Consider the following 197,200-nt stretch of genomic DNA (forward strand, 5'->3'; position numbering starts at 1 on the left):
AGTTCTCAAGGAACGGACGCTTCCTTTGTACTCACCCTCTCGGGCTTTCCTCCGGGCGCTTCCCTTCGGTCTTGCGTTTCCGACTCTATCAGATCTTTTCTCGATCCGATTTCCTCGGCGCTTTCCAGGTTTCCGCTTTCGCGTTTCCCTTTCCGGCGGTTCTGACTCTATCAGATCCTTTCGGGCCTGATTCCCGGTCAGCGGGGCTTGTCTTCGCGGCTGTTGGGCCGTTCCGACGTCTCAAACCTTAGCGGATCCTCTCGGCAGTTCCTAATCGAGCTGCCGAACCCAAATCGAATTGAATTCGGGCACGCCGAATTCAACCCCGTTGGGAGGTCGTGCTTGTGGTTTGGTTGCCGCTCTCGCGGCGGAAGGTGCTGTCGCAGAACCGTTACGGCTCCGCGGCAACCCGAAGAACTCTACGGATCGGGCAGAGGGCTGTCAAGCGTCCCCTGTCAAGATCTTTTGGTGGCAGTGGCGGCCACGCATCAGTCCAGGTCGGTGAGGCGTCCGCCGGCGTCCGGCTGGGCGTGTTCCACCCTGCGGAGCAGGCGGGTCAGGACTTCGCCGAGGGCGGTGCGTTCATCCGCGGAGAGGTCCTGGAGGAGGTCCTCCTCGAAGACAGAGGCCAGGCGCATCGCCTCGAGCCACTTCTCTCGGCCTTCCACGGTCAGCTCCACGATCACCCGGACGCGGTTGGACTCGTCGCGCTCCCTGGTGACCAGGCCCTCGGTGACCATGCGGTCGATTCGGTGCGTCATGGCGGCCGGGGTGAGGCCGAGGCGCTTGGCCAGGTCGCTGGGGCCCATGCGGTAGGGGGCGCCGGAGAGGACGAGGGCCTTCAGGACCTCCCACTCGGCGTTGCTGATGCCGAGGGCGGCGGTCTGGCGGCCGTAGGCGACATTCATGCGGCGGTTCAGGCGGGACAGCGCGGAGACGATCTTCTCGACCTGGGGGTCGAGCCCCTGAAACTCCCGCTGGTAGGCGGCGATCTGTTCTTCGAGTGTCGGTTCGCTGATGTCCGGGGTGTCGCCCATGGGCCGAGTATCGCATGGGCTTGCTTGGCGTCGAAGTCCTTCGGTGTGTACTCTTTAGCTTCGAAGTTTAGCTTTGAAGTCTTCAGGTCTACATACGAGAGAGGTGAACGTGACCAGGGCGATGGGCGCAGCGATGCGCCGGATCCACGTGGGCAACGCACTCAGCGCGTTCGGGCTCGGTTTCACCGTCCCCTACCTGTACGTCTACGTGGCGCAGGTGCGGGGGCTGGGTTCCATGACGGCGGGGCTCGTCCTCGCCGTCTTCGCCGTGGCCGCGCTTGTCGTGCTGCCGTTCGCCGGGCGGGCGATCGTCCGGCGTGGCCCGCTGCCGGTGCTGCTCGCCGCCCTGGTCACTGCCGCGTTCGGGTCGCTGAGCCTGGGGCTCGCCGGGAGTGCGGCGGCCGTACTGCTGTCGGCGGCCGCGCTCGGGGCGGGGCAGGCCGTGATGCAGCCGGCGCTCGCGACGATGATCGTGGACTGCTCCTCTGCGGAGACTCGGTCGCGGGCGTTCGCGACGCAGTTCTTTCTGCAGAACCTGGGGCTGGGGGTCGGCGGGCTGATCGGGGGGCATCTCGTCGACGCGTCGAGTGTCTCGTCGTTCACGCTGTTGTTCGCTGTCGAGGCGGCGATGTTCCTGGTGCTCGTCGTGGTGATGGCGACGGTGCGGATGCCTCGTGCGCCGTGGATCGAGGGGGCGCCGGGGGCTCGGTCGGCGAAGGGGAGCTGGAAGCAGTTGCTCGGGAATCGGGCGATGGTGCAGCTGTGTGTGCTGGGGTTCGTGCTGTTCTTCGCTTGTTACGGGCAGTTCGAGTCGGGGCTGAGTGCGTACGGGGTCGAGGCGGCCGGGGTTTCGACTTCTGCGCTGGGGACGGCGTTGGCGGCGAACACCGCGATGATCGTGGTGGCTCAGTTCGCCGTGCTGAAGTTCGTCGAGCGGCGAAGGCGGTCACGGGTGATCGCGGCTGTGGGGCTGATCTGGGCCGTGGCTTGGGTTGCGGCGGGGTATGCGGGGCTTGGGCACGGGAGTCAGGAGATGGCTACGGCTGCCTTCATCTCTACGTATGCGCTGTTCGGGCTGGGGGAGGCGATGTTGTCGCCGACTGTTGCTCCGTTGGTGGCGGACTTGGCGCCTGAGGGGATGGCTGGGCAGTACAACTCTGCGTTTGCCCTGGTGAAGCAGCTTGCGTTGGCGGTGGGGCCGGCGGTGGGTGGGCCCATGGGGGCGTCGTTGCATGGGCCGTATGTCGTGACGTTTCTGGTGTTCTCGTTGGGGATCACGTATCTCGCTGTGCGGCTGGGACGTCGGCTCAGTGCCGTGCAGGATCAGCCGTGGCTGGGGAAGAGTCGGGTGGTGGCGCAGGGGGCTGCGGCGCCTGCGGGGGCTCGTGCGGGTGCCTGAGTTTTTTCGCCCCCGCCGCCGCCCCTACCCGTCCCATCCCCCAGGGGCTGCCGCCCCTTCGACCCCGCCCCCCTGGGGGCCTGCGGCCCCCAGACCCCCGCTTCGGCCCTGAACGGGCCTCGTCCTCAAACGCCGGACAGGCTGAGAGATGCCGACCGGCGCCGAGAAGCGAGGTCAGCGCCGCAGGGCCAAGCCCCCTACGGGTGGGTGGGGGCTAGGAATGGCCGTGCTCGTCCCGAAAGTGGCGCGCGGTCTCGGCCGGGCCGTGGGCGAGCTGGGAGGTGCCGGTCGACGCTGGGCTGCGACGAGGTCAGGGTCTTGGAGGGGCGGTCGGGCGGTTCGGTAGGGCGAACTCGCACCACACGGCCTTTCCGCCGCCCGGTGTTCTCCGTGAGCCCCAGGCGGAGGCGACCGTGGCGACGATGGCGATGCCTCGGCCTGATTCGTCGCCCGGTTCGGCTCGGCGGCGGCGCGGGAGGTGGTCGTCGCCGTCGGTGACCTCGATGATCAGGCGGCGGTCGGTGCGGCGCAGGCGTAGGCGCATGGGTGGGGTGCCGTGTTGGAGGGAGTTGGCGACCAGTTCGCTGGCCGCGAGGACGCCCAGGTCGTGGAGGTCGGTCGGGAAGCGCCAGCTGGTGAGGACGCCGGAGGCGAAGGCACGCGCGCGTGGGGCCGCTTCGATGCCGCCGAGCAGTTCCAGGGCCGCGTTGCGGAAGAGGTCGCTGTCGGGGCCCGTGCGCGCCGGGTGCTGGAGGACGAGGACCGCTACGTCGTCGTCGTGGTCCGCCGTCACGCCTGCTGTGCGGACCAGGCGGTCGCAGATGACCTGGGGGGTGCCGGTCGCGCCGGCCAGGGCTCGTTCCAGGGAGGCGATTCCCTCGTCCAGGTCCTCGTCCCTGCGTTCCACCAGGCCGTCGGTGTAGAGGACGGCGGTGGAGCCGGGGCCCAGCGCGATCGAGCCGGAGGCGTGCATCCAGCCGCCTGTGCCGAGGGGCGGGCCGGTGGGTTCGTCCGCGCGTTGGACCGCGCCGCTCTCGTCGCGGACCAGGATCGGGAGGTGGCCGGCGGAGGCGTACACCAGGCGGCCCTCGTTCGGGTCGTGGACGGCGTAGACGCAGGTGGCGATCTGGTTGGCGTCGATTTCCGTCGCCAGGCCGTCCAGGAGTTGGAGGACCTCGTGCGGGGGGAGGTCCAGGCGGGCGTAGGCCCTCACTGCCGTGCGGAGTTGGCCCATGACCGCTGCTGCTCGTACGCCTCTGCCCATGACGTCGCCGATCACCAGGGCTGTGCGGCCGCCGCCGAGGGTGATCACGTCGTACCAGTCGCCGCCGACCGCGGCCTCCGTGCCGCCGGGGTGGTAGGTGGCGGCGATGCGCAGGTCGTCCGGTTCTTCGAGCTCCTGGGGGAGGAGGGAGCGTTGGAGGGTGACGGCCGTTTCGCGTTGGCGGCGTTCGCTGGCGCGCAGGCGCTCGGCGGCTTCCGCGTGGTCGGTGACGTCCGTGGCGAAGACGAGGACGCCGCCGTCGCCCTCGGTCACGGGGGTGCAGGTGAAGGTGTAGGAGCGGCCGTCGGGGGCCTTGCGGGACTTGAGGGTGCGGGGCTTGCCGCTGCGCAGGACCTGGTCGAGGAGGGGGAGCAGGCCCAGTTCGGCCAGTTCGGGGAGGGCCTCTCGGGCCGGTTCGCCCGGGGGGCGCGGGCCGAAGGCCGCCACGTAGGCGTCGTTGACGTAGGCCAGGCGGTGGTCGGAGCCGTGGACCAGGGCGACCAGGGCCGGGACTCGGTCCAGGACCTCGCGGACCGGAAGTTCGTCCACTGCGGGGATCGGCTTGGCCTCGTCGGTGAGTTGTTCGGCGCGGGCCGCGGGGACGGCGCCCGGGCTCTCTCCCAGGCGGTCGTGGGTGACCGCCGCGGGTTCGGTCCGCGCTGCGGCGCGGCGCTGCGTTCCGGGGAGCCGGGCGCTCCAGCGCGTGAAGTTCACGAATCCTTGCCTCGTGTCGTCGTCTGCGGCCAGCTCCGGACCCGGCCTGGGGTCTGAGGGGCATCAGCACCCCGGGGTTGCAGCACTGTGGGGAGAGCCTCGTGGTCGGGATCGGTTCGGGGATCAGTCTGGCAGTGCGGCCGACCTGGCCGACACCCGTCAGACGCCTGCCTCGTCGGTGGAGTTCCTGGGTCCGGTCAGGACGACCCCTTCGGGTCGCCTTCCGGGTTGTGAGGAGCCTTTCCACCGGCCGCGAGTTCGAACTCCGCTCGGGGATGTTCGAGCGAACCGAGGGAGACGACCTCCCTTTTGAAGAGCCCCGACAGGGTCCACTCGGCCAGGACGCGGGCCTTTCGGTTGAAGGTCGGCACCCTGCTGAGGTGGTAGACGCGGTGCATGAACCAGGCAGGGTAGCCCTTCAGCTTGCGTCCGTAGACGTGGGCGACGCCCTGGTGGAAGCCGAGGGAGGCGACCGAGCCCGCGTACTTGTGGGCGTACCTCTCCAGGGGCTCGCCGCGCAGGGTGTGGGCGATGTTGTCGCCCAGCACCTTGGCCTGGCGCAGGGCGTGCTGGGCGTTGGGCGCGCACTCCTTGCCTTCGCCTGCGGTGACGTCGGGGACTGCTGCGGCGTCTCCCGCGGCCCACGCGTGTGTGGTGCCCTCGATCGACAGCTCGGGGGTGCACTTCAGCCTGCCGCGCTCATTGAGTGGCAGGTCGGTCGCGGCGAGGATCGGGTGGGGTTTGACGCCGGCGGTCCAGACGACCGTACGGGTCGGGAAGCGGGCGCCGTCGCTGAGGACGGCGACGCGGTCCGCGCAGGATTCCAGGCGGGTGTGCAGGCGTACGTCGATGTTGCGGCGGCGCAGTTCGGTGACGGTGTAGCGGCCCATGTCCTCGCCGACCTCGGGCAGGATGCGGTCCGAGGCCTCGACGAGGATCCACTTCATGTCCTCGGGGCGGACGTTGTGGTAGTAGCGCGTGGCGTAGCGGGCCATGTCCTCGAGTTCGCCGAGGGCCTCCACGCCCGCGTAGCCGCCGCCGACGAAGACGAAGGTGAGGGCCGCGTCGCGGATCGCGGGGTCGCGGGTGGAGGAGGCGATGTCCATCTGCTCGATGACGTGGTTGCGCAGGCCGATGGCCTCTTCGACGGTCTTGAAGCCGATGCCGTGGTCGGCGAGGCCGGGGATGGGGAGGGTGCGCGAGATGGAGCCGGGGGCGAGGACCAGTTCGTCGTACGAGAGCTGTTCGCTGCCCGTGCCCTCCTCCTCCGAGGCGAGAGTGGTGAGCGTCGCCGTGCGCTTGGCGTGGTCGATGGCGGTGGCCTCGCCGATGATGATCCGGCACCGGGGCAGGACGCGGCGCAGTGGTACGACCACGTGGCGCGGGGAGATGGAGCCCGCGGCCGCTTCGGGGAGGAAAGGCTGATACGTCATGTACGGGTCGGGGGTGACGAGCGTGATCTCGGCCTCGCCCCGCCCCAGTTCCTGTTTCAGCCCCTGCTGGAGGCGCAGGGCCGTGTACATCCCGACGTAGCCGCCGCCGACAACGAGAATGCGCGCACGTTCCTTCACCATCCCATGACGCACCCCGCGCTTGCGTTTGTCCACAGGCTCGGCAATTTGTGTGACCGGAGATCGGCGACGCCGCGATTTGGCCGAATTGCCGGAGTGTGAGGAAGTTCCGCAGGTCAACGGGCGTGCGCCGGGGGATCGCAGGGGGTGAAATCTGGACGTAAACGACCCGTACTCCGATCGAGGGGCGCTCCGTGCGGAACCTGCCCCTTCTGAATTGACCCTCGCTCAACTATGTTCGTGTGTCGACGGGGTGTAGGGGGATGCGCTCTTCGGGTCCGCGACTGGCACAGGGCGGGCTCGTGGTCCGGGCTTGTTCCGCGACGCTCCGGCTTTGCAATGACGGGGAGTGTCTCCGGGGGGAGACGTCATTACCGGGGGATCGCTTATGCATGTTCAGGATTCTCGTTGGTCTTCCGCGTCCGCCATCGCATCGGGCGGCGGAGCGGTGGGCGGCACGATGAGCGCGGCTGCGGGCAGTATGCGCGGGGACAGCTCGCGTACGACGCCGCTGCGCGTGGACGCACAGCGCAATCTGGAGCACGTGCTGCGTGCGGCGCGTGAGGTCTTCGGCGAGCTGGGGTACGGCGCGCCGATGGAGGATGTGGCGCGCCGCGCGCGGGTCGGCGTCGGGACGGTGTACCGGCGCTTCCCGAGCAAGGACGTCCTGGTGCGGCGGATAGCCGAGGAGGAGACCTCCCGGCTGACCGACCAGGCGCGTGCGGCGCTCGGCCAGGAGGACGAGCCGTGGTCGGCGCTGTCGCGCTTCCTGCGCACGTCGGTGGCCTCGGGCGCCGGGCGGCTGCTGCCGCCGCAGGTGCTGCGGGTCGGGGTCGCCGAGGACGGCACCGTGCTCGAGGAGGCCCGGGTGCCGCAGCAGCGGACGCAGCCGGGCGCGGGTGAGCTGCGGTTGGTGCCGGAGCAGCCTGCGGCGGTGCCGGCGAACGCGGTGGACGACGCCGGGGCGGCGGCTCTGCTCGACGTGGTGGGCCAGCTCGTGGAGCGGGCGCGCGCGGCGGGCGAGCTGCGGGCCGACGTGTCGGTGTCGGACGTCCTGCTGGTGATCGCGACGGCGGCGCCCTCGCTGCCGGATGCGGCGCAGCAGGCGGCGGCCTCGGCGCGGTTGCTGGACATCCTGCTGGAGGGGTTGCGGTCGCGGCCTCAGGCGTGAGCCGGCCGAAGCGGCGGCGGTTGCTTCGAAGGGGTGACCAGGAGGCGGGGTGCCGCGCTGTCCCCGTTTCGGACACCACCGTGGGACATGCTGCCCATTTCGGGCCTCGCGCTCAACTCCCGTATGGCTGCCGCAGTTTGAGCCTTCCTTGTACGGGTGAGGGCTAGTACGGCGGTGCGGGATGTGCCCACGGACGAGTGGATGGTCCGTACGGGTGGGTCCTGACCGAAAGCCAATATGGCACCCTGACCCGGTGTCCGGGACGGGTAGAGCTGGCGGCGGGGGCATTCCGCGATGAGTGTTGACGGTCGGGACGAGTCACTCGGCGACGGTGACTCGTCGACTCCGCAGGTGCCGAGTCAGGGCGGACGGGCGGACCTGCCGCCGGGTGGCAGGCCCGCGGGAGGCCGCCCTCAGGGGCGCGCGGAGGGCAGCGTCCCGGCCCAGCGCGACCGGCGCGAGGACAGCACGCTGCCGCCGCCGCGCGACATGCCGCCGTCGGACGCCGACCTGATCGGGCGGATGCGCTCCGGCGACGACACCGCCTACGAGGAGCTGTACCGGCGCCACGCGGGAGCGGTGCGCCGGTACGCGCGCACCTGCTGCCGTGACGCCCACACCGCGGACGACCTCACGGCCGAGGTGTTCGCCCGCATGCTCCAGGCGGTACGCGGCGGCTCCGGCCCCGAGCACGCCGTACGCGCGTATCTGCTCACCTCGATCCGGCGGGCCGCCGCGGACTGGACGAGATCGGCGCGGCGGGAGCAACTGGTCGACGACTTCGCGGTGTTCGCCGCGCAGTCCGCACGCGTGGCCGAGGTGTCCGACGACGACACCCTTGATCTCGGCGCGGACGTACGGGCGTTGCACGAGGCCGAGCAGTCCCTGGCCATGCAGGCCTTCCGGTCGCTGCCGGAGCGCTGGCAGGCGGTGCTGTGGCACACCGAGGTCGAGGACGAGTCGCCGAGCGAGGTCGCCACGCTCTTCGGGCTCGACGCCAACGGCACGCGTGTGCTCGCCAGCCGCGCCCGCGAGGGGCTCAAGCAGGCCTACCTCCAGGCCCACGTCAGCGCCAGCCTCGTGGGCGACGAGGAGTGCGCCCGCTACGCCGACCGGCTCGGCGCGTACGCCCGCGGCAGCCTGCGCACCCGTGCCGAACGCGGTCTGCGCAAGCACCTGGACGAGTGCGCCAAGTGCCGGCTGGCCGCGGGCCAGATCAAGGAAGTCGCCAGCGGTATCCCCGCCGTCGTGCCGGTCGCGGTCATCGGCTGGTTCGGCGCCGCCGGGTACGCCAAGGCTGCCGGGCTCATCGCCGGCGGTGCCGGGGCGGGCGCGGCCGGGGCAGCGGGGGCGGCCGCCGCGGCGGGCGGCGGTTCGTCGAGCGGCGCCGCGGGTGGGGCCGGGGCGGCGGGCGGCAGTTCCGGCGGGGCGAGCGGCGGGGGCGGCGCGGCCGCTTCCGAAGGGCTCGGCGCGCCGTTGAAGGCCGGGATCGCGGCCGGTGTGGTCGCCGTGGGCGTGGCGGCGGCGATCGTGCTCGCGCTGGCCGGCAACGACCGGCCGGCCGACAAGACGGACGCCAAGCAGCCCCCGGTCCCCTCCCCCATCGTCGAGGAGACGCCGACGCCCGAGCCGTCGAAGGGGGAGCCGGCCGCGGAGCCGCCGGCCCAGGAGCCGCCGGCGATCGTCCCGGCCGCGCAGCCGAAGCCCGACCCGACTCCGACTCCGACACCCACGCCTACGCCGTCGCCCACGCCCAGTCCGACGCCCAAGCCTTCCCCGACGCCGACCCCTGCCCCCACGCCGACGCCCACGCCGCCTCCGCCGCCTCCGCCGCCTCCGCCCGCCCCGGCCGTCTACCAGTGGAGCGAGCTGTCGTACGACCTCGCCGGCGACGGCACCGAGCCCGAGATGCGGCTCGGCGAGAGCAGCTGGGTGTGGCAGCGGTACGGCGTGTCGATCGCCGACGAGCGGTACGCGCACGGCGTCACCGTGCACGGCCGGTCCTCCGTCACCATCGACCTCAACCGGGAGTGCTCCGCCTACGACGCGATGGTCGGCGTCGACGACACCAACCTGGGGCTCGGCGAGTTCTCCTTCTCGGTCTACGCCGACGGCGTCCGGCTGTGGCGGTCCGCGGTGCTCAAGGGCGGGGACGCGGCGGTGCCGGTCCATGTGAACCTCACCGGGCGCCGGACCGTACGGCTGGTGGTCGAGCCGCACAGCACCTTCGACACCCTGCTGCTGGCGGACTGGGCGGAGTCGAAATTCAGCTGCGGGTAGGGCCGCAGAGAACGCGCACGGCCGCGGCGAGGTCACGCAGGACGTCGTCCCGGGTCAGGACGGTGCCTCGGGTGTGCTCCTCGGTGAACCGCTCGGCGCCCAGCGCGGTGCGGGCGGCGGCCTCGGCCCGTTCGGCGTGTGCGCGCTCCGGCAGCGGGCGTGGATGGCCCCGGCGCCAGTGCTCCGAGGCGGCGAGCAGACGGACCGCGCACGGGTGGTCGCCGAGGCGGGTCAGCAGGTCCGCCGCGGCGTCCGTGAGGGTCGCCGTGATCACGTCGGCACACCGGTTCTCCACGGCCACGCGCAGCGTGTCGGCCAGAAGGGGAAGTCCGTGCTCCGGGCCCGACTCGGCCGTCACGACGAGGGCGTCGACCGCGTTCAGCATCGCGATGAACTGGGGCGGTGGCGTGCCGCGAGCCATCTCCGCGCGGGCCCCCTCGCACATCTCACGCGCGCGGTCGGTCTCCTTGTCGTCCAGCGCGATCTGGGCCCGCAGCAGCAGGACGAACGCCCTTGAGTCCGCCACGCCGTAACGGTCGGCCACCGCGCTCGCCTCGTCCAGCGCGGCCCGCGCGGCCGTACGGTCGCCCGAGCGGTAGGCGATCTCGGCGAGCCGGGCGACGAGGAACGGGGTCTCGGCGTACGCGCCCACCTCGTCGGCGAGCCGCAGCGCCTCCTCGTACTCGCCCTTGGCCTCCTCGAAGCGGCTGCGCGACATGGCCGTCTCGCCGGCCGCGCTGCACACCTGGGCCCACATCCAGCGGTCGCCGACGCGGCGGCTGAGGATGCGCAGCTCCGCGAGGTCGTCGTCGATGCCCTCCAGGTCGCCGGGTGAGTCGACAGCCATGTGCGTACGGAACATCAGCGAGACACCGACCTCCCAGTCGCCGCCGTGGGCACGGCAGTTGGCGACCGCGACGTCCATGGCGGCCCGGATGTCCCGCGAGTCGCTCAGGAAGAAGGCGATCAACGGCCAGACCAGCCCCGGCAGCCGCGCCGACTGCGGGCCTCCCCGTTCGAAGAACTCCCGCATCCGGATCATGTAGCGCCGCATCCGCTCGTCCAGCAGCGCGTCGAGCGGTTCGGTCTCGGACTTGAGGAAGAGATGGAGCAGGCGGAGGTTCATTCGGGGGAGGTGGAGCGGGTGGCGCGGGGGGTGGTGCAGCGGGTGGTGGGTCTCCTCTTCGGGGGTGGCGAGGAAGGCGTCGATCGGGTCGAGGGCGGTGGCCCGGGAGTTGATGGAGGTGACCGAGGGGTCAGCGTCGAGGGTGTCCAGGGCCGCCCCCAGTCGCAGCGTCCGGTCGATCCACGCCGTGCCCTCCTGGCGGTAGTTGCGCAGCCACCAGAACCAGCCCATGTCGAGGGCGATGGAGGTGGCAGCCGGTTCGTCGCCCGCCGTGAGGGCGCGGTCGAGGGCCGCCCTGATGTTGTCCAGCTCCGTCTCCAGGCGGGAGATCCACGGGAGTTGGTCGGCGGAACGCAGCAGTGGTTCGGCCCGCTCGACGAGCGCGCGCACCCATGCGCCGTGCCTGCGCTCGGCCGCGAGGCGCAGCTCGGGAACCTCGGCGGCGCGCTCGACGCCGTACTCGTGGATGGTCTCCAGCAGGCGGTACCGCATGCCGTCGGAGCCGTCCCGCTCACACGGGGTGGCCACGATCAGGGACTTGTCGACCAGCGCGCCCATGAGGTCCGCGACCGGCCCGGTGCACACGGCCTCCGCCGCCGCGAGGTCCCAGCCTCCCGCGAAGACGGACACCTCGCGCAGTACCGTGCGCTCCCGTTCGTCGAGCAGTTCCCACGACCAGTCGACGACGGCGCGCAGGGTCTGCTGGCGGGGCAGGACCGTACGGCTTCCGGAGGTCAGGAGGCGGAAGCGGTCGTCCAGGCGGTCGGCGATCTGCCGCGGGGTGAGCAGCCGTAGCCGGGCCGCCGCCAGCTCGATGGCGAGCGGCAGGCCGTCGAGGCGGCGGCAGATCTCGGCGACGGCCCCCTGCTCGCGCTCCTCGCGCAGCACGGCGTCGGCGTCGGGGCGGACGGCCGCCGCGCGCTCCGCGAAGAGGCGGTGTGCCTGGTCGGGGAGCAGGGGCTCGACCGGGCGCACCGACTCGCCGGGGACGCCCAGGGGTTCACGGCTGGTGGCGAGGATCGTGAGCCCTGGGCAGCGGGTGAGCAGGGTTTCGGCGAGGGTGGCGGCCGCGTCGATGACATGTTCGCAGTTGTCAAGGATCAGGAGTCGGCTGCGCGGGGCGCAGTACTCGATCAGCAGGGCGACCGGGTCGTCCTGCTGGGCCGTCAGCTCGTTGGTCATGAGCACGGTCTTGCGCAGACCGAGTGCGTTGACCACCGCGCCCGGCACCGCCTCCGGCTGGTCGAGCGGGGCGAGCTCGATCAGCCACGCCTGGGGGAGCTCGGCGGCGGCTTCCTCGGCGAGGCGGGTCTTTCCAGAGCCGCCCGGTCCGGTGAGCGTGACCAGTCGGGCCCTGTGCAATTCGGAACGGATGGCGTCGAGTTCGAGTTCCCTGCCCACGAAAGAGGTAAGGCGGGGACGTAGATTGCCGGTGCGCTCGGGGGGTTGGGGGGCCTGCGGGCTTGGAGGGCTTGGCAGGGTGGGCTGCCAGGGTTGCGGTTGCGGCTGAGGTTCCGTCTCCGAGGGCGGCTGTGTCAGCAACTGTGTGTGCAGGGCGCGGAGTTCGGGGCCCGGGTCGGTACCGAGGCCTTCGGCCAGGGCCTGGCGGGTGGTTTCGTACACCGTGAGGGCGTCGGCGGCTCGGCCCGTGTCGCGCAGGGCGCGGATGAGGAGGGCGTGCAGCGGTTCGTCGTACGGGTGCGCCTCGGTCAGTTCCCTCAGTTCCGGTAGGACGTCCTGGGCGCGGCCGAGACGCAGGTCCGCCTCGATGCGGGCCCGGGTCGCCTCCAGGCGCAGGGTCTCCGGGCGGGTCGCGGCGGTGGTGCGGGCGGGGAGGTCGGCCAGGGCGGGGCCGCGCCACAGGGCCAGGGCGGTGGTGAGGTCGTGGGCGGCGGTGGCGGGGGCGCCGCTGTGGAGGGCGGAGATGCCCTGGCGTACGAGGCGTTCGAAGACGTGGAGGTCTACGTCGTTCTTCGTTGCCGTGAGGCGGTAGCCGCCGGGGGCGGAGGTGATGGCGTCCTTGCCGAGTGTGCGGCGCAGGCGGCCGATCAGGGCCTGGAGGGCGGCGGGGGCGTCCTGGGGTGGGGCGTCGGGCCAGATCTCGTCGATCAGGGTGGCGGGGGTGGTGAGGTGGCCGGGGCGTAGGGCGAGGGCCGTGAGCAGGGCGCGTAGGCGGGGGCCGGCGATGGGTACGACGGTGCCCTGGTCGTCCTCTGCCTGGGTTACGCCCAGGATTCTGTACCGCACCGGGTCATTGTGGCGGGGGTGGCTGTGGGTGGCACGGGTTTTGGTGGGCGGGAGGTTTTCGCCCCCGCCGCCCCTACCCGTCCCATCCCCAGGGGCTCCGCCCCTTCGACCCCGCCAGGGGGCTGCCGCCCCCCGGACCCCCGCTTCGGCCCTGAACGGGCCTCGTCCTCAAACGCCGGACGGGCTGGGATGCCTGGACCGGCGTCGAGAAGTCCCCCTGCGGTCGTTGGAGAGGACCTGCAGTCGCTCAAAGCCCCCTGCGCCCAAGCACCCACCTACCCCCGCCCCGCCGCCCCCGCCCCCAGCGCCCCCCGCTGCGGCCTGATCCCCTCCGGTACTGCTCGCTGTCGGGCCGGGGTGCCTGTCCAGCAGGTGCCTCGGCGGGACAGTAGGCGGCGTAGCCACAGTTCCAGGGAGACCAGGTCGGCCAGGCCGTCGAGAGGGAGGGGTTCGCCCTCGGCTGCTGCGCGGAGGGCCTTGCGGACCACGCGGGCCTCCACCAAGCCCGCTTGGGCGAGGAGGGGGGTGCCGAAGAGGGACATCAGGGAGTCCGCGGCCGCTCTCAGGCCCGTTCGGGCCGCGACCGCCGTCGGTGCGTGGGACGGGGCGCCCCAGCCCGGGGGGAGGTCGGCGACTCCGGCGCCTTCCAGGACCGTACGGAGGATCGCGGCGCGGGCGCCGGGCTGGACGCGGAGGGCTTCGGGGAGGGACCGGCAGGCGCGGACGACCTGGTTGTCGAGGAACGGGGTGTGGAGGCGCTGGAAGCGGATCTCGGCGGCTTGTTCCAGGACGCGGATGTCGGAGGCGTGGCGGGCCAGTGCCGCACGCGCGCGGTAGTCGCCGGGGCGTTGGCCGGGGCCCACGCCGCTGCGGCTCGTCGCCGCTTGCAGGCGAACCGATACTTCAGCCAGCGCCTCGCCGGTCAGCCAGCGGGCCGCCGGGCCCGGTCTGGCCCAGGTGAGCGCGGCGAGCGACGCCCCCACGGCGCCTCCGGGTTCGTCGAAGCGGCGGTGGAGGAGGCGGTCCGCCAGGGATTCCAGGCCCGTTCGGTAGGGGGTGCGGGACAGTTTGCGTGCCGCGCCGTACACGCGCGCGGGGACCAGGACCGAGCCGTCCGCCTTCGCCAGGGCCGCGACCGGGCGGACCAGGTGGCGGCGTTTGCGGTCCATCAGGAGGTCGGCCAAGCGGGCGGGGTGGGCGTCCAGGACCTGGCGGGCGCCGTAACCCGTGAAGTGGTCCGCGCTGCCGGACGCCAGGCGTGCGCGGTGCCTTGCCGCCGTCACCAGGCTCGGGCCCGGCTCGTCCGTCAGGGGGCCCTCGAGTTCGGCGTACGGCAGTGTCTCCTCGCCGCCCGTCACCACCACGTGGTGCAGGCGCGGGTTGGCCGCCAAGGTGCCGGCGCGTTCCAGCTCGGCCTCGCGGCCGCCGACCGCCAGGTCGTTGAACGTCACCGCCAGCAGCCGCTCCCCCGCGCCCGTGCCGTGGCCCAGCACCGTGCCCGGCATCCCCGGGAGGCCGGCGGCCAGGAGGGCGAGGGTTCCTGAGGCCGGGCCTCCGGACAGGTCCGCGCCGATGCCCGGAACCGGCATCCCGCGCGCGGCCCGCCGTTCGGCGGGGCCCATGCCCGGGACCGGCCCCGGGTCTATGTCGGCGCCGGGAACATGGCGAGGTGCGGACAGACGCGCGCGTACCGCCTCCACCAGGGCGTCCCGTACGGCGTCCACCGCGCTGTCCGGGTCCGCCGTCGGTGCCGCCACCGCCAGCGAGGCGACCGGTTCGTACCCGGCGATCTCGCGTGCCCCGGCGCGCAGGATCAGCGCATGTCCCGGCGGAATGCGCCGTACGCCGTCGTACGGGGTGGAGTCGTGCAGGGCCGCCGGTACGTCGGGGGCGGCGAGCAGTGCGGCGAGGTGGCCGAAGTCGAGGTTGGCCTCGATGAGGTCGGCGAGGGGGAGGGCGGCGGTCGCGTAGGCCGTGCCGCCGGCCCACGGGGTGTAGAACACCGGCCGTGCGCCGGCCAGATCGCCGCACACGGTGACCCTGCGGCCGACCTGGACGACGGCCGTGTAGCTGCCGGACCACGCCGTCAGGTGCCGAAGCGCCCCTCCGCGCGCGGCGAACAGACCGACCCGCAGTTGCTCGTCGCTCGCCCCGCAGGTGCCGAGTACCGCGATCCGGGTCTGCTCGTCGGCCTTGACCACGCGCACCTCGTCCGGGCGCCAGTCGCCGACCGCCCACAGCGGATCCGGGTCGCCCCACAGGAGTTGGGACCCCACCGGGTGCACGGTCTCGCCGTCGCTTCCGGTCGCCCCCGCGGAGCCGATCGCGGCGGCCACCGCGGCGGTGCTGCTCCATCCCACCAACCACCGCATCGACGCCTCCACAGCCTGTGGACAACCAGTGCACCGTACGAACTGGCTCACCATGCTGCCATGAAGGAGGCGCGGTGGAGGGGCGGCGGAGCCGCTCGAGATCCCGGGATCGCGCCCGCGCGGGGACCCTCGCGCGGTCCGAACGCCCGCGCGGGGCAAGGGGATCGCTCGACGCCTGCGACGCGAATGCGCCCCCGATACGCTCCCCAAAAACGCCCCCTGCGCCCTCAAGTTCCGTGGTGGGAGCGGTAATTACCCGGAAGAAGCAGGGTCGATTTTCGGCCAAATCGGCGCTGCAGGGACAGGCTCACGCACGCTCCGTGCAAGTCCTGCGCACTACTCGCCGTACTCGACGTGCGCGCAGTCCGGGGAACGCCGTACGCCCCCCGGACCGTTCCGCCGCCCGCGGGGATGTAGGCGGCGGAATCCCCCAGCCCACTGGATCCAGTACAGCGGGCCGACCCACGCAGAAGCCATGGAACCGCTCCCCCGGTGGCTGGAGAAGAGCGCACGGACAGGCGCACAGCCACACAACGGGAGCACGCCACAACTGTGCGTAGGGGGTGCGCACTTGAGTGCGGACCACAATCCCGCCATCCGGAACAATGCCCCTTAACGCTTGGGATGCGGCGAACTACGCTGGGTTTACGAATGCCGCGTGGTTATGCCAGCGCGGCAGCCGTCTGTGTCGAGGGGTGGCGCATGTCCAGGGAGCAACGCGGGCCGAACGAAAAGCTCGGCGCCGTTCTCGCCCTCGCGGGAATCAGCAACGCAGGACTCGCCCGACGCGTCAACGATCTTGGCGCTCAGCGGGGCCTGACTCTTCGCTACGACAAGACGTCGGTGGCGCGCTGGGTGTCGAAGGGCATGGTGCCGCAGGGCGCCGCGCCGCACCTCATCGCGGCCGCCATCGGCCAGAAGCTGGGCCGTCCGGTGCCGCTCCACGAGATCGGCCTGGCGGACGCGGACCCCGCCCCCGAAGTGGGCCTCGCCTTCCCCCGGGACGTCGGACAGGCGGTGAAGTCGGCGACGGAGCTGTACCGTCTCGACCTCGCCGGCCGCCGTGCCGGCTCCGGCGGCATCTGGCAGTCGCTGGCCGGATCGTTCGCAGTAAGCGCATACGCAACGCCTGCCTCACGGTGGCTGATAACCCCGGCCGACAGCTCGGTGGCGCGCGAGGTGAGCCCCTCCGAGGGCTCCGGCGCACCGCTCAAAGTCGGCCACAGCGATGTGCAGAAGCTGCGCGAGGCCGCCGAGGACGCCAGGCGCTGGGACTCCAAGTACGGAGGCGGCGACTGGCGTTCGTCCATGGTGCCCGAGTGCTTACGAGTGGAGGCGGCGCCGCTGCTGCTCGGCTCGTACTCCGACGAGGTGGGCCGGGCCCTGTTCGGGGCGAGTGCCGAACTCACGCGTCTCGCCGGCTGGATGGCCTTCGACACCGGGCAGCAGGAGGCCGCCCAGCGGTACTACATCCAGGCACTGCGCCTCGCGCGCGCGGCCGCCGACGTGCCCCTCGGCGGGTACGTCCTGGCCACGATGTCGCTCCAGGCGACCTACCGGGGCTTCGGCGACGAGGGCGTCGACCTCGCCCAGGCCGCCCTGGAGCGCAACCGGGGGCTCGCCACGGCCCGCACCATGAGCTTCTTCCGGCTCGTCGAGGCACGCGCGCACGCGCGCACCGGTGACGCGCAGGCGGCCGGCGCGGCGTTGAAGGCGGCGGAGGGGTGGCTGGAGCGGTCCCGGGAGGGGGACAACGATCCGTCCTGGCTCGGGTTCTACTCCTACGACCGGTTCGCCGCGGACGCCGCCGAGTGCTACCGGGACCTGAAGGCGCCGCGACAGGTGCGGCGGTTCACGGAGCAGGCGCTGTCGAAGCCGACGGAGGAGTTCGTACGCTCGCACGGGCTGCGGCTCGTCGTTTCGGCGGTGGCCGAGCTCGAGTCGGGCAATCTCGATGCGGCGTGCGAGCAGGGGGTGCGGGCGGTGGAGGTCGCGGGGCGCATATCGTCGGCCCGCACCACGGAGTACGTGAAGGATCTCCTGCACCGTTTGGAGCCCTACGGGGACGAGCCGCGGGTCGTGGAGCTGAGGGAGCGGGCACGGCCGTTGTTGATGGCCCCCGCCTGAGCCGGAACAGGGGCGGGGACCGGAACGGAGGGACCCGTCCCTCCTGCGTTTGAACGCGTTGTCAGTGGCGCAGTGCACTATCGGATGCAGGAGGTGGTGCAGGTGCGGCCGGGGATCGTCTACGACTGTGACGTGCTCGTGATCGGTGGGGGGATCGTCGGGCTGTCCACCGCGTACGCGATCACGCGGGCCGCACCGGGCACGCGGGTGACCGTGCTGGAGAAGGAGCCGGGTCCCGCCCGGCATCAGACGGGGCGCAACAGCGGGGTCATCCACAGCGGGATCTACTACCGGCCGGGGTCGCTGAAGGCGCGGTACGCGGTGCGGGGCGCCGCCGAGATGGTCAAGTTCTGCGCGGAGTACGGCATCGCGCACGCCGTCACCGGCAAGCTGATCGTCGCGACCGAGCGGGAGGAGCTGCCGCGGCTGCACGCCCTGGTGCAGCGCGGGCGGGAGAACGGGATTCCGGTCCGGGAGCTGGGCGCCACGCAGATCGCGGAGTACGAGCCCGAGGTGCGGGGCCTCGCCGCGATACACGTCGGGACGACGGGCGTGTGCGACTTCGTCGGGGTCGCCCGCCAGCTGGCCGAGGCGTCGGGGGCGGAGATCCGGTACGGCGCGCAGGTCGAGCACGTCGACCGGCGGGCCGAGCTGGGGGTCGCCGTACGGACCACGCGCGGGGACGTGGTGCGGGGACGGGTTCTGGTGAACTGTGCCGGGCTGTACTGCGACGAGGTGGCCCGCATGACGGGGGACGAGCCGGAGGTGCGGATCGTGCCGTTCCGGGGCGAGTACTACTCGCTGGCGCGGCCCGAGCTGGTGCGGGGGCTGGTGTATCCGGTGCCGGATCCGGCGTTCCCGTTCCTCGGAGTGCACCTCACGCGCGGGATCGACGGCGATGTGCACATCGGGCCCAACGCGGTGCCGGCGCTGGCCCGGGAGGGGTACAGCTGGGGCGTCGTACGGCCGCGGGAGGCCGGGGGGACGGTGGCGTGGCCCGGGGTGTGGCGGATGGCGCGGCGGCACTGGCGGTACGGGGCCGGGGAGCTTCGGCGGTCGGTGTCCAAGGCGGCGTTCGGCGTGGCGGTGCGCAGGCTGCTGCCGGCGGTGACGGCGGACGATCTGGTGCCCGCGGCGGCCGGGGTGCGGGCGCAGGCGGTGTTGCGGGACGGGACGCTGGTGGACGACTTCCTGATCCGGGAGGGACCGCGGGCGGTGCATGTGCTGAACGCACCGAGCCCCGCGGCGACGGCTTCCCTGCCGATCGGGCGGGAGGTGGCCCGCAGAGCGTTGGCGGTGCTCGGGGAGGCTTGAGCGGCCGAGGGGGAAGCAAGGGCGTCGGCCGTGCCGGTCAAGGCGGCCGTGCCGGTCACGGCCCGGAGGGTGACCGTGCGGAGCACGTAAAATCGACCCCACTGTGTCTGACTCCCTCAACGCCCCCGAAGTCCCCCAGCCCGGCGCCTCCGGTCAGCCCGGCATTCCCGGCGCCCCGGACGCTTCCGGCATTCCCGGCGAGGACCACCCCGGCCACGTCCCCGGTGTCTCGGTTCGGCACACCCGGGCCAAGGGTGAGCCCCGGTTCCCGGACGGGCCCAAGGCCGACCCCGCCGGGTCGCACTTCGAGCGGCGGATCCGCAGCTTCCAGCCGCGGCGGAGCCGGGTGACCGCGGGGCAGGCGGACGCGTTGCAGCGGCTCTGGCCCAAGTGGGGGCTCGACATCGACGGGCAGCGCGTCGTCGACTTCGCCGAGCTGTTCGGGAACGACAACCCCGTCGTGCTGGAGATCGGCTTCGGGATGGGGGAGGCCACGGCCCAGATGGCCGCCGCCGACCCCGGTACCAACATCCTCGCCGTCGACGTCCACACCCCCGGGCAGGGAAACCTGCTCAATCTCGCCGACCAGAACGGGCTGCCCAACATCCGGGTCGGCAACGGGGACGCCATCATCCTGCTGCGCGAGATGCTCACCCCCGACTCGCTCGACGGGCTGCGCGTCTACTTCCCCGACCCCTGGCCCAAGAAGCGGCACCACAAGCGGCGGCTCATCCAGCCCGAGTTCCTCAGCCTCGCCGCGACCCGGCTGAGGCCCGGCGCCCTCCTGCACTGCGCCACCGACTGGGAGCCGTACGCCGAACAGATGCTCGAAGTGCTGACCGCGCACCCCGACTTCGAGAACACACAGGAAGACGGCGGTTTCGCGCCCCGTCCCCCGTTCCGGCCGCTGACCCGTTTCGAGGGGCAGGGACTGGACAAGGGTCATGTGGTGAACGACCTGCTCTTCCGGCGCGTACAGCGGTAGGAGCAGCGGAAGAACATCCGGCGGACGACTGGATGGGACGAACATTCGGCCGCCAACGGATGGCACGAACCTCCGGCGGACCACCGGATGGGAAGAGCATCCGGCCGACGACCGGGCGAACAGTACCGACAAGAGCGTCTACAGCAGCACCGAAGCAACCCCCCACCGGCGCCAGAGCCCCTCGCGCTGCTGCGGGCGGCGCCCCTGCCTCGTTAGGGTCAATGCCGTGGCCACCTGTCCCCCGTACCCGACGCCCCCCACCGGCCCCGCCAGCGGCGCACGGCGGCACGCGCACTGGTGGCAGCAGCGGTGGGTGCGTTACGGCGCGCTCAGCACCCTGCTCGCGCTCTCCGGGCTGGTCATCCTCGCCCTGGTACGTGAGCAGACCGGCACCGAAGGGTTCCTGGTCGGGCTCGGGCTCGCCGTCCTGCCCGTGCCACTGCTCGTCGCCTCCTTCCGGTGGCTGGACCGGGTCGAGCCGGGGCCCTGGCGCAATCTGCTGTTCTCGTTCGCCTGGGGCGCCTGCGCGGCGGCGCTGATAGCGATCGTCGCCAACAGTTTCGCGACCAGATGGATAGCGACCGCGACGGCCGATCCGTCGCACGCGGACACTCTCGGCGCGACGGTCATAGCGCCCGTCGTGGAGGAGACGGCGAAGGCCGCGGCCGTGCTGCTCGTCTTTCTCTTCCGCCGACGGGACTTCACCGGGATAGTCGACGGCGTGGTGATAGCGGGGGTCACCGCCACCGGCTTCGCCTTCACCGAGAACATCCTCTACCTCGGCACCGCCTTCGGTACCGACCAGCTCTCCGGCGACAGCGGTATCGCCTCCGTGACCGCGGCGACCTTCTTCGTCCGCGTGATCATGTCGCCCTTCGCGCACCCGCTCTTCACGGTCCTCACCGGTATCGGTTTCGGCATCGCCGCGCTGTCGGGCGACCGGCAGCATGTGCGGCGCGTCCTCCTTCCCTTCTCCGGGCTGCTGCTCGCCATGGGCATGCACGCGCTGTGGAACGGCTCGTCGTCCTTCGGGGAGTTCGGTTTCTTCGCGGTGTACGCGGCCTTCATGGTGCCCGCGTTCGGGCTGCTGACGTGGCTGGTGATCTGGACCCGGCAGCGCGAGCTGCGGACCGTGCGCGAGGAGTTGCCCGCCTATGTCGTCGCCGGGTGGCTGACGCCGGGCGAGCCCTTCGTGCTCGGCTCGATGCGGGCCAGGCGGACGGCACGGCAGTATGCGCGGCGGCGTGGGGGGCGGGCTGCGGCTCGGGGGGTGGCGCAGTACGAGGCGTACGCCACGTCGTTGGCGTTTCTACGGCATCGGGGGCGGCGTGGGCGGGCCGGCGCCGACTTCGTCGTACGGGAGCGGGAGTTGCTGCACGAGTTGTGGCGGCGTCGGGAGGTGGCGCGGCCGGCGCTGGAGCATGCGGGGGCCGCGCAGGCTTGGTCGGCGTACGGGTATGGGGCGCCGGTGCCGGTTTACTGGCCGTCGTATGGGCAGCCGTACGGGGACCGGTACGGGGCGGCGCCGTATCCCGCGTACAACCCGTATCGGACGTGAGCGGCGGGGTTGGAGCGGCTCGGGGTGTCGACCTCGTTGCCTCGCCCCCGCCGCCCCTACCCGTCCCATCCCCCAGGGGCTGCCGCCCCTTCGACCCCGCGCTTCCTGGGGGCTGCCGCCCCCAGACCCCCGCATCGGCCCTGAACGGGCCTCGTCCTCAAACGCCGGACGGGCTGAAATGCACGGGCCGGCGCCGAGAAGCGAGGTCAGCGCCGCAGGGCCAAGCCCCCTACGGGTGGGTGGGGGCTAGGAATGGCAGTGCCTCAGGCGGACGCCTCCGTCAGGTTCGCCAGTTCCTCGTCCGTCAGGGTCAGCTCGGCCACTCCCAGCAGCGCCGGCAGTTGTTCGAGTGTCCGGGCCGAGGCGATGGGGGCCGCTACCGTCGGCTGGGTCGCGAGCCAGGACAGGGCCACCGTGGCCACGGGGGCCGCGTGGGCCTGGGCGACCTCGTCGAGCGCGGCCAGCACCCGTTGGCCCCGCTCCGTCTCCAGGTACTTGCCGGCGCCCTGGGCGCGCGGGCTCTGTACCGCCGTATCGGCGCGGTACTTGCCCGTGAGGAAGCCGGACGCGAGGGCGTAGTACGGGACCGCCGCGAGGCCTTCGCGTTCGGCGAGGTTCTGGAGCTCGCCCTCGTAGGTGTCGCGGGAGACCAGGTTGTAGTGGGGCTGAAGAGCCACATACCGGGCCAGGCCCTCGCGGTCGGAGAAGGCGAGGGAGGCCGCCAGCCGTTCCGCCGAGATGTTGGACGCGGCGATGTGCCGGACCTTGCCCGCCTTCACCAGCTCGTCCAGGGCGCCGATGATCTCCTCGACCGGCACTTCCGGCTTGTCGAAGTGGGTGTAGTAGAGGTCGATGTGATCCGTGCCGAGGCGGCGCAGGGAGGCGTCGGCGGCGGCCTTGATGTTGGCCGCGGTCAGGCCCTGGAAGTCGGGGTGCTGGCTGGCCTTCGTGGCGATCACGACGTCGTCCCGGTTGCCGCGCGCCTTGACCCACTTGCCGATGATGGTCTCGGACTCACCGCCCACGTTGCCCTCGACCCACGCCGAGTACGAGTCGGCCGTGTCGATGAAGTTGCCGCCCGCCGCCGCGTAGGCGTCGAGGACGGCGAAGGACTGGGTCTCGTCGGCGGTCCAGCCGAAGACGTTGCCGCCGAGGGAGAGCGGGAAGACCTCGAGGTCGGAGGAGCCGAGCTTGCGCAGGGAAGCAGTCATGCTCCCTGCCAACGCTCTTGGCAGAGGCCGTTCTTCCGGGTCCGCCGCAAAGTTCCCGTAAACAAGCGGCCCCGGCGCTCCGGAAAACCGGCAGCCCTGACGTCGGGGGGTTGCCGTCAGGACCGCCGGGGATCAGAAGTGGGGGAACCTCAGGGCGTGAGCCCCTTGCCGCGCAGCCACGCCAGCGGGTCGATGCCGCTCGTGCTGCCGTCGGGGTGTACCTCGAGGTGCAGGTGTGCGCCGGTCACGTTGCCCGTGGCGCCCACGCGGCCGATGACGTCGCCCGTGCTGACCTTCTGGCCGACGCTCACGCTGATCGAGGACTGGTGCGCGTACCAGAGCTCGGTGCCGTCGTCGAGGGTGAGCACCGTCTTGTAGCCGTAGGACCCGTCCCAGCCGGCGAAGGTGATCGTGCCGGAGTGAACCGCCTTGATCAGCGTGCCGGTGGGGGCGGCGAAGTCGAGACCCGTGTGGTAGCCGGAGGACCAGTAGGCGCCGGCCTGACCGAAGGTCGAGGTGATGGTGTACGAGGAGGTCGGCAGCGTGAACTGCTTGGCCAGCTCGGCGAGGCGCTCGGCCTCGGCCTTCTTGCGGGCCTCCTCCTCGGCCTTGGCCTTCGCGGCGGCGGCCTTGGCCTCGGCCTCCTTCTCCGCCTTGGCGGCCGCGGCGGCGGCCTCCTTCTCTGCAGCGGCGACGGCGGCCGCGGCGGCCTTGTTGTCGATCTGGTCCTGCTGCAGCTCGGCCTGCGCGATGATCCGGCTGCGCAGCGCCTCACCGGCGTCGGTGGTGCCCTGCGTGGTCTCCTCGGTCGCCGCGCCCATGCTGCTCAGCGCGGTCGCGGTGTCCTCGGCGGCCGCGGAGGAGTCGTCGTCGGAGATGAGGGGCAGGTCCGGCATGGTGATGGCGACCGGCGGCTTGCCGCTGTTCGCGCTGGCCATGCCGCCCGCGCCGACGGCGGCTATGACACCGACGCCGAGAACCGTGGAGCTGCGGGCGAGTCCCCCGCCGCGCTGCTTGGAGACGCGATGCCTGCCGCGAACGGGACGAATGGACTCCGCGGTGGGGTTCCACTCCTCCAACGGGCCCTCGTCGGTGCGGTAGCGGTCGTAGCCGAAGGTGTCGGTACCGCGTTGGCTCGGCACGAACGGGGCTTGCTGGGCAGGCCTGTTGGACGCCACGTGGGCGTGCTCCTTTCCTTCCTTCTCGCCTACCGGGTTAGCTGACGGGTTCGGAGCAGGAAGGTCTCCTACGCGCGTATACCGGCCGTGAGTTCACGGCGGCATCCATGCGATTCACCCCAAGGTGGTGGTTCCCCGGTTCCCTTGCGGGATTCGGCGCGTGCGCACGGAGCCGCCTCTTGTGACGGCTGGGACGACCGCGCTGCGTTATCGAACGTTAATAGACGCGGGGTGTGGATTCCAAGCTGTTCCGCTTGATCATTAACGATTCTCGCCTGGACTTACGGGTCATGAGCGGCCTAAATCGGGCGAGTTGGCCAGGACTCAGGGACCACACAGGTATTGACGGTATGTCAGTTGTTATGCGGAGGGCGGTCGCCCGGTCACGTCCGGTGACAACGATCAAGGTCGGTGTACGGCCATGAGAGCCAGGTCGTCCGCCATGCCGCCCCCGGAGTGCCTGCGCGCCTCCGCCGCGAGCACGTCGAGCAGCGCGGCCGGCTTGCGGCAGGCGTTGTCCCGTCCCGCGAGCCGCGCCTCGGGGTCGTAGAACCGGTCCCTGTCGTCCCGCGCCTCGGACAGACCGTCGGTGTACAGCAGCAGCGTGGCACCGCTCGGGAAGCCGGCCTCCTGGGCCCGGTCGGGCCAGGCGCCGAGCTCACCCATGCCGAGCGGCAGCGCGGGCTCGGGGGCGTGCAGCGGGCGCACGGCGCCGTCGGCGTACAGCAGCAGGGGCGGTGGATGCCCTCGGTTGACGAGGCGCACGGTCCCGTCGCCGTGCGGCAGCTCGGCGAGGACGACGGTGGTGAAGCCCTCGGAGGACTCGATCCCCTCGCGCCGCGTGCGTTCACGCGCCGGCGCCCGCTCCAGCCGCTGCGCCACCGCCTCCAGCGTGACCTCCTGCTCGGCGGCCTCCCGGAAGGCCCCGATGACGACGGCGACCGCCGCGACCGCGCCCATGCCCTTGCCCTTGCCCTTGCCGCGCACGTCCCCCACGACGAGCCGGACGCCGTGCGGAGTGTCCTCCACGGCGTACAGGTCGCCGCCGATGGAGGCGCCCTCCTGCGCGGCCTCTACCGTGCCGCGATCTGGACACCGCCGATCCGCTCGGCGGGCTCGGGCAGTACGGCGCGCTGGGCGGCCTCGGCGATCTCCCGGGCGGAGGCGAGGCGCTCGCCGCTGCGCCGGACGAGGACGTTGACGAGGACGGCGAGCACGGCGACGGTGACCACGGTGACCAGCTCGGTGATCACCTCCGCCCGGGAGATGCCGCCGAGGATGAGGCGGAGCGTGAGCAGTACGGCGAAGGCGGCGAGGCCTGTGAGCACCGTGCCGCGCAGCGAGGAGAGCGGGGCGGCCACCAGGGGCGCGGCGGTGAAGAAGGGAGCGCCGGTGAAGTCGGTGGGCGTGTGTAGTCGTACGCGCCCCCGGCCGCGATCAGCAGGGCGGGGAGCAGCCGGACGAACCGGCGTGCGTACGAGATCCGCCGTTCCTCCACCTCACCAGGGTTGCCGAACCGGGGGCGGCGAGCGAGTCGGAAAATCTTCGCGCATCATCGCGGAAAACACTCAGGGCCGGAACCAATTGGTTCCGGCCCTGAGTTTCAGTAGCGGGGACAGGATTTGAACCTGCGACCTCTGGGTTATGAGCCCAGCGAGCTACCGAGCTGCTCCACCCCGCGGCGATGACTCAATAGTACGCCATCCGCAGGACAGAAAGCACACGCCTTTCCCGGCGTCACGGCAGCAGGTGGGTATTCGGGGCTTTTGCCCGTTCCTCGTACTCCGGCAGGACCAGGACATCCACCCCCTCCCCCGCCAGCAACCCGCTCCCGTCGGCGCCCACCACGAACGTGTCCGGCTCCCGCCAGGCCGTCACCACCCGCCGCACCCCCGCCTCCAGGATCAGCCGCGCGCAGGGCGCCGGACGGGAGGCCCGGCGGGTGCACGGCTCCAGGCTGCTGTACACCGTCGCCGATGCCAGCCTCGGATCACCGGCCGCGATCTTGGCCAGCGCCGCCTCCTCCGCGTGCACCACGGGATCGTCGCCCTCCCTGGAGTGCCCCCGCGCCAGCTCCGTGCCGTCGGCCGCCACGACCACCGCCCCGACGCTGAAGGCGGTCGCCGAGGGCGGGCACTGCGCGGCCAGGTCACACGCCAGTGCCAGCCAGTGCCGGTCCGCGGCGGAGGGAAGGGCGCCGACGCCGGGCGCCGTCGGCTCGTAGCGCATCAGGACGACGTCCTCGATCCGCCGCGTCTCCAGCAGCCGCAGCCGCCCGCCCTGATACCCGCCCGGCCCGAACAGCCGCGGCGCGTCCGGATCCCCCACGAACAGGGGCGCCAGCACCAGCTGCACCTCGTCCGCGAGGCCCTGCCGCAGCAACTGCGTATGGATCGTGCCGCCACCCTCGACCATCAGCCGCTCGACGCCGCGCACCTCGCGCAGATGCGCCAGCAGCCCGCGCCAGTCCAGGTCCGCGCCCAGTGCGACCACGTCCGCCGCGACCGGCGTCCGCCGCAGCCGCTCCGCGCCCTTCTCCGTCGTATAGACGATCTTCGCGCCGCCCGTGTGCCAGAAGTTCGCCGCCGGATCCAGCTCGCCGGACGCGCTGACCGTGACCTTGAGCGGATACTCCGGCTTGCCCGCCGCCACCCGCGCGGCCCGCCGCTCGGCCGAGTTCACCAGCAGCCGGGGATTGTCCGCCCGGATCGTGCCGGCGCCGATGAGGATCGCGTCGACGGAGGCCCGTACCTCGTCGACGCGGTCGAAGTCGGCCGGGCTGGACAGGAGCAGGCGCTCGGGGGTGGTGTCGTCGAGGTAGCCGTCCAGCGAGACCGCGGCGGACAGCAGGACGTAGGGGTACGACGGCATCGGCGCGCTCTCCGGCTCGGTCGGGGAAAACTCGGGCTTGGTTCAAGTTTGAAACAAACCTACACTGGGGGCATGACGACTCGCTGGCTCACTCCCGAGGAGCAGCGCGCCTGGCGCGCCTACATCGCCTCCGCCGCCCTCGTGGAGGACGCGCTGGACCGGCAGCTCCAGCAGGAAGCCGGCATGCCCCATCTGTATTACTCCATCCTCGCCACCCTGTCCGAGACTCCGGAGCGCCGGTTGCGCATGACCGATCTCGCGGAAGGACTGAAGATCACCCGCAGCCGGCTGACGTACGCCGTGACGCGCCTGGAGAAGGACGGGCTGGTGCGGCGCGAGGACTGCCGCTGGGACAAGCGCGGCAGCATCGCGGCACTCACCGAGGAAGGGATGCGCGTCCTGGAGCGCACGGCTCCGGGGCACGTGGAGACGGTACGGGCGCTGCTCTTCGACCGGCTGACCCCGGAGCAGGTCGGGCAGCTGGAGGAGATCTTCACCGCGGTCGCCGGGGGCTTCCAGGGCGAGGACGCGCACGCCACGGCGGACGACGTGCCCTGGCGGCGGCGCTCCGGCAAGTCCTGTTCGTGAGGCAGGAGCGGGGAGGCACGAGCAGTGAGGCGCCCGTCCGGGCCGTGCTGCGGCTCTGTGACGTGGGCGACAAACTTGTTGCTTCAAATTTAAAGCATGAGGTAGGGTCCTGGACCGAGGACCTGCTTCAAATCTGAAGCAGCTGGCCCACGTACGGAACCCGGAGATCCCGCATGCCCGACTTCACCGCCGCCGCCACCCAGCGCGCCCGCGTCCGGGTCCCGCTGCGCTTCCACGACGGTTACTCCGTGGACGCCGAGCTGGTCACCTTCCACGGCCTGACCGACGGCCAGGAGCACGTGGCCGTCGTCCTCGGCGACCCGGCCCCCGGCACCACCCCGCTGGTCCGGCTGCACTCCGAGTGCCTGACCGGCGACGTCTTCGGCTCGGCCCGCTGCGACTGCGGCCCCCAGCTGCGCGAGGCCGTCGAGCGCATCGCCGAGCGCGGCGGCGTGCTGCTGTACCTGCGCCAGGAGGGCCGCGGCATCGGCCTCTACAACAAGCTGGACGCGTACGCCCTCCAGGACCAGGGCCTCGACACCTACGCCGCGAACGCCGCCCTCGGCCTGCCGGAGGACGCCCGCGACTACACGGCGGCCGCCCAGATGCTCACCGCCCTCGGCATCGGCGAACTGGACCTGCTCTCCAACAACCCCGACAAGGCCGACCAGTTGCGCGCCCTCGGCATCGAGGTCCAGGGCCGCGTCCCCACCGGCGTCTTCGCCACCCCGGACAACGTCCGCTACCTGCGCGCGAAGGTCCTGCAGACCCAGCACACGCTGCCACTGGGAGATCTCGCGGGGCTGAACGTGGGCTGAGCGACGGCAAGACGAAGGGGCGGGCGTCCGATACCGGACACCCGCCCCTCAGTCGTACGTCGACTACAGCCTTACGGCGGCTACGGCGTGACCTTCTCGATCGTCACCCCGCCGACACCCGCGGTCGTCCCGCGCGTGTTCACCAGCCGTACCTCACCGAAGAGCTGCCGGCCCTCGGGCACCGCCCGCGCGGCAGTGACCTCCGCCGCCACCTTCGCCGAGTCGCCCGTGCCGAGCTTCACCGGCGCCGACTCGTCGACGGTGACCGATCCGAGCGCGGAGGAGAAGAACGCGTCCCGGTAGTCGAACGCGGTGGAGCCGGACGGCACCTCGAAGCCGACGACCTCGACGGTGTACTTGCCGGCCGCCGGGTTGGCGATGGAGACGGCCTCCTCGGAGTCGCCGTCCGCGGACTGGCCGACGAGCTTGCCCTCGGCGTCGTACACGTTCAGGTCGAGGTCGGAGCCCAGGTCGGAGACCTTGCCGATGGCGACGTCCAGCGACGTGGTGCCCTCGGGCACCTCGACGGTGCTGGTCTGCGTCTCACCGTTCTTGATGGTCGGCCGGGCGGTCTTCGACGAGCCGAGCGCGCCGCCCTTGAGGTTGCCCTCCACGGCCTCCAGCTTGTTGGTCACCGTCCAGGAGGCGGCGACCGGCGTGCCGACCTTGGCCTCCGGCACGTGCACGGACGCCGGGTCGAAGGAGGCGCCGTACACGGTGGCGTTCAGCTTGTACGGGTTGTCCAGCAGGGCCGACGTACGGCGCGAGTCGACCTCGATCTCCCAGACGCCGGGCAGCGGGTCCTCGTAGGAGGCGATGTCCGTCGTGTTCGGGTCGGTGTCGGCGACCGGGGTGCCGTACGGGCTGATGGCGCTGAACATCGTCCGGCTGCCCTCCGCCAGGCCGCCCAGCGTGACCTGGAGCGACTTCGTGCCCTCGGGGACGGTGACGAAGTACGACTTGACGTTGTTGCGCTGTACCGAGCCCGAGGCGGTGAAGGTGTGCTGGACCGGCGTGGACACCACGACGGTCGTCAGGATCTGCTTGTCGACGCCCACCGTCCTCGGGTCGTCGGCGACCAGGATCGCGCTCTTGATGCCCGCGTGCTTCGGGGCGGCCTGGACCTTGACGGTCACCGCCTTGTTCAGCGGCAGGTCGACGACCTTCGGGCCGACGACCGAGAAGGTGCGGGCCTTGTTGTTCGCCAGGCGCAGGGTGTGCGGGAGCGAGCCGGCGGGGCCGGACGTACGGGTGATGGTGACGTCGTACGTCTTCTTCTGGCCGGCCTTCAGGCCGCCCTCGCGGTCGTAGAGGCCCGTGCCGAAGCCCGGCGTCTTCAGTGCCTGGTCGAGCGCGGTGTCGACCGGGGCCTTGACGGCGTAGTCGTGGGCGGTGGCGCCCGCCTTGACCGCCTTCCAGGCGTCGACGACGTCGATGAGGCCTGCACCCTCCTCGTACGCCTGGAGTCCCTCGATGTGGTGAGCGGTCGAGGTCAGGGCGGTGCGCAGCTTCTCGGGCGTCAGCTTGATGCCCTTCTGCTTCGCGGCACTCAGCAGCAGCGCGCTCGCGCCCGCCGCCTGCGGGGACGCCATCGAGGTGCCGTTGTACATGGCGTAGCCGGCCGGCAGCTTCCAGCCCGCCTCGGCGATCGGCGCGCCGGGCATCCAGGCCGGGATCGGGCTGACCGCGGAGCCGGGGGCGACGACGGTCGGGGTGAAGCCACCGTCCTCACGCGGGCCGCGCGAGGAGAAGTTGAACAGCTGGTACTCGTTCTCCACGCCGGTGCCGTAGTTGGCGGCGAAGGTCTCCTTGGAGACGCCGGCGCCGACCGAGATGACCTTGTCGGCCAGGCCCGGGTCGCCGATGGTGTTGGCGCCGGGGCCGGAGTTGCCGCCGGAGATGACCAGCTGGACGCCGTACGTGTCGATGAGCCGCGTGTAGAGCTCGGCACGCGCGTTGTTGCCGTCGTTCAGGGGCGGCAGGCCTCCGATGGACATGTTGACGACGTCGACGCCACGGTTGACGACGAGGTCGATCATGCCCTCGGTGAGGGCGACGTTGGAGCAGCCAGGGCCGAAGATGCAGGCCCGCGAGGAGACGATCTTCGCGCCGGGGGCGGCGCCGTTCATCTTGCCGCCGAACATGCCGTTGGCCGCGGTGATGCCGGCCACGTGGCTGCCGTGCGCGCCGGCGGTGAGGCCGATGTTGACGAAGTCGGCCTTCTTGCCGACCCAGTCGCCGCCCAGCGGATCCATCGGGACGTCCTTGCGGACCTCCACGACGAAGTCCTGGCTCTCCGGGATGTCCGTGGCCGGGTTGTCCGTGCCGAAGTGGCCGACCTGGTGGCCGTCCTTGTACGGCTTCATCGGGGTGTCGTCGGTGAAGTCGCCGTTGTCGTCGACGTCGACGGTGACCGTGCCGGCCTTGGCGTCGTACAGCACGCCCCAGTCGTCGGTCGTGTCGCCGTCGCGGTTGACGTCACCGTCGGCGTCGCCGTCCGTGACCTTGCCCTGGTTGGTGACGGCCTCACGGAAGGTGCTGATCTGGAACGAGCCCGCGGGGGCCTTCCAGGTCTTCCCGCCATAGGTGAAGGAGGGACCGGAGACCGAGGTGGTCATCGCCCGCCAGGTGCCGTCGCCGTCGACCAGCGGGTCGGTGGCGGTCACCCAGTCGACGATCTTCCGCTCACCGGTGGTCGTCTTCTGCAGGGCGGGGCTGGCGAGGTCGACACCGGTGTCGAGGACACCGATGGTGACTCCGCGCCCGTCGGCCTTCGGGTTCTTCTTCACGAAGTCGACGGCGCCCGTCTCGAAGGACGGGTTGTACGGGTTCTTCGCGGGGGTGTTCTTGTCCGGGCCGGGGTAAGTGGCCGCGGAGGCGCTCGACTTGCCGCCGCTTTCGAGGCTCGGCTCCTCCAGGGGTATTTCGTCCCGCAGGTCGATGGCCTGCACGGAGGAGAGTTTGGCGGCGGCCGCGATGGCCGACTCGGCCTTGGCGGTCGGCACCGTGGCCCGTACGTAGCCGAGCTTGTCGTACGTACGGCCCACGGAGCCGCCCTTGACCGCGTCCAGCTCCTCGGCGACCTTCTCGGTCTGCCCGGGTGCCGTGGCGATCATCATCGTGACGGTCTTGTCGCGCTGTGCCTTGGCCTCCGCGAGGAGGTCGGCGTCGTCCGAACCGAGCTTGTCGTGCGCGGACTTGACGCCGGGGTCGGCCGCGGTGGCGGAGGAGCCGTCCGCGGCGAGGGCGAGGGGTATGGGCCCGGCCGCGGAGAGCGCGGCGACGAGGCCTGCGGCCACGGCGATACGGGCAGCGCGTTTCGCGCCCGGTATCGAGGCCGGGTGGGGGGTGGTGGGCATGGTGATCCCTGGTGCTGAAGGAACGTAGACGTCGGCGGCCGTATCGAGCACCTTCGACCGCCGCGGTCCGGAATGTGATCCCGGATGATCGCCCAGCTTTCCTCAAGGGACCGATTTCTGTTGATAGTTCAGGCACCGGAGATCGCCGACTGGCACAAACTCGCCATGCGTCACGGAGGACTTATCGGACCAGGCTGTGACATTCCTGTGAGGCCGTGAGGGGGTGAAGGCAGCAAGCCGGTGAAGGCGACCCCCTGGGCGCCGGTCAGCCCAGCTGAACCCGGTCGATGAGCCCCGCCCCGGTGAACGCGGCCGCCAGCTCGTCGCGCCCCTCGGTGAAGTGGGCCCAACCCTCGAAGTGGACGGGGACGATCCGGCGCGCCCCGAGGATCCGGGCGGCCTCCACGGCCCGGGCGCTGTCGAGGGTGAGCAACCGGCGGTCGAGTACGGCCCCGCGGGCGGCACCGGCGAAGAGGACGGCCGTGTCCACCGGCCCGAACCGCTCGGCGATCTCCTCGACAGGCCCGAGCTGGGCGTTGTCGCCGCTGACGTACACCGTGGGCAGACCGTCGCCGGTCAGCACGAAGCCGACGACCTGCCCGATGACCGCTTCGAGTTCCTCGCGCTCCCCCGGGCCGTGCAGGGCGGGCACCCCGGTCACGGTGATGGCGCCCCCGCCGGGCCGGTCCACCGTCACGGACTCCCAGTCGGCGAGCCCCCGGGCGGCGCCGCCCAGCCGCCCCGCGCCGCTCGGCGTGGTCAGGGTCAACGGCACCTCGGCGAGCAGCGCACGGCCGGAGTTGTCGAGGTTGTCGGGGTGCTCGTCGTGCGAGAGCAGGACCACGTCGATCCGCCCGAGCTCGGCGGGCGAGACGGAGGCGGCGGCGGTCTTGGTCAGGGCGCGGCCACCTCCCAGCGGGTAGTCGCCGGGGGCGTCGAAGGTCGGGTCGGTGAGCAGGCGCAGGCCGCCGTACTCGATGAGGGCGGTCGGGCCGCCGAAGGCGCGGACGGGGACTTGCTCGCCGGTGACGGGAAGGGCAGCCATCATCAGACCTCACGGTTGAGAGCGAATGTATCCGTGAGGCACAGCTAACCGCTTCTCACGGAAAGACGCAACCCAAACCGTGAGATGTCGAAGTCCTCCCGGGACTGCGGACATTGAGGCTCCGTCACAGCCGATTGACCCTCAGGACCCCCATATGGCAGTCCCGATGAGCGCGGCGGGAGATATCGGATTAGCCTCCGAAATGAGCGCAAAGTGGATCTATCAATCGTGCGCTCTACTCGACCCAAGGAGGAGCAATGCGCAAGCTTCAGAAGGCCGCTGTCGCGGCCGCGATCCTGGGGAGCTTCAGCTTCATAGCCACCGGCACGGCCAACGCATACGGCGGGCACGACCACGGAGGATGCAAGTCGCACGACCAAAACATCGACATCCTCGGCCAGGTCGGCGTGCTCAACGGTCTGCTGGGCAACGCACTCAACGGTGAAGGCAGCGCGGGCGGGCAAATCAACCACACCGGCTCAAGTTGTCACCACTAGTTGTCCAGTTCACCGCACCAAGCCTCGGCGCCGGGCCCACCAGCCCGGCGCCGAGCGCCGAGCGTCCCCAGCCGGGACCCCGACCCGGCTGGGGACGCTCTTTTGTCTGCCGCAGGAAAGTGCCGGGCCCGTGCAGGAAGCTGACATGAGCAACAGGCCTGGCGCTGCTGTTCCGATGGCATTGTTTCCTCGTCCGAACGACCGTCAGGTCGAGAGGGAAGCAAGCGAACGCGCAGTCCGGACCTCACTCGGTTCGCGCGGCGGCCGCCGTCACGGCGACACGGACGGCCTCCGCCGAGACGCCCGCTGATCGTCCGGACGGGACGTACTACACGAACGGGGGTCAACTGTGGCGATGGTCGGACTGTTCTGGATCACCGCGGACGCTGTGCACGTGGGGGCCCCGCCGGGCACCGAGGGCCGCGGAGTCCGGCTGACCGAGAAGGGCGTGGAGGCCGGCGCGGCCGGTGGCCACCGGGTGTGGACATGGGAGGAACTGCGCTCCGCGACCGTCGAGGGCGCCCCGGTACGCAGCGCTTCCCGTCGGCGGCTGGCGCTGGCCGTGGAGATCGTGCTCACGGCGGCACTGGGCGGCACCGGCGAACCGCCGGAGATGCTGCTGCGGCTCGAAACCGCGTCCGGTACCGAGGAGTTGGCCGTCCACGCGGCCGCCGCCGGTGCGTACGACGAGGAGGAGTTCGCCCTCTCCCAGGATCTGCTCGCCCGGTTCGTCGACGGCGGCGCGTCTCCCCGGACGCTCACGGCGTGGGGCGGGATCGCCGACGGTACGACCCCGAAGTCGCCCGAGCGTCAGGCGCTGCTGCGGAAGTGGACCGCCGGATGAGGCGGTTCCTGCGCCCCGCCCCGACGTGCGCGATCCCCGGCACCGGCCCCGTACGGGCCGAGCACGGCCACGACCCGGACGCGTACGTGGAGATCGGCTCCCTCACCAAGGCGCTCACCGGAACCCTGCTGGCACGGCCGGCCGACGCCGGGCGGCTCGCCCCCGACGACCGGCTGACCGTATGGCTTCCGGCCGTTCCCGCCGGATCGGAGATCACGCTGCGGGCGGGGGCCGGTCCGGATGCGCCGCGCGCGGCCGTGACCGGGGCACTGCGGCACCGCGCGCCGCGCGGCTGCTCCCTGCCCGACGCTCACAGGTGAGGGGTCAGATCCAGCCGCGCTCGCGAGCCAGCAGAGCGGCCTGCGGCCGCCCCGCCGCGCCGAGCAGCTGCATCAGGTCGGCCACGTGACGCCGGTAGGTGCGGACGGAGATACCGAGTTCGCGGGCGCCGATCTCGTCCTTGCTGACCCGGCACATCGATTCCAGGACGCGCTGTTCCAGCTCGGTCGGCCGGTCACGGCCGTCGCCGTCCTCGTCGTACGCCGGAAGGGGCTCCGCCTCGCTCCAGATCCTCTCGAACAGGGCGAGCACATTGGCGACGAGACCGTCCTCACGCACGAGCAGTGCGCCGCGCGCGGTGTCGCCGGGGTCCACGGGCACCAGGGCGATGCCGCGGTCGTAGACGAGGATGCGCTCGGTGACGGTCTGCGCGACCCGGATCTGCGCGCCCTGCGAGGCGAGTTCGCGCAGGTAGCCGACGGTGGGCGGATGGTCGAGCGCCATGCGCGGCACGACGCTGCGGATCCGCACGCCGCGCCGCAGGCAGCGCTGGTCGAGGGGACGGGCGTGGGCGATGTTCTCGGGCGTCAGCTCGCCGTACGGCTCGACCGAGAGGATCTCCTCGCGCGCGAAGAAAGCCAGGTCGTCGATCCGGGCGCGGATGCGCTCGACGTCCGCCAGCCGTTCGACGCGCGGAGCGGAAACGGCCTCCCGGGGCTGCTCCTGGCGCAGCTCGGCGACCAGGTGCCGGGCTTGCGTGACCCGGGCAAGCTCCCTGTGGAGCTCCCGCAGACACAGGTCGGTGAGGCGCTCCACGGTGGTCTCCGGGTCCGCGGCCGCGAGCGCGCCCGGTCCGGTGCGGTTCAGCACCCCCAGCGCGCACAGGCGGCGCACGCTCGCGCCCGCCTCGCGCCGATCCAGCCCCAGCAGTGTGTGGATCTCCTCGTCGGAGGTGTCCGGGTTCCTCAGGAAGTGCCGGTACACGGCCTCTTCAGGAGCGGAGAGCCCGAGCCCGGACATGTCTGATCCCATTGCGTCGCCCCCGTTCGTACGCCGCCCCGACCGACGCTGCGCACAGCGGACGGGGATGGTCGGTCCCGCCCCGGCGCGAGGCCGTTCCGTGATCTGGAGTCTAAACCGCGCGGACGCCGGGCGAGTTCGGCGTCGGGTGGGCTGACCTGGGGTTCGTCGTCCCCTGCACAGAGGAAGGCGGCGGCATCCACAGGCCACGGGCCCATCCGCTCACGCACGGCCCCGAAAACGAGTCAGCGCCGGAGCCGGCCGAAGCCGACCCGAGCGCTGCACAGCAGGTCAGAGGGGTTACCCCCGCCACCCGCACCGTAGGCCCTGTGGGACTCGAACCCACAACCAATGGATTAAAAGTCCACTGCTCTGCCAATTGAGCTAAGGGCCCAGGCGATGTTGCCACCCCGAGCATAGCCGCCCGTGGCCGTGTCGCCGATCGGGTATCGGGGACACGGCCGCGTCGCGGGTGCGGACGGTGCCGGAATGAGCCCTCGCGTGCCTTTGCGCCACGGGTTCGCAGGGCCTCAGCCCTACGGATCCACCGCTTCGGGCGCCCCCGCCCGAGCCGCCTCGCGGGCGAGCGTGCGCTCGTGGTCGGGGTTGAGGAACCAGTGCCGGGCCGAGGCCAGCCACCAGGTCGTCGCGAAGCCGAGGACGACAAGCACGGCGATGGGTGCGTAGTTGAAGGTCTCCCAGGTCACCGGGGACACCTGCGGCAGCATGAACAGCAGGGTGATCACGCCGACCCATGCCACCGCCACCACACCCACGGCCCCCGACCAGCGGCCCAGATGCCACGGCCCCCGCTCGAAGGCCTCCCCTTTGCGCAGCCGCAGCAGCGTCGGGATGACGTACGCGATGTACAGGCCGATCACCGCGATCGAGGTCACCGCCGCATAGGCCGTGACGTTGATCAGGTACGGCAGGCCGAGGAGCAGCGCCCCGCCCGCCGCCAGCCACACCGCCGCGACCGGCGTGCGCGTGCGCGGGCTGACCGTGTGCCAGATGTGGGAGAAGGGCAGCGCGCCGTCGCGTGAAAAGGCGTAGATCATGCGGCTGTTGGCCGTCACGGACGCCATGCCGCAGAACAACTGCGCCCCGATGACGACGAGCAGGAGCAGCTTGCCCGCCGTCGCGCCGAGCGCGTCCAGCAGGATCTGCGCGGGCGGTGCGCCCGTCGGGGACGTGAGCGCGCCCTCGTAGGACTGGATGGCGAAGGTGAAGCCCAGGAGCAGGACGAACCCCGCGATCCACGACGTCCAGATCGACCGCACGATGCCTTTCGGGCCCGCCGTCGACGCGTCGTGCGTCTCCTCCGTCATATGGGCCGAGGCGTCGTACCCGGTGAAGGTGTACTGGGCCATCAGCAGCCCCAGCAGCACCACGTACACCCCGCTCCCCCAGCCCGTGTTGTTCACGAACTCGCCGAACACGAAGGAAGCGGACTGGTGCCTGTCCGGTACGAAGGTCAGCGCGCCGACGATCACCGCGACACCCAGCACGTGCCACCACACGCTGATGCTGTTGAGGAGGGCCACGATGCGCACGCCGAAGGTGTTCAGCAGGCCGTGCAGCACCAGGATCCCCGCGAAGAGCAGGATCGTCCGGCCCGGCGTCACCTCGAAGCCGAACTGCAGGTTCAGATACGCGCCCAGGAAGGACGCGGCCCCGAAGTCGATGCCGGCCGTCACCGCCACCTGGCCCAGCACGTTGAACCAGCCCGTGAACCACGCCCAGACGGCGGCCGTACGCGGCGGCGCCAGCCGGTGCGCCCAGAAGTACAGGCCCGCCGACGTCGGGTAGGCCGAGCAGATCTCGGCCATCGACAGGCCGACGAAGAGGGTCATCAGGCCTACGGCGACCCAGCCCCACATGATCACGGCGGGGCCGCCGGTGTTCATGCCGAAGAGGTAGAGGGTCAGGCAGCCCGACAGGACGGAGATGATCGTGAAGGAGACGGCGTAGTTGGAGAACGCCGACATACGGCGGGCAAGGACCTGGGTGTAACCGAGCTGGGCGAGCCGTTCCTCGTCCGACAGCCCACTCGCTATCGCGTCATCTGTCATGTCCCCAGCGATTCCCGCCCGGGCGGTGTGACATGCGTCACAGGTGACTGAAAGGGGCCCGTACGACGAAGTCGTACGGGCCCTCGCAGCTAGCTCACTCGGCGTCAGCCGTTGCGCTTCCAGCGCGGCTTGTCCTCGCGGCGCCCGAAGGAGCCGGAGGTGCCGGAGGTGCCGCCACGGTGGTCGTCACGACGGCCGTAGGGGCGGTCGTGGCCGGGCCGGTCGTGGCCGCCGGAGCGGAAGCCCGGGCGGTCGTCGCGGCGGTCACGGTTGAAGGGGCGGTCGCTGCCGCGGTGCCCACCGCGCTCGTCCCGACGCTCGAAGGAGCGCCCGGCCGGCCGGTCGTCCCGACGGAACCCACCACGGTCGTCGCGGCGCTCGAAGGAACGGCCACCACGGTCGCGGTCGAACGAGCGGCCACCGCGGTCGTCGCGGCGGTCGTCCCGGCGGAAGCCGCCACGGTCGTTGTCACGGCGCTCGAAACCACGCTCGCCACGGTCACGGTTGAACCCACCGCGGTCGCCGTCCCGACGCTCGAAAGAACGCCCACCACGGTCGTCCCGACGGTCATCACGGCGGTCGTCCCGGCGGAAGCCGCCACGGTCGTTGTCCCGACGCTCGAAACCACGCTCGCCACGGTCACGGTTGAACCCACCGCGGTCGCCGTCCCGACGCTCGAAGGAACGCCCACCACGGTCGTCCCGACGGTCATCACGGCGGTCGTCCCGGCGGAAGCCGCCACGGTCGTTGTCCCGACGCTCACGACGCTCGTACGCCGGAGCCTGCGACCTGTCGACGTCCTGCGCCGCCGGCTGCTCGGGCACGGCCACCTCGACGGCCTCGACCGTCGCCGAAGCCTGCGCGGCCTGCGCCTCGGCGACCGCGGCCTCGGGGTCCTCGCCCCGCTCGCGCGCGACCCGGGCGACGAGCCGGTCGGCCTCCTCACGCAGCTCCGCGGCGCGCCGCTGCGCCCGCTCCAGCTGCTTGGTGAGCTGAGCCACCTCACGCTCGGCCTGCTGCGCGGCGTTGCCCGCCGACTCGGCCTGCACCTCGGTCATCGAACGGGCGCCGGTGATCTCGGCGACCTCCGGGTCGAAGGCGGCACCGCCCTGGATGATGTGGCGCGAGGCGTCGACGCCCGCGTCCTCCATCAGCCGGAAGATCTGGCGGCGCTGGTGCGGCAGGGAGAGGGACACGACCGTGCCCGTACGCCCCGCACGCGCCGTACGGCCGGCCCGGTGCAGGTAGTCCTTGTGGTCACCGGCGGGGTCGACGTTCAGCACGAGGTCGATGCCGTCGACGTGGATACCGCGCGCGGCCACGTCGGTCGCGACGAGGACGTTCACGTACCCGTCCTTGAAGTCCGCGAGGGTCCGGGTCCTGGCCCCCTGCGTCATGCCGCCGTGCAGCGCGTCCGCCTTCACACCGGAGTCGCGCAGCTGCTCGGCGACACGGTCGGCGCCCAGCTGGGTGCGGACGAAGATGATCGTGCGGCCCTTGCGGGAGGCGATCGCGGCGGTGACCGGCGCCTTGTCCTTGGGCTTCACGATGAGGATGTGGTGCGACATGGTCGTCACCGCGCCCTGCGCCGCGTCGACCTCGTGCGTGGCCGGGTTGGTGAGGTACCGGTCGACGAGGGTCTTGATCTCGTTCTCCATGGTCGCGGAGAAGAGCATGCGCTGACCGCCGGCCGGGACCTGGTCGAGCAGTTCGGTGACCTCGGGCAGGAAGCCCAGGTCGGACATCTGGTCGGCCTCGTCGAGGACGGTGATCTTCACGTCCTCCAGGGAGCAGGCGCCGCGGTTGATGATGTCGCGCAGGCGGCCCGGGGTGGCGACGAGGATGTCGACGCCGCGCTCCAGGGCGTAGATCTGGTTGCCCATGGACGTACCGCCGCAGACGACCTTCATCTTCAGGCCGAGGACGTCGCCGTAGGGCTGGAGGGCGTCGGCGACCTGCATGGCCAGCTCACGGGTCGGGGTGAGGATGACCGCGCGCGGCTTGTGCTTCTCGGTGCGGCCGCCGGCCAGCGTGGCCAGGGTGGGCAGACCGAAGGAGAGGGTCTTGCCGGAGCCGGTGCGGCCACGGCCGAGGATGTCCTTGCCGGCCAGGGCGTCCGGGATGGTCGCGGCCTGGATCGGGAAGGGGGTGGTCACGCCGTTCTGGGCGAGCTTGCGGACGACGCCCTCGGGGAGACCGAGGTCCGCGAAGGTCACCTCGGGAGCGTCCTCGACGGACGCGTTCTCCGCGTCCTCGGGCACGACGACGTGATCAGTACTGGAAATGGACATGCGTATGCGAAACCTTCCGGAGTCTCGTCGGCACGCGCCCGTCAACTCCGTGATTCGCAATACGACCGCCTCAATGCGGTCAGCCACGGCAAGGGAGAGTACGCGCCACACGGCGCGCTCTGCAGTGGCGCCGGGCAAATGGGATCAAACGATCTACCACCATACGCACCCCAGGCCCCCCAAGGCAAACCGGCCGCCGCCCGTGTAGGCAACGTCACTTGCCCCACCCCTCTCGACCCCGCCGCCCCCGGGGCCGGACAGGCGCCCCCCTAGGTCACGTAGGTCACGCGGGCGCCCCCGCGGTCGGCGCCGGCTCCCGCTGGGCCAGCTGCGGCCCCGTCTCCTCGTGCGCGGACGACGACGGCTCGGCCTCCGTGGGGGTCGGCAGGGCGGACGTCGGCTCCTGGCTCGGCGTCGGCTCCGGATCCGGCGTCCGGGTGGGCGTCGGCTCCGCCGTACGGGTGGGACCCGGCTTCTCGGTCTGCCCCGGCTTGGCCGGCGGCTTGCCCGCCGCCGGAGCGGACGCGCTCACATCGGCGGACGGCGAGGCCGAGGGGGACGCCGACTCCTTCGCCCCCTTGTCGCCCTTCTTCTTGCGCTTCTCCTTCTCCCGCTTGCGGTCGTCCACATGCGCCCCGTAGCCGGTCCCGCCACCCGACACGGCCGACCCCCCGTCGGGCGCCTCACCACCGCGCTGCCCCGCGGAGTGCGACGGCTTCGCGCTCCCGCCTCCGCCGTCGTCACCCACGCTCATACAGCCGGATGCGGCGGCGACGGCCAGCACCGTGGCAGCCAGACGGACAGGTACGTACAAGGGGCGCACGGGAGCCACCTCCAGGGGCGGGCGAAGAAGTCAACCTGCCCAACTCCCGCCGCCCACAAGAGGACACGCGCCCCGCATTCACAGGTTCACAGGCCCTTCCACACCCCGCTCACCCGTACCCGAGCGCGTGCAACCGCGCGTCGTCGATCCCGAAGTGATGCGCGATCTCGTGCACCACCGTCACCTCGGTCTCCTCGACGACCTCCTCCCGCGACTCGCACATCCGCAGCGTCGGCCCCCGGTAGATCGTGATCCGGTCCGGCAGCACCCCGGCGTACCACTCCCCGCGTTCGGTCAGCGGAGTCCCCTCGTACAACCCGAGCAGCTCGGGATCGTCCGTCGGCGGTTCGTCCTCGACGAACACCGCGACGTTGTCCATCAGCCGCGTCAACTCCGGCGGAATCCGGTCCAGCGCCTCGGCGACCAGTTCCTCGAACTCCTCGCGCGTCATCTCCAGCACAGGCCCATTGTCGGGTACGAACCCCGGGCACGAACCCGCCGTGAAGGAGCCGCCAACGGCCCCGCATACCCGCCCCCGCACTTGGGCATACGGGACCAATGGCCCGCGTCCCCGCCGCAGTCCGGAAGGTCCTCGCCCCTCTCCCCAGGGCCCCACGCGCCCTCGCCCGCCGTTACGCCACCCGCCGCCCGCACCCCACCCTGGAACTCGTAGCCCAGCCCCACCCCTGGGCCCGCCCGTCGCCCACCGCCGCCCTACTCGATGGCGCTCCGCGCCAGCCCCTCAAATCTGCCCTCGGCCTGGTCACGGTCGTCCTCCTCGGTGCCTGGCTCGGCCTGCTGATCGTCGGCAACGTACGCGTCCCGGTCGGCCCCATGAACACGACGATGACCCTGCGCCCGTCCGCCACCGGCGGCACGAAGATCAACGTCTCCCCGCTCGGCGCCCTCCAACTGGACAGCCACATCGCCCCCGTCCGCCTGGACGTCAACGTCGACCAACTCGACCCCGCCCGCTCCCAGGCCCTCGTCGACCACCCCGAACGGCTCTCCGGCCTCCAGGACGAGGTGGCCCACGACGTCGCCGACGGCACCCGCGACCTGGCCCTGCGCTCCTGCGTGGCCGTCGTCTCCGGCGCCACCGCCCTCGGCCTCGCCGTCTACCGGCGCCCCCGCCGCGCCCTGGCGGCCGGCGGCCTCGCCCTCACCCTCCTGGCGGCCTCGGGCGGCACGGCGTACGCCACCTGGAACCCCGAATCCGTCCTGGAACCGAAGTTCTCGGGCCTGCTCTCGTCCGCCCCGTCCCTGGTCGGCAACGCGCGCAGCATCGTCACCGAATTCGACGTCTACCAAAAGGAGTTGGCCCGCCTGGTCACCAACGTGACCAAGCTCTACGACGCCACCTCCACGCTCCCCGCCTACGCGCCCGACCCGTCGACGATCCGAGTCCTGCACGTCTCGGACATCCACCTCAACCCGGCGAGCTGGAAGATCATCGCCTCGCTGGTCGACCAGTACAAGGTCAACGTGATCGTCGACTCCGGCGACACCATGGACCACGGCACCGCCGCCGAGAACGGCTTCCTCGACCCCATCGAGGACCTCGGCGCCCCCTACGTCTGGGTCCGCGGCAACCACGACTCCCAGGTGACCCAGCGCTACCTGGAGAACCTGAAGAACGTCCACGTCCTGGACGACGGCAAGGCACAGACCGTCGCGGGCCTGCGCTTCTCCGGCATCGGCGACCCCCAGTTCACCCCCGACCGCTCGAAGGTCCCCGGCGGCGACGCGGCCAACGAACTGGCCGGCGCCCGCCTGGCCACCTCCCTGCGCGACCAGAAGACCGCCGGCACCCCCGTGGACGTCGCCATCGCCCACGAACCGGTCGCCGCCCGCCAGACCGACGGCGAGGTCCCCCTGGTCCTGGCCGGCCACATCCACCAGCAGGAGATGGAGCTCCTGCCCTACGGCACCCGCCTGCGCGTCGAGGGCTCCACCGGCGGCAGCGGCCTGCGCGCGATCGAGGGCAAACACCCCGACCCCATCCAGACCTCGATCCTCTACTTCGACCGCGACACCCGCCGCCTCCAGGCCTGGGACGAGATCGAACTGGGCGGCCTGGGCCTGACGACGGCAGAGGTACGCCGCCACCTGGTGGAGGAGAACCAACCGGGCGCGACCGACTCGCCGACCGACTCGCCGACCGGCTCCACCGGCTCCCCGACCCCGCCCTCCAGCCCCAGCCCGTAAACCGTTTTGGCGATACCTCCCGCCATCCCATATGCTTCTCACGTCCCCGACGCGCTGAGAAGCGCCCAGGCGGGCCGATAGCCCTCATCGTCTAGCGGCCTAGGACGCCGCCCTTTCAAGGCGGTAGCACGGGTTCGAATCCCGTTGGGGGCACGCAGTACGGTGTGCGACACTGTCGTACGCATCGCTTGGTCCTGTGGAGCAGTTTGGAGTGCTCGCCACCCTGTCAAGGTGGAGGCCGCGGGTTCAAATCCCGTCAGGACCGCTGAGGCTTCTCGTAGGCCTCGCGGCTGGGTAGCTCAGTTGGTACGAGCGATCGCCTGAAAAGCGATAGGTCGCCGGTTCGACCCCGGCCCCAGCCACAATCAAGGCCCCGATCTTCGGATCGGGGCCTCGTTGTGTCTCTGCCGGCCGTCGCAGCCAAAAGCGTTCGCCACGAATTTCCCCGGGATGAGATCCTGGATCGCGTATGTCTACGCACCCTGCCCCCGCCCTCGGCGCCCTCGCCCCCCGCCTGACCGAGCTCTCCCTGCGCGACGCGCAGCGGCTGGGTCGGCGGCTCGAAGGTGCGCGCAAGATCCGTAAGCCGGAGGCGCGCGCCGCCGTGCTCGCCGAGATCGAGGCGGAGATCGCCAGGGGCGAGGAGCGTATCGCCACCCGGCGCAGCCGTGTGCCGGCCGTCACGTACCCCGAGCAGCTGCCGGTCAGCCAGAAGAAGAGCGACATCGCGGCCGCCATCCGCGACCACCAGGTCGTGATCGTCGCCGGTGAGACCGGGTCCGGCAAGACCACGCAGATCCCGAAGATCTGTCTCGAACTCGGCCGTGGCGTGCGCGGCATGATCGGGCACACACAGCCCCGCCGTATCGCGGCCCGCACGGTCGCCGAGCGGGTCGCGGAGGAGCTGGACACGCCGCTCGGCGAGTCCGTCGGCTGGAAGGTCCGCTTCACCGACCAGGTGAACCCGGACGCCACCTTCATCAAGCTCATGACCGACGGCATCCTGCTCGCCGAGATCCAGACCGACCGCGAGCTGCGCGCCTACGACACGATCATCATCGACGAGGCCCACGAGCGGTCCCTCAACATCGACTTCCTGCTCGGCTACCTGGCACAGCTGCTGCCGAAGCGGCCGGATCTGAAAGTCGTCATCACCTCCGCCACCATCGACCCCGAGCGGTTCTCCCGGCACTTCGGCGACGCTCCGATCATCGAGGTCAGCGGCCGGACATATCCCGTGGAGGTGCGCTACCGGCCCCTCCTCGAAGAGGACTCCGACGACGCCGACCGCGACCAGATCACCGCGATCTGCGACGCCGTCGAGGAGCTCCAGGCGGAGGGCAAGGGCGACATCCTCGTCTTCCTCTCCGGCGAGCGGGAGATCCGGGACACCGCGGACGCGCTCGTCAAGAAGAACTACCGGTTCACGGAGGTTTTGCCCCTCTACGCCCGCCTCTCCCACGCCGAGCAGCATCGCGTCTTCCAGCCGCACACCGGCCGCAGGATCGTTCTGGCGACCAACGTCGCCGAGACCTCCCTCACCGTCCCGGGCATCAAGTACGTCATCGACCCCGGCTTCGCCCGGATCAGCCGGTACAGCCATCGCACCAAGGTCCAGCGGCTCCCCATCGAGCCGATCTCGCAGGCGAGCGCCAACCAGCGCAAGGGCCGCTGCGGCCGGACCAGCGACGGTATCTGCATCCGCCTCTACGCCGAGGACGACTTCCTCGCCCGCCCCGAGTTCACGGACGCGGAGATCCTCCGTACGAATCTCGCCTCCGTCATCCTGCAGATGACCGCGGCCGGCCTCGGCGACATCGAGAAGTTCCCCTTCATCGACCCGCCGGACCACCGCAACATCCGCGACGGCGTCCAGCTCCTGCAGGAGCTCGGCGCGCTGGACCCGACGCAGAAGGACGTACGCAAGCGGCTCACGGACAGCGGCCGCAAGCTCGCCCAGCTCCCCGTCGACCCGCGCCTGGCCCGCATGGTCCTGGAGGCCGACAAGAACGGCTGTGTCCGCGAGGTCATGGTCATAGCCGCCGCGCTCTCCATCCAGGATCCGCGCGAGCGTCCGGCCGACAAGCAGACCCAGGCCGACCAGCAGCACGCCCGCTTCAAGGACGAGACGAGCGATTTCCTCGCCTACCTCAACCTGTGGCGCTACATCCGTGAGCAGCAGAAGGAGCGGGGATCGAGCTCCTTCCGGCGCATGTGCAAGCAGGAGTACCTGAACTTCCTGCGCATCCGCGAGTGGCAGGACATCTACACGCAGCTGCGCACGGTCGCCAAGCAGATGGGCATCCACCTCAACGAGGACGACGCCCCCGCCGACCGCGTCCACGTCTCCCTCCTCGCCGGCCTGCTCTCGCACATCGGCATGAAGGACGTGAAGGACGGCGCGAAGAACGAGTACCTCGGTGCCCGCAGCGCCAAGTTCGCGATCTTCCCGGGCTCGGCCCTCTTCAAGAAGCCCCCGCGCTTCGTGATGTCCGCCGAACTCGTCGAGACCTCCCGCCTCTGGGCCCGCGTCAACGCGAAGATCGAGCCCGAGTGGATCGAGCCGCTCGCCGAGCACCTGCTGAAGCGGACGTACAGCGAACCGCACTGGGAGAAGGACCAGGCGGCCGTGATGGCGTACGAGAAGGTCACGCTGTACGGCGTCCCGATCATCGCCCAGCGCAAGGTGAACTACGGCCGGATCGACCCGGAGGTCAGCCGCGAGCTGTTCATCCGCAACGCCCTCGTCGAGGGCGACTGGCGCACCCACCACAAGTTCTTCGCCGACAACCGCAAACTCCTCAGCGAGGTCGAGGAGTTGGAGCACCGCGCGCGGCGCCGGGACATCGTCGTCGACGACGAGACGCTGTTCGACTTCTACGACGAAAAGGTCCCGGAACACGTGGTCTCCGGGGCCCACTTCGACTCCTGGTGGAAGCGCAAGCGGCACGAGCAGCCGGACTTCCTGGACTTCGAGCGCGAGATGCTCATCCGGGAGTCGGCCGAGGCGGTCACCAAGGCGGACTATCCGGACACCTGGCGGCAGGGAGCGCTGAAGTTCCGGGTGACGTACCAGTTCGAGCCGGGCGCGGACGCGGACGGCGTGACGGTCCACATCCCGCTCCAGGTCCTCAACCAGGTCACGGACGAGGGCTTCGACTGGCAGATCCCGGGCCTGCGCGAGGAGTTGGTGACGGAGCTGATCCGCTCGCTCCCCAAGCCGATCCGCCGCAACTACGTGCCGGCGCCGAACTTCGCGAAGCGGTTCCTGGACACGGCGGTGCCGCTGCAGGAGCCGCTGACCGTGACCATGGCGCGCGAGCTGAAGCGCATGGTCGGAGTCCCCTTCACCGCCGACGACTTCGACTGGCCGAAGGTCCCGGACCACCTGCGCATCACCTTCCGGATCGTCGACGAACGGCGCCGCAAGCTGGCGGAGGACAAGGACCTGGAGGCGCTGAAGCTCCGTCTGAAGCCGAAGGCGCGCAAGGCCCTCTCCCAGGCCGCGGCGGCCACGGCGTCCCGTCAGGGCGGCGAGTCGCTGGAACGCCAGGGCCTGACGGACTGGTCCATCGGCGCACTCACCCGCGTCTTCGAGACCCGCCGCGCCGGCCAGCCGGTCAAGGCGTACCCGGCGCTGGTGGACGACGGCGACCTGGTCTCCGTACGCCTCTTCGACACGGAGGCGGAGCAGCAGCAGGCGATGTGGAAGGGCACGCGCCGGCTCATCCTCCGCAACATCCCGGTGAACCCGGCGAAGTTCGCCAGCGACCACCTGACGAACGCGCAGAAGCTGGCGCTGTCGGCGAACCCGCACGGCTCGATCCAGGCCCTCTTCGACGACTGCGCGATGGCGGCGGCGGACAAGCTGATCGGCGACTTCGGCGGCCCGGCGTGGGACGAGGAGTCGCACCGCAAGCTGTACGACAAGGTGCGCGCCGAGATCGTCGACACGACGGTACGCACGGTCGCCCAGGTGCAGCAGGTCCTCGCCGCCTGGCAGGCCGCTGAGCGCCGCCTGAAGGCCGTACGGAGCCCTGCCCTGCTGGCCAACCTCACGGACGTCCGCAAGCAGCTGGACGCCCTTGTGAAGCCCGGCTTCGTGACGGAGGCGGGGCTGCGGCGGATGCCGGATCTCGTGCGGTACCTGATCGCGGTGGACCGTCGGCTGCAGCAGATGCCGACGAACGTCCAGCGCGACACGACGCGCATGGAGAAGGTCCACGAGATGCAGGACGAGTACGCCTGGCTTCTGGAGCAGATGCCGCAGGGGCGCCCGGTCCCGCAGCAGGTGCTGGACGTCCGCTGGATGCTGGAGGAGCTCCGCGTCAGCTATTTCGCCCACGCGCTCGGTACGGCGTATCCGATCTCCGACAAGCGGATCGTGAAGACGATCGACACGCTGGCACCGTGACGGGGCGTGCACGTTGGGTGAGTTCGACCAGGGGGCTCGCCCTCCTGTAGAGTCTCTTCTCGCAGCGCAACGCACGAATGGCGCAGCAAAACCTGGTCCTGTGGAGCAGTTTGGAGTGCTCGCCACCCTGTCAAGGTGGAGGCCGCGGGTTCAAATCCCGTCAGGACCGCAGCGAAGTCGAGGCCCGCATCCCGCAAGGGACGCGGGCCTCACGCATTCCACACCCCACCCGCCCGCCACCCTGTCAAGGTGGAGGCCGCGCCCGCGGCGCAGCCGCAATCGGGTACAGCAAATCCCGTCAGGACCACAGCGAAGACGAGGCCCGCATCCCGCAAGGGACGCGGGCCTCACACATGCCCAGGCCCGCATCCTGACAAGGGACGCGGGCTTCACTCATCTCCGCAGGCAATCCCTCTCGACTCGACGCCGGCCCAGGCACTCCAGCCCGTCCGGCGTTTGAGGACGAGGCCCGTTCAGGGCCGAAGCGGGGGTCTGGGGGCGGCAGCCCCCAGGGCGACGGCAACCACAGCGCCGGGCGCACACAACCCGGCGCACCCCCAGCGGAGCGCCGGGCGGAGCGCCGGGCGGAGCGCCCGGCCACCTTGACGGAGTCACATTCGCTCGGTACCCAGAAGTCAGGGCACTTTCCCCGTGTGGCCCCTGGAGGTGGCGTATGCCGGCATCGGCTAGGCACGAAACGCGGGCGCTGCTCCGCGCGCACCTGTCGGCCGCCTCCTCCTACCGGCATCTCACCCGCCACTGCCCGATCTGCCACCGCCTGCTGCGGCTGGCGATGGACTCCGCCCCGCGCACCCCCCAGGCGGCTGCGCGCGAGGTCAGCGAGGACGAAACCGCTTCCACCGCGTGACCCGTCCCGGACGTCAACTCCCGCGCTGCCGTGGGGTGCTGGAGCATGCAGCTCCCTTTAGCGCACATAGCCCAGAGGCAACAAGCACCCCGGCATGTGACGGGTGTCACCGCATGAGTTTCCGGAAGTGCGGTACTTACACCTCACCTACAACAGGTCAATTTAATATGTGCAATTGCACCAGCTTCCGGGGAACGTCCCGCACACTCCGAGCGACCCCCCAGGGCGAGTCCACAGGAGATCCGACACCCCTCCCCAGACTCCGACAAGCCCACCCACAGGACCACCGTCGGCACACGCTCCGCACACAAAAAAGATCGCGCTGGACCCGGCGGAGTCCAGCGCGATCTACGACGCACCCTTGTTACGTGCCCGCGAAGCTCTGATCGGCTTGGGCGTGGGCTCTGTTGGGGCAGAACCCGCGTCGCTTGGAGCTAGAGTTCGGGCGCCGCGGCAAGTTGGGGGAACCGCCGTTTTGCCCGTTTATGCAGTTGTTCAGGCCTCGCTGCGCTGCTGCGGGATACCCGCGAGCAGAGCGCGGACCTCAGCCTCGCGGTAACGGCGGTGTCCGCCGAGCGTGCGGATGGACGTAAGCTTCCCGGCCTTCGCCCACCGCGTGACCGTCTTGGGGTCCACGCGGAACATCGTGGCGACCTCAGCCGGGGTCAGCAGCGGCTCGGCATCAGGGGTGCGAGCGGTCATGAGCGGCCTCCTCGGGAGAACCGAACCTTCTCGGTTCTTTCCTCTAAATTCTGCACCTTGACCCGCGTTGCCCGAAATGGCGGACGCGAGTCGAGTCGGTTATAGGACGAACGGCTTGTCCTCGGCACTACAACTACACCATCTGTCCAGCCGCGTCGGCCAAACCGATGGAATTGCCCTCCCAGGTGTTCATCAGCGACGGATGCCGATGGACCATGCCATAGCGGACAGTCACGCCACTGTGACGATCAGTCACAGTGGCGTGCAGGAGTCCCAAGACCCCCCAAAGCGTGCAATGTCGAGAGAGAGTCCTCCCCGGACTCCTTGTCCTATTTTGGCACGAGGAGGGGTTAGGGATGCAAGGGCCGCGTACGTGCGGTCCGTCACGCTTGCGTGCGTTGACACACCCTTGATGCATACGCCCGGATCGGGACCTACGTCCGATGTTGACGAGGCATCAAGAACCCAGAGCGAGCACGAAACCCCAAATCGGGCGCCCCGTCAAACGCCAGTTCGTTATCTGGCCGAGCGGGACACCGAGTGGGGTCGAGTGGGGCAGATCACATCCGACCGCTCAGTTGGCCGACCGCCGGTCGCGAACCGTCCGCCACCGCTCCACGAGCCGCCCGTAGGCCTCCCCCGCGGCGCCCCCGTCGCCCTGCCGCAGCGCCTCGATGCCGTCGGCCACATCGGCCGCCGAGTGGTCGTCCTCCAGCTCGCCGGCCGGCAGGGTGTGCACCAGGCCGCCGTAGTCCAGCTCGACCAGCGAGCGCGGGTGGAACTCCTCCAGCCAGCGCCCGACGTCCACCAGGCCGTCGATGAGCGGGCCCTCGTCGATGGTGTCCTTGAGCGTCCTCAGGGCCCGCGCCACGCGCCGCCGCGCCTGCACCATGGGCGTGCGGTAGCGCAGCATCGGCGGGATCTCGCCCGAGCCCTTGTCGAAGCGCCGCTCCTCGTCCGACACCAGCACGAACCAGTGCAGCGGCACCTGCCAGGTCGAGGTGCGGATCCACGGCCGGGCGTCCGGGTTGCGGGCCAGCCAGCGCTCGTAGTCCTGGGCCGTCTGGCGGCGCACGACCTCCGGCAGCGCCGCGTCCAGGACCGGCTTCGGCAGCTCCTCGGCCAGCTCCCCGAGCGCCTGCCACCCGCGCAGCCGGGTGCGCCACGGGCACACGCACACCACCCCGTCGACCTCGAGCACGAAGGCGTCACTGCTCTCGTGCACCGGCACGGGCATCGGCGGGGTGGGCAGCAAGTCGGCCAGGGAGCGGCGTAGTTCGTCCTGGTACGACGGCCGGTCGGGGCGGCGGGCGTAACGGTCCCAGTGGCCGCGCTCCGGCTCCGGGAAGGCGGCCAGCGGCTCGTAGACGCGCAGATAGGTCGCGTACGGGACGATCACCGAGGACACCTTGGGCACGCCTGCTCTCTCCCCCGCGGTCTGCCTGGAAAACCTGCGAAACCCGCTCACAAACGCGCGGGAAAACTATGCAAATCGTCGCACGGCTGTACTCCGCGAGTAGGTGATCCTGAGCACTGCGGGATGGACGGGTGCCAACGGGGCTAATCTCATGCTCACAGCCCCCGCCACCCGTACGGGAGCTCGCTCCAATCGCCGCCAGTACTCAGGAGTCACCACAGTGACCGACGTAACACACGGCGTCCTGCACACCCTGTTCCACTCGGATCAGGGGGGTCATGAGCAAGTAGTGCTCTGCCAGGACCGCGCCAGCGGCCTCAAGGCCGTCATCGCCATCCACTCCACCGCTCTGGGCCCCGCCCTCGGCGGTACGCGCTTCTATCCGTACGCGACCGAGGAAGAGGCCGTCGCCGACGCGCTGAACCTCGCGCGTGGGATGTCGTACAAGAACGCCATGGCCGGTCTCGACCACGGCGGCGGCAAGGCCGTGATCATCGGCGACCCGGACCGGATCAAGAGCGAAGAGCTGTTGCTGGCCTACGGCCGGTTCGTGGCTTCGCTGGGCGGCCGGTACGTGACCGCGTGCGACGTCGGTACGTACGTCGCCGACATGGACGTCGTGGCGCGCGAGTGCCGCTGGACCACCGGACGCTCCCCGGAGAACGGCGGCGCGGGCGACTCCTCCGTGCTCACCGCCTTCGGCGTCTACCAGGGCATGCGGGCCTCCGCCCAGCACCTGTGGGGCGACCCCTCCCTGCGCGGCCGCAAGGTCGGCATCGCAGGCGTCGGCAAGGTCGGCCACCACCTGGTGGAGCACCTGCGGGCGGAGGGCGCCGAGGTCGTCATCACGGATGTCCGCGAGGAGGCCGTCGGGCGGATCCTCGCGGCGCACCCGACGGGCGTGACGGCCGTCGCCGACACCGCGACCCTGATCCGCGTGGAGGGCCTCGACATCTACGCCCCCTGCGCGCTCGGCGGAGCCCTGAACGACGACACCGTGCCCGCGCTGACCGCGAAGATCGTCTGCGGTGCCGCCAACAACCAGCTCGAGCACCCGGGCGTCGAGAAGGACCTCGCCGACCGCGGGATCCTCTACGCGCCCGACTACGTGGTGAACGCCGGCGGTGTCATCCAGGTCGCCGACGAGCTGCACGGCTTCGACTTCGAGCGGTGCAAGGCGAAGGCGGCGAAGATCTACGACACCACGCTGGCCATATTCGCACGTGCGAAGACGGACGGGATTCCGCCGGCCGCCGCGGCCGACCGGATCGCCGAGCAGCGGATGGCGGAGGCACGCGGAGCGCACTGAGCCGTCGGCAGGCCCGGCCGAAGCTGTTGACACGGGTTTGCCCGGTACCCGCCGGTGGGCAGTTGGAGAGAACTCTCACTCTTACCGGCGGGTCGACCGCCAATAAGTGGTTAAAATCGCGGTTGACCAGCGAGGACAGGGCGCCTCGAAGGTCCTGTGCACACGCCTGTGCTGCGGGCGACGTACCGTATGGGCGCGGGCTCAGGTACCGTGGAAGCCCTACGGACCGGCCTCTCCACGGAGAGTCCGTTCCGGATCATGAACGCGTGTCAGACTCTGGGGCCGTCGAGCCCCGTCGTTGAGGGGGTCGAGCCATGGGGCGCGGCCGGGCCAAGGCCAAGCAGACGAAGGTCGCCCGCCAGCTGAAGTACAACAGCGGTGGGACAGACCTCTCACGCCTGGCCGAGGAGCTGGGCGCATCGACGTCGAATCAATCGCCGAACGGCGATCGTTTCGAGGACGATGAGCAGGACGACGACGACCTGTACTCGAAGTACGCCGACCTCTATGAGGACGACGACGACGATCAGGACGAGGACCCCTCGGAGCAGCGTCGCGGCGCTTGACTTTGCATTGAGCACTCACCCGGTCGGTGACCTCGGTCACCGACCGGGTTCTGTGCTGCCTGCAAGGCTTCAGCCGGCGGCGTGGTTAGTTTGAATACGTACCGATCAGGGCGGCGCCCGTCTCGTGGTCGCCCCTGTCCGTGATCTCGCCCGCGACCCAGGCGTCCACGCCTCGGTCGGCCAGCGTCGCCAGGGCCACGTCCGCGGACTCCTCCGGCACGATCGCGATCATGCCGACGCCCATGTTCAGGGTCTTCTCCAGCTCCAGGCGCTCGACCTGACCCGTCTTGCCGACGAGGTCGAAGATCGGGGCCGGGGTCCAGGTGGTGCGGTCGACGATCGCGTGCAGGGTGTCCGGGATCACCCGGGCCAGGTTGGCGGCCAGACCGCCTCCCGTGACGTGGCTGAAGGCGTGCACGTCGGCGGTGCGGGTGAGGGCCAGGCAGTCCAGCGAGTAGATCTTCGTCGGCTCCAGCAGCTCCTCGCCGAGGGTGCGGCCGAGCTCGTCGATCTGTGCGTCCAGGGCCAGCCCGGCCTGGTTCAGCAGGACGTGCCGGACCAGCGAGTACCCGTTCGAGTGAAGACCGGACGCCGCCATGGCGATCACCGCGTCACCCTTACGGATGCGATCCGGGCCCAGCAGCCGGTCGGCCTCCACGACGCCCGTACCGGCGCCGGCCACGTCGAAGTCGTCCTCGCCCAGCAGACCCGGGTGCTCGGCCGTCTCGCCGCCGACCAGGGCGCAGCCGGCGAGCACGCAGCCCTCGGCGATGCCCTTGACGATGGCGGCGACGCGCTCGGGGTGGACCTTGCCGACGCAGATGTAGTCGGTCATGAACAGCGGCTCGGCGCCGCACACCACGATGTCGTCCATGACCATGGCGACGAGGTCGTGGCCGATGGTGTCGTAGACGCCCATCTGGCGGGCGACGTCGACCTTGGTGCCGACGCCGTCGGTGGCGGAGGCGAGCAGGGGCCGCTCGTAGCGCTTGAGGGCGGAGGCGTCGAAGAGGCCGGCGAAACCGCCGAGGCCGCCGAGGACCTCGGGGCGCTGGGTCTTCTTCACCCACTCCTTCATCAGCTCGACGGCGCGGTCGCCCGCCTCGATGTCGACGCCCGCGGCTGCGTAGCTGGCACCAGTTGTCTCAGACATGGCAGTAGAGAACCTTCGTGTCGTACGGCAGGTATTACGGGGCCGGCTACGGGCGGCGGATCGCGTCGGCGGCGGCCGTGGCGGCCGGGCCGGCGGCCAGCTCCGTCTCCAGGAGCTGCTTGCCGAGCAGCTCGGGGTCCGGGAGCTCCATCGGGTACTCGCCGTCGAAGCAGGCGCGGCACAGGTTCGGCTTGGCGATGGTGGTCGCCTCGATCATGCCGTCGATGGAGATGTACGACAGCGAGTCGGCGCCGAGCGAGGTGCCGATCTCCTCGATGGTCATGCCGTTGGCGATGAGTTCGGCGCGGGTGGCGAAGTCGATGCCGAAGAAGCAGGGCCACTTCACGGGGGGCGAGGAGATCCGGATGTGGACCTCGGCGGCGCCCGCCTCGCGGAGCATGCGGACCAGGGCGCGCTGGGTGTTGCCGCGCACGATCGAGTCGTCGACGACGACCAGACGCTTGCCCTTGATGACTTCCTTCAGCGGGTTCAGCTTCAGGCGGATGCCGAGCTGGCGGATGGTCTGCGAGGGCTGGATGAACGTACGGCCGACGTACGCGTTCTTCACCAGGCCGGCGCCGAACGGGATGCCGCTCGCCTCCGCGTAACCGATCGCGGCCGGGGTGCCGGACTCAGGGGTCGCTATGACCAGGTCGGCCTCGACCGGGGCTTCCTTGGCGAGCTTGCGGCCCATCTCCACGCGGGAGAGGTAGACGTTCCGGCCGGCGATGTCGGTGTCCGGGCGGGCCAGGTACACGTACTCGAAGACGCAGCCCTTGGGCTTCGCTTCCGCGAATCGGGAGGTGCGCAGGCCGTTCTCGTCGATGGCGACGAACTCGCCCGGCTCGATCTCGCGGACGTAGCTGGCGCCGACGATGTCGAGGGCGGCGGACTCGGACGCGGCGACCCAGCCGCGCTCCAGGCGGCCGAGGACCAGCGGGCGGATGCCCTGCGGGTCACGGGCGGCGTAGAGGGTGTGCTCGTCCATGAAGACGAGCGAGAAGGCGCCCTTGACCTGCGGGAGGACCTGGTGGGCGGCCTCCTCGATGGTCAGCGGCTTGCCGTCCTCGTCGACCTGGGCCGCGAGCAGCGCGGTGAGCAGGTCGGTGTCGTTGGTGGCAGCGACGCGCGGAGTGCGGCCGCCTTCCTGCTTGGGCAGGTCGGCGACCATCTCCGCGAGCTGGGCGGTGTTGACCAGGTTGCCGTTGTGGCCGAGCGCGATGGAGCCGTGCGCGGTGGCGCGGAACGTCGGCTGGGCGTTCTCCCACACGGAGGCGCCGGTGGTCGAGTAGCGGGCGTGTCCGACCGCGATGTGACCCTGGAGGGAACCGAGCGAGGTCTCGTCGAAGACCTGGGAAACGAGGCCCATGTCCTTGAAGACGAGGATCTGGGAGCCGTTGCTGACCGCGATTCCCGCGGATTCCTGGCCCCGATGCTGGAGGGCGTAGAGCCCGAAGTACGTGAGCTTTGCGACCTCTTCGCCCGGAGCCCAGACACCGAAGACGCCACACGCGTCCTGGGGGCCTTTCTCGCCGGGAAGTAGATCGTGATTGAGTCGACCGTCACCACGTGGCACGCCACCGAGTGTAGGCGAGATCGACCACTGGTCCGAATTGGGGATACGCGGCTGTAAAGGATCACTCGGCCACGGCCGCGTTGACGTGTTCGCCGTTTTCGCTGGTCAGGGTGAGGTTGCGGTGATCGAGTTCGTACTTCACCGTGCTGTCGAAGAGCGCGAGGAGGGTCTTCTCGGTTTTCATGAGTGAGGTGTCGCACATCATTCGGGTGGTGGACGCGGTGCCCAGCGTGATACGGCCGTCGCTGACCGTCGCCGTCGCCCTCACCTTGTTGCAGCCGAGGCTGCCGCTGACCTGTCCGGTTTTCGCGTCGAAGGTGAGGTGGGCCTTGCCGTCGGCGTCCGGGCTGGTGATGGTCCACTTCGTGCCCTTGAGCGGGGCGGCCTCCTGCTTGGTGAGGGCGACGCGGTCGCCGTCCGCGGTGGTGAGGGTGAGCTTGTCGCCGTCGGCCTCGGCGGTGAGGTCGCCGTCGGAGAGGGTGCGGGCGAGGGTCTGCTCGAAGTCGGCGGGGACGTCCTCGCAGGCCATCTCGGTCGACTCCAGCTTGTCGAGGGTGACGTGGTCGTCGGTGAAGGCGGCGTCGGCGCCGAAGTTGTTGCAGCCGAGGTTGCCCTTGACCTCGCCGCCGTCGGCGATGCGCAGGTAGGCGTTGCTCGGGGCGGCGCTCTTCTTGCCGTCGACGGTCACGGCGTCGACGGCCCAGTAGGCGCCGGTGACGGAGGCCGAGGCGCCGGCGCCGACCGAGTCACTGCCCGCGTCCTCGCTGCCGCAGGCGGCGGCGAGCGGGAGGAGGGCCAGCGCGGTGAGGGCGGCGGCCAGTCGCTGCTTGTCCATGCCAAGGGTGCCGAGTGTCTTCATGCCGGTGGGACGGGTGGGACACGGGACTGGTTCCGCGCGATTCCGCTTGGCCGGGGCGGACTCCGGTCAGCTCAGGAGCGGCAGCAGCCCGCCCAGGTCGGCCCGCTCCCCACTCGCGCTCACCTTCGCCTCCGCCACCGCGTCCTGCCACGCCACCCGCCCGGTCGCGAGCCGGATCCAGGTCAGCGGGTCGGTCTCGACGACGTTGGGCGGGGTGCCCCGGGTGTGCCTCGGCCCCTCGACGCACTGCACCACGGCGTACGGCGGGATCCGCACCTCGGTCGAGCCGCCGGGCGCCCGCGCGGCGAGGGCGTCGGCGAGGAGGCGGGTGCAGGCGGCGAGGGCCTGGCGGTCGTACGGGATGTCGAGGCCGGGGACGGCGGCGTTCAGGTCGTCGGTGTGGACGACGAGTTCGACGGTACGGGTCACCAGGTAGTCGGCGAGGGTCATCGCGCCGGTACGGGCGGCGAGGAGCCGGTCGCCGGGTGCGTCCGCCAGCCTCCGCGTGAGGCGTTCCTCGGTGCGGGCGTACAGGGCGTCGAGGTCCGGGTTGGCGGCGGCGAGCTCGCGGGTGCCGTCGGCGATGTCGCCGGCCCGGGCGGCGGTGGCGAAGGGCCAGTCCAGGAGGGTGAGTTCCGCCTTCGCCGGTTCGTCACGGTCGAGGTTGCGGCTGACGGTCTCCACGGCCATGGTCACGTGGGCTGCCAGGTCCCGTACGGTCCAGTCGCCCAGCCGGGTGGGCCGCGCGAGTTGCTCGGGGGTCAGGGTACGTACGGCCTGACGTACGTACCCGAACTGGGCGAGGATCGCGGTGCGGATCTTGGCGGGGTCGTAGGTGCGGGTGCGCTTCTTGGCCGGGGACATGGAGGGGAGCCTATGGGGGCGATCAGCGGACAGTGATCGTATAGAGGTAGTAGGTCGGATTGTCCGTGTCGTCCGGGGTGGCCGTGTCGGCTGCCGTCGCGAACGGTACGGGTGACGCGGTGCCCCCGGGCGACAGGCTCGCCGTGCCGTCGGCCGCGCTGTGGCACAGCCCGTGCGGGCAGTACAGCAGCTTCACCGTGGTCCTGCCGGGTGCCACCGCGGTGAAATCGAAGTGCTGGGTGCCGTCGCCGCCGCCGGCGACGCCCTCGGGGCTGCCCTCGATGTCCTCGCCCTTGCCTTCGTAGCGCAGGACGGCCGAGTCCGGCCGCGGCTTCGCGAGGTACCAGTTCTCGCCGAGTGCGGGGCTGGCCGGCACCTCCAGGGTGAACTCCTCGCCGACCTCGGCGGTCACCGTGCGCTCGTCGGTGCCGTACTCGGCAGGTCCGGTCAGCCCACAGCCGGCGAGGCCCGCGAGGGGAAGCGCCAGGGGCAGTGCCCCGAGGGTGGTGCGTATGCGCACGGTGCTCATCTCCGGTCGATGTGGACGTCGATGATCATCATGCCGACCTATGCGGGCTGCGACTGCGCCGTGGGCACCTCAAAGGCCTCGTTGTTGCGCGGGACGCCGATGCCGCGCCAGGTGAAGGGGATGCCGCGGGCGCTGTCCGGGTCGGGGCCGTCCATCAACTGGAAGTGGAGGTGGGGCTCGGTGGAGTTGCCCGAGTTGCCGCAGTGGGCGAGCGGCTGCCCGACGGTCACGCGGTCGCCCTCGCGGACGGTGAGCGAGCCGCGCCGCAGGTGGGCGTAGAGCGCGTAGGTGCCGTCGCCGAGGTCGAGGATGACGTGGTTGCCGACGATCCGCTTGGCTCCGAGCAGGTCGCGCACGGATGCCTCCACGAGCATCAGGTACAGCAGGGCGGGCAGCGAGGTGCGGCTCAGGTGGTCGCGCTGCCCGTCCGAGGCCCGTACGACGGTGGCGTCGGCGACCGCGAGGAGCGGGGCGCCGAAGGCGGGGAAGGCGCTGTTGCGGCGGGCGAGCGGCCAGAGCGGGCGGAAACCGGGGCGGGCGCCGGGCTCGGGCTCGGCGACGACGTCGATGGCGAACGTCTGGCCGTACGCGTGCGTGCCGTGGCTCGGCGTGCGGTCGGCCGGGCTGTTCAGCGCGGTCCAGCGGCCGGTGACGGGCGGGGCCACCTCGACGGGTTCGCGGGCCGCGCGCGGGCTGTCCGGGGTGCCGCCCCACCGGTTGACCACGATGACGAGGGCGTAGGCCAGGACGATCGGCAGGAAGTTCCACCACCACGGATACCGGAGATCCAGTGAGAAGTGGGCGATCACCAGGCCGAGGAAGGTCAGTTGCAGCCCTCGGTAGGTGAGGGTGGCCAGTTTGCGTGCGGACATCGTTCCCCCTTGCTATGTCTTCTTCGCGTCACGGCCGGGCCGTCGACAGCGCCACCAGCAGCGGTACGACCCGCCCCGGCGGCACCTCGTAACGTCCCCGTCCGGTCGTGTGGAGCCAGCCCGCGCCGGTCAGTTGGCGCAGGTGGTGGTAGATCTGGCCGGTCGTGCCGACCTCGTCCAGCTCGGCGAGTTCGGCCGCGGTGCGCCGGCCGCCGATGACCTCGCGCAGCAGCCGCAGCCGGACCGGGTGGCCGAGAGCCGCGAACGACTCGGCGGCCTCGGTCCAGTCGTCGTCCAGCAGCCCTTCGGTCAGCGCCCCGTGCTGCCACTCGTACTGCTCTCCGGTCGGCAGCCGCACGGCGCCCGTGAACAGCACCCCGCCATCGGCCGCTCTCAGTTGGGCCAACTGCTCCTTGAAGCCCTGCAGGGCCCAGAAGTCGCCCTCACCGAGGCGGGGAGCGGTGGGCTGCGCGTTCTCCAGGGCTGCCAGCCGTCGCTCCAGGTCGGCGACGCGTTGCTCAAGTTCCACGCCCCGATATTACGGAACTACGTAATTACGTGCAAGCAGAAGTCGGGGCGCGCGGGCCGGCGCACGACGAAGCCCCCGCCCGGCGGACCGGACGGGGGCTTCGGGGGTACGGAAAACTCAGGCGAGCAGCGCCGGAATGGTCTCCTCGTGGGCCTTCCGCAGCTCCTCCAGGGTGAGCGCGAACTCGCCCTGGATGTCGACGGAGTCGCCGTCCACGACACCGATGCGGGTGGCCGGCAGACCCCGCGCACCGCACATGTCGTTGAAGCGGACCTCCTCGGAGCGCGGCACGGCGACGACCGCGCGCCCCGCCGACTCGGAGAAGAGGAAGGTGAAGGCGTCGAGCCCGTCCGGTACGACCAGACGCGCGCCCTTGCCGCCGAGCAGCGCCGACTCGACGACCGCCTGGATCAGACCGCCGTCGGACAGGTCGTGCGCGGAGTCGATCATGCCGTCGCGGGAGGCGGAGATCAGGATCTCGGCGAGCAGGCGCTCGCGCTCCAGGTCCACCTGCGGGGGCAGACCACCCAGGTGGTCGTGGATCACCTGCGACCAGGCCGAGCCGCTGAACTCCTCACGCGTGTCGCCGAGGAGGTACAGCAGCTGGCCCTCCTCCTGGAAGGCGACCGGCGTGCGCCGGGCGACGTCATCGATGACGCCGAGGACCGCGACCACCGGGGTGGGGTGGATGGCCACCTCGCCGGTCTGGTTGTAGAGGGAGACGTTGCCGCCGGTCACCGGGGTGCCGAGCTGCTGGCAGGCGTCCGCCAGTCCGCGCACCGCCTCCGCGAACTGCCACATCACCGCCGGGTCCTCGGGCGAACCGAAGTTCAGGCAGTCGGAGACGGCGAGCGGCTTGGCGCCGGTCGTGGCGACGTTGCGGTACGCCTCCGCGAGGGCCAGCTGGGCGCCGTGGTACGGGTCCAGCTTCGCGTACCGGCCGTTGCCGTCCGTCGCGATGGCGACGCCGAGGCCGGTCTCCTCGTCGATGCGGATCATGCCGGAGTCCTCCGGCTGGGCGAGGACGGTGTTGCCCTGCACGAAGTGGTCGTACTGGGACGTGACCCACTTCTTGGAGGCCTGGTTCGGGGAGGCGACCAGCTTCAGGACCTGGTCCTTCAGCTCCGCCGAACTCGCGGGCCGCGCAAGCTTGTTGGCGTCGTCCGCCTGAAGGGCGTCCTGCCACTCCGGGCGGGCGTACGGGCGCTCGTAGACCGGACCCTCGTGCGCCACCGTGCGCGGGTCGACGTCGACGATCTTGCCGCCGTGCCAGTAGATCTCCAGGCGGTCGCCGTCGGTCACCTCACCGATGACGGTCGCGATGACGTCCCACTTCTCGCAGATCTCCAGGAAGCGGTCGACCTTGCCCGGCTCCACGACCGCGCACATGCGCTCCTGCGACTCGCTCATGAGGATTTCCTCGGGCGAGAGCGTGGAGTCGCGCAGCGGTACGTCGTCCAGCGTCACGCGCATGCCGCCGGAGCCGTTGGAGGCGAGCTCGGAGGTGGCACAGGAAAGACCGGCCGCACCCAGGTCCTGGATTCCGACGACCAGCTTCTCCTTGAAGGCCTCCAGGGTGCACTCGATGAGGAGCTTCTCCTGGAAGGGGTCGCCGACCTGGACGGCCGGGCGCTTGGAGGGCTTGGCGTCGTCGAAGGTCTCGGAGGCAAGGATGGACGCACCACCGATGCCGTCACCACCCGTGCGGGCCCCGTACAGGATGACCTTGTTCCCCGCGCCGGACGCCTTCGCCAGGTGGATGTCCTCGTGCCGCATCACACCGATGGCACCGGCGTTGACCAGCGGGTTCCCCTGGTAGCAGGCGTCGAAGACGACCTCGCCGCCGATGTTCGGCAGGCCCAGGCAGTTGCCGTAGCCGCCGATGCCGGCGACGACACCCGGCAGCACGCGCTTGGTGTCGGGGTGGTCGGCCGCACCGAACCGCAGCGGGTCGACCACGGCCACCGGCCGCGCACCCATCGCGATGATGTCGCGCACGATGCCGCCGACACCCGTGGCCGCGCCCTGGTAGGGCTCCACGTACGACGGGTGGTTGTGCGACTCGACCTTGAAGGTCACGGCGTAGCCCTGACCGACGTCGACGACACCGGCGTTCTCACCGATGCCGACGAGCAGCGCGTCGCTCTGCGGGGCCTTCTCGCCGAACTGGCGCAGGTGCACCTTCGACGACTTGTACGAGCAGTGCTCGGACCACATGACGGAGTACATGGCGAGCTCGGCACCGGTGGGCCGACGGCCGAGGATCTCCACGACCCTCTCGTACTCGTCCTTCTTCAGACCGAGTTCGGCCCAGGGCAGCTCGACGTCGGGGGTCGCGGCCGCGTGCTCGACCGTGTCCAGAGGCGTCCGGCTCATGCGTTGACCAGCTTCTTGAGGATCGAGGTGAAGAAGGGGAGGCCGTCGGTGCGGCCGGTGCCGATGAGCGGCTCCACGGCGTGCTCCGGGTGCGGCATCAGGCCCACGACGTTGCCGGCCTCGTTGGTGATGCCGGCGATGTCGTTGAGCGAGCCGTTCGGATTGAAGTCCAGGTAGCGGAACGCCACCCGGCCCTCGGCCTCCAGCTTGTCCAGCGTGTACTGGTCGGCCACATAGCGGCCGTCCATGTTCTTCAGCGGGATGTGGATCTCCTGGCCGGCCGTGTAGTCGGTCGTCCAGGCGGTGTCCGCGTTCTCCACCCGCAGCTTCTGGTCACGGCAGATGAAGTGCAGGTGGTCGTTGCCGAGCATCCCGCCCGGGAGGAGGTGGGCCTCGGTGAGGATCTGGAAGCCGTTGCAGATGCCGAGGACCGGCAGACCGGCCTTCGCCTGCTCGATGACCGTGTCCATCACCGGCGAGAAGCGGGCGATGGCCCCGGCGCGCAGATAGTCGCCGTAGGAGAAGCCGCCGCACAGAACCACCGCGTCGACCTGCTTGAGGTCCTTGTCCTTGTGCCACAGGGCGACCGGCTCGGCACCCGCGAGCCGGATCGCACGTTGCGTGTCCCGGTCGTCGAGAGAGCCCGGGAAAGTGACGACGCCAATACGAGCGGTCACTTCACGGCCTCCGCGACTTCCTCGACCCGGACGGTGAAGTCCTCGATGACGGTGTTGGCGAGGAAGGATTCCGCAAGATCGTGGATGCGGGCGAGGGCGGCCTCGTCGACCGGCCCGTCAACTTCCAGTTCGAAACGCTTTCCCTGACGTACGTCGGAGATGCCTTCGAAACCCAGCCGCGGCAGTGCGCGCTGCACCGCCTGGCCCTGGGGGTCGAGGATCTCCGGCTTGAGCATGACGTCGACTACGACGCGTGCCACGTGCACTCCCGGTGGTGTGGTGCTGATGCAGGTTCCTGCAGTGGTTTCAGACTACCTGCACAAAATTTCTACGCGCGTCGACTTGTAGGAAGCTACGTGATGCCAGTCACGATCCGGAGCAAGTGCCTCCATCGACGAAAAGTTCCGGAAAAGATCCCGGATCGACACCCGATACCTATTGCGCCCGCCCGTCTCCCGCCACCACCCTTCAATCGAAGTCGCTTCGCTCCCCCTTGATTTTTGACACGCGGGAGGATTTAGTCGAACTTCACAATGCATTGTCGGGCACGGTACAAATGAATTGTCAACGTGCCGTACGAAGGGACCGATATTCGTGGCGCAGAAGGTCGTGGTCACTCTCTTTGACGACATCGACGGCTCAGAAGCGGCGGAAACGATCGCCTTCGGACTCGACGGCAAGTCGTACGAGATCGACCTGAATGAAGCCAATGCCAAGAAACTGCGTAAGGCGCTCGCGCCGTACGTGGAGGCCGGCCGCAAGCGGTCGAAGTCAGGCAAGACGTACAAGCAGACCGAGGTCGCCCCGGACCCGGCGGCCGTCCGGGCCTGGGCCCAGGCCAACAAGATGGAGGTGCCGGCCCGCGGCCGCATCCCCAAGAAGGTCTACGAGGCGTTCGCCTCGGCGCGCTGAGGCGGCCCGAGGGCTGCCCTCAGGGTCCGTCAGCGGGCCTTGGGGGCGGCCGACTTGGGCCGGTGCGACAACCGACTTGCGCTACCCCCCTGCCGATCAGCTAATGTCTGGAGCACGCCGCCGGGCGGGGCAGAAAAGCCCAGCTCGCCGAGCATGCGGGTGTAGTTCAGTAGCAGAACATCCCCCTTCCAGGGGGAAGGCGCAGTGTGCAATTCCTGTCACCCGCTCTGCACCGCCGGTCCGACCACTGTTGTGGATCAGGTAGGCTGGTGCTCGCACCGATCGGTGAGAGCCGGTCGGGGGCAATGCGGACGTAGCTCAGTTGGTAGAGCGCAACCTTGCCAAGGTTGAGGTCGCGAGTTCGAGCCTCGTCGTCCGCTCGGGAATGAGACCCCGGTCCAATGGACCGGGGTCTTTCTTGTATCCGCGCGACCGGTCCGCCTGACATTTGTCATGCGGAGTGGTGACAGCGCGCACTGCTGCCGGGCTCCCGCCGCCGGGACGCTGATGTCATGAACATCGACGGACACGAACACGTGATTGAGGTCACTGACCTGCGGCGTGTGTACGGGGGCGGGTTCGAGGCGGTGCGCGGAATCTCGTTCTCCGTGGCCCGCGGCGAGGTCTTCGCACTACTGGGCACCAACGGTGCGGGCAAGACGTCGACCGTGGAACTGCTGGAAGGGCTCGCCCGGCCGGCCGGGGGACGGGTGCGGGTGCTCGGGCACGATCCCCGCACCGAGCGAGCCGTCGTACGGCCGCGGACCGGGGTGATGCTGCAGGAGGGCGGGTTTCCGTCCGAGCTGACCGTCGCCGAGACCGCGCGGATGTGGGCGGGGTGTGTGAGCGGGGCCCGGCCCGAGGGTGAGGTGCTGGAGCTCGTCGGACTCGCGGGAAAGGCCGGCGTACGCGTCAAGCAGTTGTCCGGGGGTGAGCGGCGGCGCCTGGATCTGGCGCTCGCGCTGCTCGGGGATCCCGAGGTGCTCTTCCTGGACGAGCCGACGACCGGCCTCGACGCCGAAGGGCGCCGGGACACCTGGGAGTTGGTGCGCGGGCTGCGCGACGCCGGTACGACCGTGCTGCTGACCACGCACTACCTGGAGGAGGCCGAGGGCCTCGCCGACCGGCTGGCGATACTGCACGAGGGGCGCATCGCGGCCGCGGGGACACCGGCCGAGGTGACGGCGACCCAGCCGTCACGGATCACCTTCGAGCTGCCCGAGGGCTACTTCCTGGGCGACCTGCCGCCTCTCGGCGAGCTGGGGGTGAGCGGGCACGAGACCGACGGGCGGGTCGTACGGCTGCGGACCCATCAGCTGCAGCGGGCGGCGACCCGGCTGCTGGTGTGGGCCGAGGGGGCCGGGGTGGAGCTGCGCGGCCTGGACGTGCGGTCGGCCTCGCTGGAGGAGGCGTTCCTGAGGATCGCGCGGGATGCGTCCGGCGCGGCGGAGAAGACGGCGAAGGAGTACGCGGCATGAGCGGTACGGTCACCACTCCGGCGGGCCGGATGACGGCACTGGCCCGCGCCGAGCTGACGCTGCTCGGGCGCAGCAGGGGGACGCTCGTCGCCGCCCTGTTCGTGCCGCTGGTCCTGCCGTTCAGCGTGTGGTCCGCGACCAAGGACATGGACCTCGAGGAGGCCGGGCTCACCCCCGGCACCGTCGTCCTGCCGGCCGCGGTCGGGTTCTCGCTGCTCTTCGCGGTGTACGGGGCGCTCGTCGGCGTCTTCACCGCCCGGCGCGAGGAACTCGTCCTCAAGCGGCTGCGCACCGGTGAGCTGCGGGACACCGAGATACTCGCCGGGTCCGCGCTGCCGTCCGTCGCCACGGGCCTCGTGCAGTCCCTCCTCCTGGCGGTCGGCTGCGCGGTCCTCCTCGACCTGCCCGCGCCCCCCGCCCCCTATCTCGCCGTGATCGCGCTGCCGTTGGGTCTCGTGCTGTGCGCCGCCCTCGCGGCGGTCACCTCGGCGTTCACCCGCACCACCGAGAGCGCCCAGGTCACCACGCTGCCCGTGATGATGGTCTCGATGCTCGGCTCCGGCATGGCCGTCCCGCTGGAGGTCCTGCCCGACCGGGTGGCCTCGGTGTGCGAACTGCTGCCGCTGACCCCGGTGATCACGCTCGTGCGGGGCGGCTGGACCGGGGAGCTGTCGGCGTACGAGGCGCTGGGCGCCGTACTCACGGCGCTGGCCTGGACGGTCCTGGGCGTGTTTGCTGTACGGCGGTGGTTCCGATGGGAACCCAGGCGCTGACATACGGGGAGCGGGGACATGCCCAAGGCGGGGGGATGGTGGCGGCGCAAGAGCACGCCGGAGAAGGTCGAGACGTACACCCGGGGGTCGTTCCACTCCTTCGCGGTGATCGAGGTTCTCGCGGTCGGACCGGCCATCACCGGCGCGGTCGGGTCCACGCTGGGCGGCTGGCTGCTGCTCATGGTGTGTGCGCACGCGGCGCTCTGCGCGCTGACCGTGTCGCGGGCCCTGGACTGGGTGCGGGGCCGCCGTGAGCAGCCCCTACGCCTGCTGTGGACGCTCGGCGCCGTCACCGCCGCGGTCGCCGTCACGGCCCTCGTCGTCTCCGAGTACGGTCCGCGCGGTGACGACGTCGACTCCGCCGCGGGCGGGCTCTTCGGCGTCGTACTGGTCTACGGGGCGGGCATCATCGCGCTCGGTATACGCAGTCGGCGGCGCGTCTACGCGACCGTCGGAGGCTTCGCGGCGGGCGCGGGGCTCGTGGGCTTCCCGCTGGGCGTGCCCGCCCCCGCCGCCCTGCTCAGCGTGCTGGCGGTGCTGGCCGGCGGCGGGTTCATGGCCTTCAGCGCCGTCTTCTCCGTCTGGCTCCTCAACGCCGTCTACGAACTCGACGAGGCCCGCGAGACCCGGACCCGGCTCGCCGTCGCCGAGGAGCGGCTGCGGTTCGGGCGGGATCTGCACGATGTGATGGGCCGGAATCTGGCGGTCATCGCGCTGAAGAGCGAGCTGGCCGTGCAGCTGGCGCGGCGCGGGCGGCCCGAGGCCGTGGAGCAGATGATCGAGGTGCAGCGGATCGCGCAGGAGTCGCAGCGCGAGGTGCGGGAGGTCGTACGGGGATACCGGGAGGCCGACCTAGGGGTCGAACTCGCCGGTGCTCAGGGCGTGTTGACGGCGGCCGGCATCGAGTGCGAGGTGACCGGGGAGGCGGCCGGGCTGCCCGCCGAGGTGCAGTCGGCGCTGGCGTGGGTGGTGCGGGAGGCGACCACCAATGTGCTGCGGCACGGGGATGCCGGGCGGTGCGCGGTGGGAGTGCGGGTGTCGGAGGGGCGCGTGGTGTTGACGGTGCAGAACGACGGGGCTGCCGAAGCCGCCGACGGGGGTGGCGGCTCCGGGCTGGCCGGGCTGCGGGAGCGGCTCGCCGCGGTGGACGGCACCTTGGCTGCCGGCCGCGTCGAGGAGGGGATGTTCCGGCTGGTCGCCGAGGTGCCGTTGGCGGGAGCGGGCGTGCGGGAGGCCGCCGTATGACCGGAGCCGTACGGCTGCTGCTCGCCGACGACGAGCATCTGATCCGGGGTGCGCTCGCCACGCTGCTCTCCCTGGAGGACGACCTCGTGATCGTCGCCGAGGCGGCGAGCGGGCCGGAGGCACTGGCGATGGCCCTCGCGCACGAACCCGATGTCGCCGTCCTCGATCTTCAGATGCCCGGCGCGGACGGTGTGAAGGTCGCCACATCCCTGCGCGCCGAACTGCCCGGCTGCAAGGTGTTGATCGTGACCAGTCACGGGCGGCCCGGGCATCTGAAGCGGGCCCTTGAGGCGGGTGTGCGGGGGTTCGTCCCGAAGACCTTCAGCGCTCAGCGGCTCGCGGAGATCATCCGTACCGTGCACGCCGGAAACCGTTACGTCGACCCCGAGTTGGCCGCCGACGCCATCGCCGCCGGGGACTCGCCGCTGACCGCACGGGAGGCCGAGGTGCTGGAACTCGCCGCCGATGGGGCGCCCGTCGCGGAGATCGCGGAGCGGGCCGCGCTGTCGCAGGGGACCGTGCGGAACTACCTGTCGTCGGCCGTCTCCAAGCTCGGGGCGGAGAACCGGCACGCGGCGGTACGTCTCGCGCGGGAGCGAGGTTGGGTATAGTTGCTCTCGCGCCACGGCGCAGTGCGGACGTAGCTCAGTTGGTAGAGCGCAACCTTGCCAAGGTTGAGGTCGCGAGTTCGAGCCTCGTCGTCCGCTCCAGATCAAGGCCCCGGTCATCGACCGGGGCCTTTGTCATGGGCGTCAGCTCCAGCTCATGCCCGTCAGGCGCTCGTACGCCTCCACGTACTTCGCCCGCGTCGCGTCCACGACCTCCTGGGGCAGCGGCGGCGGGGGCTGCTCGCTCTTCCTGTCCCAGCCGGAGGCCGGCGAGGTCAGCCAGTCGCGGACGAACTGCTTGTCGTACGACGGCTGCGCGCGGCCCGGCTCCCACTGGTCGGCCGGCCAGAAGCGGGACGAGTCCGGGGTGAGGACCTCGTCGGCGATGACCAGCGTCTCCCCCTCGAAGCCGAACTCGAACTTGGTGTCCGCGAGGATGATGCCGCGGTCCCGGGCGATGTCCCGGCCGCGGGAGTAGACGGCGAGGGTCGCCTGGCGCAGCTGGGCGGCGGTGTCGGCGCCGACCTGGCGGGCGACCTCCTCGTAGGAGACGTTCTCGTCGTGCTCGCCGACGGCCGCCTTGGTGGCCGGGGTGAAGATCGGGGCGGGGAGCTCGGAGCCGTCGGCGAGGCCTTCGGGGAGGGCGAGGCCGCAGACGGTACGGGACTCGTTGTACTCGACCAGGCCGGAGCCGGTGAGGTAGCCGCGGGCCACGGCCTCCACGGGGACCATCTGGAGCGACTTGCAGACGAGGGTGCGGCCCGCCCAGTCGGCGGGGGCGTCGGCCGGCACCTCGGTGCTGAGCACGTGGTTGGGGACCAGGTCGGCGAGCTGGTCGAACCACCACAGGGAGAGCTGGGTGAGGATGCGGCCCTTGTCGGGGATCTCGGTGGGAAGCACCCAGTCGTAGGCGGAGATGCGGTCGCTGGCGACCATCACGAGGTCGCCCGCCTCGTTCTGGTACAGCTCGCGCACCTTGCCGGTGTGCAGGTGTACCAAGCCCGGAACCTGGAGCGGCTCGGGCTTTTCTACGAATCCGGACACGGTTCCTCCCCGTGGTTGAAGACAAAGGGGCGCCCGCAGGGCTCGAACAGGGTGGTGGTGGGTGACGGGCGGGCCAATGGCTCGATTCTCCCGTATGCCGGGGATCGCCCTGGGAGTGGGGTGGGGTCGAAAGGGGCGGTGACGTGGGCGTACGTGAGCTCAGTCACGTTTGCAGATGCGGTCCAGGAGGTTGGCGGTGGCGCGCTGGACGCGGGCGTCGACGTGGCCCGGGCGGTCCAGTGCCGGGGACCAGGCGAAGGTTCCGGAGGCGAAGACCAGGGCGCCGGAGGGGGCTCGGTACAGGGACGTCTCCTGGTGGCGGAGGGCGCCCTCGCGGTCGGTGTACGGGGAGTGGGCGAGCAGGATGCGCTCGTCGTGGTCCGGGAGCGGGGTGCGCGGGAAGTAGCGGTCGGCCTCGCCGGCGACCAGGCCCGCGATCTCGTCGCCCTCGTGGGCGCCGGTCGCCTCCCACAGCCAGTGGTCGGCGTTGCGGACGATCAGGGGGTGCGGCTCGGGGACATGGCCCGCGTACTGGATGCCGATCACCTCCTGCTCGGGACGGTCGATTTCACGCCAGAGCACCGGACGGCCGGGGCCCTGGCGCTTGCGGCAGGTCATCAGGCGGTCGGGCACGCCGGACGGGGAGGGGCCCAACTCGACCTGCCAGTACATGGAGTTGGCGGAGAGGAAGACCAGGGACGTGCCGTTCTCGCGGGCGAGCTCGACCGTGCGGCGCATGTTCGTCGACCAGTACTCGTCGTGGCCGGGGAAGACCAGGCCGCGGTAGCGGGTGGGGTCGACATGGCCCGCGTGCAGGTCGCGGGCGTCGGCGTAGGCGAGGTCGTAGCCGTAGCGCTCGGCCCAGCGGATGAAGTCGTAGGCGTGGCCGACGTGCAGGGGCAGGCCCGCGCCCGCGTACGGGCGGTCGAAGGAGACGGTCGTGGCGGCGTCGGCCTCGCCGAGCAGGCGGCCGTCCTCGTCCCAGGCGTGGTAGAGGCTGGCGCCGATACGGCCGTCCTCGGGGTAGAGGTTGTAGGCCTGCCAGGTGACGTCGGGGAGGAGCAGGAGCAGGTCCGCGGGGTGCTTGTCGCGCACGGTGAAGGGGATGTGGGAGCGGTAGCCGTCGGCGGTGGTGAGAACGGCCACGTAGGCGCCGATGCTCCAGTACGAGGGGACCTGGAGGCGCCAGGACAGCCACCAGTGGTGGCAGGAGACCGTGCGGTCGGCGGTGAGCGGCGGGGGCTGCACGATGCCGGAGAGGCGCGGGCTGGTGGTGATCTTGGCGGCGCCGTCCCCGCTGTAGTGGCCGATGCGGTAGATGTCGACGGCGAATTCCTGGGGCGGGTCGACGGTGATGTGGAAGTCGACCGCCTCTCCGGGGGCGACCGCGCCGGTCGAGGTGAAGCCCTTGATCTGCCGGTGGACGTCGTCGGCGGAGCGCGGGCCGGCGCTGCGGGGGGCCGGGACCCTCGGGGTGTCCGCGGTCGGGGGGTGGGCCTGGCCGTCGACGTACCAGGGGACGACCTGGCCGGTGTCGTCGAAGTACGTCACGTTGCCGCGCAGCCAGGGGACGGGGCCCTGGCCGAAGGGGTCCGTCACGGCATGCGCGAGTGCCCCCGACTCCCAGCGGCGGATCTGCTCCGACCCCATGGCCATACCCCTCCCTCGTTCCCCCGTGGTCGTGCATCGAGCGTTTGTGTGTGGTGCGAGCGCCGTACGCGCTTGCATGTGCTTGCGCTGCACCTGCGGCGTGCTTGCGGTTTCTGTCATGTGACGCGGGCTTTCGTGCGACTGTCGTATGTCGCAAGCCCTTGCCATGTGCGCTATCGATCCCAGCACATCACATTCCGCACGCATGCTGTCACTATTCGTTGCGAATTGGCCGAAAGTGGAACCGGGGCTTCCGACCGCTTACGGCCTGAAACAGCCGTCAGACCAGACGTACCGGCTTCTCCGGGCGTATCCCCGACTCCACCAGCCAGGCGCGCAGCGGCACCGGGTCGCCGTCCTCGATGAGGCTGAGGACTCTGGGGGTCAGGTCGGCCGCTCTCTCGCCGTCGATGAGGAGCGTGGGGCCGTCGAGCCAGTCCAGACCTGGGGCGGCGCCCGCGGTGTCCATCGCGGCGCAGCACACCATCGCCGTGACGTGGTCGGTGAGCAACTCGCGGGCGGTGCGGGGCGGCTGGAGCGGGAAAAGGGGGAGCGCTCCGATGTCCAGAAGGGTGCTGCCGGGGTCGGGGGACGCCGTCTGCTCCGCGGGCGCGGCGGCCTCCTCGCGGGCCAGTTCGGCGGTCAGACCGGCGGCGAGAGCGGAGCTTCGCTCGGTTTCCTGGTCGTCGGGGGAGGCGTCCTCGGACATGGCTGCGTAGGGGGCCTTGGGCGGCTTCGGGGGGCGGGGCGGGGCGGAGGGGGTAGGGGCGGCATGGCGGTCGGCGGGCCGGGCGGTCCTGGCGTCCGGTGGGGCCGAGAGGTGGTCGGCCGCGAGGTGGTCCATGACGCGGGCCAGGGTCGGGCCGCTCGCCTCCGAGGGTGTGCCGTCGGTGGTGCGGCGGACGCCGAGGGCGTCGAGGACACGGTGGAGGCGGGCCGCGTCGGTGCGCCATTTACGGTCGACCACCTCCTCGGGGTACTCCTGCCAGTCCACCGGGGACCAGTCCGGTCCGGACTCGGCCGGGCCGCCGTGGAAGAGGCGGGCCGCGAGGAGTGAGGCCGCCTCGTCGACCACGCCGGGCTCCTCGAGCAGGTCGCACGCGGGCCGCTCGCCCAGCCGGGACGCGAAGCCCTCGGCCAGGCGGTCACGGCGGGACAGCTCGGTCAGGGCGGCGACGACGCCCGCGTCCAGCCGGGACGGCCAGCGGCCCATCCGCCAGGCGGGCAGCGCCACGCGCGTGAGCAGCCGGTCCCAGCCGGCGTACGCCAGCCCGACCTGTTCCTGGGCGACGATCCGCAGTCCGTAATCCACAGCCTGTGCACGCTCGGCGGCAGCGCTGGCCACCCCCCGCTCCATCTCGGTGGCGTGCTCCCGGCAACTGCGCAGCAGCAGCCGCGCGACCCAGCCGACGCCCGCGCACACCGCCCGCGACCCCGGGCAACGGCCGCGCGTCGAGGCGACGGCCACGGCGGCGTCCAGGCCCCGGACGAAGCGCCGGGCCTGGGCTATGTCCGGGTGCGCGGAAGGTCCCGTACCGGCGACGACCGGGGCGAGGACCGCGCGCAGCTCGCCGACGCGCATCCACCACAGGAACGGGGAGCCGATGACGAGGACGGGGGCGGCGGGCGTACGGCGGTGGACGGCGCGCGTGCTTCCGCCGCGCAGGCCGTTGACCTCGTGCTCGTCGCGGTCCTCGGCCGGGGGCGGGCCGTGGGACGGGTGGGTCCGGTCCTCCAGCCAGCTGTCGCAGTCCGGGGTGAGCGCTATCGCGGACGGGGCGGGGACGCCGAGGCGGTCGGCGAGGTCACGCACCATCCGGTACAGGTCCGGGGCCTGCTCCTCGGCTATCGGGACCGTGGGGCTGACGGCGGGGCGGGCGCGGGCGACGACCAGGGCGATACCGGCGGCGGCGAGCAGGACGAGGACGGCGAGGGGGGTCACCACCCAGCGGGCGGCGTGCCAGCCCGGGCCCACGAGGTGGCCGGTGGAGGCGCCGACGAGCAGCACCACGGCGACCGCCGCGGGAAGCAGGGCGACGGCGAGCGCGCGGCTGCGGATGCGCAGCACCGCGAGGGCCCGGGCGCGCGCGGACTGCGCACCCACCTCCACACCGATAACGGTCACGGCCGGACCTCACCCCCTCCCCACTGCCCTGGCTGTCCGAACTGTCCTGGCTTTGCTCACTCCCCCACTGTGGCACCCGCCACTGACATCGCAATGCCGGTGGGCCAAGTGCCGGAACGCTTGCGCCGCACCCTAGTTGGGGCTCCGGCCCACGTCAGCCGGATGGGGCAGCGGTCACTCGATGGAATGGCTTTGGGGAAAGGTGGATGACGGACAGCGAGGATCAGGCCCCTGATCCCGGCCCTGAGCCAGGTAGGGACAGGCCCCGAATCCTGAGACGGATTCGGGGCCTGAGGGGTTGTCTCGCGCGGGGCGGATTGTCCGGATGCGGTGGGCGCGCGGGCGCTTTCTACGCCTCCGCCGCCGCCTTCGCCGCGATGTCCGTGCGGTGCTGGGAGCCGTCGAGCTCGATGCGGGCCACGGCCTTGTAGGCGCGGTCGCGGGCCTGGGTGAGGTCCTTGCCGGTCGCCGTGACGGACAGGACGCGGCCGCCGGCGCTGACGACGGCGTCGCCGTCGCGCCTGGTGCCGGCGTGCAGGACGTAGGCGTGCGGGGCGTCCTCGGCGGCGACCTCGTCGAGGCCGGTGATCGGGTCGCCGGTGCGCGGGGTGCCGGGGTAGTTGTGCGAGGCGACCACCACGGTGACCGCGGCGTCGTCGCTCCAGCGCAGCGGCGCCAGGTCGGCGAGGTCGCCCTTGGCGGCGGCCAGCAGGACGCCGGCCAGCGGCGTCTTCAGGCGGGCCAGGACGACCTGGGTCTCCGGGTCGCCGAAGCGGGCGTTGAATTCGATGACGCGGACGCCGCGCGAGGTGATCGCGAGCCCGGCGTAGAGCAGGCCGGAGAACGGGGTGCCGCGGCGGCGCAGCTCGTCGACGGTCGGCTGCAGGACCGTCTCCATGACCTCCTCGACCAGCTTCGGGTCGGCCCACGGGAGCGGGGAGTACGCGCCCATGCCGCCGGTGTTCGGGCCCTCGTCGCCGTCCAGCGCCCGCTTGAAGTCCTGGGCGGGCTGCAGCGGGAGGACCGTCTCGCCGTCGGTGATGGCGAACAGGGAGACCTCGGGGCCGTCGAGGAACTCCTCGATGACGACGCGCTCGCACCCGGCGGCGTGCGCCTTGGCGGCCTCGATGTCACCGGTGACGACGACGCCCTTGCCGGCGGCGAGACCGTCGTCCTTGACGACGTACGGAGCGCCGAAGGCGTCGAGGGCGTCGGCGGCCTCGTCGGGCGTGGTGCAGACGTACGACCGTGCCGTGGGCACCCCGGCCGCCGCCATCACGTCCTTCGCGAACGCCTTGGAGCCCTCGAGCTGCGCCGCCTCCTTGGAGGGCCCGAAGACGGGGATGCCCGCCTCGCGTACGGCGTCGGCGACCCCGGCGACGAGTGGAGCCTCCGGCCCCACGACCACGAGGCCGGCGCCGAGCTCCGTGGCCAGCGCGGATACGGCCGCGCCGTCGAGGGCGTCGACCTGGTGCAGCTCGGCGACCTCGGCGATACCGGCGTTGCCGGGGGCGCAGTGCAGCGCGGTGACGTCGGGGTCGAGGGACAGGGAGCGGCACAGGGCGTGTTCGCGGGCGCCGTTACCGATGACGAGGACCTTCACGGGGGTCAGCCTAACGGGGTTTTTGTGCGGGGCGATGAGGGGCCGGGGGTTCGTGACCTGTACGTTCCTCCAAGTTCCCTGGAGGCATGGCGGCCGGAGTCCCCCTGGGGGCGGGGCCGGAGCCGCTGGCCCGCGGCAGCCCTCGGACCCTCGCTACTCGTTGGTGAACTCCTCCACCACCGTCGCCCCCAGCTCCCGCACGATCAGCTCGTAGCCGGACAGCGCCGACTCGTTGAGGTCGGGGTCGTCGTCCTCCGGGATGTCGTCCTCGATGGACACCGGGGGCCGCGGCTCCGGGGCGGAGGGAGGCTGGGGTGCCGAGGCGGGGGCGGCGTTCGGTGCCGCAGCCGCGGGGGCCGCCGGCGGCGGGGTGGGTGTCGAGGGCGTCGGCTGGGGCGGGGCCGGGCGCTGGGCGGTCGTACCGCCGCCGCCGTAGCCACTGTTGCCACCACCGCCGTATCCGCCGCTGCCGCCTGCGCCACCACCACCGCCGAAGCCGGACGAACCGCCCGGCGACGGGGGCGCCGAGCCTCCGCCCGACGGGTCGACGATCGCCTCGATCTTCCACTGGACGTTGAACTGCTCGCCCAGCGCCTGCCGCAGGACGTCCTCACTGCCGCTGCTCACAAAGTTGTCGCGTGCGCCCGCGTTGACGAAGCCGAGTTGGAGGGTGGTGCCGTCGAAGCCCGTCACCTGGGCGTTCTGACTGAGCAGGATCCAGGTGAAGCGGCGACGGTTCTTGACCGCCTCCAGGATGTTGGGCCAGAGCATGCGGGGGTCGACACCGCCGCTCGGGGGCGCGTAGGCCGGTGCTGCGCCTGCGCCGGGGGCGGGCGTGGGCGCCGCGGGCTGTGGAGCGGGCGGGGGCGTGGGGGGGCCGCTCGGTGCCGCCTGGGACTGGGCGGCGCCGCCCGCCGGGGTGGCCGTGGGCCAGCCGCCGGGGCGCCGGCCGCCACCTGCGGGGGCGGCGGTGGGCCATGCCCCGGGTGCGGAGGCCGCTGGCGGTGCGGCGGGTGCGGGCGCAGGCGCCGGAGCGGGCGGAGCCTGCGGTGGCTGAGGCTGCTGGCCGCTCTGCGCCGGCGGGCGGCCGGGGGCCGAGGGCGCGGACGGGGCCTGATCCGTGGGCGCGCCCTGACCCGCCGGAGCGGGAGCGGCCGTACCGCCCATGCCGGCCGTGGGCGCACCGGCTCCGGCAACGGGGGCTGGTGCGGCGGGGGCCGGTGCGGCGGGAGTCGGTGCGGCGGGGGCCGCCGGCGACCCCGAAGCCCGTACGGCTGCCCGGGCCGCGGCAGGACCGCCCCCCGGCGGAACCGGCGCGGCGGCCGCTCCCGCGTGGGCGTCGGGGCCGGGCACGTACCCCATCGCGGGCATGCCACCGCCCGCGGCCGGCGAGAAGTTCACGCCCCGCTCCAGCCGGTCGAGCCGGGCCATCACGGAACGCTCGTCCCCGTACGCCGCGGGCAGCATCACGCGCGCGCAGATCAGCTCGAGCTGGAGCCGGGGCGAGGTGGCCCCCCGCATCTCGGTCAGCCCCGCGTTGACGAGGTCGGCGGCACGGCTCAGTTCGGCGGCGCCGAAGGTGCCGGCCTGGGCCTGCATGCGCTCCAGGACATCGGCGGGGGCATCGATGAGCCCCTTCTCGACGGCATCCGGCACCGCGGCGAGGATGACGAGGTCCCGCAGCCGCTCCAGCAGGTCGGCGACGAACCGCCGGGGATCGTTGCCCCCCTCGATGACACGGTCCACGACCTCGAAGGCGGCGGCGCCGTCACCGGTCGCGAAGGCTTCCACGACGGAGTCGAGCAGCGACCCCTCGGTGTACCCGAGCAGAGAGGTGGCCATGGCATACGTGACACCCTCCTCCCTCGCTCCGGCGAGCAGCTGGTCCATGACGGACATGGAGTCACGCACGGAGCCCTGACCCGCGCGCACGACGAGCGGCAGCACACCCTCCTCGACCGGGATGTTCTCCCGGCCGCACACATCGGCGAGGTAGTCCCGCAGCGTGCCCGGCGGGACGAGCCGGAAGGGGTAGTGATGCGTCCGCGACCGGATGGTCCCGATGACCTTCTCGGGCTCGGTCGTGGCGAAGATGAACTTCAGATGCTCGGGCGGCTCCTCGACGACCTTCAGCAGCGCGTTGAAACCGGCCGACGTGACCATGTGGGCCTCGTCGATGATGTAGATCTTGTAGCGGCTGCTCGCGGGCCCGAAGAAGGCCTTCTCCCGCAGCTCGCGCGCGTCGTCCACACCACCGTGGGACGCCGCGTCGATCTCGATGACGTCGATGGAACCGGGCCCGTTGCGAGCCAGGTCCTGACAGGACTGGCACTGGCCGCACGGCGTCGGCGTAGGACCCTGCTCACAGTTCAGACACCGCGCGAGGATCCGCGCGCTGGTCGTCTTGCCGCAGCCCCGCGGCCCGCTGAACAGGTACGCGTGATTGACCCGGTTGTTCCGCAGCGCCTGCTGCAGCGGGTCAGTGACATGCTCCTGCCCGATGACCTCGGCGAACGACTCCGGGCGATAGCGGCGGTACAGCGCGAGAGACGACACGCATACGAGGTTATAGGCGCCCACTGACAACCCCACCCCCCAGCGGGAACGCAAGCGCCCCCCACGCACCCGCCAGAGCCGACCTACCCTTGCTGCCTTCCGGCCCTGGGGGAGTTCAGTCAGATAGCGCCGCGTGAGGGGCTTCCCGAAGAGTACCCGATGACGGCCTGGGGGAACGAGTTCGCGAGCACTCCTCTCGGTCATGTAATGTTTCCGGCGGAGGATTCGCCTAGAGGCCTAGGGCGCACGCTTGGAAAGCGTGTTGGGGGCAACCCCTCACGAGTTCGAATCTCGTATCCTCCGCCAGTGCCTCACCGGGCACGATGTCGAAGGGCCCCACCGTTCGCGGTGGGGCCCTTCGACGTTGTCCGTCTCAGTTTCCGTCGCAGTTCATCTCTGAGTCCGTTTACGGGAGCTCCCAGAGAGCGTCGCCGACTTGCTGCGCGACTGCGCGGAGCATGGTCCCCGTCACATGCATGTAGCGGGCGCGCATCCGGGCCGCTCCCCCAGGCTCCCAACCCATGATCGAGTCGATCACGAGGTCCGGGACGCCGAGGATCAGCAGGACGGTCGCGGCGGTGTGGCGAGCGTCATGGAGACGGCCGTCGCGGACCCTGCGTCCCTCAGCAGACGCTTCCAGATAGGGAAGTCGGTGTTCGGGCTGAGAGGACCGCCGGTCGGGGAAGCGAAGACGTACCCCTTGGCCTCCCAGTCGGGACCGGCCTCGATCCGCTCCTTCTCCTGTACCTCCTGGTGCTGCCGGAGCAGCTTGATCAGAGGATCGGGCAGACCGACCGTGCGACGCCCGGCGCGGGACTTGGTGGACTTGCGCTCGCGGCGGGTCTGCTGCTTCTGGGGGCAGTAGCCAGCCTTCCGGCCGCACGGGTTGTCTCCGCGCCGATGGGCGTACTTGGGCCGGAGCCGGTTCTTGCGGATGCGGACGTAGCCCGCGTCGGTTCGTCGGCCACAGCCCTGCCGCCCACGAACACGTCATAGCGCTCGCGGGCCGTCCGCTCGTCGGCCCTCAGCAGGGCATCCGCTCCATCGCGCCGACCCATCGCGACTGGCACGCGAGACAGGTGTTCCACGCAGCCCACGACCCGCCACAGTCACCTGACCGCCCACTCCGCTCCGTCCCTTGTCAGTGGTCATGCAATGAATTGGCTGACCGTCGACAGCCCTCTCCGGCCGAGCCCGGACCGGGGCGCCACGGGTCGGCCAGGTGCGCACGTCGCACGGCAGCCTGTCGCAGTGACAGCACAGTAAGGCATTCGGCACCTGGAGTATGGTGGTTTGTATGGCGACCAGGAAAGTGACAGTGACCATCCCTGAGGATCTCCTTGACGAGATCCGCGCGGAGGCAGCTGAGCGAGGCCTGTCGGCATACGTCGCCGAGGCACTGCGCTTCAAGCGTGACCGGGACCGGCTGCGGGAGTTCGTGGACTGGCTGCAGGAGGAACACGGTCCGGTCACCGATGACGAACACGCGGAGGCGTTGGAGGCGCTGGCGGACCTCGACGCCGAGCACGAGCGCCGCCACGCCACCGCCAAGCGCAATGCTGGAGAAGCCGCGTGAAGAAGCGGGCCGGTGAGCACGGGAAGCCGCGGCTGCGCGTCTTCGTACTCGACTGCGAGGCACTCTCCCTCGCCGTGCGCGGTGACCGGAGGATGATCGCGTGGCTGGACCTCGCAGCGCGGGGCGAAGCCGAGGTGGTCACCTCTCCAATGACGCTGGTCGAGGCATACGACGGCAGAACCACCGAGCAGCGCTGGGACTGGGTCCTCTCGCGCCTCAACGTTCCCGAGATCGGGAAGGACGAGGCGCGTCAGGCCCGTCGGCTCCTGGCCGACGCGAAGCTGCACGGACACAAGTACGCCATCGACGCGGTACTGGCCGTCATTGCCCGACGGCAGAAGGGGCAGGTCACCGCCTTCACCTCGGACGTGGACGATCTGGAGCGTCTGGTTCCGCAGTCGATCGTCGTCAGGAAGGTATGACCCGCGGCAGACGGTCGACGAGGTGGGTCGACGTCGCCGCGGCGTGCGTGCAGCACCCTTTCGTGTGACCTCATCGGCGTTGTCCGTCCGCCATCCTTGAAACCTGTGTGTGCCGGTTCCCTTGCGGACCCATCGTGCTCTTCGACGGCGAGGTGTTCCCCATAAGTACGCCCAGCGGATCAACACTGGCCGCCTGGCTGCGAAGCCTCGGCACGGCGCGGCTGGAGCGGGTCCTCATGACGAGACCCGATGCCGTGTCCCCTCCGGAGCCGAGGTCGGTCGGCGAACTGGCGGACCGCCTTCAGCGCCCGGGCGCCGTGGCACAGGTACTGCCCCGGCTGTCGCTCCCGCACCTGCAGGTGGCCGAGGCGCTCGCGGCGCTGGCGTCCCCCACCCGCAATGCCTTGGCGGAACTGCTGGGAAGGTTGGATGAGGAGCGAGTTCGCGGGCTGGATTCGGCCCTTCGGTCGCTGGCCGATCACGCGCTGGTCTGGCCGGACGATGAGGGACTGCTGCGCATGGTGGCACCGCTGCGGCAGGCTTGGGACGCTCCGCTGGGACTGGACCCGCCGCTGCGGCAGTTGCTGAAGGACACCACCTCCGACGAACTGCGCCGCATGCTGGGGGCGTTGGGGATCAAGTCCGGTGGCACCAAGCAGCAGCGGCTGGCGGACCTGGTGGAACATCACGGCGACCGGAGACGGATCGCTGAACTCGTGGCACGGGCTCCGGTGGCGACCCGCAAGCTGCTTGAGCGCCGGGCGAGGACCGCGTCGGAGCGGTCGGAGTTCATTGTGTTCGGGGCTCCGGGGATCGACTCGGAGCCGGGTGCGCGATGGGCGCTGGAGCGGGGACTGCTGGTTCAGGACCGTCGCGGGTACGGAACAGCTCGTATGCCGGCCGAGGTGGCGCTCGCACTGCGCGGGCCCGGCTGGCGCGCTCCGTTCGAGCCCGCCCCGCCCGACGTGCCGGTCATGCTCGTCACCCCGGCCGAGGTGGACCGCGAGGCGACGGCCGCGGCAATGGCGTTCGGCGCTCATGCCGCCTCGGTTCTCACGGTGTGCGCCGCCTCGCCGCCGACCCGGCTGAAGAGCGGCGGGATCGGATCACGAGAACTCTCCCGGATCAGCAAGGCAGCACGCTGTGGCGACGCCGTGGTGCGCATGGTGTTCGAAACAGCGTACGCGACGGGGCTGTTGGCACGGGATGGCGACAGGGTTTCGGCGGCAGAAGGCTACGACGCCTGGGCGCAACAGGAACCGGCCGAACAGTTCGCGGTGCTTCTCCAGGCGTGGCGGACCCTGCAGCTCACCCCCGGTCAGGCCCGCGACGAGGACGGCAAGTTGCTGCCCGTGCTTGCCGGAACACCTCCCTGCGGCGGCTGTCTGCAGGCCCGGGAGGGTCTCCTCACCGCCGCGGCACGGCTCCCAGTGGGGCAGGGCGTGAAGAGTCATGTGGACCTGGGCCCACTTGTCGCCTGGCACCGTCCACTCGCCGATCCGCTGCCCCAGGACTCCACGCCGTTCGCCACCGTGATCCGCGAGGCGGAGTTGCTCGGCGTTCTCGCCCGGGGCACTCTGTCCCCCATCGGGACCGCCCTGTTGTCCGCCCGGCCGGACGATGACGCCGAGACACTGGCCGCTGCGTGCCGACGGCTGCTTCCCGCCGCCACCGCGTCCGCCCGCTTCGGCGCCGACCTCACGGCCGTCGTCACCGGCACGCCGGCCGCCCGCCTCGCCACGCTGCTGGACTCGGTCGCCGACCGCGAATCCGGCGGCACGGCGTGGGTGTGGCGGTTCAGCCCCGGCACCGTCCGCCGGGCGCTCGACGCCGGCCGCACCCCCGGTGCCATCGAAGCCGACCTGGCCGCCGTCGCCGTAGAGACTCTCCCCCAGCCGCTGGCCTACCTGATCCACGACACCGCGCGCGGTCACGGCCGGGTGCGCATCGCCCCCGCGGCCTGCGTGCTCCACAGCGAAGAGCCCGCACTCCTGACCGAGCTGGCCGCCCACCGGGGGCTCGCCCAACTCGGCCTGCGGCACCTGGCGCCGACTGTGCTGGTAAGCCGGACCTCGCTCGACAAAACCCTCGCCGCGCTCCGGGCCGCGGGCTATGCCCCAGTCGCCGAGACCGCCGACGGGGCGGTACGAATCGAGAAGGCGCAGGGCCACCGTGCCGTCGCTCCGGTCCCGTCCCCGCGCCTGTCCGGCGGCCTCTCCCGCCGCCGGAAGACCGACGGCCGGACGGCGGAGGCTCCGGCGACGGCCGACCTGCGTGCCTTGGCCACTCGGCTGAAGACGGCGCCACCGGACTCCCCGCAGCCCGACCCGTACAACGGCCTCCCCTTCGACAGCGACACCGAGGAAATCATCGCCGGGTACGCCCGTCAGCTATCCCTCAGCGACGTTCGTCAGCTGGCCCATGCTGTCAACGAAGGCCAGCCGGTCACCATCGAATACGTCGCCGCCTCGGGCAGCCGCACCGTACGGACCCTCAGCGAGCTCGATCTCGACCCGCCCTACCTGTACGCCTGGTGCCACCTGCGCAACGACGAGCGGGTCTTCACCCTCTCCCGCATTCACGACGTCATGCCCGGGTAGCCGCGTGGTCTCAGATTTGGTCTCATTCACTCTCGTCCGACGCCATCCGAAACCCTCGCCATCCCTCGCTCCACCGCAGGTCAGAACGCCTACGGCTCTCACGGAACCCCCAGACGAACATTTGGAAAGCGTGTTGGGGGCAGCCCCTCACGAGTTCGAATCTCGTATCCTCCGCAGCCGCCTGAACAGGCGAAACGAAGACCCCGGATGCTGTGGCAGCCGGGGTCTTCGGCATGCCCTGGTCTCAGTGTCGGTCCCATTTGCTTGCGACATTCTCGACATTAACCGCATGCGCCAGGGCGCCATTGGGAGCGGCGGAACGTCGAGAGTGACGAGGACACCAAGGAGTGCGCCAGAACTAGGAGTATGTTTTATGTAGGTGTACTTCTATATCTGGGGCCCTCGTGGACAAGCCTGCCGAGATGTTCGACCGGGACTACGAGTGGTCGGCGCTGAGCCGGTTCATCACCGATCCGCAGCCCGGCGCGACTCTGGGCGTGGTCTCCGGGCGCCGCCGCCAGGGCAAGACGTTCCTGCTGGACGCCGCCTGCCGTGCCGCCGGAGGGTTCTATTTCGGTGCGACCGAGGCCGCCGATGCCGAGTCGCTACGGCGGATCAGCACGGCGCTGACAGCCCACGTCCGGCCCGCCAGCCCGTTCCACTTCGCCGACTGGGCAGAGGCCGTCGACGCACTCCTCGCGCTCGGCGCCGAGCAGCCCGTCCCCGTGGTGATCGACGAGTTTCCGTACCTCGCCAAGGCCAACCCCGAGCTGCCCTCGATCATCCAAGAGGCGTTGCGTCCTCTGCGTGACCAGCGCACCGGCTCACGTACCCGGCTGCTGCTGTGCGGCTCGGCGCTGTCCTTCATGGGACGGCTGCTCTCAGGTAACGCCCCACTGCGCGGACGAGCCGGGCTGGAGCTGGTCGTCCGCCCCCTCGACCACCGCCTCGCCGCCGAATTCTGGGACATCACCGACCCTCACCTGGCCATGCAGGTGAACGCGATCGTGGGCGGCACCCCGGCCTATCGGCGCGAATTCGCACGCGGCGACACGCCAAAGGGGCCGGATGACTTCGACGACTGGGTCGTCCGCACCGTCCTCAACCCTGAAACCCCCCTCTTCCGCGAAGCCCGCTATCTGCTGGCCGAAGAGCCCGACCTTCGCGACACCGCCCTGTACCTGTCCGTTCTGGCCGCCGTCGCCGACGGCAACGCCACACGCGGGGGCATGGCCGCCTACCTGGAGCGCAAGGCCACCGACATCGCCCATCCCATCAACGTCCTCGAAGACGCAGGCCTCCTGCACCGGGACGCGGATGCCTTCCGTGACAACCGTCCCACTTACCGCATCGCCGAACCGCTGATCGGCTTCTACCACGCGATCATGCGACCGGTCTGGGACCAGCTCGAACGCCCGGGCAGCGCGGCACGGGTCTGGCACGCCAGCCGTCGCCGCTTCGTCAGCAACGTCCTCGGGCCCCACTTCGAGCAGGTCTGCCGGGACTGGGCTCTGCATCACGCCGACCCCGAGATTCTGGGCGGTCTGCCCGCCCGCGTAGGACACGGCGTCGTCCACGACCCCAAGGCCCGCACCGGCCATGAGGTCGACGTGGCGGTCATCGGAATCACGGACGGCGCCAAGCCTCCCCTTCTCGCCCTCGGAGAGGCCAAGTGGAACGACACCATGGGCGCCGCCCACATCGAACGCCTTCGGCACATCCGCGACCTCGTCGCTCAGGCAGGACGCTACGACACGACCCACACACAGCTCATCTGCTTCAGCGGCGCCGGATTCCACGACAAGGCGCAGGCAGCAGCGACGGCCCGCTCGGACATTCGGCTGATCGACCTGGCGACCCTCTACAACCAGGCCTGATGTACGCCCACGCATCCGTGACCGTCGAGAGGGCACTCTGGTGAGCGCCACCCTGCTCAGCGCCTGGCTCAGGGCATGATCAGAAACTGATTCCCGAGACGAACCGGGCCCGGCCGACCGGAGGCTGTGTGGGCGGCCACAGCGCGACGGCGGCTCGTGGGCCCATACTGGGGGCAATGACAAAGCCTCTTGTACCGAAGCGTCACTTGCCCACCAGCCCCTTCAAGGCCCCGGTCGCACCGGCTCCCAAGCACTTCGCCGTGGGTGACCAGGTCACGCATGACGTGCACGGCCTCGGCCGAGTGATCGGCATCGAGGACGGAATCGCAGCACTCGTGGATTTCGGCTCGGCGCAGATGCGGATCCTGAGCCCGTACGCCAAGATGACCAAGCTGTAGGACCGCTGTGCCCGGTCACGGCACGCCAGGCCCTCAGGGACCTGTAACGAAAGGCAGACCTCTCATCGACCTGACGTCGCTGTTCTCCGCTCCGGAAGGGCAACCCCGCCGTTCCGCCACGGCATCGCCGCCTCCGACGACAAGCCCCTTCCAGGCCCCTGACTTCGGGGAGGACGAGATCTTCCCGCTCGACGACGAACAGGAGCCGGCCCCGGGCCTGCGCCGCGGGCGGCCCAAGGCCGCTTAGCGCACCCTGACGCGGACGGCGTCAATCGCAGCGCTGTGCTTCCTCCCGGGTCGGCTGCGGCGGGACTCGCACCGTGAGCGGTGCGACCTGGCGCGAGGTGGCCCGAGTGCGCCCTTCGAAGCGGCTCGGGAACGGGTACTTGCGTTCCAGGAACGTGTGGATGGCGGCCTCGGCCGCCGCTCTGGCCGCCGGGGCGGTGTCCACGTCGTTGAGGCAGAAGAAGTCGATGTCCTCGCCGGCCGCGAGACGGGCCAGACGGCGGTGCATGTCCGGGGTGCCGAGCTGGACGTAGCGGAAGCGGTAGTCGGACGGGACGGCGCGGCCCGTCGCGATGGCCCAGTGGTGGTGGAGCGTGGACGCCGGAGCGATGTCGGTGGTGGAGCGGAAACGGGAGTAGGAAGTCTGCTTCAGCTCCTCGATTTCCAGGCTTTCCATTTCCCGCATGACCGACAGAAGTTGGGGGTGCGGGGTGTGCAGCGACTTGTGGGTGATGTGTCTGCCGTGGAAGTGCCGGATCACCTCGCGGGCGTTCTTGCCGGCGGAGTTCGGGGCCGGTTCCAGGGGATGCGGGGCGCCGAGTCCGAGCTTCAGGGGGGACAGGGGAATGCGGGCTATGCCGTTGCCGTGGAAGAAGTGCTCGGCTCCTACCGGGCGATTGATGAAGACGTCGTCGTTGAAATAGAGGTAGCGGTCGGACAGGCCCGGGATGTGGTGCAGGCGGCTCTCTATCGCGTGTGAGTTGAAGACGGGGAGCGCGTCGGGCGGGAGGATGTCCCGATGGTCCACCACCGTCAGGCCCGGCGCGTCCGGGTCCAGCCAGGCGGGGATCTGGGAGTCGGTCACCAGGTAGACGTGCCGGACGAAACCGGCGTACATCTCCAGGGAGCGCAGCGCGTACTTCAGTTCGTCGTGGCTGGTGTAGCGGGAGGCGCCGGTCTCGCGGGCGGCGATGACGTTCGAGGACAGGGCCTGATGGGCTCCGCGCTTCGCGGCCATCGCCGGGTCGTTCCCGTCGACCCAGGTGTACACGGCGTCCACCGGGAAGCGCACCTCGTCGATGCCCGGCTCGGCGAACGGGGCGAACGTCGGCACGCTGCGGCGGCGGCAGGCCACCGCGGCCGGCTGCTGCGCCGCCACCGGGAGCACTTCCGACACGGCGTTGCGGCGCGGGGCGACCAGCGCCGGACCGAAGACGTCCGGCAGGCGGCTGCCGGGGACGGTGAGCCAGGAGGGGTCCGTGCCCGGGGTGGTGCCGAGTTCCCGGCCGTGACGCCAGAACTCGATGTCGCACCCCGTCTCCAGGCCGGTGAGCACCTGCCCTTCCGGGCCCAGGCGCACCACGCCGGTACGGAGCACCGCGGCCCGTCCCAGCGCCCGCGGCAGCTTGCCGTCGGCCCACAGCGCCGCGGTCGTCACAGTGCCGTCCGGCCCCACGGCGCCGACGTACCCGACGGTGCCGGCGAAGCGCTGGGCGGCCCGGGAGAGAAGCGCGCCGCGGTGCCTCTCCTCGACGCCGATGACCTGCCGCGGCGCACCGTGTCCGTGGTCTGCGGGGACCAGGAAGTACGGGACTCCGAGCCCTTCCAGCAGGGTGCACACCCGCTCCAGATCGGCTTCGACGGCGTCCGCGGCGGTGTAGTCGGCGACCGTACGGCCGTAGAGCCGTATCGGTCCGAAGGTGACCCGGTGCAGTCCGGGTACGGCGGTTTGCAGGCGCCGTCGGGCTCGGGTCGCGCGCAGCGCCCAGAGCCGGGCCGTCAGCCAGAGCCGCAAGCGTAAAACAAGGTTCCTGGCCGCTCGGATGCCCCCCGGCAGTCCGAAGCGGTGACGGATGTCCGTGCCCCTCATGTCCATGCCCCCCATGTCCATGCCCCCCGGCCCCGTTACTTCTGCTTCTCGAAGGGGCTCGGGAAGGGGAAGTAGTCCTCCAGGAACTCGTCCATCCGGGCGCCGACTTGCTCCCGCTCCTCGGGTGGCACGTCGACGTCGTTGAGGCAGAAGAAGTCGAAGCGGCGGTTGCGGCGCAGGTCGGCCAGGCGCTTGTCGGCGTCCGGGCGGCTGATGTTCACGTACCGGAAGCTGTACTTCCCGGGCACTCCGCGGCCGGTCATCAGCGCGTACTGGTAGAGCAGCGGGGCCGTCATGGCGATGTCCTGCGGCGAGCGGAAGCGGGACGCCGTGGTGCGGCTGACGTCCGCCGGGAAGAGTTCCTCCAGGGCCCGCAGGGTTTCGCGCTGTTGCGGCAGAGGAGTGTGCATGAAGTTGTTGGTCGTCATCCGGCCGAACTTCTCCAGCAGCAGCCTGCGGACGTTCTTGCTCGCGGAGTTGGTGGCCGTCTCCTCGGCGTGCGGCTTGCCGACGCCTATCTTCAGCGGGGAGACCGGGATCTTCATCAGGCCGCTGCCGTGGAAGAAGTGCTCGGCGGTGACCCGGCGGCCGACGAACACGTCGTCGTTGAAGTAGAGGTAGTGGTCCGACAGGCCCGGGATGTGGTGCAGCCGGGTCTCGATCGCGTGGGAGTTGAAGACGGGGAGGACGTCGGGCGGGAAGATGTCGCGGTGGTCGACGACCGTGATGCCCGGGGCCGAGTCGTCCAGCCAGTGCGGCTTCTGACGGTCCGTCACTATGTAGATGTGCCGGACGAAGTCGGCGTACATCGCGAGTGAGCGCAGTGAGTACTTCAGCTCGTCATGGCTGGTGTAGCGGGAGGCGTTGGTCTCCTTGTCCAGGATCTCGGCGATGCCCTGGCCCTGGTACCGGGCCCGCTTGGCCCTCATCTCCGGCTGCTCGCCGTCCACCCAGGTGTAGACGACGTCGACGGGGAAGGTCACGTCGCTCACGGTCGGCACGGTGAGCGGGGCGAAGGTCGGCAGCTCCCGGTCGCCGATCCGGACCGTGGCCGGCTTCTGCTCGGAGGCCGGCAGTACGTCCGTGATGCCATTGTTGCGGGGCGCGACGAGGGACTCGGCGAAGATGTCCTCGGACGCCTGCGGCTGCACCTTGGCCAGGCGCCGGGGGCCGTCGTCGGAGGCGAGGAGCTGGGCGCCGTCCTCCCAGAACTCGACGTCGCAGGCGAGTTCCGGGCCGGCGAGCAGCTGGCCGGAGGGGCCGAGGTGGTTCTCCCCGATCCGCAGGACGGGGGCCGTGCGCAGCGGGGTCGGCAGTACGCCGTCCAGGAACAGTGCGGGGTTCTTGAGCTGTCCGCCGGGCAGCGGTCTGCCGATGAACACCGCCTTCCCCGCGTTCTGCGCCTCCAGGGTGGTGAGGAAACGCTCCCGGTCGACGGCGTTCACACCGACCGTGTGGCGCGTACGCGAGGTCGGCACCAGGAAGTGGGGGATGCCTTCCTGCTCCAGCGCGGCGACGACCAGGCCGAGGTTGGCGGCGGCCGCGTCGGCGGCGCTGAACCGGGTCACGATCCGGCCGTAGAGCCGCTGGCCGCGCACCGCGACCGGGCGGAGCGTCGGGTCCGTGACGGCTGCCGTGCGGCGGCGCCGCATGGTGCGCAGCTGCCACACCCTTTCGGCGGCCTTGCGCTCGACTCGCGGTCGCATCCGCCGGGTGAAGGAACGCACGGTCACGTTCTGAGCTCCTCTTCATGAACCCTCAGACATCCCTGTGTGTGAGAGCAGACCGACGCATGCGGCGGAAGGTTGTAGAAGAGTTCTCCGAGAATTAACAAGCAAAGGGTCGTGTGCACAACTGACCCTCAGCTGGGCGTGGTAGAGGGCTCGGGGCAGGCGAAAGGCCCCGGCCGTTCACGGTCGGGGCCTTCGTCGTGGTCCACCGGGCCAGGGGGCCGATCCGGGAGAGTGGATCAGACCCCTGGCCGGTTTCCGAGGTCGAGCACGACCGGTCGGACACCGGTGCACTGCCATCGGCGGAACATCCCAGGGACCGTCTGCGACGGCCCGTACTCCACCGGTAGGTCGCGCCATGGGGCACCGGTGTCCGTACCGGCCAGGGCATCCCGTCAGTCGGCCTCCGTCGACATGCGGACGACCAGCCGGCCGAGAGATGCCCTGCTCCGAACCACGGGCTAGAAGGCGCTGTTGTCGCAGCCCATGGACGAGCCGATGTGGGTGTCCTGCCCACCCGAGTTGCCCTCGCCGTTGAGCGCGTTGCCCAGCACGCCGTTGAGCACGCCGACCTGGCCGAGGACGTCGACGTTCAGGTCGTGCGACTTGCAGGAGGAGCTCTGCAGGACGCTGGTCTTGCCGCCGTGGCCGTCCATGCCCTGGGCGGTGGCGGTGCCGGCGCTCAGGATGCCGACGCTGCCGAGGGCGACGGCCACGACGGCAGCCTTGCGAAGGTTGTGCATGTCATCTCCGGTGAAGTGAGTTGATTGCGATCCGTGACAGATCGACTTCGTACAGTTATGGGAGGTTAATAGGAAAATGACCAATATGTCCCCGAGGCGCGCCGGGGTTCGTGATCTCGTTGTGGAACCACCCGGACAACCGCAACTTTTGCGGAGCGCGCGGCCGAGGGGCGTCGCGGCTGAGGGTGATCGCAGCTGAGGGGCGATCACAGCCGAGGGTCATGAGGGCTCACTCGGGACGAGTGGTCGCGCGGCAGGCTCAGCGCGGCGATCGTGTCGAGGATGCCGGTCCGAATCCGGCGGCACTACGCCCTCTGCCCCTCCCGGCTCACCGCCCCCTCACCTCGCCACCACCTCTCCATCACCCCTGTCACACCGCAAACCTGAGTTTTCGCCAACTCTCCATCGGCTGACCGAATCACGAAGGCGATGCGGCTCCTTGTTCGAGTGGTGTGGCTGACCTCACGCTCGTCCCCTCGGGGAAGGGCGTGGCAGCGGCGACCTGCGCCGGGTGGTGGTGGTCGGTGTACGGCACAGGGGCACGGCGGCAGGGCGACCAACCTGGCATTCCGCAACTACCGGCCAGTACCCCCGGTATGGCGCAATCCACTCGGCCCGGAAGTTTGCCCTGCCACCATCAACACCCATCGAAATCCCAGGCGTCCGGAATGCGGCGGGGGGCTGGCCATGGGGCTGCTCGGCAATGAGCGGGCGTTCGCGCACACGTTGACTCCCCAGGAGCACGAGAGCGTCATGGCCCTCGGCAACCGGAAGCACTACCCGGCCGACGCCCATCTCCTCACGGAGGGCGACCGGACCAGTCACGTCGTGATCATTCTTCAGGGGTGGGTGACCGTATCCGTGGCGACGGACCGTGGGGCCACCCGGCTGATACTCGGCCTGCGCGGCCCGGGCGAACTCCTCGGTGAGATGGCCGCGTTGGATCCGCATCCCCGAAGCGCCACCGTGCGTGCGCTGGGGCCCATAGAGGCCCAGGTCATATCCGGGGATGCGTTTCGTCGTTTCCTCGCCCTGCATCCCCGCGTCAGCGGCCTGGTGATACGTCAGCTGACCTCCCGGCTCCGCAGCGCCGACCAGGAACGGTCCGCGCTCGCCTCGCTCACCGTGCTGCAACGCCTGGCCAGCCGGCTCACCGAACTCTCGGGAGCCGAGCCCTCCGGCCCCTACACCCCCACCGCGGCGGGCCCCACACGCGCCGCCGCCACCGCCGGCCCCGTCGTCCAACTGGCCCAGGACGAACTGGCCGCCACGATAGGCGCCACCCGCGAAGCCGTCGCCAAGGCCCTACGGCTGCTGCGCACCCAGAACATCGTGCGCACCGGCAACCGGATGGTGGAGATCCTCGAACCCGGGCTGCTCGCCCTCCTCGCGGACGGTCATCAGGAGTAGGCCCACGCCCCGCCGTGTGTAAACGGCTACAGACGCCTCGCGCCCCGGGCCTGACCCTGAGGGACGGGCCACCTCCGCGGACCACGTCCCCGGCAGGACGAACCACCTCTTCGGCAGCACGAACCACCTCTTCGGCAAGCGGAAAGAACATGCAGGGGGCATGGTTGAACCACGACGCTCTGGAACTCACCGAAGCACACTACGAGTTGGTGATCAGCGTCGACGCCAGACGTTCCGGCGCGTACGACGACGTCGACAAGCCGCGCATGCGCGCCCGGATCTACCGGGTGCTGGAGACGGCCTTCAGCCACGCCAGGGTGGCATGGGAAGTCGTGCACACGGAGGACCGCGGCGACGGCGTGCTGCTGTCGGTGCCGGGGCGGATCGCGGCGAGCCGGCTGCTCGGCCTGTGGCTGATCGAGGTGCACGAGAAGCTGCGCGACGAGAACCGTGACCTGGCCGTCCCCCTCGGGCTGCGCATCGGCATGCACGTCGGCCCGGTCCGGCACGACGAGCGGGGCATCAGCGGACGGGCCGTCGACCTCGCCTGCCGCCTGGCCGACTCCCCCGTCGCCCGGCAACTCCTCGACGCCGAGAAGGCCGACCTCGTGCTGGTGACCTCCCAGTCGCTGTACGAGGACGTGGTCAGCGGCGGCGGCAAGTTCATCGAGCCCGCGCACTACTCCCCGGCCCGGCTGGAGCTCAAGGAGGGTCCGGTCACCGCCTGGTTCCACCTGCCGGGGCGGCCCGCTCCGGAGATCCCCGGGGCCGGGCCGGCGGCCGCGTCGCCGACGCCGTCGACGCCCTCGCCCGCCGGTGGTCCGCTGTCCGCCTTCGACGACGCGTTCGACGACCTCGACGACGGCGACGAGGACGAGTTCGCGGTCGTGGACACGTCCGGCCGTCGGCCCGGTGACGTCGGCATTCATCAAAACGTCAAGGGCGACGCCTTCCATAACGAGCACAACGTCTACCACGGGCCCGTGCAGATGGGCGGGTCCAACAACCGCGTGACCGAGCAGGGGAAGGACTGAGCCGGGTGAGCGACGACGAGCAGGCGGGCGGCGCTGCCGTCGACACCTCTGAGCAGCCCGGCGGGGGGCGGTCGTCCGACGACGGCAAGAAGGCCGGGGACGACAGGAAGCAGGACCGGGACGACGGCGCCCGTGGCGACGACGGCAGGTCCGACGACGACAAGTCCAAGTCCGCGGAGGACGAGGAGTCGGAGAAGGAGAAGGAGCGGGAGAAGGAACGGGAGCGCGCCGCGGGGCGGTTCAAGGAGCGCACCCGCGATCCCCTCGCGGACGACCAGGGCGAGGACGGGCCCACCGATCTCGCCGCCGCCGCGCGGACCCGCCTGGCCACCCGGCAGTTGTTCGACGTCCGCCGGGACCTGATCAGCTTCGCCCACTCACGGCTCCAGAGCGCCCACATCGGCGACAACTTCAACCTGCTGCTGGGCTCGCGCCCGCTCGGCCCCGGCATGCGCAGCGGCCCCGTGCCCGAGGAGGAGCTGCGCAGGCTCCGCCGGGACCATGTGGTGCCGCAGGGGTACATACGGCTGCGCGGCGCACTGCGCGCCCGGCGGCTGCTGGTGCTGGGAGCCGCGCCGGGCACGGGACGTACGAGTACGGCGCTGTCGCTCCTCGACGAGGTCACCCGGCGCGCGACGGACGACACCGGCGCCGAGCCCGCCGCCGGTCCCCGGGTGCTCCGGGTCGACCCGGAGGGCGGGCCACGGCAGCTGGCCCAGACGCTGGACGACGAGGGCGAGGAGGCGCGGCGCGGCACCGGCTATCTGCTGGAGCTGTCCCTCACCCGGCCCGACGCGCTGCCCCCGGACGAGATGGACCTCGACGAGCTCGCCGCGGCCCTGGCCCGCCGCGAGGCCTTCGCGGTGATCGTCGTCACCGTCGGGTCGGCGGCGAACGCGCTGCTGGCCGGGCGGTACGGCATGCTCTGCCCGCCCGCGCCCACCCAGGAGCTGCTCGCCACCCGGCTGCGCGAGCGGCTGGAGGAGCGGGCCGGCGAGCCCCGGGAGGGAGATCCCCCGCCGGCCGAGCTGCTGGCGCGGGCGGAGGACCTCTGGGCACGCGCCGAGGTCAAGGACGCCGTCGGGCTGAAGGATCTGCGCCCCGCCGAGGCCGAGTTGCTCGCCTCGCTGCTGGCCGGGCATGTACTGGGGACCACCTCGTACGAGGAGCTGCTGTCCGGCTGCCGCAGCATCGCCGCCGAGCAGGCCCAGGAGTGGTTCGCCGGGGTGGACCGGGCGCTCACCGCGCCCAGGGTCGACGCGGAGGGCAAGCCCCGCCGGCCGGACACGGCGACGCTGTTCCAGCCGGTGGCGTTCCGTATCGCGCTGGCCGTGCTGGGCGGGGCGTCGTACAGCGCCGTGGCCGCCGTCGCACACCTGCTGACCTGGGAACTGTCCGTCCAGAGCGACCCGGACAACACACCGGCCCGCCCCTTGTTCTGCGACGACCCGGAGGTCGACAAGGCCCTCTCGCGCGCCGAACTCACCGACGGCAAGGTCGAGGTGGCCGGGCACGACGTGCCGGCCCGGCTGATCTGGTACCGGGGTTCCGCCCTGCCGTCCGCGGTGCTGACCGAGCTGTGGGACCGGCACTTCCCGGTCCGGGCGCCGGTGGTGCGCTGGCTGCGGCTGCTCGCGGACGATCCGCGCTCCCAGGTGTGGATGCGCGCCGCGGTCGCCGCCGGTGAGCTGTGCGTACGGGACTTCGACCACGGCTACACCGAGCTGGTACGGCCGCTCGCCGAGGCCTCCACGCCCCGTCGGCGGATCTTCGCGGCCACCACCATGGACCAGGCCGCCGGTCACGACTCCCACCGCCGGACCGTGCACAGAATCATCGGGGACTGGAGCGGCAACGGCACCAAGTCGCTGCGCTGGACCGCCGCGATGGCACTGGGCTACGGCAACGCCGCCGCCACCACGGACGACACCCTGGACGCCCTGGCCCGGATCGGGATCCGGGACGAGGGCGAGCAGCTCGCTGTCAGCTCCTTCAACGTCGTACGGCTGCTGACGCTGCCCGATGCCCCCCAGGTGCTGAAGCGCGTGGCCGAGTGGACCCACCACAAGAAGGAGCCGTACCAGGACCTGGGCCTGGTGACCACCGTCCGGCTGGCGCTGACCAGGGTGGACGAGGTGCTGACGGACGACCCCGAGTCCTCCCCGCTGGGCGACCGGGGCGACTGGCCGCTGCCGCTGGCCCTCGCCGCCACCCGGCCCGAACTCGTCGTCCCCATGGCCGACTTGCTGTGGACCGCGCTCAACACGGCGCGCTCGAAGGACGTGGCGATGGACGCGCTGGAGGCGCTGCTGCGGTCGGCGGTGCGCAAGGACGGCACCGAGTGGACCCGGCCGGGGCTGGCGGCGCTGCTGCCCGCGCTGGCCACCGAGGCGAACGACCGGCGGCGGCTGGACTGGCTGTTGCGCCGAATGATGAACGACCCGGAGAAGCCGCTCCCCGAACCGAAGGCGCGCGACCTGTGGTGGCTCGCCGTCTCACCGGCGGAACGGACGGGCCAGGAGGAGAGGCATGGCTGACAACGACGACGCGAGGGCGAAGGCGAAGCAGCGGCTGCAGGCGAAGCGGGCCGCCGCCGACTCGACCCCCACGGGCCCGTTCCTGAAGGAGTACACGCCGACGGCCGGGCTGCCGCCGATCAGTGCCGAGAAGACCTCGGTGGTGTTCTACCGCAACGGCGGCTACAGCGTGGTCACCGCCTTCGGCGTCCGGCACGTCGACAAGCGGGCGCTCGCCCGGCCGTACACCGCGTGCGAGATCGCGGTCGGCACCTTCGTGACGCCCCTGCGGATGGAGCTCCCGGCCGCCGGCAGCACCGCCTTCTTCAAGGCCGAGGTGGACATCGAGTGGGAGGTGACCGACCCCCATCTGGTCGCCGTTCAGGCCGTGAAGGACGTCGCCAAGCGGCTCACCTCCCCCATCCTGGAACGGCTGCACGAGGTCACGCGGTCCTACCGGGTGACCGACGCCGAACAGGCCAACCGGGTCATCACGCGCGAGTGCGCCGGGGGCCGCTGGAGCGATCTGGGGGCCGAACTCGGCCTGCGGGTACGGCTGTACGTCCGCCTGGGGGTGGACGACGACGCCATCGAGCACGCGAAGAAGAAGCGGGACGTGGTCGCCGAGGCCGAGGTGACCCGGCAGCGTCAGGACGCGTTCCGGCGCATGCTGCAGGGCGGGGAGCTCGCGCAGCTCAGCTTCATGCTGGCCGCCGATCCCGAGGGGGCCAAGGACTTCCTGGAGAAGATCCGCCAGGAGGGCAGACAGGACGAGCGGGAGCGGATCGACCGGCTCTACACCATGGCGCTCAGCGGGGAGCTCGCCTCCACCGACGTGGAGACACAGGTCCTGAACCTCATCAACCCGGACCGGCGCCGCCCCATCCAGGGCCCCCTCGGAACGCTGCCGCCCCGCCGCGAGCCCCGGCAGCTGGAGCCGTCCACGGACGGGGAGTTCACCCCGGACTGGGTGTCGGACGAACCGCCCCGACGGCGCCCCCGCCGACCCGACCCCTCCCGGGACGAGCCCCGCCGACCGGGACCCGGCCGCAGGGAGCCGTACGCCGGCGAGGACAGCGACCCGCGACACCGGCCCCACCGGGACCCCTACGCGGCGGACGACGACGGATACGCCCCCGGCCCCCGGCGCCGGACGCACCGCCCGGACCCCTACTCCCCGGCAGCCGACGCCGACTACGACGACCCACAAGCCCGCGACCGCGACCGGCCCCACCGGCCGGAGCGCTACGACGAACGCGACGACCCCTACTACGACGACCCCGGTACCCGCGACCGCCACCGGACCCGCCGGTCCGAGCCCTATGGCGAGGGCGGCGGCAGCGACTACGACGACCCGCGCACCCGGGACCGCGACCGGCCCTACCGGCCCGACCCCCGTGCCCAGGACGACGACGCCCCCTACGACGACCGTCGTGCCGGAGTGCGCCGGCCCCCGCGCCGGCCGGAGCTCAGCTCCTCGGGACCGGTCCCCGACCACGACCCCGAGGATGAGTCGCGCTCCGGCGACCGGCCCCGGACCTACCGGCCGGAGCCCTACTACCCGGACGACGAGCGGGACTGGGAGCGGCCGCGGCGTCGCAGACGAGACGAGGACGACGGATGGGCCTGGGCGGAAGAGGACCGATGACCGCCGACGGGGCGGCACAGACCTCCCCCGCCTCGGTCGTGCCTGTGCCGGACGGGGGTCGGCACTGCAACGACCGGGCGGGGGAGCGGATCGCCGAACGGCTGCTGGTCACGGTCCGCGAGGACCTCGGCCGGGCCGACTCCAAGGCGGCCGTGCTGTTGTCGGGGACGCTCGCGCTGCCCGCGTTCCTCGTCGGCTGGCACGGCACGCCCGGGTGGGACGGGCTCGCCGACGTGACGCTGATCCTCTCCGGGGTGCTCTGGGCCGTCGCGGTGGCCGCGCTGGTCGCGGCGCTGCTGCCGCGCACCGGCACGGTCCGCGGCCGGGACGAGGTGACCTACTTCGGCGATCTGGTGGGCGCCCGCGACATCGCGAGGCTGTCCGCCCGGGTCACCGAGGCGGCGCGCGACCCCGCCGGGTGGCTGCTGGTCCAGGCCGTGGACGTCAGCTCGATCCTGTCCGCCAAGTACCGCGCCATCCGCTGGGGCGTGGCCTCGCTCGCCCCGTCGGCGGGCCTGGCCGTGGCCTGGGGTCTGACCGCGGGCTGATCCAGAGGGCGCACGCGACACCGGCGTACCACCGCACACACGCCAACGCACCACCGCACACGCCATCGGCGCGCACCAGGCACGAGGCACACGCGTCACCACGTACACGTCGCAAGACGCATCAAGAACCGCAAGCACGAACCGCAAGCACGAACCTCAAAGACCAAGGGGACGCCGTGGGAAGAGTCACGGGAAGACGGCAGACAGGAAGGGCCCGGGTGCGCCGCGCCGCGATCTCGGTGCTGGGCGGCACCGCGGTGTTCGTGTCCCTGCTGGCACCGGCCGGTCAGGATCCGGTGCCCGCGGCGGACTCCGAACCGGCGTTCCCGGCGGTCAACTACGCGGTGGCCGTGGACGAGTCGGCCAGCCTCGCAGCCGAGGACATGAAGGCCGAGAAGGCCGCCGCCAAGCGGATCGCGCTGGGCGACGTCTCGTCGTCCTCGCAGGTCACGGTGTTCGGTTTCGCCGCCGCCGAGAAGGCCGGCCAGCGCGCGGTGGACCCGGTGTGCCCGCGCACCACGCTGGACGCGGCGGGCCGCGAGGAGGTCGGCGGTTGCGTGGACAAGCTGCGCAAGCGCAAGAAGAGCGAGGGCACCGGCACCGATCTGCCGACCGCCATCCGGCAGGGCGTGGACGACCTGACCGACGGCTCCGACGCCTCGGTGCCCCGGGTGCTGTTCCTGCTGACCGACGGGAAGATGGACGTCGAGGACAGCTTCAAGTACGGCGATCCCTCGCACCGCGCGGCCGAGGGCGAACGGCAGCTGAAGCTGGCGCTGCGGGAAGCCGCCGCGCAGAACGTCCAGATCTGGCCGCTGGGCTTCGGTTCCGACCCGGACAAGAAGCAGCTCGACCAGATCGCCGCCGGCGGCTACCAGAAGGGCTGCGTCGCACTCCCCTCGGCGACTCCCAAGGCCCACAAGGTCGACGGGGCCAAGGACGTCGGCACCACACTGGAGAAGATCTTCGCCGCCGCCCACTGTCTGCGCCACGAGGAGGGCCCCGCCCCGCAGCGGCCGCCGTCCACCCAGGAGATCGGCATCTCGCCGCTGGCCACCGTCGGCAGCATCGTCGTCGACAAGGGCGACCCCGAGGTGAAGATCAGCTACATCGACCCGGCCGGCGACAAGGTCCCGACCACCTCCGGGACGTACAAGAACTCCCGCTTCGAGCTGGCGGGCGGCACCGGCACCGTCGAGGCGCTGAAGATCGTCGACCCGCTGCCCGGCACGTGGAAGGTGAAGGCCGAGGCCCCGGAGGGCCACCGCTCGCTGCCCGTCGCCGTCAGCGTGCTGTGGCAGGGCGAGCTGCGCGGCGCCATCACCATGGACCCGCCCTCACCGCAGGCCGGTGAGAAGGTCACGGTGACCATGCGGCTGCAGACCCGCGAGGGCTACGAGATCAAGGACCCGCGCGACTACGCGGGGCTGCGCGTGCGCAGCGAGCTGACCGGGGACGGCTTCTCCCCGCTCGCGCTCGACCTCGCCGACAACGGCAAGGGCTCCGATCCCGAGGCGAGCGACGGCTCCTTCACCGGCACCGTGACCATCCCCGAGGACGCCGACGGGGCGCTCACGGTGAGCGCCACGCTGACCGCCTCGGGCCTGAGCGCCGACACCCGCAGTGAGACCGGCGAGGTCGCGCCCGGCGAACTGCCCGTCAAGGCACCGCTCGAACTGCCCGCCGGCAGCACCCACCCCGGCGGCACGGTCACCGGCACCCTGGACGTCAGCAACACCACCGACGCCCCGCACACCCTGCGGCTGTCCGTCGCCGACGTGAAGGACGGGCTGCTCTCCGTCGAGCCGAACGAGATCACCCTCAAGCCCGGTGAGCAGGGCACCCACAAGGTCACGATCAAGGTCTCCCCCGCGAGCGCCTTCGGTGACCGCCTCGGCGACGGCCTGCCCCTGTCCGGCACCTTCACCGTCGTCGACACCACCGACGACGACCGGCGGCTCGAAAGCACCTTGGTCTCGGTGCGGGTCACGCCGGAGCCCGGGATCTGGGACAAGTACTGGTGGGGGTTCGTGTCCGGCGCCGTCGCGCTCGCGCTGGCCGCCGTGGCCGTCGTCGCCTGGCTGGGGCTGCTCAAGCGCCGGCGGGACCCGTTCGGGCTGGTGCTGCAGCTCGTCTCCGAGGACGGCACCGTCCTCAACGAGCACAAGGCCGGACACGGCAACAACAAGCAGTGGTACGAGTTCGCCGTCGCCGAGGCCCATCGCAGCCCGCGCATCGAGCGGCGCGCGCACGGCCCGTACGCGGTCCGGCGCAGCCGCGAGGGCGGCGCGGTGGTGCGCAAGGGCGGCAACCGGATCCCGCTGCCCGTCCGTGGTCAGGTCCAGCTGACCGACACGCTGAGCCTCACCCTCGGCGGGACCCCTCGGACCCCGGGGTCCGGCGGCAGGCGGAGCACCTACGCGGACGCCCCGGCCGGCCGCTCCCACGAGACGTCCCCGAGCCAGGGCAGCGCCTACGACGAGTTCCTGTGACGCGCGGGGCGGCGTCCGGACACGTCACCGCCCGGCCCGCCCCCCGCGTACGGCACAGCACAGCACGAGCGCCTCGGCGCACCGCACCACATCGCATCGCACCGCCGCGCGGCCGTCCCGCCGCGCGGCACCACAGACGTACCGAGCACGAACCGGCGGCCGCGTCGGCCGTGCAGCGGGGAGGAAACCATGAAGATCTTCCAGCCGATGCTTTTCGTCGGCCTGGGCGGCACCGGAGGCCTGGTCGGAGCCGAGCTGGAACGCAGACTGCGCACCGAGCTGTGCGGTCCGGACGGCATGGCGCTCAGCCGGCAGAGCGGCCACGCCCCCTTCCAGCTGCCCGACTGCCTGCAGTTCGTGTACGCGGACTACAGCGAGAGCGATCTGCAGCGGCTGCCGCAGTTCAACGTGGACCCGTCCCTGCGGGCCGCGTACGCCCGCACCTCCCGGGCCACCCACGACCTGCTGCCGAACTTCGACGCCTCCCCGGAAGTGACCAAGATGCTCCGGGCGGTGATGCGCGACGAGGTCGCCGACTGGCTGCCGCCGCGCATCGACGAGCCGAAGGTCACCCCGCTGCACGCCGGCGCGGGCCAGCTGCCCACCGTCGGCCGGGCCGCCCTGTTCGCCACCCTCCGGCACAGCCTCGCCCCGGTCCTCGAACCGCTCCTCCAGGCGATCGACGCGATCGCCAAGTCGGCGGGCGAACTCAGCGAACTCGGCGGCGGCAAGGTCAACGGCTGTGACGTGTTCGTCGCCTTCTCGGTGGCCGGCGGCACCGGCGCCGGGATCTTCCTGGACTATCTGCACCTGATCAACCACGCCTTCCAGCTGCGCCGCTTCGACGGCGTGAAGATCTACCCGCTGGTCGTCATGCCCTCGTCGTTCTCCGCCGCCACCGGTGGCGGACGCGAGGCGGAGCTCAACGCCGCCCGGTCGCTGGTCGACCTGTTCCGGCTGGTGGACACGCAGAACGCGCCCTCGGAGGGCCACGAGATCGGCGATCTCGACCAGGAGCTCGGCCTCGGCATCCGCTACCCGGGCACGACGCCGATCCGGCTGCGCACCGGCATCCTGCCCACGGCGTTCCTGTTCAGCCCGACCGCCGGCATCCGCGCGGACGACCTGCGCCGCTCCATCGTCTCCCTGGTGATGTCGCTGATCGGCACCGAGCTGGGCGACGGCCGCGTCCGGGGCCGGAAGGTGGCGGCCGACGACGACTTCCAGACCTTCGCCGCGAGCTTCATCAACCGGGGCGTGCAGCGCAGCGCGGTCTCCCCCACCGGCATCGGCCGGCAGGGCGTCTCCACCAGCCTGGTCGCCTCCATGACCGCGCCGATGGACCAGCTCGCCGACCTGGTGGCCGGGCGGCTGCTGCGGCTGGCGGTCACGGACCTCGTGGAGCGGCCGCGTGCGGTCCTGCGGGAGGGGGCGGTGCCGATGATCCGGCAGCTGTTCGCCGACTCCCACCTCGAAGAGCTGTGGGAGCGCAGGCAGTTGGCGGTGCCCGAGCCCGATCCGCTGCCGCGCGGTGGCCGCAACATCGAGCAGGCACTGGGCGAACGCATCGCGGACATGCAGCGGCTGCTGTCCGACCTGCGGGCCGAGGCGGACCGCGCCGCCGCCGCGATGGCCGACCGGTTCGCCCCGCGCCCCGCCATCGACAAGCTGCTCCAGACCGTGGACCCCTTCCTCGCCGAACGCGTCGTCAGGGGCGTCCCGGACAGCGAGGAACAGATCGCCCGGCTCGGCTTCCTCGGCATGCTGGAGAACCGCGCCCGCAATCCGCAGCGCCCGCCCGGCGTGACCGAGCAGCCGCCCAAGATCCCCCGCATCAAGGGCCAGTTGGGCGGCCTGGCACCGGCCCGCTGGGGCGATGACGACGTACAGGCGGCCATCCAGGAGCAGGACGCCTGGTACCAGTGGCGCTGCCGGATGGTGTGGCACGAGGCCTGGCGCGACCAGCAACAGCACTGGCAGCCGCAGGCCGACGCCGCCGGGACCGACCTCGGGCGGCTGGTGAACGCCTTCCGCAGGCACAGCGACCAGGAGCGCAAGACCGCCCAGCAAAAGGGCCTGGAACTGTACGAGGACCGCACCGGCATCTCGTATCTGCTGCCGCCGCAGCGCACTCTCAACCACTTCTACGAGGACGTCGTCACCCGGCTGGTCCGCCGGGAGGGGCTGCGCGAGAACGACGACGAGGCGGCGCTGCTGCTCAAGCTGGTCGACGGGGACACCTGGCGCCAGGTCCACGGGCTCAGCCGGCGCGACCCCGAGGGCGCGGTGGCGAGGGTCAAGGGGCAGCTGGAGGCCCGCATCACCCGGCTGTTCGCCGAGAGCGGGGCGCATCTGGAGGAGCGGCCGCTGCTGCCGTCCATGGGCACGCTGCTGGCCGCGGCCGCGGGTGACGCGGACGCCAAGGACCAGGTCAGCAAGGAGGCGCTCGACCTGTTCGGCAGGAAGCTGGCCGGGCTGCTGCCGGTCGGGTTCACCCCGGAGGGCACCGGGCTGCTGCGGGTCCTGGTGACCTATCCCCGGGTGCAGGCCGTGGAGGAGGTGCAGGAGTACCTCGGCAAGACGCTGCGGCTGCCCTCGGACGCGAAGAACTCCGTGGAGTACCGGGGCGTGGAGAGCGACTCGATCACCGTGGTCCTCTTCCGCAGCGAGATGAGCCTCACCCAGGTGCCCGAGGCTCGCAAGGTGCTGCGCCAGTGGGCCCGCGCGAAGGACAACGAGCAGGCCCAGGACGTCCTGCGGTGGCGGCAGCGGCTCGGCTACCGGGACAGCTGGATGGTCAGCAGCGAGGAGGACCGGCGGGTCATCCTGCACCGCCTCCTGTGCTGCATGTGGAACGGCCAGGTGGACGTGGTGGACGGCGACCCGGCCTCCCCGGACCGGGTCCGGCTGCGGCTGTCCCCCGACAAGGGCACGGACATCCCCGGCGTGCGGCTGCGGCTGGGCGACTACCCCGGGGGCGTGTCTAGCTGGGCCGAGCTGCTGCGCTCGTACGAACGCTGGACGGTCCTCGACGACGAGCGGATCGTCGAGGACTACTGCCGGGAGCTGATGCGGGCCCAGCCGCTGGGCCTGGCCCGCACCGGCAGCGAACCGCATCCCCTCTTCGTCGACCTGGTCGAGAAGGTCGCCCCGCGTCAGCTGGAGCTGCTGGCGGAGCGCCGGGAGCGGGGCGGCGAGCGGGTCGAGGGCTGGGTGCGGCCGCTGTGGGAGTTCTGGGCGGAGACCCTCCCCGCAGCGCTGGACACCCAGTTCGGCGACCAGCGGGCGGTCCAGCCGACCCTGCGCACCCTGCTGGAACACATCCGCGGCGGCACCCCGGCCCGCCCCGGCATCCGCGAGGAGCTCAGGGAGCCCCGGCGGCCCGCACCGGACGAGGACGACTGGGGGACCGCACCGGTCACGCCGCGCGGCCGGGGCCGGCACGACGACTACGACAGGCCGTACGCCGACCAACGCGGCGACGAGGACCGGGACGGCTGGGGCGCCCGCCGCGACAGCGACACCGGCGCCCGCGCCGACAGCCGCCGCGACGACTATGACGTCTACGACCGGCCCGACGCGGACGACGGGGAAGGGCGCGACAGCCGGGCCGGCCGGGGATGGGGGTCGGACCGCTCGGCGGAGACCGAGGCCGGCGGAGCGCGCGCCGGGGAGTACGGCGGCGGCAGCCGGTACTCCGCCCGGGACGACGACGAGGTGCCGCGGCCGTCGTGGGACGACGACGAGCCCGGCGGCACCGGCCGTCGCGCCCCCTGGGACGGTGACGCGCAGTGAGCCGGTCCCAGGACTTCAGTACGGTCATCCCTCTCGACCTGCGCGCCGGGGCGGCGGCGCTGCACAGCCCGTCCGCCCTGCGGGCCAGGGTCGCCCAGGAGTTGGGCCGGGCCGGACTGCCGGAGCCGGACGAACCGCTGTTCCTGGTGGTCGACACCCCGGCCGGGCTCACCGACCACCAGCCGCAGTACGAGCTGCTCACCGGCTACCGGGCGGTGGGCGAGGTCAGGCTGCTGGTGCTGCTGGTCGGCAGCGCGCCGGGCGCGTTCGCCGGTGCGGAGGGCGGCTTCCAGCCCGACCGCCGGCTGCTGCGGCCCGCGGTGCTGCGGGCCTCGGGCACCGCACTGCTGTGGGCCGGCGATCTGCGCTCCGCCCGCACCGCGCTGGAGCAGCCCGAGCCCGACGACCCGGACGCGCTGGCGGTCCTGGTGGACGTGCTGTCGGTGCCGGACGTCTACCTCGATGTGCTGGAGCGCATCCAGCAGCTGCCCGAGGCCGTCGCCGCGCCCGGCGTACGGCTGCTGGAGCAGGACCTGCCGCCGGAGGTGCGTGACCGGGCCTGGCGCGACGCGCTCACCCGGTTCGCCGGGGCGGACACCGAACTCGCCCCGGACGTACTGCTGACCGCCTCCTCCGGCGCCGATCTGCCGGAGCCGCTGCGCGGCCTGGTCGCGGGCCGGGGCGGCCGGGACCTGGGGCACCGGGAGCCCGGCGGCGTCGCCGACGACGCCTACCGTGCCTGTGCGGACGCCCTCGACTACGCCGAGGACGCGCTGGCCGGGCTGCGGACCCTGCCCGGCCTGCTGCGGTCCTCCCGCCGGGAGGCGTTCGAAGCGGACGTCGACCAGGCGCGCCAGGCCCTCGACACCTACCGGGATCTCGTCGCCACGGCCCTGCGCAGCGGCGGCGGCAGCGCCCCGTCGGCCGCCGAGTCGGCGACCCGGCTCGCGGCCCTCGGGCTGCGGGTGCCGTCGGCCGAGGGCCTGGGCGAGCGGATCGGCGAGGGGCTGCGGGAGTTCGCCCACAAGCTGCTGGGCCAGCAGCTCGCCCTGCGGTCGGTGGCCCAGCGCTTCACCGGCCTGGCCGGGCGGGTGGAGCCGGTGCCCGGCTCGGCGCTGCTGCCGAAGCTCGCCCCCCACTCCGCCGAGGCCGTGGCCCGGCAGACGGGCGCGGCGGGCACGGTGGGCGCCGAGGTCCCCGGCATCGCGGTGGTAGGCCCCTTGGCGGCGGCGGGGGCGGGGCTGCTCGGCGCGCTGTGGTCGGGGCCGTTCCTCGGGCTGGCGGTCGTCGTGCCGCTGCTGTTCGCCGGGATGGCCCTGCTCGGGTCGGCCCGGCTGAAGGGGACGGGACGCCGGGGCCGCTGGGGCGTGGCCCCCACGGTCGCGGCGGTCGCCGGCACGGTGGTCGGGGCGACGGTGGGGTACGCGACCGATTCGCCGGTCTGGGTGGGCACCGTCGGACTGCTGGTCGCCCTCGGCGTCGCGGAGGAGACGGTCCGCCGGCTCTGGCGTGCGGCGGCCGCCGCTTGGGCTCCGGGCCACGCGACCGCCGTACTGCGCAGGGCACTTGAGGGCCTGGACGCGGTGCTGGCCGAGGGGGTCCGGGAGCACTGGGCCGTGGAGGAGCGGCTGTACTGCGCCGACGCGGCCCGTTCCGTGGCCGGCATGCTGCGGGCGACGGCGGCCGCGGCCGAGGCGGAGGCGGTGCCCGAGCCGGAGCACCTCGTGGCCGCCGGGGTGTCCCCGGCCTTCGGCGCGTCCGGCGCCGGGACGTCCGTCGAGGACGACTGGCTCGTCGACGACACGGACCTGGAGCCGGACGCGGCCCTCGCCGACTCCGACGACGGCGACTGGGCGAGCGTGTACGCCTGGGAGGACGAGCCGGCGGAGGAGGAGAAGGCGAAGGAGCCCGGCCGGGACAGTGGCGGCGCCCCAACCGGGCGACGCGGCAAGGGAGTTGCCCCGCGCTGGCTGGAGCGGGAGAGCGGGGAGGGCGGGCCCGAGCTGGTCGCCACCCTGTCCGCCGACCTGACGGACGCGGCCCTGGAGGCGATGAAGCACTACTGGGGTGCCGTCGAGCGCGGCCAGGCCGGCGCCCGCGCCGTCCTGCGCACCGAGGAACGGGTCCGCGAGCTGCTGTCGACGGCCCGGCACCACCTCCAGCACAACGGCGTGCTGGCCCCGCCCCCGTTCGCCGCCCCCCGCCGCGTCCGCGCCACCTCGGCGAACCTGCTCGGCACCGACCCGCACGGACCGGCCGAACTGGTCGGCGCGGAGGCCGACCGGCAGTCCGTGGTGCAGCTGTCCACACCCGAGCAGGGCACCCTGCTCAGCCGCGACCCGTCGGCCGCGGTGTGGCTCAGATTCGCCCCGAGGGCCGTCCGCGACGAGGTCGAGAAGGCCTGGCGGACGAGCGGTTCGGCGCACCCGGAGGACGTCCTGTGGACGTCGTCGGGCCGGTACGCCGGCCTGGTGCGGCTCACCCCGCTGCGCATGGGCGTGGTGCACACCGTCCGGCCCCGGCACGGCTCGGGGCCGGACGGGACGGACATGGACGGGGACATGGGCAGGGACCACGGGAGGGAGGCGTACGGCTCGACGGACGCCTACGACCGGACAGAGCCGTACGACCGGGATGAGCCGTACGACCGGCCCGACCGGGGTGAGCCGGCGAACCCCTACGAGCGGACCGCCTCGCACGAACCGCACGCCTCCCACGAACCGCCCGCCTCGTACGACCGGGCGGACTCCGCTGACTGGCTGGGCTCGGGCGACTGGACGCAGAGCGACGACCGAGGGGACGGCGACAGCTGGTGACGAGCACCACGCATTCCGCGCTGCCGGGGCCGGGCGGACCGGCTCCGGACAAGCTCGCGTTCACCGTGCCGTCGGGGCGGCGGCGCGTCACCCCGGTCCGGGTCGGCCGCGAGTTCCGCCGCGACCGGCTGCTGCCCCAGCTGATCCGCAAGGCCGTCCTCGACGACGAGGGACAGCAGTGCGTGCAGGTACGCCTGAGCGCCAAGGAGGCGGCGAACCCGGCGGCGCGCGCCCTGCTGGACACCGAGGCGGGCACGGCACTGCAGCTGAACCAGCTGCTGGGCGGCACGGAGTACGCGGCCCTCTTCCCGAGGATCGTCGGCTACGAGCTGGACACCGCCGAGCCGTATCTGCTGTACGACCCGCCGCGCGGCACGCCCGTCGCGCGGATCCATGTGATGTCCGCGACCGACCAGGAGATCTTCACCCGCGATCTGATGCTGGCCCTGTGCCTGCTGGAGGGTCAGGGCCTGGTGCCGCGCGGCATCTCGCCCGCCACCGTGTTCTGGGACGGCGCCAAGGTCCAGCTGTGGGGGCTGGAGTCGGTGACCCGGACCGGACGGCCGCGGCGCCCGTGGGGCCGCTCGCCCTTCTGCTCGCCCGAACAGCGCCGGGGCGAGGCCCTCGCCGACTCCCGGGACGCGGTGTGGAGCGCGGCCCAGGTCCTCTACCAGCTGGTGACGGGGCGGGCCGGCCCCGCCGACCGGCCGCCCGCCGACCTCGGCGAACACCGCAAGCTCGACCAGACGTTGCGGGACGCCTTCGCCCCGAGGGCGGCCGACCGGCCGACACCCGCCCAGGTGCTCGACCTCGTGGCGCCGGGTGCCGCGCGCCGCGTCCGGCTCGCCGTGCCCCCCGACGAGACGCGCCCCCATCACGAGGCCTTCGAGGAGGCGCTGCGCCTCAAACGCCAGGCACCCGCGGCCCGGCCCCGAAGCGGCTCCGGGCCGGGGTCGGCCGACGGCGAGGTGCTCTGCCCGTACTGCCTGGAGACCATCCGGCTCGACCTGACGAAGCTGTTCGTCACCGACAGCCGGATGCAGTACCAGCCGCTGGACCTGGCCGGCATCAAGAACCCCCTGCGGCGGACCGACATCATGCGCGGCGCCGTCCAGAAGTGCACGGCGGACCCGGAGTTCCCCGCGCACTACATCCCGGTGCCCTACCTGACGTACGGCCGCCCGCTGACCGTCGCGATGGTCGGCCAGTCCTCCACCGGCAAGAGCCATCTGCTGGCCCAGATGATCGCGGCCATCACCGACGGCGGCCTGGAGCCGTTCGGCCTGAAATGGCAGTCCGTCAATCCGGAGCAGCACGCCCGCTATGTACGGGACCGGGTGCAGCCGCTGCGCAACGGCAAGGTGCTGGACCACACGGCGGCACTGGGCATGGACGACTTCGCCCACTTCGTGGAGTCCCTGCTGATCACCGACGCCCGGGGGCAGGTACGCCCGGTCGCCTTCTTCGACCTGGGCGGCGAGGACCTGGTACGGACCGACGCGGCGCTCAGGTTCCTGCTCGGGGTCGACGCCCTGGTCTTCGTCGTCGACCCGGCCCTCGCCCTGCCGCTGCCGCAGCTGGACCACGCCAGGGAACGCTGGGGAGTGGAGGTGAACCGGGACGGCGACCTCGCCTTCGGCACGGTCCTGGACCGGCTGCCGAAGAACGGCGGGTATCTGGACGTGCCGGCCGCGATGGTGCTCGGCAAGGCCGACCTGCTCAGGTTCCAGCCGCCCGTGGACCGCTGGCTGAGCCGGCCCCCGGCCACCTCGCTGGACCCCGAGCTGATCCGCGAGGAGAGCCGGGACCTGTACGGGCTGCTGCGTCGGCACGCGGGTCAGGCGTGGCTGCGCCCCTTCGACGCGATCCGCCGCTGCACCCTGCACATCGCGTCCGCCACCGGCGGCCAGGAGGACCACGGCCGCTATCCGGCGGGGGCGGGGCCCCGCCGGGTGCTGGAGCCGCTGCTTGCGCTGCTGGCCATGCACGGGCTGATCCAAGTTCCGGGCGGCGCCGAGGCGTTGGCGGTGGGAGAGGCGCCGGCGCTCGAAGCGGTGCCGTGGGAGGCCGCCGCGGACGCCGGTGAAGCCGAGGAACCCGAGCGGTTCGAGAGGGCTTTCGAGAGGTCCGACGGGTCCGAGGAGCCCGAGGGATCCGAGGGAGGGGAACAACAGTGAACGACTTCCAGGACCGGGACTCGGTGCACCAGGTCGTCTTCCGGTGGGACGGCAACCACGGCCGCCAGGGCACCGGAATGAACGCCGTCGCCCACTCCTGCGAGGCCGGGCGGGCCGAGGAACTGGGCCGGGAACTGGGCCCGTTGCTGTGGGTGTCCGGCGCGGCGGCCGCCCGCCCGAGCGTCGTGCGCACCCTGTCCCGCGACGGCGACGTCCTGCTCGTCCAGCGCTGGCCCACGACCGACCGTGGCGGACGGCCCAGCACGGTCAGCCATGTGCTGGTCGGCGACCGCGGGACCTTGCCGCCCGCACGCTGTCTCGGGCTCGCGTACGGCGGCTGGCGCAAGCAGGAGAGGGCCGAGCAGGAGTCAGGCCGGCTGACGAAGTTCGATCTCACGGACCTCCACGATCTGTCGAGGGGCCGACTGCCCGGCATGGTCGAGCGGCTGCCGGAGATCGAGCGCGCGCTGATCCTCGCGGGCGCGGAGTTGCTGCGCGATCCGAGGCAGCGGGTGTCGCTGCTGCTGGAGGAGAAGACACCGGAGCGCTGGCCGGACCCGGCCATGGTGCCGCTCGCCTATCTCGGACTGTTCCTGATCTTCGGTTCCTGGCTCGATACGGAGTGGACGTTCGCCACGTACGACACGGTGGACAGCCATCCCCTGCGGCTGATGTCCGTCCCGCACTGGGAGCCGGACGCGGGTGGCTCCGGCCCGCTGGCCCGGGTCGTGGGACGCCGACCGGCCACCGTCCAGTTCGAGCACAGGGCGGCGGCGCAGCTGGTGGCCCACCTCCTGGCCCACCCGCAGGCGGCTCCCGGCGTACCGCAGTTGGTCAAGGAGCTCCCCGACGGTGCGGCCCTGAACTGGGAGCGACGCCGCGACCGGCTCAGGAAGATCCTCGGCCCCGACCGCCAGGAACGGGGCCGGTCCCGGGAGCGGGCCGGCGAGCGGGAGCAGGAACGGGATCGCGCCCAGGAGCGGGATCGCCCCCGGGAACTCGACCTGGCCGGGCAGCCGGCCGGCCCCACGATCACCACGGACCCGTACCCGGAGGCTCCGTACCAGGAGGCTTCTTACGCGGAGGCTCCGTATCCGGAGACTTACACGGAGCCGTACCGGGAAGCCCCGTACGCGGACCCGTACGGACAGCCGTACCCGCCCCCCTCACCCGCGCCCCCACAGCCCCCGCACACACCCGCACCCGCGCCCGCCCCCGCACCCAGCCCGAACGGCCACGACCCGCACGACGCCCACGCCCTCCACCTGAAGCTGTGCGGCTACCGGCGCGGGGACGGGGACGGCAGTCGGCGCAGCTATCTGATGGCGGAGCTGCGCATGCAGTCCGACGAACTGCTCCTGCACGAGCTGCGCTCCAGCGATCTGCCTGCGGAATCGGTCGAGTTGGTGCTGGACGAGCTGGGCGGGCCCGGCCGCGTCGAGGATCGTGATCCGCAGACGCGGCACGAACTGTGCGCGGAGGTCCTCCGCAAGCGCCTGTACTTCAAGCCGGAGGAGCCGAGCCCGGAAGACACGTCGAAGACGGCCCTGGCCATCCGGGCGGCCCACCTCTTCACCTGGGCGGTCGCCCCGGTGGCCCGGGACCCGCGCCATTTCGCCCAGCTGTCGAAGGTGTTGAACCTGATGAGCCAGAGCACCGACGTGGCCGCGTCCACCTGGCTCCAGCGAAGCATCATCCGACCGGACAGCGACCAGATCCCCGACCTGCCGCCGGAGCTGTGGCGCCAGTTGCTGCTGAACGCGCTGAACCGCGACGGCAGACAGCCCGCCGCGCCCCAGCCGCCCCGCCCCGTTCAGGCGCCCACCGCGTCACCCCCACAGCGAACCGACGTCGCCTCGGACCCCGGCGGCATCCCGGACCGGCTCTTCATCGGGAGCCTGCTGGTCCTGGGTGCCGTGCTGGTGGTACTCGTGTTGATGCTCATCGCCTGACGCGTGCCTGATCACTCAGCCCGCGTGCGGCTCCCGCACCACCGCGATCTCCCCCGCCGCGACGCTGACCGCCCCCGGTACCGCCCTGCCCGTCAGCAGTTCCGTGGCGTCCGACGCGACCGCGACATGGGCGGGCCGGTCGGTGTGGTTGATCAGGAAGAGGTAGTCGGCGTCCGGGCCCCGCCGCAGGGCCGCCTCGACACCCTGGGGCGTCGCACGGACCGGCCGCACGCCCGCCTCCGCGCGGATGCGGTCCAGCAGCCCGGCCAGCGTCGCCGCGTCCGGCTGCGTGGCGAGGTACCAAGTGGCGCCCTCGCCATGGGAGTTGCGCGTCACCGCGGGTCCGCCCGCCAGCGGGCCGGTCGTGTACGACTCGACCGGCTCCGCGCCGGCCAGGCCCACGCGCTCCGACCACAGCGTCCCGGTGCCGCCCCCGCTGAGCCCCACGGACTCGCCGGGCAGCAGCGGGAACAGCTCGTCGGTCAGCACCCCCAGCGCCTCCCGGAACGCGCCCGGGTAACCGCCCATCCGGACGTGGCAGTTCTCGTCGACCGCCCCGCTGTGGAAGCCGACGGCGAGCGTGCCGCCGCGCTCCGCGAAGGCCGTGAGGTTGCTCGCGCCCTCGTCGTCCACCAAATACAGACTCGGCGCCAGGACCAGCCGGTATCCCGACAGGTCCGCGTCCGGGCGTACGAAGTCCACCGCGACACCCGACCGCCACAGCGGCTCGTACCAGGCGCGCACCAGGTCCTGGAAGCGCAGCTCGCCGCTCGGCTGGGAGGGGAGTTCCATGGCCCAGCGGGAGTTCCAGTCCCAGACGATCGCCACCTCGGCCGTGCCGACGCTGCCGCGCACCTCGGCCAACGCCCGCAGGTCCGCGCCCAGTCGCACGACGTCACGCCAGATGTGGCTGCCCGTACCGGCGTGCGGGAGCATCGCCGAGTGCCACTGTTCGGCGCCCGCCTTCGCCGCGCGCCACTGGAAGTAGGCGATGCCGTCCGCGCCGCGGGCCACATGGGCGAGCGCGTTCCGCCTCAACTCGCCAGGATTCTTGGCCCGGTTCACCGGCTGCCAGTTCACGGCGCCCGTCGAGTGCTCCATCAGCAGCCACGGGCCGCCCGCGAGGGAGCGGACCAGGTCGCCGCTGAGGGCGATGTCGATCTGCGACTCGGGGTCGGCGGACTGCAGATAGTGGTCGTTGGAGACGAGGTCCAGCTTCGGGGCCCAGCGCCAGTAGTCCAGCGCGTCGAAGTTGTACATCACCATGAAGTTGGTGGTGGCGGGCGTGTCCGGGGCCGCCGCCAGCAGGACCTCGCGCTCCGCCTCGTACAGCGACAGCAGTTCGTCGCTGCAGAAGCGGCGCCAGTCCAGCTGGTGGGTGGGGTTCGGGACGGCGCCCGTCGGACGCGGCGGGAGGATCTCGTCCCAGTCGTAGTACCACTGGCTCCAGAAGCGGGTGCCCCAGGCGTCGTTGAGAGCCGTCAGATCGTCCGCGTACCGCCTGCGCAGCCAGCGCCGGAAGGCGGCCGCGCTCTCGTCGCAGTAGCACTCGGCGTTGTGGCAGCCGTACTCGTTGTGGACGTGCCACATCGCCACCGCCGGATGGTCCGCGAACCGCTCGGCCAGCGCCCGCGCCATCCGCAGCGCCGCCTCGCGGTACGCCGGGCTGCTCGGGCAGAACGTCTGGCGGCTGCCGTACGACAGCGCCCTGCCGTCCTTGTCCACCGGCAGCGCCTCGGGGTGGGCGCGGAAGAACCACGCCGGGGGCGCCGCCGTCGGGGTCGCGAGGTCGGCCGCGATGCCGTGGGCGTGCAGCAGGTCCAGGACGCGGTCCAGCAACGTGAAGTCGTACGCGCCCTCCTTCGGCTCCAGCAGTGCCCAGGAGAAGATGCCGACGCTGACCATGGTCACCCCGGCCTCGCGCATCAGGCGCATGTCCTCGGCCCAGACCTCCTCGGGCCACTGCTCGGGGTTGTAGTCGCCGCCGTAGGCGATGCCGGGGACGGACAGTTCGCGCTTCACAGGTCGGCTCCCCCGAGGAGACGGCGGGTGGTGGCCACGCCCCACTCGTCCAGGGACAGCAGGCGGTCGCTGGACGCCATCAGGCCGCCCGTCGCCTCGACGTGCGCCGCCCACCGCTCACGGGTCTCCACCGCCGGGCGGGCCATCAGACAGTCGGGGTCGTTGACCCAGAACCGGCCGTGCTGCCACTGGCGGCCGACGCCGGTGAACTCGGCCGGGTCCTGGCCGGGCTGGCTGTAGTCGTCGGCCTCGGGACGGCGGTGCGGGGCCGTGTCGGGGCTGACCCGCATCGCGTCGAACAGGCCGATGGAGGGGAGGATCGGCGCGCCGCAGCCCAGCAGGTACGCGTCCTCGCCGATCGCCTCGCGGATCAGCTCGATGCCGGAGCGGTACGCCGTCAGCGCGTCCATGTCCCCGTCGTGCCGTACGCCGTCCAGGGCGCCCGCGTAGAGGAAGTCGACCTTGAAGTAGTCGTAGCCCTCGGCGCGCAGCGTGCGGAACACGTCCGTCAGATACGCCGCCGCCTCGGGGTGCGTGGTGTCCAGGACGCGCAGGTCGTGGCCCCAGTTGCGGCCGGCGTGCGTGAAGCCGCCGTCCGTGTCCCGGACCAGCCACTCGGGGTGCTCGGCGGCCAGGTCGCTCGCCGGGTCGACCAGGAAGGGCGCGGTCCAGATGCCCGCCCGGCGGCCCCGCGCCCGGATGGCGTCCGCGATGCCGGCGCGGGAGCGGAAGCGGCCGGAGAGGGTCAGCCAGTCGCCGAGGGCCTTCTGGTAGCCGTCGTCGATCTGGACGACGGCGATGGGCAGGTCGAGGGTCTCCATCGCACGGAGGTTCTCGTGGATGTCGTCCTCGGTGACGGCGGTGAAGTACTCGTACCAGGAGCACCAGACCGTCGGGGCCGGGCGCGGGGCGGGCAGTTGGAGGCTGCTCGCCCAGTCGCCCAGCACCGACTGCACGGTGGCGCCCGTCCACTCCTTCACCGCGCCGTCGGCACTGACCTCGGCCTGACCGTCCACCACGGCCAGCCGGATCGACGGGACCTCACGCGTCGGATCGACCGCCGCCCACAGGCGGACCGGCGATCCGTCGCCGGGGTCGAGCGCCAGCAGGCCCTCGCCCTGGAACGTGCCCTCCGGGACGGTGACGCCCGGCCGGTAACAGACCGTCGCCCAGTTGGCGTTGGTCGGGCGGTACGGCTTGTCGCCGAGGGCGTAGGCGCCGCTGGGGCTCCAGGACTGCCAGCCCTCCTCGTGGACGCGGGCGCAGGCCTCGTCCACGGGCACGGAGGCGACGGGGGTGAAGGGGTGGTGCACGGGTGTCTCTTTCACGAAGGGGGCCGTCGGCTTCGGTGGCGGGCCGTCAGCCCTTGTTGGCGCCGAGGGTGAGGCCGCTGACGAACTGGCGCTGGAGCAGGAAGTACACGACCAGGACCGGGACCGCGGTGATCAGGGCGCCGGCCGCGATCAGGTTGGGGTCGGTGAAGTACTGCCCGGAGAGGTTGTTCAGCGCCGACGTGATCGGCATGTTCTCGCCGGTCGAGATCAGCACGAGGGCCCAGAAGAAGTCGTTGTAGATCCAGATGGACAGCAGGGTCCCGAGGGCCGCCATCGCCGGCTTGCACAGCGGCAGGGTGATCTGCCAGTACAGCCGCCACACCGAGGCGCCGTCGACGAGGGCCGCCTCGGTCAGCTCGTGCGGCAGCATCTTCATGTAGTTGCTCAGCACGAAGGCGCAGAAGCCCGACTGGAACGCCACGTGGATGAGGACCAGGCCGAGAGCGGAGTCGTAGAGCTTGCCGCTCATGGTGATGCCGGGCAGGTCGACGAGCAGGTACAGCCGGTACAGCGGGGTGATGATGACCTGCTGCGGGAGCAGGTTGCCGGCCGTGAAGACCAGCAGCAGGAACAGGTTGACGCGGAAGTCGAAGCGGCTGACGTAGAAGGCGACCATCGACGACAGGAACAGCGTCAGCAGTACGGCCGGGATCGCGATCAGCATCGTGTTGCCGAAGTAGTGCGTCATGTCCGACTGCGTGAACGCGTTCGTGAAGTTCTCGAACGTCAGCTTGTCGGGCCAGGAGACATAGCCCTTCTCGCTGGTCTCGCCGTATGGGCGCAGGGCCGCGTAGATCGCCCACAGCAGCGGGGCGAGCCAGGCCAGCGCCATGGACGCGAGGAAGACGTGCAGCAGGATCCGGGCCGGGCGGACGGGGGTGCGCTGCTTGCCCAGCGCGCTCACGGAGCTCATGCGCGCCGCTCCTTCCGGAAGGTCGCGATCAGGTAGGGGATGATCACGGCGAGGGAGATCAGCAGCAGGACGACGGCGATCGCGGAGCCGTAACCGATGCGGCTGGACTCACCGATGATGTTGTTGGTGACCAGGATCGACAGCAGCTCGGTGCCCTCGGCGCCCTTGTTGAAGACGAAGACCAGGTCGAAGGCGCGCAGCGCCTCGATGATCGTCACGACCAGGACGATGGTGTTGGTGGGCCGAAGCGTCGGGAAGATGACGTTCTTGAAGGTCTGCCACTCGCCCGCCCCGTCCAGCGCGGACGCCTCCCGCAGCGCGGGGTCGACGCCCTTGAGGCCGGCCAGGTAGAGGATCATCATGTAGCCGGTGTGGCGCCAGGACGCGGCGATCAGGATCGCCCAGAGGTTGAGGTCCGGGTCGCCGATCCAGTCGATGTACTTGCCCGGCTCGTTGGCCCCGATGAGGCTGTTGATCAGGCCCGTGTCCGGGTTGTAGATCAGCTGCCACACAAACCCGATCACGGCCATGGACAGCACGACCGGCAGGAAGAACGCGGTCTGGTAGACGCGGCTGAAGCGGATCTTCTTGTCCAGCTGCACGGCGAGGAACAGCCCGAGCGGCGTCGGGATCAGGATGAGCACGACGAACCAGACGACGTTGTGCTCGACGGCCGGCCAGAACTGCGGGTTGTTGGTGAACAGTTCCTTGAAGTTCTCGAACCCGACCCACTTGATCGAGTCGAAGCCGATGCCGTCCCAGGTGGTGAAGGCCAGCGCGATCGAGGCGAAGGCCGTCACCCACACGAGGGCGATGTGCAGGATCGTCGGCAGGCCCGCCATCACACCGAGCGTGAGCCGGTCCCGGCGGGTCAGCAGGCGGCGGTGCCCCTGGGGCACCTTCTTGGCGGGGGCAGCGCCCGAAGGCGGCACGGCGGCCGCCTCCGGGGTCTCCTTGGTGATGTCGGTAGTCATGTGATCAGCCGGACGCGAAGATCGTCTTCTTCTGGCGCTCGATCGACGAGAGCAGGCTGTCGATCCCCTTGGGGTCGCGGATGAACTTCTGCAGCGCGGGCTGCATCACCGTGGAGGTGAAGTCCGGCCGGCTGTCCCGGTCCATGAACTGCGTCAGGGACTTCGCGCCCGAGATCATCTCGTACGCCTTCTTCTGCAGGGCGCTGTACGAGGAGGTGTCGGCCTTGGTGGAGGCGGCGACCACGTTCGGGTCGGACTTGAGGTAGATCTCCTCGGCGGCCGGGGAGCCCAGGTACTCCAGCAGCTTCACGGCACCGGCCTTGTTCTTCGGGGCCTTGGAGAGCATGAAGCCGTCGGTGGGCGCCTCGACGGTGTCCTGGCCGTACGCCGGGTCGATCTCCGGGAAGGCGAAGAAGTCCAGGTCCTCGCGGTCGGCCTCGTTGGTGAACTGCTGGCCCACGAAGGTGCCCAGCAGGTACATGCCGGCCTTCTTGGACGCCAGCGTCTGGGCGGCGTCCTGCCAGGTACGGCCGGTGGCGCCCTCCTGGTGGTAGGGGAGGATCTCCGTCCACAGGTCGAAGACCTTGCGCACCTTCGCGTCGGTCCACGAGGCCTTGCCGGCCATCAGCTCGACGTGGAAGTCGTAGCCGTTGGCACGGAAGTTGATCTGGTCGAAGGTGCCGAGCGCGGGCCAGGCGTCCTTGTCACCGAAGGCGATCGGGACGAGGCCGTCCTTCTGCATCTGCTTGCACAGCGCGACGAAGTCGTCCCACTTCGTCGGGACCTCGTAGCCCTTCTCCGCGAAGACGCTCTTGCGGTAGAAGAGCGCCCACGGGTACGTGTACAGCGGCACGAAGTAGTACTTGCCGTCCTCGCCCTTGCTGAGCTTGTGCATCGCGTCGGGGAAGTTGCCCCCGATGGTCTTCCACACGTCGTCGATCGCCGTGGTCAGGCCCTTGGCCGCGAAGAACTGCATGCGGTAGCCGGCGAACCAGTTGAACACGTCGTCCGGCGTGCCCTGCAGGTAGGAGTTGATCTGCTCCTGGAACGTGTTGTGGTCCTTGGTGTTCACGTCGACCGTGAGCCCGGACTCCTTCTTGAACGCCGCGTAGATGTCGGCGAACGCCTTCTTCGGCACCGCGTCCGACGCGTTGGACCCGACCGTGACGGTCTTCGGGTCACTCGCCGAACCGCTGCCGCCACAGGCGCTGAGCAGCGGGATGCCGGCGCCGAGAACCGCGGCGCCGCCGATGCCGCGCAGCAGTGTGCGGCGGTTGGGCGAAGGGAGGGCGAGGCCGGAGGGGGAGGTGTGGTGCATCTGCGGCTCCTGAAGGCAAGGGGTGGCCGTGGCGGCGACGTGATCAAGTCCGACGTAATCGACCAGAAACCAACTTGACCGAACACGGTGGCGCAATAACAGCCGCATGTCAGGTCATGCGTCAAGAGCTGTCGACCGCCGTTTCGGAAACGTGACCGATATCTCGAACGATCTTGAGCGCCCAAGGGGCGAACTGAGGCCGCGTGCCGCGCCCCTAGCGGACGACGACCGCCCTGGTCTCGGTCACCTGGTCGACCTCCGACGTCCGCACGGTGACCTTCATCTGCCATGTCCCGGCGATGGGCAGGTTGAGGAAGCTGTTGCCCCAGTAGCCGCCCTTGTCGGTGAGCTCGGCGTCGAGGGGGCCGATGTCCTTGGCGGGGAGGGTGAAGGAGATCCGCAGTTCGGGGACGATGGCCACGCCGCCGTCGGGGCCGAAGACGAGGGCCTCGATCGAGTTGTCGCCGACCCGGCCGGGGTCGAGGGTGATCTGCACCTTGCCGCGGCCTCCGGGAGTGCCGACGTCGAAGGGCACGTCGGTGACGGAGGCACCGACCACCACGGGCGCGCCCGCCGCCGCCTCGGCCTGCGCCCGGCCGGGCAAGGTGCTGGTGAGGATCGTGGTGACCGCCAGCACGGCGGCACCGACGGCTGCCTCGACGAGAACGGAACGGCGCAGGGCGCGCCGGTGGGGGTCCGTGGGGGGCGATACGTCGGCCGACGGCGGCTGCTCCGCCGACGGCGGCCCCCCGGCCATCTCCGGAACCCGCTCCCGATCCCGATCCCGTACGACCGTCTCCGTCTCCCTCTCCGCGTCCGCCGTCGCAAGGCGCGCCGTCCAGCGGCGCGAAACGGCCGCCGCCCCGAGGAGCAGGGCCACTGCGGCCAGCTTGAGGATCAGGAGCCTGCCGTACGTCGTGCCGGTGAGCGCGTCCCAGGAGCCGAGGCCGCGCCAGGACTGGTAGACGCCGGTGACGACCAGGACGGTCACGGATGCGAAGGCGAGGCGGGAGAAACGGGTGACCGTGGCCGGGGTCGGGTGGTCTGCCCCGTACAGCGTCACGACCAGGGCAGCCAGTCCGCCCAGCCATACCGCCGTGGCCAGCAGGTGCAGCGCCGAGGACGTCATCGCGGCCGGCACCTGGATGCCCGCGGAGGCGTGCTCACCGGCCGCCCAGGTCATGGCGAGGCCGACGGCGAGGGCGGCGCCGGACCAGCCGTACGGCTGACGGCGCCCGGACAGTCGTACGAGATAGCCGGCGGCCACCGCCAGGAGGCCCAGCCGTGCCAGCAGGACCGCGCCCGGGCGGCTGGTCAGGGTGCGGGTCAGGGACTCGACGCCGAGGGACCCCAGCGGCCCCTCACCCGTCTCGTACGGGGCGCGCAGCACCAACAGGGCGAGGGTGGCGGCGAGGAGAGCCCACCAGCCCGCCTTCAGCAGCTTGTGCAGCACGGGGGCGTCCGGCGGACGGCAGACCGCCATGAACGTCGCCGTGCCGATGAGCAGGGCGACGGCGAGGTAGGCGAGGTAGCGGGCGATGTTGTAGAGGGCCTTGGTCGCCGGGTCCTCGGTGGGGCCGGTGTCCACGGTGGCCGTGGTCAGGGAGCGTTTGCCAATGGAGAAGGTGAACGCTCCGGAGACCGGGTGGCTGTCGGCCGACACCACCCGCCAGGCGACGGTGTACGTCCCCTGGGCCAGCTTCGCGGGCAACGTCACCCTGGCCGTGTCGCCGCCGCCCCGCGCGTGCTGCGGCTCGCCGGTGCGCAGGCGGCGCCCGTCGGGGTCCAGGACTCGGACGGAGTCGTCGAGCAGACCGACGGACTCCGTGAAGGTCAGGGTGAGGTGGCGGGGGGCCGACTTGAGAAGGGTTCCGTCCTCGGGGTCGGTGGCCCGGAGGGCTGCGTGGGCCGACGCCGGTCCCGTAACGCCGAGGAGGAGCAGGACCAGCAGGGCGCCCAACAGCACCACCCTGTGAACTCGCCGCCGCCTCCACGCCCCTGCTCGTCCGCCCCCACCATCACACCTCACGCCACTTCTCCGCAGTCGCCCACACCACCTCACGGCTACTTACGCACGCGAGGCCTCTCCCACTCACCGTCCCCCTCGAAAAGATGAGGGATTGGCAGATCTGGGCCACTGGCGACCCCGGTAAGGCCTGCTCGCAGCCGTCGACGCCGGCCCGGATCTGCCAATCGCTGCCCCTCCGACCTAGTCGACGGCGGGTGTGGTGCCTCGCCTGGAGCGCGCGTCGGCGGCGGCGTACGGGAGGCCGGGCAGGAGCAGGGCCAGGGCCGCCCAGAGGGGCAGGGTGAACAGGTCGCCGTCGCCGTCCAGCCAGTGGGCGAGCAGTACCGCGGCCAGGCCGGCGGCTAGGCCGACCGCCAGGTTCCTGCCGAAACCCAGGCTGCCGCGGCGCAGTTCCCAGGCGACCGTGACCGCTGCGACGAGGGCGAGGAAGGCGACGTCGTCCACGCTCACCACCCGTTCGGTGGTCCAGCGGACCAGACACGAGACCAGCATCACCGAGCCGATCGCGGAGCAGGCCAGCGCCGCCGTGCGCAGCAGCCGGCGGCCGAACGGAGCGCGGGCCCGCGCCCAGGACGCGGCGAACTCCTTGACGTCGTCGCCCACGACGTCCTGGGGCGTGCGGCCCGCGGCCACCGCGTCCTCCAGATGGGCGGAGAGCTCGTCGAGCATCTCCCGGACGGATGCTTCGTCGATGCCCCGGTACTCCCAGTTGCTGCGGCAGACCGCGAGTATCTGCGGGGTCGTCATGGTGCGCTGGGTCGTCATCGCGCGCTGGTCCGTCATGGTGCGCTTCCCCCCGTGGGTTCGCTGTCGGTCAGAATCCGCCCCACACACGCGCTGAAGGTCTGCCATACGGCCCGGCCGCTCCCCAGTTCGGCACGTCCCGCTTCGGTCAGGCGGTAGTACTTGCGTGGAGCGCCGCCGCTGGCCGACGGGGCGCGGTACGAGGAGATGAACCCCTCCCGCTCCAGCCGGGCGAGCAACGGATAGATGCTGCCTTCGCTCACGAGGTCGAGTCCGTTGTCGGCGAGTGCCGTCACGAACTCGAAGCCGTAGCGCGGCCGTTCGGCGATCAGCGAGAGCAGGCACAGGTCGAGCACTCCACGCAGGAGCTGACTACGACGCTGGTCACCGACGGCGGGCAGCCCCTTTGTCATGCGGTACAAGATAGTCAGCCATTGTCTTGTGCCGCAAGATACTTGTGGTGCATGACAATGCGGATGACGAGGGGTGGCTTCGACGGTGCGGGCAAGCGGCGGCGCCGGTCACCACGTCGGCCGCGCCGACACCCCGCCGTCCACCACCAGATCGTGCCCCGTGACCCACGAGGCCAGCCGCGACGCCAGGAACACACACGCGTCCCCCACGTCCTCCGGCCGCCCCAACCTCCCCACGGGAGCCGCCGCACGCCACCTCCGCACCCCCTCCGGCCAGGCCTCCTCCAGCCCCTCCCGGTGAATCAGCCCCGGCGAGACCGAGTTGACGCGGATCCCGAAGCGTCCGTACTCCAGGGCGGCCGAGCGGGCGTGCATCACCACCGCCGCCTTGGAGGCGGAGTAGTGGGCGTGCAGGGGTGCCGGGCGGCTCGCCTCGATGGATGCGATGTGGGTCACCGAGCCGCCCCCGGGCTGCTCCCGCATGATCTCGGCCGCCGCCTGCGTGCACGCGAAGACGCTCGACAGGTTGGTGTCCACGACCGCCCGCCACTCCGCCACAGCCATGCCGGACAGCTCCCGCGTCGGTTGCACGCCCGCGTTGTTGACCAGCGCCGTCAGCCGCCCGCCGCCCCACTCGGCGGCCTCCCCCAGCACCCGCCGGCACGCGTCCTCGTCGGTCAGATCACCGCGCACCACCACGGCCCGCCCGCCCGACTTGCGGACCCGGGACGCCACGTCGTGCGCCGCCTCCACCGCCGTACGGCAATGCAGGACGACCGCCGCCCCCTCCTGCGCGAACCGCAGCGCGATCCCCCGCCCCATGCCGCCGCCCGCGCCCGTGACGAGGGCGACCTGTCCTTCGAGGAGTCCGCTCATGGGCGGCACAGTCCCGCGATCCGGGCGGCTTCGGCGGGATAGCGCGCCGTCAGGTCCGCCAGGTCGCCGTGCTCGTAGCCCTCGTAGGTGAAGCCGGGCGCCATCGTGCAGCCGAAGAACGCCCAGGATCCGCCCACCGCCACCCGGGCGCCCATCCAGGTGCCGGCCGGGACGGTGAGCTGGATGTGCTGGCCGCGCAGGAGGTCGGGACCGAGCACGGCGGTGCGTGATGTGCCGTCGGGGGCCAGGAGCAGCATCTCCAGGGGATCGCCCAGATAGAAGTGCCAGATCTCGTCGGACGGCAGGCGGTGCAGGGCCGAGAAGTCGTCCGAGGTGAGCAGGACGACTATCGCCGAGCCCTGCGGCCGTCCGTCGGCGAGCTCAGGGCCCGCCCACGTACGGCGGAACAGCCCGCCCTCGCGCGGGATCGGCTCCAGTTCGTAGTGCGCGACGAGGTCTTCGGGAGTCACGCCGGGAAGGCTACCGCCCGGGTGAGGAAGGCGAGTTGGGCCTCCTTGCGCGGGATGTACACGTCCGGCAGGTCGACCTCCGGCAGCACGACCACCGGGCCCGCCGTGAAGCCCTGCTTGAGGAAGCGGGCGATGGCCTTGTCGTTGCGCACATCCGGGTCGACGACGACCCGCCGCCGGTCCAGGGTGCGGAAGACGTACGACGTGATGACGGTCAGGAGCGCCGACGTCCAGCCGGGCCGCGCCCCCTGCGGACCGGCCGGCGCGAGCAGCAGGTGGACGCCGATGTCTCCGGGGCGGACCTCGTAGCACTCGCTGACACGGTCGGCCTCCGGCTCGTACGTCTGGAGGAGCGCGACCGGCTCGCCGTCCCGCAGGACCAGGAAGGCGTGATGGGTGTCGAGGGTGTCCATGTGGGCGTAGATCTCGGCCACCTGGTCCCTGGTCACGCCGTTCATGCCCCAGAAGGAGGCCCGCTCCTCGCTGACCCAGCCGTGCACGACCTCGGCGTCGGCCCGCGGGTCGAGGGGCCGGATGCGGACGGTTCCGAAGCCGTCGACTCCCTCTTCGTGGACGGGTTCGCGGACGATGGTCGGCTCAGACATCGGACTCCTTCTGCAGCTTGGTGAAATCGGTGACGATCGCGGCCAGATCTCCCTTGAGCCACAAGGGGAGTTGGTCGCGGTGGTGGGACGAGCCGGGGATGCCGGAGGCGCCGAGCGGGACCACCCAGCGGCTCGCCTCGCGGTCGGCCAGGTCCCAGACGTAGCGGGCGGCCGGACCGCGTGCGCTCAGGTCGGTGAGGCCGGGTACGGCGGAGGTGCACAGCACGCAGTCGTGGTCGCCGGAGAGGCCGGGTGCGTCGAACGCCGGGTCGGGGAGCGCCCGCCAGGGAACGAGGCGGTGGGTGTCGCCCCAGGTGCCGACGGACTGCCCGGCGGCCACCTCCTCGACCGCCGCGCGGACGGCCTCGGCACGGTCGATGCCGTACGACTCCTCCAACTCCTCGGCGCGCAGGAGGTGTTCGAGGGCGAAGCCGACGCGCGGCAGCAGGGCCAGCCAGGGGAGGAGGACCTCCGGGTAGGCGGGCGGGGCCGACAGCGCGGCGAAGGCCGGATGCGCGGCGAGTCGTCGTACGACCGCCCCGCGCACCGCCGCGTACACGGCCGCGGCCTCGCTGTTCGCGTCCATGCGGCGGTCCCAGGCCAGGAGGGTCCGCCGGATGCGGGCGGCCTCGGGGGTGAGGGTGTCGACGGAGCTCAGGAGGTCCAACAGGGGTGCCGCGGAGGCCAGGTGCGTGTCCATGTGGATCGCCGGCATGTCGGCGGCCGACCAGTGCTCCTTCTCCCCCAGCAGTTGCGTGATGCGGTCGGCGCGATGGGGCGGGGCGAACTCGACGCCGAGCGGGGTGGCGAGGCCGCGCTGGTTGGCCATGGCGGCGATGCCGTCGGTGAGGCCGCCGCGGGGCGTCTCGTGCCAGCCCTGCCAGTCGTGGCCCGGCTCCCAGGCGGGGACGAGGCGGGTGCGGTTGTCCTCGGCCCGCACCGGCACCTTCCCGGCCACGCGGTGCAGCAGTCCGCCCTCGGTGTCGGCGGCCTGGACGACGTTGACGGGCTCGGCCCACAGCTCGACGGCACGGTCGACGTCGGCGACGCGGCGGGCGCGCAGGAGGGGGAGCAGGGCGCTGAAGCCGAGGTCGCCGGTGACGCGAGGCGGATAACGGAGGGCGATGGGAGCTATCAGCCCGTCCGGCGTTTGAGGACGAGGCCCGTTCAGGGCCGGAGCGGGGTCCGGGGCGGCAGCCCCGGCGGGGTCGAAGGGGCGGAGCCCCTGGGGATGGGAACGGGCAGGGGCGGCGGGGGCGAGCAACTCACCGCCCGCACCCACCGCATCCACCTCGGCCACCCCGCTCTCCAGCCCCTCCGGACCTCCGATGATCACCGGCCCCCGCTCCGTCTCGATCACCTCGACCTCGACCGGTTCCTCCCCCGCTACCTCCACGACCTCGACGTGCCGCGAGGCGCGCCGCCACACCCCGTCGGGCCCGAGCGCCTCCACCCCCGCCCCCGTACGCCGCAACCGCTCCCGGTACAGGTCCTGGTAGTCGGCCATGGCGTTGGTGATGGCCCAGGCGACCGTGCCGGTGTGGCCGAAGTGGCCGATGCCGGGGATGCCGGGGACGGCGAGGCCGACGACGTCGAACTCGGGGCAGGAGAGGTGGATCTGCTGGTAGACGCCGGGCTCCTCGATGAACCGATGAGGGTCCCCCGCGATGATGGCGTGCCCGGTGACGGTCCGCTCCCCGCTCACCAGCCAGCCGTTGCTGCCCGAGGTGCCCGGCCCGTCGGTGGCGAACAACGTCACCGCGTCGGCGCCGAGATGCCGTACGACCTGCTCGCGCCAGAGCTTGGCCGGGAAGCCCGCGAAGAGGATGTGGATGCCGAGCCAGACGCCGAGCGGGGTCCACGGCTCCCAACGACCGGGGGTCAGGCCGGTCCGCGCGAACTCCGGCGTACGACGAGCCCCCTCCGCCAGCCCCTCGTTCACCCCGTCGACATACGCCCGCACCCACGCCGCGGTCTCCGGATCCCGCCCCTCCAGCTCGGCGAAGCAGCGTCTCGCCGTGTCGTCCAGGCGGGCCCGTCTGACGAACCGGTCCCAGGGCAGGGCCTCGGCGCCGAGGAAGGACGCGGACGTGCCCTGCGCCCGGTGCCGCTCCACCTCCAGCTGCCAGGCCCGGTCGAGGGCGGTGACGCGGCCCTGGACGCGGGCGAGCTCTCTCGCGCCGTTCGCACGGAGATGCGGAATGCCCCAGGCATCACGGAAGATCTCGCCGGTCACCTGTGCCCCTCCTTTGCTTTAGGTTAGGCTTCCCTAAGTGATTGGTGCAGGAATCGTACGCGAAGGGTGAAGAGACCATGGGGCAGGGGCACGGCTGGGAGGGCGCGGTCCTGAAGCTGCTGCGCGCCAAGGACTTCGTCTTCACGGTGACGGGCGCCGAGGACGTCACCGAGCACTACCGCCGCGTCCACCTCACGGACGGCGGCATGCTGGCCGCGACCGGCGTGCACCCGACCATGTGGGTCCGCCTGTGGTTCGACAACGCGGGCAAGCCCCATCAGCGCGCCTACACCCTGGTCGACCCGGACCCGGCGGCCGGCACCTTCAGCCTGGAGTTCGCCCTGCACGAGGGCTGCGCCAGCGACTGGGCGCGGGCGGCGAAACCCGGCGACACGATCGAGGCGACCATCCACGGCACCGGGTTCACCGACCCCGACCCGGCCCCCTCCCACGTCTTCGCCGTCGCCGACCCCGCCTCCCTGCCCGCCCTCAACTCCCTGCTCACCACCCTGGATTCGGCGTCGGCCACGGTCTGGTTCGAGGGCGAGCAGGACGACCTGCCCTTCCGCACCGAGCCGTCCCGCCACGAAGTGCGAAAGGTCCCCCGCCGCGACTCCGGCGCCCACCTGGTCGCCCAGGTGAAGGACGCCCTGCCCGCCCTCCTCGACGGCACCCCGGACCCGTACGTCTGGATCGCCTGCGACACGGCGACGACCCGCGCCCTCACGGCGTACGTCCGCAAGGAGCTGGGCCTGCCGAAGCAGCGGGTGAACGCGCTGGGGTACTGGCGTCCCTGACCCGGCACAGGACTGTGGGGCGGGGGCGTACAACCGTTCGTGCGTCTGGTGCGTCAAGGGGGGCGTCTGTCGCACGAGTCGAGGAGCCCCCTTGCGCAGAGCAGTCACGGCCGCCGCGGTACTCACCGCGTCCGTCGCCGCCACCCTCACCCCCGTGACGTCCTCCGCCGCCGCCCCCTTCAAGGGCGCCAACACGGCCGCGGTGCAGGACGACTTCAACGGTGACGGCTACCGCGACCTGGCGGTCGGCGCGCCGGGCGCCTCCAACGGCACGGTGGAGGAGGCCGGTTCGGTCGTCGTGCTCTACGGCTCGGCGTCCTCGGTGAGCACCACCCGCCGTACGGTCATCACCCAGGCGACCACCGGTATCCCCGGTACCGCCGAGGAGTCCGACCGCTTCGGCAGGACGGTGGCCGGCGCCGACCTGGACCGGGACGGCTACGCCGACCTGCTCGTCGGCGCCCCGGGCGAGGATGTCGGCGATGCCGCGTCGCGGGGCTCGGTGACCGTGGTGTGGGGCGGACCGAACGGGCTGAAGGGCGGCGCGAACATCGCCCCTCCGGCCGGGTACGGCGAGGACCGGACCTACTGCCGCTTCGGCATGTCCATCGCCACCGGCGACATGAACGGCGACGGCGCCCCCGAGGTCGGCATCGGCTCGGGCTGCCACATCGCCTCCTACAGCGGCCCCTTCACCCGCACCGGCCAGGCCGCCTCCCGCTACCTGGAGTGGCGGGAGAACGCCCGAGGCGTGGTGATGGGCGACGTGAACGGCGACGGCAGGGCCGAGCGCTTCTACCTGGCCGGGCCCACCGACGGCGACATCCGCGGACCGGTGACCCTCGACGCGGGCGCCCCCAGCTCCTCGGACCCCCTCGTCAACCAGGGCGTCGAACTGCCGTACGCCGACGGCCACGCCGGACAGATCGGCGACGTCAACGGCGACGGCTACGGCGACCTGGTCACCGGTATCGCGGGCGACGACTCCCACTTCAACGCGCCCACCCCGGCGGCCCGTCGCGGCGGCGAGATCCAGGTCCTCTACGGCAGCGCCCAGGGCATCACCGCCGAGCAGAAGCCGAAGGTCTTCCACCAGGACACGGCCGGCGTCCCCGGCAGCGCGGAGTGGGGCGACTGGTTCGGCCAGTCCCTGAGCGTCGGCGACGTCAACGCCGACGGGTACGCCGACGTCCTCGTCGGCTCCCCCGAGGAGGCCGTCGGGTCGCGTGCCTCGGCGGGCACCGCCGTCCTGCTGCGCGGCTCCGCCACCGGCCTGACCACCACCAGGGCCGTCGGGTACACCCAGGACACGGCGGGTGTGCCCGGCTCCGTCGAGACGGGCGACCAGTTCGGCGGGACCGTCCACCTCGCCGACCTGAACAAGGACGGCAAGGCCGAGACGGTGGTCGGCGCCCCCGGCGAGAACAGCGACGGCTGCGTCTGGGTCGCCCGCGGCTCGGCCTCCGGCCCGGTCACGAGCGGCTCGGTCAACCTGTGCGGCAAGGGTGCCGGCATCACGGTGCGGGGCATGGAGGCCGGCTTCGGCGCCGCCCTCGTCAGTCCTCACGTGGAGAACTGACGCCGACCACGACATGATCGGGGTCATGGACGTCACCCTTCACCTCGCCCAGGACCCCGAGGCCGACGAACTCCTCGGCCGCAGCCCGCTCGCCGCGCTGGTCGGCATGCTGCTGGACCAGCAGGTTCCGATGGAGTGGGCGTTCAAGGGCCCCCGTACGATCGCCGACCGCCTCGGCACGGACGACCTGGACGCCCACGACATCGCCGCCCAGTCCCCGGAGACCTTCGCGTCCCTCCTCTCCGAGAAGCCGGCGGTGCACCGCTACCCGGGCTCGATGGCCAAGCGGATCCAGCAGCTGTGCACGTACCTCGTCGAGCACTACGACGGTGACGCCGAGCTCGTCTGGAAGGGCGTCGACGACGGCCGGGAACTGCTGCGCCGCCTGGAGGACCTGCCCGGCTTCGGCAAGCAGAAGGCCCAGATCTTCCTCGCCCTCCTGGGCAAGCAGCTGAACGTACGCCCCAAGGGCTGGCAGGAGGCCGCCGGCGCCTACGGCGAGCCGAAGTCCTTCCGCTCGGTCGCCGACATCACCGGCCCCGAGTCCCTGGCCAAGGTACGAGCCCACAAACAGGAAATGAAGGCAGCGAAGGCCTCCGGCAAGTAGCCCACCCCGGCCGCCCGGCCCGACGGTGATGGCAGGCGGGACACCCGCCCGACAGCAACCTCCGGCCCACGGGCCGGCGGGACGCCAACCCGCCCGCCCGGAAGCAGCAACCTGACGCCGACGATCCGACACACCGGCGCGCCAACCCGACGGCCCCCCCGACACACGCGGCGGCGGGGCGGCTCCGGCCCGAGAGCGGCGGCCCGGCTGCCTGAGCTGCCCCGGCCGCCGCACGCTCGGCCTGGGCGCACCGACCCGCGCCCCCTTCGCCGTACGCCTCGAACACCACCCCGGCCCAGGGCAACACGGCCGCAGCCGGCCGCCCCGGAATCAGCCCGGCGCCGGCCATCAGGCGCGAAATCCGCACGGCGGCAACCGCCCGGCCCGAGAGCGGCGGCCCGGCAGCAGCCAACCGCCCCGCACCCCCATGGCGGCCATCCCCCAAGGGAGCGTCCCGGCGTCAGCCACCCCGCCCAGGAACAGCTCGGTCGCAGCCACCCGCCCCGTAAACACCCCCACGCCGGACGTCAGTCGACTGGACCGCTTCAGATGGCGGAGCCCGCGGCCTCGTTCGCAGCATGGAGCATGAGCGAGGCACCGACCGGCTCCCCCTACGGCCGGGACTACGACGACCGCCGGGTCCACGCCGGTCACCCACCCGGGCCAATCGGGCCGGGGACCTCCCATGAGCCCGAGCCGCCGCTCGAGGGGCCGCTGCACGCCCTCTCGCGCGCCGCCTGGCAGATCGTTCTGGTCACCGGCGTCGCCTCCCTGGCGCTGGGCATCCTGGTCCTGGTCTGGCCGGGCGCCCCGCTCTTCGTCTCCGGTGTCCTCTTCGGCCTCTACCTCCTGATCAGCGGCGTGTTCCAGCTGGTCGCCGCCTTCGGCACGCACCGGACGACCTCGCTGCGGGTGCTGGCCTTCATCAGCGGCTCCCTGTCGGTGCTCCTCGGCCTGTTCTGCTTCCGCCGCCCGATGCAGTCGGTCCTGCTGCTCGCCCTGTGGATCGGCATCGGCTGGCTCATCCGCGGCATCACCCAGACCCTGGCCGCCGCCTCCGACAAATCCATGCCGGCCCGCGGCTGGCAGATCTTCCTCGGCGTCATCACCTTCGCCGGCGGCATCGTGCTGATCGACTCCCCGATCGAGTCGGTCACCGTGCTCATGCTGCTCGCCGGATGGTGGCTCGTGGCGGTCGGCATCGTCGAGCTCGTCACCGGCCTGCGGATGCGGGAGCGGGCCCGCCAGGTCCCGCACGAGCTGTGATACCCGCCGCGCACCGGTACGCCGTGCGGGCGGATCTCCCGTCCGACGCGATGAACGCCGTACGGCCGCCGGGGAGATGACCTTCCGTGAGCACCGCGCGACGCCCCCTGCTCAGCCACGCCTGGCTGCGTGTCCTCGTGCTGCTGCTCGCCCTGCTGGTGCCGGGCGCGCACGCGCAGGCGCACACCGTGCCCATGGCGGCCTCCGGTGCCTCCGGCGAGCTCGCCGAGCACGACGTCCTCGACACACTCCTGCGGCCCCCGGCCCGCCCCGACCGACGCACCACCGTTCGGCTGCGTCGGCCCGCAGCCCAGCCGAAGCAGGGGCCACCCGGCACCCGGCCCTGCCCTGCGCACCCCGCGCCGCCACGGCCGCCGTACGTCCCGCACATCCTGCGCACTGTGGTCCTGCGCTGCTGACAGACCCCGCGACGAGGTCAGCCGACACGACCACAAGGAGCACAGCAATGCCCACCGACCCTTACGCGGTCCTGCGCGCCCTGCTGCGCGCGGAGGCCGTACGCAACGCCCCGAAACCGCAGGTGCAGAAGGAGAAGCCGCAGCAGCCCCCGAAGGTACGGGAGCGCGGCTGACGCCTACGTGGCGGAGGCGGGCCTGCTACGGGAGTCCCGGCCTCCGCCACGTACCGACCGAGCCCTGTCCACAGCCTGTGCATACCGCCGGTACGGACGCCGTCTCCTTTCGAGCGAATCAGACGTCCGGCTCGCTCCCGGCCGCCGTCCGTGGCGTCCGTTCGGGTCCGTTCCGGCTTCCGATCGGGCCGCCGTTCCGCCACTCCCTCCCGGTACATCCGTTTTTGTCGCATCTTTTCCAGTGCCGCACTCGGCCGCCATGGCTGCGCCCGGAAGGTCTTGACCGGTAGGCTTTCCGTGTGATCTTCAAGCGCATCGGAAACGGCCGGCCGTACCCCGACCACGGCCGGGAAAGCACCCGGCAGTGGGCGGACGTCGCGCCGCGCCCGGTCCGCCTCGATCAGCTCGTGACGACCAAGGGCCAGCTCGATCTGGAAACCCTGCTCGCCGAGGACTCGACGTTCTACGGCGACCTCTTCGCGCACGTCGTGAAGTGGCAGGGCGACCTGTATCTGGAGGACGGCCTCCACCGCGCGGTGCGCGCGGCGCTCCAGCAGCGCCAGGTGCTGCACGCGAGGGTCCTGGAACTGGACTGACCCGGGGCCGACACCCCCGTACCCGCACAGTTGGCCCTTTCGGGTTGGACTGAGCGGGATCGAATGATCATCTAGTAGGCATTGCCGCCCAGGAGCACTACGCTGCGCCCATGAGCATGCTGACTCCCCCCGGCATGGGCGGCCAGTACCGGATCAAGGGGGACAAGTACCCGCGGATGCGACGCCGTCGGCGGCCCGGCAGGCTCGTCGCCGCCGCCGTCGCCTCCGTCGCCGTACTCGGCATGCTCGGGTGGGGCACGCTGCAGCTCATCGACGTGTTCACCGGGGGCGGCGGAAAGGCCTCGGCAGCCGGCACGAAGGCCGACTGCGGGACCAGGGCGACCCCCTCGGCCACGCCCGGGGCCACGGGGGCGCCGCCCAAGCCGGGCAAGATCACCGTCAACGTCTTCAACGCCACCACCCGCAGCGGCCTCGCCAAGCAGACCGCGGACGAGCTGAAGAAGCGCGGCTTCAAGATCGGCGACGTGGGCAACGCGACGGAGCAGTTCGACAAGAAGATCAAGGGCACGGGGCTCCTGCTCGGCCCGGACTCGGCCCTGGACACCTCGCTGCCCGTCCTCGCCACCCAGCTCGGCAACGCCGAGAGCCGCACCGACGCCGCCCGCAAGGGTCCGGCCGTCGACCTGATCATCGGCGACAAGTTCAAGGGCCTGACGAAGAAGGCGGACGCCGACAGGGCGCTGACCGCACTGGCCAACCCCGAGCCGACGCCCGCCGCTTCAAAGAATGGCTGCTGACCAACGCCCTGAAAGGGGCGCGGGGCTGTGTCGATATGCGGCTCCGCCCTACTCGGCCGCCCCGTAAAGACGATCCCCCGCGTCCCCCAGCCCGGGAACGATGTACCCGTGCTCGTTGAGGTGGTCGTCCACCGCGGCCGTCACCACCGTCACCGGCGTCCCCGCCAGCTCCCGCTCCATCAGCTCCACACCCTCGGGCGCCGCGAGCAGCACCACGGCCGTGACGTCATCGGCGCCGCGCTTGATCAGCTCCCGGATCGCCGCGACCAGCGTGCCCCCCGTGGCCAGCATCGGGTCCAGCACGTACACCTGACGGCCGGAAAGGTCCTCCGGCATGCGTGAGGCGTACGTGGAGGCCTCGAGGGTCTCCTCGTTGCGGATCATGCCCAGGAAGCCCACCTCGGCGGTCGGCAGCAGCCGGACCATGCCGTCCAGCATGCCGAGGCCGGCCCGCAGGATCGGCACCACGAGCGGGCGCGGGTGGGAGAGCTTGACGCCGGTGGTGTCGGTGACCGGGGTCGTGATGTCGACCGCTTCGGTGCGCACGTCCCGCGTGGCCTCGTAGGCGAGCAGGGTGACCAGTTCGTCGGCGAGCCGCCGGAAGGTCGCGGAGTCGGTGCGCTGGTCGCGCAGCGTGGTGAGTTTGTGGGCGACCAGAGGGTGGTCGACGACGTGGAGACGCATGTCCACAACAGTAACGGTGCTCGCGCGCCCACCCGTCGCCCACTACCGCCCTGCTCGAGAGGGCTCCGCCCTCGCCCCTCTTGAATCCGAGCTGGCGTCAAACCGCCCATCGGAGGGAAAGTGGGAGGGACGTACCGGGGGTGGTGAGCCGATGCCTGATCCTGAGTCCCCAGCGGATCCCGCGCAGGACACGCCGGAGGAGACCGACGTCGCGCGCCGTCGGCGCCGGGACCGGTTCCTGCGGGAACTCGCCGAGGCCCGCGAACTGCGCGACCGCGTCCAGCCACGCCGCGCCAAGGCGGCCCGCCTGCGACACGCGCTGCGTATGCGGACGTTCCGCTGGTAGGGGGAGGCGCCGGGGAAGATCCGCGGTCCGCGGGTGCGTTGCGGCGGTGGGCGTGCGTGGACACCTGGAAAAGCCGCGTACGATCCGCACGTGGCAGCAACGACTGTGCTGGTCGGTCCTTTACGGAGGTGCTCGCGCCTCCCCCGGGACAACGCGATCAAAACTGCCGGACACAGGGAGCCGAAGACGTCCCCTGAACGCCTTGTTTCTGCCACGATTCCGAGTGGGTGGGCTCGGAGCACAGCTCTCCCCACCTCCAACCTCCGCCGGGGGGACCCCCAACCGGCACGCCTATGACCAGTGGGAGAGTCACGGTGTACTTCGCCGCACTGCTCGCGCGCACCGAAGACGGGTGGGAAGCGAGCGACACAGAGCTCGACGATGTGGAAACCCTGTCGGACCTGGCCGACCTGGCCCGTGAAGCCTCTCCCGAGGACGACACGGTGCTGGTGCTCATCGAGCAGGAGGACGCCTGGTTCGGCGTCGTCCGGATCGACGGCGAGGACGACCCTCGGATCTACGTCTCGGACGCCGCCGCCGCTGCCCGCAGCAGTTACGGGGAGATCCTGCTCACCGACGAACTGCTCGGCAGGGAGCCCGGCGACGACGGCCCCGACCTGGACGCCCTCGACCTCGACGGCACGGAGGAGCCGGACGGCGACTCCGACGACGACGAGGACGGCGGCTCCGCGGAAGCCGTCCCGCACAGCCCCGTCGGTGACACCGAGATCCTCGACGACCTCGGCGTCAGCGAGAAGGAGCTGAAGGCCCTGGACGCCGAGGACGCGCTGGGCGCGATCGCCGAGGCCCTGGGTGCCTCGGAGGTTCTGGAGACCGTCCGCTGACCTCGTTCGACCAGGGGTCGGCGCCCGAGGTGCCCGATCCGATACGCGACCGCTGGCGGGCCGCGATGCGGCTCGCCCTGGACGAGGCCGAACTGGCCGTCCGGGGCGGGGACGTCCCCGTCGGCGCCGTCGTGCTGGCCGCGGACGGCACGACGGTCCTCGGGGTCGGGCACAACGAGCGCGAGGCGACCGGCGATCCGACCGCCCACGCCGAGGTGCTGGCGATCCGGCGTGCGGCGGCGAAGGCCGGGGAGTGGCGGCTTTCGGGCTGCACGCTCGTCGTCACGCTGGAGCCCTGCACGATGTGCGCGGGCGCCCTCGTGCAGTCCCGCGTGGACCGGGTCGTCTACGGCGCCCGGGACGAGAAGGCCGGCGCGGCGGGCTCCCTCTGGGACGTCGTACGCGACCGGCGGCTCAACCACCGGCCCGAGGTGATCGAGGGCGTGCTCGCCGGGGAGTGCGCCCGGCTCCTCACCGACTTCTTCCGCCGCCGCTGACCCGGTGCGGTCTCCTGACCGGGGGCCTCGTCGGGAAACGGATTTCACAGCACGGCCGACCGTGCTGTAAGGTCTCCCTCGGTAGCGTGTCCGAGCGGCCGAAGGAGCTCGCCTCGAAAGCGAGTGTGGCGCAAGTCACCGAGGGTTCAAATCCCTCCGCTACCGCTCTCAGAAGGGCCCCGTCGAAAGACGGGGCCCTTCGTGCGATCATGTGCGGTCGATGGGGCAAAAGTGACAGGGGAGGCCGCGATGGCGGTGAATTCGAAGAAGGTCGCCGTCTATGTGGTCGTGGTCTTCGTGCTCTACGTGATCATCACGGACCCGAAAGGGGCCGCCGGCTACGTCGAGATAGGGTTCGAGGGCATATCGGACGCCGCCAAGGCCATCGGCGACTTCATGACGTGGATCGCCAACGGAGGCGGCAACTAGGGAGTGCCCATGATTCGCCACCTGGTCCTCTTCAAGCTCAACGAGGGCGTCGAGCGCGACGACCCACGGGTCGTGGAGGGCGTCGAGGCGTTCCGCTCGCTGGAGGGACGGATCCCCGAGATCCGGCACTGGGAGCTCGGCTGGAACATCAGCGACCGCCCCATCGCCTACGACTTCGCGATCAACTCCGCCTTCGACGACGTGGCCGCCCTGCGGAAGTACGGGGAGCACCCCGAGCACCAGGCGGGGGTCACGCTGTGGCGGGAGTTCGCCACCTGGGTGATCGCCGACTACGAATACTGAGCCCCAGCGCCGCGGATCCATCCGGATCTGCCCGGTCTTCCCGGAGCCCTCCGCCGGAACGGCGGGGGGCTTTCGCATGCCCGGCCCCCGAATCCATCCCCGGAACCATCCCCAACACGGCGTTATGCGGTGCTTGCACACGGTGGACATGTCTTGTGATGCTATGACCGCTTTTGACGGATGAGTTGATGTGAGTTGATGGATCACGAGGTGGAGTTGACCGTGCCGGCCAGTACTGCGCCTCAAGCCCCGGCCCAGGAGGACACCCCCGCGGACACGCCCGCGCCCACACCGCCCCGCAGTCGCGGCGCCGACACCCGGGCGCTCACCCAGGTGCTCTTCGGCGAGCTGAAGGAGCTGCAGCCGGGCACTCCGGAGCACAACCGCGTACGCGGGGCGCTCATCGAGGCGAACCTCCCGCTCGTGCGCTACGCGGCCGCCCGCTTCCGCTCCCGCAACGAGCCGATGGAGGACGTGATCCAGGTCGGCACCATCGGGCTCATCAACGCCATCGACCGCTTCGACCCGGACCGGGGCGTGCAGTTCCCGACCTTCGCGATGCCGACGGTCGTGGGCGAGATCAAGCGGTACTTCCGGGACAACGTCCGCACGGTCCACGTACCGCGCCGGCTGCACGAGCTGTGGGTCCAGGTCAACAGCGCTACCGAGGACCTGACGACCGCCTTCGGGCGCACTCCCACCACCGCCGAGATCGCCGAGCGGCTGCGCATCACCGAGGACGAGGTGCTGTCCTGCATCGAGGCCGGACGGTCGTACCACGCCACCTCGCTGGAGGCCGCGCAGGAGGGCGACGGGCTGCCCGGGCTGCTGGACCGGCTGGGCTACGAGGACCCGGCGCTGGACGGCGTGGAGCACCGGGATCTGGTCCGGCATCTGCTGGTGCAGCTCCCCGAACGCGAGCAGAGAATCCTGCTCCTGCGTTACTACAGCAACCTCACTCAGTCGCAAATCAGTGCGGAACTCGGGGTCTCCCAGATGCACGTCTCGAGGCTACTCGCGCGTAGCTTCCAGCGACTGCGTTCGGCGAACCGGATCGACGCCTAACCGCAAACACGAGCGACCGGTAACCGTCCCGAGCGAATCGCTCACCAGGGCGGATCCCGACAGTTCTGCGTTGAAACACCGTCAGACCCCCTTTATCCAGGGCGGATTCGAGTCTCACATGTCGACATGTCACTACAGCGTGTTGCCGACATGTGACATTCTTCGGCTAGCGCGTTTGCCGTGGCTTCGGCTCCGGTATTCAGGTGAAGGCTGGCGTTCCTCGATCGGAGCGTTCGCCACGACCGTCCCGCGACCCAAAGGGGGTGGCATGTCCGCAGATCAGGGCAGCTCGAAGGTGCTCACGCTCGCGAAGAGCGAGTCCGCGCCCGACGCCGCGCTCGACGATGTTCCGGCCCTCGAGGCCGTTCCGGCACCGGCCGTCCCGGTCGATGACGTCCCGGCCTGGCCGGCCACGGCGAATATCGACACCCGCACCCTTTCCCGCTCCCTGTTCCTGCGGCTCGCCACCCTGGACGAGAACAGCCCCGAGCGCGCATACGTCCGGGACACCCTGATCGAGCTCAACCTCCCCCTCGTGCGCTACGCGGCGGCCCGCTTCCGCTCGCGCAACGAGCCGATGGAGGACATCGTCCAGGTCGGCACCATCGGCCTGATCAAGGCGATCGACCGCTTCGACTGCGAACGGGGCGTGGAGTTCCCGACGTTCGCGATGCCGACGGTCGTGGGCGAGATCAAGCGGTTCTTCCGCGACACCTCCTGGTCGGTGCGCGTCCCGCGCCGTCTGCAGGAGCTGCGGCTGGCCCTCACCAAGGCCAGTGACGAGCTCTCCCAGAAGCTGGACCGCTCCCCGACCGTCACCGAACTCGCCACCGTGCTGGGCGTGTCCGAGGAGGACGTCGTCGACGGCCTCGCGGTCGGCAACGCGTACACCGCCTCCTCGCTGGACTCCCCGGCCCCGGAGGACGACGGCGGCGAGGGCTCCCTGGCCGACCGGCTCGGCTACGAGGACACCGCCCTCGAAGGCGTCGAGTACCGCGAGTCCCTGAAGCCGCTGCTGGCCAAACTCCCGCCCCGCGAGCGGCGGATCATCATGCTGCGCTTCTTCGCCAACATGACCCAGTCGCAGATCGGCGAGGAGGTCGGCATCTCCCAGATGCACGTCTCCCGGCTGCTGACCCGGACCCTGGCGCAGCTGCGTGAGGGACTCATCTCCGACTGATCCCGCCCGGCCCCTTCATAATTGACGGAGCGTCAGCCACCATGGCCGGATGCTTCGCGCGACATGGTCGACGTGGACGACCTGGACACATGGCCGTCGGTGCGCCCTACTCGGCGCGTCGACGGCCGTCGTCTGCCTGGGCGGGGTGCTGGCCGCGTGCGGGAGCGGCGGGAGCGGTGACGGCTACGTCGCCACGGGGGCGGCGGGAGGACCGCCCCGCGTCTCCGGTACGGCTGGCGCGCCGACGGGCGAGGTGACGCTGGTGCCGCTCGACGGGCCGGAGAGCGGCGGCGTCAGCGGCGGCGGTGCAGGTGGCGGTTCCGGCAATTCCCCCGGCGAGGAGGGGAGCCGGGCGCCGGCGCCCTCTCCGGGAACAGAACGCGAAGGGGCGGAGAGTCCCGCCGGCCTCCCGAGCGGCGCCCACAGCCCCGCGGCCACGCCGTCCGACTCGGCCGCCCCGCCCCACGCCTCACCCGCTCCCTCGGCATCCGCACCCGCGAAGCTCACCGTGAGCGCCCCCGAACGGGAGCCCACCGACAAGCGCTGGTGCGAGAAAGTGACCCTCGGCTTCCACAACGCGGGCGGCGCGGCCGTGCGTTCCGGCACCGTCACCTTCGGCACCCACGTCATCGGCGCGCTCGGTGTCGACTGGGCGACGGTCGAGTCCACGGAGGAACTCCCGGCGCCGATCGGGGCCGGGGCACGCGAGGAGAAGACCTGGACGGTGTGCGTGGACGCCTGGCGCGTGCCGCTGGGCATGCACATCGAGACGCGGGACGTCACCGTCCGGTGGGAGTAGCGGCCGTACGGCCTACTTGAACGCCAGCCAGGCCACCGCCGCGACGACCGCCACGGCGACGACGACGCCGAGGATCAGGCCGATGCGGGGGCCGCCGGAGGCGGAGGCCTGCTGCTGCCGACCGCCCTGCGGGCCCTCGTCGACGAACGCGCGGAACATCTGGGTGCTGCCTGCGGGGTCATGGTTGCCCTGGGGGCCCTGGGTGTTAGCCATGGCCCGAGACCCTAGCGAATCCGCCCGTTCGGCCCAAGTGGGGGCTCCCGCCCTGCACAGGGGGTCACAGGACCCACCCCACCTGCACATTTACGGTCGCAATACTTGCCTTTGCCAAGTTTTTGCGGCGACCGGCCCGTGTTTTGTTTGCCTGCAGCAACCAACAGCTCCTATGGTTGCCCTAAGCAACAAACGACGGAGGTGTGATGGCCGAGCAGGCGCAGTACGAGGAGCTGGTGCGCCAGTTCAGCGCCTTCGGCGCCGTGAAACGGGAGATAGGGCGGACGCTGCCGTCCGACTGCTCCTCCGGTTCCGCCGCCGTACTGACGTTGCTGGCCCGCCACGGGGAGATGCGCATGAGCAAGCTCGCGGAGCTGCTCGCCGTGGACATGTCGGTCACCAGCCGTCATGTCGCCCACGTCGCCGAGCGCGGCTGGATCGAGCGCTCCCCCGACCCGGCGGACAAGCGAAGCCGCATCCTCCGCCTCACCCCGGCCGGTGAGGGCCGGGTGCGGGAGATGTCCCGGCGGACCACGCAGCTGCTCGCCGAGCGGCTGAGCGACTGGACCGACCACGACGTCGCCGAACTCACCCGGCTCATGGCCCGGCTCAGGGCCAGCTTTGACGACTGCCGTACACCCGCGATCACCCAGTAAGAGAAGGAAGCCCATGGCAACGACCACACCAGCCGGTGTGCGGGCCCACGCCAAGCACTCGTCAGGCGCTCCCGCCGACGGTGCCCCGATGTCGCACCGGCAGATCCTGGAAGCGCTGACCGGGCTGCTGCTCGGCATGTTCGTCGCGATCCTGTCGTCGACGATCGTCTCCAACGCCCTGCCCGACATCATCAAGGACCTCGGCGGCGGCCAGAGCGCCTACACCTGGGTGGTCACCGCGTCGCTGCTGGCGATGACCGCGTCCACCCCGCTGTGGGGCAAGCTCGCCGACCTGTTCTCCAAGAAGCTGCTGGTCCAGCTGGCCCTCGTCATCTACGTCCTCGGCTCGGCGGCGGCCGGTCTGTCGCAGAACGCCGGCATGCTGATCACCTTCCGCGCCGTCCAGGGCATAGGCATGGGCGGTCTGTCCGCGCTGGCCCAGATCATCATGGCCGCGATGATCGCCCCGCGTGAGCGCGGCCGCTACAACGGCTACCTCGGCGCCACCTTCGCCACCGCCATGGTGGGCGGCCCGCTGATCGGCGGGGTCATCACCGACACCGACTGGCTCGGCTGGCGCTGGTGCTTCTACGTCGGCGTGCCCTTCGCCGTCATCGCCCTGATCGTGCTCCAGCGCACCCTGCACCTGCCGGTCGTCCGGCGGAAGGTCAAGGTCGACTGGGCGGGCGCCTTCTTCATCACCGCCGCGGTCTGCCTGCTGCTGATCTGGGTGACCTTCGCCGGTGACAAGTACGACTGGCTGTCCTGGCAGACGTACGCGATGACCGGCGGCGCGCTCGCCCTGCTGCTCGTCTTCGTGCTCGTCGAGACCAAGGCGAGCGAGCCGATCATCCCGCTGCGCCTGTTCCGCAACCGCACCATCACCCTCGCCTCGCTGGCCTCCCTCTTCGTCGGCGTCGCGATGTTCTCGGGCACCATCTTCTTCAGCCAGTACTTCCAGCTGGCCCGCGACAAGTCGCCGACCATGTCCGGCGTCATGACCATCCCGATGATCCTCGGCCTGTTCGTGTCGTCGACCGTCTCCGGCCAGGTCATCACCCGCACCGGGCGCTGGAAGGCGTGGCTGATCTCCGGTGGTGTGCTGGTCACGGCGGGCCTGGGCCTGCTGGGCACGATGCGCTACGACACCGCGTACTGGAAGGTCGGCGTCTTCATGGCGCTGCTGGGCCTCGGCATCGGCATGATGATGCAGAACCTGGTGCTCGCCACCCAGAACCAGGTGGCCCCGAGCGACCTGGGCGCCGCCAGCTCGGTGGTGAACTTCTTCCGCTCCCTCGGCGGTGCCATGGGCGTCTCGGCCCTGGGCGCGGTCCTCAGTCACCGGATCACGCACTACGCCGAGGAGGGCCTCGCCAAGCTCGGCGTGCAGGGCTCCTCGGGCCACGGTGAGATCCCCGACCTCGACGCGCTGCCGGCCCCGGTGCGCACCGTCATCGAGAGCGCGTACGGCCACGGCGTCGCGGACGTCTTCCTGTACGCCGCGCCGATCGCCTTCCTCGCCCTCGTGTTCGCCCTGTTCATCAAGGAGGTCCCGTTGAAGACGAAGGGCGCCCTGGCCCAGGCCGCCGAGTCCGAGACCCCGCGGGCGCCTCAGGCGGCCGAGGCTGCGGCGCCGGCCGCCGCGCGGGAGCGGGTCCCGAGCTGGGCCGCCGCGTCCTCCGACACCGAGGCCGCTCCCGACGGCACCCAGAAGCTCGCCGCCGTGGCCACCGTGGTCCGTCCCGAGGAGTCCACCGGTTCGTCCGGCGGCGTCCCGGTCCGCGGCTTCGTGCGGGGCGCCGAGAGCGCGCCGGTGCCGCAGGCGGCGATCACGCTCATCTCGCTCGCCGGCCGGCAGCTGGGCCGCTCGGTGGCGCAGGCCGACGGTTCGTACGCCGTCGACGCCCCCGGCGCGGGGTCGTACGTCCTGATCGCCTCCGCCGACGGCTTCCAGCCGCAGGCGTCCACGGTCGTCGTGAACGGCGACGAGCCGGTGTCGTACGACGTCCTGCTCAGCGGCACGAGCGGCCTGACCGGTGTGGTCCGGGCCGCGGGGAGCGCGCTGCCCGTGAAGGACGCGATGGTGATCGTCACCGACGTCCGCGGGGATCTGCTGGCCACCGCCGCCACCGGTGAGCAGGGCGAGTTCGGCTTCGCCGAGCTGGTGCCGGGTGCCGTGACCGTCGCGGTGAACGCCGCCGGGTTCCGGCCGCGGGCCCTGCCCGTCGAGATCGGCGGCACCGGGGTCACCCGGATCGAGGTCGACCTCGAGTCGGGCGCCCAGGTCCAGGGCGTGGTCCGGGCACCGTACGGCGCGCTGGCCGACGCCCGCGTGACCCTGGTCGATGCGGCGGGCAACGTCGTGGGCACCGCCACCACCGGCGCGGACGGGGCGTACGCCTTCACCGACCTGGACAGCGGCGAGTACACGGTCATCGCGACGGGATACCCGCCGGTGGCGACGGCTCTGACGGTGACCGGCCGCGGCGTCGACGACCACGACATCGAACTCGCCCACCCCGGCGAGTAGTTCGGACCCCGGCCCGTGGTGGGTGGCGCGCTCTGAGCGGAGGTGCGCCGCCACCACGGGCCGGTCTCAATCGAGGAGCTTGTGAGATGGGACTGACCGCGAGGATCCGTACGCGGGACGGATGGGCCGTGTCGCACGCGGTCGTCACGGTGACCGACATGACCGGAACGCAGGTGCTGCGGGCGGAGGCGGACGCGGAGGGGGCCGTACGGGACGCCGATCCCCTGCCCCCGGGCGCGTACACGGTCATCGTCACCGCCGTCGGCTACGCGCCCGCCGCCGCGAGCGCGATCGTCACGGCGAGCGGGCGCGCCGAGGTCGGCACGGTGACGCTGGCCCGGCAGGGCGGCGCGGAACTGCCGCCGCCGGGGCCCTGGACCATCGACCCGGCGCACTCCAGCGTGGCCGCCGTCGCCCAGCACCTGGGCATCTCCAGCGTGCACGGCCGTTTCACCCACTTCTCCGGCGTCATCGAGATCGCGCCGGACGACGTCACCAAGTCCCGGGTGGAGGCGGCGATCCGGGCCGACTCGATCGACACGGGCAACGGCATGCGGGACGGGCATCTGAAGTCGGCGGACTTCCTGGACGTGGAGCGGTACCCCGAGATCACCTATCGGTCGACGGGGGTCACGGCCGCCACGGGCTCGGATCGCTGGACGGTCCACGGCGAACTGGGCATGCACGGAGTCGTACGGCCCGTGGACCTGGACCTGGCCTACCTCGGCACGGGGGCCGACCCGTGGGGCGGCACGCGGGCGGCGTTCCGGGCCACGGCGGAACTCCATCGGGACGACTTCGCCATGAACTACAACCAGGTGGTGCAGGCAGGCATCGCGGCCATCGGTACGACGCTGAAGGTGGAGCTGGACATCCAGGCGGTGCAGGGAGAAGCACTCCCGCCGGCGGGAAGCTGACGCGAGATCGTCGCGGCGGGCGATGCCGGCTGCGAGGGTACGCACGACAGGGTCACGCTGAGGGGGCCGGCCAGCCCCTAGGCTGAGCCCCATGGCACCGAACATCGCGACGAATACCCGGGTCTCACTCGAAGAGCTGCTGGACTTCGTACGGCCCCGTCACCGCGCCATCCTGCTCACCCGGCGGGCGGACGGGAGCCCGCAGGCCTCGCCGTTGACCTGCGGGGTCGACGACTCGGGGCGGATCGTGGTCTCCACGTATCCCGAGCGGGCCAAGACGCGGAACGCGAAGCGGGATCCTCGGGTGAGCGTCCTGGTCATCAGCGACGACTGGAACGGGCCCTGGGTGCAGGTCGATGGTTCCGCGGAGGTCATCGACTCGCCGGAGTCCGTGGAGCCGCTCGTGGAGTACTACCGGAACATCGCCGGGGAGCATCCGGACTGGGACGAGTACCGGTCGGCGATGCTGAAGCAGGGGAAGTCCATCATTCGGGTGACGCCGGAGAAGTGGGGGCCGGTGGCTACGGGTGGATTTCCCGCGCGGCTTGTTTCGGACGACGCCTGAGAGCTCGGGGGGTGCGGGACGTTCCCCGCGCGCCTGAGGTCCGCTAGGACCCGTCGTTTGGATCATGCCGGCGTCGCGGGGCGTGGCACGCGCTCCCCCATCGCCCCGCTCGGGTCGGCTGAAATGCACCGCACAGCCGGCCTGATCCAAACGACAGGGCCTAGCCGTGCCGCGTCTTCTGGACCATCGCCTCGATGCCCGCCACCAGTAGGTCCAGGGCGAACTCGAAGTCCCGTTCCCACATTTCCTCGACCGTGTCGCCGCCGCGGGCCGCCATGAGTTCCGCGGAGTCCTGGACGATGTCGGAGGTGTCCGGGGCCTGCGTCACCATGCTCATGGCGTGGTGGAAGTAGTCGTCGGGGGTCATGCCGAAGGCCGCGCTGCGGGCGAGGAAATGGCCCTCCATCGTGCCGAAGCCGTACACGAACTGGAAAACGGCGGAGATGGCGGCCACCAGTCCGTGTGCGGGCAGCCCGGTCCTGCGGATGATCCGCTGCACAAGGCGGGAGAAGGCGAGGCTGTTCGGGCCGATGTTGACGTAGGTGCCGATCAGCGGCGACAGCCACGGGTGGCGGACCAGCAGGTCACGGTACATACGGGCCAGCGCGCGCAACTCGTCCCGCCAGTCCTCGTCCGCCTCCGGGTCGGGCAGCGTCAGTTCGCCGAACGCGGCGTCGAGGGCGAGTTCGAGCAGGTCGTCCTTGGTGTCGACGTACCAGTAGACGGACATCGCCGTGACGTCGAGCTCCGTGGCGAGGCGCCGCATGGAGAACTTGGCCAGGCCCTCGGCGTCCAGCAGCCGCACCGTGACCGCGACGATGCGCTCCCGGTCCAGTCCCGACGGCTGCCCCCCGCCGCGCCCTCCACGACGGGGCCGGCCCTCCAGCCAGACACTTGCCCGCGCCCTCCGCTTGGCCGTCCCCGCCATGGCGCACCTTCCTCACGTCCGATGCCGGTCATGCTAGGCCCGTCGCCTCGAAAGGCCGCAGACACGGTCGGCCATTCCACGCCCCGGTGACCAGTCCTTTCCCGCCCCGGTGACCTGCTCCCCTCCCGTCCCGGTGACCTGTTCCCTTCTCGTTCCCGTGGACTGCCCGGCCGTCCTGCCCCGCCGCGCCGCGCCTGCCGCGTGTCCGACGCGTGCCCAGCGCGTGCCCACCATGTGCGCGGCGTGTGCGCCCGGGACATTTCGCGTGTGCTCCGGAAGAACGTCGCACCGGGAGGCTCTTCTCAGCCGCCACCGAACGGGGCGGCTTCGCATCCCGACCATCGGAGGGAAACGGAATGGAATCCGTCTACCAGGGCGACATCGCCCTCATCGACGAGATCGCCGAGCAGGACTTCGACGGTGTCGCCTACGGCGCGTGCACCACGAACACCTTCTCCCTGAGCGACGCCCTCGGCAACCAGGGCGGCTGGTGCACCTTCACCAAGGAATGCCAGCCCAACTGCAACTGAACTCCGGGACGCATTCCGGCAGTTCACCGAACCCACTCAGAAAGAGGTACATCATGCAGGAGAAGCGCGAGGACATCCTCGGCGGTTACGACGAGCTGGAGCTCGTCGAGCTGGGCGAGGAGGGCGTCTACGGCGGTACCGCCTGGGCCTGCGCGACCGTGAGTCTCGCCAGTGCCGTGAGTGCCGCAGTGTGCCCGACGACGAAGTGCACCAGCAAGTGCTGACACAGCGGCGCCGTTCCGGCCGCTGACGCCGGCCGGCCCGTGAAGATCCAGTGGGCCGGCGGCATCGATTGATTGGGACGGAATGGGGGGCGGGTCAGGTTCCCCCATTCCGTCCAGTCCGACCGCTCTCTCGGCTGCGGCCAGTCTCTTTGGCGTCGAGGGCATCGCGCGACATTGGAGCAACAGACGTGATATCTCCAGCCCTGTACTATCCGGAGTTCGACAGCGTCGAAATCGAAGAGACCATCTCTCCGCTTGCCGAGTTCGACCGGGAAATTCTCTCCGCCGTACACAAAGGTGGTCCCCACAAGGCCGCTTCGGCCGGCGAGGCCCGGGCGGCCGCCGCGGAATGGGCCGACCGCAGCGAGGACTATCCGTTCCAGCGTGTCGTCAGGACGATGGCCGCCGCCCTGGCGGAGCGCGAACCGATCTCCTCCTTCCTCGACTCCCCCGCCGTCTGGGACCTCTTCGACGATCCGCGTGCCGCGCTGCACCAGATTCTCGGGCGGGCCGAGTCCCGGCTGCGGGAGACCTGCACCAGGGCCCTGGTCGCGGCCGTCAACCACGCGCGCGAGAAGGGGCTGCTGGCGGGCACCGACCCGGCCGAGCGCTACGCGTGCTTCGTCGAGCGGGCGACGCGCACCTCCATCGCCGAGGCCGGCGGCCTCGACTTCCCCGTCCTGCGCGGCGTCATTCCCACGATCCTGCACAACGAGGCCGACAGCATGATGGAGATGTGCCGTCGCCTCGGCACCGACCGGAGGGCGATCGCCGCCGCGTTCGGCATCGCCGAGACCGACCGGATCGTCTCCCTGGGGCTCTCCGAGGGAGACACGCACCACCACGGGCGCAGCGTGTCCGTGGTGCGCTTCGCTTCCGGCAAGCACCTGGTCTACAAGCCGCGCGACGTGTCCTGCGAGGCGGCGTACGAGACGCTGGCCGGGGAGCTGAACCGCCGCCTCGGCACCTGCCTCGCCGCCGCGGCCGTACTGAAGCGCGACGGGTACGGATACGTCGAGTTCATCGACACCGAGGACGTCTCCGACCTGTCCGGGGACTTCATGGAGGCCAGTGGCGAACTGGCCGCCGTGCTGTACCTGCTCAACGCCCGGGACATGCACTTCGAGAACATCGTCCCCACCCGGCGCGGCCCCGTCCCGATCGACCTCGAGACCATCCTGCACCCGGCCCGCATCCACCGGGGACCGACCCCCGAGGCGCCGGGCAACGCCTTCGAGACGATCGGGCAGTCGGTCTACGGCATCGGGATCCTGCCGCTGGTCATGGTCGGCAAGAAGGCCACCGCAGGCCATGTCGACCTCGGGTTTCTCGGCGACCAGGGGCAGGGCAACTCCCCGTTCAGGGCCGTGCAGTTCGAGGAGCCGTTCACCGACCGGGTCCGCCTGGTGCTGCGGGAGCAGGAGGCGCAGCCGCGCCGTACCGTCGTCAGCACCCTCGCCGAGGACGAGGTCCACGCCCTCGGCGAGCGGATGACGGCCGGCTTCACCCGGGTCTTCCGTGCGCTCCTCGCGGACCGGGAGACCTTCGCCGGCCTGCTGCGCGAGACGGTCACCGATGTGCGGGTGCGGTATGTGCACAACCCGACCGTCCTGTACGCGCAGACGATGCGGATGACGTCGGGTGCCCGCGCGCTGGCCGATCACGACGTGTACGCGGCACTGCTGAAGCGCGTCGCGATCCCCAGCAAGACCTCGGACCGCCAGATCGTCCGCTCCGAGATGCGACAGCTCGCCGAGCGTGACATCCCCTACTTCACCGTGGCGAGCACCGGCGTCGTCCTGCAGGACGGCGACGGCGCCGAGGTGGCCTCCTTCCCGGAGTCACCGCTGGAGCGGGCCCTGGCCAAGGTGCGGGCGATGACCGAGTTCGATCTGCAGGAGCAACTGCGGCTGATCCACTCGGCGTTCGCCTGCCGCTTCCCCGACAACCATCTGGCCGCCGCCCTCCCCGCCGCCCCCGACACCGAAGGGACCCGCACGGCGCCGGGCGCGGGATCCGACCCGTGCGCCGACGGCACGGCCGCCGCACTCGCGGCCCGCCTGTGCGACCGGCTCATCGCCTCGTGCCTGCCGGACAGGTACGCGCATCTGCCCCGCACCTGGATCGGACCGCTCGCCTCCGCCCAGGTCGGCCGGCCCTGGCCGCCGGCCGTGCTCGGCTACGACCTGTACACCGGCCGCGTCGGACCGGCCCTCGCCCTGGCCGCAGCGGGCCGTGTCCTGGGCCGGGACGACTACCGGGAGCTGGCCACGCAGATCTTCTCGACCACGGCGGACATCCTGGCCCGTGAACGGTACGAGAAACGGAGCATCCAGCAGGCGGGGTTCGCCGGGTACACGGGCATGGCCGGAATCCTGTTCGCGCTGACCGCGGCCGGCCGGCTGCTGGACCGCGACGACTGGGTGAGCGCCGCACAGGGGGCCGTGCCGCTCGTGCTCGGCCAGCTGCGGGCGCTTCCGCGGGCCGAACTGCCGCTGGACGTCATATCGGGTGTGGCGGGCGTGCTGTCCTGCGTCGCGGAGATCGGCGGCGAGCACGGTGGGCAGGCCGTGGCGGAACTGACGTCGCTGCTCACCGCCGGGCTGCCCCTCGACGGCCGGGAGCCGTCCGGCCCGGCCCGTGCCGCGCTGGAGCAGTCCGGTTACGCCCACGGCATCGCCGGGCTGCTGCATGTGCTGTGCCGTGCGCACTCGCTGCTGCCGGCCGACGGGCGTCCCGTCGTCGAGTCCGCCGCCGCGTATCTGGCGGGCCGGCTGGACGGCTTCTTCGACCGGGCCGAGAACAACTGGTTCTCCAACGTGGCCACGCCGACGTCGTTCTCGACCGGCTGGTGCCACGGCGCGACAGGGATCTCGCTCGCGCTGGACGCGTACGCCGAGCTGTCCGGCGACCCGGACGCGGCCCGCAAGCGGGACGTGGCCGTCGGCAACCTGCTGCGGCACGGCTTCGGCCGGAACCTGACCTGGTGCCACGGCGATCTCGGCAACCACGACGCGCTCACCGCCCTGGCCGCGCGGACGCAGGACCCCGCCCTGTCCGAGGCGCGCTCGGCGGTCGAGGACAGGTGGCTGCGGCCGGAGGTCTTCGAGCGCAAGCTCGCCGACAACCGCAGCCGCTACGCCCACACCAGCAGCCTGATGGTCGGCTGGGCCGGTGTCGTCATGCACCTCGTCCACCGCCTCGACCCCACTGTGCGGGTCTCCCCCGTCACGCTCACCGTGGAGGGCCGGTAACCATGCGAGTCACCAGCCGGCGCGGACACGCGCGCCGCATGCCGACGCTCACTCAGATGTCGCAGACCGAGTGCGGGCTGTGCTGCTGCGTCGCCCTGCTGCGGTACTACGGGCGGGACGAGGACGTCTCCAGTGCCCGCGCCGACATGGAGGCCGGCCGCGACGGGTTGAGTGCCGGACAGCTGGCACGGTTCCTGCGCTCGCGCGGCATGGACGCCAAGCTGTATCGCTCCAAGGGCGTCGAGGCGCTGGAGCACTTCACCGCGCCGGTCATCCTCTACTGGGAGGACTACCACTTCGTCGTACTGGAGCGGTTCGACGGCCGCCACGCGGTCGTGATGGACCCGGCCGTGGGGCGGCGCCGACTGACCCGCGCGGAGCTGGAAGCCGGTTACAGCGGTGTCGTACTGACCGCGGAAGTGGGACCGGACTTCGAACGCAGCCGCCGCAGTCCGCTCGCCGACTGGCGGGCGATGCCGCTGTTCGCGCAGGGCTCCCGCAAACGCATCGCGCTGGTGGCGCTGCTCTCCCTCGGCGGCTACGCGGCGGTGCTGGGCATCCCCATGCTCACCGAGTGGGCGGTGGACCGGTACGCGCGCTGGCAGGGCCTGACCGACCTCCTACTGGTCCTGCTGATCATCGGGGGCGTGGCGGCCGGGTACTTCCTGCTGCAGCTCGTCCGGGTGGCCGTGCTGTCATCGGTGGTCGCCCTGCTGGGCCGGCACCTGATGACGCACACGTTCACCAGGCTGCTCTCGCTGCCGTACAAGTTCTTCACCACGCGCCAGCCCGGCGAGCTGCTCTTCCGGCTCAACAGCGTGAACGCGATCCGGGACCTGCTGTCCTCACGCGTGGCGCAGGGCGTGCTGGACGTCGGCACCCTGCTGTGTGTGACCGGGTACCTGTTCGTCGTCGAGTGGCGGCTGGCCCTGATCGCGCTGGCGCTGTTCGGTCTGAACGCGGCCTACCTCGTCAAGACACGCGTCCGTGTGCTGGAGACCGTCGACGCGGAGCTGAGCCAGCTCAGCAGGAGCCAGTCCACCCAGCTGGACGCCATCGTGTCGATCCCGACGATCAAGATGGGCGGCTACGCTGACGAGTTCGTCGAGAGCTGGAGCAAGGTGTACGGCTCCTCGCTGGAGGCGATGAAGGCCCGGATGCGGCTCCAGCAGGGCCGGATCGCGGGGGTCGCCACCGCCACGCAGATGTTCGGCCCGGTCGTGCTGCTGCTGTGCAGCCTGTACTTCGTCGGCCGCGGGCAGATCTCCCTGGGCGGTGCCATCGCCGTTCAGGCGGTGGCGGGCACGTACTTCGCGCTGTCGACCTCGGTCTTCCAGACGTACACCGAGTTCAGCGAGGCGTCGCGTTACATGGCGCGGCTGAACGACATCACGAGGACGCCGCCGGAGCCGGCCGGCGGGCCGCTGAAGGAGCTCCCCGCCACGTCGATCAGCCTGCACGGCGTCAGCTTCCAGTACACCAGGCACAGCGACTTCGTCGTGCGGGACGTGTCGATGGACATCCCGGCCGGCGCGCGGGTCGCGCTCGTCGGCGCCTCCGGCTCGGGCAAGAGCACGCTCGGACGGGTCATCTGCGGACTGTACGAACCGACTGTGGGCACGGTGCGGTTCGGCGGCCGTGACGCGTCCGAGTACGACCGCGACGCGCTGCGGCGGACCATCGGCTACATCCCCCAGGAAGTGCATCTGCACAACCGCACCATCCTGGAGAACCTGACGATGGGTCAGGACATCCCGGAGGAGACGGTACGCGAGTACTGCGCGAGCGTCGGCATCCTCGACTTCCTGAACGACCTGCCGATGGGGCTCAAGACCCTGGTGTCCGAGTTGGGGGCGAACTTCTCCGGCGGACAGCGCCAGCGGCTCGCGATCGTCCGCGCGCTGCTCCAGCGGCCCTCGATCCTCGTCCTCGACGAGGCGACCGCCTCCCTGGACACCGTCAACGAACGCCGGGTCGCCGACCTCATCGAGGACATCGGCGCGACCCAGATCATCATCGCCCACCGCCTGGCGACGATCCGGTCGGCGGACCACATCTACGTCTTCGACGACGGCCGGATCGTCGAACACGGAAGCCACACCGAGCTGTTGAACGGAGGGTCTGTGTACGCGGACCTGTACGCGGAGAAGCCGGAGCCGGGCCACGGGGCCGACCGGGAGACCGGAGCGGAGAGCGGACCGCGCGACGACGCCCTGGCCGTCGCCTCCCTGGCGGGAGGGGAGCGGGCATGACCCAGCCGCATGTGGCGATCCCCGCCTTCCTGCCCTTCTACCGCCATCTCTCCCCGCGCCGCGGCGTGGAGTCCGCGCTGCGCGACCTGATCGCCCCGCTGACGGGTCCGGAGCACCTCGACACGGTGCTCGACCAGGTCTGGGAGGGACTGATCGGCACGGTGGAGTCCCAGGCGTTCCGCGCGCTGATCGGTGAGTTCCACGCGTTCCGCGAGGAGCGCGGGCTGCCGATGAGCGCCGACAGCGACGAGGCGCTCGGACGCTTCGGCCGGCACCTGGAGGACCCCGCCGTATGCCGACGTGTCCTCGACACCTACCCGGTGCTGCGCGAGCGTCTGGACACGATGCTCGCCAACTCCCTCGACGCGTACGAGGAGTTGTTCACCGCGTTCGGCACCGACCGCGCGGCGCTCACCGCCGCGGGCCTGCTGCCGGACCCGACGGCAGGTCCGCTCCCGCGCCTGACCGGGCTGTTCCTCACCGGGTCCGACCTGCACAACGGCAACCGCCAAGTGGTCGGGGTCAGCCTGTCCGACGGCACGCGGCTGGTCTACAAGCCGCGCGCCCTGGTCGCCGACGCCTTCGTGCGCGATCTGTACGCCGCCGCCGAGCCGCACCTGAAGCACTCGCTGCGCGACTGCCTGCCCACGTCCGTGACCGTCGGCTCCCATGGCTGGCAGCAGTTCGTGCGCCCCGAGCCCATGTCGGGCGCGGACCAGGCGGCCCGGTACTTCTACCGGTTCGGCGCCCTGTGCACGATCTTCGGCGCGATCGGCGCCTCGGACCTGCACGACGAGAACCTGCTGGCCTGCGGCGAGCACCCGTGCGTCATCGACACCGAGACCATGGTCCGGCCCGACGCCGGCGTCGACAACGACTCGCTGCCGCACGTCCTGCTGAATCAGATGAAGCTGTCGGCCGCCTCGACCATGCTCGTGCCGATGGTGAACCCGACCTCACCCATCGACGTCCTGATGGCGGGCGTCGGCATCGCCGACGAGCAGCCGTCGAGCATGACCCGCTCGGTGATCCGGGACAACGGCACCGACCGGATATCCGTCGGCCGCGAGCCGTTCACCTACCGCCACGGCGGCAACGTGCCCCGGATCGGCGACACGGCCCTGTCGGCGACGGACCACTTCCCCGACATCCTGGCGGGCAGCACCGACGCCCTCGCCTTCGTCCGCTCGGACACGATCAGCAAGGTTCTCGACAGCTACCCGGACATGCCGGTGCGCTTCCTGGTGCGCTCGACCATGGTCTACGGCAGGTTCATCGACGCCTCGACCCACCCGAAGTACCTGGGCCGGCCCGAGGACGAGGAGCGGCTGTTCGGCCTGCTGGGCAGGTTCCCGGACTACCTGTCCACGCGGGGCGCCGCGTTCGTGGCCGACGAGGAGCGCGCGTCACTGCGCACCGGGAACGTCCCGTACTTCATCTCCCGCGGCGACTCCACCGAGCTGGCCACCCTCACCGCCCGCTTCCCGGACGTCTATCGGACCTCGCCGCTGGACAACGCGCGGCGCGGGGTCACCCTCAACGCCCGCCGCTCCGACGCCTACCACCACTTCCTGCTGGAGGAGTGCTTCGCCGAACTGCACGACGAGGCCTCCCCCGCCGGGCTCTCCGCGACCGGCGTGTTCGCACCGGCCCTGCGTGACGCGCCCGGTCCGGGCACCTGGTGGCGCGGCATCGCCCGCGGCATCGCAGACGTCGGCGTGTCCCACGACACCCCCGACGGCCCGGAGCTCGGCTGGGTGTGCGGCATCGGACCCGACCGGGGCACCACCACCCTCACCCCCGGCCACTACGTCTCCTTCCACGACTCCGGCGGCATCGTCACGTTCCTGCGGGCCGCCGCCCGCCTCGACGACGGCCTGCACGAGGTCGCCCGCGCGGCCGACCGGGGCCTGAGCACGCTGCTCGCCGCATACGGCGAGGGCCTGATGCAGACCCCCGAGTCGGTGTTCACCGGCGCCTCCTCGCTGCTGCTCGCACGGTCGGACCGGACGGACGCCGACTGGTCGGCCCAGACTCTGGACCGGATCGCCGAACGGGCCGCAGCGGGCACCCTCGACACCGACCTGGGCAACGGCCCCGCCGGCCCGCTCATGGTGCTGCTGTCGCGCATGGAGCGAGGCGAACTCTCGGCGGACGGCGACGGCGACAAGTACCTCACCCGGCTGCGCGACCACACCCTCGACCACCTGGCGACCCCCCGCACCGCCGCCTGGTACGACGTCGCCCACGGCGAGCTCGGCCTGCGCTGGGCCGCCTCCCGCATCGGCCGCGTGCTGGGCGACACCCGCCTCGCGGCCCAGTCCGCCGAATGGCTCACCCGGCGCATCGGCGAGGCCGAACAGCCCACCTTGCCCGGCTGGTGCAAGGGCGCCGCGGGGCTGCTGCTGTCCGCGGCGGAGATCCTGACCACGGCCGGGCGCGCCGACCTGCTGTCCGGGGCCCGCCTGACGGCCCTGGTGGACGAGGCGACCCGGCTCCCCGAGGGACGCGCCGTCGACCTGTCCGTCTGCCACGGCAGCAGCGGCGTCGTCCAGTCCCTGATCGCCACCGCCCGCATCCTGGACGACCCGTCGCTGGTGGACCGGGCGCGCGCCTACCAGGAGCGGGTCCTGCGGCACGCGCGCCGGTACGGCTTCTGCACCGGTGTCGCGGGACGCAGCTCCCTGCTCGGCTACATGCTCGGCTGGGCCGGTGTGGGCCACACGGACCTGCTGCTGCACCACGCCACGACGGCCGGTGCCGGTGCCGGGTGGGGCGTGCCGGTGGCGTTCACCAGCGACCCGCGCGGAAAGGACTGATCCCGGTGCGGCACTCCATACTCCTGCCCATCGGCGCCTCCCGGCCCGAGCAGGTGATCCCCTTCGCGAACCTGGTGAAGTGGGCCGGGGCCGCGCGGCTGTGGCAGGGGCAGGGCATGCTCCTCGACAGCCACCAGGTGGCCGGCTGGCTCGCGGGCGCCGGCATCCGGGTGCCCTGCGGCTTCGGCGTCTCCCTGATGCCGTACCGCTCCCCGTACCAGGCGGCCATCGAGGCCAGGTCCGTGGCGCTGGCCACCGGACAGGACGTCGTCGCGGGCTTCGGCCCCGGCTCGCTCGCCGCGCAGGCGGGCGCCCTCGGAAAGCCGTACGCGAGCCAGCTCGGCGCGTGCCGCGAGTACATCGGCATCGTGCGCGCCCTGCTCGACGGGCAGATCGCGGACGTCCCCGGCGACCACTTCCGGGTACGGGCGAAGCTGGTCGACTATCACCGCCCGCCGGTGTCGATCGGCCTCGGTGTGCTCCGGGAGAAGATGGCCGAGCTCGCCGGTGAGGTGGCGGACGTGGCGATCACCTGGATGGCGCCGGCCGCGTACCTCGACGAGGTGCTGCTGCCCGCCCTGCACGGGGCCAAGGAGCGCACCCTGCCCGAGCCGGTGAAGGTCACAGCCGTCGTCCCCGTGGCCCTCGCCGCTCCCGGCCGCAAGGTGTCCGACCTGGTGAACGCCGCCTGCGGCGCGCACATCCAGTTCCCGCACTACCAGGCGGCACTGCGGCGCGCGGGCATCGCGGTGACCGGCGACGGCGATCCCACCGACGCGGTGAAACTCGTGGACGGCGGTGCCTTCCTCTACGGAACGCCCCAGGAGATCCACGAACGACTCGCCCAGTACCGCGCGCTCGGCGTCGACGAGGTCGTCCTCAACGCCTCCGGGGTCGGCAACACCCTCGGCCCGCGCGCCGCGGCCCAGGACCTGCTGGCCATCCTCGACGCGGCGCCGGAAGGGGGCCCACGGTCATGACTGTTCGTCTGTACGACACCAGCGCCCGGCAGATCCGTGACTTCACCCCGCTCACGCCGGGCTGTGTCTCGATCTACCTCTGTGGCGCCACCGTGCAGGCCGCGCCGCACATCGGGCACATCCGCTCTGGTCTCAATTTCGACATCATGCGCCGCTGGTTCGCGTACCGCGGCTATGAGGTGACGTTCATCCGGAACGTCACGGACATCGACGACAAGATCATCTGGAAGGCGGAGCAGCAGAACCGCCCCTGGTGGTCCATCGGCTACGAGAACGAGCGCGCCTTCACCGACGGCTACACCGCCCTCGGCTGCCTGCCGCCGACCTACGAGCCGCGCGCCACCGGCCACATCACCGAGATGGTCGAGATGATGCGCGGTCTCATCGAGCGTGGACACGCCTACGAGGCGGACGGCAGCGTCTACTTCGACGTCCGCTCCTGGCCCTCCTACCTGGAGCTGTCCCGGCAGGACCTCGACGAGATGCGGCAGCCCGCCGAGGAGGGCATCACCGGCAAGCGGGACCCGCGTGACTTCGCGATGTGGAAGGCCGCCAAGCCCGGCGAGCCCGACTGGGAGACGCCGTGGGGACGCGGGCGCCCCGGCTGGCACCTGGAGTGCTCGGCCATGGCGCACAAGTACCTGGGCTCCGCCTTCGACATCCACGGCGGCGGACTCGACCTGATCTTCCCGCACCACGAGAACGAGATCGCCCAGGCCAAGGCCTACGGTGACGAGTTCGCCCGGTACTGGGTGCACAACGCCTGGGTCACCATGAGCGGCGAGAAGATGTCGAAGTCGCTCGGCAACAGCGTGCTCGTGTCCGAGATGGTCAAGCGGTGGCGCCCCATCGTCCTGCGCTACTACCTGGGCACTCCGCATTACCGCTCCACGATCGAGTACAGCGAGGAAGCCCTGCGCGAGGCCGAGTCGGCGTTCGCGCGCATCGAGGGCTTCGTCCAGCGCGTGGTGGAGAAGGCCGGCGTCGTCGAGCCGTCCCCCGAGGTGCCGCCCGCGTTCGCCGAGGCGATGGACGACGACCTGGGCGTCCCGCAGGCGCTGGCGATCGTGCACACCACGGTCCGGCAGGGCAACAGTGCCCTGGCCGCCGACGACAAGGAAGCGGCCGTGGCGCGCCTGGCCGAGGTGCGGGCCATGCTCGGCGTCCTCGGCCTGGACCCGCTCGACGCGCACTGGGCCGGCGAGATGGACCGCGGCGACGATCTGCACGGCGTCGTCGACACCCTGGTCCGCATGGTCCTCGACCAGCGCGAGGCGGCCCGCTCCCGCAAGGACTGGGCCACCGCGGACGCCATCCGTGACCAGCTCAACCAGTCCGGCCTCGTCATCGAGGACAGCCCGCAGCACGGGCCGCGCTGGAGACGTGCCGTGGACCCCCCACACACAGTCCCGGCCACCGCACAACACCCCACGAGGAGAACGCACGAGCCGTGATCGATGTACAGAACCTCACCAAGCACCACGGCAGGACAGCGGCCGTGAACGACCTGACCTTCCGCGTCGAACCGGGCCGGGTGACCGGCTTCCTCGGACCGAACGGGGCGGGAAAGAGCACGACGATGCGCGCCGTGATCGGCCTGGACCGGCCGACGTCCGGCCGTGTGCTCATCGACGGCCGGCCCTACGACGCCTGGCCCCGCCCCCTGACCAAGGTCGGAGCGCTGCTGGACGCCCAGGCCGTGCACGGCGGACGGTCGGCATACGGGCACCTGCTCGGCCTGGCCCGGAGCAATGACATCCCGGAGCGGCGGGTCGGCGAGGTGCTCGAGACCGTCGGACTCACCGAGGTCGCCCGCCGACGGGCCGGAGGCTTCTCGCTGGGCATGGCTCAGCGGCTCGGCGTGGCGGCGGCCCTGCTGGGCGACCCCGACGTGCTGCTGCTCGACGAGCCGGTCAACGGCCTCGACCCCGAAGGGGTCCTGTGGATCCGCGCGTTGATGAAGCGACTGGCGGGTGAGGGCCGCACGGTCTTCGTCTCCAGCCATCTGATGAGCGAGATGGCCCTGACCGCGGACCACCTCATCGTGATCGGGCAGGGACGGCTGCTGGCCGACACCTCCGTCGACGACTTCATCGGCCGGTACGCCCGCTCGTACGTGCTGATCCGTACGCCGGAGCCGGAGCGGATGCGCGATGTTCTCGCCGCCGACGGCGTCAGCGTCCTCGACGGCCCCGACGGCGTCCTGGAAGCCACCGGCGCGACACCGGAGCGAGTGGGCGACCTGGCGGCCCAGAACCGGCTGACCGTGTACGAGATCGGCGCCCGGTCGGCGTCCCTGGAGGAGGCCTTCATGCAACTGACAGCGGGCTCGGTGGAGTTCCGGGCCGACCACCCCGCAACGGATGTGCGGGGCGCACGGCAGGAGGTGCGGTGACATGGCGGACGCGGTGATGGCGCAGGCGGGCCCTGAGGTCCGTACCCAGACCCGGCCGCGAGCGGGACAGCTCCGGGCGGCGATGGCCTTCGAGTGGGTCAAGCTGCGCACCCTGCGCTCGACGTGGTGGAGCCTGGCCCTCTTCGCGGCCCTGACCGTGACGGTCGCTCTCCTCACCGGCTACGCCCTGCGCGGCAGTTACGCGGACATGGACGCGCGGCGCAGGGCGGAGTTCGACGCCCTGGCCTACGGGTTCAGTGGGCTTCAGCTCGGGATGATGGCGCTGGTGGTCTTCGGTGTGCTGGCCGTGAGCGGCGAGTTCACCTCCGGGACGATCCGCGGCTCCTTCGCGGCGGTTCCCCGGCGCGGGGTCTTCTACGCGGCGAAGCTGCTCACCGGCGCGCTGACGGCCGGTGCGGTGTCCGTGCCGGTGGTGGCCGCCGGTTTCGCCGCCACGCAGGCCCTGCTGGGCGGTCCGGGACGGGTGGCGCTCACCGACGACGGCGTGCTGCGTGCGCTGATCGGCGCGGTGCTCTACACCACACTGCTGAGCGTCTTCGCCATGGGCCTCGCGACGGTGCTGCGCAGCCCGGCGGTCACCCTCAGCATCCTGCTGCCGCTGTTCTCCATGCTGTCGACGATCCTCAGCAACCTGCCCGGCGTGCGGACCGCGGCGCAGTTCCTGCCCGACGTGGCGGGCGGGCTCGTCCTGCTGCGGGAGCCGCCGGACACCACCGTCCTCAACGCGTGGACCGGCATGGCCGTCCTCATGGCGTGGACCGCCGCGTCCGTGGCGGCGGGGTACCTCGCACTCCGGCGGCGCGACGCCTGAGCTGTGCCGCGCGGGCCAGGTCACGGGCCAGGTGCGCGCGGCGCAGACCGTGCTCGCGGCGGTAGCGCCGGTCCTCCCGGGTGTCGTACATCAGCTGGGTGTGGAAGTAGTTCACATGCTCCAGCACGGCGAAGAGCGCGAAGAGCACACCGGGCACGCTGCCCGGTGTGCCGCTCGCGTACCAGGCCGTGAGCAGCACTCCGGCAGCCAGCAACGGCACGTTGATCCAGCGGGCGGCGGCGAAGGCCCGCGCGCCCGGCAACACTGCGCTGCCCGTGGCGAGTTGGCGCAGCTTGGCCATCCAGTAGGCGGCGCCCTCCACGAGGAGGACGGCGCACAGCGCGAACCCCAGGGCGTTGCCGGCCGTCACCGGCACACCGATGACGGCGAACCAGATGGCCGCCTGGAGCGGGATGTTGACCAGTTCCATCAGGGCGAGGCCGGTGAGCCGTAGCCGGATCCCGGAGCGGGAGCGGCGCTCCCGGCTGTTCGTGTCGTTCACCATGTCCAGGCGCTTCGTGTTCTTCTCGTTCTTCGAGTTCTTCAAGGGACTGTCACGGGTACGCCGCCACCGGGCGGGGCTCGGCGAGAAGCGCGGAGTCGGAGACGAGGCGACGGGCCTTCTCCCGGTCCCAGCTCAGGGCTGCGGCACGCAGCGCCTCGATGCCCGGCGGCAGGTCGAGCCCGAGATCGTCCGCGAACAGTACCCGGCACCGGTCGATGACGTTCAGGGCGCCGACGGCATCCCCGTGCACACAGTGCACCGCGGTCAGCAGCTCCCACAGGCGCTGACGGTACGGAGCCTCGGCGAGGGTGGCCTCGATCCGGTAGGCGAGCATGTCCGTCCGGTCGGTGAGGATGCACGCGGTGAAGAGGTCCTGGCAGGCGTCGTAGCGCGCGTTGTCCAGGCCGGCGATGTGGGCGTCGAACCACCGGGTGCGCGGCGGGTCCTGCCCCAGCGAGCCGCGCCACAGGGACAGGGCGTCCTCCAGCACGTCCACGGCGACCTCGGCCTCGCCGCGTCTGAGCAGGGCACGCCCGTGCCGTGCGGCCAGGGTGAACCGGGACACGTCGACCTCGTCGGGGGACACCTGGAGGGCGTAGCCGCTCTGGCATCCGCGATAGGTGGTGAGTCGGCTGCTCAGGCCGGAGTCGGCCGACTCCAGGTCGCGGCGCAGTCCGGTGAGATGGCTGCGGATGTTCGCCGTGGCCGAGGCGGGCGGTTCGTCCCACAGCAGATCGGTCAGTTCATCGGTCCCCACCGGTCGGCCGCCCCGCAGCAGAAGGGCGGTGAGCACGGCGCGCCGGACGGGTGAGCGGATCTCGAGATGCCTGTCGGTGCGTCTGTCCTCGTGCCCGTCCCCAGGGACCGGCTTTTTCGACCGTATCTGAACGTTCGCCCGGATCTGAACCGGACCGAGCACTCTGAAGAGCATGTCCGTGTCTCCCCCGTGTCCCTCGTCGTCTGCAACGTTTCAAGCGTCTGCTGCAGCGTCTCTCGCGCCGTCGTACGTACGTCCCGTCATACCGCGTCATACCGCGTCATACCGCGCCTTCTCGCCGGTGCCGTGGTCATGGCCTCAGCCGCTGTCGGACCTGATCCAGCCCCTGAACGCCGGATGCCCCAGCACGTCGGCGATCCTCGCTGTGGCGTCCTGCGGGGTGACGTCGCCCGGCAGCAGCAGCGACAGCGCCGCAGTGCCCTCGGAGCAGTGGATGCCGGATACCTCCCAGGTCGCGGGGAGCAGGGAGACGAGCCGTACGGCTGCGGCCTCCGGGGCCGCTCCGGCCGCTGAGGCGTCGGCGGTCGCGCGAATCGTCACGCGATGGCGAAATGACATGGAATTCCTCGAAGAGGTCGGGGCGGGACGGCGCATCGGTGGGACCGCGGCGGACCACGGTCCCACCGGCCCGCTGGCCTCTCGTCATCCCCAGTCGTGGAAATCGCCATCGGGGGCCACCGCTTCGGTCACCCCGCGGACGGCCGTGCCCACGTCTGTGAGAAGACGGTCCGGGACGTTGCCGTCCGCGAAGGCGGCGGGCCAGGTGTGATGCGCCTCCGCATGTGCCGTGCTCGTGCCGGTCCCGGCGCAGACTCCGGCGAGGGTGAGGAGTACGGCGCCGACCAGAGAGCCGGCGCCGCCCCGGACGCACCTGGCAGTTCTGGATGTGCGGGCCGGACGGATCATGAGTTTCCCCCTGTGTTTCGCGATGCCTTGTGAGCTTGCGGAGTCCACTTTGCTGCCGCCGGGGCACGAGATCGAGCGCAGGTGCGTACATGTTCCTGCATCCGCGGGTACCACTTGTGGCTCAAAGGCATGCGTACGGGCCGGACGGCCTCGGCCGTATGCGCGGACCGGTGCAGACCGGAACGCTCCCCTTAGGCTGAGATCCGTCGGTCGTCCGACCAGCGGTCGACGCAGTTGTCCATACACGTGACACAGCCGTCACGCGAGAACGGGGGAGGACACCATGCCGTGGGAGGCAGCCGAGTCCAAGGCCGGCCTAGAGCTGCTGGGAGTGGCGGTGGGGGACGAGGAGCTCTACCGCCTGCTGCTGCGCAGGGGCCGGCTCGACCGAAGGGATCTCGCCGCCCATCCGGCGGCCGAGGGCCGCGACGTGGATGAGGTGTGCAAGCGGCTGACCGAGCTCGGCCTGGTGCGGGAGACGGCGGGCGGCCTGCTCCGTCCCGTTTCCCCGGCCAAGGCGGTGGAGGGCCTGATCACGGCGGAGACCGAACGGCTGCGGCACGAAGTGGAGGAGGCCGTGGCGGCGAGCGGTGTCGTTGCCTCCCTGATGGCCGAGCAGGAGGCCCACGGTACCGGTCAGCTCATGACGCCCGGCGAAACCATTCGGCATATCGAGGGGCTGGAGGCGGTGCGTGCCGCCATCGACGAACTGACGTTCTTCACCTGGACCGAGTCCCTGACCACGAACCCGAAGGGCGTGATCTCGGAAGAGGGAATCGCGCACGCACGCCCCCTCGACGAACGCATCCTGCGCAGAGGTGTGCACATGCGCACGCTGCTGGGCGAGGCGGCCCTGGACTGCTCGACCACCTTGCGGTACGCCCGCGAACTGACCTCGAAGGGTGCCGAGATCCGTATCTCTCACACCCCTCTGGAACGCATGATCATCTGCGACCGGTCCGCGGCGCTGACCCCCATCGACCCGTTCGACACCGCGCGGGGTGCCGTCCTGACCCGGGAACCGGGGCTGGTCGCCGCTCTGCTCTCCCTGTTCGAACGCATGTGGGTCCAGGCCCAGGAGTTCCCGTTGGAGGAGAGCACCGAACTCACGGACGACCAGGGCCTCAGCGGCCTGGAGTACAAGATCCTCCAGTCCCTGTGCCGGGCGGACAAGGACGAGATCGGCGCCCGCGACCTGGGCATAGCGGTGCGCACCTACCGCAAACACGTCGCGGGCCTCATGCGCCGCCTGGGCGCCTCCAACCGTTTCCAGGCCGCCCTCCTGGCCCGGGAACGCGGCTGGATCTGAGCAGCCTGAGGGCGGCGGGGCCTTTGCCCCGCCGCCCTCAGGCTGCCATCGCGGGCTCGTCCGCCCTCTCCGCCCGCCGCAACAACGCGGCCGCGACCAGCCCTCCGGCCAGAACCGCCCCCGCCCCCACCAACTGACTGGTCTCCAGCCCGGAGGCGAAAGCCTCCGTGATCCGCGCCCGTTCCGCGTCCGACCCCGCCTCCGCCAACGCCGCAGGCAGAGACACCGCCGCCACCGAAATCAACGCCGCGAACCGCGAGTTGAGTACGGCCCCGAGCACCGCGACGCCCAGTCCCTGCCCGAACTCCGTCACCGTGCCGTTGATGCCCGCGCCGACCCCGGCCTTCTCCGGCGGAATCGAGCTCATGATCGCGTGTGCCATGGCCGGGCTGGCGATCGCGGCGCCCGCGCCGATCAGCACCAGGCCCAGCAGCGTGCCCGGGTACCCGTGCTCGGTGAGCGTCGCGATCGAGACGAGGCCGGCGGACATCGCCGTCATGCCCAGCCCTATGGAGACGGGGGTCCCGAGTCTGCCCGACCACTTGGCCGACAGACCGGTGAAGTTCAGGGCCACGATCATCAACGCGAGCGGCGCCGTGCGCAGCCCCGCCTCCAGCGGGCCGTAGCCGAGCACGAACTGCATGTGCTGGGTGAGCAGGAAGAGCGATCCGCCCATCCCGAAGGTGATCAGCACCGCCCCGGCCACCGCTCCCGTGAAACGGCGGTTCGTGAAGAAGTGCATGTCGAGCATGGGATACGGGATCCGGCTCTCCCAGTACGCGAAGCCGCCCAGCACCACGACCGCGACGGCCGCCGACGCCAGCACCCGGCCGGACGTCCAGCCGTGCTCGGGTCCGGAGATGATCGCGAAGACCAGGGAGGACATCCCGATCGTGGAGAGCAGGGCGCCGAGCAGGTCGGGGCGGTCGCCCTGCACCGGGGGTCCGGGGGTTGTCCCCCGGGAAGGCACAGCCTTCGACTCGGGGACCAGGATCACGACCGCGACCAGGGCGAGCGCGGCGACCGGCAGGTTGATGAGGAAGATCGCGCCCCACCAGAAGTGGTTCAGCATGAAGCCGCCGAGGAGAGGGCCGGCCGCGAAGCCCAGCGAGTTGACCGCCGCCCAGATGCCGATCGCCTTCGGCTGCTCCTCGGGCGAGAAGATCTGCATGGCCACGGCGAGCGTGGTGGTCATCAGCAAGGCCCCGCCGACGCCCATCCCGGCCCGCGCCGCGATCAGCTGGCCGCTGGACTCCGCGAGGCCCGCCACCAGCGAGCCCACGCCGAACAGCACCAGTCCGGCGGCCAGCATCTTCTTGCGGCCGTAGCGGTCGGCCGCGCTGCCCGCGGTGAGCAGGAGTCCCGACTGCACCAGCGAGTACGCGTTGATCATCCACTGGATGTCCGAGGTGGCGGCGCCGAGTTCGCTGGTCAGCGAGGGGATCGCCACGTTCAGGATCGTGTTGTCGAGCAGCACGGTGAGCTGGGCGAGACAGATGACGCCGAGTATCAGCCAGCGCTGGGGATGGCCCTGGGAGACGGTGACGGAGGCGGGAGCGGTCATGCCGTACACCGTAGAACAGTTCCCATACGCTGTACAACGCGCTTTCCGGCCGTGGACAGCGGGGCCGGGCCGGGACAGCCGGAAGGGCGGCGACCAAGCGGTCGCCGCCCTTCCTCGTCCAGCCTCCAGGCCTACGTCAGCTGCTCGCCTTCTGCGTGAGGTCGTAGAAGGTGGCCGAACCGACCGTCACCTTCTTGAAGTTGGCCTCGACCCACGAGCTGATCTGCGAGGACGTACCGCTGCTGCTGCCGCCCATGCCGCCGCCGGAGCCGCTGGAGATGAAGTAGTGGATCTTGCCGTCCGCCACGTACTCCTTGAACTGCGCCAGCGTCGGGGACGGGTCGGTGCCGTTGAAGCCGCCGATCGCCATGACCGGGGCGCCGGTGGAGAGCTGGTAGCTCGCGGCGTTCTGGGCGCCGATGGCCGCGGCGGCCCAGGTGTAGTCGTCGGCGTCGGTCTCCAGCAGCTTCTTGGCCTCGTCGCTGACGCTGGCGCCGTTGAGCAGACCGCCCATGCCGCCACCGCCGCCCATGCCGCCTTCGCCCGTCCGGCCACCGCCGGGCATGCCGCCCTGCTGGTTCTGGGTGGAGCCGTTGCCGTTCTGCTGGCCCTGCCGGCTGTTCTGGCCGGGCATGCCGCCGCCGAAGCCGCCGTTGCCGCCGCCGGGGAAGCCGTTGCCGTTCTGCTGGTTCTGGCCCTGGGTGTTGCCGTTGCCGTTCTGCTGGTTCTGGCCGGGCATGCCGCCCCCACCGGGACCGCCGCCCATGCCGCCACCGCCACCCGGGCCGCCACGGCCGCCCGAGACCGCGGGGCCCGCGGTGACGATCGAGCCGGTGTGGCCCTCGTTCAGCGTGGTGAGGGTGTACGCGGCCGGACCGGCCAGTGCGGCGGTGAGGCCCAGGCCGACGACGCCCATGATCAGTCGACGTCCCAGCTTCGAGGCGAAGATCAGCCCCAGCGCGGCGACCAGACCGCCGACCAGTACGACCCACTTCAGCCAGGGCAGGTAGTCGGAGGAGCGGTTGAGCAGCACGTAGCCCCAGACCGCGGTGGCCGTCATCGCGGCAGCCAGGGACAGCGACGCCCACATCTTGTCGCGCTTCTCCCAGAGCAGCGCCGCGCCCATGCCGATCAGCGGGGCGATGTAGGGGGCGAGGGCCACGGTGTAGTACTCGTGGAAGATGCCCTGCATGTAGCTGAAGACCAGCATGGTCGTGATCAGCGCGCCGCCCCACACCAGGAACGAACCGCGCGTCACCGACGTACGGCGGGCCATGGGGGTCCCCCCGCTCGAGCGCATTCGAGAGTGGGGGAGCGTGGCCACCAGGCCCGCGATCAGCAGGATCAGCGCGGCCGGGATCAGCCAGGAGATCTGGCCGCCGATGCTGGAGCTGAACAGGCGGTCCCAGCCGGTCTCGCCCCAGTTGCCGCCGCCACCGCCGCCACCACCGACGCTCCCCGTCTCCTCGCCGTTGAGCCGGCCGAGGCCGTTGTAGCCGAAGGTCAGCTCAAGGAAGGAGTTGTTCTGCGAGCCGCCGATGTACGGGCGGGAGGAGGCGGGCCACAGCTCGACGATCGCGACCCACCAGCCGCCGGAGACGACGATCGCGGCGAGGCCGGCGGCGAGCTGACCGATCCTCTTCTTCACCGACCCCGGGGCGCAGACGCCGTGGACGAGGGCGAGCGGCGGCAGGATCAGGAAGGCCTGCAGGGTCTTGGCGAGGAAGGCGAAGCCGATCGCGACACCGGCCCACACGAGCCACTTGGTACGGCCGTCCTCCAGGCCCCGGATGACGAAGTAGCAGGCCACGGCCATCAGCAGGGCCAGCATCGCGTCCGGGTTGTTGAACCGGAACATCAGCGCCACGACGGGGGTGAGCGCGAGCACCGCGCCCGCGATCAGACCGGCCGCGGGGCTGAACCGGCGGCGTACGGAGGCGTATACGACGGCGACCGTGCCGACGCCCATCAGGACCTCGGGCAGGAGGATCGCCCACGAGTGCAGGCCGAACAGCCGCACCGACAGGGCCATCGGCCACAGGGAAGCCGGGGGCTTGTCGACGGTGATGGCGTTGGCCGCGTCCAGCGAGCCGAAGAAGAAGGCCTTCCAGGACTGGCTGCCGGCCTGGACGGCCGCCGAGTAGAAGGAGTTGGCGTAGCCGGAGGCGCTCAGGTTGTAGAGGTAGAGCAGGAGCGTGGTGAGGAGGAGGCCGAGGAAGGCCGGGCGGGCCCAGCGCGGGTCCTCGAAGCGTCCGCGCCACAGCCGCCGTACGAAGGGCTGCCTGGGTTCACCGGCGTCGGGAACCGGAGCGGCGGGTGGGGGTGTCGGCGGGCGGTCCCAGGTGTCGGGTTTCGCCTCTCTGTCCTGCGCGGTCTGGTCGTAGTGGGTCGTCATCGGGAGTCCCTCGAGTCGGTGTCGTGCGGGCGCACCGGCTGCAGCTGCATGGTGGCGTCCCGCCAGGTGCCGTCCGCGGCTTCACCGGCGCGGAACTGAGCGGTTTCGTACGTGTACTGGGGCGCGCGCTGTGCCACCGGGCGCTGCGGGAGCGGGCCGTGGTGGCCGGAGGGCGCGGCGGAGACCGTGGAGTAGGTCCGCGAGGACGCGTGGGGGGCCGGGGCGTGGGACGGGTGGTGCGAGGCGACCACCGTCGAGCCGGAGTCGCCGTCGCCGTGGTCCGGGAACACCCACGCCCGGAAGAGCAGGAAGCGCAGCACCGTCGCGGCGAGGTTGGCGGCGATGAGGACGGCCAGTTCGGTGGAGTGCGCGGGGTCGCTGCTGGCCGCGTTCAGGGCGGCGAGCGAGCCGCTGGTCAGGGCGAGGCCGATACCGAAGACGACCAGGCCCTGCGCCTGGTGCCGTACGGCGCCGCTACGGCCGCGCACCCCGAAGGTCAGGCGCCGGTTGGCCGCCGTGTTGGCGATCGCGGAGACCAGCAGGGCGAGCGCGTTGGCGATCTGCGAACCGGTGAAGAGCCGGAAGCCGCTGTAGAGGAGGAGGTAGAAGAGGGTCGACAGGCCGCCGACGACACAGAAGCCGACGAGCTGGCGGGCCAGGCCCTTGGGTACGTCCTTGATCTCGCGGTCGCGCGGGTCGTCGCCGAAGGGGCGGGTGAGCCGGTCCAGCGGGAGCGAACCGCCGGCCAGCGCCTTGCCGACCCGCCAGACACCCTTGAGGTCGTCGGTCGCCGTCTTCACGATGTGGACCGTGGAGTCGGGGTCGTCGACCCAGTCGACCGGCACCTCGTGGATGCGCAGCCCCGCGCGCTCGGCGAGCACCAGCATCTCCGTGTCGAAGAACCAGCCGGTGTCCTCGACGAGGGGCAGGAGCACCTGCGCGACATCGCGCCGTATGGCCTTGAAGCCGCACTGGGCGTCGGAGAAGCGGGCCTGGAGCGAGCCGCGCAGGATGAGGTTGTAGGCGCGGCTGATGAACTCCCGCTTGGGCCCGCGTACGACGCGGGAGGTGCGGGCCAGCCGGGAGCCGATCGCGAGGTCCGAGTGACCGGAGATCAGCGGCGCCACCAGCGGCAGCAGGGCGTTGAGGTCGGTGGACAGGTCCACGTCCATGTAGGCGAGGACCGGGGAGTCCGAGGCGGACCATACGGTCCGCAGCGCCCGGCCGCGGCCCTTCTGCTCCAGCCGGAAGGACTTGACCTCCGGTATCTCCGCCTCCAGCCGCGACGCCACCTGGGGGGTGGTGTCCGTCGACGCGTTGTCCGCGATCGTGATGCGGAACGCGTACGGGAAGGTGCGCTTGAGGTGATCATGCAGTCTCAGCACACACGGCTGGAGGTCCTTCTCCTCGTTGTAGACGGGGATCACTACGTCCAGGACAGGCGTACCGGCGTCGCCGGCCGGGAGGTGCTCCCGCGCCGGCAGGGTGCCGGGAGAAGAGTCGGTTCGCATGACACCGACTTTTGTCAGGCGCCCTGTTCCACCGATGTGGTGACGCTGTGCTGTGCCTGTGAGTGCTGTTGCCAGCTCATTTCAGGGCTCGGCTGCGCGGGCAGCGCCGGCAGATGCACCGTGAAGACGGTGCGTCCGGGCACGCTGTCGACGGTCACGGCGCCGCCGTGCGCGGTCGCCACGGCCTGCACGATCGCCAGGCCGAGGCCGGTCGAGCCGGAGGCACGCGAGCGCGAGGAGTCGCCGCGCGCGAACCGTTCGAAGACGTGCGGGAGCAGCTCGGCGGGGATGCCCTGGCCGTTGTCCTCGACGTCCACGCACATCCATGGACCCCGCCGCTGGACACGGGCGGTGACCGTGGTCCCGGGTGGGGTGTGGTTGCGGGCATTGCCGAGAAGATTGACCAGCACCTGTTGCAGCCGGGCCGCGTCCGCCGACACGAGCGCGGGCTCGTCCGGCAGGTCGAGGCGCCAGTTGTGGTCCATGCCGGCCGCGCGGGCGTCGCTGATGGTGTCCACGACGAGCGGGATCAGGTCGGTCTGCTCGAACTGGAGCGGACGTCCGGCGTCGAGCCGGGCGAGCAGCAGCAGATCCTCCACGAGCAGCGTCATCCGGCCCGCCTCGGACTCGATACGGCCGAGCGCGTGCCGGGTGTCGGGCCCGACCTCTTCTCTGCCGCGTCTGGTCAGCTCGGCGTACCCCCGGATGGAGGCGAGAGGCGTACGCAGCTCATGACTGGCGTCGGCCACGAACTGCCGCACCCGCATCTCGCTCTGCTGGCGGGAGTGCAGGGCGGCGTGGACGTGGTCCAGCATCCGGTTCAACGCGGCACCGACCCGGCCGACCTCGGTGTGCGGGTCGGTCTCGGACTCGGGGACGCGCTCGCTGAGGTTGACCTCGCCGGTGTGGAGGGGGAGTTCGGAGACGCGGGTGGCGGTGGCGGCGACTCGGCGCAGGGGGCGGGTGGCGACGCCGACTATGACGGTGCCGGCGATGCCGGCGGCCACCAGGGCGGCGGCGGTGACGCTGGCCTCGATCAGGATGAGGGTGCTGAGCGTGTTGTCGGCGTCCGTGGTCGGGATCGCGACGTAGTAGCTGCCGTTGTCGCCGCTTCGGTACGTGACGCGGTAGTCGCCGAGGCCCGGGAGCTCGACCGTGTGCTCTCCTCTGTCCTGGGTGACCTCGTTGAGCGCTTCGATCTGGGCCTCGGTCAGGTCGACGGCCTTCATGCCGCTGAAGTCGGTGGTGTCGGACGACTTCTCGCTGACCTTGGCCTCGGTGATGACGCCCTTCTGGACCTTGGCGGCGACCATGTTCTTCGAGTCGGGTCCGCGCGTGACGAACTGATCGAGGGTGAAGTTCTGGTCCGGCTTCTCGGTCGTGCCCGTCGTATTGGGGTTGCCCCCGGGAGGCACACCGAAGCCCTCCGCGGCCCGCCCGCTGACCTCGCGCAGCCGGTTGTCCAGCTGCTCGTACAGATGGGACCGCAGGGCGAGCGTGGTCACCGTGCCGATCACCGCGGCGACCACGGCGATCAGCAGGACCGACGCGACGACGAGCCGCGCCCGCAGGGTGCGCGGCTGACCCGCTCGTCTCTTCTGCGTACGCGGTCGTCGTCGCCCGCTCATGACGCCGCGGGCTTGATCAGGTAACCGGCACCACGCCGGGTGTGGATCATCGGCTCACGACCGGCGTCGATCTTCCGGCGCAGGTAGGAGATGTACAGCTCGACGACGTTGGCCTGCCCGCCGAAGTCGTACGACCACACGCGGTCGAGTATCTGGGCCTTGCTGAGCACGCGCCGCGGGTTGCGCATCAGGAAGCGCAGCAGCTCGAACTCGGTGGCGGTGAGGTGGATGTTCTCCCCGGCCCGCGAGACCTCGTGGCTGTCCTCGTCGAGCGTCAGGTCCCCGACGACCAGCACGGAGTCCGACCGCCGGTCGGCGGCACCGGAACGCCGGATGAGCCCGCGCAGCCGGGCGACGACCTCCTCCAGGCTGAACGGCTTGGTGACGTAGTCGTCCCCGCCCGCGGTGAGCCCGGCGATACGGTCCTCCACGGCGTCCTTGGCCGTCAGGAACAGCACCGGCACGTCCGGCAGATCCCGCCGCAGCCGCCCGAGGACGGTCAGCCCGTCCATGTCCGGCAGCATCATGTCCAGGACGACGGCGTCGGGCCGGAACTCACGCGCGGTCTGGACGGCACCCTGGCCGTCCCCCGCGCTCCGGATCTGCCAGCCCTCATAGCGAAGGGCCATCGACAGAAGTTCGGTGATCGACAGCTCGTCGTCCACCACAAGCACTCGGACGGGGCTCCCGTCCGGCCTCAGCAGTTCGGTGCGCCCCTGGGGCGAGGTCGTGGTCATGCTGGAAACTTTGTCTGGGTCCTCTGAGAACACGCTTTCTGCAACCTGTGATTTTCCTGAGAAACGCACAGGAGACTCTCAGGGGGCGCATGGGTGATCGATACGAGCGGCTCCGCCGGGCCGCGCGGGCGCGGGAGCCCTCTCGCCCAGCAACCCACAGGTCAGGGCGCGTCAATGGTGGTGGCCGTGCCGGCCGAGGGTCGTGACGGGGGTCGCGCCGGGGCGGGTCCACTGCGGCACGGGGCGGCTGGTCGGGCCCCAGGTGGCGTTCCCATCCGCGTCCGACCGCCAGGACCAGCACGGGCTGCCTCCCTGGGGCCAGTCCTCGGGCCAACCCTCCGGATTGTCCTCCCATGCCTCGCCCCGGCCGTAGGGCGTCATGTCGAGCAGGCCGAGGGATCCGTTGACCCGCTCGTTGCCACGGCCGGTCGTGGAGTAAGTGAGAAAAGCGCGGTCGCCGTCGCGCAGGAAGCAGGCGAGGTACCCCATCTCGCCGCCGACGGGCGCGTCCACGCCGCGCACCGAGTACCAGGGCTGGGTGTAGCCCATGAACTCGACGTAGGCGGCCACCTCGTCCCAGGGCCCCGTGGTCAGGACGGCGAACGACACTCCACGGGCGTTGAGATAGACGGCGTCCTTCAGGTGCCAGGCCGTGGTGGTGCAGCCCTCGCACTGCCCCTGGTGCGGCGCGCCGTCGTACCACATGTGCTGATAGACCACGAGCTCGTCACGCCCCTGGAACAGCTCCAGGAACGGTACCGGCCCGTCGGCTCCGACGACCTCCACGGTCCCGTCGAACTCCACCATCGGCAGCCGACGACGGGCCGCGGCGATGGCGTCGCCCTCACGTGTGTGCGCCTTCTCGCGGACCAGCAGCTCGTCACGGGCGGCCTGCCAGGTGGACTGGTCGACCACGGGCGGGCGGCCGGGCAGCGTGGTGGTCGGGTCGTCCGGCGTGGGCGTCATGGTGTCCTCCGTGGTGTCTCGGGCCGGTCAGCGCCGTACGACGTCGGTCATGCGCGTCCTACGACACTCACCGGAACAGACTCCCTAACCGGGCGGAACTCATCGGGGCCGTGACTGATCGGTGGGGCGATCTCTGTCGATCTCCTTTCGCCGTGCGGCCAAGGTATCCGCGCGCCACCTTCCGAGACGCCTCAGCACGCTACGCATCGACGCTCCTCGGGATGTCGAGTTCCGCCCAGACGGTCTTGCCCACGGTGAGTTGTTCGACCGCCCATCGATCGGCGTACGTGCAGATGAGGAGGAGGCCGCGGCCGAACTGGTCGGCGGGGCCGGCGTTATGGGTGGTCGGGAGCCGTTCACCCTTCGGGTCGGTGACGGCGACCCGAAGGGCGGTGCCGGTGAGGGACGTTTCGACGCGGAACAGGCGGTCCCTGAGGCAGCCGTGCAGTAAGGCGTTCGTGCACAACTCGCTGGCCAGGAGGGCTACATCATGCGCGAGGTCGGGATGGCCCCAGTCGACGGCGAGTTGGGCGACGTGTCTGCGGGCGAGGGGGATGTTGCGGGGGTACGAGGTGTAGCTGACGGTGTCGTAGTGGTCGTAGGTCTTGGGGTTGGCCTTGGGGTTGGCCTTGGGGTTGAGGGGAGGGCAGGAGTCGGCCACAGGGTTCCTCCGGTGGGCTGGTGAGTTGGGGTGGCTCCGCCGTGCGGACAGCACGGTGCACTTCCGCCAACTGGTGTCGCTCAGTGGGCGATTGAGTACTGACGGTAGCCTCACGAGGAGATAGACAGCAACCTATCTGGACAGAAATATCGCTGTCCCGGGTTTGTGCTTGCTCCCCCCTCACCTCAGACTGGAGCAACTGATCGGGAGGGAAAGCGACATGGCAGGCAGGGACCCCGACCGCGGGAAGACGATCACGACCGTTCTGGGGCGGCGACTCGGCGGGGAGCTATTGCGTATGCGCGAAGCCTGCGACCTGCGTCAGACGCACGCCGCCGAGGCGTTGACCGCGTCGGTCACCAAGGTCGCGAAGATCGAACGCGGACAGGTGCCGATGCGGGATCCCGACGTCAGAGCCCTGTGCCATCTGTACGGCGAGAAGGACGAGGCGGTCATCGGCAAGCTGCTGGCACTGGCCAAGGCAGACCGGGACCGGCGCAAGGCCAAGGGTTGGTGGAATCAGTACCCGCAGCTTGCCGCCATGGTCGAGTACGTGGCCTTGGAGGACATCGCCACCAGCATCCGAACGTGGGAACTCGCCTTCATTCCCGGGTTGTTGCAGACGCCGCACTACGCGCGTGCCGTAGCGGTGGGCGCCGGCTCATGGGAGGACCCGCGCGAAATCGAGCCCTTTGTGGAAGCGCGGCTGACCCGCCAGGCGCGGCTGCGGTCGGAACGCCCTCTAGAGCTATGGGCCGTGATTCATGAAGGTGCACTGCGCCAACTCGTCGGCGGCCGTGATGTGATGAGGCAGCAGTTGGGCCATCTGCTCGACGTGGCGGCCTTGGACACGGTGAGGATCCAAGTGGTGCCGTACCTCGCCGGAGCCAACGCCGGCATGATCGGCGCCTTCAGCATCGTCTCGTTCGGCGAGCCTGGAGCACTGGACGTCGTACATATGGACGTACCTTCTTCTACTCTCTGGCTGGAGAGCGAAGAGGACGCCGCCAGGCACGGCCGTACCTTCGACCGCATCGCACGGGTCGGTCTGGCGGAGCGCAACGCTCTCGACCTGATCGACACCATTCGCAAGGAGATGTAGGCCGGTGACTGACTTCGAGTTCGCCAAGTCCAGCTACAGCGGCGGAGACGCGGGGCAGCAGTGCGTCGAGGTCGCCCGCAACATCGTCGGCACCGTCGCTGTACGGGACTCCAAAGAAGCGGACGGGCAGATACTCCAGCTCACGCCGCGGACCTGGGCGGCCTTCCTCAAGGAGCTGTGAGCCGTGCCGAACTTCGAGTTCGTGAAGTCCAGTTACAGCAGCGGCAATGGCGAGTGCGTCGAAGTCGCCCGGAACATCGCCGGCGCGGTCGCCGTCCGAGACTCCAAGGACGCGGACGGCCCGATACTCCAGCTCACTCCGGGAAGCTGGACGGCCTTCCTTCGCGTGCTCTCACCTCACCGCTGAGGCGCCTTCCGGTCGCGTTGCCTCGCAGGGCCGGGCAACGGTCCGGGTGCTCACCCGCTCGAACCCACTGCTGTGCTCGACCCTGGCGATATGCAGCGAGTAGCGCTCGTACCAGTGCGCACGCCCCTGCGCCTTGGCCGCCCGGTGCTCCGCATGGCTGCGCCACTGCTCGATGCCGGCCAGCTCCCGGAAGTAGGCGACGGTGATCGAGAGACCGCCCGGAGTGCGGGCGGAGTCCTCTCCAAGGAACCCGGGGATCTCCTTGACCAGTTCGCCCATGCGCTGGGCGGTCTCACCGTATCCGTCGTCACCCTCGGTGCGTACGGAGGTGAACACCACGGCGTAGTAGGGAGGTTCGTGCGCTGGAACAGGGACGTCAGGTGCAATGCGGTGATCGCTCATGTCTCCTACGGTCGGGCCCCGCAGCACCCGGCATCCAGACTACTTACCGAAAGGGATCCCGGAGGGATCCAACTCTTTACTGTCACCACTGACACCGCCCCTTCCACCCGCCTACCGGAAAGGGATGGTGAGCCAGGGGCTGCCAGGGTCGGACATCAGGATCCGGTGGACGGTCACCATGTCCTGGTACCAGCTGCCGAACTTCTCGTTGTCGAACTGCAGGCAGCGGCCGAGGATGAACGCGGCGGAGAAGTCCTGCCAGGACTCGTAGCAGCGCGCCGCGTGGCGCCCGGCCTCGATTACGGCGGCCTCGGCCTCCGGCAGGGTGCAGTAACGGGTGCTCAGGCCCAGCGCGCCATGCACGAAGCCCGGCCGCGGTCCCAGGCGTCGGCGGAGCTGACGTACTGGCCCTCGCCGAGGATGCCGTCGGCGCGCATGCGGGCCTCGTAGCGGGTGATCCGGCCGATGAGGTGCTGGACGCCCTTGATGTGCGCCTCGGTCTCGGCCGCGGGGGCCGGGGCGGTCTTGGTGACGCCGTCGGAGGTGAGGACGGTCTCGCCCTCCGCCCGTTGCCGCAGTATGCGGGCGGCGGCATCACGCCAGTAGCCGGTCTCGACGTAGCCGCCGAAGTCACGGGCGATGGCACGGCGCAGGCCGAGGGCGAACTCCCAGACCGGGCGAGCGCCGTCGGTGGCCAGCAGGGCGTACTGCTGTACCTGCCACTCGGGGTAGTTGGTGATGCCCCAGGACTTGCGGAGCATCCGGCGCTCCGCGCTATAGCCGTGGCCGTGGTAGGCCAGGGCGTTCCAGGCGCGGCCCTGGTGGACGACGAGGTGGGCACCGCAGGCCAGCCCATGGGCGACGGGCCCCTCCAACGGACCGCCCACCCGCAAGGTCCGCAGCACGGCCTCGTCCGAGGGTCTGCCGGCGTGCTTGGCGTACTGGGCCCAGGACCAGGAGTGCGGCGGCGCGGCGGCGCGGCGGGAAGGAACGCCTCGCACGGACTGCCCGGATTGACGACGATCATCGGCGGAAACTCGGGCGTCCAGCCCTCCGTGAACCCCCGGAGCTCTCTCCAGTCGAACACACGGTGCGGCTCGGGCACGGGCAGCATGCCCTCGGTGTACACGGCCCACATCCTGCCGCCGGGGACCCGAGGGTCATACCCGAACACGGAGTAGGTGTTCAGGATCCTGTTCTCCGCCTTGTCCCGCAGCACCTCGAAGTACAGCCGATTACGCGCGAGTGTCTCGAAGTAGGCCGGCCAGTTCTCACGGGACTTGGCGTCGAACAACGCCTGCTCGACGTCCGTCGGAGGTGACCAGGCGGCTGGGGTGGGAAGACCGAAACCTGTGGGAGGCGGTCCGAACGACATTGTTCACCTATTGGTTTTTCACGGCTTGAAGAGCAGGCATCGCCAATACTCCTACTTTAGGATCTCAGCCCCCCCAGAGAGCGACGCAAGAGACGCGCGCCTCGATCGCTTGTTTTACGTAGCCAGATATTTCAGTCAGCATAGACACTGCAGTTTTGAGCCCACTGGCGAGCTCGGGATCGGCCACCCACACCTCCGGACTACTGGTGACCACTGCATACAGCAAGTCGCCGCCGAGAAAGCCTCCTGCAGGTTGCTCAAGCGACTTGGCGCGATTGATTGACCAGGGCACCTCCAGTTCCATCACGCTGATCCACACTTGCCCTGGGGTGATTCCGGGAGACCCCTTCGATACAGCCGCACCACTTACACGGCCGTGACCCCGCCCACGCCACTGTCGCACGGAAGGGTGTAACTGGCGGGGGCGTACTCACCCTCACCCCCAATAATGAGAACTCAAACTCAACCATTCCAACTCAATGTGAATCTCCAAATTCTGGCCGCCCGGGCAGCGGCATGTCCGGATCCAGCCCGAGCCTATCTTTAACAATTGCCCAATTGATCCCGATGAGACGAGCTCCAATATCTCCAGACTGCGCCGCAACGGCAATTTCATTTAGCCTATCCCGGACAAAAGCAACCTCAGATTCGAAGGACTCCACCTGTTCGCCTAGCGCCACCCCCAAAGGGATATCATCCATGTAGTAGCGCCAAATTTTCGGAGGAAGTTTAGGCTCGCCAGAAGGAGGAGCCAGGGTAACTCCCCATTCTCCTCGCTCCCGCACCAGGCACACCTCGCACCCCTCCCCGACAAAACGGAGAAGGATGTTTTCGAACCCACCATCCTGACGTTCTTCCGTGATAGAGAAACCGCGCTCCATAAGCCACTCGGATAGGCCGTTGACCAGATTCTGATCGCTCACACCATTCACCTTCCAGGGATCAGGGCGTCCCCCGCCGCATTGAATGTATATCCGTTTTTCAGTAGGTGGTTAATCTCATCATGGTAAATTGAGTCTATCTTGGATGCTTCTATCGGAGTGGCTAGCCGGAAGGTCGCCCCCTCCGCTATGCCCCTGTCGAGAAATTTTACGTTCTCGGCCCATTGCTGCTCCGGCGTGAGTGTTTTCCAGTAGCTCAGAGGAACCTCAAACCACTGCCCTCCTTCCAGCTCGGCCACTCTTTGGTAGTCGGGATGGTTCCCAATGACCCTCAATCGCGGGCAAGGCGAAAGGCCGAGTGGATCAATCTGGGAGTGCGGATTGTCGACGTAGGTAACGGGGTTGGGTGCAGGGAGGAGGCCGAGGGGGTCGAGGGAGAGGTAGCGGGCGGTCCCAGGGTCGTAGTGGCGGAAGAAGTTGTAGTGCAGGCCTGTCTCGCGGTCGTGGTACTGGCCCGGAAAACGCAAAGGGGTGTATGCGATGGCAGTGCGGCTCCAGGCTGTGGCACCCCAGATCGTAGTGCGGCTGCGCCAGGCGATGTCGCCGTGTTCGTCGATGAGTTCGCTGGGGGCGCCGACCAGGTCAGTGACGATGGCATAGAAGCGGGAGTCGATCTCTTGCTGAGGCGCGCCAGCAGCGGTATGGGTCTTGCGTTCGGTTTGGGCCAGGGGGTGCAGGCCATGGTGGTCCCAGGTGAGGCTGATCGCGGGCTGGGTGGTGCCGGGGGTGTGAGTGGTCTGTTCTGCGAGGGTGGTGCCGTCCCAAGTGAAGTCGGTCTGTTCCGCGACGGTTTCGCCGCCGGGGGCGAGACGTTGTTTCGCAATGCGGCGGCCCAGGGGGTCGTATCTGTAGCGCCATGTCATGCCATCAGGGGTGACCACCAATGTGAGGCGGTCTTCGGCGTCCCACGTGTATTGCCAGGTGTCCGGTTTACGGGACAAGCGAGTCTTCTGACGCAGGGTGATGCGGCCCGCTTCGTCGTGTTCGTAGCGGACGCTGCCCGCGCGGATGATGCGGGTGCCGGTGTAGACGCGGTCGCCGGTTGCCTCCCCACCTGGCATCGAATCCGGCCACGACGCGTGGGTCTGGTTACCCGCGGCGTCGTAGACGTATGACTCCGTCCAGCTTGAGGCGTGGACTCTAGTGACCCGACCCGCCGCGTCCAGGTCGAAGCGGCGGGCGCCGTTCAGGTGATCGTCGATGGCGGTCACGTTGCCGTCCGCGCGGTAGGTATAGGCGCGGTGGGTGAGGCGGTGATTGTCGGGGCTGGTGAGTTCCTGCTTCGTCAGGCGGCCGAGGGGATCGTAAGCGCTGGTGAGGGTAAGGGCGTCGCCGATGTGACGAGTGAGTTCGCGGCCTGCTGCGTCGTGGGTAAAGGTGAGGGTTCGGCCAGCCGTGGTCAGCGTGGCGCGGTTCCCGGCCACGTCGTAGGCCCACGTGCACGACGCGCCTGTCGGGGTGGTGCGGCTGATGCGGCGACCCAGCGCGTCGTACGTGTAGGTGAGCGTGCGGCCGTTGACCGTCTCGGATATCAGGCGGCCTGCCTCGTCCCGCTGCAACGTCAGGATGGCATCCTGGTTGGTTGCCTGGGCCAGGCCACCCGTCACGTCGTACGTGTAGGTGGTGACGGCTCCGGCCGCGTCCTTGCGCACCACACGGCCCAGCACGTCCCGCTCGAAGCGGATGGTCTGGCCCAAGGCCGTGGTAATGACCGCCAGTTGGCCTGCCGAGTCGTGCTCGTAGGCCACGGTGCGGTTGTCGAAGTCCGTCTCCGCGACCAGGCGTCCCGCCGGGTCGTATTCGTAATTCCAGGTCAGCCCCTGAGGGTTGGTTACTTGAGTTAGGCGTAGCTCGGTGTCGTGGGTGAAGGTGTAGCGGACGCCGTCCGGGCCGGTGCGGGCGGCCAGCAGGTCGAAGTGCGTGTACTCGTAGCGGGAGACCGCGCCCATGGCGTCGGTGTGGGTGGTGCAGTTGCCCTCGCCGTCGTACGTCCAGGACTCCGTGCTGCCGTCCAGTGCGGTGCGGCGGGCCGGCTTGCCCTCGACCGTCCACTCCAGACGCGTGGCCGCGCCGAGCGGATCGGTGATCGTGACGGGGCGGCCGAAGGCGTCGCGTTCGTAGCGGGTCACGGCGCCCAGCGGGTCAGTGATCTCCAGGGGGAGCCCCGCGGGGTTGCAGCGGACCGTCGTGGTCGCGCCCGTCGCGTCCGTGATCGACGCCAGGTGTCCGAGATCGTCGTACGTGAAGCGGGTCGTCGTCCCGGAGGTGTCGGTTACTGCCGTGCGGTTGCCGAACTCGTCGAACTGCTGGCTGACGTGCGTGCCGTCTGCACTCGATATGGAGACCGGCAGGCCCTGGTCGTTGTAGCCGACGCTGGTGTAACAGCCGTCGGGGCGGACGACCATGATCGGGCTGCCCGCCTTGTCGTAGGCGTAGCTGGTGGTGCGGCCGAGCGGGTCGGTGATCGTCAGTGGGCGGTCGTAGCGGTCGTACGTCGTGTGGGTCGTCGCTCCGTCGGGGCTGGTCTCGGCCACCACCTGGAGGTCGCTGTTTACCTGGTAGCGCGTGCTGTGGCCGAGGGAGTTGGTCGCGGTGATGGTCCGGTGGCCGCTGTCCGGGTCGATGCCGCTGTAGACGAAGGTGTTGCGCAGGTGGCCTGCTTCGCCTGACTGGGAGGTGCAGCGGCCCTGGTCGTCGTAGACGTAGCTGTACGACGAGTTGTTCGTGTCGGTCCAGGCGGTGATGCGGCCCAGGTCGTCGTTGGTGAACCGGGTCGGTATGCCCGAGGAGTTGGTGACCGCCGCCAGGTGGCCGTGCTCGTCGTAGCCGAAGCGGACCAGTTCCTGGTCGCCGCTGTCGGCTGCCGCCCCGGCCAGGCTCAGGGCGGTGATCCGGTCCCCGGTCGTCTCGATGGTGAGGTGGTAACCGGCCGAGTGCACGATCGCCGTAGGGGCGCCCTCGGTGTCGTACTCGAAGGTGAGCCACTGGCCCGAGCGGTCGGTGATCTGCTCCAGCAGGGCGATGCCGTTGCCGTCACCGCCCGGTGCCGCGAAGTACCAGGCGCGGCCGGATTCGGGGTCGGTGACGGCGTAGTCGCCGTAGGCGTCGATGGTCAGCGGATGGCGGTCGCCGTCCAGTGGCAGCACCGGCACCCCAGGTGCGGGGTGGGGGTAGGCCAGCAGGGAACCGTCCTCGCGGATGAAGATGACGCCCTCGGCGTCGATCTCCAGGCGCTGGTCGGCGGTGGAGGTCCATTTCGGGCCGAACCAGCGGCCTGCCTCGTACGACGACTCGAACTGCCGCGAGAACACCAGCGGCAGCTTGGCGGGCAGGGTCACGTCGGTCTGCGGCAGCGACATCCGGCCGGTGGCCAGGTCGATCGGGTCGCCGCCGAACAGCTTGCACCACAGTTTGCGGGCGAAGTTCCGCGTCGCCCCGTTCGCGCCTGTGCGCGCGGCGCCGGTCACCGCGTCCTTGGCGAGCCCGCGCGCGGCCCCACGGGCAACGCCGCCCGCCCCCTTGCCGCCGATCAGGTTCGAGGCCAGATAACCCGCCGCATTGCCCGGATCGCTGCTCCAGCCGGTGCCGATGATGGCCTTGGGCAGGCGTTCGGGATGGGCCGCGGTGCCCACCAGCCCCGCCAGCACCATGTTGGAGTTCTTCAGCCACTCACCGGGATGGGAGAGGTTGTAGGAGTCCATCGGATTGACGGTGCGCGCAAGCTTCACCATGTCCGCGCCGCCCTTGAGGAAACCGCCCAGGACGTGGGCCTGGTTCAGCTGCATGCTCACGAACCCGTCCACCGCGTCGGCCTTCAACCGGTCGGTGAACTCCGGCTTGGGCGGAGCCAGCTCCAACGCGCCGGCCAACCGACGCTGCGCATCACGAGCGGCATCGGTGCGCTGGCGGCGGGCATCGGCCAGCATCTCCTCCGCCTCCTGCCGGCGTGCCACCCCCGGATCGACGAAGTCGCCCGGTTCGGTCGGCTTCCGCCCCGGATCGCGACCCTCCAGTGCAGCTGCGGTGTACTGCTGGGCGTCCTGGAGGTACGCCTTCCGCTGAGCGTCGTACGCGTCCTGCGCCCGCCGGCTGATCTCCTGCGCCTCGCGGTAGAGATCGATCGCCACCTGCGCCTGTCGCTGCGCCCAGCGCACCGTGTCCGCATACGCCTCCAGCGCCTTGGCCGCCTCCTCGCACGCGTCGGCCGCCGTCAGCCACTGCTTGGGATGCATCTCGAACTTCTCGCGGAAGGCATCCGCCGCCTGGCCCTGCCAGCCCTCGCCGCCCAGCGAGCGCATCCCCTGACCGACCGTCTCGAACGCCCGGGAGAAATCGCGCAGATGCCGCGCCCGCGCCTCCAGCGCACCCGCACTGCCATGGACCAGTTCCTTCGGGTCCTCGGTCTCTCCCAGTCGGCGCTCGGCGACATCGCCGCCCAGCCGGTTGTTCACGCCCTCGCCGAAGTCGCGCACCTTTTCGGCCGCGCCGTCCGCGCCGACCGCCGACAGGACGTCCGCGCCACCGTCCGTGTGCCAGTTGACGACCTCGCCGACGCCCCTGCTCAGGCCGTCGGCGGCCCTGTCCAGGCCGTCCCCGAAGTCGTTGACCAGGCCCTCCAGGCCCATCAGCGCTCAACCTCCTCGAACGAGGTCTCCTTGGGGCCGTCCCACTGCCATTCCGCCCTCGAATCGAGCAGCGCGTCCGGGTTCAGCGTCGAGGTCTCCAGATCTTCCCCGGCCTGCGTCCACGCCTGCTCGGCGGCCTTATTGGCCTCCTGTATGGACTCCGCGCTCACATCAGCGTTCATGACGTGGGAGACGGGGTTGTCCTTCAACGTCTCCGACCAGGAACGCTGCTCGATCTCCTCCGGAGTCAGGGACGGGTTGCCCGCCGTCGCCGTCCACAGGGTCTTCAACGTGTTCGAGGCGTACTGCTCCTGCTCGTGGTAAAGGCCCGCCGACAGGTTCAGCCGCGCCGCGAACTCATTGGCATCCCCCAACAGTGAGCGAACTCCCCAGCCCCACCGCTCACAAAAGTCCGCGAACGTAGCACGCAGCGCCGCATCCCCCACCTCAAGCCCCGCCAGCTCCAAATCACCGAAACCGCGCCCCTGGCTCGCCTCGATGTCGAAGCCCAACTCCTTCAACTCATCGATGGCCAGGTTGATCCCCCGGGTGATTCGCTCCAGCGCCTCCGGATCAACCCGGTAACCACCGCCGCCGCTCACGCGTCCGCCCCTTCAGCATCCACAGCCACTGCCACCGCGTCCGGCACGATCCCCGCCACCGGAGGCAACACCATCCCCGCCGGACTGCCCGCATCCACCGCAATCCCGACCGGACCGCCCGCCTTCGCCACTCCTGGGAGCACCTGATCCAGCAGGCGCGCCCCGTAGATCGGCAGCCCTTCGGGGGCAGACTCACCACGCGCCTGCGAGAAGCGGGCCAGCGCCGCGTCATCCGTGAACGCGAAGAGCCAGCGGACGCCGCCCGCCTCAACCGAGAGCAGCGAGTCGTCCACCACCGGCACCAGCACCTCGCTGCGCCTGAACTCCCCCACGACCTCTCGCAGATCGCCCTGGCCGGTCTCCGCCAGATCCGCCAGCCGTGTCTGCAGCCGCAAGGCATTGGCGCTCACGTCAGCCCCTCCCCGGTCGCACACTTCACCCCTAGTCGCACAAGCGAACGATCACGTTACTCGGTTGAGTCCCCCGGGAGGGGGCCGGTTTCCGCGTGTCGGCCAGCATTGGCCGAGCTGGACAGCGCGATCTGCGGCTGCTGCGGATGGGCATGGTGGTGGCTCGGTACGGGGGTCAGATGCTCCTGGAAACCTTCAGCCACCGGTCGTTTCGCCGACCGCCCTTCCGGCCGTCTTATGGCCCGAACGGACACGACCAAGTCGTCGTACAGCTACGTCCACGACGACCGGGGCCGCCCTACCGCTCTGTTGGGCAAGCAAGGCATGTCCCCCTGAGGACATCGGTCAGAACAATCCGTCCTGCGCGGTGACCTGCCGCTCCCTGAACTCCCTCACTGGCAGGGTCAATTCACCGACCCCACCCACCGGCACCAGTTCCCACCCCGTCATCAACCGTGTATCGACCACGACAACCCCGCCGCCGCCCACCTCGACATGCAGATCCGGCCCCGCAGCCGCCGCCAACAGCCCACTCACCACCCCGCCCGCGACGAGCTCCGTCACCTCCCCCATGACACCGGGCAGCTCCGCGAGCCCGAACACCCCAGTGTGGTCGACCGGTTGGCAGGGCTCACGGTCCAGTGACTCCGGCCAGCCGGGGAGGGCCACGGCGCGTGCGTGCAGGTCCTCCACCTCGGCGGCCCGCTCCGCCGCCGACGCCGGCAGTGTGGAGCGCACCGCCCGTTTGGTGCCGTACGGGATCCGGTCCGGCACCCGCAGGGCCGCTCGCAGCAGCTCCTCGGCGCGCCGGGCCGCCATCAGTGGGCCGACGCCCAGCCAGGTGAAGCAGACCGCGCCCTGTTCCAGCAGCCGTGCCGATCCGCGCTCAAGGGCGGTGATGCCGACTTTCACCATCCCGGGCCCGAACCACGCCAGATATACGTGGTACGGCCGGGGATCGTCCGCGATCGTGTCGGCCGCCACCGAGTGCGCCCGGTCCAGCCGCGCGCACTCCTCGCACCGCGCTCCCGTACTCCGCCCCGGCACGACCGCCCGTACCGGACACGCATACCCCCGTGCTCCCACGCATGTCCGCACGCCCCCTTCCGTGACCTCGAAGGCCACCCGTTTCCCCCAGGTCAGCGCGGATCGCCGACCGCCGTCCCACGCCAGCGCGGGGCCGTCCGCCGACCACCGCAGCCCCTCGCATCTCCATGCCTGTGCCATCGCTCTTCGAGACTAGAGGCAGGCACTGACAACGGCGGTTCGGCGGGGTGGGGGAGGCCGGGGGCAGGCAGGGGACACCGGTTCCGCGACCGATTTCAATGACGGACCTCAAGGAACCGACCTCAGGAACCGGCCTCAGGAACCGGCCTCAAGGACCGTCTCAAGGACCGCCTCAAAGTCCGACGTCAGCGGCCAACCTCAGCGGCAGCCGGCTCGGGATCCCCAGCCACGGCAACCACGTCGGACGCACCCCCAGGCACCGCAGCCGCACCCCGCCCGCGCCCCGCCAAACGGCACCCCCAGCAATCCACATGTCCGTCCCGCGCGGTCAGGTCACGCGCCCCCATAGGCCACTGCCCCCGAGGCCGCACGCCCGGCGGCTTCCCCCAACCGGACAGGTGCAGGGCCCAGGTGACGAGAACGCTCGCCGCCAGAATCCCCAGCCCGCCCACCATCAGCGCAGCCGAATCCACACATATCCCCGCCCCCAGCACAGCGGAGCCGACAGTCGCGATCGCAGTTCCGGTCCACCCCGCGACCGTGTGCCCCTCGTCATACTGACTCACGCGCCCACCTCCCGAGCGTTCTCCCGAGCACTCTTCCGAGCAGTCCGGGAATCCCTCACGTCGTGAGAAGTTTAGGCACTAAATCTCTCAGAAGCTAAGGTAATCAGGAAGATGCAAGCCAAGCCGCGTCCCACCGCCACCCCGGCGCAGGCGCTGGAGGCGATGGACTCCCTCATCGCGGCCCACCTGCTCGGCCAGCAGGAAATGGCCCAGCGGCTGGGCCTGAACATCACCGACCTGCTCTGTTTCGCCTGCGTGCTGAAAGCCGGCGAGAACCTGCTCACGGCGGGCGACCTCGCCGAACACGCCCACGTCACGACCGGCGCGATGACCGGCATCCTCAACCGCCTGGAACGCGCCGGCTTCATCACCCGCCGCCCGGATCCGTCCGACCGCCGCCGCGTCCGCGTCGCCGCCGTCCCGGCCGCGGTCACCCGGGTCGAGGAGCTCTACGGCCCCTACTACGCCCGCCTCAACGCCCTCTTCGCCGACTACTCCGCCGACGAGATCGCCGTACTCACGGACTGGTTCACCCGTACGACGGGGCTCGCGCAGGCCTACATCGACGAACTCCGCGACCAGGACAAGGCCTGATCAGTCACGGGCGTCGTAGGCCGCCCGCGCCCGCTCGACGTCGGGCAGATGGACGGACCACTCGGAGAGCGCGGCGAACAACGGCGCCAGACTGCGGCCGAGTTCGCTGATCTCGTACTCCACGCGGGGCGGCACCTCGGGGTAGTACGTGCGCACGACCAGGCCATCCCGCTCCAGTTGACGCAGTCGCTGGGTCAGCACCTTCGGTGTGATCGTGGCGATCCGGCGCTCCAGTTCCACGAAGCGCTGTCGGCCGTACTCGTGGAGCGCCCACAGGATCGGGGTGGTCCAGCGGCTGAAGACGATGTCGACGACGGGAGCGACCGGGCAGGCGTTCTCGGGATCGCCGCCGCGCGGGCCCCAATTTGCTGTGTCCTCAGTCACAACTACCCCCGTCCGCCAATACTTTCCTCTAGGTACCTACTACCTCCACAACAGTAGCGTCGCCGTGCGAGACGAGATGCGAGATGCGAGATGCGAAGTCGGAACTCCGAACTCGGAACTCCGAACTCGGACCTCGAAACCCGGAACCGAACGGAGACCGATGATGATCGTGGTGACCGGAGCAACCGGCAATGTAGGACGGCCACTTGTGCGGGCCCTCGTCGAGGCGGGTGAGCAGGTGACGGCGGTCTCCCGCCGGATCTCCGCGCGGGACGTGCCGGAGGGGGCCCGCCCCCACCCGGCCGACCTCACCGCACCCCAGCGCCTGGCACCCGCCCTCGACGGGGCCAAGGCCCTGTTCCTGCTGACCTCCGGCGACTTCATGGCGGCCGGGGGTGACCTCGGGGCCGTTGTCGATGTCGTACGGGGATCCGGCGTACGGCGTGTGGTCCTGCTGTCGTCCCAAGGCGTCGGCACCGGGGATCACCCCTCGTTCTCGGAGGACGCCGTAAAGGCGTCGGGCCTGGAGTGGACGGTGTTGCGCCCGGGCGGCTTCCACTCCAACGCCCTCCAGTGGGCCGACATGATCCGCACCCGGCGGGAGGTGGCCGCTCCCTTCGGCGACGTGGCCCTGCCGACCGTCGACCCGGTCGACATCGCGGAGGTCGCGGCCATGGCGCTGCGCGAGCCGGACCACGACGGCGAGGTCTACGAACTGACCGGCCCCGCGCCCGTCTCGCCCCGGCAACAGACGGCCGCGATCGAGGACGCCGTGGGGGAGGCCGTCCGGTTCGTCGAACTGACCCGCGCCGAGGCCCGGGAGCGGATGCTGGGGTTCATGCCCGAGCCGGTCGTGGAGAGCACGCTCGACATGCTGGGGGCTCCGGCGGCCGCGTTGCGGCGGGTGAGCCCGGACGTGGAGCGCGTCCTCGGGCGGCCGGCGGGCGCGTTCGCGGACTGGGCCCGGCGCAATGTCAGTGCCTTCGCCTAGCCTGCGGGGCAGAGCTGGAACGGGGCCGCGGGGTCGAGCCGGCCGCTGCCCCGACCTCGCATGGTGGAGCCTGCCCCACCTTCGATCCGGTAGGCCACTCCATCGTTACGGCGTGCGAACAACGGCATCGTTGGCCTCAGTTGATCCCGGCTGAGGCACGGTCGATACCGGCTGAAGCCCCACTGAGGCCCTGCTGAAGCCATGCCGGGATGAGCTGAATCCGTCAGAGGTTCAGGTCAGCCCGGAAGGAAGCCGCCATGGAGTCGCAGCGCTCGTCGAAGCCGAGTACGTCGACGCCGAGCCCGTCGACGCCGGGTCCCTTCTCCTCCTTCGTCCGGTTCGTGGTGTGCGGCGGCGGTGTCGGGCTCCTCTCCAGCGCGGCCGTCCCGCTGCTGGCCGCGGCGATGCCCTGGGCGCTCGCCAACGCCCTGATCACCGTCGCCTCCACCCTCCTGTGCACCGAGCTGCACGCCCTGTTCACCTTCGGCACAGGACGGCGCCCCGGCTGGCGGCAGCACCTGCAGTCCTCGGGGTCGGCCGTCGCCGCGTACCTGGCGACGACCGCCGCGATGCTCGTACTGCACGCCGTACAGCCGTCGCCCACCATGCTCCGCGAGCAGGCCGTCTACCTCACCGCTTCCGGACTGGCCGGCATCGGCCGGTTCCTGATCCTGCGGCTTTTCGTGTTCGCGGAGCGGAAGAAGGAGGCAGCCACGGTGATCACGAACACCACGGGGCCCACGGCGATCATGGCGACCATGGCCGCCACGGCCACCACAGCCACCACAGCCACCACGGCAGCCTCGGCTCAGTCCACCACCGTCGGCACCCTCAACCCCCGCCCCCAGCGCTCCACGTCCCGAGCTCCCCATGACCGGCCTGCGCGAGGCAGGTCTCGGCATACCCTCGACCTCCGCCGTCCTCACGGCCGTTCGTCCCGCCGCACGCCGCCGAGGTACTCCTCCACCCGGGCCATCGGCCACACCTCACCGATCTTGTGCCGGATGTCGAAGAGGTTCGCCGCGTGTACGTCCGGATCCCGGTCGCCCACCGCCTCCTCCACGACGACCGGGACGAACCCGTGCTGCAACGCGTCGAGCGCGGTGGCGCGTACGCATCCGCTCGTCGACAGGCCGCCGATGAGGAGGGTGTCGATGCGGTTGGCGGTGAGGTACGCCGCCAGGGACGTGCCGAAGAAGGCGCTCGGGTACTGCTTCGTGACCGTCAACTCGGCTGCCGTCGGGGCCAGTCCGTCGATGAAGTCGCCGTACGGACTGCCCTCGGCGAACACCTTCAGCGTCGGCACCTTGCGGAAGAAGACGCCGCCGTCGCTGCCGTCGGGCCGGAACCGCACCCGCGTGACGACCACGGGGATGCCGGCTCGGCGCGCGCCCGCGAGCAGCGTCTTCATCGCCTCCACGGCCGGTTCGACCCCGGCGTAGAGAGGGGAGCCACGGTCGACGTAGGCCCGGGCGGGGTCCACCAGGAGCAGGGCCGGGGAGGCGCCGGGGGTGAGCCGGCCACCCATGCCGGCTCGCTCATAGTCCCCCTCCCGGTCCGACGCACGGTCCGCCGCCGTCCGACTCTCCTCCCTACTCTCCTCCCGATCCTCCGCGCGCCGCCCCGCCCCGCTCACACCCGCCGGCACTTCATCAGCGGCTGGATGCGCGTGCCGAAGTTCTCGATGCCCTCCAGGAAGTCGTCGAAGACCAGCATGATCCCCTTGGTGCCGTGGACTTCGGCGACCTCGTCGAGCATCCGCGCGACACTCTCGTACGACCCCACGAGCGTGCCCATGTTGAAGTTCACCGCGCCCTCGGGGAGCACGATGGTGCGGGCGGTCGAGGAGTCGTCGGCGGTGGTGTCCGAGGCGGACTCCCCAGCCATGTACGCCAGCGCCGCGTGGTCGGCGTTGTCGTGGTAGTCCCGCCACTTGGCCTGGGCGGCCTCGTCGGTCTCGTCCGCGATGACCATGAAGAGGGAGAGCGCGCCCACGTCCCGGCCGGTCTCCCGCGCCGCCTCCGCCAGCGTGGTGGTGCTGTCCGAGAAGGCGAGCGGGGTGTTGACGCCGCTGCCGAGGATGAAGTTGTAGTCGGCGTGCTCGGCGGCGAACCGCATGCCGGTGTTGCTCTGCCCCGCGGCAACGATGTCGATGTGCCCGTTCGCCGGGCGCGGCGACAGCACGCAGTCGTCCATCTCGTAGAACTCGCCCTTGAAGTTGCTGACGCCCTCGCGCCACAGCTCCTTCATCACGGTGACGTACTCGACGGCCCGGTCGTAGCGGTTGCCGAAGTGCTCGTCGCCGGGCCACAGGCCCATCTGGGAGTACTCGCCGGGCGCCCAGCCGGTGACGATGTTGACGCCGAAGCGGCCGGGGGCGATCGAGTCGACCGTCGTGGCCATACGGGCGACGATCGCCGGCGGCAGGACGAGGATGGGCGTGGAGGCGTACAGCTTGATCCGCTCGGTGACCGCGGCCAGACCCGCCATCAGCGTGAACGACTCCAGACAGTGGTCCCAGAACTCGGTGTCGCCCCCGAACCCCTTCAGCTTGATCATCGACAGCGCGAAGTCGAGACCGTGCTCCTCGGCCTTCTGCACGATGGCCTTGTTGAGCTCGAAGGTCGGCAGGTACTGCGGGGAACTCTTCGATATGAGCCAGCCGTTGTTGCCGATGGGGATGAAGACACCGATGTCCATGCCGCTCCTCAAGGGGGTCAGGGGTCCCGGGTGATGCTAAGCCGTCGGCATCAACTCGACGTTAAGACTTGGCTGTTGGCCTCCTGTCGACCGGCCGGGTGAGAGGCGTGAGGATCTTGCGAACCATCGATTCCGTTACGGCGGTGACGGTAAGGTCCCCGGCATGAACGCTCGGCTGGCACTGCTCGGCACAGTGGCCCCCGGTGTCGCGGAAAGCGAGGTCTTCCGGCTGGCCCTGCAGCATGCGGTGGGCGAGCTGGGTGCCTTGGGCGGCATGATCCATCTCCGCGGCCCGATGTCCGCGCTGCGCCTGGTGTCGACGGCCGGGCTTCCCGCGGCCCTCACCCGCGCGTGGGAGATCATCGACCAGGAGGGCCCGCTGGCCCCGGCCCGTGCGCTGCACGAGGGCAGTGGGGTGTGGGTGCCGCTGAGACCGGCCGGGCAGGCTACGGCCACCCTCAGCCCGAATACTCCGAATACTCCGAATACCTCGAGTACCCCGAACGCCCTGAGCACCCCGAATGGCCTGAGCAGCCCGAATGCCCTGAGCGCTTCGCATTCCCCGGACGCCGACTGGCCCGGCACCGGCCTCGCCGCCTTACCGATGTACAGCGGCAACCGCTCCACCGGCGCCTTGAGCGTCCTGATGGGCGACGGGGGTGAACCGACCCCCGCACACTGGGAGTTCCTCCGGGCCGTGATCGCGTGGGCGCAGGACCGTATGGTCCACGCACGGCCACCGACGGGCCCCTCGCAGATGGACGCGCCGAGCAGCGAGCGCGTGCGCCAGGCGCTGAAGGAGGTCAGCGTCGGCTCCTGGGACTGGAACATCCGCACCGGCGAGCTGACCTGGGACGAGGCGGCCCTGGAGCTCTACGGCACCCGGCCGCAGGACTTCACCGGCAAGGTCGACGACTGGATGCGGTGCGTCCACCCCGACGACCTCGCGCCGACGCTGGCGGCGGCGGACCGGGCGATCCGAGAGGGCGGTGCCTTCGAGGCCGAGTACCGGGTACGGAAACTGGACGGCGGCTGGGGGTGGACCCAGGCCCGCGGCAGGGCGACGTACGACGACGACGGCGAACCGCACCGGATGATCGGCGTGGGCTGGGACAGCAATGAGCCCCGTTCCGCCCGGGACGCGCTCGGCCGGGCCCTGCGCCACATGAGCGACGGCTTCCTCGCGCTGGACGACGACTGGCGGATCACCTTCGCCAACCTGGAGGCGGAGCGCACCCTGGGCTACTCCGAGGAGGAGCTCTTCGGGTGCCTGCTGTGGGACCTGCCCGCCGCGCAGCAGGTGCCCGGCCTGGAGATCCGCTGCCGGCAGGCGGCGGCCGCGGAGAAGTCGGTCAGTTTCGACGTACGGCTGCCGAACGGGCGCCTGTGCCATCTGCGGCTGGTGCCGGGACCCGACGGCCGCACCATCTACTTCACGGACGTCACCGAGAAGCGCCGCCTGGAGGAGGACCGCCGGTCCGCCGAGCACGCGGCCACCGAACGGGCGGCGCGGATAGGGGAGTTGACGGCCGCGCTCGCCAAGGCGACGACCTCGAAGGATGTGGTGGACGCGGTCGCCCGCCGGGTGCTGCCCCCGTTCGAGGCGACGGGGCTGGTGGTGCAGACGGTGGAGTGCGACCGCCTGCACACCGTGGGCTCGGTCGGCTACCCGGAGGACGTCCTCGCGATACTCGACGGCCGCGAACGCACCGAACCCAGCCCGCTCTGGGACGCGATACTGGCCGGCGCCCCCCTGTTCCTCTCCTCCCCCCGGGAGTTCGCCACCCGCTACCCCGAACTCGCGGACCTCCCGGCCCGCGCCGGCAAGCAGGCGTGGGCGTTGCTGCCCCTGACGGCCTCGGGCCACACCTTCGGCATCTGCGCGGTCACCTTCGACCACCCCCGCCGCCTCACCGATGAGGAACGCACCCTTCTCACCGCGACCAGCGCCCTGGTGGCGCAGGCACTGGACCGGGCCCGCCTCTTCGACGCCGAGCACACCCGGTCCCGCGAACTCCAGCGCAGCCTGCTCCCCCGTGACCTGCCCACCGTCCCCGCCTGCACGGCGGCGGCCCGCTACCTGCCCGCCGGCCAGGGCATGGACGTGGGCGGCGACTGGTACGACATCATCCCGCTGTCGGGCGGCCAGGTGGCCCTCGTCGTCGGCGACGTCATGGGCCACGGCCTGCCGGAGGCGGCCACCATGGGCCGCCTGCGCACGGCGGTCCACACCCTGGCCGACCTCGAGCTGCCCCCCGACGAGATCATGAGCCACCTCAACGACATCGTCGGCGCCATGGGCGAGGAGTCGTACGTGACGTGTCTGTACGCGCTGTACGACTCCACGACCCGCGTCTGCTCCATAGCCAGAGCGGGCCACCCGCCACCCGCCCTGCTCCACCCCGACGGCACAGTGCAGTTCCCGGTCCTGGCGGCCGACCCGCCCCTAGGCGCGGCGGAACCCCCCTTCGAGACGACCGAGATCCCGGTCCCCGAAGGCAGCGTGCTGGTCCTGTACACCGACGGCCTGGTCGAGTCGTCGAAGCGCGAGATGGACGAGGGCATGGCGGCCCTCGCGGACGTTCTGCGCACCTCCCACGCGGACGGCACCACGAAGGACCTGGACCGCCTCTGCGAGCGGGTCACCTCCGCCCTTCTCCCCTCCGACCACCAGGCGGCCGACGACGCGGCCTTCCTGCTGGCCCGCCTGCACGCCCTGCCCTCCTCCCGCATCGCCTCCTGGCCCCTCCCCGACGACCCCCGGGCAGCCGGCCACGCCCGCAGCCTGATCCGCGACCAGCTGGCCGCCTGGGGCCTGCAGGACCTGACCCCCACCACCGAACTCCTGGCCAGCGAGCTCATAGGCAACGTCATCCGCCATGCCAAGGGCCCCCTGCGCCTACGGCTCCTCCACGGCGCCGACCTGATCTGCGAGGTCTTCGACGGCAGCCTGACGATGCCGCGCATCCGCCGGGCGACGGAGACGGACGAAGGGGGCCGTGGCCTGCAACTGGTCACCGCGCTCACCCAGCGCTGGGGGACGCGCTACACCCCGACGGGCAAGTGCATCTGGACGGAACAGGCCGTGCAGACGACGCCGGACGCGATCCGGGACGAGCGGCCGTCCGACCCCGCGCTGGAGCGGATGTTCCTGGGCCTGGCGGGCCTGGGGGAGGACTTCGACGGCGACCTGGACTCGCTGGCGTTCGGGGACCAGGAGCTCTAGGTACGCGTTGCCGGCCGACCGCGATCGCGAGTACGCCGACGAAGAGGCCCTGGAGCGATCCAGGGCCCCGTGCCTAGGAACCGTCGGCGCGCACGGCGTAGACGTAGCGCTTGTTGGTGTACTCGCTGACGTTCCAGATCACGGACTCGGCGAAGGCCCAGCCGGACGCCCCGCTGCTGTGATAGCTGAGGTCCTCACAGCCGATGGCCAGGTCACAGACGGCGCTCGCGGTGGAGGCACCGGAGGTGAAGGTGCGCAAAGTGCCCTTGGTGGACGGGCCGGCGCTGGCCGCGAGGTAGTGCTTGCTGTTGCGGGAGACGACGCCCTGGATCTTCTGCTGGGCGACCGTCACGGCCTCCTTGGCGGTGAGCGAGCCCAGGTGCCGGTCGGTGTAGTCGAGCTCCCAGCGGACCACCTTGGGCGTGGTGGTGGGCGCGCCGGTGCCGTTGAAGGTGCCGTCGGTGTAGTCGACGGTGCCGGACAGGGAGTACTCGCTGATCACCAGGCTGTCGGGAGTGCTGGCGCGGTCGAGACCGATGGTCGTGTAGCGCAGGTACTTCCCGGCGTTGTCGTAGGCGTGGCTCTGCGGCAGGACGTACTGGTAGCCGTAGCCGTGGTACGAACCGTCGGTGTGCAGACCGCACACGTCCTTCTCACCGGTGGCGACCGTGAAAAGGGTGTTGAGGTCGAAGACCCGCAGCCCCTTGTACGTGTCGACGACGTACAGCAGGTTGCCGTACCACATGATCCCGCCCGCGTGCTTGCGGATGGGGTTGAAGGAGTACTCCCCGGTGCTGGTCCTGACGGGTTCGACGAGCAGCACGTGCCGGTACGTCGGCGCGGTGGGGGTGTTGTAGTCGACGAAGGTGAGCCGCAGGCCCTTGTCGAGCGCGTACTCGTCCGCGCCCTCGCCGTCGGGGTTGGTCTCGAAGTACCAGGAGACGAGAACGACCTTGTTGCTGCCGCCCTCCGGGTAGAGCCCGTTGCCGTAGGCGTCGGCGCTGGTGGTGACGCCCTGCGGAATCCAGTAGTCGACGGCCTGGTCGTCAGGGTCGAAGGCGAAGCCGGTCTGGAACGCCTCCGCCGTGCTCGGGGCGCTGGTGAGCCGGGTGGCGCTGCGGTTGGTGTCGGCGATGACGGCTGTCGCGTCCACCTTGGTGAGCTTGGTCGCCAACCCAGCGGTGAGGGCGGCGAATTGGCCGTGGCTGTTGGAGGAGCGGCTGACGAGCGAGAACTGGCCGGCGTCAATGGTGGCCGCATGGGCGGGAGTTGCGAGCGCGGTGCCGGCGGCTGCGGCGAAGGGGGCGGCGGCTATGCCCTTGATGATCGTTCTTCGTGACATGGTCATGCGCGGAAGCTACGGGGAACCGAACACATGACACAAATACGTTTGTTCGCAAACGGGTTGGAAGCCGACCACGGGCCGCCATCAGCTCCGCCCCTCCATGCCCGCGTGAAGCTCTTCCGTTCCGGATCTGATGTGACAAGGTGGCCGGAAGGTGATGCCGGAAGGCGTGGGGGGAGTCCGTGGGGATGGACGGCATGCTGGAGCTCCGCAAGGGCGAGAACACGACAGTGGGCTCGGGACGCATCACCGCCGAACTGCACACCGTGGGCGATCCGGTCGACCTCAGTGCCGTGCTGATCGGCACGGACGGCAAGGTCAGATCCGACGACGACCTGGTCTTCTACAACCAGCCCACTGCCGAGTCCGGTGGCGTCCGGCACCGCACCGCCGACGCCGAGGGCCCGGAACGCATCGAGCTGGACCCGGCCGCTCTTCCCACGGACGTGGATCGGGTCGTGCTGGTCGGCAGTTGCGATCCCGACGACACGACGCGCACGTTCCGTGAGGTCAAGGAGGTGCTGGTACGCGCCACCCAGCAGGGCGCCGATCCGGTTCTCTTCCGCCCGCCCGCCCTCACCGACGGCGAACGCGCCGTACTCCTGATGGAGCTCTACCGCCGGGGCCCGGCATGGAAGCTCCGTGCCATCGGCCAGGGGTACGCCGACGGACTGGCCGGCCTCGCGACCGACTTCGGGATACAGGTGGAGGAGCCACCGTCCCCCTCCACTGCAGACGAATCCACCGCCAAAGAAGACGGATCGCGAGAGGAAAGCGGATCCACACCGGCCCCGCCGGTCGCCACCACCGCGAGCCCGGCGAGCCTGCGCAAGCCCCCGCTCGGCAAGATCAGCCTCGACAAAGGCGGCCAGGTCTCCATGGACCTGGACAAGAACGACCGCGAGCTGGTGGTCACTGCGTCCCTGGAGTGGGACGGCGGCAGCGATCGGCGCCGCAGGGTGGGCGCGGACCTCGACCTGTACGCCCTGTTCGTCCCCGCGTCCAAGGCCCTGCGTGGCACGAAGATCCCCGGCACCCTCGTCAAGTCCGACCACATCGCACAGGGCGAGCCGCTCCGCCCCGGAGCCGCGACGGCCACAACCGCAGCCACAGCCGCTCCGGCAACTGCGATGAAGGGCAAAGGCGCCGACGTCATCTACTACAAGCGCCTCGGCTCGGCGAAGACCCGCCCCTACATTCGCCTCGACGGCGATGCACGGGTCCCGGGGCGCGAGTCACTGCGCATCGTCCGCCCCGACCAGCAGGGCTACGTCCTCCTCTGCGCCTACTCCGCGCTCAGCAACGGCTTCGGTTCCTTCCGCAGCTTCGGCGCGAAGGTCGTCATCACGGACGGACGCGGCTCCACCGTCACCGTCCCCCTCTTCGAGAACACCAGGACCCGCTACTGGGTGGCCATCGCCCTCGTCGACTTCACCGCGCCCGACGGAGCGGCGATCCACCACATCGAGGCCTACAGCGCCCGCATGACCGAACGCCGCCCCGTCCTCCACCCGGACGGAACCATCGCGATGAACGCGGGACCAGTGGAGTTCAAAAGACGCTGACTCCGGCTCCGCGGCCGCACGGTCCCATGCCGTGCCGGATAGCCAAAGCCAGAGGCCCTGTGGATCACTCCACAGGGCCTCTGGTCTGCTGTGCACTCGGCAGGATTCGAACCTGCAACCTTCTGATCCGTAGGATCGGGCAGCTTGTTGCAAGGAGTGCCAGCAGCCTCCTATTCCGATCGCTCAGCTTGGCGATCATGCGTGTCTGTGTGACGTCGTTGCCGTCAGAGTTGCCGTCAGATGACAGTCCTCGCAAGCGCGCGGAACAGGGGCCTCGGAGCGGAGCTTGCGCAGTCAGCGGTGATCAATTCGGCTCCGCCCACCACCTGGGCCGGGCGGCACACCACGCGACCACGGCTCGGAGGCGTGCCCATCTGCGCCTTTGTTCAGAGAGACACCGGCACACCCACGCCTCACGGCGGTACGATCAGCACATGGATCGCAGGTGGTCTGAGAGGCTCCATCTAGAACTAGTGGACGCTCTAGCGGCGCTCCCCGGATCCGAGAGTGACAGCTTTTTCGCTGCCTACAAACTTGGAACCGCTTATCACCGCCCAGGGAAGATGTCGAGCAAGAAGTCAAAGATCAACTCGGCACTCAGAGCAGCGGAAGCTGAAGGAAGACTCGAAGCCGTCCTTAGCGCGGCAGCTGATTTTATCGGATTTGAATCTATAAAATCCCAAACGCCACCGCAGTCCAACCGCGACCTCGCCAAGCCGGAGGCGGAGAACAAGTTGAGCAATGGCGGTTCCATCTTCATCAGCCACGCCTTCAAAGATAAGGATCTTGCAAGCACTCTCAAGAATATTCTCGTCTTGGGCGGCGTACCCAACGATAGGATCTTCTTCTCGTCTGAAAGATCCACAGGAATTCCTGCAGGTAAGGGCGTGCTCGAACATCTACAAACTACCCTTTCCAGCTCTTCTCTCGTGATTGAAGTGATCACTCGCGATTTCCTCACCCGCCCTTACTGCCTCATGGAACTCGGTGGAGCATGGGCTCTAGGGAAGCGCACATTCCCGTTGGTAGTCCCCCCACTTACGATTAGCGAGGCTGTCCACGCCATCGGAAGTGTCCATATGCGCGTGCTCGGCTCCGAGGCCGAGATGGATTCAGTTTTCGATGAGCTTCACGATACGCTCAACGAAATTGATGGAATTTCTCTAAATCTACGCCAGTGGAAAGAATCTATTCGCGCCTTCACTCAAACTGTCGGACGAGACCTCCGCTGGCACACTCAAGAACATAAGGCGCCCACAGAGGCTAAAAAAGTCAGCCGATCGGCACCTCAAAAACAAGTTAAGAAATCGTCCCGTGCAATTGCAGATGCCCCAAACCCTGCCGCAGCAGAAGACGAAGGCATCGAGATGGCCGCTAGTGAACTAAGAGCCGCCCTCAAGCGCCTGAACTGGGTTACTAGAGTGACCGTAATGCGGTGGGTAACCTGGGATCGCGAACCATATCGCGCGGATGCTGACGACGCCCGTGAGGCAATTGAGAAGCGCGAAGTAGAAGTAGATGAAAATATCGGCGCTCTATACCCCCTGGACAGCCATCCGGCTGTCCGCAAAGCCATACTGCTAGCGGAATCCTGGAAGGAGGAGATTGAAGAAATCGATCCCGAGTACGCAGAAAAATTTGAGGAAGAGAACGAAATACCCCTCGACGCTCGAAGTGCAGACACCTGGGAAGCATTCAATCTAACCTGACCCCCATAGTCGAGAGAACCTTCACATTAATGACGAATGGCGTCCTCACCAGTCGACGTTTGTGGCGTAAATTCGGCGGCAACCTTATCGTGTCATTTGGCCTGGTCGCCAGCATCCCTCAGCTTATTCTGACATTGTGGCCCAAGTCTGAAATACCACGAGGTCCGACTCTGGCCATTATTGCACTCACATCAATCGCTTCGAGCATAGCGCTATCTCTACCCAAAAAGTCAAGTGCGCGGGAATTCGATAGACCTCAGATGACTATCGAGGTCAAGGTGGGAGACCTATTCGATGAGCCTGCGCACTTAGTCATCGGTTTTAACGACGTATTCGACACCGACTCTTCTGATGGTGTCGTAATCTCACCTCGAAGCGTGCAAGGGCAATTTCAGAACAGGATCTATGACGATGATCTAGACCGACTGAATGGCGATCTTGAAGCAGCACTCTCAGGCGTCCCTGTCAGCCGTATGGAATCGCGCCGAGATAAGCTACGAGGAAAACTGTCGAGGTACCCAATCGGCACAGTCGCCGCCCTAGGCAGCCCAGATCGGAGGTACTTTTGTTTGGCGTACGGGCGCATGAGAAACGACTTGACTGTACGCTCATCAACGGATGATCTTTGGAAGAGTCTTGAAAGCCTATGGAGATCTCTAGACACGCTGGGACAGCGCGAACCAGTTGCCATGCCTGTGATCGGCTCTGAAATGGCGCGAGTAAATCACCTGGATCGAGAGGTCCTACTTCGAATGATTCTGGTGTCGTATGTGGCATATTCACGGCAAAGTCTAGTCAGTAAGAAGTTGACGATTTTGATTCACCCTCAAGACGCCCATCTCGTAAACATGCTGGAAGTGGAAGCTTTTCTTCGCGTCTTGTAAAGGTCCCCATGCGCCGGCCTACGGAGCAATGATCACGCGCACCAAAGCAGCTCCAGCCCAAAGTCGCTCATCGGGCCTGGAACCGGACATCCAAGCTTGAAATTCCTGGCAAGGCCAAAAATGATCTTCCTGGCGCTATATGATCTGCATCTCTCATAGAAGCCCCGCATGGAAGCTGAGAAGAATGACCAGCAGCACAGAAGAGGAAACAAGCTCTAGCAGCCGATCCAAATTTCTTTGCCGTAGTGCAACCGTTCTCCTTGCACTACAACGCGAGATCAATGACCGCGCTGCCGAGATCGAGAATGTCCGAAATCACCTTGAGGAAGATCCTCGTGTCATCTGGGCAGAGCTAGAAGAAGATCAGAATTCCGATTTCATTACAGTTTCTAACTTCTTTCCGGATGCCGACCGCACTAGGCCGAGTCACATAATCAAGGGTTCCGATGGTTTCCCTGTAATGAGATTCGATCAACCAATCGTTTTCAAGGCTGCCGTCCCCATCAAGAACCAGCCACAACATCACAATGCCGACGACATCCCGACTGACACTTACTGGGTTGCATGGAACGGCGTGGTGGCGCTGGTCATGTGGAGACATGAGTCGGGAAGATCCCCCCTGTCTGGCGGCCACATCGCCTTCGACATTCTCGAAAAGGCTGTAAACGGATGCGGACACACTCTCTATAATCAGGCATGCTCCCCTGAGTGTGAAAACATCTTTATGCACACAAATCTCCTATTGACGCCAAGCGAGGAATGCAATAGGACTCATTTCGTAAAACGCAACGAAAGTGACATCCACCTCTTGTTTGCCGAGTGGGAGGATGAAAAGGACTCACTGATCGACTTATTTCTCGACCTGGGTAGCTCGTACGAGAATTTCGCACGTCAAAAAAATACTGGGCGTCGGATAATCGATCTAGAATCCGAAGCGTATACTCAGCTTCTACACCTACTCTCGCACTACGCCGAGCATGCTCAGATATCAACCAAGCCTCTTTTGCGTCGCCTTATCGCTCGCTGGCACGGGCGTGGCTGGAGGTCGGAAGTCCGACTTCTCAGTTCGCATATATGGCTCTGCATTTCCGGTATCGAGATCCTTAAGCGGAATTGGATCGACGAGAAGAAGGCGTTTTATGACGATGTCGAAGAATCAGGGCTAGAGGAAATATTCGCTATCGACTACGGGGATGATGTTGAAAGAATCGAAACCCTGGATCTGACTAGACTCGATAGTATTTGCAGCCAGATGGAATCAAGGATCGACAATACGGCTTTGTCGTGGACAACCGTCGGCGGAGCCATGGCCGGTGCCATCACGGGCTCTCTGGCATCTCTCCTCTTCTAGGATGAGTCTGACCGCGAACCCAACTTGGGAAGCCCCACGGGACCAGCACCGCTGACAACACTCCTCCATGTCAGTGTCTGCCGCTAACCTGATGGCATGGCACTTCGAACCATTACGTTGAGCGTCCTAATCGCGTCCCCAGGCGACACGGCAACCGAGCGCGACACCGTGGAAGATGTAATCCGTAGCTGGAACAGTGATCACACCCTGCAAAGGAGAGTTCACCTCCTACCCCTGCGTTGGGAGATGGGTGGTGTGCCGCTCGTGGGTCAGCAAGATGCGCAGGAGGTGATCAACGAGCAATTCGCCGATGCTGCCGATATCGTCATCGCCGTTTTTAATAGCCGCCTCGGCCAGGCCACGAAGCGTGCAGCCTCGGGTACAGCTGAGGAGATTCTCCGGGCCCGCGATCGTGGCGCCGCCGTGCACGTCTTCTTCTCTGACGCACCAATCCCCCGCGACCACGATCCGGAACAGCTCAAAGCGCTGAACGCTTTCCGCAAGGAGCTACGGGAGCACGGACTGACTGGCAGCTACGCGTCGCCTGACGACCTCACCGCCAAGGTGCGGACGTGCTTGGAGCGTGACGCTTACACGATCGGCGATGTGGGCGGAGATGATGCTTCCTCCTCGCGCTCCGGCGCCGTACTGCGCTCCAGCTACCTGTATGAGACGGAGCCTACGCAGGACAGGAAAGGTCGCCTCAAAATGCGACGAACCAAGAGGCGCCTCCATGTTGAGAATCTGGGGGATGCAGCCGCAGAAGATGTCGTCCTGGAAGTCAAACCTGTTGGGGAAGGGAACAGTCCGGTACCGCTCCGGCCCCTAACTGCCGGCCGTATCCCACCTAAAGCTCACGTCGACTTCCCGATTGCACTCGACATGGGCACCGCAACTCAGGGGACCGTTACCCATCGATGGACTGAGGGCGGGAGGCCCCACTCTGAAGAACAGACGATCTCTTGGACGTAAGAGGATCGGTCTGACCGGAGCCGTCGGATACTGGCCTCGGCAGTTCATGACGGCTCATCAGTTCAGCCCGTGGGCCATCAGGAGTGCCGAGACACCTCCGCCTGTCACTCGGCCGCTCCAACCGGAGCGCGAGGCGCGCACGGGGATCTCGTCAAGGTGACGCGAAAAAGGCTGAACTTGTGCCGCCTCCGAACCGGTCTGAGATCCTGGAGACCGATCGAGAGGGGTCGCAGGTATGGAGTGGAAGACGCACGGTGAGCGCCAGATCTACACGAACAAGTGGGTGAATCTGTGTCTGGTGGACGTCCAGCAGCCTGACGGGCGCAGGTGGGAGTACCACGTTGTTCGTCTGCGGCACCTGGCCGTGGCCGCCGTGGTCAACGACCGCCAAGAGGTCCTGATGATGTGGCGGCACCGCTTCATCACCGATTCGTGGGCCTGGGAGTTGCCCATGGGCCTGGTCGAGGAGGGCGAGACCCCGGAGGAGGCGGCGGCACGTGAAGTGCTGGAGGAGACAGGGTGGCGCCCTGGCCCCATCAAGCCCCTGATCTACGCCGAGCCGGCCAACGGGATCACTGACTCACAGCACCACGTCTTCCGAATCGACGGCGCCACCTACGCTGGCCCGCCCACGGAGAAGAACGAGTCCGACCGCATTGAGTGGATTCCCCTCTCAGAGGTACGGGGCATGATCGATCGCCGAGAGGTCGTGAGCAGCGGCTCACTCGTCGGTCTGCTCTACCTGCTCATGGACGAAGCGATCCGCTGACCGGTGGGAGGAGTTCCCGTAGCCGCGCCTCGAAGGCCAGGGCTACGGGCTCGTGCCTGTGTGGGGCCAACTGGTCGTAGAACTCCCTGAGATGGCCTGACACGCGTTCGGAGGCCACTGCCGATGCCGGTTCCAGTGCTTGCGTGGCGGTGTGGCACGCCTGGTCCAGCTTGCCCTGATCCAGCTGCGTACGGGCAAGCCAGAACGAGTGAAACGCTCGGCCGCGCTGGTTGGTGCGGGCCTCGCGCCGCAACGCGTCGGCGATCAGGGGTTCGGCGGTGGCTGCTTCGCCCAGTCGGCCGTGAGCGATCCCCGTGTCCACGATCAGCTTCGTCTCGTCGAAGTACGACACCCAGGACGGGTCTGGGTCACTCACCCGAATCCGCTCGAAGTGGCGGTGCGCCTCCCCGATCGCTTGGTGTGTGGAGTCCCGGTTGCCGAGAGTGGCGTGAGCGAAGGCTTCGCGCATCGACAGCATGGACAGGACCCGTGGGGTGGTGTCGACGGCCGAGCGGGCCTGGTCCTGGGCGGCCGTCACGAAGGCCAGCGAGTCAGCGGGCTTGTCCTGGTACGTGCCCTGCAAGCTCATGCAGGCAAGGACGTTGGCCATGAACTGACGGTCGTCGATCTCCTTCGCCAGCTGCAGGGCCTCGGTGAAGTACGCGCGGGCCTGGTTGTACTGGCGGGCGTCGAAGTAGGTCCAGCCGGTGAGGCGTGCCAGCTCAGCCGCGATTCCGTACAGGCCGTTCTGGATGGACGGCGGTCGGTGCTCCTTCAAGAGACCGACGACATGGCGGAGCTGGCCGACGATGGCCGGCCGTAGTGCCTCACCTCCGTGCTGGTCGTCTCGTCGCCAGTAATCCTCGATGGAGGAACGGAAGGCTTCAAGGGTGGCTGCGTTCAGGCTCGTTCGCGTGGCCAGGGCCAAGATGCTGTCCACGTCCGGGCCAGGTAGAGCCGCGGGAGTCTGCGGCTCGGGCTCCGGCTCCTGGGCTACCTCTCGCTCGGTGGCCACGAGGGCTTGAGGTGTCTCCCACACCCGACGGGCGAGCCCCAGCATGTGCCCGGGGATGCGCAAACCGTCCGCAATGCGCTCGATGACGTCCATGTGTTGCAACTGGCGTTGCCCGGCGATGACTTCGCCGACACGGCTAGGAGTCAGCTCACAGCGTCTGGCGATCATGGATGGGTAGATGCCCGCCTTGGTCTTCACCAGCCGGAAGACTCTGGCGAAGTCCCGCACTCGGCACGCGTCGATCATGTCGGGATCGGTGAGCAACCTGGCTGGCAGTTCAAGCGGCCGGTCTGCGTCGGGCATCGGCAAGCTCCCACACTGCGAGGGCTACGCAACGTCGCTAGTTCTCTACTTACCGCGATGTTACCCAAGTTGGGTAATCAGCCTGACCTTTTGGCGGCGGTCCCCGAATCGCGATGCTCCTGTCCATGGCGAGCAACCAGCAGACCAGACCAGGCATCGGTGAACTGGCGAAGGACACCGCCAGGAACCGCATCGGCGTCGTCACGGGCACGGTCGGCGGCCGTGTGCAGATAAGGCCGATTGGTGGCGGCGCGGAGTGGGACGCCATGCCGGAAAACGTGAAGCCGCCGAGTGCGCGAGAGGAACTGAGCGCACGCCTGGCCATCAGGAACGGCAACAGTCGGGACGGGCTGTGATGCGCGTTATCGGCCGGTACGCAGGAGTCCTGTTCATCGTCGTGATCAGCGGCTCGTGCGGCCTGGTGATCGGCATGGCTCTCGCCATGGGCCAGTAGACGGGCTGCCCCGGACGGGGGCCATTCCCCGGTTCCCCCCTTCCCCGTTCGGGGTCGGCCATCCAACCCACGCACCGTCACACACAAGGAGTTGACGCATGACGGCAACGGCGAACGATCAGAAGAGCGGTCGCGCGGTGGCTGGTGAGGAGCTGTTCGAGAGCCTCACCCACTTCGTGGTCGTCCACAACGGGCAGTCACGCGAGCGCGCCGAGCGGATCGCGGACCAGGCGGTCGCCTTCCTGGTCACGGCAGCCACGGCCACCGTCCCCATGGTCCCGTCGGACGACGTGGACCTCGGTCTGCACGCGCTCATCCTGCACACGAAGGATTACGCGGAGCTGTGCGACCGGTACGCGGGCCGCTTCCTGCACCACAACCCGAAGCCGGGCGGCGGTCCCCGCGACCCGGAAAAGGTCATCACCTCGGCACGCGCCATGAAGGCGGCCGGGTTCATGGTCTTCGACGACCTGTGGACCGTGGACGGCAGGAACCTCGCGCAGTGCGACTCGGACTGCGGCCGCCCGTACGGTCAGGCGTAGCACACGACAGCAGCGACGTGGCCGGCCCCGACTCGTGGTCGGCCACGTTCGCCGGAAGGAGAAGCGAGTTGCCCGGCTCAACGCCTGAACTGCCGATCGTGGCGCTCGACGCGCTCATGCCCACGGCTTGGCGACTGGTCCTCAATCGTCGGGGCTCCATGGTCTGGGAGGTGGAGGGTCCTCGGGGCCACCACGCCGTGAAAGTCGGCTATCCGATCGAGGCCACGGCCGACTGGCCCGCCCAGCCCTGGACTGCTCTTGCGCCTGCGCGCGAGGGTGTTGTGCTGTATCGCCTCGGCTTCACTGACTTCGCGTACGGCGAGTGGGAAGACGGCACCTGGAACTTCCAGCCGTGGCGCGAGGGACCGGACCTGTACCAACTGTGGGAGCCCTGCCGTAAGCCGGACTCCTCCATCGCACCGCGCACCAGCGTGGCGCTGGGCTGCGTCGAGGCACTGGCCGAACTCCACGCCAAGGGCTGGGCACACGGTGACGTACAGCCCGCCCACTTCATCATCGGGCCCGAGCGGACGCACCTCATCGACCTCGCCCTTGCGCGGGGCGGAGATGTGCCTGAGAGCTACGACTTCCCGTTCCGCGGCTGCCTCGTCCACTACGAGGCACCGGAGATCGCCCGCAGCGTGCTCGACACCGGAGTGGCCGAGCCGACGCAGGAAGCCGACATCTACGCACTCGGTGCTTCCCTGCTGATCTCGGCCACGGGCTGGCGGGCGGTCGAGTACCCGGACGACGCTCCGCGCCCCGTGCAGCGAGAGGCCGTGGCGAATGGTCGGCGTCGGGCAGTGAGGGCGCCTGGCGAGCTGGGCGATTTGATCGACGCGATGCTCAGCCATGCTCCCGAGGATCGCCCCACCATCTACGAGGTGGGTAAGGCCCTGAGCTGATCCCGAAGCCTCGGTTCATCCGGCGTCTCTCGCGCGGCTGAACCCAACTGCAAAAGACCGGACCACCCCTTCAGCCTGGACAGCAATGCGGGGTGGTCCGGTCACGGAAGCCCTGATCAGGACCCCGGTGCCGATGGTACCGGGGTGGTTGGCGTGCTCGAACGTGGGTGCGGCTGCGCCAACCCCGGCCTCTTGTGTCGAGTCAGAGGGGATGACTGTTGCCGTTCGGCCGATTGACGCCCAGCTCTGACCTGAGCCACCGAAAGTCAGCCACGACGGCGGGGGCGCCGGCCGAACACCCGTCACGTGTGTTTCCAGCAACCCCCTACCAACCTCAGCCACGCTTCCCTCATGCGTCACGGCCCCTCGCCTCCATCCCGGCCTGGGCGTTGTCGACGTGGCCGCCTGACGCCTGGGCTCTGCCTGCGCCTCGGCGGTCATTCGGCTGTAGAGCGTGGCCGGTTGGGTCGGCGTGGCCGCACTTGGTCGGTGTCGGCCTGGTCCTGCTGCTCGGAGTGGTCGAGTTGTTTCCTGGTCCAGCTGTCCGCCTTGGTCATGCTGCGCGCTGAGTGGCGGGGGGCCGCCGGAGCGGTGGCGGAGACATGGAGCGGCGGGGGGCCCCGGCCCCCCCCCCCCCCCGGCCCCCCCCGGGGGGGGGGGCGGGGGGGGGGGGGCCCCCCCCCGGGGGGGGGGGGCCCAAAACCCCCCCACAACCGCCGCCCCCCCCCCGGGGGGGCAA

The 197,200-nt window shown here is 70.4% G+C and carries 158 protein-coding genes, 11 tRNA genes, 1 other RNA gene, 6 pseudogenes and 1 riboswitch; of the genes and pseudogenes, 93 read left to right on the forward strand and 83 right to left on the reverse strand.

What is annotated here, in order from left to right; translation table 11 throughout:
- Positions 1–488: 488 nt before the first annotated feature.
- Complete coding sequence (locus ACIREI_RS37980) at positions 489–1,037, reverse strand: MarR family winged helix-turn-helix transcriptional regulator (RefSeq protein ID WP_403343177.1); 549 nt, start codon at positions 1,035–1,037, stop codon at positions 489–491.
- A gap of 133 nt (positions 1,038–1,170) precedes the next feature.
- On the opposite strand from ACIREI_RS37980, the gene ACIREI_RS37985 reads away from it, so the two are divergent.
- A complete protein-coding gene (locus ACIREI_RS37985) occupies positions 1,171–2,436 on the forward strand; it encodes an MFS transporter (protein ID WP_403343551.1) in 1,266 nt (421 codons plus the stop codon).
- A 310-nt stretch (positions 2,437–2,746) separates the two neighbouring features.
- Here ACIREI_RS37985 and ACIREI_RS37990 read toward each other — a convergent pair whose 3' ends face one another.
- Both ACIREI_RS37990 and ACIREI_RS37995 read right to left on the reverse strand, forming a co-directional pair.
- Positions 2,747–4,414 (reverse strand): SpoIIE family protein phosphatase, encoded by a 1,668-nt coding sequence (locus ACIREI_RS37990; RefSeq protein WP_403343180.1) that lies wholly within the window; start codon positions 4,412–4,414, stop codon positions 2,747–2,749.
- 197 nt (positions 4,415–4,611) lie between these two features.
- Positions 4,612–5,988 (reverse strand): NAD(P)/FAD-dependent oxidoreductase, encoded by a 1,377-nt coding sequence (locus ACIREI_RS37995; protein WP_403343183.1) that lies wholly within the window; start codon positions 5,986–5,988, stop codon positions 4,612–4,614.
- A gap of 385 nt (positions 5,989–6,373) precedes the next feature.
- Between ACIREI_RS37995 and ACIREI_RS38000 the strand changes: the two genes are divergently transcribed.
- Positions 6,374–7,156, forward strand: a complete 783-nt coding sequence (locus ACIREI_RS38000; RefSeq protein ID WP_403343186.1) for a TetR/AcrR family transcriptional regulator — start codon at positions 6,374–6,376, stop codon at positions 7,154–7,156.
- Positions 7,157–7,450: 294 nt separating this feature from the next.
- The gene (locus ACIREI_RS38005) at positions 7,451–9,436 is read left to right on the forward strand and encodes a sigma-70 family RNA polymerase sigma factor (RefSeq protein ID WP_403343189.1); all 1,986 of its coding nucleotides are present in this window, start codon (positions 7,451–7,453) and stop codon (positions 9,434–9,436) included.
- On the opposite strand, the gene ACIREI_RS38010 is transcribed toward ACIREI_RS38005, so the two are convergent.
- Positions 9,423–12,809, reverse strand: a complete 3,387-nt coding sequence (locus ACIREI_RS38010; protein WP_403343192.1) for a BTAD domain-containing putative transcriptional regulator — start codon at positions 12,807–12,809, stop codon at positions 9,423–9,425. The genes ACIREI_RS38005 and ACIREI_RS38010 overlap by 14 nt on opposite strands.
- Positions 12,810–13,084: 275 nt before the next feature.
- A complete protein-coding gene (locus tag ACIREI_RS38015; RefSeq protein WP_403343195.1) occupies positions 13,085–15,181 on the reverse strand; it encodes an asparagine synthase-related protein in 2,097 nt (698 codons plus the stop codon).
- A 702-nt stretch (positions 15,182–15,883) separates the two neighbouring features.
- Between ACIREI_RS38015 and ACIREI_RS38020 the strand changes: the two genes are divergently transcribed.
- The 4 genes from ACIREI_RS38020 to ACIREI_RS38035 all read left to right on the forward strand — a co-directional run bounded on the left by ACIREI_RS38020 (position 15,884) and on the right by ACIREI_RS38035 (position 21,165).
- Positions 15,884–17,308 carry an MFS transporter gene (locus tag ACIREI_RS38020; protein ID WP_403343197.1) on the forward strand — a complete coding sequence of 475 codons (1,425 nt, stop codon included), beginning with the start codon at positions 15,884–15,886 and terminating at the stop codon, positions 17,306–17,308.
- Positions 17,309–17,392: 84 nt separating this feature from the next.
- Positions 17,393–18,622, forward strand: a complete 1,230-nt coding sequence (lhgO, locus tag ACIREI_RS38025) for an L-2-hydroxyglutarate oxidase (RefSeq protein ID WP_403343554.1) — start codon at positions 17,393–17,395, stop codon at positions 18,620–18,622.
- Positions 18,623–18,725: 103 nt separating this feature from the next.
- The gene (gene trmB, locus ACIREI_RS38030; RefSeq protein WP_403343200.1) at positions 18,726–19,607 is read left to right on the forward strand and encodes a tRNA (guanosine(46)-N7)-methyltransferase TrmB; all 882 of its coding nucleotides are present in this window, start codon (positions 18,726–18,728) and stop codon (positions 19,605–19,607) included.
- A gap of 226 nt (positions 19,608–19,833) precedes the next feature.
- Positions 19,834–21,165, forward strand: a complete 1,332-nt coding sequence (locus tag ACIREI_RS38035) for a PrsW family intramembrane metalloprotease (protein WP_403343203.1) — start codon at positions 19,834–19,836, stop codon at positions 21,163–21,165.
- Between the two features lie 263 nt (positions 21,166–21,428).
- Here ACIREI_RS38035 and ACIREI_RS38040 read toward each other — a convergent pair whose 3' ends face one another.
- From ACIREI_RS38040 to ACIREI_RS38060, 5 genes and pseudogenes are all read right to left on the reverse strand, one after another.
- Entirely contained in the window at positions 21,429–22,376 is a 948-nt protein-coding gene (locus ACIREI_RS38040) for an aldo/keto reductase (RefSeq protein ID WP_403343206.1), read from the reverse strand.
- A 149-nt stretch (positions 22,377–22,525) separates the two neighbouring features.
- Entirely contained in the window at positions 22,526–23,554 is a 1,029-nt protein-coding gene (locus tag ACIREI_RS38045; protein WP_403343209.1) for a M23 family metallopeptidase, read from the reverse strand.
- Between the two features lie 11 nt (positions 23,555–23,565).
- A riboswitch (cyclic di-AMP (ydaO/yuaA leader) is annotated at positions 23,566–23,723 on the reverse strand.
- A gap of 233 nt (positions 23,724–23,956) precedes the next feature.
- A pseudogene (locus ACIREI_RS38050) lies at positions 23,957–25,052 on the reverse strand (PP2C family protein-serine/threonine phosphatase).
- 109 nt (positions 25,053–25,161) lie between these two features.
- Positions 25,162–25,235, reverse strand: a tRNA-Met gene (locus tag ACIREI_RS38055).
- Between the two features lie 56 nt (positions 25,236–25,291).
- The gene (locus ACIREI_RS38060) at positions 25,292–26,425 is read right to left on the reverse strand and encodes a dihydrofolate reductase family protein (RefSeq protein WP_403343212.1); all 1,134 of its coding nucleotides are present in this window, start codon (positions 26,423–26,425) and stop codon (positions 25,292–25,294) included.
- A gap of 72 nt (positions 26,426–26,497) precedes the next feature.
- Between ACIREI_RS38060 and ACIREI_RS38065 the strand changes: the two genes are divergently transcribed.
- Positions 26,498–27,013: a MarR family winged helix-turn-helix transcriptional regulator gene (locus ACIREI_RS38065; RefSeq protein WP_403343215.1), complete on the forward strand. Its 516-nt coding sequence runs from the start codon at positions 26,498–26,500 to the stop codon at positions 27,011–27,013.
- 173 nt (positions 27,014–27,186) lie between these two features.
- The gene (gene ribA, locus ACIREI_RS38070) at positions 27,187–27,831 is read left to right on the forward strand and encodes a GTP cyclohydrolase II (RefSeq protein WP_403343217.1); all 645 of its coding nucleotides are present in this window, start codon (positions 27,187–27,189) and stop codon (positions 27,829–27,831) included.
- Between the two features lie 80 nt (positions 27,832–27,911).
- On the opposite strand, the gene ACIREI_RS38075 is transcribed toward ribA, so the two are convergent.
- Both ACIREI_RS38075 and ACIREI_RS38080 read right to left on the reverse strand, forming a co-directional pair.
- A complete protein-coding gene (locus tag ACIREI_RS38075; protein ID WP_403343220.1) occupies positions 27,912–31,190 on the reverse strand; it encodes a S8 family serine peptidase in 3,279 nt (1,092 codons plus the stop codon).
- 265 nt (positions 31,191–31,455) lie between these two features.
- Complete coding sequence (locus ACIREI_RS38080; protein WP_403343223.1) at positions 31,456–32,235, reverse strand: MBL fold metallo-hydrolase; 780 nt, start codon at positions 32,233–32,235, stop codon at positions 31,456–31,458.
- Between the two features lie 257 nt (positions 32,236–32,492).
- Here ACIREI_RS38080 and ACIREI_RS38085 point away from each other — a divergent pair, with 257 nt between their 5' ends.
- From ACIREI_RS38085 to ACIREI_RS38095, 3 genes are all read left to right on the forward strand, one after another.
- Positions 32,493–32,732, forward strand: coding sequence for a hypothetical protein (locus ACIREI_RS38085; RefSeq protein WP_301999485.1), 240 nt, complete (start codon positions 32,493–32,495; stop codon positions 32,730–32,732).
- 355 nt (positions 32,733–33,087) lie between these two features.
- A complete protein-coding gene (locus ACIREI_RS38090; protein WP_403343226.1) occupies positions 33,088–33,576 on the forward strand; it encodes a hypothetical protein in 489 nt (162 codons plus the stop codon).
- Positions 33,573–33,896, forward strand: coding sequence for a serine hydrolase (locus ACIREI_RS38095; protein ID WP_403343229.1), 324 nt, complete (start codon positions 33,573–33,575; stop codon positions 33,894–33,896). Before ACIREI_RS38090 ends, ACIREI_RS38095 begins: the two co-directional genes overlap by 4 nt.
- A 4-nt stretch (positions 33,897–33,900) precedes the next feature.
- Here ACIREI_RS38095 and ACIREI_RS38100 read toward each other — a convergent pair whose 3' ends face one another.
- From ACIREI_RS38100 to ACIREI_RS38125, 6 genes are all read right to left on the reverse strand, one after another.
- Positions 33,901–34,875, reverse strand: a complete 975-nt coding sequence (locus tag ACIREI_RS38100) for a helix-turn-helix transcriptional regulator (RefSeq protein WP_403343232.1) — start codon at positions 34,873–34,875, stop codon at positions 33,901–33,903.
- A 321-nt stretch (positions 34,876–35,196) separates the two neighbouring features.
- A tRNA-Lys gene (locus ACIREI_RS38105) sits at positions 35,197–35,269 on the reverse strand.
- A 142-nt stretch (positions 35,270–35,411) separates the two neighbouring features.
- Entirely contained in the window at positions 35,412–36,947 is a 1,536-nt protein-coding gene (locus tag ACIREI_RS38110) for an amino acid permease (RefSeq protein WP_403343235.1), read from the reverse strand.
- Positions 36,948–37,051: 104 nt separating this feature from the next.
- Complete coding sequence (locus ACIREI_RS38115) at positions 37,052–39,238, reverse strand: DEAD/DEAH box helicase (RefSeq protein ID WP_403343238.1); 2,187 nt, start codon at positions 39,236–39,238, stop codon at positions 37,052–37,054.
- Positions 39,239–39,521: 283 nt separating this feature from the next.
- The gene (locus ACIREI_RS38120) at positions 39,522–40,061 is read right to left on the reverse strand and encodes a hypothetical protein (protein ID WP_403343241.1); all 540 of its coding nucleotides are present in this window, start codon (positions 40,059–40,061) and stop codon (positions 39,522–39,524) included.
- Positions 40,062–40,170: 109 nt separating this feature from the next.
- Entirely contained in the window at positions 40,171–40,521 is a 351-nt protein-coding gene (locus ACIREI_RS38125; RefSeq protein ID WP_062714520.1) for a metallopeptidase family protein, read from the reverse strand.
- Between the two features lie 98 nt (positions 40,522–40,619).
- Between ACIREI_RS38125 and ACIREI_RS38130 the strand changes: the two genes are divergently transcribed.
- The 7 genes from ACIREI_RS38130 (at position 40,620) to ACIREI_RS38160 (ending at position 47,551) form a co-directional block, all read left to right on the forward strand.
- A complete protein-coding gene (locus tag ACIREI_RS38130) occupies positions 40,620–42,269 on the forward strand; it encodes a metallophosphoesterase (RefSeq protein ID WP_403343244.1) in 1,650 nt (549 codons plus the stop codon).
- Between the two features lie 80 nt (positions 42,270–42,349).
- A tRNA-Glu gene (locus ACIREI_RS38135) sits at positions 42,350–42,422 on the forward strand.
- Positions 42,423–42,459: 37 nt separating this feature from the next.
- A tRNA-Asp gene (locus tag ACIREI_RS38140) sits at positions 42,460–42,534 on the forward strand.
- Positions 42,535–42,557: 23 nt separating this feature from the next.
- Positions 42,558–42,631, forward strand: a tRNA-Phe gene (locus ACIREI_RS38145).
- Between the two features lie 107 nt (positions 42,632–42,738).
- Positions 42,739–46,683 (forward strand): ATP-dependent RNA helicase HrpA, encoded by a 3,945-nt coding sequence (hrpA, locus tag ACIREI_RS38150; RefSeq protein WP_403343247.1) that lies wholly within the window; start codon positions 42,739–42,741, stop codon positions 46,681–46,683.
- Between the two features lie 94 nt (positions 46,684–46,777).
- A tRNA-Asp gene (locus tag ACIREI_RS38155) sits at positions 46,778–46,852 on the forward strand.
- 504 nt (positions 46,853–47,356) lie between these two features.
- Complete coding sequence (locus ACIREI_RS38160) at positions 47,357–47,551, forward strand: DUF6274 family protein (RefSeq protein WP_403343250.1); 195 nt, start codon at positions 47,357–47,359, stop codon at positions 47,549–47,551.
- 495 nt (positions 47,552–48,046) lie between these two features.
- Here ACIREI_RS38160 and bldC read toward each other — a convergent pair whose 3' ends face one another.
- Positions 48,047–48,253 (reverse strand): developmental transcriptional regulator BldC, encoded by a 207-nt coding sequence (gene bldC, locus ACIREI_RS38165; protein WP_003949541.1) that lies wholly within the window; start codon positions 48,251–48,253, stop codon positions 48,047–48,049.
- A 574-nt stretch (positions 48,254–48,827) separates the two neighbouring features.
- Complete coding sequence (locus ACIREI_RS38170; protein ID WP_403343253.1) at positions 48,828–49,670, reverse strand: hypothetical protein; 843 nt, start codon at positions 49,668–49,670, stop codon at positions 48,828–48,830.
- Positions 49,671–49,890: 220 nt separating this feature from the next.
- Between ACIREI_RS38170 and ACIREI_RS38175 the strand changes: the two genes are divergently transcribed.
- On the forward strand, positions 49,891–50,979 hold the full coding sequence (locus tag ACIREI_RS38175) for a Leu/Phe/Val dehydrogenase (RefSeq protein ID WP_403343256.1): 1,089 nt from the start codon (positions 49,891–49,893) through the stop codon (positions 50,977–50,979).
- Positions 50,980–51,293: 314 nt separating this feature from the next.
- Positions 51,294–51,545, forward strand: coding sequence for a DUF3073 domain-containing protein (locus ACIREI_RS38180; protein WP_301999475.1), 252 nt, complete (start codon positions 51,294–51,296; stop codon positions 51,543–51,545).
- Between the two features lie 85 nt (positions 51,546–51,630).
- Here ACIREI_RS38180 and purM read toward each other — a convergent pair whose 3' ends face one another.
- From purM to purS, 10 genes are all read right to left on the reverse strand, one after another.
- A complete protein-coding gene (purM, locus tag ACIREI_RS38185; protein ID WP_403343259.1) occupies positions 51,631–52,698 on the reverse strand; it encodes a phosphoribosylformylglycinamidine cyclo-ligase in 1,068 nt (355 codons plus the stop codon).
- Positions 52,699–52,744: 46 nt separating this feature from the next.
- Complete coding sequence (purF, locus tag ACIREI_RS38190; protein ID WP_403343262.1) at positions 52,745–54,274, reverse strand: amidophosphoribosyltransferase; 1,530 nt, start codon at positions 54,272–54,274, stop codon at positions 52,745–52,747.
- A gap of 61 nt (positions 54,275–54,335) precedes the next feature.
- The gene (locus ACIREI_RS38195) at positions 54,336–55,109 is read right to left on the reverse strand and encodes an META domain-containing protein (protein ID WP_403343265.1); all 774 of its coding nucleotides are present in this window, start codon (positions 55,107–55,109) and stop codon (positions 54,336–54,338) included.
- Between the two features lie 90 nt (positions 55,110–55,199).
- Positions 55,200–55,997: a sterol carrier family protein gene (locus tag ACIREI_RS38200; RefSeq protein WP_403343267.1), complete on the reverse strand. Its 798-nt coding sequence runs from the start codon at positions 55,995–55,997 to the stop codon at positions 55,200–55,202.
- A 22-nt stretch (positions 55,998–56,019) separates the two neighbouring features.
- Positions 56,020–56,526 (reverse strand): protease inhibitor I42 family protein, encoded by a 507-nt coding sequence (locus tag ACIREI_RS38205; protein ID WP_403343270.1) that lies wholly within the window; start codon positions 56,524–56,526, stop codon positions 56,020–56,022.
- A gap of 38 nt (positions 56,527–56,564) precedes the next feature.
- Positions 56,565–57,398, reverse strand: a complete 834-nt coding sequence (locus ACIREI_RS38210) for a M23 family metallopeptidase (RefSeq protein WP_403343273.1) — start codon at positions 57,396–57,398, stop codon at positions 56,565–56,567.
- 28 nt (positions 57,399–57,426) lie between these two features.
- On the reverse strand, positions 57,427–57,927 hold the full coding sequence (locus ACIREI_RS38215) for an ArsR/SmtB family transcription factor (protein ID WP_403343276.1): 501 nt from the start codon (positions 57,925–57,927) through the stop codon (positions 57,427–57,429).
- A gap of 117 nt (positions 57,928–58,044) precedes the next feature.
- Positions 58,045–60,303: a phosphoribosylformylglycinamidine synthase subunit PurL gene (purL, locus tag ACIREI_RS38220; protein WP_403343278.1), complete on the reverse strand. Its 2,259-nt coding sequence runs from the start codon at positions 60,301–60,303 to the stop codon at positions 58,045–58,047.
- Positions 60,300–60,980 (reverse strand): phosphoribosylformylglycinamidine synthase subunit PurQ, encoded by a 681-nt coding sequence (gene purQ, locus ACIREI_RS38225; RefSeq protein WP_398811948.1) that lies wholly within the window; start codon positions 60,978–60,980, stop codon positions 60,300–60,302. Before purQ ends, purL begins: the two co-directional genes overlap by 4 nt.
- Positions 60,977–61,240: a phosphoribosylformylglycinamidine synthase subunit PurS gene (gene purS / locus ACIREI_RS38230; protein WP_010045045.1), complete on the reverse strand. Its 264-nt coding sequence runs from the start codon at positions 61,238–61,240 to the stop codon at positions 60,977–60,979. Before purS ends, purQ begins: the two co-directional genes overlap by 4 nt.
- A gap of 334 nt (positions 61,241–61,574) precedes the next feature.
- On the opposite strand from purS, the gene ACIREI_RS38235 reads away from it, so the two are divergent.
- The 8 genes from ACIREI_RS38235 to ACIREI_RS38270 all read left to right on the forward strand — a co-directional run bounded on the left by ACIREI_RS38235 (position 61,575) and on the right by ACIREI_RS38270 (position 66,098).
- Positions 61,575–61,892, forward strand: coding sequence for an Lsr2 family protein (locus ACIREI_RS38235; protein ID WP_403343281.1), 318 nt, complete (start codon positions 61,575–61,577; stop codon positions 61,890–61,892).
- 155 nt (positions 61,893–62,047) lie between these two features.
- Positions 62,048–62,119, forward strand: a tRNA-Gly gene (locus ACIREI_RS38240).
- Positions 62,120–62,199: 80 nt separating this feature from the next.
- Positions 62,200–62,272, forward strand: a tRNA-Gly gene (locus tag ACIREI_RS38245).
- Between the two features lie 132 nt (positions 62,273–62,404).
- Positions 62,405–63,370, forward strand: coding sequence for an ABC transporter ATP-binding protein (locus tag ACIREI_RS38250; protein ID WP_403343284.1), 966 nt, complete (start codon positions 62,405–62,407; stop codon positions 63,368–63,370).
- Positions 63,367–64,143 (forward strand): ABC transporter permease, encoded by a 777-nt coding sequence (locus tag ACIREI_RS38255; RefSeq protein WP_403343287.1) that lies wholly within the window; start codon positions 63,367–63,369, stop codon positions 64,141–64,143. Before ACIREI_RS38250 ends, ACIREI_RS38255 begins: the two co-directional genes overlap by 4 nt.
- 18 nt (positions 64,144–64,161) lie before the next feature.
- Positions 64,162–65,388, forward strand: coding sequence for a sensor histidine kinase (locus ACIREI_RS38260; RefSeq protein ID WP_403343289.1), 1,227 nt, complete (start codon positions 64,162–64,164; stop codon positions 65,386–65,388).
- Entirely contained in the window at positions 65,385–65,999 is a 615-nt protein-coding gene (locus tag ACIREI_RS38265) for a response regulator (RefSeq protein WP_403343292.1), read from the forward strand. The genes ACIREI_RS38260 and ACIREI_RS38265 overlap by 4 nt, the downstream gene beginning before the upstream one ends.
- Before the next feature lie 23 nt (positions 66,000–66,022).
- A tRNA-Gly gene (locus tag ACIREI_RS38270) sits at positions 66,023–66,098 on the forward strand.
- A 42-nt stretch (positions 66,099–66,140) separates the two neighbouring features.
- On the opposite strand, the gene ACIREI_RS38275 is transcribed toward ACIREI_RS38270, so the two are convergent.
- The 6 genes from ACIREI_RS38275 to ffs all read right to left on the reverse strand — a co-directional run bounded on the left by ACIREI_RS38275 (position 66,141) and on the right by ffs (position 75,120).
- Entirely contained in the window at positions 66,141–67,040 is a 900-nt protein-coding gene (locus ACIREI_RS38275; RefSeq protein WP_403343295.1) for a phosphoribosylaminoimidazolesuccinocarboxamide synthase, read from the reverse strand.
- A 159-nt stretch (positions 67,041–67,199) separates the two neighbouring features.
- The gene (locus ACIREI_RS38280) at positions 67,200–68,690 is read right to left on the reverse strand and encodes a N,N-dimethylformamidase beta subunit family domain-containing protein (protein ID WP_403343298.1); all 1,491 of its coding nucleotides are present in this window, start codon (positions 68,688–68,690) and stop codon (positions 67,200–67,202) included.
- Between the two features lie 280 nt (positions 68,691–68,970).
- Complete coding sequence (locus ACIREI_RS38285; RefSeq protein ID WP_403343301.1) at positions 68,971–70,815, reverse strand: hypothetical protein; 1,845 nt, start codon at positions 70,813–70,815, stop codon at positions 68,971–68,973.
- Positions 70,816–71,164: 349 nt separating this feature from the next.
- On the reverse strand, positions 71,165–72,418 hold the full coding sequence (gene purD / locus ACIREI_RS38290) for a phosphoribosylamine--glycine ligase (RefSeq protein ID WP_403343304.1): 1,254 nt from the start codon (positions 72,416–72,418) through the stop codon (positions 71,165–71,167).
- Positions 72,419–72,571: 153 nt separating this feature from the next.
- Entirely contained in the window at positions 72,572–74,974 is a 2,403-nt protein-coding gene (locus tag ACIREI_RS38295) for a DNA polymerase III subunit gamma and tau (protein WP_403343307.1), read from the reverse strand.
- Between the two features lie 47 nt (positions 74,975–75,021).
- An RNA gene (gene ffs, locus ACIREI_RS38300) (signal recognition particle sRNA small type) lies at positions 75,022–75,120 on the reverse strand.
- A gap of 72 nt (positions 75,121–75,192) precedes the next feature.
- Here ffs and ACIREI_RS38305 point away from each other — a divergent pair.
- A tRNA-Ser gene (locus tag ACIREI_RS38305) sits at positions 75,193–75,280 on the forward strand.
- A gap of 100 nt (positions 75,281–75,380) precedes the next feature.
- On the opposite strand, the pseudogene ACIREI_RS38310 reads toward ACIREI_RS38305, so the two are convergent.
- Positions 75,381–75,925, reverse strand: a pseudogene (locus tag ACIREI_RS38310) (tyrosine-type recombinase/integrase); the annotation flags it as partial.
- Between ACIREI_RS38310 and ACIREI_RS38315 the strand changes: the two are divergent.
- The 6 genes and pseudogenes from ACIREI_RS38315 to ACIREI_RS38340 all read left to right on the forward strand — a co-directional run.
- Positions 75,925–76,091: pseudogene (locus ACIREI_RS38315) on the forward strand (restriction endonuclease); the annotation flags it as partial. The pseudogenes ACIREI_RS38310 and ACIREI_RS38315 sit on opposite strands and share 1 nt — an antisense overlap.
- Before the next feature lie 180 nt (positions 76,092–76,271).
- The gene (locus ACIREI_RS38320; protein ID WP_403343310.1) at positions 76,272–76,550 is read left to right on the forward strand and encodes a CopG family transcriptional regulator; all 279 of its coding nucleotides are present in this window, start codon (positions 76,272–76,274) and stop codon (positions 76,548–76,550) included.
- Entirely contained in the window at positions 76,547–76,972 is a 426-nt protein-coding gene (locus ACIREI_RS38325; RefSeq protein ID WP_403343313.1) for a hypothetical protein, read from the forward strand. Before ACIREI_RS38320 ends, ACIREI_RS38325 begins: the two co-directional genes overlap by 4 nt.
- Positions 76,973–77,208: 236 nt before the next feature.
- The gene (locus tag ACIREI_RS38330) at positions 77,209–79,572 is read left to right on the forward strand and encodes a helicase-associated domain-containing protein (protein WP_403343315.1); all 2,364 of its coding nucleotides are present in this window, start codon (positions 77,209–77,211) and stop codon (positions 79,570–79,572) included.
- Positions 79,573–79,976: 404 nt separating this feature from the next.
- Positions 79,977–81,449 carry an ATP-binding protein gene (locus ACIREI_RS38335; protein ID WP_403343318.1) on the forward strand — a complete coding sequence of 491 codons (1,473 nt, stop codon included), beginning with the start codon at positions 79,977–79,979 and terminating at the stop codon, positions 81,447–81,449.
- 176 nt (positions 81,450–81,625) lie between these two features.
- The gene (locus tag ACIREI_RS38340; protein WP_301999445.1) at positions 81,626–81,847 is read left to right on the forward strand and encodes a hypothetical protein; all 222 of its coding nucleotides are present in this window, start codon (positions 81,626–81,628) and stop codon (positions 81,845–81,847) included.
- Between the two features lie 268 nt (positions 81,848–82,115).
- On the opposite strand, the gene ACIREI_RS38345 is transcribed toward ACIREI_RS38340, so the two are convergent.
- The 4 genes from ACIREI_RS38345 to ACIREI_RS38360 all read right to left on the reverse strand — a co-directional run bounded on the left by ACIREI_RS38345 (position 82,116) and on the right by ACIREI_RS38360 (position 86,415).
- Complete coding sequence (locus ACIREI_RS38345) at positions 82,116–83,867, reverse strand: stealth conserved region 3 domain-containing protein (protein ID WP_403343321.1); 1,752 nt, start codon at positions 83,865–83,867, stop codon at positions 82,116–82,118.
- Positions 83,868–83,977: 110 nt separating this feature from the next.
- Positions 83,978–85,675 (reverse strand): stealth family protein, encoded by a 1,698-nt coding sequence (locus ACIREI_RS38350; protein ID WP_403343324.1) that lies wholly within the window; start codon positions 85,673–85,675, stop codon positions 83,978–83,980.
- Between the two features lie 236 nt (positions 85,676–85,911).
- Positions 85,912–86,016 carry a hypothetical protein gene (locus tag ACIREI_RS38355; RefSeq protein WP_403343327.1) on the reverse strand — a complete coding sequence of 35 codons (105 nt, stop codon included), beginning with the start codon at positions 86,014–86,016 and terminating at the stop codon, positions 85,912–85,914.
- A gap of 117 nt (positions 86,017–86,133) precedes the next feature.
- Complete coding sequence (locus ACIREI_RS38360; protein ID WP_403343330.1) at positions 86,134–86,415, reverse strand: hypothetical protein; 282 nt, start codon at positions 86,413–86,415, stop codon at positions 86,134–86,136.
- A gap of 687 nt (positions 86,416–87,102) precedes the next feature.
- On the opposite strand from ACIREI_RS38360, the gene ACIREI_RS38365 reads away from it, so the two are divergent.
- The 10 genes from ACIREI_RS38365 (at position 87,103) to ACIREI_RS38410 (ending at position 106,803) form a co-directional block, all read left to right on the forward strand.
- Positions 87,103–87,825 (forward strand): Crp/Fnr family transcriptional regulator, encoded by a 723-nt coding sequence (locus tag ACIREI_RS38365; protein WP_403343333.1) that lies wholly within the window; start codon positions 87,103–87,105, stop codon positions 87,823–87,825.
- A gap of 164 nt (positions 87,826–87,989) precedes the next feature.
- Positions 87,990–88,859, forward strand: coding sequence for a hypothetical protein (locus ACIREI_RS38370; protein WP_403343335.1), 870 nt, complete (start codon positions 87,990–87,992; stop codon positions 88,857–88,859).
- Between the two features lie 5 nt (positions 88,860–88,864).
- Positions 88,865–91,396, forward strand: coding sequence for a hypothetical protein (locus tag ACIREI_RS38375; RefSeq protein ID WP_403343338.1), 2,532 nt, complete (start codon positions 88,865–88,867; stop codon positions 91,394–91,396).
- The gene (locus tag ACIREI_RS38380; RefSeq protein ID WP_403343341.1) at positions 91,389–93,023 is read left to right on the forward strand and encodes a hypothetical protein; all 1,635 of its coding nucleotides are present in this window, start codon (positions 91,389–91,391) and stop codon (positions 93,021–93,023) included. The genes ACIREI_RS38375 and ACIREI_RS38380 overlap by 8 nt, the downstream gene beginning before the upstream one ends.
- The gene (locus ACIREI_RS38385) at positions 93,020–93,571 is read left to right on the forward strand and encodes a Pycsar system effector family protein (protein WP_403343344.1); all 552 of its coding nucleotides are present in this window, start codon (positions 93,020–93,022) and stop codon (positions 93,569–93,571) included. Before ACIREI_RS38380 ends, ACIREI_RS38385 begins: the two co-directional genes overlap by 4 nt.
- Before the next feature lie 218 nt (positions 93,572–93,789).
- On the forward strand, positions 93,790–96,063 hold the full coding sequence (locus ACIREI_RS38390) for a VWA domain-containing protein (RefSeq protein ID WP_403343347.1): 2,274 nt from the start codon (positions 93,790–93,792) through the stop codon (positions 96,061–96,063).
- A 189-nt stretch (positions 96,064–96,252) separates the two neighbouring features.
- Positions 96,253–99,858 (forward strand): tubulin-like doman-containing protein, encoded by a 3,606-nt coding sequence (locus tag ACIREI_RS38395; RefSeq protein WP_403343350.1) that lies wholly within the window; start codon positions 96,253–96,255, stop codon positions 99,856–99,858.
- Positions 99,855–102,674, forward strand: coding sequence for a hypothetical protein (locus ACIREI_RS38400; RefSeq protein WP_403343353.1), 2,820 nt, complete (start codon positions 99,855–99,857; stop codon positions 102,672–102,674). The genes ACIREI_RS38395 and ACIREI_RS38400 overlap by 4 nt, the downstream gene beginning before the upstream one ends.
- Positions 102,671–104,851 carry a hypothetical protein gene (locus ACIREI_RS38405; protein ID WP_403343356.1) on the forward strand — a complete coding sequence of 727 codons (2,181 nt, stop codon included), beginning with the start codon at positions 102,671–102,673 and terminating at the stop codon, positions 104,849–104,851. The genes ACIREI_RS38400 and ACIREI_RS38405 overlap by 4 nt, the downstream gene beginning before the upstream one ends.
- Positions 104,848–106,803: a hypothetical protein gene (locus ACIREI_RS38410; protein WP_403343359.1), complete on the forward strand. Its 1,956-nt coding sequence runs from the start codon at positions 104,848–104,850 to the stop codon at positions 106,801–106,803. The genes ACIREI_RS38405 and ACIREI_RS38410 overlap by 4 nt, the downstream gene beginning before the upstream one ends.
- Before the next feature lie 15 nt (positions 106,804–106,818).
- On the opposite strand, the gene ACIREI_RS38415 is transcribed toward ACIREI_RS38410, so the two are convergent.
- From ACIREI_RS38415 to ACIREI_RS38470, 12 genes are all read right to left on the reverse strand, one after another.
- On the reverse strand, positions 106,819–108,825 hold the full coding sequence (locus tag ACIREI_RS38415) for a beta-galactosidase (RefSeq protein ID WP_403343362.1): 2,007 nt from the start codon (positions 108,823–108,825) through the stop codon (positions 106,819–106,821).
- On the reverse strand, positions 108,822–110,138 hold the full coding sequence (locus ACIREI_RS38420) for a glycoside hydrolase family 36 protein (protein ID WP_403343557.1): 1,317 nt from the start codon (positions 110,136–110,138) through the stop codon (positions 108,822–108,824). The genes ACIREI_RS38415 and ACIREI_RS38420 overlap by 4 nt, the downstream gene beginning before the upstream one ends.
- Before the next feature lie 46 nt (positions 110,139–110,184).
- Positions 110,185–111,072 carry a carbohydrate ABC transporter permease gene (locus ACIREI_RS38425; RefSeq protein WP_403343364.1) on the reverse strand — a complete coding sequence of 296 codons (888 nt, stop codon included), beginning with the start codon at positions 111,070–111,072 and terminating at the stop codon, positions 110,185–110,187.
- Positions 111,069–112,046, reverse strand: coding sequence for a carbohydrate ABC transporter permease (locus tag ACIREI_RS38430; RefSeq protein WP_403343367.1), 978 nt, complete (start codon positions 112,044–112,046; stop codon positions 111,069–111,071). The genes ACIREI_RS38425 and ACIREI_RS38430 overlap by 4 nt, the downstream gene beginning before the upstream one ends.
- A 4-nt stretch (positions 112,047–112,050) precedes the next feature.
- Positions 112,051–113,364 (reverse strand): ABC transporter substrate-binding protein, encoded by a 1,314-nt coding sequence (locus ACIREI_RS38435; protein ID WP_403343370.1) that lies wholly within the window; start codon positions 113,362–113,364, stop codon positions 112,051–112,053.
- 214 nt (positions 113,365–113,578) lie between these two features.
- Positions 113,579–115,330 carry a copper resistance CopC/CopD family protein gene (locus ACIREI_RS38440; protein WP_403343560.1) on the reverse strand — a complete coding sequence of 584 codons (1,752 nt, stop codon included), beginning with the start codon at positions 115,328–115,330 and terminating at the stop codon, positions 113,579–113,581.
- Positions 115,331–115,573: 243 nt separating this feature from the next.
- Positions 115,574–116,176: a hypothetical protein gene (locus ACIREI_RS38445; RefSeq protein WP_403343373.1), complete on the reverse strand. Its 603-nt coding sequence runs from the start codon at positions 116,174–116,176 to the stop codon at positions 115,574–115,576.
- Entirely contained in the window at positions 116,173–116,550 is a 378-nt protein-coding gene (locus ACIREI_RS38450; RefSeq protein WP_403343376.1) for a PadR family transcriptional regulator, read from the reverse strand. The genes ACIREI_RS38445 and ACIREI_RS38450 overlap by 4 nt, the downstream gene beginning before the upstream one ends.
- Before the next feature lie 108 nt (positions 116,551–116,658).
- Positions 116,659–117,426, reverse strand: coding sequence for an SDR family NAD(P)-dependent oxidoreductase (locus tag ACIREI_RS38455; RefSeq protein WP_403343379.1), 768 nt, complete (start codon positions 117,424–117,426; stop codon positions 116,659–116,661).
- On the reverse strand, positions 117,423–117,896 hold the full coding sequence (locus ACIREI_RS38460) for a cupin domain-containing protein (RefSeq protein ID WP_403343381.1): 474 nt from the start codon (positions 117,894–117,896) through the stop codon (positions 117,423–117,425). Before ACIREI_RS38460 ends, ACIREI_RS38455 begins: the two co-directional genes overlap by 4 nt.
- On the reverse strand, positions 117,893–118,501 hold the full coding sequence (locus ACIREI_RS38465) for a GNAT family N-acetyltransferase (RefSeq protein ID WP_403343383.1): 609 nt from the start codon (positions 118,499–118,501) through the stop codon (positions 117,893–117,895). The genes ACIREI_RS38460 and ACIREI_RS38465 overlap by 4 nt, the downstream gene beginning before the upstream one ends.
- Positions 118,494–120,737 carry a penicillin acylase family protein gene (locus tag ACIREI_RS38470; RefSeq protein WP_403343386.1) on the reverse strand — a complete coding sequence of 748 codons (2,244 nt, stop codon included), beginning with the start codon at positions 120,735–120,737 and terminating at the stop codon, positions 118,494–118,496. The genes ACIREI_RS38465 and ACIREI_RS38470 overlap by 8 nt, the downstream gene beginning before the upstream one ends.
- 77 nt (positions 120,738–120,814) lie before the next feature.
- Here ACIREI_RS38470 and ACIREI_RS38475 point away from each other — a divergent pair, with 77 nt between their 5' ends.
- From ACIREI_RS38475 to ACIREI_RS38510, 8 genes are all read left to right on the forward strand, one after another.
- Positions 120,815–121,534 (forward strand): siderophore-interacting protein, encoded by a 720-nt coding sequence (locus tag ACIREI_RS38475; RefSeq protein WP_403343563.1) that lies wholly within the window; start codon positions 120,815–120,817, stop codon positions 121,532–121,534.
- 91 nt (positions 121,535–121,625) lie between these two features.
- Positions 121,626–123,113, forward strand: a complete 1,488-nt coding sequence (locus ACIREI_RS38480; protein ID WP_403343389.1) for a hypothetical protein — start codon at positions 121,626–121,628, stop codon at positions 123,111–123,113.
- A 25-nt stretch (positions 123,114–123,138) separates the two neighbouring features.
- Positions 123,139–123,720, forward strand: a complete 582-nt coding sequence (locus ACIREI_RS38485; RefSeq protein WP_403343392.1) for an HhH-GPD-type base excision DNA repair protein — start codon at positions 123,139–123,141, stop codon at positions 123,718–123,720.
- Between the two features lie 585 nt (positions 123,721–124,305).
- Positions 124,306–124,986 carry an HdeD family acid-resistance protein gene (locus tag ACIREI_RS38490; RefSeq protein WP_403343395.1) on the forward strand — a complete coding sequence of 227 codons (681 nt, stop codon included), beginning with the start codon at positions 124,306–124,308 and terminating at the stop codon, positions 124,984–124,986.
- A gap of 86 nt (positions 124,987–125,072) precedes the next feature.
- Positions 125,073–125,405, forward strand: coding sequence for a hypothetical protein (locus tag ACIREI_RS38495; protein ID WP_403343398.1), 333 nt, complete (start codon positions 125,073–125,075; stop codon positions 125,403–125,405).
- A gap of 47 nt (positions 125,406–125,452) precedes the next feature.
- Positions 125,453–125,578 (forward strand): hypothetical protein, encoded by a 126-nt coding sequence (locus ACIREI_RS38500; protein WP_403343401.1) that lies wholly within the window; start codon positions 125,453–125,455, stop codon positions 125,576–125,578.
- 299 nt (positions 125,579–125,877) lie between these two features.
- Complete coding sequence (locus ACIREI_RS38505) at positions 125,878–126,174, forward strand: type II toxin-antitoxin system VapB family antitoxin (protein WP_003999914.1); 297 nt, start codon at positions 125,878–125,880, stop codon at positions 126,172–126,174.
- A 134-nt stretch (positions 126,175–126,308) separates the two neighbouring features.
- Positions 126,309–126,932, forward strand: a complete 624-nt coding sequence (locus tag ACIREI_RS38510; RefSeq protein ID WP_403343565.1) for a LytR C-terminal domain-containing protein — start codon at positions 126,309–126,311, stop codon at positions 126,930–126,932.
- A 48-nt stretch (positions 126,933–126,980) separates the two neighbouring features.
- Here the strand turns inward: ACIREI_RS38510 and upp are convergent, their stop codons facing one another.
- Positions 126,981–127,616 carry a uracil phosphoribosyltransferase gene (upp, locus tag ACIREI_RS38515; RefSeq protein ID WP_301999392.1) on the reverse strand — a complete coding sequence of 212 codons (636 nt, stop codon included), beginning with the start codon at positions 127,614–127,616 and terminating at the stop codon, positions 126,981–126,983.
- Positions 127,617–127,767: 151 nt separating this feature from the next.
- Here upp and ACIREI_RS38520 point away from each other — a divergent pair, with 151 nt between their 5' ends.
- The 9 genes from ACIREI_RS38520 to ACIREI_RS38560 all read left to right on the forward strand — a co-directional run bounded on the left by ACIREI_RS38520 (position 127,768) and on the right by ACIREI_RS38560 (position 133,080).
- Positions 127,768–127,962 carry a hypothetical protein gene (locus ACIREI_RS38520; RefSeq protein ID WP_403343404.1) on the forward strand — a complete coding sequence of 65 codons (195 nt, stop codon included), beginning with the start codon at positions 127,768–127,770 and terminating at the stop codon, positions 127,960–127,962.
- A 314-nt stretch (positions 127,963–128,276) separates the two neighbouring features.
- Positions 128,277–128,807, forward strand: a complete 531-nt coding sequence (locus ACIREI_RS38525; RefSeq protein WP_403343568.1) for a hypothetical protein — start codon at positions 128,277–128,279, stop codon at positions 128,805–128,807.
- A 65-nt stretch (positions 128,808–128,872) separates the two neighbouring features.
- A complete protein-coding gene (gene tadA / locus ACIREI_RS38530) occupies positions 128,873–129,304 on the forward strand; it encodes a tRNA adenosine(34) deaminase TadA (RefSeq protein WP_403343570.1) in 432 nt (143 codons plus the stop codon).
- Positions 129,305–129,384: 80 nt separating this feature from the next.
- Positions 129,385–129,469, forward strand: a tRNA-Ser gene (locus ACIREI_RS38535).
- 84 nt (positions 129,470–129,553) lie between these two features.
- Positions 129,554–129,733 carry a hypothetical protein gene (locus ACIREI_RS38540; RefSeq protein WP_403343407.1) on the forward strand — a complete coding sequence of 60 codons (180 nt, stop codon included), beginning with the start codon at positions 129,554–129,556 and terminating at the stop codon, positions 129,731–129,733.
- A 9-nt stretch (positions 129,734–129,742) separates the two neighbouring features.
- The gene (locus ACIREI_RS38545) at positions 129,743–130,036 is read left to right on the forward strand and encodes a Dabb family protein (RefSeq protein WP_403343409.1); all 294 of its coding nucleotides are present in this window, start codon (positions 129,743–129,745) and stop codon (positions 130,034–130,036) included.
- Positions 130,037–130,234: 198 nt separating this feature from the next.
- Positions 130,235–131,101: an RNA polymerase sigma factor SigF gene (locus tag ACIREI_RS38550; RefSeq protein WP_274240787.1), complete on the forward strand. Its 867-nt coding sequence runs from the start codon at positions 130,235–130,237 to the stop codon at positions 131,099–131,101.
- Positions 131,102–131,369: 268 nt separating this feature from the next.
- Positions 131,370–132,281 carry an RNA polymerase sigma factor SigF gene (locus ACIREI_RS38555; protein ID WP_403343413.1) on the forward strand — a complete coding sequence of 304 codons (912 nt, stop codon included), beginning with the start codon at positions 131,370–131,372 and terminating at the stop codon, positions 132,279–132,281.
- 49 nt (positions 132,282–132,330) lie between these two features.
- On the forward strand, positions 132,331–133,080 hold the full coding sequence (locus ACIREI_RS38560; protein WP_403343415.1) for a hypothetical protein: 750 nt from the start codon (positions 132,331–132,333) through the stop codon (positions 133,078–133,080).
- Between the two features lie 12 nt (positions 133,081–133,092).
- On the opposite strand, the gene ACIREI_RS38565 is transcribed toward ACIREI_RS38560, so the two are convergent.
- Positions 133,093–133,293, reverse strand: a complete 201-nt coding sequence (locus ACIREI_RS38565) for a hypothetical protein (RefSeq protein ID WP_403343418.1) — start codon at positions 133,291–133,293, stop codon at positions 133,093–133,095.
- A gap of 206 nt (positions 133,294–133,499) precedes the next feature.
- Between ACIREI_RS38565 and ACIREI_RS38570 the strand changes: the two genes are divergently transcribed.
- The 4 genes from ACIREI_RS38570 to ACIREI_RS38585 all read left to right on the forward strand — a co-directional run bounded on the left by ACIREI_RS38570 (position 133,500) and on the right by ACIREI_RS38585 (position 137,961).
- A complete protein-coding gene (locus ACIREI_RS38570; protein ID WP_403343421.1) occupies positions 133,500–133,949 on the forward strand; it encodes a MarR family winged helix-turn-helix transcriptional regulator in 450 nt (149 codons plus the stop codon).
- Positions 133,950–133,962: 13 nt separating this feature from the next.
- A complete protein-coding gene (locus ACIREI_RS38575; RefSeq protein ID WP_403343423.1) occupies positions 133,963–136,479 on the forward strand; it encodes an MFS transporter in 2,517 nt (838 codons plus the stop codon).
- Positions 136,480–136,565: 86 nt separating this feature from the next.
- A complete protein-coding gene (locus tag ACIREI_RS38580; RefSeq protein ID WP_403343426.1) occupies positions 136,566–137,396 on the forward strand; it encodes a YceI family protein in 831 nt (276 codons plus the stop codon).
- A gap of 91 nt (positions 137,397–137,487) precedes the next feature.
- A complete protein-coding gene (locus ACIREI_RS38585) occupies positions 137,488–137,961 on the forward strand; it encodes a PPOX class F420-dependent oxidoreductase (protein WP_403343430.1) in 474 nt (157 codons plus the stop codon).
- Between the two features lie 160 nt (positions 137,962–138,121).
- Here the strand turns inward: ACIREI_RS38585 and ACIREI_RS38590 are convergent, their stop codons facing one another.
- Complete coding sequence (locus ACIREI_RS38590; RefSeq protein ID WP_403343433.1) at positions 138,122–138,889, reverse strand: TetR/AcrR family transcriptional regulator; 768 nt, start codon at positions 138,887–138,889, stop codon at positions 138,122–138,124.
- A 356-nt stretch (positions 138,890–139,245) separates the two neighbouring features.
- On the opposite strand from ACIREI_RS38590, the gene ACIREI_RS38595 reads away from it, so the two are divergent.
- The 9 genes and pseudogenes from ACIREI_RS38595 (at position 139,246) to ACIREI_RS38635 (ending at position 152,175) form a co-directional block, all read left to right on the forward strand.
- Complete coding sequence (locus ACIREI_RS38595) at positions 139,246–139,419, forward strand: plantaricin C family lantibiotic (RefSeq protein ID WP_403343435.1); 174 nt, start codon at positions 139,246–139,248, stop codon at positions 139,417–139,419.
- Between the two features lie 53 nt (positions 139,420–139,472).
- Entirely contained in the window at positions 139,473–139,643 is a 171-nt protein-coding gene (locus ACIREI_RS38600) for a class II lanthipeptide, LchA2/BrtA2 family (RefSeq protein ID WP_403343438.1), read from the forward strand.
- Between the two features lie 188 nt (positions 139,644–139,831).
- Complete coding sequence (locus ACIREI_RS38605) at positions 139,832–142,897, forward strand: type 2 lanthipeptide synthetase LanM family protein (RefSeq protein ID WP_403343441.1); 3,066 nt, start codon at positions 139,832–139,834, stop codon at positions 142,895–142,897.
- A 38-nt stretch (positions 142,898–142,935) separates the two neighbouring features.
- Positions 142,936–145,149 (forward strand): peptidase domain-containing ABC transporter, encoded by a 2,214-nt coding sequence (locus tag ACIREI_RS38610; protein ID WP_403343572.1) that lies wholly within the window; start codon positions 142,936–142,938, stop codon positions 145,147–145,149.
- Complete coding sequence (gene lanM / locus ACIREI_RS38615) at positions 145,146–147,968, forward strand: type 2 lanthipeptide synthetase LanM (RefSeq protein WP_403343444.1); 2,823 nt, start codon at positions 145,146–145,148, stop codon at positions 147,966–147,968. Before ACIREI_RS38610 ends, lanM begins: the two co-directional genes overlap by 4 nt.
- A 5-nt stretch (positions 147,969–147,973) precedes the next feature.
- Positions 147,974–148,948, forward strand: coding sequence for an LLM class flavin-dependent oxidoreductase (locus tag ACIREI_RS38620; RefSeq protein WP_403343446.1), 975 nt, complete (start codon positions 147,974–147,976; stop codon positions 148,946–148,948).
- A pseudogene (gene cysS / locus ACIREI_RS38625) lies at positions 148,945–150,327 on the forward strand (cysteine--tRNA ligase); the annotation flags it as partial. The gene ACIREI_RS38620 and the pseudogene cysS, both read left to right, overlap by 4 nt.
- A gap of 71 nt (positions 150,328–150,398) precedes the next feature.
- Entirely contained in the window at positions 150,399–151,343 is a 945-nt protein-coding gene (locus ACIREI_RS38630; RefSeq protein ID WP_403343449.1) for an ATP-binding cassette domain-containing protein, read from the forward strand.
- Between the two features lies 1 nt (position 151,344).
- Positions 151,345–152,175 (forward strand): ABC transporter permease subunit, encoded by an 831-nt coding sequence (locus ACIREI_RS38635; protein ID WP_403343452.1) that lies wholly within the window; start codon positions 151,345–151,347, stop codon positions 152,173–152,175.
- On the opposite strand, the gene ACIREI_RS38640 is transcribed toward ACIREI_RS38635, so the two are convergent.
- From ACIREI_RS38640 to ACIREI_RS38655, 4 genes are all read right to left on the reverse strand, one after another.
- Positions 152,111–152,722, reverse strand: a complete 612-nt coding sequence (locus ACIREI_RS38640) for a multidrug transporter (RefSeq protein ID WP_403343454.1) — start codon at positions 152,720–152,722, stop codon at positions 152,111–152,113. The two genes, ACIREI_RS38635 and ACIREI_RS38640, sit on opposite strands and share 65 nt — an antisense overlap.
- A gap of 7 nt (positions 152,723–152,729) precedes the next feature.
- Positions 152,730–153,611: a BTAD domain-containing putative transcriptional regulator gene (locus ACIREI_RS38645; protein ID WP_403343457.1), complete on the reverse strand. Its 882-nt coding sequence runs from the start codon at positions 153,609–153,611 to the stop codon at positions 152,730–152,732.
- A gap of 144 nt (positions 153,612–153,755) precedes the next feature.
- On the reverse strand, positions 153,756–153,998 hold the full coding sequence (locus ACIREI_RS38650; protein WP_403343459.1) for a hypothetical protein: 243 nt from the start codon (positions 153,996–153,998) through the stop codon (positions 153,756–153,758).
- A gap of 102 nt (positions 153,999–154,100) precedes the next feature.
- Positions 154,101–154,364: a hypothetical protein gene (locus tag ACIREI_RS38655; RefSeq protein WP_403343462.1), complete on the reverse strand. Its 264-nt coding sequence runs from the start codon at positions 154,362–154,364 to the stop codon at positions 154,101–154,103.
- Positions 154,365–154,647: 283 nt separating this feature from the next.
- Here ACIREI_RS38655 and ACIREI_RS38660 point away from each other — a divergent pair, with 283 nt between their 5' ends.
- The gene (locus tag ACIREI_RS38660) at positions 154,648–155,673 is read left to right on the forward strand and encodes a helix-turn-helix transcriptional regulator (protein WP_403343465.1); all 1,026 of its coding nucleotides are present in this window, start codon (positions 154,648–154,650) and stop codon (positions 155,671–155,673) included.
- Between the two features lie 37 nt (positions 155,674–155,710).
- Here ACIREI_RS38660 and ACIREI_RS38665 read toward each other — a convergent pair whose 3' ends face one another.
- The 7 genes from ACIREI_RS38665 to ACIREI_RS38695 form a co-directional block, all read right to left on the reverse strand.
- The gene (locus ACIREI_RS38665; protein WP_403343468.1) at positions 155,711–157,237 is read right to left on the reverse strand and encodes an MFS transporter; all 1,527 of its coding nucleotides are present in this window, start codon (positions 157,235–157,237) and stop codon (positions 155,711–155,713) included.
- A gap of 136 nt (positions 157,238–157,373) precedes the next feature.
- On the reverse strand, positions 157,374–159,632 hold the full coding sequence (locus ACIREI_RS38670) for an ArnT family glycosyltransferase (RefSeq protein ID WP_403343470.1): 2,259 nt from the start codon (positions 159,630–159,632) through the stop codon (positions 157,374–157,376).
- Positions 159,629–161,143, reverse strand: a complete 1,515-nt coding sequence (locus tag ACIREI_RS38675; RefSeq protein ID WP_403343473.1) for a glycosyltransferase — start codon at positions 161,141–161,143, stop codon at positions 159,629–159,631. Before ACIREI_RS38675 ends, ACIREI_RS38670 begins: the two co-directional genes overlap by 4 nt.
- Before the next feature lie 14 nt (positions 161,144–161,157).
- The gene (locus ACIREI_RS38680; RefSeq protein WP_403343476.1) at positions 161,158–162,771 is read right to left on the reverse strand and encodes an ATP-binding protein; all 1,614 of its coding nucleotides are present in this window, start codon (positions 162,769–162,771) and stop codon (positions 161,158–161,160) included.
- Positions 162,768–163,508: a response regulator transcription factor gene (locus ACIREI_RS38685; protein WP_390766943.1), complete on the reverse strand. Its 741-nt coding sequence runs from the start codon at positions 163,506–163,508 to the stop codon at positions 162,768–162,770. The genes ACIREI_RS38680 and ACIREI_RS38685 overlap by 4 nt, the downstream gene beginning before the upstream one ends.
- A 171-nt stretch (positions 163,509–163,679) precedes the next feature.
- The gene (locus ACIREI_RS38690) at positions 163,680–164,474 is read right to left on the reverse strand and encodes a DUF899 domain-containing protein (RefSeq protein ID WP_403343478.1); all 795 of its coding nucleotides are present in this window, start codon (positions 164,472–164,474) and stop codon (positions 163,680–163,682) included.
- A gap of 199 nt (positions 164,475–164,673) precedes the next feature.
- Positions 164,674–165,135 carry an ATP-binding protein gene (locus ACIREI_RS38695; RefSeq protein ID WP_403343481.1) on the reverse strand — a complete coding sequence of 154 codons (462 nt, stop codon included), beginning with the start codon at positions 165,133–165,135 and terminating at the stop codon, positions 164,674–164,676.
- Positions 165,136–165,355: 220 nt separating this feature from the next.
- Between ACIREI_RS38695 and ACIREI_RS38700 the strand changes: the two genes are divergently transcribed.
- The 3 genes from ACIREI_RS38700 to ACIREI_RS38710 are packed head-to-tail and all read left to right on the forward strand — an operon-like array spanning position 165,356 to position 166,604.
- On the forward strand, positions 165,356–166,237 hold the full coding sequence (locus tag ACIREI_RS38700; protein WP_403343483.1) for a helix-turn-helix domain-containing protein: 882 nt from the start codon (positions 165,356–165,358) through the stop codon (positions 166,235–166,237).
- A 4-nt stretch (positions 166,238–166,241) separates the two neighbouring features.
- The gene (locus ACIREI_RS38705; RefSeq protein WP_403343486.1) at positions 166,242–166,418 is read left to right on the forward strand and encodes a DUF397 domain-containing protein; all 177 of its coding nucleotides are present in this window, start codon (positions 166,242–166,244) and stop codon (positions 166,416–166,418) included.
- A gap of 3 nt (positions 166,419–166,421) precedes the next feature.
- A complete protein-coding gene (locus ACIREI_RS38710; RefSeq protein WP_403343489.1) occupies positions 166,422–166,604 on the forward strand; it encodes a DUF397 domain-containing protein in 183 nt (60 codons plus the stop codon).
- Here the strand turns inward: ACIREI_RS38710 and ACIREI_RS38715 are convergent.
- The 9 genes and pseudogenes from ACIREI_RS38715 to ACIREI_RS38755 form a co-directional block, all read right to left on the reverse strand.
- The gene (locus ACIREI_RS38715; protein WP_403343492.1) at positions 166,590–167,006 is read right to left on the reverse strand and encodes an antibiotic biosynthesis monooxygenase family protein; all 417 of its coding nucleotides are present in this window, start codon (positions 167,004–167,006) and stop codon (positions 166,590–166,592) included. The two genes, ACIREI_RS38710 and ACIREI_RS38715, sit on opposite strands and share 15 nt — an antisense overlap.
- 111 nt (positions 167,007–167,117) lie before the next feature.
- Positions 167,118–167,767, reverse strand: a pseudogene (locus ACIREI_RS38720) (DUF1266 domain-containing protein).
- Positions 167,768–168,445: 678 nt separating this feature from the next.
- Complete coding sequence (locus ACIREI_RS38725; RefSeq protein ID WP_403343495.1) at positions 168,446–168,685, reverse strand: hypothetical protein; 240 nt, start codon at positions 168,683–168,685, stop codon at positions 168,446–168,448.
- Positions 168,686–168,857: 172 nt separating this feature from the next.
- On the reverse strand, positions 168,858–169,304 hold the full coding sequence (locus ACIREI_RS38730) for a hypothetical protein (RefSeq protein WP_403343497.1): 447 nt from the start codon (positions 169,302–169,304) through the stop codon (positions 168,858–168,860).
- A gap of 5 nt (positions 169,305–169,309) precedes the next feature.
- Complete coding sequence (locus tag ACIREI_RS38735) at positions 169,310–173,947, reverse strand: putative T7SS-secreted protein (RefSeq protein ID WP_403343500.1); 4,638 nt, start codon at positions 173,945–173,947, stop codon at positions 169,310–169,312.
- Entirely contained in the window at positions 173,947–174,549 is a 603-nt protein-coding gene (locus ACIREI_RS38740) for a hypothetical protein (RefSeq protein ID WP_403343503.1), read from the reverse strand. Before ACIREI_RS38740 ends, ACIREI_RS38735 begins: the two co-directional genes overlap by 1 nt.
- The gene (locus ACIREI_RS38745) at positions 174,546–174,959 is read right to left on the reverse strand and encodes an SseB family protein (protein WP_403343506.1); all 414 of its coding nucleotides are present in this window, start codon (positions 174,957–174,959) and stop codon (positions 174,546–174,548) included. Before ACIREI_RS38745 ends, ACIREI_RS38740 begins: the two co-directional genes overlap by 4 nt.
- A 345-nt stretch (positions 174,960–175,304) precedes the next feature.
- On the reverse strand, positions 175,305–176,186 hold the full coding sequence (locus ACIREI_RS38750) for a DUF2797 domain-containing protein (protein ID WP_403343508.1): 882 nt from the start codon (positions 176,184–176,186) through the stop codon (positions 175,305–175,307).
- A gap of 185 nt (positions 176,187–176,371) precedes the next feature.
- Entirely contained in the window at positions 176,372–176,752 is a 381-nt protein-coding gene (locus tag ACIREI_RS38755; RefSeq protein ID WP_403343510.1) for an HGxxPAAW family protein, read from the reverse strand.
- Positions 176,753–176,863: 111 nt separating this feature from the next.
- On the opposite strand from ACIREI_RS38755, the gene ACIREI_RS38760 reads away from it, so the two are divergent.
- Positions 176,864–177,346, forward strand: coding sequence for a MarR family transcriptional regulator (locus ACIREI_RS38760; RefSeq protein WP_403343513.1), 483 nt, complete (start codon positions 176,864–176,866; stop codon positions 177,344–177,346).
- Here the strand turns inward: ACIREI_RS38760 and ACIREI_RS38765 are convergent, their stop codons facing one another.
- On the reverse strand, positions 177,347–177,730 hold the full coding sequence (locus ACIREI_RS38765; protein WP_403343516.1) for a winged helix-turn-helix transcriptional regulator: 384 nt from the start codon (positions 177,728–177,730) through the stop codon (positions 177,347–177,349). It abuts the gene before it with no gap.
- Positions 177,731–177,893: 163 nt separating this feature from the next.
- Between ACIREI_RS38765 and ACIREI_RS38770 the strand changes: the two genes are divergently transcribed.
- On the forward strand, positions 177,894–178,721 hold the full coding sequence (locus ACIREI_RS38770) for an NAD(P)H-binding protein (RefSeq protein ID WP_403343574.1): 828 nt from the start codon (positions 177,894–177,896) through the stop codon (positions 178,719–178,721).
- A 223-nt stretch (positions 178,722–178,944) separates the two neighbouring features.
- Here the strand turns inward: ACIREI_RS38770 and ACIREI_RS38775 are convergent, their stop codons facing one another.
- Positions 178,945–179,157, reverse strand: coding sequence for a hypothetical protein (locus ACIREI_RS38775; RefSeq protein WP_403343519.1), 213 nt, complete (start codon positions 179,155–179,157; stop codon positions 178,945–178,947).
- On the opposite strand from ACIREI_RS38775, the pseudogene ACIREI_RS38780 reads away from it, so the two are divergent.
- A pseudogene (locus tag ACIREI_RS38780) lies at positions 179,066–179,413 on the forward strand (GtrA family protein); the annotation flags it as partial. The gene ACIREI_RS38775 and the pseudogene ACIREI_RS38780 overlap by 92 nt on opposite strands.
- Here ACIREI_RS38780 and ACIREI_RS38785 read toward each other — a convergent pair.
- From ACIREI_RS38785 to rutA, 3 genes are all read right to left on the reverse strand, one after another.
- On the reverse strand, positions 179,347–179,514 hold the full coding sequence (locus tag ACIREI_RS38785) for a hypothetical protein (protein ID WP_403343522.1): 168 nt from the start codon (positions 179,512–179,514) through the stop codon (positions 179,347–179,349). The pseudogene ACIREI_RS38780 and the gene ACIREI_RS38785 sit on opposite strands and share 67 nt — an antisense overlap.
- Before the next feature lie 129 nt (positions 179,515–179,643).
- A complete protein-coding gene (locus ACIREI_RS38790; protein ID WP_403343525.1) occupies positions 179,644–180,249 on the reverse strand; it encodes an isochorismatase family protein in 606 nt (201 codons plus the stop codon).
- Positions 180,250–180,353: 104 nt separating this feature from the next.
- Positions 180,354–181,421 (reverse strand): pyrimidine utilization protein A, encoded by a 1,068-nt coding sequence (gene rutA / locus ACIREI_RS38795; protein ID WP_403343527.1) that lies wholly within the window; start codon positions 181,419–181,421, stop codon positions 180,354–180,356.
- 163 nt (positions 181,422–181,584) lie between these two features.
- Between rutA and ACIREI_RS38800 the strand changes: the two genes are divergently transcribed.
- A complete protein-coding gene (locus tag ACIREI_RS38800; RefSeq protein ID WP_403343529.1) occupies positions 181,585–184,647 on the forward strand; it encodes a SpoIIE family protein phosphatase in 3,063 nt (1,020 codons plus the stop codon).
- A gap of 73 nt (positions 184,648–184,720) precedes the next feature.
- On the opposite strand, the gene ACIREI_RS38805 is transcribed toward ACIREI_RS38800, so the two are convergent.
- Positions 184,721–185,995, reverse strand: coding sequence for a hypothetical protein (locus ACIREI_RS38805; RefSeq protein ID WP_403343532.1), 1,275 nt, complete (start codon positions 185,993–185,995; stop codon positions 184,721–184,723).
- 185 nt (positions 185,996–186,180) lie between these two features.
- Between ACIREI_RS38805 and ACIREI_RS38810 the strand changes: the two genes are divergently transcribed.
- The 6 genes from ACIREI_RS38810 (at position 186,181) to ACIREI_RS38835 (ending at position 193,242) form a co-directional block, all read left to right on the forward strand.
- Complete coding sequence (locus ACIREI_RS38810; RefSeq protein WP_403343533.1) at positions 186,181–187,557, forward strand: TerD family protein; 1,377 nt, start codon at positions 186,181–186,183, stop codon at positions 187,555–187,557.
- A 563-nt stretch (positions 187,558–188,120) separates the two neighbouring features.
- Complete coding sequence (locus tag ACIREI_RS38815; protein WP_403343535.1) at positions 188,121–189,266, forward strand: toll/interleukin-1 receptor domain-containing protein; 1,146 nt, start codon at positions 188,121–188,123, stop codon at positions 189,264–189,266.
- Positions 189,267–189,526: 260 nt separating this feature from the next.
- The gene (locus tag ACIREI_RS38820; RefSeq protein WP_403343577.1) at positions 189,527–190,150 is read left to right on the forward strand and encodes a macro domain-containing protein; all 624 of its coding nucleotides are present in this window, start codon (positions 189,527–189,529) and stop codon (positions 190,148–190,150) included.
- Positions 190,151–190,334: 184 nt separating this feature from the next.
- Entirely contained in the window at positions 190,335–191,501 is a 1,167-nt protein-coding gene (locus tag ACIREI_RS38825) for a hypothetical protein (protein ID WP_403343538.1), read from the forward strand.
- 96 nt (positions 191,502–191,597) lie between these two features.
- On the forward strand, positions 191,598–192,473 hold the full coding sequence (locus ACIREI_RS38830; RefSeq protein WP_403343541.1) for a hypothetical protein: 876 nt from the start codon (positions 191,598–191,600) through the stop codon (positions 192,471–192,473).
- 235 nt (positions 192,474–192,708) lie between these two features.
- Positions 192,709–193,242, forward strand: coding sequence for an NUDIX hydrolase (locus ACIREI_RS38835; protein ID WP_043407174.1), 534 nt, complete (start codon positions 192,709–192,711; stop codon positions 193,240–193,242).
- Here ACIREI_RS38835 and ACIREI_RS38840 read toward each other — a convergent pair.
- On the reverse strand, positions 193,220–194,560 hold the full coding sequence (locus tag ACIREI_RS38840; RefSeq protein WP_403343542.1) for a hypothetical protein: 1,341 nt from the start codon (positions 194,558–194,560) through the stop codon (positions 193,220–193,222). The two genes, ACIREI_RS38835 and ACIREI_RS38840, sit on opposite strands and share 23 nt — an antisense overlap.
- Before the next feature lie 113 nt (positions 194,561–194,673).
- Here ACIREI_RS38840 and ACIREI_RS38845 point away from each other — a divergent pair, with 113 nt between their 5' ends.
- From ACIREI_RS38845 to ACIREI_RS38855, 3 genes are all read left to right on the forward strand, one after another.
- Positions 194,674–194,916 (forward strand): hypothetical protein, encoded by a 243-nt coding sequence (locus ACIREI_RS38845; protein ID WP_403343545.1) that lies wholly within the window; start codon positions 194,674–194,676, stop codon positions 194,914–194,916.
- A 196-nt stretch (positions 194,917–195,112) separates the two neighbouring features.
- Positions 195,113–195,556, forward strand: coding sequence for a glycine-rich domain-containing protein (locus ACIREI_RS38850; RefSeq protein ID WP_403343547.1), 444 nt, complete (start codon positions 195,113–195,115; stop codon positions 195,554–195,556).
- A gap of 68 nt (positions 195,557–195,624) precedes the next feature.
- Positions 195,625–196,461 (forward strand): protein kinase, encoded by an 837-nt coding sequence (locus ACIREI_RS38855; protein WP_403343549.1) that lies wholly within the window; start codon positions 195,625–195,627, stop codon positions 196,459–196,461.
- The last annotated feature ends 739 nt before the right edge of the window (positions 196,462–197,200 follow it).

It is taken from the genome of Streptomyces sp. NPDC093591, assembly GCF_044764885.1.
In the GTDB taxonomy this organism is placed as follows: Bacteria; Actinomycetota; Actinomycetes; order Streptomycetales; family Streptomycetaceae; genus Streptomyces.

What these genes read in the sequence shown, in the direction of transcription:
- ACIREI_RS38475 (WP_403343563.1), top strand. Translation starts at nt 120,815, where the DNA reads ATGGGGCAGGGGCACGGCTGGGAGGGCGCGGTCCTGAAGCTGCTGCGC.
- ACIREI_RS38040 (WP_403343206.1), bottom strand. Translation starts at nt 22,376, where the DNA reads ATGACTGCTTCCCTGCGCAAGCTCGGCTCCTCCGACCTCGAGGTCTTC.
- ACIREI_RS38080 (WP_403343223.1), bottom strand. Translation starts at nt 32,235, where the DNA reads ATGGCTGCCCTTCCCGTCACCGGCGAGCAAGTCCCCGTCCGCGCCTTC.
- ACIREI_RS38520 (WP_403343404.1), top strand. Translation starts at nt 127,768, where the DNA reads ATGCCTGATCCTGAGTCCCCAGCGGATCCCGCGCAGGACACGCCGGAG.
- ACIREI_RS38445 (WP_403343373.1), bottom strand. Translation starts at nt 116,176, where the DNA reads ATGACGGACCAGCGCGCGATGACGACCCAGCGCACCATGACGACCCCG.
- ACIREI_RS38500 (WP_403343401.1), top strand. Translation starts at nt 125,453, where the DNA reads ATGCCCACCGACCCTTACGCGGTCCTGCGCGCCCTGCTGCGCGCGGAG.
- ACIREI_RS38490 (WP_403343395.1), top strand. Translation starts at nt 124,306, where the DNA reads ATGAGCGAGGCACCGACCGGCTCCCCCTACGGCCGGGACTACGACGAC.
- ACIREI_RS38340 (WP_301999445.1), top strand. Translation starts at nt 81,626, where the DNA reads ATGACAAAGCCTCTTGTACCGAAGCGTCACTTGCCCACCAGCCCCTTC.
- ACIREI_RS38005 (WP_403343189.1), top strand. Translation starts at nt 7,451, where the DNA reads ATGAGTGTTGACGGTCGGGACGAGTCACTCGGCGACGGTGACTCGTCG.
- ribA (WP_403343217.1), top strand. Translation starts at nt 27,187, where the DNA reads ATGCCCGACTTCACCGCCGCCGCCACCCAGCGCGCCCGCGTCCGGGTC.
- ACIREI_RS38595 (WP_403343435.1), top strand. Translation starts at nt 139,246, where the DNA reads ATGGAATCCGTCTACCAGGGCGACATCGCCCTCATCGACGAGATCGCC.
- ACIREI_RS38830 (WP_403343541.1), top strand. Translation starts at nt 191,598, where the DNA reads ATGGCACTTCGAACCATTACGTTGAGCGTCCTAATCGCGTCCCCAGGC.
- ACIREI_RS38575 (WP_403343423.1), top strand. Translation starts at nt 133,963, where the DNA reads ATGGCAACGACCACACCAGCCGGTGTGCGGGCCCACGCCAAGCACTCG.
- ACIREI_RS38075 (WP_403343220.1), bottom strand. Translation starts at nt 31,190, where the DNA reads ATGCCCACCACCCCCCACCCGGCCTCGATACCGGGCGCGAAACGCGCT.
- ACIREI_RS38360 (WP_403343330.1), bottom strand. Translation starts at nt 86,415, where the DNA reads ATGCACAACCTTCGCAAGGCTGCCGTCGTGGCCGTCGCCCTCGGCAGC.
- ACIREI_RS38670 (WP_403343470.1), bottom strand. Translation starts at nt 159,632, where the DNA reads ATGACGACCCACTACGACCAGACCGCGCAGGACAGAGAGGCGAAACCC.
- ACIREI_RS38700 (WP_403343483.1), top strand. Translation starts at nt 165,356, where the DNA reads ATGGCAGGCAGGGACCCCGACCGCGGGAAGACGATCACGACCGTTCTG.
- ACIREI_RS37985 (WP_403343551.1), top strand. Translation starts at nt 1,171, where the DNA reads ATGCGCCGGATCCACGTGGGCAACGCACTCAGCGCGTTCGGGCTCGGT.
- hrpA (WP_403343247.1), top strand. Translation starts at nt 42,739, where the DNA reads ATGTCTACGCACCCTGCCCCCGCCCTCGGCGCCCTCGCCCCCCGCCTG.
- tadA (WP_403343570.1), top strand. Translation starts at nt 128,873, where the DNA reads ATGCGGCTCGCCCTGGACGAGGCCGAACTGGCCGTCCGGGGCGGGGAC.
- ACIREI_RS38690 (WP_403343478.1), bottom strand. Translation starts at nt 164,474, where the DNA reads ATGACGCCCACGCCGGACGACCCGACCACCACGCTGCCCGGCCGCCCG.
- ACIREI_RS38320 (WP_403343310.1), top strand. Translation starts at nt 76,272, where the DNA reads ATGGCGACCAGGAAAGTGACAGTGACCATCCCTGAGGATCTCCTTGAC.
- ACIREI_RS38330 (WP_403343315.1), top strand. Translation starts at nt 77,209, where the DNA reads ATGACGAGACCCGATGCCGTGTCCCCTCCGGAGCCGAGGTCGGTCGGC.
- ACIREI_RS38210 (WP_403343273.1), bottom strand. Translation starts at nt 57,398, where the DNA reads ATGTCCGCACGCAAACTGGCCACCCTCACCTACCGAGGGCTGCAACTG.
- ACIREI_RS38585 (WP_403343430.1), top strand. Translation starts at nt 137,488, where the DNA reads ATGGCACCGAACATCGCGACGAATACCCGGGTCTCACTCGAAGAGCTG.
- ACIREI_RS38645 (WP_403343457.1), bottom strand. Translation starts at nt 153,611, where the DNA reads ATGCTCTTCAGAGTGCTCGGTCCGGTTCAGATCCGGGCGAACGTTCAG.
- ACIREI_RS38590 (WP_403343433.1), bottom strand. Translation starts at nt 138,889, where the DNA reads ATGGCGGGGACGGCCAAGCGGAGGGCGCGGGCAAGTGTCTGGCTGGAG.
- ACIREI_RS38250 (WP_403343284.1), top strand. Translation starts at nt 62,405, where the DNA reads ATGAACATCGACGGACACGAACACGTGATTGAGGTCACTGACCTGCGG.
- ACIREI_RS38655 (WP_403343462.1), bottom strand. Translation starts at nt 154,364, where the DNA reads ATGATCCGTCCGGCCCGCACATCCAGAACTGCCAGGTGCGTCCGGGGC.
- ACIREI_RS38365 (WP_403343333.1), top strand. Translation starts at nt 87,103, where the DNA reads ATGGGGCTGCTCGGCAATGAGCGGGCGTTCGCGCACACGTTGACTCCC.
- ACIREI_RS38065 (WP_403343215.1), top strand. Translation starts at nt 26,498, where the DNA reads ATGACGACTCGCTGGCTCACTCCCGAGGAGCAGCGCGCCTGGCGCGCC.
- ACIREI_RS38800 (WP_403343529.1), top strand. Translation starts at nt 181,585, where the DNA reads ATGAACGCTCGGCTGGCACTGCTCGGCACAGTGGCCCCCGGTGTCGCG.
- ACIREI_RS38095 (WP_403343229.1), top strand. Translation starts at nt 33,573, where the DNA reads ATGAGGCGGTTCCTGCGCCCCGCCCCGACGTGCGCGATCCCCGGCACC.
- bldC (WP_003949541.1), bottom strand. Translation starts at nt 48,253, where the DNA reads ATGACCGCTCGCACCCCTGATGCCGAGCCGCTGCTGACCCCGGCTGAG.
- ACIREI_RS38130 (WP_403343244.1), top strand. Translation starts at nt 40,620, where the DNA reads ATGGCCCGCGTCCCCGCCGCAGTCCGGAAGGTCCTCGCCCCTCTCCCC.
- ACIREI_RS38205 (WP_403343270.1), bottom strand. Translation starts at nt 56,526, where the DNA reads ATGAGCACCGTGCGCATACGCACCACCCTCGGGGCACTGCCCCTGGCG.
- rutA (WP_403343527.1), bottom strand. Translation starts at nt 181,421, where the DNA reads ATGGACATCGGTGTCTTCATCCCCATCGGCAACAACGGCTGGCTCATA.
- ACIREI_RS38820 (WP_403343577.1), top strand. Translation starts at nt 189,527, where the DNA reads ATGACTATCGAGGTCAAGGTGGGAGACCTATTCGATGAGCCTGCGCAC.
- ACIREI_RS38020 (WP_403343197.1), top strand. Translation starts at nt 15,884, where the DNA reads ATGTCCAGGGAGCAACGCGGGCCGAACGAAAAGCTCGGCGCCGTTCTC.
- ACIREI_RS38600 (WP_403343438.1), top strand. Translation starts at nt 139,473, where the DNA reads ATGCAGGAGAAGCGCGAGGACATCCTCGGCGGTTACGACGAGCTGGAG.
- ACIREI_RS38835 (WP_043407174.1), top strand. Translation starts at nt 192,709, where the DNA reads ATGGAGTGGAAGACGCACGGTGAGCGCCAGATCTACACGAACAAGTGG.
- ACIREI_RS38845 (WP_403343545.1), top strand. Translation starts at nt 194,674, where the DNA reads ATGCTCCTGTCCATGGCGAGCAACCAGCAGACCAGACCAGGCATCGGT.
- ACIREI_RS38760 (WP_403343513.1), top strand. Translation starts at nt 176,864, where the DNA reads ATGCAAGCCAAGCCGCGTCCCACCGCCACCCCGGCGCAGGCGCTGGAG.
- ACIREI_RS38200 (WP_403343267.1), bottom strand. Translation starts at nt 55,997, where the DNA reads ATGTCCCCGGCCAAGAAGCGCACCCGCACCTACGACCCCGCCAAGATC.
- ACIREI_RS38840 (WP_403343542.1), bottom strand. Translation starts at nt 194,560, where the DNA reads ATGCCCGACGCAGACCGGCCGCTTGAACTGCCAGCCAGGTTGCTCACC.
- ACIREI_RS37980 (WP_403343177.1), bottom strand. Translation starts at nt 1,037, where the DNA reads ATGGGCGACACCCCGGACATCAGCGAACCGACACTCGAAGAACAGATC.
- ACIREI_RS38510 (WP_403343565.1), top strand. Translation starts at nt 126,309, where the DNA reads ATGGGCGGCCAGTACCGGATCAAGGGGGACAAGTACCCGCGGATGCGA.
- ACIREI_RS38435 (WP_403343370.1), bottom strand. Translation starts at nt 113,364, where the DNA reads ATGCACCACACCTCCCCCTCCGGCCTCGCCCTCCCTTCGCCCAACCGC.
- ACIREI_RS38385 (WP_403343344.1), top strand. Translation starts at nt 93,020, where the DNA reads ATGACCGCCGACGGGGCGGCACAGACCTCCCCCGCCTCGGTCGTGCCT.
- ACIREI_RS38805 (WP_403343532.1), bottom strand. Translation starts at nt 185,995, where the DNA reads ATGACCATGTCACGAAGAACGATCATCAAGGGCATAGCCGCCGCCCCC.
- ACIREI_RS38565 (WP_403343418.1), bottom strand. Translation starts at nt 133,293, where the DNA reads ATGGCTAACACCCAGGGCCCCCAGGGCAACCATGACCCCGCAGGCAGC.
- ACIREI_RS38485 (WP_403343392.1), top strand. Translation starts at nt 123,139, where the DNA reads ATGGACGTCACCCTTCACCTCGCCCAGGACCCCGAGGCCGACGAACTC.
- ACIREI_RS38110 (WP_403343235.1), bottom strand. Translation starts at nt 36,947, where the DNA reads ATGACAGATGACGCGATAGCGAGTGGGCTGTCGGACGAGGAACGGCTC.
- ACIREI_RS38635 (WP_403343452.1), top strand. Translation starts at nt 151,345, where the DNA reads ATGGCGGACGCGGTGATGGCGCAGGCGGGCCCTGAGGTCCGTACCCAG.
- ACIREI_RS38255 (WP_403343287.1), top strand. Translation starts at nt 63,367, where the DNA reads ATGAGCGGTACGGTCACCACTCCGGCGGGCCGGATGACGGCACTGGCC.
- ACIREI_RS38085 (WP_301999485.1), top strand. Translation starts at nt 32,493, where the DNA reads ATGCGCAAGCTTCAGAAGGCCGCTGTCGCGGCCGCGATCCTGGGGAGC.
- upp (WP_301999392.1), bottom strand. Translation starts at nt 127,616, where the DNA reads ATGCGTCTCCACGTCGTCGACCACCCTCTGGTCGCCCACAAACTCACC.
- lanM (WP_403343444.1), top strand. Translation starts at nt 145,146, where the DNA reads ATGACCCAGCCGCATGTGGCGATCCCCGCCTTCCTGCCCTTCTACCGC.
- ACIREI_RS38545 (WP_403343409.1), top strand. Translation starts at nt 129,743, where the DNA reads ATGATTCGCCACCTGGTCCTCTTCAAGCTCAACGAGGGCGTCGAGCGC.
- ACIREI_RS38815 (WP_403343535.1), top strand. Translation starts at nt 188,121, where the DNA reads ATGTCGAGCAAGAAGTCAAAGATCAACTCGGCACTCAGAGCAGCGGAA.
- ACIREI_RS38465 (WP_403343383.1), bottom strand. Translation starts at nt 118,501, where the DNA reads ATGTCTGAGCCGACCATCGTCCGCGAACCCGTCCACGAAGAGGGAGTC.
- ACIREI_RS38570 (WP_403343421.1), top strand. Translation starts at nt 133,500, where the DNA reads ATGGCCGAGCAGGCGCAGTACGAGGAGCTGGTGCGCCAGTTCAGCGCC.
- ACIREI_RS38180 (WP_301999475.1), top strand. Translation starts at nt 51,294, where the DNA reads ATGGGGCGCGGCCGGGCCAAGGCCAAGCAGACGAAGGTCGCCCGCCAG.
- ACIREI_RS38540 (WP_403343407.1), top strand. Translation starts at nt 129,554, where the DNA reads ATGGCGGTGAATTCGAAGAAGGTCGCCGTCTATGTGGTCGTGGTCTTC.
- ACIREI_RS38715 (WP_403343492.1), bottom strand. Translation starts at nt 167,006, where the DNA reads ATGAGCGATCACCGCATTGCACCTGACGTCCCTGTTCCAGCGCACGAA.
- ACIREI_RS38725 (WP_403343495.1), bottom strand. Translation starts at nt 168,685, where the DNA reads ATGGAACTGGAGGTGCCCTGGTCAATCAATCGCGCCAAGTCGCTTGAG.
- ACIREI_RS38425 (WP_403343364.1), bottom strand. Translation starts at nt 111,072, where the DNA reads ATGAGCTCCGTGAGCGCGCTGGGCAAGCAGCGCACCCCCGTCCGCCCG.
- ACIREI_RS38100 (WP_403343232.1), bottom strand. Translation starts at nt 34,875, where the DNA reads ATGTCCGGGCTCGGGCTCTCCGCTCCTGAAGAGGCCGTGTACCGGCAC.
- ACIREI_RS38825 (WP_403343538.1), top strand. Translation starts at nt 190,335, where the DNA reads ATGACCAGCAGCACAGAAGAGGAAACAAGCTCTAGCAGCCGATCCAAA.
- ACIREI_RS38680 (WP_403343476.1), bottom strand. Translation starts at nt 162,771, where the DNA reads ATGAGCGGGCGACGACGACCGCGTACGCAGAAGAGACGAGCGGGTCAG.
- ACIREI_RS38450 (WP_403343376.1), bottom strand. Translation starts at nt 116,550, where the DNA reads ATGACAAAGGGGCTGCCCGCCGTCGGTGACCAGCGTCGTAGTCAGCTC.
- purM (WP_403343259.1), bottom strand. Translation starts at nt 52,698, where the DNA reads ATGTCTGAGACAACTGGTGCCAGCTACGCAGCCGCGGGCGTCGACATC.
- lhgO (WP_403343554.1), top strand. Translation starts at nt 17,393, where the DNA reads ATGCAGGAGGTGGTGCAGGTGCGGCCGGGGATCGTCTACGACTGTGAC.
- ACIREI_RS38380 (WP_403343341.1), top strand. Translation starts at nt 91,389, where the DNA reads ATGGCTGACAACGACGACGCGAGGGCGAAGGCGAAGCAGCGGCTGCAG.
- ACIREI_RS38265 (WP_403343292.1), top strand. Translation starts at nt 65,385, where the DNA reads ATGACCGGAGCCGTACGGCTGCTGCTCGCCGACGACGAGCATCTGATC.
- ACIREI_RS38015 (WP_403343195.1), bottom strand. Translation starts at nt 15,181, where the DNA reads ATGCGGTGGTTGGTGGGATGGAGCAGCACCGCCGCGGTGGCCGCCGCG.
- ACIREI_RS38685 (WP_390766943.1), bottom strand. Translation starts at nt 163,508, where the DNA reads ATGACCACGACCTCGCCCCAGGGGCGCACCGAACTGCTGAGGCCGGAC.
- ACIREI_RS37995 (WP_403343183.1), bottom strand. Translation starts at nt 5,988, where the DNA reads ATGGTGAAGGAACGTGCGCGCATTCTCGTTGTCGGCGGCGGCTACGTC.
- ACIREI_RS38675 (WP_403343473.1), bottom strand. Translation starts at nt 161,143, where the DNA reads ATGCGAACCGACTCTTCTCCCGGCACCCTGCCGGCGCGGGAGCACCTC.
- ACIREI_RS38455 (WP_403343379.1), bottom strand. Translation starts at nt 117,426, where the DNA reads ATGAGCGGACTCCTCGAAGGACAGGTCGCCCTCGTCACGGGCGCGGGC.
- ACIREI_RS38395 (WP_403343350.1), top strand. Translation starts at nt 96,253, where the DNA reads ATGAAGATCTTCCAGCCGATGCTTTTCGTCGGCCTGGGCGGCACCGGA.
- ACIREI_RS38555 (WP_403343413.1), top strand. Translation starts at nt 131,370, where the DNA reads ATGTCCGCAGATCAGGGCAGCTCGAAGGTGCTCACGCTCGCGAAGAGC.
- ACIREI_RS38280 (WP_403343298.1), bottom strand. Translation starts at nt 68,690, where the DNA reads ATGGGGTCGGAGCAGATCCGCCGCTGGGAGTCGGGGGCACTCGCGCAT.
- ACIREI_RS38115 (WP_403343238.1), bottom strand. Translation starts at nt 39,238, where the DNA reads ATGTCCATTTCCAGTACTGATCACGTCGTCGTGCCCGAGGACGCGGAG.
- ACIREI_RS38660 (WP_403343465.1), top strand. Translation starts at nt 154,648, where the DNA reads ATGCCGTGGGAGGCAGCCGAGTCCAAGGCCGGCCTAGAGCTGCTGGGA.
- purL (WP_403343278.1), bottom strand. Translation starts at nt 60,303, where the DNA reads ATGAGCCGGACGCCTCTGGACACGGTCGAGCACGCGGCCGCGACCCCC.
- ACIREI_RS38430 (WP_403343367.1), bottom strand. Translation starts at nt 112,046, where the DNA reads ATGACTACCGACATCACCAAGGAGACCCCGGAGGCGGCCGCCGTGCCG.
- ACIREI_RS38850 (WP_403343547.1), top strand. Translation starts at nt 195,113, where the DNA reads ATGACGGCAACGGCGAACGATCAGAAGAGCGGTCGCGCGGTGGCTGGT.
- ACIREI_RS38550 (WP_274240787.1), top strand. Translation starts at nt 130,235, where the DNA reads ATGGATCACGAGGTGGAGTTGACCGTGCCGGCCAGTACTGCGCCTCAA.
- ACIREI_RS38665 (WP_403343468.1), bottom strand. Translation starts at nt 157,237, where the DNA reads ATGACCGCTCCCGCCTCCGTCACCGTCTCCCAGGGCCATCCCCAGCGC.
- ACIREI_RS38610 (WP_403343572.1), top strand. Translation starts at nt 142,936, where the DNA reads ATGCCGACGCTCACTCAGATGTCGCAGACCGAGTGCGGGCTGTGCTGC.
- ACIREI_RS38790 (WP_403343525.1), bottom strand. Translation starts at nt 180,249, where the DNA reads ATGGGTGGCCGGCTCACCCCCGGCGCCTCCCCGGCCCTGCTCCTGGTG.
- ACIREI_RS38090 (WP_403343226.1), top strand. Translation starts at nt 33,088, where the DNA reads ATGGTCGGACTGTTCTGGATCACCGCGGACGCTGTGCACGTGGGGGCC.
- ACIREI_RS38195 (WP_403343265.1), bottom strand. Translation starts at nt 55,109, where the DNA reads ATGGACAAGCAGCGACTGGCCGCCGCCCTCACCGCGCTGGCCCTCCTC.
- ACIREI_RS38580 (WP_403343426.1), top strand. Translation starts at nt 136,566, where the DNA reads ATGGGACTGACCGCGAGGATCCGTACGCGGGACGGATGGGCCGTGTCG.
- ACIREI_RS38000 (WP_403343186.1), top strand. Translation starts at nt 6,374, where the DNA reads ATGCATGTTCAGGATTCTCGTTGGTCTTCCGCGTCCGCCATCGCATCG.
- ACIREI_RS38810 (WP_403343533.1), top strand. Translation starts at nt 186,181, where the DNA reads ATGGACGGCATGCTGGAGCTCCGCAAGGGCGAGAACACGACAGTGGGC.
- ACIREI_RS38060 (WP_403343212.1), bottom strand. Translation starts at nt 26,425, where the DNA reads ATGCCGTCGTACCCCTACGTCCTGCTGTCCGCCGCGGTCTCGCTGGAC.
- ACIREI_RS38750 (WP_403343508.1), bottom strand. Translation starts at nt 176,186, where the DNA reads ATGGCACAGGCATGGAGATGCGAGGGGCTGCGGTGGTCGGCGGACGGC.
- ACIREI_RS38735 (WP_403343500.1), bottom strand. Translation starts at nt 173,947, where the DNA reads ATGGGCCTGGAGGGCCTGGTCAACGACTTCGGGGACGGCCTGGACAGG.
- ACIREI_RS38260 (WP_403343289.1), top strand. Translation starts at nt 64,162, where the DNA reads ATGCCCAAGGCGGGGGGATGGTGGCGGCGCAAGAGCACGCCGGAGAAG.
- ACIREI_RS38770 (WP_403343574.1), top strand. Translation starts at nt 177,894, where the DNA reads ATGATCGTGGTGACCGGAGCAACCGGCAATGTAGGACGGCCACTTGTG.
- ACIREI_RS38560 (WP_403343415.1), top strand. Translation starts at nt 132,331, where the DNA reads ATGCTTCGCGCGACATGGTCGACGTGGACGACCTGGACACATGGCCGT.
- ACIREI_RS38160 (WP_403343250.1), top strand. Translation starts at nt 47,357, where the DNA reads ATGCCGGCATCGGCTAGGCACGAAACGCGGGCGCTGCTCCGCGCGCAC.